The organism is Escherichia sp. E.sYA108 (assembly GCF_011754335.1).
Classification (GTDB): domain Bacteria; phylum Pseudomonadota; class Gammaproteobacteria; order Enterobacterales; family Enterobacteriaceae; genus Escherichia; species Escherichia coli.
On sequence record NZ_JAAQVZ010000001.1, the window covers coordinates 3,386,278 to 3,616,963 of the forward strand.

Annotated in this window: 215 protein-coding genes, 14 tRNA genes, 5 pseudogenes and 1 riboswitch (2 of these 235 running past the window's edge); of the genes and pseudogenes, 130 read left to right on the forward strand and 104 right to left on the reverse strand. The window is 51.2% G+C overall.

The window, feature by feature from the left end; translation table 11 throughout:
- The 3 genes from HBM92_RS16300 to ybjH all read left to right on the forward strand — a co-directional run.
- Positions 1–721, forward strand: partial view of an MFS transporter gene (locus tag HBM92_RS16300; protein WP_001313692.1) — the 3' portion only. Its footprint begins 488 nt before the window's first position; only the last 721 of its 1,209 coding nucleotides appear in the window; its start codon lies beyond the left edge, outside the window; its stop codon occupies positions 719–721.
- The gene (gene ybjI / locus HBM92_RS16305; protein ID WP_001298572.1) at positions 721–1,536 is read left to right on the forward strand and encodes a 5-amino-6-(5-phospho-D-ribitylamino)uracil phosphatase; all 816 of its coding nucleotides are present in this window, start codon (positions 721–723) and stop codon (positions 1,534–1,536) included. The genes HBM92_RS16300 and ybjI overlap by 1 nt, the downstream gene beginning before the upstream one ends.
- 85 nt (positions 1,537–1,621) lie before the next feature.
- Positions 1,622–1,906 (forward strand): protein YbjH, encoded by a 285-nt coding sequence (ybjH, locus tag HBM92_RS16310; protein WP_000605488.1) that lies wholly within the window; start codon positions 1,622–1,624, stop codon positions 1,904–1,906.
- 40 nt (positions 1,907–1,946) lie between these two features.
- On the opposite strand, the gene mdfA is transcribed toward ybjH, so the two are convergent.
- Positions 1,947–3,179 carry a multidrug efflux MFS transporter MdfA gene (mdfA, locus tag HBM92_RS16315; RefSeq protein ID WP_001180089.1) on the reverse strand — a complete coding sequence of 411 codons (1,233 nt, stop codon included), beginning with the start codon at positions 3,177–3,179 and terminating at the stop codon, positions 1,947–1,949.
- A gap of 284 nt (positions 3,180–3,463) precedes the next feature.
- On the opposite strand from mdfA, the gene ybjG reads away from it, so the two are divergent.
- Both ybjG and deoR read left to right on the forward strand, forming a co-directional pair.
- On the forward strand, positions 3,464–4,060 hold the full coding sequence (ybjG, locus tag HBM92_RS16320) for an undecaprenyl-diphosphate phosphatase (RefSeq protein WP_000892317.1): 597 nt from the start codon (positions 3,464–3,466) through the stop codon (positions 4,058–4,060).
- A gap of 57 nt (positions 4,061–4,117) precedes the next feature.
- The gene (gene deoR, locus HBM92_RS16325) at positions 4,118–4,876 is read left to right on the forward strand and encodes a DNA-binding transcriptional repressor DeoR (protein WP_000450121.1); all 759 of its coding nucleotides are present in this window, start codon (positions 4,118–4,120) and stop codon (positions 4,874–4,876) included.
- A 46-nt stretch (positions 4,877–4,922) separates the two neighbouring features.
- Here the strand turns inward: deoR and dacC are convergent, their stop codons facing one another.
- On the reverse strand, positions 4,923–6,125 hold the full coding sequence (dacC, locus tag HBM92_RS16330) for a serine-type D-Ala-D-Ala carboxypeptidase (protein WP_000195961.1): 1,203 nt from the start codon (positions 6,123–6,125) through the stop codon (positions 4,923–4,925).
- A gap of 246 nt (positions 6,126–6,371) precedes the next feature.
- Here dacC and gstB point away from each other — a divergent pair, with 246 nt between their 5' ends.
- Positions 6,372–6,998, forward strand: a complete 627-nt coding sequence (gene gstB, locus HBM92_RS16335) for a glutathione S-transferase GstB (protein ID WP_001295292.1) — start codon at positions 6,372–6,374, stop codon at positions 6,996–6,998.
- On the opposite strand, the gene yliI is transcribed toward gstB, so the two are convergent.
- Both yliI and bssR read right to left on the reverse strand, forming a co-directional pair.
- Entirely contained in the window at positions 6,995–8,110 is a 1,116-nt protein-coding gene (yliI, locus tag HBM92_RS16340; RefSeq protein WP_000555041.1) for an aldose sugar dehydrogenase YliI, read from the reverse strand. The genes gstB and yliI overlap by 4 nt on opposite strands.
- Before the next feature lie 110 nt (positions 8,111–8,220).
- Positions 8,221–8,604, reverse strand: a complete 384-nt coding sequence (gene bssR, locus HBM92_RS16345; RefSeq protein ID WP_000497141.1) for a biofilm formation regulator BssR — start codon at positions 8,602–8,604, stop codon at positions 8,221–8,223.
- A gap of 212 nt (positions 8,605–8,816) precedes the next feature.
- Here bssR and rimO point away from each other — a divergent pair, with 212 nt between their 5' ends.
- Positions 8,817–10,142: a 30S ribosomal protein S12 methylthiotransferase RimO gene (gene rimO, locus HBM92_RS16350; RefSeq protein WP_000049378.1), complete on the forward strand. Its 1,326-nt coding sequence runs from the start codon at positions 8,817–8,819 to the stop codon at positions 10,140–10,142.
- A gap of 46 nt (positions 10,143–10,188) precedes the next feature.
- Here rimO and HBM92_RS16355 read toward each other — a convergent pair whose 3' ends face one another.
- The 7 genes from HBM92_RS16355 to iaaA all read right to left on the reverse strand — a co-directional run bounded on the left by HBM92_RS16355 (position 10,189) and on the right by iaaA (position 20,283).
- A complete protein-coding gene (locus tag HBM92_RS16355; RefSeq protein WP_000086884.1) occupies positions 10,189–11,517 on the reverse strand; it encodes a GGDEF domain-containing protein in 1,329 nt (442 codons plus the stop codon).
- A gap of 7 nt (positions 11,518–11,524) precedes the next feature.
- Positions 11,525–13,873, reverse strand: a complete 2,349-nt coding sequence (locus HBM92_RS16360; RefSeq protein WP_000950336.1) for an EAL domain-containing protein — start codon at positions 13,871–13,873, stop codon at positions 11,525–11,527.
- A 176-nt stretch (positions 13,874–14,049) separates the two neighbouring features.
- On the reverse strand, positions 14,050–14,961 hold the full coding sequence (gene gsiD, locus HBM92_RS16365) for a glutathione ABC transporter permease GsiD (RefSeq protein ID WP_001236019.1): 912 nt from the start codon (positions 14,959–14,961) through the stop codon (positions 14,050–14,052).
- Positions 14,962–14,963: 2 nt separating this feature from the next.
- Positions 14,964–15,884 (reverse strand): glutathione ABC transporter permease GsiC, encoded by a 921-nt coding sequence (gsiC, locus tag HBM92_RS16370; RefSeq protein WP_000936043.1) that lies wholly within the window; start codon positions 15,882–15,884, stop codon positions 14,964–14,966.
- A 17-nt stretch (positions 15,885–15,901) separates the two neighbouring features.
- Positions 15,902–17,440, reverse strand: coding sequence for a glutathione ABC transporter substrate-binding protein GsiB (gsiB, locus tag HBM92_RS16375; RefSeq protein ID WP_000090180.1), 1,539 nt, complete (start codon positions 17,438–17,440; stop codon positions 15,902–15,904).
- A gap of 19 nt (positions 17,441–17,459) precedes the next feature.
- Positions 17,460–19,331 carry a glutathione ABC transporter ATP-binding protein GsiA gene (gene gsiA, locus HBM92_RS16380; protein WP_001304780.1) on the reverse strand — a complete coding sequence of 624 codons (1,872 nt, stop codon included), beginning with the start codon at positions 19,329–19,331 and terminating at the stop codon, positions 17,460–17,462.
- Positions 19,318–20,283 carry a beta-aspartyl-peptidase gene (gene iaaA / locus HBM92_RS16385; protein WP_000513800.1) on the reverse strand — a complete coding sequence of 322 codons (966 nt, stop codon included), beginning with the start codon at positions 20,281–20,283 and terminating at the stop codon, positions 19,318–19,320. The genes gsiA and iaaA overlap by 14 nt, the downstream gene beginning before the upstream one ends.
- A gap of 203 nt (positions 20,284–20,486) precedes the next feature.
- Here iaaA and moeA point away from each other — a divergent pair, with 203 nt between their 5' ends.
- The gene (moeA, locus tag HBM92_RS16390) at positions 20,487–21,722 is read left to right on the forward strand and encodes a molybdopterin molybdotransferase MoeA (protein ID WP_000397351.1); all 1,236 of its coding nucleotides are present in this window, start codon (positions 20,487–20,489) and stop codon (positions 21,720–21,722) included.
- Positions 21,722–22,471, forward strand: coding sequence for a molybdopterin-synthase adenylyltransferase MoeB (gene moeB, locus HBM92_RS16395; RefSeq protein ID WP_000829253.1), 750 nt, complete (start codon positions 21,722–21,724; stop codon positions 22,469–22,471). The genes moeA and moeB overlap by 1 nt, the downstream gene beginning before the upstream one ends.
- Positions 22,472–22,546: 75 nt before the next feature.
- Here moeB and fsa read toward each other — a convergent pair whose 3' ends face one another.
- Positions 22,547–23,209 (reverse strand): fructose-6-phosphate aldolase, encoded by a 663-nt coding sequence (fsa, locus tag HBM92_RS16400; protein ID WP_001298570.1) that lies wholly within the window; start codon positions 23,207–23,209, stop codon positions 22,547–22,549.
- A 130-nt stretch (positions 23,210–23,339) separates the two neighbouring features.
- On the opposite strand from fsa, the gene HBM92_RS16405 reads away from it, so the two are divergent.
- The 3 genes from HBM92_RS16405 to ybiV all read left to right on the forward strand — a co-directional run bounded on the left by HBM92_RS16405 (position 23,340) and on the right by ybiV (position 27,638).
- A complete protein-coding gene (locus tag HBM92_RS16405; RefSeq protein ID WP_001298571.1) occupies positions 23,340–24,239 on the forward strand; it encodes a glycyl-radical enzyme activating protein in 900 nt (299 codons plus the stop codon).
- Positions 24,240–24,244: 5 nt separating this feature from the next.
- A complete protein-coding gene (locus HBM92_RS16410) occupies positions 24,245–26,677 on the forward strand; it encodes a glycyl radical protein (protein WP_000209353.1) in 2,433 nt (810 codons plus the stop codon).
- 145 nt (positions 26,678–26,822) lie between these two features.
- Positions 26,823–27,638, forward strand: coding sequence for a sugar-phosphatase YbiV (ybiV, locus tag HBM92_RS16415; RefSeq protein ID WP_000114254.1), 816 nt, complete (start codon positions 26,823–26,825; stop codon positions 27,636–27,638).
- A gap of 199 nt (positions 27,639–27,837) precedes the next feature.
- On the opposite strand, the gene HBM92_RS16420 is transcribed toward ybiV, so the two are convergent.
- Positions 27,838–29,430: an ABC-F family ATPase gene (locus HBM92_RS16420; RefSeq protein ID WP_000961458.1), complete on the reverse strand. Its 1,593-nt coding sequence runs from the start codon at positions 29,428–29,430 to the stop codon at positions 27,838–27,840.
- Positions 29,431–29,648: 218 nt separating this feature from the next.
- Here HBM92_RS16420 and ldtB point away from each other — a divergent pair, with 218 nt between their 5' ends.
- Complete coding sequence (ldtB, locus tag HBM92_RS16425; RefSeq protein WP_001056384.1) at positions 29,649–30,569, forward strand: L,D-transpeptidase; 921 nt, start codon at positions 29,649–29,651, stop codon at positions 30,567–30,569.
- 57 nt (positions 30,570–30,626) lie between these two features.
- Here ldtB and HBM92_RS16430 read toward each other — a convergent pair whose 3' ends face one another.
- Both HBM92_RS16430 and mntR read right to left on the reverse strand, forming a co-directional pair.
- Positions 30,627–31,745: an anion transporter gene (locus tag HBM92_RS16430; protein ID WP_000056450.1), complete on the reverse strand. Its 1,119-nt coding sequence runs from the start codon at positions 31,743–31,745 to the stop codon at positions 30,627–30,629.
- Complete coding sequence (mntR, locus tag HBM92_RS16435; RefSeq protein ID WP_000091016.1) at positions 31,742–32,209, reverse strand: manganese-binding transcriptional regulator MntR; 468 nt, start codon at positions 32,207–32,209, stop codon at positions 31,742–31,744. The genes HBM92_RS16430 and mntR overlap by 4 nt, the downstream gene beginning before the upstream one ends.
- 185 nt (positions 32,210–32,394) lie before the next feature.
- Between mntR and mntS the strand changes: the two genes are divergently transcribed.
- Both mntS and opgE read left to right on the forward strand, forming a co-directional pair.
- The gene (mntS, locus tag HBM92_RS16440; protein ID WP_001001761.1) at positions 32,395–32,523 is read left to right on the forward strand and encodes a manganase accumulation protein MntS; all 129 of its coding nucleotides are present in this window, start codon (positions 32,395–32,397) and stop codon (positions 32,521–32,523) included.
- A gap of 271 nt (positions 32,524–32,794) precedes the next feature.
- Positions 32,795–34,378: a phosphoethanolamine transferase gene (gene opgE, locus HBM92_RS16445; protein ID WP_001054655.1), complete on the forward strand. Its 1,584-nt coding sequence runs from the start codon at positions 32,795–32,797 to the stop codon at positions 34,376–34,378.
- A 49-nt stretch (positions 34,379–34,427) separates the two neighbouring features.
- On the opposite strand, the gene ompX is transcribed toward opgE, so the two are convergent.
- Together ompX and HBM92_RS16455 are read right to left on the reverse strand one after the other, a co-directional pair.
- On the reverse strand, positions 34,428–34,943 hold the full coding sequence (gene ompX, locus HBM92_RS16450; protein ID WP_001295296.1) for an outer membrane protein OmpX: 516 nt from the start codon (positions 34,941–34,943) through the stop codon (positions 34,428–34,430).
- 52 nt (positions 34,944–34,995) lie between these two features.
- Entirely contained in the window at positions 34,996–35,061 is a 66-nt protein-coding gene (locus HBM92_RS16455; protein WP_120795379.1) for a protein YliM, read from the reverse strand.
- Between the two features lie 234 nt (positions 35,062–35,295).
- Between HBM92_RS16455 and rhtA the strand changes: the two genes are divergently transcribed.
- From rhtA to ybiO, 6 genes are all read left to right on the forward strand, one after another.
- Positions 35,296–36,183: a threonine/homoserine exporter RhtA gene (gene rhtA / locus HBM92_RS16460; protein ID WP_001295297.1), complete on the forward strand. Its 888-nt coding sequence runs from the start codon at positions 35,296–35,298 to the stop codon at positions 36,181–36,183.
- 300 nt (positions 36,184–36,483) lie between these two features.
- Entirely contained in the window at positions 36,484–36,987 is a 504-nt protein-coding gene (gene dps, locus HBM92_RS16465; protein WP_000100799.1) for a DNA starvation/stationary phase protection protein Dps, read from the forward strand.
- Positions 36,988–37,390: 403 nt separating this feature from the next.
- Positions 37,391–38,137 (forward strand): glutamine ABC transporter substrate-binding protein GlnH, encoded by a 747-nt coding sequence (glnH, locus tag HBM92_RS16470; RefSeq protein ID WP_000843866.1) that lies wholly within the window; start codon positions 37,391–37,393, stop codon positions 38,135–38,137.
- A gap of 138 nt (positions 38,138–38,275) precedes the next feature.
- Complete coding sequence (gene glnP / locus HBM92_RS16475; protein ID WP_001159065.1) at positions 38,276–38,935, forward strand: glutamine ABC transporter permease GlnP; 660 nt, start codon at positions 38,276–38,278, stop codon at positions 38,933–38,935.
- Positions 38,932–39,654 (forward strand): glutamine ABC transporter ATP-binding protein GlnQ, encoded by a 723-nt coding sequence (gene glnQ, locus HBM92_RS16480; RefSeq protein WP_000569080.1) that lies wholly within the window; start codon positions 38,932–38,934, stop codon positions 39,652–39,654. Before glnP ends, glnQ begins: the two co-directional genes overlap by 4 nt.
- A gap of 116 nt (positions 39,655–39,770) precedes the next feature.
- Positions 39,771–41,996 (forward strand): mechanosensitive channel protein, encoded by a 2,226-nt coding sequence (gene ybiO / locus HBM92_RS16485; protein ID WP_001267270.1) that lies wholly within the window; start codon positions 39,771–39,773, stop codon positions 41,994–41,996.
- On the opposite strand, the gene rlmF is transcribed toward ybiO, so the two are convergent.
- Entirely contained in the window at positions 41,993–42,919 is a 927-nt protein-coding gene (gene rlmF, locus HBM92_RS16490; protein ID WP_001304786.1) for a 23S rRNA (adenine(1618)-N(6))-methyltransferase RlmF, read from the reverse strand. The two genes, ybiO and rlmF, sit on opposite strands and share 4 nt — an antisense overlap.
- Before the next feature lie 275 nt (positions 42,920–43,194).
- On the opposite strand from rlmF, the gene mcbA reads away from it, so the two are divergent.
- The 5 genes from mcbA (at position 43,195) to ybiJ (ending at position 47,760) form a co-directional block, all read left to right on the forward strand.
- A complete protein-coding gene (mcbA, locus tag HBM92_RS16495; RefSeq protein WP_001327784.1) occupies positions 43,195–43,455 on the forward strand; it encodes a DUF1471 family periplasmic protein McbA in 261 nt (86 codons plus the stop codon).
- Positions 43,456–43,719: 264 nt separating this feature from the next.
- Entirely contained in the window at positions 43,720–46,002 is a 2,283-nt protein-coding gene (locus HBM92_RS16500) for a catecholate siderophore receptor Fiu (RefSeq protein ID WP_000430015.1), read from the forward strand.
- Between the two features lie 215 nt (positions 46,003–46,217).
- Complete coding sequence (gene ybiX / locus HBM92_RS16505; RefSeq protein WP_000990158.1) at positions 46,218–46,895, forward strand: PKHD-type hydroxylase YbiX; 678 nt, start codon at positions 46,218–46,220, stop codon at positions 46,893–46,895.
- A 73-nt stretch (positions 46,896–46,968) separates the two neighbouring features.
- Positions 46,969–47,235 carry a C4-type zinc finger protein YbiI gene (gene ybiI, locus HBM92_RS16510; protein WP_000146357.1) on the forward strand — a complete coding sequence of 89 codons (267 nt, stop codon included), beginning with the start codon at positions 46,969–46,971 and terminating at the stop codon, positions 47,233–47,235.
- 264 nt (positions 47,236–47,499) lie between these two features.
- Positions 47,500–47,760: a DUF1471 family protein YbiJ gene (gene ybiJ, locus HBM92_RS16515; protein WP_000849301.1), complete on the forward strand. Its 261-nt coding sequence runs from the start codon at positions 47,500–47,502 to the stop codon at positions 47,758–47,760.
- Positions 47,761–47,862: 102 nt separating this feature from the next.
- On the opposite strand, the gene ybiE is transcribed toward ybiJ, so the two are convergent.
- From ybiE to dinG, 4 genes are all read right to left on the reverse strand, one after another.
- Entirely contained in the window at positions 47,863–47,922 is a 60-nt protein-coding gene (ybiE, locus tag HBM92_RS25455) for a hypothetical protein (RefSeq protein WP_212734104.1), read from the reverse strand.
- A gap of 65 nt (positions 47,923–47,987) precedes the next feature.
- On the reverse strand, positions 47,988–49,073 hold the full coding sequence (gene hcxB, locus HBM92_RS16520; protein WP_000253506.1) for a hydroxycarboxylate dehydrogenase HcXB: 1,086 nt from the start codon (positions 49,071–49,073) through the stop codon (positions 47,988–47,990).
- Between the two features lie 140 nt (positions 49,074–49,213).
- Positions 49,214–50,176, reverse strand: a complete 963-nt coding sequence (gene ybiB, locus HBM92_RS16525) for a DNA-binding protein YbiB (protein ID WP_000386565.1) — start codon at positions 50,174–50,176, stop codon at positions 49,214–49,216.
- A 27-nt stretch (positions 50,177–50,203) separates the two neighbouring features.
- Positions 50,204–52,354, reverse strand: coding sequence for an ATP-dependent DNA helicase DinG (gene dinG, locus HBM92_RS16530; RefSeq protein ID WP_001218658.1), 2,151 nt, complete (start codon positions 52,352–52,354; stop codon positions 50,204–50,206).
- A gap of 106 nt (positions 52,355–52,460) precedes the next feature.
- Here dinG and HBM92_RS16535 point away from each other — a divergent pair.
- Positions 52,461–52,658 (forward strand): annotated as a pseudogene (locus tag HBM92_RS16535) (NADAR family protein); the annotation flags it as partial.
- A gap of 232 nt (positions 52,659–52,890) precedes the next feature.
- Here the strand turns inward: HBM92_RS16535 and rhlE are convergent.
- Positions 52,891–54,252 (reverse strand): ATP-dependent RNA helicase RhlE, encoded by a 1,362-nt coding sequence (rhlE, locus tag HBM92_RS16540; protein WP_000007116.1) that lies wholly within the window; start codon positions 54,250–54,252, stop codon positions 52,891–52,893.
- A gap of 228 nt (positions 54,253–54,480) precedes the next feature.
- Between rhlE and cecR the strand changes: the two genes are divergently transcribed.
- From cecR to HBM92_RS16565, 5 genes are read left to right on the forward strand one after another with little or no spacing between them, the layout of a single operon-like run.
- Complete coding sequence (cecR, locus tag HBM92_RS16545; RefSeq protein WP_001445319.1) at positions 54,481–55,152, forward strand: DNA-binding transcriptional regulator CecR; 672 nt, start codon at positions 54,481–54,483, stop codon at positions 55,150–55,152.
- Between the two features lie 2 nt (positions 55,153–55,154).
- Positions 55,155–56,150, forward strand: a complete 996-nt coding sequence (hlyD, locus tag HBM92_RS16550) for a secretion protein HlyD (protein ID WP_001298684.1) — start codon at positions 55,155–55,157, stop codon at positions 56,148–56,150.
- A complete protein-coding gene (locus HBM92_RS16555; protein WP_001304787.1) occupies positions 56,143–57,879 on the forward strand; it encodes an ATP-binding cassette domain-containing protein in 1,737 nt (578 codons plus the stop codon). The genes hlyD and HBM92_RS16555 overlap by 8 nt, the downstream gene beginning before the upstream one ends.
- Positions 57,872–59,005: an ABC transporter permease gene (locus tag HBM92_RS16560; protein ID WP_000070131.1), complete on the forward strand. Its 1,134-nt coding sequence runs from the start codon at positions 57,872–57,874 to the stop codon at positions 59,003–59,005. Before HBM92_RS16555 ends, HBM92_RS16560 begins: the two co-directional genes overlap by 8 nt.
- 10 nt (positions 59,006–59,015) lie before the next feature.
- Positions 59,016–60,122 carry an ABC transporter permease gene (locus HBM92_RS16565; protein ID WP_000469033.1) on the forward strand — a complete coding sequence of 369 codons (1,107 nt, stop codon included), beginning with the start codon at positions 59,016–59,018 and terminating at the stop codon, positions 60,120–60,122.
- Here HBM92_RS16565 and HBM92_RS16570 read toward each other — a convergent pair.
- Positions 60,084–60,494 (reverse strand): YbhQ family protein, encoded by a 411-nt coding sequence (locus HBM92_RS16570; RefSeq protein WP_000871982.1) that lies wholly within the window; start codon positions 60,492–60,494, stop codon positions 60,084–60,086. The genes HBM92_RS16565 and HBM92_RS16570 overlap by 39 nt on opposite strands.
- 132 nt (positions 60,495–60,626) lie before the next feature.
- Between HBM92_RS16570 and HBM92_RS16575 the strand changes: the two genes are divergently transcribed.
- From HBM92_RS16575 to HBM92_RS16585, 3 genes are read left to right on the forward strand one after another with little or no spacing between them, the layout of a single operon-like run.
- The gene (locus HBM92_RS16575; RefSeq protein WP_001113348.1) at positions 60,627–61,388 is read left to right on the forward strand and encodes an endonuclease/exonuclease/phosphatase family protein; all 762 of its coding nucleotides are present in this window, start codon (positions 60,627–60,629) and stop codon (positions 61,386–61,388) included.
- A complete protein-coding gene (gene clsB / locus HBM92_RS16580; protein WP_000650340.1) occupies positions 61,385–62,626 on the forward strand; it encodes a cardiolipin synthase ClsB in 1,242 nt (413 codons plus the stop codon). The genes HBM92_RS16575 and clsB overlap by 4 nt, the downstream gene beginning before the upstream one ends.
- Positions 62,626–63,582, forward strand: coding sequence for a YbhN family protein (locus HBM92_RS16585; protein WP_000045478.1), 957 nt, complete (start codon positions 62,626–62,628; stop codon positions 63,580–63,582). Before clsB ends, HBM92_RS16585 begins: the two co-directional genes overlap by 1 nt.
- Before the next feature lie 35 nt (positions 63,583–63,617).
- On the opposite strand, the gene HBM92_RS16590 is transcribed toward HBM92_RS16585, so the two are convergent.
- The 7 genes from HBM92_RS16590 to moaA all read right to left on the reverse strand — a co-directional run bounded on the left by HBM92_RS16590 (position 63,618) and on the right by moaA (position 68,081).
- On the reverse strand, positions 63,618–64,331 hold the full coding sequence (locus HBM92_RS16590) for a Bax inhibitor-1/YccA family protein (RefSeq protein WP_001298686.1): 714 nt from the start codon (positions 64,329–64,331) through the stop codon (positions 63,618–63,620).
- A 205-nt stretch (positions 64,332–64,536) separates the two neighbouring features.
- Complete coding sequence (locus HBM92_RS16595; protein ID WP_000373624.1) at positions 64,537–65,241, reverse strand: Bax inhibitor-1/YccA family protein; 705 nt, start codon at positions 65,239–65,241, stop codon at positions 64,537–64,539.
- Between the two features lie 136 nt (positions 65,242–65,377).
- Positions 65,378–65,830, reverse strand: a complete 453-nt coding sequence (gene moaE, locus HBM92_RS16600) for a molybdopterin synthase catalytic subunit MoaE (protein WP_000852287.1) — start codon at positions 65,828–65,830, stop codon at positions 65,378–65,380.
- 1 nt (position 65,831) lies between these two features.
- A complete protein-coding gene (gene moaD, locus HBM92_RS16605; protein WP_000611261.1) occupies positions 65,832–66,077 on the reverse strand; it encodes a molybdopterin synthase sulfur carrier subunit in 246 nt (81 codons plus the stop codon).
- On the reverse strand, positions 66,070–66,555 hold the full coding sequence (gene moaC / locus HBM92_RS16610) for a cyclic pyranopterin monophosphate synthase MoaC (RefSeq protein WP_000080885.1): 486 nt from the start codon (positions 66,553–66,555) through the stop codon (positions 66,070–66,072). Before moaC ends, moaD begins: the two co-directional genes overlap by 8 nt.
- Positions 66,556–66,557: 2 nt before the next feature.
- Positions 66,558–67,070, reverse strand: a complete 513-nt coding sequence (gene moaB / locus HBM92_RS16615; RefSeq protein ID WP_000084632.1) for a molybdenum cofactor biosynthesis protein B — start codon at positions 67,068–67,070, stop codon at positions 66,558–66,560.
- A gap of 21 nt (positions 67,071–67,091) precedes the next feature.
- A complete protein-coding gene (gene moaA / locus HBM92_RS16620; RefSeq protein ID WP_001295301.1) occupies positions 67,092–68,081 on the reverse strand; it encodes a GTP 3',8-cyclase MoaA in 990 nt (329 codons plus the stop codon).
- Positions 68,069–68,213: riboswitch (molybdenum cofactor riboswitch) on the reverse strand. It overlaps the preceding gene by 13 nt.
- Positions 68,214–68,477: 264 nt before the next feature.
- On the opposite strand from moaA, the gene yvcK reads away from it, so the two are divergent.
- Entirely contained in the window at positions 68,478–69,386 is a 909-nt protein-coding gene (gene yvcK, locus HBM92_RS16625) for a uridine diphosphate-N-acetylglucosamine-binding protein YvcK (RefSeq protein WP_001304790.1), read from the forward strand.
- Between the two features lie 37 nt (positions 69,387–69,423).
- Here yvcK and uvrB read toward each other — a convergent pair whose 3' ends face one another.
- From uvrB to bioB, 5 genes are all read right to left on the reverse strand, one after another.
- Positions 69,424–71,445: an excinuclease ABC subunit UvrB gene (gene uvrB, locus HBM92_RS16630; protein ID WP_000042538.1), complete on the reverse strand. Its 2,022-nt coding sequence runs from the start codon at positions 71,443–71,445 to the stop codon at positions 69,424–69,426.
- A 578-nt stretch (positions 71,446–72,023) separates the two neighbouring features.
- On the reverse strand, positions 72,024–72,701 hold the full coding sequence (bioD, locus tag HBM92_RS16635; protein WP_000030923.1) for a dethiobiotin synthase: 678 nt from the start codon (positions 72,699–72,701) through the stop codon (positions 72,024–72,026).
- On the reverse strand, positions 72,694–73,449 hold the full coding sequence (gene bioC / locus HBM92_RS16640) for a malonyl-ACP O-methyltransferase BioC (RefSeq protein WP_000246763.1): 756 nt from the start codon (positions 73,447–73,449) through the stop codon (positions 72,694–72,696). The genes bioD and bioC overlap by 8 nt, the downstream gene beginning before the upstream one ends.
- Positions 73,436–74,590 (reverse strand): 8-amino-7-oxononanoate synthase, encoded by a 1,155-nt coding sequence (gene bioF, locus HBM92_RS16645; RefSeq protein WP_000638120.1) that lies wholly within the window; start codon positions 74,588–74,590, stop codon positions 73,436–73,438. Before bioF ends, bioC begins: the two co-directional genes overlap by 14 nt.
- Positions 74,587–75,627, reverse strand: coding sequence for a biotin synthase BioB (bioB, locus tag HBM92_RS16650; RefSeq protein ID WP_000951218.1), 1,041 nt, complete (start codon positions 75,625–75,627; stop codon positions 74,587–74,589). Before bioB ends, bioF begins: the two co-directional genes overlap by 4 nt.
- Positions 75,628–75,713: 86 nt before the next feature.
- Between bioB and bioA the strand changes: the two genes are divergently transcribed.
- Positions 75,714–77,003 (forward strand): adenosylmethionine--8-amino-7-oxononanoate transaminase, encoded by a 1,290-nt coding sequence (gene bioA, locus HBM92_RS16655; protein WP_001350189.1) that lies wholly within the window; start codon positions 75,714–75,716, stop codon positions 77,001–77,003.
- Positions 77,004–77,113: 110 nt separating this feature from the next.
- On the opposite strand, the gene HBM92_RS16660 is transcribed toward bioA, so the two are convergent.
- Positions 77,114–78,244 carry an RNA-guided endonuclease InsQ/TnpB family protein gene (locus HBM92_RS16660; protein ID WP_000817269.1) on the reverse strand — a complete coding sequence of 377 codons (1,131 nt, stop codon included), beginning with the start codon at positions 78,242–78,244 and terminating at the stop codon, positions 77,114–77,116.
- Positions 78,245–78,352: 108 nt separating this feature from the next.
- On the opposite strand from HBM92_RS16660, the gene HBM92_RS16665 reads away from it, so the two are divergent.
- Both HBM92_RS16665 and HBM92_RS16670 read left to right on the forward strand, forming a co-directional pair.
- Positions 78,353–78,829: a kinase inhibitor gene (locus tag HBM92_RS16665; RefSeq protein ID WP_000767411.1), complete on the forward strand. Its 477-nt coding sequence runs from the start codon at positions 78,353–78,355 to the stop codon at positions 78,827–78,829.
- Between the two features lie 151 nt (positions 78,830–78,980).
- On the forward strand, positions 78,981–80,264 hold the full coding sequence (locus tag HBM92_RS16670) for a putative acyl-CoA thioester hydrolase (RefSeq protein ID WP_001091562.1): 1,284 nt from the start codon (positions 78,981–78,983) through the stop codon (positions 80,262–80,264).
- 139 nt (positions 80,265–80,403) lie between these two features.
- Here HBM92_RS16670 and HBM92_RS16675 read toward each other — a convergent pair whose 3' ends face one another.
- The 3 genes from HBM92_RS16675 to HBM92_RS16685 form a co-directional block, all read right to left on the reverse strand.
- The gene (locus HBM92_RS16675) at positions 80,404–82,665 is read right to left on the reverse strand and encodes a hydratase (protein ID WP_000593907.1); all 2,262 of its coding nucleotides are present in this window, start codon (positions 82,663–82,665) and stop codon (positions 80,404–80,406) included.
- A 182-nt stretch (positions 82,666–82,847) separates the two neighbouring features.
- Positions 82,848–84,281: an anion permease gene (locus HBM92_RS16680; protein ID WP_001036491.1), complete on the reverse strand. Its 1,434-nt coding sequence runs from the start codon at positions 84,279–84,281 to the stop codon at positions 82,848–82,850.
- Positions 84,282–84,356: 75 nt separating this feature from the next.
- Positions 84,357–85,409: a 4-oxalomesaconate tautomerase gene (locus HBM92_RS16685; protein ID WP_000723652.1), complete on the reverse strand. Its 1,053-nt coding sequence runs from the start codon at positions 85,407–85,409 to the stop codon at positions 84,357–84,359.
- A 183-nt stretch (positions 85,410–85,592) separates the two neighbouring features.
- On the opposite strand from HBM92_RS16685, the gene HBM92_RS16690 reads away from it, so the two are divergent.
- On the forward strand, positions 85,593–86,546 hold the full coding sequence (locus HBM92_RS16690) for a LysR family transcriptional regulator (RefSeq protein WP_000679972.1): 954 nt from the start codon (positions 85,593–85,595) through the stop codon (positions 86,544–86,546).
- Between the two features lie 40 nt (positions 86,547–86,586).
- Here the strand turns inward: HBM92_RS16690 and pgl are convergent, their stop codons facing one another.
- Positions 86,587–87,582: a 6-phosphogluconolactonase gene (gene pgl, locus HBM92_RS16695; protein WP_000815434.1), complete on the reverse strand. Its 996-nt coding sequence runs from the start codon at positions 87,580–87,582 to the stop codon at positions 86,587–86,589.
- 154 nt (positions 87,583–87,736) lie between these two features.
- Between pgl and ybhA the strand changes: the two genes are divergently transcribed.
- Positions 87,737–88,555, forward strand: coding sequence for a bifunctional pyridoxal phosphate/fructose-1,6-bisphosphate phosphatase (gene ybhA / locus HBM92_RS16700; RefSeq protein WP_001313671.1), 819 nt, complete (start codon positions 87,737–87,739; stop codon positions 88,553–88,555).
- Here ybhA and modC read toward each other — a convergent pair whose 3' ends face one another.
- From modC to acrZ, 4 genes are all read right to left on the reverse strand, one after another.
- On the reverse strand, positions 88,556–89,614 hold the full coding sequence (modC, locus tag HBM92_RS16705; RefSeq protein ID WP_000891665.1) for a molybdenum ABC transporter ATP-binding protein ModC: 1,059 nt from the start codon (positions 89,612–89,614) through the stop codon (positions 88,556–88,558). It abuts the gene before it with no gap.
- Positions 89,615–89,616: 2 nt separating this feature from the next.
- Positions 89,617–90,306, reverse strand: coding sequence for a molybdate ABC transporter permease subunit (gene modB / locus HBM92_RS16710; RefSeq protein ID WP_000604037.1), 690 nt, complete (start codon positions 90,304–90,306; stop codon positions 89,617–89,619).
- A complete protein-coding gene (modA, locus tag HBM92_RS16715) occupies positions 90,306–91,079 on the reverse strand; it encodes a molybdate ABC transporter substrate-binding protein (protein ID WP_000113014.1) in 774 nt (257 codons plus the stop codon). The genes modB and modA overlap by 1 nt, the downstream gene beginning before the upstream one ends.
- Before the next feature lie 166 nt (positions 91,080–91,245).
- Positions 91,246–91,395 (reverse strand): multidrug efflux pump accessory protein AcrZ, encoded by a 150-nt coding sequence (gene acrZ / locus HBM92_RS16720; protein ID WP_000891515.1) that lies wholly within the window; start codon positions 91,393–91,395, stop codon positions 91,246–91,248.
- Between the two features lie 128 nt (positions 91,396–91,523).
- Here acrZ and modE point away from each other — a divergent pair, with 128 nt between their 5' ends.
- The 7 genes from modE (at position 91,524) to gpmA (ending at position 99,327) form a co-directional block, all read left to right on the forward strand.
- The gene (gene modE / locus HBM92_RS16725; RefSeq protein ID WP_001147445.1) at positions 91,524–92,312 is read left to right on the forward strand and encodes a molybdenum-dependent transcriptional regulator; all 789 of its coding nucleotides are present in this window, start codon (positions 91,524–91,526) and stop codon (positions 92,310–92,312) included.
- Between the two features lie 67 nt (positions 92,313–92,379).
- Positions 92,380–93,852, forward strand: a complete 1,473-nt coding sequence (modF, locus tag HBM92_RS16730; protein WP_000096851.1) for a molybdate ABC transporter ATP-binding protein ModF — start codon at positions 92,380–92,382, stop codon at positions 93,850–93,852.
- A 261-nt stretch (positions 93,853–94,113) separates the two neighbouring features.
- The gene (gene galE / locus HBM92_RS16735; protein WP_001265443.1) at positions 94,114–95,130 is read left to right on the forward strand and encodes a UDP-glucose 4-epimerase GalE; all 1,017 of its coding nucleotides are present in this window, start codon (positions 94,114–94,116) and stop codon (positions 95,128–95,130) included.
- A gap of 9 nt (positions 95,131–95,139) precedes the next feature.
- Positions 95,140–96,186, forward strand: coding sequence for a galactose-1-phosphate uridylyltransferase (galT, locus tag HBM92_RS16740; RefSeq protein ID WP_000191503.1), 1,047 nt, complete (start codon positions 95,140–95,142; stop codon positions 96,184–96,186).
- Between the two features lie 3 nt (positions 96,187–96,189).
- Positions 96,190–97,338, forward strand: coding sequence for a galactokinase (gene galK, locus HBM92_RS16745; protein WP_000053414.1), 1,149 nt, complete (start codon positions 96,190–96,192; stop codon positions 97,336–97,338).
- Entirely contained in the window at positions 97,332–98,372 is a 1,041-nt protein-coding gene (gene galM, locus HBM92_RS16750) for a galactose-1-epimerase (RefSeq protein ID WP_000931396.1), read from the forward strand. The genes galK and galM overlap by 7 nt, the downstream gene beginning before the upstream one ends.
- A 202-nt stretch (positions 98,373–98,574) precedes the next feature.
- Positions 98,575–99,327: a 2,3-diphosphoglycerate-dependent phosphoglycerate mutase gene (gene gpmA, locus HBM92_RS16755; RefSeq protein WP_001295305.1), complete on the forward strand. Its 753-nt coding sequence runs from the start codon at positions 98,575–98,577 to the stop codon at positions 99,325–99,327.
- 165 nt (positions 99,328–99,492) lie between these two features.
- On the opposite strand, the gene aroG is transcribed toward gpmA, so the two are convergent.
- A complete protein-coding gene (gene aroG / locus HBM92_RS16760) occupies positions 99,493–100,545 on the reverse strand; it encodes a 3-deoxy-7-phosphoheptulonate synthase AroG (RefSeq protein ID WP_001109213.1) in 1,053 nt (350 codons plus the stop codon).
- A gap of 315 nt (positions 100,546–100,860) precedes the next feature.
- Between aroG and HBM92_RS16765 the strand changes: the two genes are divergently transcribed.
- Together HBM92_RS16765 and HBM92_RS16770 are read left to right on the forward strand one after the other, a co-directional pair.
- Positions 100,861–101,241: a YbgS-like family protein gene (locus tag HBM92_RS16765; protein ID WP_000784342.1), complete on the forward strand. Its 381-nt coding sequence runs from the start codon at positions 100,861–100,863 to the stop codon at positions 101,239–101,241.
- A 127-nt stretch (positions 101,242–101,368) separates the two neighbouring features.
- Positions 101,369–101,743 (forward strand): annotated as a pseudogene (locus HBM92_RS16770) (cation diffusion facilitator family transporter); the annotation flags it as partial.
- Here the strand turns inward: HBM92_RS16770 and pnuC are convergent.
- The 29 genes and pseudogenes from pnuC to sdhC all read right to left on the reverse strand — a co-directional run bounded on the left by pnuC (position 101,740) and on the right by sdhC (position 126,258).
- Positions 101,740–102,459, reverse strand: coding sequence for a nicotinamide riboside transporter PnuC (pnuC, locus tag HBM92_RS16775; protein WP_000345406.1), 720 nt, complete (start codon positions 102,457–102,459; stop codon positions 101,740–101,742). The pseudogene HBM92_RS16770 and the gene pnuC overlap by 4 nt on opposite strands.
- 37 nt (positions 102,460–102,496) lie before the next feature.
- The gene (nadA, locus tag HBM92_RS16780) at positions 102,497–103,540 is read right to left on the reverse strand and encodes a quinolinate synthase NadA (protein WP_000115284.1); all 1,044 of its coding nucleotides are present in this window, start codon (positions 103,538–103,540) and stop codon (positions 102,497–102,499) included.
- A gap of 277 nt (positions 103,541–103,817) precedes the next feature.
- Positions 103,818–103,893: transfer RNA gene (locus tag HBM92_RS16785), tRNA-Lys, on the reverse strand.
- 33 nt (positions 103,894–103,926) lie between these two features.
- Positions 103,927–104,002, reverse strand: a tRNA-Lys gene (locus HBM92_RS16790).
- A gap of 48 nt (positions 104,003–104,050) precedes the next feature.
- Positions 104,051–104,126: transfer RNA gene (locus HBM92_RS16795), tRNA-Lys, on the reverse strand.
- 3 nt (positions 104,127–104,129) lie between these two features.
- Positions 104,130–104,205: transfer RNA gene (locus tag HBM92_RS16800), tRNA-Val, on the reverse strand.
- 51 nt (positions 104,206–104,256) lie between these two features.
- Positions 104,257–104,332, reverse strand: a tRNA-Lys gene (locus HBM92_RS16805).
- A gap of 2 nt (positions 104,333–104,334) precedes the next feature.
- Positions 104,335–104,410, reverse strand: a tRNA-Val gene (locus HBM92_RS16810).
- A 35-nt stretch (positions 104,411–104,445) separates the two neighbouring features.
- Positions 104,446–104,521, reverse strand: a tRNA-Lys gene (locus HBM92_RS16815).
- Positions 104,522–104,685: 164 nt separating this feature from the next.
- Positions 104,686–105,477: a cell division protein CpoB gene (gene cpoB / locus HBM92_RS16820; RefSeq protein ID WP_000097574.1), complete on the reverse strand. Its 792-nt coding sequence runs from the start codon at positions 105,475–105,477 to the stop codon at positions 104,686–104,688.
- A 9-nt stretch (positions 105,478–105,486) separates the two neighbouring features.
- Positions 105,487–106,008 (reverse strand): peptidoglycan-associated lipoprotein Pal, encoded by a 522-nt coding sequence (gene pal, locus HBM92_RS16825; RefSeq protein WP_001443197.1) that lies wholly within the window; start codon positions 106,006–106,008, stop codon positions 105,487–105,489.
- Positions 106,009–106,042: 34 nt separating this feature from the next.
- Positions 106,043–107,335, reverse strand: coding sequence for a Tol-Pal system beta propeller repeat protein TolB (gene tolB, locus HBM92_RS16830; protein ID WP_001295307.1), 1,293 nt, complete (start codon positions 107,333–107,335; stop codon positions 106,043–106,045).
- A gap of 132 nt (positions 107,336–107,467) precedes the next feature.
- Complete coding sequence (gene tolA / locus HBM92_RS16835; protein WP_000030657.1) at positions 107,468–108,733, reverse strand: cell envelope integrity protein TolA; 1,266 nt, start codon at positions 108,731–108,733, stop codon at positions 107,468–107,470.
- Positions 108,734–108,797: 64 nt separating this feature from the next.
- A complete protein-coding gene (gene tolR, locus HBM92_RS16840; RefSeq protein WP_000090097.1) occupies positions 108,798–109,226 on the reverse strand; it encodes a colicin uptake protein TolR in 429 nt (142 codons plus the stop codon).
- A 3-nt stretch (positions 109,227–109,229) separates the two neighbouring features.
- Positions 109,230–109,922, reverse strand: a complete 693-nt coding sequence (tolQ, locus tag HBM92_RS16845) for a Tol-Pal system protein TolQ (RefSeq protein ID WP_000131310.1) — start codon at positions 109,920–109,922, stop codon at positions 109,230–109,232.
- A complete protein-coding gene (gene ybgC / locus HBM92_RS16850) occupies positions 109,919–110,323 on the reverse strand; it encodes a tol-pal system-associated acyl-CoA thioesterase (RefSeq protein WP_001098384.1) in 405 nt (134 codons plus the stop codon). The genes tolQ and ybgC overlap by 4 nt, the downstream gene beginning before the upstream one ends.
- A gap of 149 nt (positions 110,324–110,472) precedes the next feature.
- The gene (ybgE, locus tag HBM92_RS16855; RefSeq protein WP_000034602.1) at positions 110,473–110,766 is read right to left on the reverse strand and encodes a cyd operon protein YbgE; all 294 of its coding nucleotides are present in this window, start codon (positions 110,764–110,766) and stop codon (positions 110,473–110,475) included.
- The gene (gene cydX, locus HBM92_RS16860) at positions 110,766–110,879 is read right to left on the reverse strand and encodes a cytochrome bd-I oxidase subunit CydX (protein ID WP_000270282.1); all 114 of its coding nucleotides are present in this window, start codon (positions 110,877–110,879) and stop codon (positions 110,766–110,768) included. The genes ybgE and cydX overlap by 1 nt, the downstream gene beginning before the upstream one ends.
- Positions 110,880–110,893: 14 nt before the next feature.
- The gene (cydB, locus tag HBM92_RS16865) at positions 110,894–112,033 is read right to left on the reverse strand and encodes a cytochrome d ubiquinol oxidase subunit II (RefSeq protein WP_000568275.1); all 1,140 of its coding nucleotides are present in this window, start codon (positions 112,031–112,033) and stop codon (positions 110,894–110,896) included.
- 15 nt (positions 112,034–112,048) lie between these two features.
- Positions 112,049–113,617, reverse strand: coding sequence for a cytochrome ubiquinol oxidase subunit I (cydA, locus tag HBM92_RS16870; protein ID WP_000884361.1), 1,569 nt, complete (start codon positions 113,615–113,617; stop codon positions 112,049–112,051).
- Between the two features lie 1,329 nt (positions 113,618–114,946).
- Positions 114,947–116,062 (reverse strand): annotated as a pseudogene (locus HBM92_RS16875) (tetratricopeptide repeat protein).
- Positions 116,063–116,301: 239 nt separating this feature from the next.
- Positions 116,302–117,171, reverse strand: coding sequence for a succinate--CoA ligase subunit alpha (sucD, locus tag HBM92_RS16880; protein WP_000025458.1), 870 nt, complete (start codon positions 117,169–117,171; stop codon positions 116,302–116,304).
- Positions 117,171–118,337, reverse strand: a complete 1,167-nt coding sequence (sucC, locus tag HBM92_RS16885) for an ADP-forming succinate--CoA ligase subunit beta (protein WP_001048602.1) — start codon at positions 118,335–118,337, stop codon at positions 117,171–117,173. The genes sucD and sucC overlap by 1 nt, the downstream gene beginning before the upstream one ends.
- Before the next feature lie 93 nt (positions 118,338–118,430).
- A complete protein-coding gene (odhB, locus tag HBM92_RS16890) occupies positions 118,431–119,648 on the reverse strand; it encodes a 2-oxoglutarate dehydrogenase complex dihydrolipoyllysine-residue succinyltransferase (protein ID WP_000099829.1) in 1,218 nt (405 codons plus the stop codon).
- A 14-nt stretch (positions 119,649–119,662) separates the two neighbouring features.
- Positions 119,663–122,464, reverse strand: a complete 2,802-nt coding sequence (gene sucA / locus HBM92_RS16895; protein WP_001181473.1) for a 2-oxoglutarate dehydrogenase E1 component — start codon at positions 122,462–122,464, stop codon at positions 119,663–119,665.
- Between the two features lie 550 nt (positions 122,465–123,014).
- Positions 123,015–123,731 carry a succinate dehydrogenase iron-sulfur subunit SdhB gene (gene sdhB / locus HBM92_RS16900; RefSeq protein WP_001235263.1) on the reverse strand — a complete coding sequence of 239 codons (717 nt, stop codon included), beginning with the start codon at positions 123,729–123,731 and terminating at the stop codon, positions 123,015–123,017.
- Positions 123,732–123,746: 15 nt separating this feature from the next.
- Positions 123,747–125,513 carry a succinate dehydrogenase flavoprotein subunit gene (sdhA, locus tag HBM92_RS16905; RefSeq protein ID WP_000775540.1) on the reverse strand — a complete coding sequence of 589 codons (1,767 nt, stop codon included), beginning with the start codon at positions 125,511–125,513 and terminating at the stop codon, positions 123,747–123,749.
- Positions 125,513–125,860, reverse strand: coding sequence for a succinate dehydrogenase membrane anchor subunit (sdhD, locus tag HBM92_RS16910; protein ID WP_000254365.1), 348 nt, complete (start codon positions 125,858–125,860; stop codon positions 125,513–125,515). The genes sdhA and sdhD overlap by 1 nt, the downstream gene beginning before the upstream one ends.
- Positions 125,854–126,258, reverse strand: coding sequence for a succinate dehydrogenase cytochrome b556 subunit (gene sdhC / locus HBM92_RS16915; RefSeq protein ID WP_000263355.1), 405 nt, complete (start codon positions 126,256–126,258; stop codon positions 125,854–125,856). Before sdhC ends, sdhD begins: the two co-directional genes overlap by 7 nt.
- Positions 126,259–126,638: 380 nt before the next feature.
- Between sdhC and HBM92_RS16920 the strand changes: the two genes are divergently transcribed.
- From HBM92_RS16920 to HBM92_RS16935, 4 genes and pseudogenes are all read left to right on the forward strand, one after another.
- Complete coding sequence (locus tag HBM92_RS16920) at positions 126,639–126,746, forward strand: hypothetical protein (RefSeq protein ID WP_001305582.1); 108 nt, start codon at positions 126,639–126,641, stop codon at positions 126,744–126,746.
- Positions 126,747–126,951: 205 nt separating this feature from the next.
- Positions 126,952–128,235: a citrate synthase gene (gene gltA, locus HBM92_RS16925; RefSeq protein WP_000785834.1), complete on the forward strand. Its 1,284-nt coding sequence runs from the start codon at positions 126,952–126,954 to the stop codon at positions 128,233–128,235.
- Between the two features lie 126 nt (positions 128,236–128,361).
- Positions 128,362–128,757, forward strand: a pseudogene (locus tag HBM92_RS16930) (type 1 fimbrial protein); the annotation flags it as partial.
- Positions 128,758–128,908: 151 nt separating this feature from the next.
- Complete coding sequence (locus HBM92_RS16935; RefSeq protein ID WP_001144719.1) at positions 128,909–129,955, forward strand: AbrB family transcriptional regulator; 1,047 nt, start codon at positions 128,909–128,911, stop codon at positions 129,953–129,955.
- Here HBM92_RS16935 and nei read toward each other — a convergent pair.
- The 5 genes from nei to ybgI are packed head-to-tail and all read right to left on the reverse strand — an operon-like array spanning position 129,952 to position 133,851.
- Positions 129,952–130,743: an endonuclease VIII gene (nei, locus tag HBM92_RS16940; RefSeq protein ID WP_001114006.1), complete on the reverse strand. Its 792-nt coding sequence runs from the start codon at positions 130,741–130,743 to the stop codon at positions 129,952–129,954. The two genes, HBM92_RS16935 and nei, sit on opposite strands and share 4 nt — an antisense overlap.
- A 35-nt stretch (positions 130,744–130,778) precedes the next feature.
- On the reverse strand, positions 130,779–131,513 hold the full coding sequence (gene pxpA, locus HBM92_RS16945) for a 5-oxoprolinase subunit PxpA (RefSeq protein ID WP_000687121.1): 735 nt from the start codon (positions 131,511–131,513) through the stop codon (positions 130,779–130,781).
- Positions 131,503–132,435 carry a 5-oxoprolinase subunit PxpC gene (pxpC, locus tag HBM92_RS16950; protein ID WP_000912744.1) on the reverse strand — a complete coding sequence of 311 codons (933 nt, stop codon included), beginning with the start codon at positions 132,433–132,435 and terminating at the stop codon, positions 131,503–131,505. Before pxpC ends, pxpA begins: the two co-directional genes overlap by 11 nt.
- Positions 132,429–133,085 (reverse strand): 5-oxoprolinase subunit PxpB, encoded by a 657-nt coding sequence (pxpB, locus tag HBM92_RS16955; RefSeq protein ID WP_001188331.1) that lies wholly within the window; start codon positions 133,083–133,085, stop codon positions 132,429–132,431. Before pxpB ends, pxpC begins: the two co-directional genes overlap by 7 nt.
- A gap of 22 nt (positions 133,086–133,107) precedes the next feature.
- Positions 133,108–133,851 carry a radiation resistance protein YbgI gene (gene ybgI, locus HBM92_RS16960; protein ID WP_000798871.1) on the reverse strand — a complete coding sequence of 248 codons (744 nt, stop codon included), beginning with the start codon at positions 133,849–133,851 and terminating at the stop codon, positions 133,108–133,110.
- Positions 133,852–134,121: 270 nt separating this feature from the next.
- Here ybgI and dtpD point away from each other — a divergent pair, with 270 nt between their 5' ends.
- Positions 134,122–135,603 (forward strand): dipeptide permease DtpD, encoded by a 1,482-nt coding sequence (dtpD, locus tag HBM92_RS16965; protein ID WP_001032722.1) that lies wholly within the window; start codon positions 134,122–134,124, stop codon positions 135,601–135,603.
- A 41-nt stretch (positions 135,604–135,644) separates the two neighbouring features.
- Here the strand turns inward: dtpD and phrB are convergent, their stop codons facing one another.
- From phrB to HBM92_RS16980, 3 genes are all read right to left on the reverse strand, one after another.
- Positions 135,645–137,063, reverse strand: a complete 1,419-nt coding sequence (gene phrB, locus HBM92_RS16970) for a deoxyribodipyrimidine photo-lyase (RefSeq protein WP_000207167.1) — start codon at positions 137,061–137,063, stop codon at positions 135,645–135,647.
- Positions 137,060–137,569 (reverse strand): YbgA family protein, encoded by a 510-nt coding sequence (locus HBM92_RS16975; protein ID WP_001075782.1) that lies wholly within the window; start codon positions 137,567–137,569, stop codon positions 137,060–137,062. Before HBM92_RS16975 ends, phrB begins: the two co-directional genes overlap by 4 nt.
- 100 nt (positions 137,570–137,669) lie before the next feature.
- The gene (locus HBM92_RS16980; protein ID WP_000424788.1) at positions 137,670–137,876 is read right to left on the reverse strand and encodes a YbfA family protein; all 207 of its coding nucleotides are present in this window, start codon (positions 137,874–137,876) and stop codon (positions 137,670–137,672) included.
- Between the two features lie 312 nt (positions 137,877–138,188).
- On the opposite strand from HBM92_RS16980, the gene kdpF reads away from it, so the two are divergent.
- The 10 genes from kdpF to potE all read left to right on the forward strand — a co-directional run bounded on the left by kdpF (position 138,189) and on the right by potE (position 150,157).
- A complete protein-coding gene (gene kdpF, locus HBM92_RS16985; protein ID WP_001365534.1) occupies positions 138,189–138,278 on the forward strand; it encodes a K(+)-transporting ATPase subunit F in 90 nt (29 codons plus the stop codon).
- Complete coding sequence (gene kdpA / locus HBM92_RS16990) at positions 138,278–139,951, forward strand: potassium-transporting ATPase subunit KdpA (protein WP_000741152.1); 1,674 nt, start codon at positions 138,278–138,280, stop codon at positions 139,949–139,951. Before kdpF ends, kdpA begins: the two co-directional genes overlap by 1 nt.
- A gap of 22 nt (positions 139,952–139,973) precedes the next feature.
- The gene (gene kdpB / locus HBM92_RS16995; protein WP_000087998.1) at positions 139,974–142,022 is read left to right on the forward strand and encodes a potassium-transporting ATPase subunit KdpB; all 2,049 of its coding nucleotides are present in this window, start codon (positions 139,974–139,976) and stop codon (positions 142,020–142,022) included.
- Between the two features lie 8 nt (positions 142,023–142,030).
- Positions 142,031–142,603: a K(+)-transporting ATPase subunit C gene (gene kdpC, locus HBM92_RS17000; RefSeq protein WP_001298627.1), complete on the forward strand. Its 573-nt coding sequence runs from the start codon at positions 142,031–142,033 to the stop codon at positions 142,601–142,603.
- Positions 142,596–145,280, forward strand: coding sequence for a two-component system sensor histidine kinase KdpD (kdpD, locus tag HBM92_RS17005; RefSeq protein ID WP_001304798.1), 2,685 nt, complete (start codon positions 142,596–142,598; stop codon positions 145,278–145,280). The genes kdpC and kdpD overlap by 8 nt, the downstream gene beginning before the upstream one ends.
- Entirely contained in the window at positions 145,277–145,954 is a 678-nt protein-coding gene (kdpE, locus tag HBM92_RS17010; RefSeq protein WP_000186082.1) for a two-component system response regulator KdpE, read from the forward strand. Before kdpD ends, kdpE begins: the two co-directional genes overlap by 4 nt.
- A 161-nt stretch (positions 145,955–146,115) precedes the next feature.
- The gene (locus tag HBM92_RS25705) at positions 146,116–146,250 is read left to right on the forward strand and encodes a hypothetical protein (RefSeq protein ID WP_001298624.1); all 135 of its coding nucleotides are present in this window, start codon (positions 146,116–146,118) and stop codon (positions 146,248–146,250) included.
- On the forward strand, positions 146,229–146,333 hold the full coding sequence (speFL, locus tag HBM92_RS17015; protein ID WP_001312672.1) for a leader peptide SpeFL: 105 nt from the start codon (positions 146,229–146,231) through the stop codon (positions 146,331–146,333). The genes HBM92_RS25705 and speFL overlap by 22 nt, the downstream gene beginning before the upstream one ends.
- A 309-nt stretch (positions 146,334–146,642) precedes the next feature.
- Positions 146,643–148,841, forward strand: coding sequence for an ornithine decarboxylase SpeF (speF, locus tag HBM92_RS17020; RefSeq protein ID WP_001524296.1), 2,199 nt, complete (start codon positions 146,643–146,645; stop codon positions 148,839–148,841).
- Positions 148,838–150,157: a putrescine-ornithine antiporter gene (potE, locus tag HBM92_RS17025; RefSeq protein WP_000075845.1), complete on the forward strand. Its 1,320-nt coding sequence runs from the start codon at positions 148,838–148,840 to the stop codon at positions 150,155–150,157. Before speF ends, potE begins: the two co-directional genes overlap by 4 nt.
- Before the next feature lie 56 nt (positions 150,158–150,213).
- Here potE and pgm read toward each other — a convergent pair whose 3' ends face one another.
- Positions 150,214–151,854, reverse strand: a complete 1,641-nt coding sequence (pgm, locus tag HBM92_RS17030) for a phosphoglucomutase (alpha-D-glucose-1,6-bisphosphate-dependent) (RefSeq protein ID WP_001304801.1) — start codon at positions 151,852–151,854, stop codon at positions 150,214–150,216.
- Between the two features lie 25 nt (positions 151,855–151,879).
- Complete coding sequence (gene seqA / locus HBM92_RS17035) at positions 151,880–152,425, reverse strand: replication initiation negative regulator SeqA (protein ID WP_000848387.1); 546 nt, start codon at positions 152,423–152,425, stop codon at positions 151,880–151,882.
- Between the two features lie 184 nt (positions 152,426–152,609).
- Here seqA and ybfF point away from each other — a divergent pair, with 184 nt between their 5' ends.
- From ybfF to fur, 5 genes are all read left to right on the forward strand, one after another.
- Positions 152,610–153,374, forward strand: a complete 765-nt coding sequence (gene ybfF / locus HBM92_RS17040) for an esterase (protein WP_000773282.1) — start codon at positions 152,610–152,612, stop codon at positions 153,372–153,374.
- A gap of 139 nt (positions 153,375–153,513) precedes the next feature.
- Complete coding sequence (gene ybfE / locus HBM92_RS17045) at positions 153,514–153,807, forward strand: LexA regulated protein (RefSeq protein ID WP_001300829.1); 294 nt, start codon at positions 153,514–153,516, stop codon at positions 153,805–153,807.
- 139 nt (positions 153,808–153,946) lie between these two features.
- Positions 153,947–154,477: a flavodoxin FldA gene (gene fldA / locus HBM92_RS17050; RefSeq protein WP_001018618.1), complete on the forward strand. Its 531-nt coding sequence runs from the start codon at positions 153,947–153,949 to the stop codon at positions 154,475–154,477.
- 209 nt (positions 154,478–154,686) lie between these two features.
- Positions 154,687–154,773, forward strand: a complete 87-nt coding sequence (gene uof / locus HBM92_RS17055) for a fur leader peptide (protein WP_001406816.1) — start codon at positions 154,687–154,689, stop codon at positions 154,771–154,773.
- A complete protein-coding gene (gene fur, locus HBM92_RS17060; protein WP_000131702.1) occupies positions 154,766–155,212 on the forward strand; it encodes a ferric iron uptake transcriptional regulator in 447 nt (148 codons plus the stop codon). The genes uof and fur overlap by 8 nt, the downstream gene beginning before the upstream one ends.
- An 83-nt stretch (positions 155,213–155,295) precedes the next feature.
- Here the strand turns inward: fur and chiQ are convergent, their stop codons facing one another.
- The 6 genes from chiQ to dtnK all read right to left on the reverse strand — a co-directional run bounded on the left by chiQ (position 155,296) and on the right by dtnK (position 162,381).
- Entirely contained in the window at positions 155,296–155,622 is a 327-nt protein-coding gene (gene chiQ, locus HBM92_RS17065; protein WP_000733594.1) for a ChiQ/YbfN family lipoprotein, read from the reverse strand.
- A gap of 49 nt (positions 155,623–155,671) precedes the next feature.
- Complete coding sequence (gene chiP / locus HBM92_RS17070) at positions 155,672–157,078, reverse strand: chitoporin ChiP (protein WP_001201190.1); 1,407 nt, start codon at positions 157,076–157,078, stop codon at positions 155,672–155,674.
- A 441-nt stretch (positions 157,079–157,519) separates the two neighbouring features.
- On the reverse strand, positions 157,520–159,184 hold the full coding sequence (gene glnS, locus HBM92_RS17075; RefSeq protein WP_001287134.1) for a glutamine--tRNA ligase: 1,665 nt from the start codon (positions 159,182–159,184) through the stop codon (positions 157,520–157,522).
- A 219-nt stretch (positions 159,185–159,403) separates the two neighbouring features.
- Positions 159,404–160,165 carry a DeoR/GlpR family DNA-binding transcription regulator gene (locus HBM92_RS17080; protein ID WP_000679501.1) on the reverse strand — a complete coding sequence of 254 codons (762 nt, stop codon included), beginning with the start codon at positions 160,163–160,165 and terminating at the stop codon, positions 159,404–159,406.
- A 1-nt stretch (position 160,166) separates the two neighbouring features.
- The gene (locus HBM92_RS17085; protein ID WP_001059575.1) at positions 160,167–161,153 is read right to left on the reverse strand and encodes a D-threonate 4-phosphate dehydrogenase; all 987 of its coding nucleotides are present in this window, start codon (positions 161,151–161,153) and stop codon (positions 160,167–160,169) included.
- On the reverse strand, positions 161,146–162,381 hold the full coding sequence (dtnK, locus tag HBM92_RS17090; protein ID WP_000410740.1) for a D-threonate kinase: 1,236 nt from the start codon (positions 162,379–162,381) through the stop codon (positions 161,146–161,148). The genes HBM92_RS17085 and dtnK overlap by 8 nt, the downstream gene beginning before the upstream one ends.
- A 169-nt stretch (positions 162,382–162,550) precedes the next feature.
- Between dtnK and HBM92_RS17095 the strand changes: the two genes are divergently transcribed.
- Genes HBM92_RS17095 through HBM92_RS17120 form a run of 6 tightly spaced genes read left to right on the forward strand, consistent with a single transcriptional unit; the run spans position 162,551 to position 168,383 of the window.
- On the forward strand, positions 162,551–163,708 hold the full coding sequence (locus HBM92_RS17095; protein ID WP_000234746.1) for an iron-containing alcohol dehydrogenase: 1,158 nt from the start codon (positions 162,551–162,553) through the stop codon (positions 163,706–163,708).
- A 3-nt stretch (positions 163,709–163,711) separates the two neighbouring features.
- Positions 163,712–164,599: a dihydrodipicolinate synthase family protein gene (locus tag HBM92_RS17100; RefSeq protein ID WP_001126958.1), complete on the forward strand. Its 888-nt coding sequence runs from the start codon at positions 163,712–163,714 to the stop codon at positions 164,597–164,599.
- A gap of 59 nt (positions 164,600–164,658) precedes the next feature.
- Positions 164,659–165,417 carry a TerC family protein gene (locus HBM92_RS17105; protein ID WP_000480544.1) on the forward strand — a complete coding sequence of 253 codons (759 nt, stop codon included), beginning with the start codon at positions 164,659–164,661 and terminating at the stop codon, positions 165,415–165,417.
- 35 nt (positions 165,418–165,452) lie between these two features.
- Positions 165,453–166,622 (forward strand): sialidase family protein, encoded by a 1,170-nt coding sequence (locus tag HBM92_RS17110; protein ID WP_000109429.1) that lies wholly within the window; start codon positions 165,453–165,455, stop codon positions 166,620–166,622.
- Complete coding sequence (locus HBM92_RS17115) at positions 166,619–167,089, forward strand: YhcH/YjgK/YiaL family protein (RefSeq protein WP_000583482.1); 471 nt, start codon at positions 166,619–166,621, stop codon at positions 167,087–167,089. Before HBM92_RS17110 ends, HBM92_RS17115 begins: the two co-directional genes overlap by 4 nt.
- 13 nt (positions 167,090–167,102) lie before the next feature.
- The gene (locus tag HBM92_RS17120) at positions 167,103–168,383 is read left to right on the forward strand and encodes an SLC13 family permease (RefSeq protein WP_000177663.1); all 1,281 of its coding nucleotides are present in this window, start codon (positions 167,103–167,105) and stop codon (positions 168,381–168,383) included.
- Positions 168,384–168,471: 88 nt separating this feature from the next.
- Here the strand turns inward: HBM92_RS17120 and nagE are convergent, their stop codons facing one another.
- The gene (gene nagE, locus HBM92_RS17125) at positions 168,472–170,418 is read right to left on the reverse strand and encodes a PTS N-acetyl glucosamine transporter subunit IIABC (RefSeq protein WP_001023115.1); all 1,947 of its coding nucleotides are present in this window, start codon (positions 170,416–170,418) and stop codon (positions 168,472–168,474) included.
- A 332-nt stretch (positions 170,419–170,750) separates the two neighbouring features.
- Between nagE and nagB the strand changes: the two genes are divergently transcribed.
- The 12 genes from nagB to HBM92_RS17185 all read left to right on the forward strand — a co-directional run bounded on the left by nagB (position 170,751) and on the right by HBM92_RS17185 (position 177,794).
- Entirely contained in the window at positions 170,751–171,551 is an 801-nt protein-coding gene (gene nagB / locus HBM92_RS17130; RefSeq protein WP_001237080.1) for a glucosamine-6-phosphate deaminase, read from the forward strand.
- A gap of 59 nt (positions 171,552–171,610) precedes the next feature.
- Positions 171,611–172,759: an N-acetylglucosamine-6-phosphate deacetylase gene (gene nagA, locus HBM92_RS17135; RefSeq protein ID WP_000271154.1), complete on the forward strand. Its 1,149-nt coding sequence runs from the start codon at positions 171,611–171,613 to the stop codon at positions 172,757–172,759.
- Positions 172,760–172,767: 8 nt separating this feature from the next.
- The gene (nagC, locus tag HBM92_RS17140; protein ID WP_000187594.1) at positions 172,768–173,988 is read left to right on the forward strand and encodes a DNA-binding transcriptional regulator NagC; all 1,221 of its coding nucleotides are present in this window, start codon (positions 172,768–172,770) and stop codon (positions 173,986–173,988) included.
- A gap of 47 nt (positions 173,989–174,035) precedes the next feature.
- Positions 174,036–174,788 carry a ribonucleotide monophosphatase NagD gene (gene nagD, locus HBM92_RS17145; RefSeq protein WP_000153129.1) on the forward strand — a complete coding sequence of 251 codons (753 nt, stop codon included), beginning with the start codon at positions 174,036–174,038 and terminating at the stop codon, positions 174,786–174,788.
- A 255-nt stretch (positions 174,789–175,043) separates the two neighbouring features.
- The gene (gene asnB / locus HBM92_RS17150) at positions 175,044–176,708 is read left to right on the forward strand and encodes an asparagine synthase B (RefSeq protein ID WP_000337076.1); all 1,665 of its coding nucleotides are present in this window, start codon (positions 175,044–175,046) and stop codon (positions 176,706–176,708) included.
- Positions 176,709–177,088: 380 nt separating this feature from the next.
- Positions 177,089–177,165 (forward strand) — tRNA-Met (locus tag HBM92_RS17155).
- Positions 177,166–177,175: 10 nt separating this feature from the next.
- Positions 177,176–177,260, forward strand: a tRNA-Leu gene (locus tag HBM92_RS17160).
- Between the two features lie 23 nt (positions 177,261–177,283).
- A tRNA-Gln gene (locus HBM92_RS17165) sits at positions 177,284–177,358 on the forward strand.
- A 34-nt stretch (positions 177,359–177,392) separates the two neighbouring features.
- Positions 177,393–177,467, forward strand: a tRNA-Gln gene (locus HBM92_RS17170).
- Positions 177,468–177,482: 15 nt separating this feature from the next.
- Positions 177,483–177,559, forward strand: a tRNA-Met gene (locus HBM92_RS17175).
- Positions 177,560–177,607: 48 nt separating this feature from the next.
- Positions 177,608–177,682: transfer RNA gene (locus tag HBM92_RS17180), tRNA-Gln, on the forward strand.
- Positions 177,683–177,719: 37 nt separating this feature from the next.
- A tRNA-Gln gene (locus tag HBM92_RS17185) sits at positions 177,720–177,794 on the forward strand.
- Between the two features lie 153 nt (positions 177,795–177,947).
- On the opposite strand, the gene ubiF is transcribed toward HBM92_RS17185, so the two are convergent.
- Positions 177,948–179,123 (reverse strand): 3-demethoxyubiquinol 3-hydroxylase, encoded by a 1,176-nt coding sequence (ubiF, locus tag HBM92_RS17190; protein ID WP_000184613.1) that lies wholly within the window; start codon positions 179,121–179,123, stop codon positions 177,948–177,950.
- Positions 179,124–179,268: 145 nt separating this feature from the next.
- Between ubiF and miaB the strand changes: the two genes are divergently transcribed.
- From miaB to lnt, 5 genes are all read left to right on the forward strand, one after another.
- Positions 179,269–180,693, forward strand: a complete 1,425-nt coding sequence (miaB, locus tag HBM92_RS17195; protein WP_000162740.1) for a tRNA (N6-isopentenyl adenosine(37)-C2)-methylthiotransferase MiaB — start codon at positions 179,269–179,271, stop codon at positions 180,691–180,693.
- A gap of 152 nt (positions 180,694–180,845) precedes the next feature.
- Positions 180,846–181,886, forward strand: a complete 1,041-nt coding sequence (locus tag HBM92_RS17200) for a PhoH family protein (RefSeq protein WP_001018040.1) — start codon at positions 180,846–180,848, stop codon at positions 181,884–181,886.
- Positions 181,883–182,350 (forward strand): rRNA maturation RNase YbeY, encoded by a 468-nt coding sequence (gene ybeY, locus HBM92_RS17205; protein ID WP_000084467.1) that lies wholly within the window; start codon positions 181,883–181,885, stop codon positions 182,348–182,350. The genes HBM92_RS17200 and ybeY overlap by 4 nt, the downstream gene beginning before the upstream one ends.
- 89 nt (positions 182,351–182,439) lie before the next feature.
- A complete protein-coding gene (gene corC, locus HBM92_RS17210) occupies positions 182,440–183,318 on the forward strand; it encodes a CNNM family magnesium/cobalt transport protein CorC (protein ID WP_001278605.1) in 879 nt (292 codons plus the stop codon).
- A gap of 24 nt (positions 183,319–183,342) precedes the next feature.
- Positions 183,343–184,881, forward strand: coding sequence for an apolipoprotein N-acyltransferase (lnt, locus tag HBM92_RS17215; RefSeq protein ID WP_000853028.1), 1,539 nt, complete (start codon positions 183,343–183,345; stop codon positions 184,879–184,881).
- Positions 184,882–184,958: 77 nt separating this feature from the next.
- On the opposite strand, the gene HBM92_RS17220 is transcribed toward lnt, so the two are convergent.
- On the reverse strand, positions 184,959–186,836 hold the full coding sequence (locus HBM92_RS17220) for a rhomboid family intramembrane serine protease (protein WP_001276748.1): 1,878 nt from the start codon (positions 186,834–186,836) through the stop codon (positions 184,959–184,961).
- Between the two features lie 453 nt (positions 186,837–187,289).
- On the opposite strand from HBM92_RS17220, the gene gltI reads away from it, so the two are divergent.
- The 5 genes from gltI (at position 187,290) to rihA (ending at position 191,560) form a co-directional block, all read left to right on the forward strand.
- Complete coding sequence (gene gltI / locus HBM92_RS17225) at positions 187,290–188,198, forward strand: glutamate/aspartate ABC transporter substrate-binding protein GltI (protein ID WP_001298614.1); 909 nt, start codon at positions 187,290–187,292, stop codon at positions 188,196–188,198.
- 169 nt (positions 188,199–188,367) lie between these two features.
- Positions 188,368–189,108 (forward strand): glutamate/aspartate ABC transporter permease GltJ, encoded by a 741-nt coding sequence (gene gltJ / locus HBM92_RS17230; RefSeq protein WP_000020941.1) that lies wholly within the window; start codon positions 188,368–188,370, stop codon positions 189,106–189,108.
- A complete protein-coding gene (gene gltK / locus HBM92_RS17235) occupies positions 189,108–189,782 on the forward strand; it encodes a glutamate/aspartate ABC transporter permease GltK (protein WP_000272824.1) in 675 nt (224 codons plus the stop codon). The genes gltJ and gltK overlap by 1 nt, the downstream gene beginning before the upstream one ends.
- On the forward strand, positions 189,782–190,507 hold the full coding sequence (gltL, locus tag HBM92_RS17240) for a glutamate/aspartate ABC transporter ATP-binding protein GltL (protein WP_000631388.1): 726 nt from the start codon (positions 189,782–189,784) through the stop codon (positions 190,505–190,507). Before gltK ends, gltL begins: the two co-directional genes overlap by 1 nt.
- A gap of 117 nt (positions 190,508–190,624) precedes the next feature.
- The gene (rihA, locus tag HBM92_RS17245) at positions 190,625–191,560 is read left to right on the forward strand and encodes a pyrimidine-specific ribonucleoside hydrolase RihA (protein ID WP_001207539.1); all 936 of its coding nucleotides are present in this window, start codon (positions 190,625–190,627) and stop codon (positions 191,558–191,560) included.
- 44 nt (positions 191,561–191,604) lie between these two features.
- Here the strand turns inward: rihA and HBM92_RS17250 are convergent, their stop codons facing one another.
- Positions 191,605–192,087: a zinc ribbon-containing protein gene (locus HBM92_RS17250; RefSeq protein WP_001044880.1), complete on the reverse strand. Its 483-nt coding sequence runs from the start codon at positions 192,085–192,087 to the stop codon at positions 191,605–191,607.
- A gap of 234 nt (positions 192,088–192,321) precedes the next feature.
- Here HBM92_RS17250 and leuS point away from each other — a divergent pair, with 234 nt between their 5' ends.
- The 15 genes and pseudogenes from leuS (at position 192,322) to lipA (ending at position 207,254) form a co-directional block, all read left to right on the forward strand.
- Positions 192,322–194,904, forward strand: a complete 2,583-nt coding sequence (gene leuS, locus HBM92_RS17255) for a leucine--tRNA ligase (RefSeq protein WP_001157896.1) — start codon at positions 192,322–192,324, stop codon at positions 194,902–194,904.
- A 14-nt stretch (positions 194,905–194,918) separates the two neighbouring features.
- Entirely contained in the window at positions 194,919–195,500 is a 582-nt protein-coding gene (lptE, locus tag HBM92_RS17260) for an LPS assembly lipoprotein LptE (RefSeq protein ID WP_001269673.1), read from the forward strand.
- Entirely contained in the window at positions 195,500–196,531 is a 1,032-nt protein-coding gene (gene holA, locus HBM92_RS17265; protein WP_000620540.1) for a DNA polymerase III subunit delta, read from the forward strand. The genes lptE and holA overlap by 1 nt, the downstream gene beginning before the upstream one ends.
- A 1-nt stretch (position 196,532) precedes the next feature.
- A complete protein-coding gene (gene nadD, locus HBM92_RS17270) occupies positions 196,533–197,174 on the forward strand; it encodes a nicotinate-nucleotide adenylyltransferase (protein ID WP_000838881.1) in 642 nt (213 codons plus the stop codon).
- A 23-nt stretch (positions 197,175–197,197) separates the two neighbouring features.
- Complete coding sequence (locus HBM92_RS17275) at positions 197,198–197,809, forward strand: adenosylcobalamin/alpha-ribazole phosphatase (protein ID WP_001443195.1); 612 nt, start codon at positions 197,198–197,200, stop codon at positions 197,807–197,809.
- Positions 197,810–198,068: 259 nt separating this feature from the next.
- Complete coding sequence (gene rsfS, locus HBM92_RS17280; RefSeq protein ID WP_001161664.1) at positions 198,069–198,386, forward strand: ribosome silencing factor; 318 nt, start codon at positions 198,069–198,071, stop codon at positions 198,384–198,386.
- Between the two features lie 3 nt (positions 198,387–198,389).
- The gene (gene rlmH, locus HBM92_RS17285; RefSeq protein WP_000776104.1) at positions 198,390–198,857 is read left to right on the forward strand and encodes a 23S rRNA (pseudouridine(1915)-N(3))-methyltransferase RlmH; all 468 of its coding nucleotides are present in this window, start codon (positions 198,390–198,392) and stop codon (positions 198,855–198,857) included.
- 30 nt (positions 198,858–198,887) lie between these two features.
- Positions 198,888–200,789 (forward strand): peptidoglycan DD-transpeptidase MrdA, encoded by a 1,902-nt coding sequence (gene mrdA / locus HBM92_RS17290; protein WP_000776191.1) that lies wholly within the window; start codon positions 198,888–198,890, stop codon positions 200,787–200,789.
- A 2-nt stretch (positions 200,790–200,791) separates the two neighbouring features.
- Positions 200,792–201,904, forward strand: coding sequence for a peptidoglycan glycosyltransferase MrdB (gene mrdB, locus HBM92_RS17295; protein WP_000131721.1), 1,113 nt, complete (start codon positions 200,792–200,794; stop codon positions 201,902–201,904).
- A gap of 10 nt (positions 201,905–201,914) precedes the next feature.
- On the forward strand, positions 201,915–203,003 hold the full coding sequence (rlpA, locus tag HBM92_RS17300) for an endolytic peptidoglycan transglycosylase RlpA (protein ID WP_001231412.1): 1,089 nt from the start codon (positions 201,915–201,917) through the stop codon (positions 203,001–203,003).
- 139 nt (positions 203,004–203,142) lie between these two features.
- Entirely contained in the window at positions 203,143–204,354 is a 1,212-nt protein-coding gene (dacA, locus tag HBM92_RS17305; RefSeq protein ID WP_001092082.1) for a D-alanyl-D-alanine carboxypeptidase DacA, read from the forward strand.
- A 109-nt stretch (positions 204,355–204,463) separates the two neighbouring features.
- Positions 204,464–204,727 (forward strand): DUF493 family protein YbeD, encoded by a 264-nt coding sequence (ybeD, locus tag HBM92_RS17310; protein WP_000850550.1) that lies wholly within the window; start codon positions 204,464–204,466, stop codon positions 204,725–204,727.
- A 100-nt stretch (positions 204,728–204,827) separates the two neighbouring features.
- Complete coding sequence (gene lipB / locus HBM92_RS17315) at positions 204,828–205,469, forward strand: lipoyl(octanoyl) transferase LipB (protein WP_000284027.1); 642 nt, start codon at positions 204,828–204,830, stop codon at positions 205,467–205,469.
- Between the two features lie 258 nt (positions 205,470–205,727).
- Positions 205,728–206,048, forward strand: a pseudogene (locus HBM92_RS17320) (LysR family transcriptional regulator); the annotation flags it as partial.
- A gap of 240 nt (positions 206,049–206,288) precedes the next feature.
- Positions 206,289–207,254: a lipoyl synthase gene (gene lipA / locus HBM92_RS17325; RefSeq protein WP_000042632.1), complete on the forward strand. Its 966-nt coding sequence runs from the start codon at positions 206,289–206,291 to the stop codon at positions 207,252–207,254.
- 99 nt (positions 207,255–207,353) lie between these two features.
- On the opposite strand, the gene tatE is transcribed toward lipA, so the two are convergent.
- Together tatE and HBM92_RS17335 are read right to left on the reverse strand one after the other, a co-directional pair.
- Complete coding sequence (gene tatE, locus HBM92_RS17330; protein ID WP_000503931.1) at positions 207,354–207,557, reverse strand: twin-arginine translocase subunit TatE; 204 nt, start codon at positions 207,555–207,557, stop codon at positions 207,354–207,356.
- Between the two features lie 128 nt (positions 207,558–207,685).
- Entirely contained in the window at positions 207,686–208,474 is a 789-nt protein-coding gene (locus tag HBM92_RS17335) for a deaminated glutathione amidase (RefSeq protein WP_001304807.1), read from the reverse strand.
- Between the two features lie 92 nt (positions 208,475–208,566).
- On the opposite strand from HBM92_RS17335, the gene crcB reads away from it, so the two are divergent.
- Positions 208,567–208,950 (forward strand): fluoride efflux transporter CrcB, encoded by a 384-nt coding sequence (gene crcB / locus HBM92_RS17340; protein ID WP_000939738.1) that lies wholly within the window; start codon positions 208,567–208,569, stop codon positions 208,948–208,950.
- Between the two features lie 53 nt (positions 208,951–209,003).
- Here crcB and cspE read toward each other — a convergent pair whose 3' ends face one another.
- Positions 209,004–209,213 carry a transcription antiterminator/RNA stability regulator CspE gene (cspE, locus tag HBM92_RS17345; RefSeq protein ID WP_000034825.1) on the reverse strand — a complete coding sequence of 70 codons (210 nt, stop codon included), beginning with the start codon at positions 209,211–209,213 and terminating at the stop codon, positions 209,004–209,006.
- 174 nt (positions 209,214–209,387) lie between these two features.
- The gene (pagP, locus tag HBM92_RS17350) at positions 209,388–209,948 is read right to left on the reverse strand and encodes a lipid IV(A) palmitoyltransferase PagP (protein ID WP_001103088.1); all 561 of its coding nucleotides are present in this window, start codon (positions 209,946–209,948) and stop codon (positions 209,388–209,390) included.
- A 586-nt stretch (positions 209,949–210,534) separates the two neighbouring features.
- Between pagP and dcuC the strand changes: the two genes are divergently transcribed.
- A complete protein-coding gene (gene dcuC, locus HBM92_RS17355) occupies positions 210,535–211,920 on the forward strand; it encodes an anaerobic C4-dicarboxylate transporter DcuC (RefSeq protein WP_000955057.1) in 1,386 nt (461 codons plus the stop codon).
- A 40-nt stretch (positions 211,921–211,960) separates the two neighbouring features.
- Here the strand turns inward: dcuC and dpiA are convergent, their stop codons facing one another.
- Both dpiA and dpiB read right to left on the reverse strand, forming a co-directional pair.
- The gene (gene dpiA / locus HBM92_RS17360) at positions 211,961–212,641 is read right to left on the reverse strand and encodes a two-component response regulator DpiA (RefSeq protein ID WP_000126500.1); all 681 of its coding nucleotides are present in this window, start codon (positions 212,639–212,641) and stop codon (positions 211,961–211,963) included.
- On the reverse strand, positions 212,610–214,268 hold the full coding sequence (gene dpiB, locus HBM92_RS17365) for a sensor histidine kinase DpiB (protein WP_001304809.1): 1,659 nt from the start codon (positions 214,266–214,268) through the stop codon (positions 212,610–212,612). Before dpiB ends, dpiA begins: the two co-directional genes overlap by 32 nt.
- A gap of 379 nt (positions 214,269–214,647) precedes the next feature.
- Between dpiB and citC the strand changes: the two genes are divergently transcribed.
- The 11 genes from citC (at position 214,648) to uspG (ending at position 223,732) form a co-directional block, all read left to right on the forward strand.
- Positions 214,648–215,706, forward strand: a complete 1,059-nt coding sequence (gene citC / locus HBM92_RS17370; protein WP_000467705.1) for a [citrate (pro-3S)-lyase] ligase — start codon at positions 214,648–214,650, stop codon at positions 215,704–215,706.
- Positions 215,707–215,720: 14 nt separating this feature from the next.
- Positions 215,721–216,017 (forward strand): citrate lyase acyl carrier protein, encoded by a 297-nt coding sequence (gene citD / locus HBM92_RS17375; RefSeq protein ID WP_000700706.1) that lies wholly within the window; start codon positions 215,721–215,723, stop codon positions 216,015–216,017.
- On the forward strand, positions 216,014–216,922 hold the full coding sequence (gene citE / locus HBM92_RS17380; protein WP_000622357.1) for a citrate (pro-3S)-lyase subunit beta: 909 nt from the start codon (positions 216,014–216,016) through the stop codon (positions 216,920–216,922). The genes citD and citE overlap by 4 nt, the downstream gene beginning before the upstream one ends.
- Before the next feature lie 10 nt (positions 216,923–216,932).
- Positions 216,933–218,465 carry a citrate lyase subunit alpha gene (gene citF / locus HBM92_RS17385; protein ID WP_000192238.1) on the forward strand — a complete coding sequence of 511 codons (1,533 nt, stop codon included), beginning with the start codon at positions 216,933–216,935 and terminating at the stop codon, positions 218,463–218,465.
- A 3-nt stretch (positions 218,466–218,468) separates the two neighbouring features.
- On the forward strand, positions 218,469–219,020 hold the full coding sequence (citX, locus tag HBM92_RS17390) for a citrate lyase holo-[acyl-carrier protein] synthase (protein WP_000550407.1): 552 nt from the start codon (positions 218,469–218,471) through the stop codon (positions 219,018–219,020).
- Positions 218,995–219,873: a triphosphoribosyl-dephospho-CoA synthase CitG gene (gene citG, locus HBM92_RS17395; RefSeq protein WP_000062478.1), complete on the forward strand. Its 879-nt coding sequence runs from the start codon at positions 218,995–218,997 to the stop codon at positions 219,871–219,873. The genes citX and citG overlap by 26 nt, the downstream gene beginning before the upstream one ends.
- A gap of 50 nt (positions 219,874–219,923) precedes the next feature.
- Positions 219,924–221,387 carry a citrate/succinate antiporter CitT gene (citT, locus tag HBM92_RS17400; RefSeq protein ID WP_000050328.1) on the forward strand — a complete coding sequence of 488 codons (1,464 nt, stop codon included), beginning with the start codon at positions 219,924–219,926 and terminating at the stop codon, positions 221,385–221,387.
- Between the two features lie 113 nt (positions 221,388–221,500).
- Positions 221,501–222,307, forward strand: a complete 807-nt coding sequence (gene rna, locus HBM92_RS17405; protein ID WP_001295857.1) for a ribonuclease I — start codon at positions 221,501–221,503, stop codon at positions 222,305–222,307.
- A gap of 229 nt (positions 222,308–222,536) precedes the next feature.
- Positions 222,537–222,947 (forward strand): nucleoside diphosphate kinase regulator, encoded by a 411-nt coding sequence (rnk, locus tag HBM92_RS17410; RefSeq protein ID WP_000089731.1) that lies wholly within the window; start codon positions 222,537–222,539, stop codon positions 222,945–222,947.
- Positions 222,948–223,089: 142 nt separating this feature from the next.
- Entirely contained in the window at positions 223,090–223,179 is a 90-nt protein-coding gene (yldA, locus tag HBM92_RS25905; RefSeq protein ID WP_001287361.1) for a small membrane protein YldA, read from the forward strand.
- A 124-nt stretch (positions 223,180–223,303) separates the two neighbouring features.
- The gene (gene uspG / locus HBM92_RS17415; RefSeq protein WP_001295855.1) at positions 223,304–223,732 is read left to right on the forward strand and encodes a universal stress protein UspG; all 429 of its coding nucleotides are present in this window, start codon (positions 223,304–223,306) and stop codon (positions 223,730–223,732) included.
- 120 nt (positions 223,733–223,852) lie between these two features.
- On the opposite strand, the gene ahpF is transcribed toward uspG, so the two are convergent.
- Positions 223,853–225,418: an alkyl hydroperoxide reductase subunit F gene (gene ahpF, locus HBM92_RS17420; RefSeq protein ID WP_001313644.1), complete on the reverse strand. Its 1,566-nt coding sequence runs from the start codon at positions 225,416–225,418 to the stop codon at positions 223,853–223,855.
- Between the two features lie 170 nt (positions 225,419–225,588).
- The gene (gene ahpC / locus HBM92_RS17425) at positions 225,589–226,152 is read right to left on the reverse strand and encodes an alkyl hydroperoxide reductase subunit C (RefSeq protein ID WP_000052796.1); all 564 of its coding nucleotides are present in this window, start codon (positions 226,150–226,152) and stop codon (positions 225,589–225,591) included.
- Between the two features lie 371 nt (positions 226,153–226,523).
- On the opposite strand from ahpC, the gene dsbG reads away from it, so the two are divergent.
- The 4 genes from dsbG to HBM92_RS17445 all read left to right on the forward strand — a co-directional run bounded on the left by dsbG (position 226,524) and on the right by HBM92_RS17445 (position 230,346).
- Positions 226,524–227,270: a thiol:disulfide interchange protein DsbG gene (gene dsbG, locus HBM92_RS17430; protein ID WP_001339332.1), complete on the forward strand. Its 747-nt coding sequence runs from the start codon at positions 226,524–226,526 to the stop codon at positions 227,268–227,270.
- A gap of 204 nt (positions 227,271–227,474) precedes the next feature.
- Positions 227,475–228,377 (forward strand): DNA-binding transcriptional repressor CitR, encoded by a 903-nt coding sequence (citR, locus tag HBM92_RS17435; RefSeq protein WP_001298334.1) that lies wholly within the window; start codon positions 227,475–227,477, stop codon positions 228,375–228,377.
- A 146-nt stretch (positions 228,378–228,523) separates the two neighbouring features.
- A complete protein-coding gene (locus HBM92_RS17440) occupies positions 228,524–229,744 on the forward strand; it encodes a phosphoadenosine phosphosulfate reductase (protein ID WP_000029769.1) in 1,221 nt (406 codons plus the stop codon).
- A complete protein-coding gene (locus tag HBM92_RS17445) occupies positions 229,717–230,346 on the forward strand; it encodes an IbrB-like domain-containing protein (protein WP_000502940.1) in 630 nt (209 codons plus the stop codon). The genes HBM92_RS17440 and HBM92_RS17445 overlap by 28 nt, the downstream gene beginning before the upstream one ends.
- On the opposite strand, the gene ybdL is transcribed toward HBM92_RS17445, so the two are convergent.
- Positions 230,347–230,686: the 3' portion of a methionine-oxo-acid transaminase gene (gene ybdL / locus HBM92_RS17450; protein WP_000183964.1), read on the reverse strand. Its footprint extends 821 nt past the window's final position; only the last 340 of its 1,161 coding nucleotides appear in the window; its start codon lies beyond the right edge, outside the window; the stop codon is at positions 230,347–230,349.

The window sequence follows — 230,686 nt, forward strand, 5'->3', positions numbered from 1 at the left end:
CTTTGGCGTTCCGGCAACGGTGCACATTTTATTGGCGGCGCTGGTAGGCATCGCGCCTATTTATATCGCCATTCAGGCAATCCCTGACGGTACGGGCAAAAATGCTGCCGATGGCACCCAGCATGGTGAAAAAGGCGTACCTTTTTATCGCGATATCCAGTTGCTGCTGATTGGTGTTGTGGTGCTGGCGATGGCCTTTGCCGAAGGTTCTGCCAACGACTGGTTACCCTTATTAATGGTTGATGGTCACGGTTTTAGCCCTACTTCCGGCTCGCTGATTTATGCCGGTTTTACCCTGGGGATGACCGTTGGACGCTTTATCGGCGGTTGGTTCATTGACCATTACAGTCGCGTTGCCGTGGTTCGGGCCAGTGCACTAATGGGGGCGTTGGGTATTGGGCTGATTATTTTTGTCGATAGCGCCTGGGTCGCTGGGGTGTCTGTTGTACTTTGGGGACTGGGTGCCTCGTTGGGCTTCCCGCTGACCATTTCTGCCGCCAGCGATACCGGCCCCGATGCACCAACCCGCGTCAGCGTGGTAGCTACGACCGGTTATCTGGCTTTCCTCGTCGGGCCGCCGCTGCTGGGCTATCTCGGCGAACATTATGGATTACGTAGTGCAATGCTGGTTGTACTGGCGCTGGTTATTCTCGCGGCTATTGTCGCGAAAGCCGTCGCCAAACCCGATACCAAAACGCAGACGGCGATGGAGAATAGTTGATGAGCATTAAATTAATTGCGGTAGACATGGATGGTACTTTCTTAAGCGATCAAAAAACCTATAACCGTGAGCGGTTTATGGCTCAGTATCAGCAAATGAAAGCACAAGGCATTCGCTTTGTGGTCGCCAGCGGGAATCAATATTATCAGTTGATCTCTTTCTTCCCTGAAATTGCTAATGAAATAGCCTTTGTGGCTGAAAACGGCGGCTGGGTAGTGAGCGAAGGCAAAGATGTTTTTAATGGCGAGCTGTCGAAGGATGCGTTTGCTACTGTCGTGGAACATTTGCTGACGCGCCCGGAAGTGGAAATTATTGCCTGCGGAAAAAATAGCGCCTATACCCTCAAAAAATATGACGATGCCATGAAAACGGTGGCGGAAATGTATTATCACCGTCTGGAATACGTCGATAACTTTGACAACTTAGAAGATATCTTCTTTAAATTTGGCCTTAATCTCTCTGACGAACTGATCCCACAAGTGCAAAAAGCATTACATGAGGCCATCGGCGATATCATGGTACCGGTCCATACCGGCAACGGCAGCATCGATCTGATTATCCCCGGTGTACATAAAGCCAATGGCCTTCGCCAACTGCAGAAATTATGGGGAATAGACGACAGCGAAGTGGTGGTCTTTGGCGATGGTGGTAACGATATTGAGATGCTGCGTCAGGCAGGCTTTAGTTTTGCAATGGAAAATGCCGGCAGCGCGGTCGTCGCAGCGGCAAAATACCGGGCAGGCTCCAATAACCGTGAAGGCGTACTGGATGTGATCGATAAAGTGCTTAAACACGAAGCGCCATTTAAGCAATAAAAAAGGCAGCACGCCCGGCAACACAATACCTGAATGAAGGCTGCATAATTCGCGGAAATTAACCCGCTGCATTATTTCAGGCGAAATGATTATGAAAAATTGTCTACTGTTGGGCGCGCTTTTAATGGGCTTTACTGGTGTGGCGATGGCACAAAGTGTCACCGTCTATGTGCCGAGTGGATACAAAGTGGTTGTGGTTCCTGATTCAGTCAGCGTTCCACAAGCGGTCAGCGTCGCGACTGTGCCGCAAACCGTCTATGCGGCTCCTGCGCCAGCTCCGGCTTACCGCCCGCATCCTTATGTTCGCCATCTTGCCAGCGTAGGTGAAGGGATGGTTATCGAACACCAGATTGACGACCATCACCATTAATTCGAGAATGCCTGATCGCACAAAGCAATCAGGCATTTTTTTACCCTTCGTGCGAATTTCCCATCTGTTTATCTTTTAAAAAGATAACCATCAGCGACAGCCACAAAATGCCGTTGACAAGGTTGAAGAGATTAAACAGTCCGTTGCCCCCGTTCAGCCAGGCATGTTTGCTGATTTCAATACCGACGGTAAAGATCAGCATTTGCAGCATCCCCATCGCCGCAGAAACCGTACCTTTACTCATATCGCTGGCAAACAGGGTTAATCGCACCAGTCCCGCATTCGCCAGACCAATACCGAAAGCATAAATACTTAACCCGGCGGTCATCCATAAATACGCGTGCGATGAGATAACCGTTGCCGCAGCAGCGACCAACAGACCAATCATAATCGGCCAGCCGCCCATAATAATCAGCGAACGTACGGTGCGGCGCGAGGTCAGACGCGCTAACAGCAAGTTACCCGCAATTAACGCCCCGAAAATAGGCACTTGCAGCAAGCCATATTCATAGCTGCTCAACTGCTCACCGGTAATGATGATAATCGGCGACTGGGCGATCCACGCCAGCAACGGCAGGCTAACAAATCCCAGCGCCAGCGCCCCCGCCACAAAGCGGCCGTTCTTCAGCACCAGCTTATAGTCACGACCGAGTTCTTTCAGCGACAGTTTCTCGCCTATACGCGTGGCGGTTTCAGGCATAGCTCGTTGCAGACCGAAAAAGGAGATCGCTGCCAATGCGGCAAACAAGACAAACATCCCCTCCCAGGGCAGCACATGGATCCACGCCGCGCCCACCAGCGGACCAAGTAGTGGAGCAATCAGCGCCACGTTCGCCATTAGCGCGGTGATCTTGATACAAACGGCCTCTTCGAAGGATTCCTGAATTGCGGCGTATCCCACAGCGCCAATGAAACAGAGGCTTATGCCCTGCAAGAAGCGCAACAGGGTGAATTGTTCAATGTTTTGCGCCAGTAATATTGCCAGACAGGTGACGATAAACCACACCACTCCCGCCAACATCACCGGACGGCGGCCAATACGATCCGACAACGGCCCCAGGAGCCATTGTAAAAACATCCCGCCCGCCAGATACGCAGTCATCGAAGTAGGAACCCAATCAATGCCCGCCTGATATTGTTCCACCACGGCCAACATACCGGGTTGAATCATATCGTTGCCGATATAGGTTGAAAATTCGTAAAGCACCAGACAGAGAGGGAAAAGTAACGCCTGACGTCCAAGCCTGGCACCGGAAGCTAATTTATTTTGCATGCAATTTCTTCGCCAATAATAATCGCGCAAAGTTTAATAAAAGCGCAGCTAACGAGAAAGCGAATTTTGTAGCTGAAACCACGGTTAAGCACATTCTTACATTATTGCGAGTATAGCTACGCTTTCTTTAAGTTTTATTTAACCTTTGCCCGTTACAATCACCTACCGTAAACAGGCCGCTTGAGGGAAATAAGACGATGCCGCTTTACCCAGTTTAACCTGCACTTTATTCTCAACGACTTGCCTGTATTGGCTCCCTTTTAATCACTTTGCGTCGGGAAGTTATGCTGGAAAATTTGAATCTCTCTCTATTCTCTCTTATTAACGCAACGCCAGACTCTGCGCCGTGGATGATCTCGTTGGCGATTTTTATTGCTAAAGATTTGATTACCGTGGTGCCGTTGCTGGCCGCAGTACTTTGGTTGTGGGGGCTTACAGCACAACGGCAACTGGTGATAAAAATCGCTATCGCGCTGGCGGTCAGCCTGTTTGTGTCCTGGACGATGGGACATCTTTTTCCGCACGACCGACCCTTTGTCGAAAATATCGGCTATAACTTCCTGCATCATGCGGCGGATGACTCATTCCCGAGCGATCACGGTACGGTGATTTTCACCTTTGCACTGGCATTTTTATGCTGGCATCGCCTGTGGTCCGGCTCACTTTTAATGGTGCTGGCCGTCGTCATTGCCTGGTCGCGCGTTTATCTTGGCGTCCACTGGCCGCTGGATATGCTCGGTGGATTGCTGGCAGGTATGATTGGCTGCCTTAGCGCCCAGATTATCTGGCAAGCGATGGGGCATAAACTCTATCAACGTCTGCAATCGTGGTATCGCTTCTGTTTTGCATTACCGATCCGCAAAGGCTGGGTGCGTGACTGATCTCTGCTAAAAAGTGTAGTATTGAGCGGCTCGCTTCAATAACTATTCAGAGGGATTATGGAAACACGTCGCGAAGAGCGTATCGGGCAGCTGCTGCAAGAATTAAAACGCAGTGATAAGTTACATCTTAAAGACGCCGCCGCCCTGCTTGGGGTTTCGGAGATGACGATTCGTCGCGATCTGAACAACCACAGTGCGCCCGTCGTTTTGCTCGGCGGCTATATTGTTCTGGAACCACGCAGCGCCAGCCATTACCTGTTAAGCGATCAAAAATCCCGCCTGGTGGAAGAAAAACGCCGGGCGGCAAAACTGGCTGCGACGCTGGTAGAACCCGATCAGACCCTCTTTTTTGACTGTGGCACCACCACGCCGTGGATTATTGAAGCAATTGATAATGAAATCCCTTTTACCGCCGTTTGTTATTCGCTAAATACCTTTCTGGCGCTGAAAGAGAAACCCCATTGCCGCGCGTTTCTTTGCGGTGGTGAATTTCACGCCAGCAACGCCATTTTCAAACCCATCGATTTTCAGCAAACGCTGAATAATTTTTGCCCGGATATCGCTTTTTATTCCGCTGCGGGCGTGCATGTCAGTAAAGGCGCTACCTGCTTTAATCTTGAAGAGTTGCCGGTAAAACACTGGGCCATGTCGATGGCGCAAAAGCATGTGCTGGTTGTCGACCACAGTAAATTTGGCAAGGTGCGTCCGGCGCGCATGGGTGACCTGAAACGCTTTGATATTGTTGTGAGCGATTGTTGCCCGGAAGATGAGTATGTGAAGTACGCGCAGACGCAGCGTATTAAGTTGATGTATTAATGACGTATAACCGGATGACGTTTCGCGCCATCCGGTTATCAGAAGATTAAGAGAACCAGCTGCCGAACCACTGATGGAATTTCATCATCACGAAATCCCACATCCGACCAAAGAATCCGCCCTCTTCCACATTTTCCATCACGATCAGCGGACGCTGCTCAATGGATTTACCGTTAAGCTGGAAATCAATGGTGCCGACAACCTGACCTTTTTTCAGCGGTGCGGTAAGCTGCGGTTCCGTTAACGTATAACTCGCCTTCAGGTTTTTCAGCTGCCCACGCGGTATGGTCACTGAGCCCGCTTCGCCTGCCCCGAGATTCACTTCGCTCTTATCACCAAACCAGACGCGCTGAGTCACAAATGTGGCATCAGGTTTAATTGGCGTCACGGTTTCAAAGAAACGGAAGCCCCAGGTCAATAATTTCTCAGACTCATTAAAACGGATACGGTCAGTTTTCGCCCCCAGCACTACGGAGATTAAACGCATATCGCCCTGGGTAGCCGAAGCAACCAGATTATATCCCGCGCCTGCCGTGGTTCCTGTCTTCATGCCATCAACATTCAGATTGCTGCTCCACAGCAGACGATTACGGTTAGGCTGACGAATTTTGTTGAAGGTGAACTCTTTCTCTTTATGAATGGCGTACTCTTCCGGCACATCGTGGATCAATGCTTTACCCAGCAATGCCATATCGCGCGCGGTACTGAACTGCCCCGGCGCATCCAGGCCGTGCACCGTCTGGAAGGTAGTGTTGGTCAGACCCAGTTTTTTGGCATAACCATTCATCAAACCAATAAATGACTCCTGGCTCCCGGCAACGTAATCAGCCAGCGCAATACAGGCGTCATTACCGGACTGGATAATCACACCTTTGTTCAAGTCTGCCACCGAAACCTGATCGCCCGGTTTGAGGAACATTACCGATGAACCACGCAGTGCCGGATTTCCCGTCGCCCAGGCATCTTTACCGACCGTCACCATATCGGTGAGTTTAATCTTATCGGCCTTAAGCGCCTGCCCAACCACATAGCTGGTCATAATTTTAGTCAGGCTCGCGGGATCCAGTTTCTCATCCGCATTGCCTTCTGCCAGCACTTTACCGCTGGCGTAATCCATTAAAATCCATGCACGCGCATCCACGCTCGGCGCTTCAACGGTTTGTTCCGCCGCGAATGCCGTTGGGGCAAAAAGGAATAAAAATGCAGAACCCGCTGCAAGACCACGAAGGAGAGAGGAGTATTGCGTCATAAATGCCACCCGAGTATCCATTCAAAAAAAATACGTTATATCGCCGTATGATAAGTTCGGTGATTAATAACGCACACACAAACTTAAAGAAACCGTAAGTTGGTAAAGTTTTTAAAGTTTATGCAATATCCTGCCGCTTCGCTGCTTCTGGTGTCATTTTTTTGCCAGCTGTTGCTTAAAAGTTAACTTTACTTCACCATCGGAGTCCTGTTCAGCCTGTGGCTGCCTGTCGGAAAAGGGGTGAGTATGATTACGCTGTGGGGTCGGAATAATTCAACCAACGTAAAAAAAGTATTGCTGACGCTCGAAGAACTGGAACTACCTTATGAGCAAATTCTCGCGGGCCGTGAGTTTGGGATAAATCACGATGCTGATTTTCTGGCGATGAACCCTAACGGGCTGGTGCCGTTGTTGCGTGACGACGAAAGTGATCTCATTCTTTGGGAATCAAACGCCATTGTCCGCTATCTGGCGGCACAGTACGGGCAAAAACGCCTGTGGATCGACTCACCGGCACGTCGTGCGGAAGCAGAAAAATGGATGGACTGGGCAAACCAGACGCTCAGTAATGCTCATCGCGGGATCCTGATGGGATTAGTCAGAACACCACCGGAAGAGCGCGATCAGGCCGCCATTGATGCCAGTTGCAAAGAGTGCGACGCCCTGTTTGCCCTGCTCGATGCGGAACTGGCAAAAGTAAAATGGTTCTCAGGCGACGAGTTTGGTGTGGGCGATATCGCTATCGCACCGTTCATCTACAATTTGTTTAACGTTGGCCTGACCTGGACACCGCGTCCAAATCTGCAACGCTGGTATCAGCAACTCACTGAACGCCCCGCAGTGCGCAAAGTGGTGATGATTCCCGTTAGCTAATTGCGTGGGCTAACTTTAAGTAATTCCCCACTGGACTCGTCGGTGAGAACGTATAAATAACCGTCGGGTCCAGTGCGAACATCACGAATTCGCTGCCCTCTGTCCGTTAAAATACGGCCATCTTCTGTCACTTTGTCGCCGTTGACGCTCATCACAATGACATCTTTATCTTTCAGCGCGCCAATAAATAATTTTTGCTGCCACTGGGGGAATTTGTCGCTGTTATAGAAGGCCATGCCGCTCACGGCGGGCGAATCTTTCCAGTAAAAAACAGGTTGCTCGGTCCCGGCGACGATCTCCCCTTTCGCTTCCGGTATCTTAAAGCCCGAATAGTTGATTCCCCAGGTTGCCAGCGGCCAGCCGTAGTTTTTGCCTTTTTGCGGAATATTAATTTCATCACCACCGCGCGGGCCATGTTCATTCAGCCATAGTGCATTACTCCACGGATTCATCGCCATTCCTTGCGGATTACGAATGCCATAAGACCAGATCTCGGCGCGCACACCGGATTCCTTTATAAAAGGATTATCATCCGGGATTTCTCCCAGGTCGGTCAGACGCACCAGTTTGCCCTGTAATTTATCCAGATCCTGCGCCGTCGGGCGCTGATTGTTTTCGCCCAGAGCAATAAAAAGATAACCTTTACCGTCGAATACCATCCGCCCGCCAAAATGGTTACCGGTAGACAGTTTTGGCATCTGACGAAAGACGGTGCGGAAGTCGGTCACTTTTGAGAGATCATCACTTAAGCGGCCATAACCCACAGCAGTTCCGGCTTTGCCATCATCGCCAACTTCGGAATAACTTAACCAGATGCGGCGCGACTGAGCAAAATCGGGCGCTAAAACCACGTCCAGCAGGCCGCCCTGCCCGTGCGCCCAAACGTCCGGCACTCCGGAAAGCGGCGCAGATAATCCTTTTCCTGCTTGCCAGTGACGCAACTCGCCGCCGCGCAGAGTGATTAACATACCGTGATTATCGGGTAAAAAGGCCAGCGCCCAGGGATGGTCGAGTTTGTCTTGCAGTACTTCGACATTTACCGTTGCAGGAGCTGCCCAGAGAGCGGAAGAAAGACAAATAAGGGGCACAAGGAAAAAGGATTGTCGATGCATAACGCCTCCGGATTGACTCTGGCTTAAAGCGTAGTCAGTGGAGGAGATAACAAATTCATTTTTACAAAAACTTAAACATGAAGGGGGAGACGCTTTCTCCCCCTTAGTTTTCAGGCCTTCTCAAGCATGGCGTGCTTCTGCAGGCTCTGGATACTCAGCGTTAAGCTCATCAGACAATTTTCAAGCTTATCGGCGTTGACGGTAATAACAGTCGGGCAATCATGGTGCCCACTCATCAAACATACTGCGGCTGTCGCTAATGCTTCTTCAGCATGATGAAGAGCACTCCATTCTTCCTGATCCAGATGAAGATTCAACCGCAGCGATTTATCGTGCAGTTCGCGATTCAGTTTAAAAAAGTTATCTCGTAGATGATTGCTTTCGCTGACGGACATGTATCCTTTTGCCTTCCTCAGTTGCACGTATGCGGCGAGGTCAACGCGTGCGTCGATCAACCGGTTCAGCATATCGATTCGCTGTCTGTCAACGAACATACTTCGATCCTCCTCTTTCCAGCCTTGTTGCAACTAAATAGTATGGCTGTTTTTTGAGCAAAATGCTGTCCAGGAGCAATTCTTCACGCCGAATTAACAAAATTTACATTTCCTTCAACTCCGCCAGCGAATGAGATTGCGATACAAATTTTATCCAGAACTCTGTAGAATCCCTGCCCTGACCTTTCCTGTAACTGAATATTTTTTAAGCTATGAGCAAAGTAACTCCCCAGCCGAAAATCGGCTTTGTTTCCCTTGGCTGTCCGAAAAACCTTGTCGATTCAGAGCGTATTCTCACCGAACTACGCACTGAAGGTTATGACGTGGTACCGAGCTATGATGATGCGGACATGGTGATCGTCAACACCTGCGGCTTTATTGACAGCGCGGTACAAGAATCACTGGAAGCCATTGGTGAAGCGTTGAATGAAAACGGCAAGGTAATTGTGACCGGTTGTCTGGGGGCAAAAGAAGATCAGATCCGCGAAGTCCACCCGAAAGTGCTGGAAATCACCGGGCCTCATAGCTATGAGCAGGTTCTGGAGCACGTTCATCACTACGTGCCAAAACCGAAACACAACCCATTCCTGAGCCTGGTGCCAGAACAAGGTGTGAAACTGACGCCGCGTCATTATGCCTATCTGAAAATTTCTGAAGGCTGTAATCACCGCTGCACCTTCTGCATTATTCCGTCTATGCGCGGCGATCTGGTGAGCCGTCCGATTGGCGAAGTGTTAAGTGAAGCGAAACGTCTGGTTGATGCGGGCGTTAAAGAAATTCTGGTGATCTCGCAGGATACTTCCGCGTATGGCGTCGATGTTAAACATCGTACTGGCTTCCACAACGGCGAGCCGGTAAAAACCAGCATGGTCAGCCTGTGCGAACAGTTATCGAAACTGGGGATCTGGACACGTCTGCACTACGTTTACCCTTATCCGCATGTGGACGACGTCATCCCACTGATGGCAGAGGGCAAAATCCTGCCGTATCTGGACATTCCGTTGCAGCACGCCAGCCCGCGCATTCTCAAACTGATGAAACGTCCGGGTTCTGTAGATCGCCAACTGGCGCGCATCAAACAGTGGCGCAAAATCTGCCCGGAACTGACCCTACGCTCAACCTTTATTGTTGGCTTCCCTGGCGAGACGGAAGAAGATTTCCAGATGCTACTCGACTTCCTGAAAGAAGCACGTCTGGATCGCGTTGGCTGCTTTAAATACAGCCCGGTTGAAGGTGCAGACGCCAATGCCCTGCCTGACCAGGTTCCGGAAGAAGTGAAAGAAGAACGCTGGAACCGTTTCATGCAGTTGCAGCAGCAAATTTCCGCCGAGCGCCTGCAAGAGAAAGTGGGCCGTGAAATTCTGGTGATTATCGACGAAGTGGACGAAGAAGGCGCGATTGGTCGCAGCATGGCAGATGCACCGGAAATCGACGGCGCGGTTTATCTCAATGGTGAAACCAACGTTAAGCCGGGTGATATCCTGCGAGTGAAAGTCGAGCACGCCGATGAGTACGATTTGTGGGGTAGCCGGGTTTAATTAATTCAGGCCGGGCAAAATCATTTGTCCGGCCTGCGAATAATGATTACTGCCAGCTAATCTGCGCCCTGCCGTTTTTCTTACTCTTATACAGCCGCTCATCCGCCAGCATTTTCAAACGTTCAACGGTAGTACATTCATTTGAATGCGCTACACCGATACTGGTGCTTAAATTAATGCTTCCCACCTGGAAATGAACGATTTCTTTTAGAATCGATAGCAACTCTTCCAGCGTGCCGCCAGTATAAATCACCGCAAATTCGTCACCTCCGAAGCGGTAGACTTTACCTTTATCTACCGGGATCTGTGATTTAAGGATTTTCACCACTTTCATCAACACTTCATCGCCCAGCAAATGACCGAAGGTGTCGTTAATGTTTTTGAATTTATCGACGTCAAACAGGCACAAATAACCGCCTTTTTCCGGCAGCGCTTTTAAATCTTCGTCAAAGGATTTTCTGCCCATCGCTTTGGTCAGATCGTCCAGGAATGCCGAGTTATACATACTGTAGAGTTTTTTGACATCGGCAGCCGAAAAGAAAAGCCCGCCATCCAGTACGCGTTCAAAATGGTTATTAATAATGGCTTCTTTCTCCACAATACCACGATTAATCACTCTGCGTACCAGATAGAGGCAACTGGCACCCGATATCACTGCCACCAATGCGGCAAAGAAAATAATCAATGTACATACCTGAAAATAAACGTCTTTTTTATAAGCAAATACGTACAACCCGGTCGGCAAATAGGAGAAGTGCTCCATTGCTTCCGAAACGGTGAAGATGGCGTTTTTAGCGTTATATTCATCACCGGTCACCGATTTACCGTTCTTGAACAGGGAGAACATCAGGTTCTCGCTATCCATCGCCAGCGATTTTGACAGTAAAGAAAAACGTTCCAGACCAAGCAAAAATATCAGACTACGATTGTGAGTTACCGGATAGAGGTAATAGACGAAAGTTTTACCATCAAAAGAGATAAACCCTGTATTTTTGACATGTCGATACTTAACAACCTGCATAATATCTGCACAATAATTTTTCTCGAACTCCTTTACCTGAATACATTCATCACTGGAAATCAGATAAGGACCGACATCGTACAAATAAGAGGGTGAAACCGAGTCGGCGTAAGCTGTGCGTAAGCCAACCAACAGCTGTTCCTCCGTAGGATTTAGCGTGTTGATGAGATCAATTGCCACACTACGCCGATATTCAGCAATATTTGCCACCGCAAAAGCAGTATCAATAACGGACTGTTTCAGGCCATACACCCGTTCCTTTACCATTTGAGTGTAGATCCCGCAGGCAACTGCTGAAATCATGATAAAAATCAGCAGACTGACTGTAAGTACGAATTTATTGATTCTGGACATACGTAAACTACTCTTTTACTAATTTTCCACTTTTATCCCAGGCGGAGAATGGCATGGGTTTCTGGTACAGATACCCCTGAGCCTGAACACATCCTAATTTGATTAATTCACGCGCAACGTCTTCGCTCTCTACGCCTTCCGCAATCACCGGGATCCGGTTATAGCGTGCCAGATCGAAAATAATGCGCACAATTTTTCCTGCAGTACCGAAAATATCGCCGGTAAATTGCGAATCCACCTTTATACTGTCTGGATTAATTTCATAAAAACGTTTCAGGTTTGACAAACCGGTGCCAAAGTCATCAATCGATACCCGTACCCCTTGTTTACGCAGTTGTTCAATATTGAGATAGAAATGTTCATTAATTCGCTCGATCACGGTTTCGGTGATCTCAACACAAAGGCTGTTCGCCTTCAGGCCATTTTCTTTCATGATGGTAGTAAAACGCTCATGAAAGTGTGGTTCGTTTAACTGCCAGGGCGAAACATTAATATGCAGTAAGAAATCATCCTTCAGCGACGCACGCTGACTAAAATGTCTGAATTCACCCATCGCGGTTTTAATAATTTGATAGCCCAGCTCATTGATAAACCCGATATCTTCAGCAATGGTAATGAACTTCAGCGGTGAAATAATCCCCCGCTCCGCAGACACCCAACGGCACAACGCCTCCGCGCCCAAAATGGTGCGGGTGTTAATATCAACAATCGGTTGATAGACCAGGAATAGTTCGCCAATTTCCATTGCATGGCGAATATTACGCGCAATCCAGATATTCTCTTCTATTTCGTTGAGTTTCGCATCATCACAGAAAATAAACTCTGAGAACATATGGTTGCGGATACTGGAAATCGCCAGTTTCAGCTTTTCTGCGTAACTCCTGGCGTTTTCCCCCTGCAAAGGTTCACAAATAGCAGACTTATGGATGCGCAGATTGCGGTAGCCAAAACTGCTGTCAAAATCGTTTACCGTCGCTATCTTACGGGTAAACGTCTGTACATTTTCCCGGCACAGGAGTAAATAGAGATCGGCATTAAATGTCACGATATCGCAGCATTGCGCATATTTCTCGGCAATTCGCTGACACAATTTCCTGACGATTTTATTGCGTTCATCAACACCAAACACCGCTTCCACAGCTTCCAGACCACACAGTTTGATGATCCCCACAGCCAGATACTGATTATTGTTGGACTCAATAATCGCCATATTTTTAATAAAACCGCTTTCCTGATCGTAAGAGATCAGCGAGAGCAATTTATTTGCCCGTTCAATTTCAGCATCTTTCATTTCCGCGATCGAATTTTTGATGCTGATAATCTCTTTCGCATCGCCTTCACGAATCTTCAGAGCCTCGATTTGATCCGTAGAGTCGGGCAAAAACGCCAGCGTATTGACCAAATCTGTCATTTCAGAAAATTGCCGACGGAACACTCGAGTGGTCATTAAATAAACCACCAGCAATACGATAATAATGAAAGCAAACGGCAGATAAAAAAGTTTATCTGATGCGTTCAATAAATTACCACCAGGATAATAAAAATAGATTTCGAATAATGCGTTGTTTGGCACCGCTGATGTTTTTTCAATATATTCCGTATCGACAGAATCAATAATATTATAATTACCTTCGCTATTATAAATAATCAATTTTTCACGAGCGAGTTGATTCTTAGCAATGATCTCATGACCTTGCTTTAAAAATAGAACTTCATCATTAGCGCTGATGTGATCAAGATACTCGTTCAGATATCGCCAGTTTAAATCGACATGAATTTTATCTACCGCTAACAAATCATGATCTTTGCCGTTGATGTGTAGCGTAAAAGAGATACATTTTTTACCCGGACGATCAAAGCAATTGTATGCGGGGTTCCAGCTGTTGTTAGAGTCATCTGAAGCCATCGACCACGGTCGTTTCGATGGGTTAAAATCGGCAAAAATAACCCGCCCTGACTCGTCGACAAGCGGTCCATTTACTTGTTCCTGATGATAAACAACGATTTTATTATTCGCCCTCCGCGAAAAGAGATAATATTTATTATCATCAAGTACCAGTCCCACCGAGTCTAAAAATGGCATCATTTCCATTTTCAGAATTACGGCGCGTTGAATCTCCTCTGTATTTTTTAATAAATACAGTGAGTCCTTTAATGTCAGGGCCGAACGTTCAATATCTTTAAAGAAATAGCCAACGTTTTTCTGAATAAGTTCAAAGCGGCTATCGGCACGTTTTACCGCGCGTTCCGATACCAGTTGATAGTTAATGATGAAAAAAAGACCAATAAATGACAGTGCTGCCAATAAAAATAAAATTATCAGCCTTATCTTTATCTTTTCGTATAAACTCAGCATGTTAATACATTTAACAAAATAACTATCTGAACGCTGTGCCGCTGCAAAATAGTCCCTTGCTGCGGCTTTTTAACCAAATTACCCGATTCTACAAAATCAGCAGAAAGTTACAACACTTGCTTAGGGCAATAATTTCCTGTGAGGTGATTACCCTTTCAAGCAATATTCAAACGTAACTATCCTTTAATTTTCGGATCCAGCGCATCGCGTAAACCATCGCCCAACAAATTGAACGCCAGTACGGTCAGAAAAATAGCCAGGGCCGGAAAAACAGCGACATGCGGCGCGATAACCATATCCGCTCGTGCCTCATTGAGCATTGCCCCCCACTCTGGTGTCGGCGGCTGCGCACCGAGGCCGAGAAATGACAGGCTGGCGGCAGAGATAATCGAGGTGCCAATGCGCATGGTGAAAAACACCACGATAGAAGAGACGGTCCCAGGCAAGATATGACGCAACAAAATGGTCATATCGCTGGCACCAATACTGCGTGCTGACTCGATAAAGGTTTGCTGTTTCAACACCAGCGTGTTGCCGCGCACCAGCCGGGCAAACGCGGGGATGGAAAAAATGGCGACTGCGATAATCACGTTAGCAATGCCGCTTCCCAACACCGCAACAACAGCGATCGCCAGTAAAATACCCGGGAAGGCAAACAACACATCGCAAATGCGCATGATCAGCCGATCCCACCAGCCTTCATAATATCCAGCCAGCAAGCCCAGCAACGTCCCGATCGCCGCACCGATAAACACGGCAAACACGCCCGCCGCCAGCGATATTTGCGCACCAACCAGGACACGGCTGAAAATGTCGCGCCCCAGTGAATCGACACCAAACCAGTGCTGCAAAGAAGGTCCGTTATTCAGATTGTCATAATCAAAATAATTTTCGGCGTCATAGGGAGCGATCCAGCGTGCAAAAATGGCCACCACAATCAATAAAATAACGAACAATGCGGCGGTCATCGCCATATGCTGACGGCGAAATCGTCGCCAGAATTCATGCCACGGTGTACGTACCTGGTCAGGTTTGACCAGTGGCATGGCGTTTAACGCCGCCTGACGTCGCCAGTTAAATAGTCGCATCCTTACTTGTACCTGATAGCCGGGTTAATGGCGGCGTAAAGCACATCCACCACTAAGTTGATAAGAATAAATTCCAGCGAGAAAAGCAGAATTTCCGCCTGAATCACTGGGTAATCGCGCATTTCTACGGAGTCAACGAGTAAGCGTCCAAGTCCGGGCCAGTTGAAAACTTTCTCCACCACGATGGAACCACCGAGCAAGAAGCCAAACTGTAAGCCCATCATGGTCACTACCGGGATCATCGCGTTGCGTAGCCCGTGTTTGAGGACAACCCAGGTTTCGCTCACCCCTTTCGCCCTCGCGGTACGCATATAATCTTCGCTTAAAACGTCGACAAACGACGCGCGGGTAAAGCGCGCCATCACGGCGGCCACTGCCGCGCCGAGCGTCAGGGAGGGTAAAATGTAGTGCTGCCAACTGTCTGCTCCCACGGTAGGCAGCCAGCCCAGTTCAACAGAGAATACCTGAATTAAAAGCATCCCCAGAGCAAATGCCGGAAACGAAATCCCCGACACCGCAATAGTCATACTCAATCGATCCGGCCAACGGTTACGCCAGACGGCGGCGATAATTCCCGCCGCCATACCAAATATCACCGCCCAGACCATACTGGTTATGGTCAGCCACAGCGTTGGCATAAAGCGGCTGGCAATCTCATCGGCAACCGGACGACGCGACACCATCGACAGGCCAAAATCCCCCTGCACAGCATTGCTGATATAGTGCCAGAACTGGTGATATAGCGGCTGATCCAACCCCAGCTGCTGACGCACCAGTTCTATAACCTGCGCATCAGCTTCGGGCCCGGCAATTAATCGCGCCGGATCGCCGGGCAGCATGTGGACAAATAAAAACACCAGCACCGAGACGATAAACAGCGTCGGAATCAACCCCAGTAAGCGTTTGATAACGTAATTAAGCATTCCACTCCCTGCGTTGCTTATTGCAAATCCGCGTCTTCAAAGCTGAAGCCGGTGTCTGGCATGATCCAAAAACCGGTCAGGTTTTTACTGTGTGCCGACACCAGTTTTTCTACCACCAGCGGGATCCACGGCGACTCTTGCCAGATGATATCCTGCGCCGCCTTATACAAGCGGGTCTTTTCCGCCGGATCATTAGTTTTCAGTGCCTGAGCCAGGAAGTCATCCACCTGTTTATTGCTGTAAAACGCGGTATTAAACAGCGTTGGTGGCCAGTTCTGCGAGGCAAACAGCGGCGATAGAGCCCAGTCGGCTTCGCCGGTTGAAGCCGACCAGCCAGTGTAGAACATCCGCACGCCGCTCTCTTTTTGCCCTTTACCTTCAACTTCTGCCGCCCGCTGTCCGGCATCCATCGCAGTCACCTGGGCTTTAATCCCAACCTGCGCTAACTGCTGCTGGGTAAATTGCAGCACTTTCTGCGCGGTGCTGTGGTTATGTGACGACCACAGCGTGGTACTGAAACCGTTGGGATATCCCGCCTCTTTCAGTAATTCGCGCGCTTTCACTGGATCGTAAGGCCACGGTTTATAACTTTGCGCGTAGGCGATACTCGGCGGTACCACACCAGTAGCTGGCGTTGCATAGCCCGCGAAGGCCACTTTCACCAGCGCCGGGCGGTTAATGGCGTAATTCAGCGCCTCACGGACCTTCGGGTTATCGAACGGCTTTTGCGTCACGTTCATACTGATATAACGCTGCATAATTGACGGACTGGCCATCAACTCGATATTTTTGTTTTTCTCCAGCAGTGCGGCCTGCTCGTAGGGAATGGGGAAAGCAAACTGCGCTTCACCGGTTTGCAGCATTGCCGCGCGGGTGTTGTTATCCGCCACCGGACGCCAGGTTATGCTGTCCAGTTTGGGCAATCCTGGCTGCCAGTAACCCGCGAATTTTTTCACCTTCACAAAATCGGTCTGATTCCAGGTATCCAGTTCATACGGCCCGGTTCCCACCGGATGAAAACCAATCTCCTTGCCATATTTTTCCAGCGCTGCCGGTGAAATCATCGCGGTCGCCGGATGGGCAAGAATATTAATAAACGCTGAGAATGGCTGTTTGAGGGTAATCTTTACCGTTGTCGGATCGATCGCTTCCGTTTTGGCAATATTCTTATACAGGTTATAGCGTTTAAGATGATTCGCCGGATCGCTGGCCCGGTCCAGATTCGCTTTTACCGCCGCTGCGTTGAAGTCGGTTCCATCCTGGAATTTAATTCCTTCCCGCAGTTTCACGGTGTAAGTAAGGCCGTCATCGGAAACGGTATAACTCTCCGCCAGCACGTTTTTCAGTTTCATCTCTTTATCCAGACCGAACAGCCCCTGGTAAAACGATTTCGCTACGGCCTGAGATAACGTGTCATTTGCGTCATACGGATCGAGCGTGGTGAAGTTCGATCCCACCGCCACCACCACCTCTTTGGCAGCGAATGCACAAGATGCCATCAACGCTGTCGCAATGCCCAGCGCCACTAACCCACTCCGGTGTACAGCTCTTGCCATTTTATTCTCCGCCTGAATGTTATCTACGCATGAATGCGTATTCTGATTGTGGTTGTGCGACGTAATGCCCCGGCCCGACGCATTGCAACGAGACGGCTGCAACCTCTTCGCCACGCAGATGAATATTGCTGGGAAGATCGTCCGACAGCAGTACACGCTGCGGTCGTTGTCGGGACGGTTCAGCGACCGGAACTGCCGCCAGTAATTTACGCGTATAAGGATGCTGCGGATTTTCAAAGACCGCGCGCCGTGGACCAATTTCAACAATTTGCCCGAGATACATCACCGCCACACGATGACTAATCCGCTCAACCACGGCCATATCGTGGGAGATAAACAGATACGCAATGCCGAAATCACGCTGGAGATCGAGCAACAAGTTGATAATCTGCCCGCGAATAGAAACATCCAGCGCCGAGACGGCTTCGTCGGCAATGATCACTTTTGGATTCAATGCCAACGCGCGAGCAATGCAGATGCGCTGGCGCTGACCGCCGGAAAACTCATGTGGGTAACGCCAGGCATGTTCCGGTAACAGGCCCACGCGCTCCAACAACCACGCAACGCGTGCAGCCGCTTCTTTACCTGGCAATAAACCGTGTACGCGCAGCGGTTCGATAATCGAATCACCGATGGTCTGACGTGGGTCCAGCGAAGCGTAAGGGTCCTGAAAAATAAACTGAATATCGCGGCGCAATGCCTGAAGTTTACAGGGTGACAAGGTATCGATTCGCTGACCGTTAAAGATAATTTCGCCGCCCTGCGATTCGACCAGGCGCAGCAACGCCCGCCCGGTGGTGGATTTACCGCTGCCAGACTCGCCCACCAGCGATAGCGTTTCGCCAGGCCAGAGATCAAAACTGACTTTCTCAACGGCATGCACTTCCCGCGTTACGCGATTCAACAAACCGCTGCGCAAAGGGAAACGGGTGACCAGATTACGCACCCGTAAAACAGGTTCGCCATCCACCACCGTTTTCTGCTCGATGGGTGGCTCCTGTTTCGCTGGATGTTCAAGCGATATCAATGGGAAACGTCGGGGATAATCTAACCCTTTCATCGCACCAAGTTGCGGAACAGCAGCTAACAGCGCACGGGTATAAGGATGTTGCGGTGCATGAAAAATCTGTTCGACGCTACCCGTTTCCACCGCCTCGCCCTGATACATCACCAGTACCCGATCGGCAATCTCTGCCACCACGCCCATATCGTGAGTGATAAAGATAACGCCCATCGACATCTCTTTTTGCAATACTTTGATTAATTGCAGGATCTGCGCCTGAATAGTGACATCCAGCGCGGTGGTTGGCTCATCGGCAATCAGCACCGCCGGGCGGCATGACAGCGCCATCGCAATCATCACTCGCTGGCGCATCCCGCCAGAGAGTTGATGCGGATAACGTGAAAGAATGGTTTGTGCCTCCGGAATGCGTACCTGATCCAGCATCCGCTTCGCCTCGACCATCGCTTCTTCACGACTGGCGTTCTGATGCAGACGAATAGATTCGGCAATCTGTTCACCCACAGCAAATACCGGGTTCAGCGATGTCATCGGCTCCTGAAATATCATCGCCATATCCGCCCCGCGCACATGGCGCATTTGTGCAGCACTCTGCTCACTAAGTTCAATTACTTCGCGACTGCGCCGCTGCAACAGCATTTTATCGCACTGCACTAAACCGCCCGCCTGTTCCAACAGGCGCATCAATGCCAGCGCAGTCACTGACTTACCGGAGCCGGATTCGCCAACAATTGCCAGCGTCTCACCGCGTTGCAGGCTAAAAGAGAGATTGCGGACCGCAGCTATTTTCTGCTGCTCCTGCATAAAGGCAATATTCAGATTTTCAACCGCCAGCACATCACCGGCATCAAGTTCATCACTGTGTGGCAACGGTGTCCCCTTTTTCACGGTAGATACCGGTGGTTGGCGTATCGCCTGCGTAGCCCCAGGCGCGATACATTCCTTCGGTGTTAAACGGTAGCGCGACATTCCCTTCATGGTCGATAGCGATTAAGCCACCGCTACCGCCAAGCGCAGGGAGTTTTTCCATTACTACCCGCTCGCAGGCTTCCGCGAGACTTAATCCGCCGTAATCCATTAACGCGGCGATATCATATGCCGCCAGCGCGCGGATGAAGACTTCGCCCGTACCGGTACAGGAAACCGCCACACTGGCGTTATTGGCATAGCATCCGGCCCCCACTAAGGGACTATCGCCAACTCGTCCGGGTAATTTATTGGTCATTCCGCCCGTGGACGTGGCTGCCGCCAGATTGCCGTCTAAATCCAACGCCACGGCCCCTACGGTGCCCATTTTTTGTTTTTCATCCAGTGGCGCACCGCTATGGTCGAGGACTGTTGCCCCTTCCTCGCGCGCTGCCATTAGTTGTTCATAACGCAAAGGTGTGGAGAAAATCTCCGGCGAGACGCACTCCATGCCATGAGCAAACGCAAAATTTTCTGCCCCTTCGCCAATCATCATCACATGCGGGCTTTGCTCCATCACCAGTCGGGCGGCAAGAACCGGATTACGCAGATGACTAACGCCCGCCACCGCACCGGCTTTCAGGGTGTTACCATCCATCACACAGGCGTCCAGTTCATGGGTTTCATCACGCGTAAAGACAGCGCCAATTCCGGCGTTAAACAGTGGACACTCTTCCAGCAGACGCACCGCTTCCGTCACCACATCCAGCGCACTTTCGCCCGCTACCAGCATTTTCTGCCCGGTTTCAACAATGGCAGACAACGCCTCGATGTAGCGTAATTCCTGTTGCAGACTCATCTGCGCGCGGCTAATTGCACCTGCGCCACCATGAATTGCAATGACTGCTTTGCCCATAGTATTCGTCCATTAAGGGTGGCTCGCCACTTTTGCTATAAATATCAGAATTTTTATGAATGACTCATTCAATTTTTGAATATAGAAAGATGGATATGGCATGTAAAGGCAGGAGCCAGCGCTACGCCCGAGGTGGCATACAGTCTGTGGCGTTTTTCTGACATAATAGGCAAATTCGATTTTGCCTCCGCAGGAGTGTTTTCATGGAATTTACCACCGGATTGATGTCGCTCGACACCGCGCTTAATGAGATGCTTTCTCGCGTTACCCCACTGACCGCCCAGGAAACGCTGCCACTGGTTCAGTGTTTTGGCCGTATTCTGGCGAGCGATGTCGTTTCGCCACTGGATGTCCCGGGGTTTGATAACTCCGCTATGGACGGCTACGCGGTGCGTTTAGCCGATATTGCCTCCGGGCAACCGCTGCCCGTTGCCGGTAAATCCTTTGCCGGTCAGCCGTACCATGGTGAATGGCCTGCGGGTACCTGCATTCGTATTATGACCGGTGCGCCGGTGCCGGAAGGCTGCGAAGCGGTGGTGATGCAGGAGCAGACTGAACAAACGGACAATGGCGTGCGTTTTACTGCTGAAGCGCGTAGCGGGCAAAATATTCGCCGTCGCGGTGAAGATATCTCTGCAGGTGCGGTTGTTTTCCCGGCGGGGACTCGCCTGACTACCGCTGAACTGCCAGTGATTGCTTCGCTAGGGATTGCCGAAGTTCCGGTGATTCGTAAAGTGCGTGTAGCGCTTTTTTCTACCGGTGATGAACTCCAGTTGCCCGGTCAGCCGCTGGGCGACGGCCAAATCTACGATACCAACCGTCTCGCCGTACACCTGATGTTAGAACAGTTGGGATGCGAGGTAATCAACTTAGGGATTATCCGCGACGATCCCCATGCCCTGCGCGCCGCATTTATTGAAGCCGACAGCCAAGCGGATGTGGTGATCAGTTCCGGCGGTGTTTCAGTGGGTGAAGCGGATTACACCAAAACGATTCTTGAAGAGCTGGGGGAGATTGCCTTCTGGAAACTGGCGATTAAACCGGGTAAACCGTTCGCATTCGGTAAACTTTCTAATAGTTGGTTCTGCGGCCTGCCGGGCAACCCGGTTTCAGCGACGCTGACCTTCTATCAACTGGTACAGCCTTTGCTGGCAAAACTAAGCGGCAATACCGCCAGTGGCCTGCCCGCGCGCCAGCGTGTACGCACAGCGTCCCGCCTGAAAAAAACGCCAGGACGCCTTGATTTCCAGCGCGGCGTGCTGCAACGCAACGCCGATGGCGAACTGGAAGTGACGACCACCGGACATCAGGGTTCACATATATTTAGCTCCTTTAGCCTCGGCAACTGCTTTATCGTGCTGGAACGCGATCGCGGCAATGTGGAAGTGGGCGAATGGGTGGAAGTAGAACCGTTTAACGCGTTGTTCGGAGGCCTGTAATGGCGGAACTCAGCGATCAGGAGATGCTGCGCTACAACCGGCAAATCATTCTGCGCGGTTTTGATTTTGACGGTCAGGAGGCGCTGAAGGATTCTCGCGTGTTGGTGGTGGGGCTTGGTGGCCTCGGCTGCGCAGCTTCGCAGTATCTGGCAAGCGCCGGTGTCGGCAACCTGACGCTGCTCGACTTCGACACGGTTTCGCTCTCCAATCTGCAACGCCAGACGCTGCACAGTGATGCCACGGTCGGGCAACCAAAGGTGGAATCCGCCCGTGACGCCCTGACGCGGATCAACCCACATATCGCGATTACGCCAGTCAATGCGCTGCTTGATGACGCTGAACTTGCTGCGATGATTGCAAAACACGATCTGGTGCTCGACTGTACGGATAACGTTGCAGTACGTAATCAACTGAACGCAGGCTGTTTTGCCGCGAAGGTGCCGCTGGTTTCCGGCGCGGCAATTCGTATGGAAGGGCAAATCACGGTCTTCACTTATCAGGACGGCGAACCGTGCTATCACTGCCTTAGCCGTTTGTTTGGCGAGAACGCGTTAACCTGCGTAGAAGCAGGCGTGATGGCACCGTTGATCGGGGTGATTGGTTCGTTGCAGGCAATGGAAGCGATCAAACTGCTGGCAGGTTATGGCAAACCGGCCAGCGGAAAAATCGTGATGTACGATGCGATGACCTGTCAGTTTCGCGAAATGAAACTGATGCGTAATCCGGGGTGTGAGGTGTGCGGGCAGTAACTGCCACCTCCAGGCCGGATGAGACGCGGCACTCCGCCACGTCATCAGCAATTTATGAGGATGCAGAACGTCCGGTTAAATCGACGTTCTGCCAAACGCTCCCAGCCAGTCCTGTTCAAACTTCGCCACAGCGGCATCAACCGCCGGATAGCTAATCATCTGTTGTGCCACATCCAGCGGCAGAGTAATTGATTCACATCCTGCCAGTAAGCAGTCCAGCGCCTGACGCGGGGTTTTGAAACTCGCGGCTAACACTTTCGCCTGCGGCGCATGCATTTTCAATAACTGGTGTAAGTCGGTCACAGTCTGAATACCGCTACCGCCCTGAGCATCAATACGATTAACGTAAGGCGCAACATATTCCGCACCTGCCAGCGCCGACAGTAGCCCTTGTGCTGCGCCATATACCGCGGTTCCCAGCGTCGGAATCCCTTCCGCTTTTAACATCTTAATAGCTGCCAGCCCCTCAGCGGTCACCGGAACTTTCACCACGATATCCGCAATAATAGAACGCAATTTACGTGCGTCATTAACCATCCCTTCAGCAGTGGTAGCCATTACCTGGGCAAACAGACGCCCCTGACCGCCCATCGCCTCGTGAAGTTGCGGAAGCACAACCTCCAGCGGTTTTTTACCCGCTGCGATAATGCTTGGGTTAGTGGTCACACCCGCCAGCGGAAAAATACGTGACAGCGCCGTCACCGCAACAACGTCTGAAGTATCCAGATACAGTTCCATAACCATCCTCAAAATGTACTTTTTGTCTGAATGTAGACTATCACGGGAAAACTCTCTGAACAGTTGACGCACATCAATCTAACTTTCATTCGAAAGTATTTTAATGTTTGAACGAAACAGAGAGGCAACTATGATTTTCAATATTCAACGCTACTCGACCCATGATGGCCCCGGTATCCGCACGGTCGTATTTCTTAAAGGCTGTTCGCTGGGCTGCCGCTGGTGTCAGAACCCGGAAAGCCGCGCCCGCACGCAGGATCTGCTGTATGACCCACGACTCTGTCTGGAAGGCTGTAAGCTGTGCGCTAAGACCGCACCGGAAGTGATTGAGCGCGCGTTGAATGGTTTGCTTATTCATCGGGAAAAGTTAACCCCGGAGCATTTTACGGCGCTAACCGACTGCTGCCCGACACAGGCGTTAACCGTGTGTGGTGAAGTGAAAAGCGTTGAGGAGATCATGGCAACCGTTTTGCGCGATAAACCGTTTTACGATCGCAGCGGCGGCGGCTTAACGCTTTCTGGCGGTGAACCGTTTATGCAGCCGGAAATGGCGACGGCGCTGCTGCAAGCCAGCCACGAGGCCGGCATTCATACTGCGGTAGAAACCTGTCTGCATGTGCCGTGGAAATATATCGCCCCTTCTCTGCCCTATATCGATCTGTTTCTTGCCGATTTAAAACACGTTGCCGACGCGCCGTTTAAACAGTGGACCGACGGTAACGCCGCCAGGGTGCTGGATAACCTGAAAAAACTCGCCGCAGCCGGCAAAAAAATCATTATCCGCGTGCCACTGATTCAGGGCTTTAATGCCGACGAAACTTCTGTGAAAGCCATTACCGATTTTGCCGCCGACGAGCTGCACGTTAGCGAAATTCATTTTCTGCCCTACCACACACTGGGCATCAACAAATATCACTTACTTAATCTGCCCTATGACGCCCCGGAAAAACCGCTTGATGCGCCAGAACTGCTCGACTTTGCCCAGCAGTATGCCTGCCAGAAAGGGTTAACCGCGACCTTACGAGGATAACAATCATGACAACACTAAAACTGGATACGCTCAGCGACCGCATTAAAGCGCACAAAAATGCGCTGGTGCATATTGTGAAACCGCCGGTCTGTACCGAACGAGCACAACACTATACCGAGATGTATCAACAACATCTCGATAAGCCAATCCCGGTACGTCGCGCGCTGGCACTGGCGCATCACCTGGCGAATCGCACCATCTGGATCAAGCACGATGAGTTGATCATTGGCAACCAGGCAAGCGAAGTTCGCGCCGCGCCGATCTTCCCGGAATATACCGTCTCGTGGATCGAAAAAGAGATTGATGATCTGGCAGATCGTCCCGGTGCTGGTTTTGCGGTGAGCGAAGAGAACAAACGCGTTCTGCATGAAGTGTGCCCGTGGTGGCGCGGTCAGACCGTACAGGATCGCTGCTACGGCATGTTTACCGATGAGCAAAAAGGTCTGCTGGCGACCGGAATCATTAAAGCGGAGGGCAATATGACCTCCGGCGATGCGCACCTGGCGGTCAATTTCCCGCTACTGCTGGAAAAAGGTCTTGATGGTCTGCGTGAGAAAGTGGCGGAACGTCGCTCGCGCATCAATCTGACGGTTCTGGAAGATCTGCACGGCGAGCAATTCCTGAAAGCGATTGATATCGTGCTGGTGGCAGTCAGTGAACACATTGAACGTTTCGCTGCCCTGGCGCGTGAAATGGCCGCGACCGAAACCCGCGAAAGCCGTCGCGATGAACTGCTGACGATAGCAGAAAACTGCGATCTTATCGCCCACCAGCCGCCGCAGACTTTCTGGCAGGCGCTGCAACTATGTTACTTCATCCAGTTGATTTTGCAGATCGAATCTAACGGTCACTCGGTATCGTTTGGTCGTATGGACCAGTATCTCTATCCATACTATCGCCGTGACGTTGAACTGAACCAGACACTGGATCGCGAACACGCCATCGAGATGCTGCATAGCTGCTGGTTGAAATTGCTGGAAGTGAACAAAATCCGCTCCGGCTCACACTCAAAAGCCTCTGCGGGAAGTCCGCTGTATCAGAACGTCACCATTGGCGGGCAAAATCTGGTTGATGGTCAACCGATGGACGCGGTAAATCCACTCTCTTATGCGATCCTCGAATCTTGCGGTCGCCTGCGTTCGACTCAGCCTAACCTCAGCGTGCGTTACCATGCGGGTATGAGTAACGATTTCCTCGACGCCTGTGTTCAGGTGATCCGCTGCGGCTTCGGGATGCCGGCGTTCAACAACGACGAAATCGTCATCCCGGAATTTATTAAACTCGGTATTGAACCGCAGGACGCTTACGACTATGCAGCGATTGGTTGTATCGAAACCGCCGTCGGTGGCAAATGGGGCTATCGCTGTACCGGCATGAGCTTTATCAACTTCGCCCGCGTGATGCTGGCGGCGCTGGAAGGCGGTCGTGATGCCACCAGCGGCAAAGTGTTCCTGCCACAAGAAAAAGCGTTGTCAGCGGGTAACTTCAACAACTTCGATGAAGTAATGGACGCATGGGATACGCAAATCCGTTACTACACGCGTAAATCAATCGAAATCGAATATGTCGTCGATACCATGCTGGAAGAGAACGTACACGATATTCTCTGCTCGGCGCTGGTCGATGACTGTATTGAGCGAGCGAAAAGTATCAAGCAAGGCGGCGCGAAATATGACTGGGTTTCTGGCCTGCAGGTCGGCATTGCTAACCTCGGCAACAGCCTGGCGGCAGTGAAGAAACTGGTATTTGAACAGGGCGCGATTGGTCAGCAACAGCTGGCTGCCGCACTGGCGGATGACTTCGACGGCCTGACTCACGAGCAGCTGCGTCAGCGGCTGATTAACGGTGCGCCGAAGTACGGCAACGACGATGATACTGTCGATACGCTGCTGGCTCGCGCTTATCAGACCTATATCGACGAACTGAAGCAGTACCATAACCCGCGCTACGGTCGTGGTCCGATTGGCGGCAACTATTATGCGGGCACATCGTCTATCTCCGCTAACGTACCGTTTGGCGCGCAGACTATGGCAACGCCGGACGGACGTAAAGCACATACCCCGCTGGCAGAAGGCGCTAGTCCGGCCTCCGGTACTGACCATCTCGGCCCTACTGCGGTCATTGGCTCGGTGGGTAAACTGCCTACGGCAGCAATTCTCGGCGGCGTGCTGCTCAACCAGAAACTGAATCCGGCAACGCTGGAGAATGAATCTGACAAGCAGAAACTGATGATCCTGCTGCGTACCTTCTTTGAAGTGCATAAAGGCTGGCATATTCAGTACAACATCGTTTCCCGCGAAACATTGCTGGAGGCGAAGAAACATCCGGATCAATACCGCGATCTGGTGGTACGCGTAGCGGGTTATTCCGCCTTCTTCACCGCGCTCTCTCCAGACGCACAGGACGATATCATCGCCCGTACCGAACACATGCTGTAATCCCCTCAGCCCGGCGTCGTCGTCGCCGGGCCAAATCATTCACATCATCAATTTCAGCCTCGCTTTCATTCGAAATATAATTTGTGCTCTGCGTCACATTGTTATTACACTGTTACGGTTTCATTTTCGAGCCAGGAGCACACCTATGAGCGTAAAAGTTATCGTCACAGACATGGACGGTACTTTTCTTAACGACGCCAAAACGTACAACCAACCACGTTTTATGGCGCAATATCAGGAACTGAAAAAGCGCGGCATTGAGTTCGTTGTCGCCAGCGGTAATCAGTATTACCAGCTTATTTCGTTCTTTCCTGAGCTAAAGGATGAGATCTCTTTTGTCGCGGAAAACGGCGCACTGGTTTACGAACATGGCAAGCAGTTGTTCCACGGCGAACTGACCCGACATGAATCGCGGATTGTTATTGGCGAGTTGCTAAAAGATAAGCAACTCAATTTTGTCGCCTGCGGTCTGCAAAGTGCATATGTCAGCGAAAATGCCCCCGAAGCATTCGTCGCACTGATGGCAAAACACTACCATCGCCTGAAACCTGTAAAAGATTATCAGGAGATTGACGACGTACTGTTCAAGTTTTCGCTCAACCTGCCGGATGAACAAATCCCGTTAGTGATCGACAAACTGCACATAGCGCTGGATGGCATTATGAAACCCGTCACCAGTGGTTTTAGCTTTATCGACTTGATTATTCCCGGTCTACATAAAGCAAACGGTATTTCGCGGTTACTGAAACGCTGGGATCTGTCACCGCAAAATGTGGTAGCGATTGGCGACAGCGGTAACGATGCGGAGATGCTGAAAATGGCGCGTTATTCCTTTGCGATGAGCAATGCTGCGGAAAACATTAAACAAATCGCCCGTTACGCTACCGATGATAATAATCATGAAGGCACGCTGAATGTGATTCAGGCGGTGCTGGAAAATAAACCGCCGTTTAATCTTTGATTATCGCCAATTCAGTTTATTGAGAAAGTGCATGTCATTATGCCGGATACGGCGTGACCGCCTTATTTGGCATACAAAATCATGAAAATTCAATATATTGCGATACACTGCCAGGTCTGATAAGCGTAGCGCACCAGGCAATCTTGCGTTTGTCATCAGTTTCAGTAGCCCTGACCATATCAGGGCTACTGATAATAACTTACTCGATCCCTTTACTACGCAGGTAATCTTCGTAATTACCGCTAAAGTCGATCACGCGTTCCGGGGTGATTTCCAGAATACGGGTCGCCAGGGAGCTTACAAACTCACGGTCGTGAGAAACAAAGATCAGCGTGCCCTGATACAGTTCCAGCGCCATGTTCAGCGACTCAATGGATTCCATATCCAGGTGGTTGGTCGGTTCGTCCATGATCAGAATGTTCGGCTTCTGCATCATTAACTTACCAAACAGCATCCGCCCTTTTTCCCCACCGGAAAGCACTTTCGCAGGCTTTTTGATGTCGTCCTGGCTGAACAGCAAACGACCGAGAATGCTGCGTACCGCCTGCTCGTCATCGCCTTCCTGCTTCCACTGGCTCATCCATTCGAACACGGTCAGATCATTTTCGAACTCATATTCATGGTCCTGGGCGTAGTAACCAATGCGCGCGTTCTCAGACCATTTTACGGTGCCGCTGTCCGGTTGCAGATCGCCCACCAGCGTTTTCAGCAGCGTTGATTTACCGACGCCGTTGGTACCCAGTACCGCCAGTTTTTCACCCACTTCCAGCAGCAGGTTGAGATTTTTAAACAGTGGACCGTTATCAAACCCTTTAGTCAGACCTTCCACTTCCAGCGCGTTACGGAACAGTTTCTTATCCTGTTCAAAACGGATGAACGGGTTCTGACGGCTGGAGGCTTTCACCTCTTCCAGTTTGATTTTATCAATCTGGCGCGCGCGCGAAGTTGCCTGGCGAGATTTCGAGGCGTTGGCGCTAAAGCGGCTAACGAAAGATTGCAACTCAGCAATCTGCGCTTTCTTCTTGGCGTTATCAGCCAGCAGACGTTCACGCGCCTGAGTCGCCGCCGTCATGTACTCATCGTAGTTGCCCGGATAAACGCGCAGCTCGCCGTAATCCAGATCCGCCATGTGGGTACAAACCATGTTAAGGAAGTGACGGTCGTGCGAGATGATGATCATGGTGCTGTCACGCTCGTTCAGCACCTGTTCCAGCCAGCGAATGGTGTCGATGTCGAGGTTGTTGGTCGGTTCGTCGAGCAGGAGAATGTCCGGATCAGCAAACAGCGCCTGCGCCAGCAGCACACGCAGCTTCCAGCCAGGAGCAACTTCACTCATCGGGCCGTAGTGCTGTTCCACTGGAATTCCCACGCCAAGCAACAGTTCACCAGCGCGAGCTTCCGCAGAGTAACCGTCCATTTCGCCGTATTTCACTTCCAGATCGGCCACTTTATAGCCGTCTTCTTCACTCATTTCCGGCAAAGCATAGATGCGGTCACGTTCCTGCTTCACTTCCCACAACTCTTTATGCCCCATGATCACCGTATCCAGCACAGTGAACTCTTCAAAGGCAAACTGATCCTGACGCAGCTTACCAATGCGCTCGTTGGGATCGAGGGAAACGTTACCCAACGTCGGCTCTAAGTCGCCGCCGAGGATCTTCATAAAGGTGGATTTACCACTACCGTTCGCGCCAATCAGGCCGTAACGGTTGCCGCCGCCAAATTTGACGGAAATGTTTTCAAACAACGGCTTACTGCCGAACTGCATGGTGACGTTACTGGAAACTAACACAGGCGTATCCTGAAAAGAGATATGACAAACCGCGCATTATGCCATAAATCTGAAAGAAGATCCTGCTCCTCGCTTAAGGTCTACACTCAAGCCAAAGGCAAAAAATGTGATTTCGTACACATCTGATTTCACTGTGAGCTGGAATGAACTTATAATGCGCTTCCAATACTCTAATATTCTCAACCCAATGGCCTGCCAGGCACAAAATCTCGCTTAACATGAATATGAAATTGAAAACATTATTCGCAGCGGCCTTCGCTGTTGTCGGCTTTTGCAGTACCGCCTCTGCGGTAACTTATCCTCTGCCAACCGACGGGAGTCGCCTGGTTGGTCAGAATCAGGTGATCACCATTCCTGAAGGTAACACTCAGCCGCTGGAGTATTTTGCCGCCGAGTACCAGATGGGACTTTCCAATATGATGGAAGCGAACCCGGGTGTGGATACCTTCCTGCCGAAAGGCGGTACTGTACTGAACATTCCGCAGCAGCTGATCCTGCCGGATACCGTTCATGAAGGCATCGTCATTAACAGTGCAGAGATGCGTCTGTATTACTATCCGAAAGGAACCAACACCGTTATCGTGCTGCCGATCGGCATTGGTCAGTTAGGCAAAGACACGCCTATCAACTGGACCACCAAAGTTGAGCGTAAAAAAGCAGGCCCGACCTGGACGCCGACCGCCAAAATGCACGCAGAGTACCGCGCTGCGGGCGAACCGCTTCCGGCTGTCGTTCCAGCAGGTCCGGATAACCCGATGGGTCTGTATGCACTCTACATCGGTCGCCTGTACGCTATCCATGGCACCAACGCCAACTTCGGTATCGGCCTGCGTGTAAGTCATGGCTGTGTGCGTCTGCGTAACGAAGACATTAAATTCCTGTTCGAGAAAGTGCCTGTCGGTACTCGCGTGCAGTTTATTGATGAGCCGGTGAAAGCGACTACCGAACCAGACGGCAGCCGTTACATTGAAGTCCATAACCCGCTGTCTACCACCGAAGCCCAGTTTGAAGGTCAGGAAATTGTGCCAATTACCCTGACGAAGAGCGTGCAGACAGTGACCGGTCAGCCAGATGTTGACCAGGTTGTTCTTGATGAAGCGATCAAAAATCGTTCCGGGATGCCGGTTCGTCTGAATTAATCGTCAAAACGTAAAACAAAGGCGGACTCATAATCCGCCTTTTTAATTTGCCAGACCTTATCCCGCCGGGATCATAACCAACAAAACATATCCCACCAGCGCCGCCCACAACAGCATCGGTATCGAATAAAGATGAAAACGCCACCAGATACGGCGATCGTTCGCCATCCGTAACGCAATCAAATTTGCCAGCGATCCGGGTAATAAACCAAAGCCCCCCACGTTTACCGCCCATGCCAGTAATAAAGACGGTGGCACATAATTGAGCAGCAAAATGGTACTCGGCACGTTACTGATCACCTGCGATAAACCGATCGCCGTTAACCATAATCCGGGTTCGGATAAATGACTCACGTTACTTAACACCCCCTGCAAAACTGGCAGTTGGGTTAGTAAATGGACGTCGATAAACATCGCCATAAACACCAGCAGCAGCGTCCAGTCCACACTGAGCACCACACGACGCGCCAGCAGCGCAAAGCCCGCCGCCACAATCACCAGTCCCCACAGCTCTTGTTTTAACTCCAGCGCCGTCAGAAAGACGATATACAGCCCCAGACAACTCCACACCAGCCGCGGTTTCCACTCCGGCGTTTGCACCCCCGTATGGTATTGCAGCGCCTTTCCAGGGAAACAACACCAGCACAACAGCAGGAGTGTCAGCATCATTGCGCCAGCCAGCGGTGCCATTTGGGCAATAAATCCGGCAAACGAAAGACCAGAACGTCCCCAGATAAGAATATTTTGCGGGTTGCCAATTGGCGTCAGTAGCGAACCAGCGTTGACTGCCAGCGCCTCAAAAATAATCAGCCGATTAACCGGAATCTCACACAGTCTTTTTAGCGTGATAGTCAGCGGAACAACTATAAACAGTGCGACATCGTTGGTCAGAAAGGTAGAAAGCAGCGCTGCCGCCAGTACCATAAACATCGCCAGCCGACGCTCCGTAGCAAAACGGCGCACCATTTTGCGCCCCAGCACATCAAAATAACCGCTTAACTCGACACCTTTGGTCAGCAGCATCAGGCCGCTTAAGGTGATGATGGTGTGCCAGTCGATAGCAGCAGGCCAGGATTTCGGTGCAAAGGGAACGAAAAAACTTAATCCGATGCCAACAAGAATTAATAACTGAAAAAAACGATCGCCTTGCAGCGTGCGTAAAAAAGGCAGGCTCATTTGGCACCGTGTTTCTGGGTAAACAAACGAAAGGCATCCAGCGTCTCTTCACTAACATGGTGCTCCATACCTTCCGCGTCGCGACGGGCGATTTCCGGACTGACGCCCAACACCAACAAGAAATTTTCGACTATCTGATGTCGCTCGCGGCTTTCCTGCGCCAGCTTCTCTCCTTCTGCCGTTAAAAACACGCCACGCCAGGGGATCATTTCAATCAGCCCCATGGTTGCCAGTCGCTTAAGCATTTTAGCCACCGTCGGTTGCGAAACCCCCAGACGAGCAGCCATGTCCACCTGACGAGCTTCCCCCACTTCCCTGATCAAGTCAGAAATCAGCTCAACGTAATCATCAATCAGCTCGCGCCGATGCGCCTCTCTGACCTGGCGGAACCCTTCAACGTGCTCTTCCACGTTCACTAACTGCGTCACTTTTTTTGCTGTTGGCGTACCTGCGCGACGACTCATTGTGCTTCCTCATTATGGTGACGCATACATAGCGTTCTCATTTCGTGCGCACATTGTAAACCAGAGTTGCGAAGGTACAAAAAATTAACGTTTTAGCAATAGCTATATAATATAGCCTGTGCTATATCTGTATGTAATGCAATCATTCCTCAAGGATCGATGGGATTAGCAAGTCAGGAGGTCTTATGAATGAGTTCAAGAGGTGTATGCGCGTGTTTAGTCATTCTCCCTTTAAAGTACGGTTAATGCTGCTCTCTATGTTGTGCGATATGGTCAACAACAAACCGCAGCAGGATAAACCTTCCGATAAATAGCGGCGTCGCGGTACGCCGCTTCACTCCTGCTTTTATGCAGGCACAACGCGTTTTGGTCTGAAAAACCCCACTTTTTGTCGGATTTGCAATCCCCTTCGCAAAAGATTTGTTCGTCGGTAGTTGACCTGAACAGCAGCTCGCTCTATCTTCTTGCAGCCCTGCGTATATTGCGGCTCGCGGATGCGGACCCCTTTCCCCTCTTCACGCACTCTTGCAGGTATTGACCCTTGACGCCAGGGTAAGCACATGGCGTTTGTTACGATAGTGGCATATGAATTTAACCCTCAAAGAATCGCTTGTTACCCGTAGCCGGGTATTTAGCCCGTGGACTGCGTTCTACTTTTTACAGTCGCTATTAATTAACCTCGGCTTAGGTTACCCCTTCAGTTTGCTCTACACCGCTGCGTTTACGGCTATTTTGCTTTTGCTATGGCGAACATTGCCTCGCGTACAAAAAGTTCTGGTCGGTATCAGTTCGCTGGTGGCGGCTTGTTATTTCCCTTTTGCTCAGGCCTACGGCGCGCCTAACTTCAATACATTGCTGGCATTGCACTCCACCAATATGGAAGAGTCGACCGAAATCCTGACGATTTTTCCGTGGTACAGCTACCTGGTCGGCATATTTATTTTTGCGCTCGGCGTAATAGCAATCAGGCGAAAAAAAGAGAGTGAAAAAGCGCGCTGGAATACCTTCGACAGCCTGTGCCTGGTATTCAGTGTGGCGACATTTTTTGTTGCTCCCGTGCAAAACCTGGCCTGGGGCGGCGTATTTAAACTGAAAGATACTGGCTATCCGGTATTTCGTTTTGCTAAGGATGTCATCGTCAATAATAACGAGGTGATTGAAGAGCAAGAACGGATGGCAAAACTTTCCGGAATGAAAGATACCTGGACGGTCACTGCCGTTAAGCCGAAGTATCAGACCTATGTGGTGGTGATCGGAGAAAGCGCGCGTCGCGATGCCCTCGGTGCCTTTGGCGGTCACTGGGACAATACCCCGTTTGCCAGCAGCGTTAACGGTTTGATATTTGCTGACTACATTGCCGCCAGTGGCTCCACGCAGAAATCGCTTGGCTTAACGCTCAATCGCGTTGTCGATGGCAAACCACAGTTTCAGGATAACTTTGTCACCCTGGCAAATCGCGCGGGCTTCCAGACCTGGTGGTTTTCCAACCAGGGTCAAATCGGCGAATACGATACCGCCATCGCCAGCATCGCCAAACGAGCAGATGAAGTGTACTTCCTGAAAGAAGGTAATTTTGAAGCAGATAAAAACACGAAAGACGAAGCGTTACTGGATATGACCGCTCAAGTGCTGGCGCAAGAGCACTCGCAACCGCAGCTGATTGTTCTACATCTGATGGGCTCGCATCCGCAGGCCTGCGACCGGACACAAGGCAAATACGAAACCTTTGTGCAATCGAAAGAAACGTCGTGCTATCTCTATACCATGACGCAAACAGACGATTTACTGCGCAAGCTGTACGATCAGTTACGCAACAGCGGCAGCAGCTTCTCGCTGGTTTACTTTTCCGACCACGGTCTGGCCTTTAAAGAGCGCGGCAAAGACGTGCAATACCTTGCCCATGATGATAAGTATCAGCAAAATTTCCAGGTGCCTTTTATGGTCATTTCCAGCGACGATAAAGCGCATCGGGTGATTAAAGCCCGCCGCTCGGCCAATGACTTCTTAGGCTTTTTCTCGCAGTGGACGGGAATTAAAGCGAAGGAAATAAATATCAAATACCCGTTTATATCTGAGAAGAAAGCCGGGCCGATATACATCACCAACTTCCAGTTACAGAAGGTGGATTACAACCATCTCGGAACCGATATTTTCGACCCGAAACCTTAAAACAAAAAAATCCGCCCCGAGAGGCGGATTTTTTATATCACCGAAGTGATTAGAAGCGGTAACCAACACCGGCAATCCAGGTGCCTACGTCAACGCTACGAATACGGCTCTGCTCGTAAGAGAAGTCCAGAGCAACGTTTTCCATCGGGTTGAACTGCAAACCAGCACCGTAGGAGAAACCGTAGTCGCTGGTGTCGTGTTTGTAGGTCGGGTATTCAGTGGTCTGGAATTTACCATAACCCACACCCACTACACCGTAGATGCTTGCCCAGTCGTTAATGCGGTAAGCCGGACCAGCAGTGATGCCGTAGTACTGGTTTTTGTTGTAGTCACCAGAGCTTGCAGTACGGCTTTTCTCGGTGTAAGTGAAAGAACCGATCACACCCAGCGGGCTGTTGTCTTCTTCATAGCGGTATTTCAGGTTGAAACCGCCCATTTTGTTCATTTGGCCCTGAGCGTCGCTTTGTGCGTAACCGCCAGTTACGGTAGAAGTCGCAGCTACGGAAGTACCTGCGGTGAAAGCCAGAACTGCGGCCAGTGCTGAAAGACATGCAATTTTTTTCATAACCACCTCAAATGTGATTCAAATAAGTCCTAAGTTTTAAATATATCAAAAATTAATGGGAAACTCTTCGCGATTTATGATGTCTAACGGGCCATTTCATGTAACAGAACGTTTCCATACACCGCTATCCATCTAAATTTAAATCACTTTTTCAGAGAACTGCGTAAGTATTACGCATGTTTTCCCTGTCATTCATCCAGATTATTCCTAATCACCAGACTAATGATTCCATCAATCCTGGCGCATTTTAGTCAAAACGGGGGAAAATTTTTTCAACAAATGCTCAACCAGCATTGGGTATATCCAGTACACTCCACGCTTTACTTAGGTTTAGATATTTGTGGGAGAAAGGATGCCTGGTTCATTACGTAAAATGCCGGTCTGGTTACCAATAGTCATATTGCTCGTTGCCATGGCGTCTATTCAGGGTGGAGCCTCGTTAGCTAAGTCACTTTTTCCTCTGGTGGGCGCACCGGGGGTCACTGCGCTGCGTCTGGCATTAGGCACGCTGATCCTCATCGCGTTCTTTAAGCCATGGCGACTGCGCTTTGCCAAAGAGCAACGATTACCGCTGTTGTTTTACGGCGTTTCGCTGGGTGGAATGAATTATCTTTTTTATCTTTCTATTCAGACGGTACCGCTGGGTATTGCGGTGGCGCTGGAGTTCACCGGACCACTGGCGGTGGCACTGTTCTCTTCTCGTCGCCCGGTAGATTTCGTCTGGGTTGTGCTGGCGGTTCTTGGTCTGTGGTTCCTGCTACCGCTGGGGCAAGACGTTTCCCATGTCGATTTAACCGGCTGTGCGCTGGCACTGGGGGCCGGGGCTTGTTGGGCTATTTACATTTTAAGTGGGCAACGCGCAGGAGCGGAACATGGCCCTGCGACGGTGGCAATTGGTTCGTTGATTGCAGCGTTAATTTTCGTGCCAATTGGAGCGCTTCAGGCTGGTGAAGCACTCTGGCACTGGTCGGTTATTCCATTGGGTCTGGCTGTCGCTATTCTCTCGACCGCTCTGCCTTATTCGCTGGAAATGATTGCCCTCACCCGTTTGCCAACACGCACATTTGGTACGCTAATGAGCATGGAACCTGCGCTGGCTGCCGTTTCCGGGATGATTTTCCTCGGAGAAACACTGACACCCATACAGCTGCTGGCGCTCGGCGCTATCATCGCCGCTTCAATGGGTTCTACGCTGACAGTACGCAAAGAGAGCAAAATAAAAGAATTAGACATAAATTAAATTTACATTTCTGCATGGTTATGCATAACCATGCAGATTTTCTCGCTACTTTTCCTCTACGCCGTCTTTATATATCGAATTATGCAAAAGCATATTTATTCCGAAAATTCCTGGCGAGCAAATAAATAAGAATTGTTCTTATTAATATATCTAACTCATTGAGTTTTTTATTGGTTTTGTTTTTTCACGCTTGTTACCACTATTAGTGTGATAGGAACAGCCAGAATAGCGGAACACATAGCTGGTGCTATACTTAGTCTCGTTAATTACTGGGACATAACATCAAGAGGATATGAAATTATGAGTACCGCTAAATTAGTTAAATCAAAAGCGACCAATCTGCTTTATACCCGCAACGATGTCTCTGACAGCGAGAAAAAAGCAACAGTAGAGTTGCTGAATCGCCAGGTTATCCAGTTTATTGATCTTTCTTTGATTACCAAACAAGCGCACTGGAACATGCGCGGCGCTAACTTCATTGCCGTACATGAAATGCTGGATGGCTTCCGCACTGCACTGATCGATCATCTGGATACCATGGCAGAACGTGCAGTGCAGCTGGGCGGTGTAGCTCTGGGGACCACTCAAGTTATCAACAGCAAAACTCCGCTGAAAAGTTACCCGCTGGACATCCACAACGTTCAGGATCACCTGAAAGAGCTGGCTGACCGTTACGCAATCGTCGCTAATGACGTACGCAAAGCGATTGACGAAGCGAAAGATGACGACACCGCAGATATCCTGACCGCCGCGTCTCGCGACCTGGATAAATTCCTGTGGTTTATCGAGTCTAACATCGAATAAATCCATCGCTGATGGTGCAGAACTTTAGTACACGATAAAAGCGGCTTCCTGACAGGAGGCCGTTTTGTTTTGTAGCCCGCCTCAACGCACTTATTTAGTGCATCCATCTGCTATCCCCAGCTGGTTAAGTAAATTTTTTGTATCCACATCATCACACAATCGTTACATAAAGATTGTTTTTTCATCATGTTTTACGCTAAATAATCACTGTGTTGAGTGCACAATTTTAGCGCACCAGTTTGGTGCCCCAGAATGGTGCATCTTCAGGGTATTGCCCTATAAATCGTGCATCACGTTTTTGCCGCATCTCGAAAAATCAATGAGTTGCAAAACTGGCACGATTTTTTCATATATGTGAATGTCACGCAGGGGATCGTCCCGTGGATAGAAAAAAGGAAATGCTATGAAGTCTGTATTAAAAGTTTCACTGGCTGCACTGACCCTGGCTTTTGCGGTTTCTTCTCATGCCGCGGATAAAAAATTAGTTGTCGCGACGGATACTGCCTTCGTTCCGTTTGAATTTAAACAGGGCGATAAATACGTGGGCTTTGACGTTGATCTGTGGGCTGCCATCGCTAAAGAACTGAAGCTGGATTACGAACTGAAGCCGATGGATTTCAGTGGGATCATTCCGGCACTGCAAACCAAAAACGTCGATCTGGCGCTGGCGGGCATTACCATCACCGACGAGCGTAAAAAAGCGATCGATTTCTCTGACGGCTACTACAAAAGCGGCCTGTTAGTGATGGTGAAAGCTAACAATAACGATGTGAAAAGCGTGAAAGATCTCGACGGGAAAGTGGTTGCTGTGAAGAGCGGAACTGGCTCCGTTGATTACGCGAAAGCAAACATCAAAACTAAAGATCTGCGTCAGTTCCCGAACATCGATAACGCCTATATGGAACTGGGCACCAACCGCGCAGACGCCGTTCTGCACGATACGCCAAACATTCTGTACTTCATCAAAACCGCCGGTAACGGTCAGTTCAAAGCGGTAGGTGACTCTCTGGAAGCACAGCAATACGGTATTGCGTTCCCGAAAGGTAGCGACGAGCTGCGTGACAAAGTCAACGGCGCGTTGAAAACCCTGCGCGAGAACGGAACTTACAACGAAATCTACAAAAAATGGTTCGGTACTGAACCGAAATAATAACGCTGCGCCTGTAAAGCGCACTGGCAGTTCCCTCTCCCCGCCGGGGAGAGGATTAGGGTGAAGGGCGCAAACCCGCTCCGGGGCCATTAATTACCCTGAATTTGATTATTTACACCACGGTAACAGGAACAACATATGCAGTTTGACTGGAGTGCCATCTGGCCTGCCATTCCGCTTCTGATTGAAGGTGCCAAAATGACCCTGTGGATTTCGGTCCTCGGTCTGGCTGGCGGTCTGGTGATCGGATTGTTGGCAGGTTTTGCACGCACCTTCGGTGGTTGGATAGCCAACCACGTCGCGCTGGTCTTTATTGAAGTGATCCGCGGCACACCTATCGTCGTCCAGGTGATGTTTATCTATTTCGCCCTGCCGATGGCGTTTAACGATTTACGCATCGACCCGTTTACTGCGGCGGTGGTCACCATCATGATCAACTCCGGCGCGTACATTGCGGAAATCACGCGTGGTGCGGTGCTGTCTATTCACAAAGGTTTTCGTGAAGCAGGACTGGCGCTCGGTCTTTCACGTTGGGAAACCATTCGCTACGTCATTTTACCGCTGGCACTGCGTCGTATGCTGCCGCCGCTGGGTAACCAGTGGATCATCAGCATTAAAGACACTTCGCTGTTTATTGTTATCGGCGTGGCGGAACTGACCCGTCAGGGGCAAGAAATTATTGCCGGTAACTTCCGCGCCCTTGAGATCTGGAGCGCCGTGGCGGTGTTCTATCTGATTATTACCCTGGTGCTGAGCTTTATTCTGCGTCGTCTGGAAAGAAGGATGAAAATCCTGTGATTGAATTTAAAAACGTCTCCAAGCATTTTGGTCCAACCCAGGTGCTGCACAATATCGATTTGAACATTGCTCAGGGCGAAGTCGTGGTGATTATCGGGCCGTCCGGTTCCGGTAAATCGACCCTGCTGCGCTGCATCAACAAACTGGAAGAAATCACCTCCGGCGATCTGATTGTCGATGGCCTGAAGGTTAACGATCCGAAAGTTGATGAGCGCCTGATTCGCCAGGAAGCGGGTATGGTGTTCCAGCAGTTTTACCTCTTCCCGCATCTGACGGCGCTGGAAAACGTCATGTTTGGCCCGCTACGCGTGCGTGGCGCGAACAAAGAAGAGGCGGAAAAACTGGCGCGTGAGCTGCTGGCGAAAGTCGGTCTGGCAGAGCGTGCACATCACTACCCTTCCGAACTTTCTGGTGGTCAACAGCAGCGTGTGGCGATTGCCCGCGCGCTGGCGGTGAAGCCGAAAATGATGCTGTTTGATGAACCGACTTCCGCTCTTGACCCGGAACTGCGCCATGAAGTGCTGAAGGTTATGCAGGATCTGGCTGAAGAAGGGATGACGATGGTGATCGTGACCCACGAAATCGGTTTTGCCGAGAAAGTAGCTTCGCGCCTGATCTTTATCGACAAAGGCCGGATTGCAGAAGATGGCGATCCGCAGGTGTTGATCAAGAACCCGCCGAGCCAGCGCTTGCAGGAATTTTTGCAGCACGTCTCTTAACTTCTCTGCCTCCCTTTCCCCCGAAAGGGAGGCACACCAGATTCCTCTCATTTAAAATCGCCCAGCCTCCAGCATCTATACTTATCTTTTTGCTCTGTTTTCTCACTGGAGGAGTCATGCGGTGGATCCTGTTCATCCTCTTCTGCCTGTTGGGCGCACCTGCCCACGCGGTATCCATACCCGGCGTTACAACCACAACGACAACGGACTCAACGACTGAACCGGCCCCGGAATCGGATATCGAACAAAAAAAAGCGGCCTATGGCGCACTGGCGGATGTGCTGGATAATGACACCTCGCGTAAAGAGTTGATCGACCAGTTGCGCACCGTCGCCGCGACGCCCCCTGCGGAACCCGTACCGAAGATCGTGCCGCCGACGCTGGTTGAAGAGCAAACCGTGCTGCAAAAAGTCACCGAAGTCAGCCGCCATTATGGTGAAGCCCTTTCCGCCCGCTTCGGACAACTTTATCGCAATATCACCGGCTCCCCGCATAAGCCGTTTAATCCACAAACCTTCAGCAATGCGTTGACCCATTTTTCAATGTTAGCGGTATTAGTGTTTGGTTTTTACTGGCTGATTCGCCTGTGCGCACTTCCGCTGTATCGCAAAATGGGCCAGTGGGCGCGGCAAAAAAATCGTGAGCGCAGTAACTGGTTGCAGCTTCCGGCGATGATTATCGGGGCGTTTATTATCGACCTGCTGTTACTGGCACTGACATTATTTGTCGGTCAGGTTTTAAGCGACAACCTGAATGCGGGCAGTCGCACCATCGCTTTCCAACAAAGTTTGTTTCTCAACGCCTTTGCCCTGATTGAATTTTTCAAAGCCGTACTACGCCTGATTTTTTGCCCAAACGTGGCTGAACTGCGCCCGTTCACGATTCATGACGAGACCGCCCGTTACTGGAGTCGTCGCCTGAGCTGGTTAAGCAGCCTGATTGGCTATGGTCTGATTGTGGCTGTGCCGATTATCTCTAATCAGGTGAATGTACAGATAGGTGCACTGGCGAACGTCATCATTATGCTGTGCATGACCGTCTGGGCGTTGTACCTGATTTTTCGTAATAAAAAAGAGATCACCCAGCATTTGCTCAACTTTGCGGAGCATTCGCTGGCCTTTTTCAGCCTGTTTATCCGCGCCTTTGCGCTGGTGTGGCACTGGCTGGCAAGCGCCTATTTTATCGTGCTGTTTTTCTTTTCGTTGTTCGATCCGGGCAACAGCCTGAAATTTATGATGGGTGCAACGGTGCGCAGCCTGGCGATTATTGGTATCGCAGCATTTGTTTCCGGTATGTTTTCCCGCTGGTTGGCGAAAACCATCACCCTCTCGCCACATACTCAGCGTAACTATCCCGAGCTGCAAAAACGGCTGAATGGATGGCTTTCGGCGGCACTGAAAACAGCGCGTATTCTGACAGTCTGCGTGGCGGTAATGCTGCTGTTGAGCGCATGGGGATTGTTCGATTTCTGGAACTGGCTGCAAAACGGAGCGGGGCAGAAAACCGTAGATATCCTGATCCGTATCGCACTCATTCTTTTCTTCTCGGCGGTTGGCTGGACGGTGCTCGCCAGTTTGATAGAAAACCGGCTGGCTTCGGATATTCATGGCCGCCCGCTACCCAGCGCCCGTACGCGAACCCTGCTGACGCTGTTCCGTAACGCGCTGGCGGTGATTATCAGTACCATCACCATCATGATTGTGTTGTCGGAAATCGGCGTCAATATCGCGCCATTGCTGGCAGGTGCCGGGGCATTAGGTCTGGCTATCTCGTTTGGTTCGCAAACGCTGGTGAAAGATATTATTACCGGAGTATTTATTCAGTTTGAAAACGGCATGAACACTGGAGATTTGGTGACTATCGGGCCGTTGACCGGCACTGTGGAACGGATGTCGATTCGCTCCGTGGGCGTGCGCCAGGATACCGGGGCGTATCACATCATTCCGTGGTCTTCGATAACCACCTTTGCTAACTTCGTCCGCGGTATTGGTTCGGTAGTGGCAAACTACGATGTTGATCGCCATGAAGATGCTGATAAAGCCAATCAGGCACTGAAAGATGCGGTAGCAGAATTGATGGAAAACGAAGAAATTCGCGGGCTGGTTATTGGTGAACCGAACTTTGCCGGGATTGTCGGCTTAAGCAATACCGCGTTTACACTGCGTGTTTCGTTCACCACGCTGCCACTCAAACAGTGGACGGTCCGCTTTGCCCTCGACAGCCAGGTGAAAAAACATTTCGACCTGGCGGGTGTTCGCGCGCCGGTACAGACTTATCAGGTGCTGCCAGCTCCGGGCGCGGCCCCGGCTGAACCGTTGCCGCCGGGGGAGCCAACGCTTTAACGCTGGCGATTGACAAAACGGCGGCGCTGCTCGTCGTTCATAAAGGTCCAGGCTATAAAGCGGCTCTGCTTTTGCCCCTGGGCCATCTCTTTTTTTACCACCTTCACCGCACCTACGTCCGTCAAAGCACGATACAACGGCGGTAAGTTTTCACCACGAGATACCAGCGAGGTAAACCACATCACCTGCTTCGCGAAGCCTTTGCTCTCTTCAATCATCTTTTTAATAAAGGCGACTTCACCGCCTTCACACCACAACTCCTGTTGCTGACCACCAAAGTTCAGTGCATCGTCTTTGTTCAGCCCCAGGTTACGGCGTTTACGTTCACTACCTGCCCGTGCCGCAGTGGCGGAATTGTGGAATGGCGGGTTACACAAGGTCGCATCGTATTGCTCGTTTTTATGGATGATGCCGTTAAAAATCGCCCCACTCTCTTTTTGCCGACGCAGACGAATGGCGCGGTTAAGCCCCGGATTAGCACTGATGATTGCCTGCGCACTGCTTAACGCCTGGCTGCTGGTTTCACTACCGGTAAAACGCCAGCCATATTCATGTACGCCAATCAGCGGATAAATACAGTTCGCACCAACGCCGATATCCAGAATGCTGGCATTAGCTGGAATTGTTCCGCTTGCTTCGGCCAGTAAATCGGCAAGGTGATGAATATAATCCGCCCGGCCCGGTACTGGTGGGCAGAGAAAACCGTCCGGGATATCCCAGTTCGCTACGGCGTAAAAATGGGCCAGCAACGCCTTATTGAGCGCCTTCACCGCCAGCGGATTGGCAAAGTCTACGCTTTGCTCCCCGGCGGGTGTAAGCGTGAGGAATTGCCTGAGTTCAGGATTGACCTGACAAAGCGTGGCGAGATCGTAGCGGCTGTGATGACGGTTGCGCGGATGCAACCCCGGTTTCTGGGCGGACATAGCATTCTCCTTTAAGCAGCGGCGTAAGATACCCGCATAACGCGACAGGGTAAATATCTGGCTGCGTTTATCATTTCTAAAAACCTTCACATGGCTATGGTTTATGGCAATTCACCATAAAAATCATCATCATGCATGTCATTGATTTGTCTTATTTTGTAAAAATATATCGTTCAAAAAATAAGCACATCTCTGTCAATTTTTTACGTCATTTTCATCGCGCAGGCGACCTACACTTATCTGGCACTACCCGTTGTATTTATGAGGATGTCATTATGAAAAAGTGCCTCACACTACTGATTGCCACCGTCCTGAGCGGAATCTCTCTCACGGCTTATGCCGCGCAACCGATGAGTAACCTGGACAGAGGTCAACTACGGCCCGCCGGTACCGTTTCGGCAACTGGCGCATCAAACCTAAGCGATCTGGAGGATAAACTGGCAGAAAAAGCGCGCGAACAAGGCGCGAAAGGTTATGTCATTAATTCCGCAGGCGGAAATGACCAGATGTTCGGTACTGCAATCATCTACAAATAACCCCACCAACGTAACTGCATTCGTCTCTGGATGCAGTTTTCGTCCGATTTGTAAGCAAAAAACATCAAATATGAACGCAATGTAAATAAATGTATTTCTTTTTCGCGCAATGGGTGATAGAAAATCGCGCCAAGTGATAATGCTTATCAAAATTATTATCACTTGCACGTACGCTATCACGGGATTAACAGTGGCATCGCATCCGCAGAGATGCTTTCTCGTGACAGTGAAAATTTCACCATATAAGAAAAAGTCACCTGCAAAATGGAAAACAATCGCAATTTCCCTGCCAGACAATTTCATTCGCTCACGTTCTTTGCCGGTCTTTGTATTGGTATTACGCCTGTGGCACAGGCACTCGCTGCCGAAGGGCAAGCTAACGCGGATGACACGCTGGTTGTCGAAGCATCAACGCCTTCGCTTTATGCGCCACAACAATCTGCCGATCCGAAATTCTCGCGTCCGGTAGCGGATACTACCCGCACGATGACGGTGATTTCTGAACAAGTGATTAAAGATCAGGGTGCAACCAACCTTACCGACGCGCTCAAAAACGTCCCCGGCGTGGGTGCGTTTTTTGCGGGTGAGAACGGTAACTCCACCACTGGCGACGCCATTTATATGCGCGGTGCCGATACCTCTAACAGTATTTATATCGATGGCATTCGCGATATCGGCAGCGTCTCGCGCGACACCTTCAATACCGAGCAGGTCGAAGTAATTAAAGGGCCGTCCGGCACCGACTACGGGCGCAGCGCACCGACAGGCTCGATCAATATGATCAGCAAACAGCCGCGCAATGATTCCGGCATTGACGCCTCCGCCAGTATTGGCAGCGCCTGGTTCCGCCGCGGCACGCTGGACGTCAATCAGGTCATTGGTGATACCACTGCGGTGCGCCTGAATGTAATGGGCGAAAAAACGCACGATGCCGGACGCGACAAAGTCAAAAATGAGCGTTACGGCGTCGCCCCTTCTGTCGTTTTTGGCCTTGGTACAGCGAATCGTTTGTATCTTAATTATCTGCATGTCACCCAGCACAACACGCCAGACGGCGGCATTCCGACCATCGGTTTACCGGGTTATTCTGCCCCATCTGCGGGAACAGCAGCCCTGAATCATTCCGGAAAAGTTGATACTCATAACTTTTACGGCACAGATTCCGATTACGACGATTCGACCACCGACACCGCTACCATGCGTTTTGAGCACGACATCAACGATAACACCACCATTCGCAACACTACGCGTTGGTCGCGCGTAAAGCAGGATTACCTGATGACGGCGATTATGGGTGGAGCGTCGAATATTACCCAGCCCACCAGCGATGTGAATAGCTGGACGTGGTCACGCACGGCGAATACCAAAGATGTGAGTAACAAAATTCTCACCAACCAGACCAACCTGACCTCGACGTTCTATACCGGCGCTATCGGTCATGATCTCAGTACCGGCGTGGAATTTACCCGCGAAACACAGACTAACTATGGCGTTAATCCGGTGACGTTACCGGCGGTAAATATTTATCATCCTGACAGCAGCATTCATCCCGGCGGCCTGACGCGCAACGGCGCAAACGCCAATGGTCAGACGGATACCTTCGCAATTTATGCCTTCGATACGCTGCAAATCACCCGTGATTTTGAGCTGAACGGCGGGATCCGTCTGGATAATTATCATACTGAATATGACAGTGCTACCGCCTGCGGCGGCAGCGGGCGCGGTGCCATCACCTGCCCTGCTGGCGTGGCAAAAGGTTCTCCGGTCACCACCGTCGACACCGCCAAGTCGGGCAATCTGGTGAACTGGAAAGCCGGGGCGCTGTATCACCTGACGGAAAACGGCAATGTCTATATTAACTATGCCGTTTCCCAGCAGCCGCCGGGCGGCAACAACTTCGCCCTTGCGCAGTCTGGCAGCGGTAACAGTGCCAACCGCACCGATTTTAAACCACAAAAAGCCAACACCAGCGAGATTGGCACCAAATGGCAGGTTCTGGATAAACGCCTGCTACTTACCGCCGCGCTGTTCCGTACTGATATTGAAAATGAAGTTGAGCAAAATGATGACGGGACTTATTCGCAATATGGTAAGAAACGTGTCGAAGGCTACGAGATATCCGTGGCCGGGAATATCACCCCCGCATGGCAGATGATTGGCGGCTATACCCAGCAAAAAGCAACTATCAAAAACGGCAAAGATGTTGCCCAGGATGGTTCCTCATCGCTGCCGTATACCCCGGAACACGCCTTCACCTTATGGAGCCAGTATCAGGCAACCGATGATATTTCTGTTGGTGCGGGCGCACGGTATATCGGCAGTATGCATAAAGGTTCAGACGGCGCGGTGGGGACGCCAGCATTTACCGAAGGTTATTGGGTCGCCGACGCCAAACTGGGGTATCGGGTTAATCGCAATCTCGACTTCCAGCTAAACGTCTACAACCTGTTTGATACCGATTACGTCGCCTCAATCAATAAGAGCGGCTACCGTTATCACCCGGGCGAGCCAAGAACCTTCTTGCTCACAGCTAATATGCATTTCTGATTCAGATGTGGGGCGCAAGGCTCACTAATGTTGATGGCGAGAGCAGGACTGCCTGATGCGCTGCGCTTATCAGGCCTACAAGGTTGTGCAATACACTGAATTCACATCATTTGGTAGGCCGGATAAGGCGTTCACGCCGCATCCGGCACCTGAGCACCATTGCCTGCTGTTAAAAATCGGTGTGGGGCGCAGGCCCCACTTTTTGGAGAACTTGTATGATGTACCACATTCCCGGCGTGTTATCGCCACAGGACGTCGCCCGTTTTCGCGAACACCTGGAACAAGCCGAATGGGTGGATGGGCGCGTCACCACCGGCGCACAAGGTGCGCAAGTTAAGAACAATCAACAAGTAGACACCCGCAGCGCCCTGTACGCCGCCCTGCAAAATGAGGTGCTGAACGCGGTTAACCAACATGCTTTGTTCTTTGCCGCGGCCTTGCCGCGTACCCTTTCCACGCCGCTGTTTAATCGCTATCAGAACAATGAAACCTATGGTTTTCATGTGGATGGCGCAGTACGCAGCCATCCACAAAACGGCTGGATGCGCACTGACCTTTCTGCCACGCTGTTTTTAAGCGATCCAGAAAGCTACGACGGCGGCGAACTGGTCGTTAATGACACCTTCGGGCAACATCGGGTAAAACTCCCGGCAGGCGATCTGGTGTTGTATCCCTCCAGCAGCCTGCATTGCGTGACACCCGTAACCCGCGGCGTGCGAGTGGCATCATTTATGTGGATCCAGTCGATGATCCGCGATGATAAAAAGCGCGCCATGCTGTTTGAACTGGACAACAATATTCAGTCGCTGAAAAGCCACTACGGCGAAAGTGAAGAGATCCTGTCGCTGCTCAATCTTTATCATAATCTGCTGCGGGAATGGTCGGAGATCTGACGCTTGAACTGCCCGAGTTCGTCCCTATATTAGCTACACTTAACTGTACAAGCATTGATATGGGGAGGACGATATGGCATCCGGTTGGGCTAATGATGACGCCGTCAACGAACAGATCAACAGTACAATTGAAGATGCGATTGCCCGCGCTCGGGGTGAAATTCCGCGTGGCGAAAGCCTGTATGAATGTGAAGAGTGCGGTGCCCCTATCCCGCAGGCCCGTCGGGAAGCCATTCCTGGCGTGCGCTTATGCATTCATTGCCAACAGGAGAAAGATTTACAAAAACCAGCTTATACAGGATATAATCGCAGAGGTTCGAAAGACAGCCAGTTACGTTAACTGCAACTGACGGGATGTTTAGTGAGTGTAATTTGTATTTTGCGTGGCATTCCGTGCCTTTAACGCTGCCGTGAGCACCACGCGGTACAAAACGGATTCATAAATACAACAAATAAATGGTTTATCAGTATGTTAGATATCAATCAATTTATTTGAACAAGGCGGTCAATTCTCTTCGATTTTATCTCTCGTAAAAAAACGTGATACTCATCACATCGACGAAACAACGTCACTTATACAAAAATCACCTGCGAGAGATTAATTATGAAAACTATCAATACTGTTGTTGCTGCTATGGCTCTTTCAACTCTGTCATTTGGTGTGTTCGCGGCGGAACCGGTAACGGCATCCCAGGCACAGAACATGAATAAAATCGGCGTGGTTTCTGCCGATGGCGCATCCACCCTCGATGCCCTGGAAGCGAAACTGGCTGAGAAAGCCGCGGCGGCCGGTGCCAGTGGATACAGCATCACTTCTGCCACCAACAACAATAAATTAAGCGGTACTGCGGTAATTTATAAGTAATTCGTAGGACGGATAAGGCGTTTACGCCGCATCCGGCAACAGATGCCTGATGCGACGCTACCGCGTCTTATCAGACCTACAAAATCCGAACCGTTGGCTGGATCAGGCGTTTACGCTACGTTCAGCACAAGTATTTCCCTGTCTGTTTGCCGACAGACGCATATGCTCTAACCCTCATTGATCCTATGTTACCCTTGTTTGCCCGTCCGCCACTGGACGGGCTTTTTTTAGCTGGCTAACTGCTGACAGAAAGCCTGCAACGTCTCTTCCGGCATACCAATCTGCCGCGCTGCATCACAAATGGCCTGCCAGCTTCCCGCATCCAGTGGAATCCCCTGCTCCTGCCGTTCGCGACGCGTGTTCACTTCCCACTCGCCCGGTAGCAAAATCGGTTTATCTTCATCATGCGGCGAGGCTTTCACCCACTCGGCAAAGGCTTCGGTCTGTGCACTACAATCCGGCGCGCCGAACAGTTCCGGGTTGATAATGATAGTAGTCATGCAGTTAAGAATGGCATCAGGACTGGTTTGTAACGTTTCCTGATGCGTCGTTTTACCGCCAGAAAGCGCCCCGCCAAGAATTTCACACATCGCTGCAAGGGCGTAGCCTTTATGTTCGGCAAAGGTCAACAGCGAACCCAACGGCGACTCCTGCATTACCGCCGGATTTGTCGTCGGCACGCCGTTAACGTCAATCAGGCAACCTGGCGGCACGGGGACGCCTTTATGCCAGGCGACGCGGGTTTTGCCAAATGCAATGGCGCTGGTGGCGTAATCGAGCAACAGCGGGAAATTATCTTTACGAGGGAAAACCACACAGAACGGATTGGTGCCAAAGCGGCTGTCGCGACCGTGGAACGGCGCGACCATTGGAATACCGACCACGCTAACAAAGTGGATAGAGACAAACCCCGCCGCCGCGCACTGTTCTGCCCAGTAACCGATACGACCGATATGATGCGAGTTATGTAGCGCCACGGCGGCAATGCCGTGCTGACGCGCTTTCTCAATCCCCAGCGCCATCGCTTCGTGTGCCGCGACCTGACCAAATGCGCGATCGCCATCGAGCGTGACCGCCGCCCCCGCTTCTTTAACGACTTTGGCATGATGGTTAATTTGCAGATGCCCCTGACTCCAGGAGCGCACATAGCTTGGGATCATGCCAATACCATGTGAATCATGCCCTGCCAGGTTTGCCGCGATTAAATGATCGGCGACTAATTTCGCTTCTTGTTCCTCACTACCCATCTGACGAAATACAGCCTGAATAAAACTGTGCAGCGTCTGAGCATCAAAGCGATGACCACTTACCATGGTTAACTCCTGTTTATGTTATGTGTTTGTTGTTTTTTTATGCTGCACGCCGGGCGCGGGAAGGTCAATAAAGATGCAGGAATTTCATATTGCGGTGGGGTAAAAGCCGGATGACATGGCTCATCCGGCTGAGATAAAAATTAAAATGCCTGATTAACGCGCGCCAGGCCGTCGCTGATAGTTGCCGCTTCACCCGTAGCCATCAGGCAGCAAGCCATCTGGATTTTCAGCGATTCGGGAATCGGTTCGCTGCCAGCAAGGCAACGCTCAATCCACTGCGCCGTGGTTTCCGGATCTTTTGCTTGTGGCAGTAACTCGCTACCAGCAGTGTCCTGTTTTTCATACAGTACCCGCATCCCTTCACGGTCAATGAGATTGATCTGCGGGCAGCGCTGCGGATTAGCATACACTTCACCTTCAGTACCATGCATTAGTAGCGCCCGCCCGCCGATATCACTAAAGAACTTCGCGACGCGTCCAATGTATTCCGGATGCGAAACGCTGGAAAGACGCAGTGCCTCACCTTCGGCAAATGGCGTCGCCAGTTTCGCCAGGGTATGTGCACTGTTACGCACGCCCATCCGCCAGCGCATCGCCAGTTGTTTTTCCAGCGGCGGGCAAAACGCGCCGACAGGCATAAACACCGGTTGATGTTCGTCGAGCTTCGCCTGCGCCTGCCCGCCGTGCAACGTTGGCGTAATACCCATCAGTTCGAAAATGGTTTCTGTCAGCACGCGGGTTGGATCTTCGCTAACCCCGTGAACCACCACGGGAAAACCGAGTTTGTGCAGGAGAATCGCCAACAACGGCGTCAGGTTGGCCTGTTTACGCGCGCCGTTGTAACTGGGGATGACAATCGGCATCGGCTTGCCTGCAGGCGGCGTCAGCTTGATGGTGTGATTTTGCATGGCTTCGTAAAAGCCGAGCATCTCTGCTTCCCCTTCCCCTTTGATACGTAGCGCAATCAATACGCCGCCCAACTCAAGGTCAGGGACTTCACTATTGAGCATATGGGCATACAGACCGCGCGCAGTATCCCGGTCTAAATCGCGCGCGTGGTTTTTCCCGCGCCCGATCTCTTTAATGATTTTGCGATAGTCCATTTACGACTCCTTACCTGACTCACATCATTAACGCCGCCGACGGCGTGGGGATTTCGTTTTTTCTTTCTTTTTAACTATACCTTCAGGGACTTCCGGTTGCTCTATCGGAAATACCGGTAATGCATCCAGTAGTCGCTTGCCATAATTTTTTGTCAGCAAGCGTTTGTCGTAGATAACCACTTCCCCCCAGCAACCGTGGCTTCGAATCAGTCGCCCAACCTGCTGAATCAGGTTAAACGAAGCGCTCGGCAGGCTTTGCACCTCAAACGGATAGCGGTTGAGGCTTTTCAGCCATTCACCTTCGGTGATCACCACCGGGCTGTCGATGGGCGGAAAAGCGATCTTGTGGATATGCACCTGGCTGAGCAGATCGCCTTTCAGATCAAGACCTTCGGCAAAGGACTGTAAGCCCACCAGCACGCTACGCTCACCGTTGGCAACGCGTTTGCGGTGCAGTTCAACTAAGCGATAACGTGGCTGATCGCCCTGCACCAGCAACATCAGGCGTAAATCCGTCACATAGTCGAGAAAGCGCTGCATCGCACGCCCGCTGGCAAACAGCACCAACATACCGAGATGTTTTTTGCTCTCCACCTGCTCACGGAAAAAGGCCGCCATTTCAGCAATGTGCTGCTCTTCGTTGTCGATGGAAGGCTCAACGCGCATCCGGGGAATAACAATTTTGCCCTGTTCACAGTGGTTAAAGGGGGAATCCAGTGCCACAAAACGGTCGCCCGCTTTCTCTTTCAGCCCACTCATCTCCTGCAAACGCGAAAAACTGTTCAGCGAACGCAAGGTTGCGGAGGTAACAATAATGTGCGGAATACTGCGCCACAGCAGCCTTTCCAGTTGGTCGCTAACACGAATACCCACACAGTGAAACCACAGATGTAGCTGCCCTTCGCGCTCTTCCCGCGTCGCCCATTTGGTCACCGGCGCACCGGAAGATTGCGCCAGAGACGCCAGCCGCCAGAGTTTGCTTTGCGCCTCGAACATCCCCAACGCGCGGTTCATCTGCAAAATCAACCGATGCAGGCGTACAATGTCATGGCTGCCGGTTTTCTCACTTAAATCGTTAAGAAATAACTCCGCCAGACCACGCAGCATCTCGGTGAGTTTTGCCAGCCGCTGGCAGATCTCCAGCACTTCATCAGGCAGTTCGCCCATCGCAAAACGGTGCTCTGCCTCCTGCCCGGCAGGCATGTAGAGATTGAGAATGTTGTTTAACGAGGCGATAAGCTCATACAGCTCTTCACAATGCGCATTCAAACGTTCAGGGATCGCCAGCGGTGGGATGGTCTTCGGGCGAAACTGCTCCATGCAGGTGGCGACCAGTTTGGTGAACAGGTCCAGTTGGAGCCGGTACCAGGGCGCAGTGATTTCGGCGCTCATCTCCAGCGCATCCCGCGCCACATCCGGCAGGTGATGACCTTCGTCCAGCACCAGCAGTAAATTTTTCGGGTCAGGCAATACCGCTTCGCTTTCCATCGCCGCCATCACCAGCGCATGGTTTGCCACCACCACTTCCGCTTCCTGAATTTCCCGACGAGCGACAAAAAACGGGCATTCGCGATAGTAGTAACAGTTGCGGTTGAGGCAGCTGGCTTTGTCGGTACTCAAACGACGCCAGAGATCATCATCTATAGCGATATCAGTATGATCGCGCAGGCCATCCCATTTATAAGTGTCGAGATCGCCCTTCAGCTTCGCACAACGTTTTTGCTCTTCCTGATTGTTCGGCGTCAGTTCGTCGTCAAGAAACGCCAGCAGATCCTGTTGCGTGGGCTCAGTGCTGGCGAGCGCTGTCAGATTACGCGGGCAAACGTAGCGCCCACGCCCAAAAGCGGCAGTGAATTTAAGATCGGGAATGATCTTTTTCAGCAGCGGTAAATCTTTGCTGTAGATCTGATCCTGCAATGCCACGTTGGCGGTACTTACCACCAGCGTTTTTTGCTCTTCGCGGGCAATGGCGATGCCGGGGATCAAATAGGAGAGCGTTTTCCCAACGCCGGTAGGGGCTTCAATCGCCAGATGCCGCCCTTCTTCTCCGGCCAGCGTTTTGGCGACGTCCGCAATCATCTGCCGCTGCGGCGCACGGGGAATAAAGTCGGGGATCTGTTCCTGAAGCGCCTTATACCAGGCGGCAATTTGCGCTTTAAGCGCGGCGGTTAATGCCATGAGAAAACCTGAAATACTGTATAAACAGCCAATATTGTGGCATTTTTCGGTTTTCAGGGGTAATGGTTTTTCTGTTTCTGGAAAGCGGCTCGCAATAACCAGCAGGATGATGCGTAAAGCGCTTCGCGCTAAATTCGAACAACATGCAGAACTGCGTACACTCTTGCTGGCAACCGCGTCCGCAAAACTGGTTGAGCATACGCAAAATGATGCTTACTGGGGAGATGGCGGTAATGGTCAGGGCAAGAATCGCCTGGGGTACCTTTTAATGGCGTTGCGCGGACAATTGGCTGCGGAGAAGTAACGCATCGGGTGGCTTGTGGGCGTTAAAACAGAGAAATCTTTTTGCCGCGCTCGCAAATGGCTGACAAGTGCTTGTTGTGAAATGCCGGATGCGGCGCGAGCGCCTTATCCGGCCTACAAAAACATGCACATTCAATATATTGCAGAGTTCACGTAGGCCTGATAAGCGTAGCGCATCAGGCAGTTTTGTGTTTGTCATCAGTCTCATGCCGGGCATAGCCCGGCATAAAAGATTACTGCGCAGCGGCAGGTTTACGCGGACGGCGGCGACGTTGTTGTTCGCCTGCCGGTTTGGCATCGCCGAGACGACGAGACGGTTTTTCTGCGGGCTTCGCGTTACCAGACTTCGCACCACTTTCCGCACGGCGTGGTTGCTGTTGACCGCGACCACCGCCCTGTCCACGACCGCCGCCACGTTGCTGGCGACCGTTCTGGATCGGTTCGGCTTTGATTGACGGGTCCGGCTCATACCCCGGAATCGCAATGCGCGGGATCTCTTTTTTCAGCAGTTTTTCGATATCACGCAGCAGTTTGTGTTCATCAACACACACCAGCGACAATGCTTCGCCAGTTGCCGCCGCACGGCCAGTACGCCCGATACGGTGAACATAATCTTCCGGTACGTTTGGTAACTCATAGTTGACGACGTGCGGCAACTCTTCGATATCCAGGCCGCGCGCAGCGATGTCAGTTGCCACCAGTACACGAATATCGCCCGATTTAAAATCGGCCAGCGCACGAGTACGCGCACCTTGCGATTTATTACCGTGGATCGCCGCACTACGGATGCCATCTTTATTAAGCTGTTCAGCCAGATGGTTAGCGCCATGTTTGGTACGGGTAAACACCAGCACCTGCTGCCAGTTCCCTTTCCCAATCATATGCGACAGCAATTCGCGTTTGCGTTTCTTATCGACAAAGTGAACGTGCTGGGTCACCTGATCAGACGCAGTATTGCGGCGTGCCACTTCGATTTCCAGCGGGTTGTGCAACAGTTTTTCCGCCAGGGCTTTAATATCGTCAGAGAAGGTCGCGGAGAACAACAGGTTCTGGCGCTTCGCTGGCAGTTTTGTTAACACGCGACGGATATCGTGGATAAAGCCCATGTCGAGCATGCGGTCAGCTTCATCAAGGACGAGGATTTCAACCTGATCCAGCTTCACTGCATTTTGATGTTCCAGGTCCAGCAGACGTCCCGGCGTTGCCACCAGCACATCAACGCCGCCGCGCAACTTCATCATTTGTGGGTTAATGCTGACACCGCCAAACACCACCAGCGAACGAATGTTCAGATATTTGCTGTAATCACGGACGTTTTCGCCAATCTGCGCCGCCAGTTCACGGGTCGGGGTAAGAATGAGCGCGCGTACCGGACGACGCCCTTTGGCGTGCGGCTGGCGAGTGATCAGGTGTTGCAACAACGGCAGCGTAAAGCCCGCTGTTTTGCCGGTACCGGTCTGGGCGCTGGCCATCAGGTCGCGGCCTTCCAGCACCGCAGGGATCGCCTGCTGCTGAATAGGGGTGGGTTCACGGTAACCCTGCTCGGCAACGGCGCGCAGGATATCAGGGCTTAAACCCAAAGAATCGAAAGACATAACTACTCCGAACCGCCCCGACCGTTACCGGTGTAGTTTTCAGGGAGATACTGAAAAGGAAAATGACAAAAACCACAATGTCATGAGGGAGCGGAGTGTAGCAGTTTTTGTGACGCAGCGCATAAATTATCCCTGTGACTGGCGTAGCTAAAATTCTTAGCCATACTGGACAACTCCCCTATGGAGTCATAATCTTAATCAATCATTTGATTAAGAATGGACTGTGCGATGAATAATCCTGCCATGACAATCAAGGGTGAACAGGCGAAAAAACAGCTGATTGCTGCGGCACTGGCACAGTTTGGTGAATATGGAATGAACGCCACCACCCGCGAGATAGCCGCCCAGGCCGGGCAGAATATCGCTGCCATCACCTACTACTTCGGTTCGAAAGAAGATTTGTATCTCGCCTGCGCCCAGTGGATTGCCGATTTTATTGGCGAGCAGTTCCGTCCGCACGCTGAAGAAGCCGAACGCTTGTTCGCACAACCACAGCCGGATCGGGCTGCCATCCGCGAACTGATCCTTCGCGCCTGCAAGAACATGATTAAGCTGCTCACCCAGGATGACACCGTCAACCTCAGCAAATTTATCTCCCGTGAGCAGCTCTCTCCCACGGCAGCCTATCACCTGGTGCACGAACAGGTAATTAGTCCGCTACACAGCCACCTTACACGCCTGATTGCCGCCTGGACCGGCTGCGACGCCAATGACACCCGCATGATCCTTCATACCCATGCGTTGATTGGTGAGATTCTGGCATTTCGTCTTGGCAAAGAAACCATTTTGTTACGTACCGGCTGGACCGCGTTCGATGAAGAAAAGACCGAACTGATTAACCAGACGGTGACCTGTCATATTGACCTGATTTTGCAAGGATTATCGCAAAGGAGTTTGTAGTGATGAAAAAACCTGTCGTGATCGGACTGGCGGTAGTAGTACTTGCCGCCGTGGTTGCCGGAGGCTACTGGTGGTATCAAAGCCGCCAGGATAACGGCCTGACGCTGTATGGCAACGTGGATATTCGTACGGTGAATCTTAGTTTCCGTGTTGGGGGGCGCGTTGAGTCGCTGGCGGTGGACGAAGGTGATGCGATCAAAGCGGGCCAGGTGCTGGGCGAACTGGATCACAAGCCGTATGAGATTGCCCTGATGCAGGCGAAAGCGGGCGTTTCGGTGGCTCAGGCGCAGTATGACCTGATGCTTGCCGGGTATCGCGACGAAGAAATCGCTCAGGCCGCCGCAGCGGTGAAACAGGCGCAAGCTGCCTATGACTATGCGCAGAACTTCTATAACCGCCAGCAAGGACTGTGGAAAAGCCGCACCATTTCGGCAAATGATCTGGAAAATGCCCGCTCCTCGCGCGACCAGGCGCAGGCCACGCTGAAATCAGCGCAGGATAAATTGCGTCAGTACCGTTCCGGTAACCGCGAACAGGACATCGCCCAGGCGAAAGCCAGCCTCGAACAAGCGCAGGCGCAACTGGCGCAGGCGGAGCTGAATTTGCAGGATTCGACGCTGGTCGCTCCGTCTGATGGCACGCTGTTAACGCGCGCGGTAGAGCCAGGCACGGTGCTTAATGAAGGTGGCACGGTATTTACCGTCTCGCTGACGCGTCCGGTGTGGGTACGCGCCTATGTTGATGAACGTAATCTTGACCAGGCCCAGCCGGGGCGCAAAGTGCTGCTTTATACCGATGGTCGTCCGAACAAACCGTATCACGGGCAGATTGGTTTCGTTTCGCCGACTGCTGAATTTACCCCGAAAACCGTCGAAACACCGGATCTGCGTACCGACCTCGTCTATCGCCTGCGTATTGTGGTGACCGACGCCGATGATGCGTTACGCCAGGGAATGCCGGTAACGGTGCAATTCGGTGACGAGGCAGGACATGAATGATGCCGTTATCACGCTGAACGGCCTGGAAAAACGCTTTCCGGGCATGGACAAGCCCGCCGTCGCACCGCTCGACTGCACCATTCACGCCGGTTATGTGACGGGGCTGGTTGGGCCGGACGGTGCGGGCAAAACCACGCTGATGCGGATGCTGGCGGGATTACTGAAACCCGACAGCGGCAGTGCCACGGTGATTGGCTTTGATCCGATCAAAAACGACGGCGCGCTGCACGCCGTGCTCGGCTATATGCCGCAGAAATTCGGCCTGTATGAAGATCTGACGGTGATGGAGAACCTCAATCTGTACGCGGATTTGCGCAGCGTCACCGGCGAGGCACGGAAGCAGACTTTTGCTCGCCTGCTGGAGTTTACATCTCTTGGCCCGTTTACCGGACGCCTGGCGGGCAAGCTCTCCGGTGGGATGAAACAAAAACTCGGCCTGGCCTGTACCCTGGTAGGCGAACCGAAAGTGTTGCTGCTCGATGAACCCGGCGTCGGCGTTGACCCTATCTCACGGCGCGAACTGTGGCAGATGGTGCATGAGCTGGCGGGCGAAGGGATGTTAATCCTCTGGAGTACCTCGTATCTCGACGAAGCCGAGCAGTGCCGTGACGTGTTACTGATGAACGAAGGCGAGCTGCTGTATCAGGGAGAACCGACGGCCCTGACTCAAACCATGGCCGGACGCAGCTTTCTGATGACCAGCCCGCACGAGGGCAACCGCAAACTGTTGCAACGGGCATTGAAACTGCCGCAGGTCAGCGACGGCATGATTCAGGGGAAATCGGTACGTCTGATCCTCAAAAAAGAGGCTACACCAGACGATATTCGCCATGCCGACGGGATGCCGGAAATCAACATTAACGAAACTACGCCGCGTTTTGAAGATGCATTTATTGATTTGCTGGGCGGTGCCGGAACCTCGGAATCGCCGCTGGGCGCAATATTACATACGGTAGGAGGTACACCTGGCGAGACGGTGATCGAAGCGAAGGAACTAACCAAGAAATTTGGTGATTTTGCCGCCACCGATCACGTCAACTTTGCCGTTAAACGCGGGGAGATTTTTGGTTTACTGGGACCAAACGGCGCGGGTAAATCGACCACCTTTAAGATGATGTGCGGTTTGCTGGTACCGACCTCTGGTCAGGCGCTGGTGCTGGGCATGGATCTGAAAGAGAGTTCCGGTAAAGCGCGCCAGCATCTCGGCTATATGGCGCAAAAATTTTCGCTCTACGGCAACCTGACGGTCGAACAGAATTTACGCTTTTTCTCTGGTGTGTATGGCTTACGCGGTCGGGCGCAGAACGAAAAAATCTCCCGTATGAGCGAGGCGTTCGGCCTGAAAAGTATCGCCTCCCACGCGACCGATGAACTGCCATTAGGTTTTAAACAGCGGCTGGCGCTGGCCTGTTCGCTGATGCATGAACCGGACATTCTGTTTCTCGACGAACCGACGTCCGGCGTTGATCCCCTCACCCGCCGTGAATTTTGGCTACATATCAACAGTATGGTAGAGAAAGGCGTCACGGTGATGGTCACCACCCACTTTATGGATGAAGCGGAATATTGCGACCGCATCGGCCTGGTGTACCGCGGGAAATTAATCGCCAGCGGCACACCGGACGATTTGAAAGCGCAGTCGGCCAACGATGAGCAACCCGATCCCACGATGGAGCAAGCCTTTATTCAGTTGATCCACGACTGGGATAAGGAGCATAGCAATGAGTAATCCGATCCTGTCCTGGCGTCGCGTGCGGGCGCTGTGCGTCAAAGAGACGCGGCAGATTGTTCGCGATCCGAGTAGCTGGCTGATTGCGGTAGTGATCCCACTGCTACTGCTGTTTATTTTTGGATACGGCATTAACCTCGACTCCAGCAAGCTGCGCGTCGGGATTTTACTGGAACAGCGTAGCGAAGCGGCGCTGGATTTCACCCACACCATGACCGGTTCGCCCTACATCGACGCCACCATCAGCGATAACCGTCAGGAACTGATCGCCAAAATGCAGGCGGGGAAAATTCGCGGTCTGGTGGTTATTCCCGTGGATTTCGCCGAACAGATGGAGCGCGCCAACGCCACCGCACCGATTCAGGTGATCACCGACGGCAGTGAGCCGAATACCGCTAACTTTGTGCAGGGGTATGTCGAAGGGATCTGGCAGATCTGGCAAATGCAGCGAGCGGAGGACAACGGGCAGACTTTTGAACCGCTTATTGATGTACAAACCCGCTACTGGTTTAACCCGGCGGCAATAAGCCAGCACTTTATTATCCCCGGTGCGGTGACCATTATCATGACGGTCATCGGCGCGATCCTCACCTCGCTGGTGGTGGCGCGAGAATGGGAACGCGGCACCATGGAGGCGTTACTCTCCACAGAGATTACCCGCACGGAACTGCTGCTGTGTAAGCTGATCCCTTATTACTTTCTCGGGATGCTGGCGATGTTGCTGTGTATGCTGGTGTCGGTGTTTATTCTCGGCGTGCCGTATCGCGGGTCGCTGCTGATTCTGTTTTTTATCTCCAGCCTGTTTTTACTCAGTACCCTGGGAATGGGGCTGCTGATTTCCACGATTACCCGCAACCAGTTCAATGCCGCTCAGGTCGCCCTGAACGCGGCTTTTCTGCCGTCGATTATGCTTTCCGGCTTTATATTTCAGATAGACAGTATGCCCGCGGTGATCCGCGCGGTGACGTACATTATTCCCGCACGTTATTTCGTCAGCACCCTGCAAAGCCTGTTCCTCGCCGGGAATATTCCGGTGGTACTGGTGGTGAACGTGCTGTTTTTGATCGCTTCGGCGGTGATGTTTATCGGCCTGACGTGGCTGAAAACCAAACGTCGGCTGGATTAGGGAGAAGAGCATGTTTCATCGCTTATGGACGTTAATCCGCAAAGAGTTGCAGTCGCTGCTGCGCGAACCGCAAACCCGCGCAATTCTGATTTTACCCGTGCTGATTCAGGTGATCCTGTTCCCGTTCGCCGCCACGCTGGAAGTGACCAACGCCACCATCGCCATCTACGATGAAGATAACGGCGAGCATTCGGTGGAACTTACTCAACGTTTTGCCCGCGCCAGCGCCTTTACCCATGTGCTGCTGCTGAAAAGCCCGCAGGAGATCCGCCCGACCATCGACACACAAAAGGCGTTACTACTGGTGCGTTTCCCGGCTGACTTCTCGCGCAAACTGGATACCTTCCAGACCGCGCCGTTACAGTTGATCCTAGACGGGCGTAACTCCAACAGTGCGCAAATTGCCGCCAACTACCTGCAACAGATCGTCAAAAATTATCAGCAGGAGCTGCTGGAAGGAAAACCGAAACCCAACAACAGCGAGCTGGTGGTACGCAACTGGTATAACCCGAATCTCGACTACAAATGGTTTGTGGTGCCGTCGCTGATCGCCATGATCACCACTATCGGCGTAATGATCGTCACTTCACTTTCCGTCGCCCGCGAACGTGAACAAGGTACGCTCGATCAGTTACTGGTTTCGCCGCTCACCACCTGGCAGATATTCATCGGCAAAGCCGTACCGGCATTAATTGTCGCCACCTTCCAGGCCACCATTGTGCTGGCGATTGGTATCTGGGCGTATCAAATTCCCTTCGCCGGATCGCTGGCGCTGTTCTACTTTACGATGGTGGTTTACGGTTTATCACTGGTGGGATTCGGTCTGTTGATTTCATCACTCTGTTCAACACAACAGCAGGCGTTTATCGGCGTGTTTGTCTTTATGATGCCCGCCATTCTCCTTTCCGGTTACGTTTCGCCGGTGGAAAACATGCCAATGTGGCTGCAAAATCTGACGTGGATTAACCCTATTCGCCACTTTACGGACATTACCAAGCAGATTTATTTGAAGGATGCGAGTCTGGATATTGTGTGGAATAGTTTGTGGCCGCTACTGGTGATAACGGCCACGACAGGGTCAGCGGCGTACGCGATGTTTAGACGTAAGGTGATGTAACTTCTTATCTTTCGCCAGCAAAGACACCACCGCCGGGCCGGCAAGGATTGCCAGCCCTGCAATTGCCAGCAAAAAGTTGTTTTCCAGTACGCGGGACAACAGCCACAGCACAATCAGCGCTGCACCAAAATACCAGGTCGTGGTCAGCTCTTCCAGCACGTCTGCCACCTCACGCCAGCGTTGCTCGGGGTGGCGCTGAAACACCAGCATCATCACTACCGTGACACAATACAGTGCGCATAATCCTACGCCGACGTGAACCAGAGTTTTACTCATCCAGCCCACCACCAGCAGCGCCACTACCAGTAAATGCAACATAATCTGCCAGCAACTTAGGCCAGTTGCGACACGAACACGTTGTTGCCACTTCATGGCTTCTCTCCTGAAGAATTTATCTCTACTTATTCAGAGTACCGAACTTTACGGAAAATTCCGTAAGACCGCACCTTTTTGTGACGCCGACTACACTATTTCAATGAGATAAGAGGCAAAGACAGGAAAATTATGCCCGATCAAACACAACAATTTTCGTTCAAGGTGCTCACCATCAATATTCACAAAGGCTTTACCGCGTTTAACCGACGCTTCATTTTGCCGGAACTTCGCGACGCCGTGCGTACCGTCAGCGCCGATATTGTTTGCCTGCAGGAAGTGATGGGCGCGCACGAAGTTCATCCGCTGCATGTGGAAAACTGGCCCGATACCTCGCACTACGAGTTTCTCGCCGACACCATGTGGAGCGATTTCGCCTACGGTCGCAATGCCGTATACCCGGAAGGACATCACGGTAACGCCGTTCTTTCACGTTATCCCATTGAACATTATGAGAATCGTGATGTTTCGGTCGATGGTGCGGAAAAGCGCGGCGTGCTCTACTGCCGCATTGTGCCGCCGATGACCGGGAAAGCGATTCATGTGATGTGCGTACATCTGGGCCTGCGTGAGGCGCACCGTCAGGCGCAGCTTGCGATGCTCGCCGAATGGGTGAATGAGCTACCGGACGGCGAACCGGTATTGGTAGCGGGTGATTTCAACGACTGGCGGCAAAAAGCTAATCATCCGTTAAAAGTGCAGGCCGGGCTGGATGAGATTTTTACCCGCGCCCACGGACGCCCGGCGCGCACGTTTCCGGTGCAATTTCCTCTACTACGACTGGACAGGATCTACGTCAAAAATGCCAGCGCCAGCGCGCCAACCGCGTTGCCGCTGCGGACATGGCGACACCTTTCTGATCATGCCCCTTTAAGTGCGGAGATTCATTTATGAAATGTAGCTGGCGCGAAGGCAATAAGATCCAGTTGCTGGAAAACGGCGAGCAATATTATCCCGCGGTGTTTAAGGCGATTGGCGAGGCGCAAGAACGCATCATTCTTGAAACGTTTATCTGGTTTGAGGATGACGTCGGCAAACAGCTGCATGCGGCGCTATTGGCAGCAGCGCAACGCGGGGTAAAAGCGGAAGTCTTGCTGGATGGCTACGGTTCGCCGGATCTCAGCGATGAGTTTGTCAATGAACTGACGGCAGCTGGCGTGGTGTTCCGCTACTACGATCCCCGCCCTCGCCTTTTTGGTATGCGCACCAATGTGTTTCGCCGGATGCATCGCAAAATTGTGGTGATCGACGCGCGTATCGCCTTTATTGGCGGGCTGAATTACTCCGCCGAGCATATGTCCAGCTACGGCCCGGAGGCCAAACAGGATTACGCGGTTCGCCTCGAAGGGCCGATTGTCGAAGATATTCTCCAGTTTGAGCTGGAAAACCTGCCAGGACAGAGCGCGGCGCGACGCTGGTGGCGACGTCATCATAAAGCGGAAGAGAACCGCCAGCCGGGAGAAGCGCAGGTATTGCTGGTCTGGCGCGATAACGAAGAACATCGCGATGATATCGAACGTCACTATCTGAAAATGCTCACTCAGGCGCGGCGGGAAGTGATTATCGCCAACGCCTACTTCTTCCCCGGCTATCGTTTTTTACACGCCTTGCGTAAAGCGGCACGGCGCGGGGTGCGGATCAAACTGATCATTCAGGGCGAACCGGATATGCCGATTGTCAGAGTCGGCGCACGTTTGCTGTATAACTATCTGGTTAAAGGCGGCGTTCAGGTGTTTGAGTACCGCCGCCGCCCGCTCCACGGCAAAGTGGCATTGATGGACGATCACTGGGCGACAGTAGGGTCCAGTAATCTCGATCCGCTCAGTTTGTCACTGAATCTCGAAGCAAATGTCATCATCCACGATCGTAATTTTAACCAGACGCTGCGCGATAATCTGAACGGCATTATCGCCGCAGATTGTCAGCAGGTCGATGAGACCATGCTGCCGAAACGCACCTGGTGGAACCTGACCAAAAGCGTGCTGGCGTTCCACTTTTTACGCCACTTCCCGGCGCTGGTGGGCTGGCTTCCGGCGCACACGCCACGTCTGGCGCAGGTTGGTCCCCCCGCACAACCGACAATGGAAACGCAGGATCGGGTAGAAACTGAAAACACGGGGGTAAAACCCTGATGAGTAAATCACACCCGCGCTGGCGCTTAGCAAAGAAACTCCTCACCTGGCTGTTTTTTATCGCGGTGATTGTGTTGCTGGTGGTCTACGCCAAAAAAGTGGACTGGGAAGAGGTCTGGAAGGTCATCCGCGACTACAATCGCGTTGCGCTGCTTAGTGCGGTCGGGCTGGTGGTCGTCAGTTATCTGATTTACGGTTGCTACGACCTGCTCGCCCGTTTCTACTGCGGTCACAAACTGGCGAAGCGCCAGGTGATGCTGGTGTCGTTTATCTGCTACGCCTTCAACCTGACACTCAGTACCTGGGTCGGCGGCATTGGTATGCGCTATCGTTTGTACTCCCGACTGGGGTTACCGGGCAGCACTATTACGCGGATTTTTTCGCTCAGTATTACCACCAACTGGCTAGGCTATATTTTGCTAGCGGGGGTTATCTTTACCGCAGGCGTGGTGGAGTTGCCGGATCACTGGTATGTCGATCAAACTACGCTGCGTATTCTCGGTATTGGCTTACTGATGATTATCGCGGTTTATTTGTGGTTTTGCGCTTTCGCGAAGCACCGCCATATGACCATCAAAGGGCAAAAGCTGGTGCTGCCTTCGTGGAAATTCGCCCTCACCCAGATGCTGATTTCCAGCGTTAACTGGATGGTAATGGGAGCGATTATCTGGCTGTTACTTGGTCAAAGCGTGAACTATTTCTTTGTACTGGGCGTGTTGCTGGTTAGTAGTATTGCTGGCGTCATCGTGCATATTCCGGCGGGAATTGGTGTGCTGGAAGCGGTGTTTATCGCGCTACTGGCTGGGGAGCATACCTCCAAAGGCACAATTATCGCCGCCCTGCTCGCTTACCGTGTGCTGTATTACTTTATCCCACTGCTGCTGGCGCTGATCTGTTACCTGTTGCTGGAAAGCCAGGCGAAGAAGCTACGGGCGAAAAATGAAGCGGCGATGTGAAGTATAGTTAAGTTCTTTAGTATGTGCATTTACGGCTAATGAAAAAACCGCGTATGCCTTTGCCAGACAAGCGTTATAGCTATAGCGGCAAGAATCCCAAAGAAGCCGATAAAATAGTAATAGAGTGTTAATGCACCTATAAAAGCACAACGAACCGAACTCCATAATTCTTCACTATGGCTTTTTCCTGTCAGTTCAAGGAGCTTATTTCGTCCATGCGAGATAATGCCTGACCATAAGACAATCATTAAGCAACTTATTACCCAAATGGGTCGTTCACTCATTAATGTGGCATTCACGATGATTACCAGGGCCAACCCTGTCAACGTCATCATAATGATAAAACGGTGAGAACCAGGATCAAATTTAAACAATAGACCTGCCAGCATACTGATTAAAAACATCGATCCCGCAGTGCTGAACACGACGATAATGGCAGATACAGGCGCTAAACTCGCAACGACAATCGCCACCAAAGAGATTAAAAACAAATATATTACGCCCGCGATGGCGGTATTTATCTTGTTGATATCTTTACTCAAGCCATACATAGAAAGTAATAATAATCCTATAGCAACATACATTTGCGGTGAATCATATTTTGTTGCCGTAATTTCGAGATACTTAGCGCCCCAGGCCAGCCCTGCGGTTGCCACCAAACCCAAAGCGGTAATGAGCCATATGCTGTTTAATATCCTGGCTTCGTGCTGAAAATCTAATTTATTGCTATTTTGCGAGTATGATTCCATTCTTTTAGTTGTCCTTAGAAAAAACATTAATATTCACCATCAATAAATTTAAAACCACGCATACAAAATACTTTTGCATTTATGGATACAGAAAACGCTTCCGCTCGTCCATAAGGCATATTTTATACCTGGTACTTGTTAAGTGTCGTTTTTAGTAAGAAAAAAAATCCCGACACATGGCCGGGATATTGATGGTGAAAAAGAATTAACGGCGGTTGCCGAAGATCCGCAGCAACATCAGGAACAGGTTGATGAAGTCCAGATACAAGGTTAACGCGCCAAGAATGGAATATTTGCGCAGGTTCGACGTGTCGCGGGTATCAATCTGCTCACCCATATTTTTCAATTTCTGAGTGTCATACGCCGTCAATCCGACAAAGACAATCACGCCGATGTAGGTAACTGCCCACATCAATGCTTCGCTTTTCAGCCAGAAGTTGACCAGCGATGCCAACACAATGCCGATTAACGCCATAAACAGCATATTGCCAAAGCCGCTTAGATCGCGCTTCGTGGTGTAACCGTACAGGCTCATTGCGCCAAACATCCCGGCAGTAACGACGAAAGTACTGGCGATAGAAGCAGCGGTATAGACAATGAAAATACTGGAAAGCGTAAGACCCGTCAGCGCCGAATAAAGCATAAAGAGCATCGTCGTCACACCTGCGCTCAGCTTTTGAATCATCGCTGATAACACAATAACCAATGCTAATTGCGCGATGATCAGACCGATTAAAAAGACACGGTTAGTGAACAACAGCTCCATCACGGCCGCGGAGTTAGCCGCATACCAGGCAACAAATGCGGTCAGCAACAAGCCAACGGTCATCCAGCCATAGACTTGCGCCATATAAGTTTGCAAGCCAGCCCGGGGTTGTACAATTGAATCAGAACGTGGGAATCTGTCCATGACTTTCTCCTGAAGATATAAGGAATATCTTAAGGATACTGCAAAATGATGAGGCTGTGCATCGACGCAGCGTAAACGCATGTACTGAGCGGTGAAATTGCCGGACGCAGCGGTGCCTTATCCGGCTAACAATAAACTACCAGCGTTTTGCCGCCTGCTGATCGCTCTCCCGAGCTTCGACCCAACGGTCGCCTTCCGGCGTGGCTTCGCGCTTCCAGAACGGTGCGCGGGTTTTGAGATAATCCATAATAAACTGCCCGGCTTCAAACGCACTGCTGCGATGCGCACTGGTAACACCGACAAAAACAATTTCATCGCCCGGCCATAATTCACCAATGCGGTGAATTACCGTGACGCGCCCCAGCGGCCAGCGGTTACGCGCTTCATCAACGATTTCTGCCAGTGCTTTTTCTGTCATTCCCGGATAGTGTTCGAGGGTTAATGCTTTGACGCTGTCGCCCAGGTTATGGTTGCGCACCTTACCGGTAAAGGTGACTACCGCACCGTCTTCGTCACGCTCAGCCAGCCACGGGTACTCTTCTCCTACGCTGAACGGCTGCGGGCCGACAACAATTTTGGTTTCTGCCATCTTAACCTCCGGTTACCGGCGGGAAGAAAGCCACTTCGTCGCCGTCAGTCAGCGAATGGTCAAAACTCACCAGCGTCTGGTTGACAGCAGCCAGCAATTTGCCATCTTCCAGCGCCAGCGCCCAGCGATCGCTCTGCGCAGCCAGATGTTGGCGTAACGCTTCAACGGTTGGGAAATCCGCAGCCACTTCGGTTGCATCTGTTCCCACCAACTCGCGCACCTGGGCGAAAAAAAGAACGTTAATCATCCGCTTCCACCTTAAAGTCACCCGACTTGCCGCCGCTCTTCGCCAGCAAACGTACCGGACCAATCACCATATCTTTTTGCACCGCTTTGCACATGTCATAAATGGTCAGCGCCGCCACGGAGGCCGCGGTTAACGCTTCCATTTCGACACCGGTTTTCCCGGTCAGGCGGCATAAGGTTTCTATACGTACCCGATTGTGCTCCGGCTCGGCCTGTAAATTGACTTCAACTTTGCTGAGCATCAGCGGGTGACACAGCGGGATCAGATCCCAGGTGCGTTTTGCCGCCTGAATACCGGCGATACGCGCAGTGGCAAATACGTCGCCTTTGTGGTGGCGACCATCAATAATCATCGCCAGCGTCTCGCTGCGCATGGTGACAAAGGCTTCGGCGCGCGCTTCACGCACGGTTTCCGCTTTGGCGGAGACATCCACCATGTGCGCTTCGCCAGCGGCGTTGATATGGGTCAGTTGCGACATACTTATTTCTTCAAATGTGGATGGAAATTACACGGACGCGTACGGGCATCCAGCTGCGGCGCAATGATATTTTCCCATGCGGTACGGCACGCTTTGGTCGAACCCGGCATGGCGAAAATCAGCGTTTTGTTAGCGACGCCCGCTACCGCACGAGATTGCAACGTGGAAGTGCCAATCTCTTCGAACGACAACATCCGGAACACTTCACCAAAACCTTCAATTTCACGGTCGAACAACGGCAGCAGCGCTTCGGGAGCCTGATCTCCTTCCGTCAGGCCAGTACCACCCGTAATCAACACCACTTGTACATCGTCGCTGGCGATCCACGCAGATACCTGAGCGCGAATAGCGTAGCGGTTTTCTTTCACAATGGCTTTATCGACAACGTGATGGCCCGCTTCTTGCGCCGAGTCGCGCAGATAGTGACCGGAGGTATCGTCTTCTTCACCGCGACGATTAGAAACCGTAAGAATAGCAATACGGGTCGGGATAAATTCAGTGCTTACCTGACTCATCTGATCTCTCCTTTTGACGTTTTAGCCACCAATGTACGATAAGTTTTGCGTAATACCGGTGTTATTTTGATGCAGGAAATGGGTCTGTTTTTTCTCCCGCAGCGCCGCTGAAATACGCGCTTCCAGCGCCTGTTGCTGGGTATCGTCTTCCAGCAGATCGCGCAGGTTAACGCCGCCTTCACCAAACAGGCAGAGATGGAGTTTACCAATGGAGGAAACGCGCAGGCGGTTGCAAGTGGCGCAGAAGTCTTTTTCATACGGCATGATAAGGCCAATCTCTCCGGCGTAATCCGGATGACAAAAGACTTGCGCGGGACCGTCGCTGCGTTGACGTAATTGGTGGATCCAGCCGCGACGCAGTAGCTCGTCACGCAGAACCTGACCAGAGATGTGATGCTTACGGAAGAGCTCGCTGCCCTCGCCCGTTTCCATCAGTTCGATGAAACGCAGCTGGATGGGACGATGCTGGATCCAGTTCAGAAAGGTGTCGAGCTGGTGATGATTAACATCACGCATCAGCACGGTATTGACTTTGACCTTCTCAAAACCGGCCTCAAATGCAGCATCGATTCCTGCCATGACCTGGTTGAATTTATCCTGCCCGGTAATGGCATGAAACTGGCGAGCGTCCAGACTGTCGACGCTGACGTTGATGCCAGTAAGTCCAGCATCGCGCCAGTTCGCCACATCGCGCTCCAGACGGTAACCATTGGTGGTGACCGCTATCTGGCGAATAGCGTCGTTTTCTCGCACAGCGGCGATGATATCGGTAAAGTCGCGGCGTAAAGATGGCTCACCACCTGTCAGACGGACTTTTTCGGTGCCCAGACTGGCGAAGGCGCGCGTAACCCGGCGAATTTCATCGACGGTCAGAAAGCCTTTATTGGTGACGCCGCTCGGCTTGTAACCATCCGGCAGGCAGTAGGTGCAACGAAAGTTACACACATCAGTAATCGACAGGCGCAAGTAGTAAAACTTACGCGCAAATGCATCAGTCAGTTGTGAAGCCATGTACACCTTTCCAGATACGGGAGGCGAAGTCATTTCTTCCTTCGCCCTGGTGGCAATCTTTACGAGCATTGTCACGGCCAAAGCACCGTATCAGTTGACCCAGGTGCAGAGGCTAGAGTGTTTAGTGGTTAAGCCGATACTAGCGTGTAAATGAGATTTTTACCATCCACACTTTCGCTATGTAATCATGTATATAGCGTCATGATCGTGCTATTTCGCTACAGAATAAGGGAAAATGGCGGTTTTACTTTGATATACATCATCAGGGAGGCATAGCGTGCATCGTCCTTTAGAGGTAGAAGAAAATAGTTTGTATCCTCAATATTGGCAGGTTAATTGCTGTTTCCTCGCAATTTGCGCTACTGTAGCGCGGATAATCTGACTCCAGGAAACTATATGCGCAATCGTACGCTGGCTGATCTTGATCGTGTCGTTGCTCTCGGCGGAGGGCATGGACTGGGACGCGTTCTCTCATCACTTTCGTCTTTGGGTTCTCGTTTAACGGGTATCGTCACCACCACCGATAACGGTGGCTCGACGGGGCGTATTCGCCGCTCAGAAGGCGGTATTGCCTGGGGCGATATGCGTAACTGCCTCAACCAGCTGATAACTGAACCCAGCGTCGCTTCCGCAATGTTTGAATATCGTTTCGGCGGTAATGGCGAACTTTCCGGACACAACCTTGGAAACCTGATGCTGAAGGCACTGGATCACCTTAGCGTGCGACCTCTTGAAGCGATCAATCTGATTCGAAATCTGCTGAAAGTGGACGCACATTTGATTCCGATGTCGGAGCATCCTGTTGATCTGATGGCGATTGACGATCAGGGGCATGAAGTTTACGGCGAGGTCAATATCGACCAGTTAACTACGCCGATTCAAGAGTTATTGTTAACGCCGAATGTACCCGCAACGCGTGAGGCGGTTCACGCTATCAGTGAAGCGGATCTCATCATTATTGGGCCTGGCAGTTTTTACACCAGCCTGATGCCAATTCTGCTGCTGAAGGAAATCGCACAGGCATTACGCCGCACGCCAGCGCCGATGGTCTATATCGGCAATCTGGGGCGTGAATTGAGTTTACCTGCGGCTAATCTGAAGCTGGAAAGCAAGCTGGCAATTATGGAGCAATATGTTGGTAAAAAGGTAATTGATGCGGTCATCGTCGGGCCCAAAGTGGATGTCTCGGCGGTGAAAGAGCGGATTGTGATTCAGGAAGTGCTGGAGGCCAGCGATATTCCGTATCGTCATGACCGCCAGTTGTTGCATAGCGCGCTGGAAAAGGCATTACAGGCTTTAGGTTAACACGAAGCCGGAAGAATATTCCGGCTTCGTCATCTTGTCACGACGCGGCAATAAACAGCTCACGCAACTGATGCAACTGGTCACGAATTTGCGCCGCTTCTTCGAACTCCAGATTCTGCGCGTGTTGCATCATCAACCCTTCCAGTTCATGGATCTTCTGCTGTAACGCTTTAGGCGACATATCCATCGGCACATTATCCGGTTCAACAATCGGGCGCGATTTTCCTCTGCCCTTCGCTTTGGTTTTGGCAATGTTCTGCCCCAGCGCCAGGATATCGACCACTTTCTTGTTCAAGCCTTGCGGCGTAATGCCGTGTTCTTCGTTGTACTTCTGCTGTTTCTCGCGGCGACGTTCGGTTTCGCCAATCGCTTTCGCCATTGATGGGGTGATCTTATCGCCGTAGAGAATCGCTTTACCGTTAACGTTACGTGCCGCACGACCAATGGTCTGGATCAACGAACGTTCGGAACGCAGGAAGCCTTCTTTGTCAGCGTCGAGGATCGCCACCAGCGAAACTTCCGGCATATCCAGACCTTCGCGCAGTAAGTTGATCCCTACCAATACGTCGAACTCACCCAGACGCAAGTCGCGGATAATCTCCATACGTTCGACGGTGTCGATATCTGAGTGAAGATAACGCACGCGCTCACCGTGTTCTTCGAGATATTCAGTGAGATCTTCCGCCATCCGCTTGGTCAGAGTTGTAACCAGTACGCGTTCGTTAATTGCCGCTCGCTGACGAATCTCCGAAAGAAGATCATCCACCTGTGTTGCCACTGGCCGCACTTCGATAATCGGGTCGAGTAAGCCTGTTGGACGCACCACCTGATCCACCACATCGCCACCGGATTTTTCCAGCTCGTAATTACCCGGCGTCGCCGAAACATAGATGGTTTGCGGCGCTAATGCTTCGAACTCTTCAAATTTCAGCGGACGGTTATCCAGCGCTGATGGCAGGCGGAAGCCGTACTCCACCAGTGTCTCTTTACGCGCCCGGTCACCGCGATACATGCCGCCAATTTGTGGAATGGTGACGTGAGATTCATCGACCACCAGCAGCCCATCAGCAGGCAGGTAATCAAACAGCGTCGGCGGTGGCTCACCCGGTCCACGACCGGAGAGGAAGCGCGAGTAGTTCTCAATCCCCGAACAGTAGCCTAGCTCGTTCATCATCTCCAGATCAAACTGGGTACGCTGGGTCAGCCGCTGCTCTTCCATCAGTTTGTTGTTTTCCAATAGCACTTTACGTCTGGCGGCCAGCTCTTCTTTGATCTCCTCCATCGCCTGGACGATGCGCTCGCGTGGCGTGACGTAGTGCGTTTTCGGGTAGATGGTAAAACGTGGAATAGTGGAAACAATCTGCCCGGTCAGCGGGTCAAATAACGACAATCGTTCCACCTCCTCGTCAAACAGCTCCACGCGAAGTGCAATGTCATCCGATTCTGCCGGGAAGATATCAATCACCTCGCCACGAACACGGAAAGTACCACGCTGGAATGCTTGATCATTACGAGCATATTGCAGCTCCGCCAGTCGGCGCAGGATCGCGCGCTGATCGATAATCATACCGACCGTGAGATGGAGCATCATCTTGAGATATAAATCAGGATCGCCCAGACCATAAATCGCGGAAACAGACGCCACCACAACCACATCACGCCGCTCCAGCATCGCTTTGGTGGCGGACAAACGCATCTGTTCGATATGTTCGTTTACCGAGGCATCTTTCTCAATGAAGGTGTCGGAACTCGGTACATAGGCCTCCGGCTGATAGTAGTCGTAGTAGGAGACGAAATATTCCACCGCGTTTTCCGGAAAGAATTCTTTCATTTCGCCATACAGCTGGGCCGCCAGCGTTTTGTTGGGCGCAAGTACCATGGTTGGGCGCTGAAGGTCAGCAATGACATTGGCAATGGTGAAGGTTTTCCCGGAGCCAGTCACGCCAAGTAACGTCTGGTGCGCCAGGCCATCTTCCAGCCCCTCTTCGAGACGTCGAATCGCCTCCGGCTGATCGCCAGAAGGTTTAAAAGCGGAATTCAGTTTGAACGGTTTACTCATGAGTCGCTACCTGAAGGAGTTGGGCGGGCAGGTATGTAATTTTACTCGTCGTACTTAATTATGCCAACAAATTATACTGGATAAAAAAACAGTTCATCACCATAATATTTCTGTTACAGCGTAAACTCCGCTGTCAATCATGAACAAGATTTACTCTGCGGCGAGATAAAACTCCGGCCTTACCGGGTTATCCCCAAAGCAACGGCTTTTTTAACATTTGTCAAGATGATTGATGACAGTTTTATGGCAAGAGATGCCTGTTCAGTGACTGCCATTGCAATTATCTAACCTGTTAAAAAATAAAAGATATTTCTTTGAGCCGTCTTTAACGCCAATTTGCGTGCAAGCCGCGTATTCTCTCGCTTGCCTCGTGTTTTCTAACTCTAATACACATGGTTATCCACAGGAATAGTGGATAACTGTCTGCAGCCCCTATCCCCCGCCGCCTGGGCAATTCCCACATTCACCGCATGATGCGGAGGTAAAATTTTTTTCGTGATTTTTTTAGAATTTAATTGGTTAAATTGCAGTCAATCGGAGACGCGATCTCGCTCACAATTTAACCAAGCACAGGATGACTACATTAAGGCAAGATTGATGTACTTTCCGGTTGCCGCATTTTCTGGATTTTCTGCAAGCCAGGGAATTTCGCCCAGCAGCGGCGCGGGAATCATGCGGGTGAGCGTGGTCATATATTCAGCGTGACGTTTTCCCGGAGGCGTGACATCGTTCGCCACCCACCCCGCCAGAGTCAGTCCGGCGTGTAGTATTGCCTGCGCAGTCAACATCGCGTGATTAATACAGCCGAGTTTCACGCCCACAACCAGTATCACTGGCAGTTGTTCCTGTGTTACCCAATCCGCAAAAGTGAAAGTGTCAGAAAGCGGCGTAAACCAGCCGCCAGCACCTTCCACTAACACCCAGTCAGCCTGTTGTTCAAGCGCGCGTAATCCGGCGCTCATTACCAATGCTTCTATCGGCCTGCCCTCTTGCGCGCTGATGATATGCGGCGAGGTGGGTTCTGCGAAGGTGTAAGGATTTACCGTTGCGTAATCCAGCTGCAGGCTACTGTTGCGCTGTAACGCCAGCGCGTCACTATTACGTAAGCCTTTCGGGGTCTTTTCGCTGCCAGAGGCCACCGGTTTATAACCTGCCGTCCGGTAGCCTGCTGCCTTTGCGGCTTGTAAAAGCGCGCAGCTGGCGACAGTTTTCCCCACTTCGGTATCCGTTCCGGTGACAAAATAACATTTACTCACGAGCAATCACTCCCAAAAAAAGATGATACGTCAGAGGATATCGCCCCTGTTGTTGCGGCCAGGCTAGTTGCAATCGCTGCAACTGCGAACGCGTTAATATTCGCGGGTCACGCCCTTCATGAAGATGCGTGGCACCGATGCCTTTCAGCGAACGCATGGCACTGAGCGCATCATCAAACCACAGCGTGATGGGCTGAATATAATGTTGATAATGCACGGCGTTTAGCGACTGTTCGATTTTATCTGGCGGTAAAAAGCGATTAGCATGCGGGCGCTCGTCCACCGCCTGCCACGCCTGATGCAGTTCGGGTAACGATCCCTGCACCAGCGTGGTAAACGCGACCACGCCTCCGGGGCGCACCACCCGATACAGCTCGCGGAGTGCCATGGATAAATTACCGCACCACTGCACCGCGAGATTGCTCCATGCAAGATCGAACGTCGCAGTCGCTAACGGCAGGGATTCGATATCTCCCGCCAGATAATGGTCTGCGGCATCCTTCTGGCGTGCCTGAACAAGCATTGGCGGAGAGAGATCTAACGCAGTCACCTGCGCGTGACGCTCTCGCCAGCGGCGGCTCATCCAGCCTGGTCCACAACCCGCATCCAGTACGTGGGTGTATTTACGCTGTGGGAGCATTGCCAGTAAGGCGTCAGCACTCTGGCGCTGTAGATCGGCATGTTGCTCATAGTGTGCGGCTGCCCGTCCAAATGCCGCAGCAATGGCTTGTTTATTAACCGTTGCCATGCAGCACCTCCAGCAGACGGTCGATATCCTGCATTTCATGCGCTGCGGTTAGCGTTAAGCGCAGTCGCGCAGTACCAGCGGGTACGGTTGGCGGGCGAATCGCCGTGACCCAGCAGCCTTGCTGGCGCAGTTTTTCTGCCAGTTGTAACGCACGGCTGTTATCACCGACGATCAATGGCTGGATGGCGCTCCATGAGTCAGCAAGCGTAAACGGCAAATCCTGCACTCCGGCACGAAAACGAGTAATGAGTGCCGCCAGTTTTTCGCGCCGTGCATCCCCCTCATCACTGCGAATGACCGCCAGCGACGCACGTAATGCCTGCGCCTGAGCGGGCGGCATACTGGTGCTGTAGATAAGATGGCGAGCGAATTGCAGCAGATAATCCGCCACCGTATTGGAGCAAAGCACCGCTGCCCCGCTGACGCCAAATCCTTTGCCAAACGTCACCACCAGCAATTCTGGTTTTACCTTTTGCAGCCAGCAGCTGCCACGCCCCTGCTCCCCGATAACGCCCGTGCCGTGGGCGTCATCGACCATCAACCAGCCATCGTGCTGTTGCGTTACCTGCTGGATTTCCTCCAGTGGCGCACTATCGCCGTCCATGCTGAACACACCTTCTGTCACTACCAGTTGCTGCCCCGGACAGGGGGAAGCAAGCAGTCGCGCCAGATGAGTGACATCGTTATGAGCAAAACGGCGAAGCGGCGACGGGCTTAAACTTGCAGCCTCCAGCAATGAGGCATGGCTAAGCCGATCGGCAACAATACGGTCCTCTTTCGCCATCATCGCGGCAATGACAGCCTGATTAGCGGCAAAACCAGAAATAAACAGCAGCGCCCGCGAATAGCCCAGCCATTCGGCCAGTTCTTCTTCCAGCACCTGGTGCGCCACGCTATAACCGCTGACGTGACCGGAACCGCCGCTACCGACACCAAATTGATCCGCGCCCTGCTGCCAGGCGCGGATAATTTGCGGATGATGGCTTAAACCTAAATAATCGTTACTGGAAAAGTTCAGATACTGGCAATCATCTGCCACCAGCCAGCGTCCGGCTCCTTGTGCCACCGGATAACGGCGACGCAAGGCATCAGCAACACGCCGCGCATCAAGCGCCGCGTCGATTTTCTCCTGCCAGATCATAGTGCTGCCGCGTTGTAATATTCGTCAGTGTCCGGGGTCATCAGCGCCTGCTCCAGACGCTGCTGTTGTTCGTTATCGCCCGCCAGCACGGCAGTTTGCTGCGGATTTAGCCCCAGTTTGCGGAACAGTTGCAGGTCTTTATCTTCTTCCGGATTCGGCGTAGTCAGCAGTTTGCAACCGTAGAAAATCGAGTTTGCGCCAGCCATAAAGCACATCGCCTGAGTCTGTTCGTTCATCTGCTCGCGTCCGGCAGAAAGGCGTACGTAAGAGGTCGGCATCATGATCCGCGCTACGGCAATGGTACGGATAAAATCAAAGGCATCGACATCGTCGTTATCCGCCAGCGGCGTGCCTTTCACCTTCACCAGCATGTTGATTGGCACGCTTTCCGGCGGCGTCGGCAAGTTTGCCAGTTGCAGCAATAATCCGGCGCGATCTTTCACCGTTTCGCCTAAGCCCACAATGCCACCTGAACAGACTTTAATCCCAGCTTCTCGCACTTTTTCCAGCGTATCAAGACGTTCCTGATAGGTGCGGGTGGTGATGATATTGCCGTAAAACTCCGGCGAGGTGTCGAGGTTGTGGTTATAGTAATCCAGCCCGGCATTCGCCAGGCGCTGCGCTTGAGATTCACTCAACGTGCCCAGCGTCATACACGCCTCCAGACCCATCGCTTTTACCCCCTGCACCATTTGTTCCAGGTACGGCATATCGCGTTCGTGGGGATTCTTCCACGCCGCGCCCATACAGAAACGCGTCGATCCCGCCGCTTTCGCTTTGCGCGCCGACTCCAGCACCTGTTCAACTTCCATCAACCGCTCGGCTTCCAGCCCGGTTTTGTAGCGCGAGCTTTGCGGGCAATATTTGCAATCTTCCGGACAAGCTCCGGTCTTAATCGACAGCAAAGTGCTGACCTGCACCTGACGAGGATCGAAATGCTGACGATGCACCTGCTGCGCTTCAAACAGCAGATCCAGCAACGGTTTTTCAAATAATTCTGTGACTTGCGACAATGTCCAGCGTGGGCGGTGAGCCATGGGGCTTCTCCAAAACGTGTTTTTTGTTGTTAATTCGGTGTAGACTCGTAAACCTAAATCTTTTCAATTTGGTTTACAAGTCGATTATGACAACGGACGATCTTACCTTTGACCAACGCCATATCTGGCACCCATACACATCCATGACCTCCCCGCTGCCGGTTTATCCGGTGGCAAGCGCCGAAGGTTGCGAGCTAATTTTGTCTGACGGCAGACGCCTGGTTGACGGTATGTCGTCCTGGTGGGCGGCGATCCACGGTTACAATCACCCGCAGCTTAATGCGGCGATGAAGTCGCAAATTGATGCTATGTCGCATGTGATGTTTGGCGGTATCACCCATGCGCCCGCCATTGAGCTGTGCCGCAAATTGGTGGCAATGACGCCGCAACCGCTGGAGTGCGTTTTTCTCGCGGACTCCGGCTCCGTAGCGGTAGAAGTGGCGATGAAAATGGCGTTGCAGTACTGGCAGGCCAAAGGCGAAGCGCGCCAGCGTTTTCTAACCTTCCGCAATGGTTATCATGGCGATACCTTTGGCGCGATGTCGGTGTGCGATCCGGACAACTCAATGCACAGCCTGTGGAAAGGCTATCTGCCAGAAAACCTGTTTGCTCCCGCCCCGCAAAGCCGCATGGATGGCGAATGGGATGAGCGTGATATGGTGGGCTTTGCCCGCCTGATGGCAGCGCATCGTCATGAAATCGCGGCGGTGATCATTGAACCGATTGTCCAGGGCGCAGGCGGGATGCGCATGTACCATCCGGAATGGTTAAAACGAATCCGCAAAATGTGCGATCGCGAAGGTATCTTGCTGATTGCCGACGAGATCGCCACCGGATTTGGTCGTACCGGCAAACTGTTTGCCTGTGAACATGCAGAAATCGCGCCGGATATTTTGTGTCTCGGTAAAGCCTTAACCGGCGGCACAATGACCCTTTCCGCCACGCTCACCACGCGCGAGGTTGCGGAAACCATCAGTAACGGCGAAGCCGGCTGCTTTATGCATGGGCCAACTTTTATGGGCAATCCGCTGGCCTGCGCAGCAGCAAACGCCAGCCTGGCGATTCTTGAATCTGGCGACTGGCAGCATCAGGTGGCGGCTATTGAAGCGCAGCTACGCGAGCAACTTGCCCCCGCCTGTGACGCCGAAATGGTTGCCGATGTGCGCGTACTGGGGGCAATCGGCGTGGTCGAAACCACTCGTCCGGTGAATATGGCAGCGCTGCAAAAATTCTTTGTCGAACAGGGTGTCTGGATCCGGCCTTTTGGCAAACTGATTTACCTGATGCCGCCCTATATTATTCTCCCGCAACAGTTGCAGCGTCTGACCGCAGCGGTTAACCGTGCGGTGCAGGATGAAACATTTTTTTGCCAATAACGGGAAGTCAGCGTGAGGGTTTCTGGCTACACTTTCTGCAAACAAGAAAGGAGGGCTCTTGACGGCTCCCCGCCCTGAATGACGGGGATTCCCACTTCAACGAGCCGAACCTAAGCCGCGTGCTGCGATTCAGGGTTTACAGGCTCTCCGTGGGCTAACACTGCCAGCCCGGCAGCTTTAATATTACGTGCCGCGTTAATGTCGCGATCATGGTCTGCGCCGCATTCAGGGCAGTGCCATTTACGAACATTAAGAGGCATTTTTTGCATGGTGAAACCGCAGCAACTACAGCATTTTGAGGACGGTAAATACTGGTCAATGGCGACCACTGACCGCCCGGCCCATTTGCCTTTGTACTGGAGCTGGCGAACAAGTTCGCTCCAGCCTGCGTCAGCTATTGCTTTAGACAGCTTCGGGTTGCGGATCATGTTTTTCACCTTGAGGGATTCGACGCAAACAACTTGGTTTTCGTTAATCAGTTTGCGGGACAACTTGTGCAGATTGTCCATCCGGCAATCGGCGATTTTCGCGTGGAGTCGGGCGACCTTTAAGCGGGCTTTAATACGGTTTCTTGAGCCTTTTTGCTTCCTGCTTAAACGTCGCTGTAGCAGCGTTAATCGCTTCGCATATTTAGCGGTGTGGCGGGGATTGTCGGTTTTGAATCCGGTATCGGTGACGAATAAATCTTTTAAGCCCACATCAATGCCGACCGTTTTAGCGGTAACAGGCATTGATACAGGTTCAAACTCACACAGGCAGGAAACAAAGTACCTGCCAGCGCTATCTCTGGAAATGGTAACGGTTGACGGCGCAGATGGTAATTCTCGACTCCAGCGAACATCCAGCGGCGACTTGCTCTTTGCTATATACAACTCGCCGTCACGGTGTTTAAACGCGCTGGCAGTGAACTCAGCCACCTGTTTGTGCCGTTTGCTTTTGAAAGCCGGATATGCAGCTCGTCCGGCAAAGAAGTTAGCAAAGGCGGCTTGTTGGTGGCGCAACGACTGCTGGAGGGGAACGCAGGAAACATCATTCAGCCATATGTATTCAGGCTCTTTTTTGAGCGCCGTAAGGCGAGCGTTGGCCTGTAGATAACCGATCTTTTCTTTTCGCTCGTAGTACGCATCGGTACGCCAACGAAGGATGGAATTGTAGACGAAGCGCACACAGCCAAACGTCTGAGCTAAAAGCTCAGCCTGCTCAGTTGTCGGGTAAAACCGGTATTTATATGCGCGTTTCATGTGTTCACATACTAAAGAGGAAAATGTGATTATGCAAAGTACAGTTAGTCGGAAAACCGCCTCCTTTCCTCCCCGGTCTGAAGGCCGAGGTTTCCCGGAGGCATTCTAATGAAACTCATCAGTAACGATCTGCGCGATGGCGATAAGCTGCCGCATCGTCATGTCTTTAACGGCATGGGTTACGATGGCGATAATATTTCACCGCATCTGGCGTGGGATGATGTTCCTGTGGGAACGAAAAGTTTTGTTGTCACCTGCTATGACCCGGATGCGCCAACCGGCTCCGGCTGGTGGCACTGGGTAGTTGTTAATTTACCCGCTGATACCCGCGTATTACCGCAAGGGTTTGGCTCTGGTCTGGTAGCTATGCCAGACGGCGTTTTGCAGACGCGTACCGACTTTGGTAAAACCGGGTACGATGGCGCAGCGCCGCCGAAAGGCGAAACCCATCGCTACATTTTTACCGTTCACGCGCTGGATGTAGAACGTATTGATGTCGATGAAGGTGCCAGCGGCGCGATGGTCGGGTTTAACGTTCATTTTCACTCTCTGGCGAGTGCCTCGATTACTGCGATGTTTAGTTAATCACTCTGCCAGATGGCGCAATGCCATCTGGTATCACTTAAAGGTATTAAAAACAACTTTTTGTCTTTTTACCTTCCCGTTTCGCTCAAGTTAGTATAAAAAAGCAGGCTTCAACGGATTCATTTTTCTATTTCATAGCCCGGAGCAACCTGTGAACACATTTTCAGTTTCCCGTCTGGCGCTGGCATTGGCTTTTGGCGTGACGCTGACCGCCTGTAGCTCAACACCGCCCGATCAACGTCCTTCTGATCAAACCGCGCCTGGTACCTCTTCGCGCCCGATTCTGTCGGCAAAAGAAGCGCAGAATTTCGATGCTCAACACTATTTTGCATCCCTGACACCAGGTGCGGCAGCGTGGAATCCTTCCCCGATTACCCTGCCTGCGCAACCTGACTTTGTTGTCGGCCCGGCGGGTACTCAAGGTGTAACGCATACCACGATTCAGGCGGCGGTAGATGCGGCAATTATCAAGCGTACCAACAAGCGCCAGTATATTGCCGTGATGCCTGGTGAGTATCAGGGAACGGTGTATGTCCCTGCCGCTCCGGGTGGAATTACTCTGTACGGTACGGGTGAAAAACCGATTGATGTGAAGATTGGGCTTTCCCTTGATGGTGGCATGAGCCCTGCCGACTGGCGTCACGACGTCAACCCGCGCGGCAAATATATGCCAGGTAAACCGGCGTGGTATATGTACGATAGCTGCCAGAGTAAACGCAGCGACAGTATCGGTGTTCTCTGCTCTGCGGTCTTCTGGTCACAAAACAATGGCCTGCAACTGCAAAACCTGACCATCGAAAACACGCTGGGCGATAGCGTAGATGCGGGTAACCATCCGGCGGTGGCACTGCGTACTGATGGCGACAAAGTGCAGATCAATAACGTCAACATTCTCGGTCGTCAGAACACCTTCTTTGTCACCAACAGCGGTGTGCAGAACCGTCTGGAAACGAATCGTCAGCCACGTACGCTGGTGACCAACAGCTATATTGAAGGGGATGTGGATATCGTTTCTGGTCGCGGCGCAGTGGTGTTCGATAACACCGAATTCCGCGTGGTGAACTCCCGTACCCAGCAAGAAGCGTATGTGTTTGCACCGGCTACGCTGTCCAACATTTACTACGGTTTCCTCGCCGTAAACAGCCGTTTCAATGCTTCCGGTGATGGCGTGGCGCAACTGGGCCGCTCGCTGGATGTTGATGCCAATACCAACGGTCAGGTAGTGATCCGTGATAGCGCCATCAACGAAGGTTTTAACACAGCCAAACCGTGGGCTGATGCGGTGATCTCTAATCGTCCATTTGCGGGTAACACCGGCAGCGTTGATGATAACGACGAAGTACAGCGCAATCTGAATGACACTAACTACAACCGCATGTGGGAATACAATAACCGCGGCGTGGGTAGCAAAGTGGTTGCAGAGGCGAAGAAGTAGGAGCTGTTAACTATGTGCCGGATGCGGCGTAAACGCCTTATCCGGCCTACAGTTCGATACGATTTGTCGGTCGGATAAGATGCGTCGGCATCGCATCCGACAATAACTGCGGATGCGACCTACATTCACATGGCGCTTTTTACATCTGACGGTTTTTATTGAAGTTAATCAAACTACCTGCCTTGATAATCTCGCGCTCTTCAGCAGTCAGACTTTCCATATAGAGCGTAATCTCCGTTACCGGTGCATCTTCATGGATCACATAACCTTTAAACGTCGTTCCAGGATTATCCAGCGCCGCTTTAATGCCAGGGATGTAAATGTAATCCCCCACTTCAAAGGTTGGCGCTTCCGCCATCTGCAGCGGTAACATCCCCCAGTTGATGACGTTAGAACGATAGCGTTTAGTCACGTACTCCTCGGCAATATTCGCCAGACCGCCAATCACACGCTGACAACTCGCCGCCTGTTCACGCGCAGAACCATCGCCTGGTTTCACCGCATAGACCATACTGCCAATTTCAGTTTGCAGCGGATCAATATGCTCCTGACCAGCAATCTGCTTAATGCGCGCAAACACCTCTGTCAGCTCGCTGACATTTCCCGCCAGACGCTGATTTTCCAGCTCAGCAGTCGCTTTACTTCTGCCAACATAACCTGGATCGCGGCGTGACAGAGTAAACTCCGCCAGACCAATCGGATTTGAACGATATGAAGAGGTTTCACCGGAAGGAATCAGTTCGTCGGTGGTGGTCACTTCGTCGAGGATCTTCGAGCACACTTTGAGGACGATATTGTCAGTCAGCGCACCCAATTCTGGCCAGTCTTTAATGTTCGGTCCGTAAATCAGCGGTTGCTGGGTCGCCCCTTTCACAAAGCCCTGATAAACACGGTTTTTATACGGCGTTACATCGAAGGCGTACTCCGGCACGTTGTCCCAGCAATCGAGTTCGCTGGCAGAGGTTAAATAGCCACCGTTTGCCGCAGTCGCAGCGATAGAACGAGCGTCCATCAACGCCACCGCTGACATCTGCCCATTAGCTGGCTTAGAGCCTTCGCGGTTCGGGAAGTTACGCGTGGTGTGGCGAATACTCAAACCGTTGTTGATTGGCGTATCGCCCGCGCCAAAGCATGGGCCGCAGAACGCGGTTCTGATGATTGCGCCTGCGCCGATCAAATCTGCTACCACACCTTTTTTGGCGAGATCCATAAACACCGGCTGTGATGACGGGTAAACCGCTAACGAGAAGGTGTCATTGCCGCAGGATTGACCGCGCAGCGCATTCGCCGCCGCGATGACGTTTTCGTAGTTACCGCCAGAACAGCCCGCGATAATCCCCTGCTGCACTTTCAGGCGACCATTTTCCACTTTATCCAGCAGCGAGAGTTTGGCTTTACCGTGCGCCACGCGTTCGGACTCAATTTCAATCTCACGCAGAATGTCGGTCAGGTTCTGGTTCAGCGTGTCGATTTCATACACATTGCTCGGGTGGAATGGCAGCGCAATCATTGGTTTGATGGCGCTTAAATCAACGCTGATGCAGCCATCGTAGTACGCCATTGGTTGAGGGTTAAGTTGGCAGTAATCCTGGCCGCGACCGTGCAGCGCCAGCCAGTTATGGACTTCTTCATCGGTTTGCCAGACAGAACTTAAACAGGTCGTTTCAGTGGTCATCACGTCAACGCTGTTACGGAAATCGGTAGAGAGCGCTGCAACACCGGGACCTACGAACTCCATCACTTTGTTTTTGACGTAACCGTTTTTGAACACAGCACCGATGATAGCCAGCGCCACATCCTGCGGCCCCACATACGGCGCAGGTTTTCCGGTCAGATGCACCGCAACCACGCCCGGATAGTCGATATCCCAGGTGTCATTAAGCAGCTGTTTTACCAACTCGCCGCCGCCCTCGCCAACCGCCATTGTCCCTAACGCACCGTAACGGGTATGGCTGTCTGACCCGAGGATCATTTTGCCGCCGCCCGCCATCATTTCACGCATATATTGATGGATGACCGCAATATGCGGTGGCACAAAAATACCGCCATAACGCTGGGCCGCCGATAAACCAAAAACATGGTCATCACCGTTAATGGTGCCGCCCACAGCACAGAGTGAGTTATGGCAGTTGGTCAGCACATACGGCAGCGGGAAACGTTCCATACCGGACGCTTTAGCGGTCTGTACAATACCAACAAAGGTAATATCGTGAGAGGCTAATGAATCAAACTTAATTTTAAGTTTATCCATATTTCCGGACGTATTATGAGAAGAGAGAATAGACCAGGCAATAGTGCCTTTTTTTGCTTCTTCTTTTTTTATTTCGCCGGTGAAATGTTCTTCGGCAATTATTTCGTTATTGCTGGCGAGAAACACGCCTTTTTCAGATAACTTGATCATCAAATGCTCCAGATATCTGCGCACCGTGAAGTGCGCAGAAAGATAATAAATGGATATACTCTAAATAATTCGAGTTGCAGGAAGGCGACAAGCGAGTGAATCCCCAGGAGCTTACATAAGTAAGTGACTGGGGTGAGCGAACGCAGACGCAGCACATGCAACTTGAAGTATGACGAGTATATTTACAGCATGTTCCAGCCGATCAGCATATTCCACCACCACACGCCGAGGGTGATATGTACCAGGAAGGTTAATATCGTCAGTACCGCACCGACCAACCACCAGGATTTAATATCGTTGTAACCCACGCCAAAGATGACCGGACCTGCCGCGCCGCCATAGTGAGTAACCATGCCGCCATAGGAGTTAGAGAACAACAGTGCCAGCGCGGTTAACATTAACGGTGCGCCGGAGACATTCGCCAGCATGGCAAATACCGGTAACATGGCAACGATATAGGCACTACCAGAAGCGAAGAAATAACGCACGATGATGCTGAGGAAAATAATAACGAAGAAAGCAACGTTACCGTGACCATCAAATGCCAGGTTATTTTTAAAGACTTCAGCTAACCATTCGAAGAATTTAACTTTCGATAATAAGGAGCTTAAGCCGATAATACCGCCGTACCAGATTAAGGTATTCCAGCCGCCTTTATTTTTAACCACGTCTTCCCAGGTAACGATACCCAGCAGCAGCATAGTTGCCATAACAACGATTGCCACGGTGGATTCATCAACCCCCAGAGACTTACTGAAAATCCAGCCCAGCAGCGCCAGCACAAAGACACCGAGCAGCATTTTTTCGCGGATTTTCATCGGTCCCAGTTCGGCAAGGCCCGCTTTAGCGATGGTTTTGTTATCCACCTTCTTAATTTCTGGTGGATACATGGTGTAAATCACCAGCGGGGTGACCAGCAGCATAATGATGCCCGGCAATCCGGCGGCTAGCGCCCATCCACCCCAGCTAATTTGCAGGTGCAGAATGTCGTTGATCATTTTCAGCGCCAGAATGTTCCCCGCCATTGCGGTAAAGAACATATAGCTGGTGGTTTTAGTGACCATGTAAATGGACATCATCAGGTAATGTCCAACACGACGCGGACTTTTTTCCGGTTCTGATCCCAAAGCCACTGCCACGCTGTTGATGATCGGTAACACGATGCCGCCCGCACGCGCGGTGTTAGACGGTGTTGCCGGAGCCAGTACCAGATCGAGAAATACCGTAACGTAACCCAGACCCAGGGTAGTGCTACCAATTTTACCAATCAGCAGATAGGCAATACGTTTACCTAAGCCTGTGGTTACAAACGCGGCGCTTAAAGTAAACGCAGAAAACACCAGCCAGGTGGTACCGGAAGAGTAACCGCTTAATACGGCGGTGGTTTTAAATTCCCCACCTGATAAGTTACCCACCACTACCATCGATGCGGCGACGGCAATTAACAGTACGACAGGTTCCGGGAAAGGCTTGATAACCAGCCCCACAATGGCCGCCAGGTAAATACCAAAAAGCACCCACGCCAGTTCGCTTAATCCTGCCGGAGCTGGCATAAAGCCAATAATACATGGGATCGCTAATATCAGAATTAGCTTCCATAACGATTTTTTATTCATTTAATATCCTGTTCTTTCTGTATGACTCATACAGAATTCCTTTATTGAGTATCATTATCACGACAACAAAATTTTTCAGGGAAGATAAACTTCACCGGAAAATATTTTTCTGGTCGTCCGAATAACAGATGCGCGTAACGTCGTGGCATCCTGACCTTCATTACTTAAATGAACGTCGAGCGCACCACTGGGGTGTTCAATATTGATATTGCCGTATCCTACAGAAGGGACGATTTGTCGGGTGACGGTACCTTCCAATGCACAACTACTGGAAATAGCAATAGCACCGGTTATCGCCAAAGCGCGATGGCAAGAATGCGGCATAAAATAACGCACATTAATTGCCCCGCCTTTCTGCGCTGGAGAAATAAGTACAGGTTTAGGGATAACCATATTACTGACATCGCCTAAGCCCATTGCTTTACCCGCTTGTAGACGGATAGATTCAATGCGGGCTAATAATGCTTTGTCGGCATCCAGCTCTGCCGGTAATTCATAGCCTGTTTTTCCCAGATATTCAGCAGGAATAATGACAACTGGCATCGCCATATCGATACAGGTCACCGGGACATCGTCAAAATAATCAATCTGATTATCAGTCGGGAAGACTTTTCCGGTTTTCGTTCCGGCGGCATTCAGGAAAGTGAGCGCAACCGGTGCGGCAGTACCCGGTACGCCGTCAATTCTGGCGCTACCCTCGTACTCGACAACACCATTTGGCGTTTGCACATCAGCTTCGATAAACGTACCCGTATTGACGTTGCGGATACGTACGCGGGTAACTGGCGAAGTCGCTGCAATCAAACCATTTTCAATGGCGAATGCCCCAACGCCAGACAGCATATTGCCGCAGTTAGGCGTGGTATCGACACGTTGCTCATGGACGATAACTTGAGCAAACAGATAATCGACATCTGCACGCGGATCGCTGGAGCGGCTAATAATGGCGACTTTACTGGTCAGCGGATTACCGCCGCCAATACCGTCAATTTCCAGATCGTTACCGGAACCCATAATTGCCATCAATATTTTATCGCGCTGCGTTTGATCTTCGGGTAGATGTTCCGCTAACAGGAACGCGCCCCTCGAGGTTCCACCTCGCATCATCACGCAGGGTATTTTTTTCATAATAATGCCCTCAATTTAAAAACATAACTTATTGCGATATGGTTACATTAAGGGCAAAGCATCTCTAATGACTTTAGCTCAACGATTAATAACATTTTTTCATTAATTTAAGTTGGCTAAATGCAGTTAAAATTTTTAACTGCCAGTCACCCAAAATCGTCGCTTCCATTTTCCGGAGTAATAATGAAGCATGAATTATCAAGTATGAAGGCATTTGTCATACTGGCAGAGTCCAGTTCATTTAACAATGCTGCTAAATTACTCAATATTACGCAACCTGCATTAACGCGAAGAATAAAAAAAATGGAGGAAGATTTACACATTCAACTATTTGAGCGTACAACTCGCAAGGTTACGTTAACAAAAGCAGGAAAAAGGTTGCTCCCGGAGGCGCGGGAATTAATAAAAAAATTCGATGAAACGCTTTTTAATATTCGTGATATGAATGCTTATCATCGTGGTATGGTGACGTTAGCGTGTATTCCGACCGCAGTATTTTATTTTTTACCGCTGGCAATCGGTAAATTTAATGAGCTGTATCCCAATATTAAAGTGCGGATTCTGGAACAAGGCACGAATAATTGCATGGAATCGGTGCTGTGTAACGAATCAGACTTTGGCATAAACATGAACAACGTCACAAATTCATCCATTGATTTTACCCCACTGGTCAACGAGCCGTTCGTGCTGGCCTGTCGGCGTGACCATCCATTGGCCAAAAAGCAGCTTGTAGAATGGCAGGAGTTAGTGGGTTACAAAATGATTGGCGTACGCTCCTCCAGCGGCAACCGACTATTGATAGAACAACAGCTAGCCGACAAGCCCTGGAAGCTGGACTGGTTTTACGAAGTGCGTCATCTTTCGACGTCATTAGGGCTGGTGGAGGCGGGACTGGGGATTTCGGCGCTTCCTGGTCTGGCAATGCCCCATGCGCCCTATTCTTCGATTATTGGTATCCCACTGGTGGAACCCGTTATACGTCGGACATTGGGGATTATTCGCCGCAAAGATGCCGTGCTTTCTCCGGCAGCTGAACGCTTTTTTGCCTTGCTGATTAATTTGTGGACTGACGATAAAGACAATTTGTGGACCAATATCGTCGAACGCCAGAGACATGCGTTACAGGAGATAGGTTAATACACCGGCGCAGGAGAGACTGCGCCGGTTAAATCAGCGGTTAGTGCGCGTTGACCACTACCCACATTGGCCCCTGCCCAACCGCATAGCGGCCTTTTTCATGCAGTAGCCCCTCCTCGCCAACAATTTCGTATACCGAGATGTGGTGAGATTTTTGCCCGGCGGCAATCAGATACTTGCCGCTGTGATCAACATTGAAGCCGCGCGGCTGGGTTTCCGTTGGCTGGAAGCCTTCTTTACTCAACACGCTGCCATCTTCCGAAACGCTGAAAACGGTAATCAGACTGGCGGTACGGTCGCAAGCGTATAAATGACGACCATCCGGGGTGATATGAATATCAGCCGCCCAACGGGTGTCGGAGAAGTTTTCCGGCATCATATCCAGCGTCTGGACACATTCGATATTGCCGTGCGGATCTTTCAGTTCCCAGACATCCACTGAGCTGTTTAACTCATTGACGCAATACGCATATTGTTCGTTTGGATGGAATACCATATGGCGTGGGCCGGCCCCTTCAACGGTAGTCACTTCCGCAGGGTCCTGCGCTACCAGATGACCATCATCGCTGACCGTAAACAGGCAAATGCGATCCTGCTTTAATGCCGGAACCCACAACGTACGGTTGTCCGGTGAGATATTGGCGGAATGGCAACCGTCCAGCCCCTCGACCACATCGACGACGCCCACTGGCAGGCCATCTTCCAGACGCGTTACGCTCACGTTACCCGCATTGTAAGAACCGACAAAGACAAACTGCCCCTGGTGATCGGTGGAAATATGCGTCGGGCTACCCGGCAGCGCAGACTCTGCAGCAAAGGTCAGCGCGCCATCGTCCGGGGCGATACGATACGCCAGGACGCGAAACTCAGGGCGAACACCAACATAGAGATAGCGTTTGTCCGGGCTGACCACCATCGGCTGCACCTGCCCCGGCACATCGACAACCTGTGTCAGCGTCAGTGCGCCTTCATGATTCAGGTTCCAGACGTGAATTTGCTGGCTCTCAGGGCTGGCGATATAAACTGTTTGCTTCATGAATGCTCCTTTGCATTTAGCAACTGACTGTAACAGCTAAAATTAGTCGCTTTTGGCGGTGAATGCTGAATTAAAACGCAGAATTTTGTCCGATAGTGGTATCGGTGTACCATTCGCGCAGACGAAAATTCTTAACCTTAATCTGGAATACGCCATGACCACACGCGTGATTGCTCTCGACTTAGACGGCACCTTATTGACCCCGAAAAAGACCTTGCTTCCATCATCGATAGAAGCCCTGGCCCGCGCTCGCGAAGCAGGCTATCAATTAATCATCGTCACAGGTCGCCATCACGTCGCTATTCATCCTTTTTATCAGGCGCTGGCGCTGGATACACCTGCTATTTGCTGTAATGGCACCTATTTGTATGATTATCATGCAAAAACCGTGCTGGAAGCGGACCCAATGCCCGTTAATAAAGCCCTGCAACTCATTGAGATGCTGAATGAACACCACATTCACGGTCTGATGTATGTCGATGATGCAATGGTCTATGAGCACCCGACCGGGCATGTCATTCGCACGTCTAACTGGGCGCAAACCCTGCCGCCGGAACAGCGTCCGACTTTCACACAAGTCGCTTCTCTGGCTGAAACGGCGCAACAAGTTAACGCCGTATGGAAGTTCGCCCTGACGCACGATGACCTGCCGCAATTGCAGCATTTTGGTAAGCATGTCGAACATGAACTGGGACTGGAGTGTGAATGGTCCTGGCACGATCAGGTTGATATTGCACGCGGCGGCAACAGCAAAGGTAAACGTTTGACGAAATGGGTTGAGGCACAAGGCTGGTCGATGGAAAACGTCGTGGCGTTCGGCGATAACTTCAATGATATTAGTATGCTGGAAGCCGCTGGTACAGGCGTGGCGATGGGCAACGCCGATGACGCAGTAAAAGCGCGCGCCAACATTGTGATTGGTGATAACACCACCGACAGCATTGCCCAGTTCATTTATAGCTACCTGATTTAATCAGGCGGTTATCGACACACTTTTAATTTGCGCATACAGCCACAGGCCAGGTTTGATCGCCAGTTCATCCCTGGCCCACGGGCTGATACGCGCCCACAGCGTTTTACCGCCGACTTCCAGCTCCACTTCCACCTGGCCGTTGTCGTCATAACTATTAACAACTTTTGCCCGCAATACGTTACGAATGCTGGTTTGCTGCGGCGGTTGTAAAACCAGCGAGACATCGGAAGCCTGAATGCGGATGCGTAGCGCAGCTTGCAGCGGTTCTTCCAGCTTATTGACCCACAAATGCTGATCGCCCAGCGCCAGCGCGGTCATCGCGTAATGCGGATGATGCTCAAGTACTGTCACTTTCAGAATGCTACTTTGTTGCTCTTTCGGTAGCCACGGATTCATCACGCTACTACCCCAGACTTCTTCCAGCGCGCCAAAGGCTTTCACCTGACCGTTTTCCAGTACCATCACTCTGTCTGCCAGATGGAGGATCTCATCCAGCGAATGGCTGACATACAACATCGGAATGTTGATTTCCCGCGTCAGACGTTGCAGATAAGGCAACAGTTCGCGTTTACGCGGAATATCCAGTGACGCCAGCGGTTCATCCAGCAACAGCAATTCCGGTGCTGTCAGCAAAGCCCGACCAATCGCCACGCGCTGTTTTTCGCCTCCGGACAGGCTGCCTGGTAAACGATCAAGCAACGGTTCAATGCCTAAAAGCGCCACCAGCTTATCGAACTGATTGACCATGCTTTTCGCCATGCCGTAGCGCAAATTGCCACGCACTTTATAATGCGGAAACAGCCGCGCATCCTGAAACACATAGCCTACGCGACGCTTTTCTGGCGTCAGGCAGATACCTTTATCGGCGTCATTTAGTACCCGACCATTGAGGACAATCCGCCCTTTTTGCGGACGTGTCAGCCCACTGATGGCGTTAATCAGCGAGGTTTTTCCGGCACCAGAGACACCAAAAATAGCGGTGATGCCATTGGCGGGCAGCGTTTCATTAATCGTCAGGCAATGATTGCCCAACGTCTGGGAAAAATTCAGTTCCAGCATGATTAGCGCCCCGCCCGCTCACGGCTGATTCTGGCCAGCCATTCTGAAATCAACAGGGAGATCATCGCCAGCGCAATAGAAATAATACACAGTCTCGCCGCGCCACTTTCCCCGCCAGGGGTCTGGATCAGGGTATACATGGCAGAAGGAATGGTTCGCGTTTCACCAGGAATGTTAGAAACAAAGGTGATGGTTGCGCCAAATTCACCGAGCGAACGAGCGAATGCCAGCACCGTACCAACAATAATTCCCGGTAAGGTCAGCGGTAACGTGATAGTAAAGAAAACGCGCCAGCGCCCGGCCCCCAGTGTTCTTGCGGCCTGCTCCAGTTTGATATCAACACCTTCCAGCGCCAGACGAATCGCCCGCACCATCAGCGGAAAAGACATGACAGCGGCAGCGAGAACCGCACCACGCCAGCTAAACGCGAAAGAAAGACCAAACCAGTCATACAGACGTTCACCGATAAATCCGCGCCGTCCCATCGAAACTAATAATAGGTAACCGACGACCACGGGCGGTAACACCAGCGGTAGATGCAGTACGCTGTCGAGCAGAGCTTTGCCCGGAAACGTGCAACGTACCAGTAACCAGGCAAAAAAGATCCCAAACGGCAGGCTAAACAGCACAGCCAGGGAAGAAACTTTCAGGCTTAATAAAACTGCCTGCCATTCTGGATCGGTCAGTATCATTACTTGGTTGTAAATCCGTAACGTTTAAAGATTTCCGCAGCCTGCGGCCCCTTCAGATAATCGTAAAATGCTTTCACTGTCGCATTGTTATGCCCTTCCACAACAGCAACCGGATATTCCACTTTTTTATGTGAATCTTCCGGGAAGGTGGCAACCACTTTTACCCCTTTGCTGGCAACTGCGTCAGAACCGTAAACAATACCCAGCGGCGCTTCATTGCGTTCGACCAACGCCAGCGCGCCACGAACATCTTCCGCCGGAGCCAGTTTCGGGGAGAGCGTATCCCATGCGCCCAGTTTTTGCAGTGCTTCTTTCGCATAAATGCCAGCAGGGACATGTTCCGGATCACCAACCGCGAGGCGACCGCCATTCAGCAGCGAAGTCCAGTTGGTTTTGCTGTCGATGGTGAAATCTTTCTGCTCGCTGGCTTTCGGTGCTACAACGACCAGGCTATTGCCGAGCAGTGTCTGGCGCGAAGCCGTATCGATCGCTTTTTTATCAACCGCATAATCCATCCATTTCTGATCGGCAGAAATAAACAGATCCGCAGGCGCACCCGCTTCAATCTGACGGGCCAAAGTAGATGACGAAGCGAAAGAAGAAACTACATCCACGCCTTTCTCTTTTTTATACTGCGTAGCAATGTCCTGCATTGCGTTAGTCAGTGATGCGGCGGCGAACACCGTGATTTTCCCTTCATCTGCCAGTGCATTGCCAGCAACAGCGAAAGAGAGTGCCGCCCCGGTAAACAAGTTCAACCATTTACGAGCCATTGGTAACCCCTTAATCTAACGTTATGTAGGCGTCAATATAACGGCAAGTTCGGAATTTTCCCAGCAGTTATTGCTAACCTTTGTGAGGTAGATGAGAAAAAATATCGGCAGAAAAAGCAGGAAGTTGAGAAAAAGAAAATGCCCGACTAAGCGGGCATTCAGGGAATCAATGATTTTGTCCGGGCTGGTCTTTTTTACCAACACCAGAAAAGATGTTGAATACTTCACCAAGACCGTAAATCAGACCCAGGATGATGGCCATCACGACAGGTACCATGATTACGGCGAATACCAGACTTTTTAATAACTCTAACATGGTCAACTCCAGATATAGTCATGAGACTATTCTAACCGCTAAGCACAGAAAAGCACTCCCCTTTTGTGCGGTCAGCTTTGCGTGGCGTTCGTTTTCCGTCACAATAAGACTTTTGCCAGGACATTGTTATGCAGGCCGAAATCCTTCTCACCCTTAAGCTCCAACAAAAATTATTCGCCGACCCGCGCCGCATTTCGCTACTAAAACACATTGCGCTTTCCGGTTCCATTAGCCAGGGAGCGAAAGATGCCGGTATCAGCTATAAAAGCGCCTGGGATGCCATTAACGAGATGAATCAGTTAAGTGAGCATATTCTGGTTGAGCGCGCAACAGGCGGTAAAGGTGGAGGCGGCGCAGTACTGACCCGCTATGGTCAGCGACTGATTCAACTCTATGACTTACTGGCGCAAATCCAGCAAAAAGCCTTTGATGTGTTAAGTGACGATGACGCCCTGCCGCTGAACAGCCTGCTGGCCGCGATCTCACGTTTTTCACTGCAAACCAGCGCCCGTAACCAGTGGTTCGGTACCATCACCGCCCGCGATCATGATGACGTTCAACAGCATGTTGATGTCTTACTGGCTGATGGAAAAACACGCCTGAAAGTCGCAGTTACCGCACAAAGCGGCGCGCGTCTGGGGCTGGATGAAGGCAAAGAAGTGTTGATATTGCTAAAAGCGCCGTGGGTAGGTATTACTCAGGACGATGCGGTCGCGCAAAACGCTGACAACCAATTACCAGGTATTATTAGTCATATTGAGCGCGGCGCAGAGCAGTGCGAAGTATTAATGGCGCTACCCGACGGGCAAACACTGTGCGCCACAGTGCCGGTAAATGAAGCGACTTCTCTTCAGCAAGGACAGAATGTCACGGCCTACTTTAATGCCGACAGCGTGATTATCGCCACGCTGTGCTAAGCGTGTTGACAATTTGTTATGAAACACGTATCCCTGTCAGTAATCGCTGCACAAAATGGGATATAAAATGTCATCGTTGCAAATTTTGCAAGGCACGTTTCGTCTTGGCAACACAAAAACGCTGCAATTGCCTCGGCTAACGTTAAACGCGGGTGATAGTTGGGCGTTTGTCGGTTCGAATGGAAGCGGGAAATCGGCGCTGGCCCGCGCGCTGTCGGGGGAACTTCCGCTTTTGAAAGGTGAACGGCAAAGCCAGTTTTCCCACATCACTCGTCTCTCCTTCGAGCAATTGCAAAAGCTCGTCAGCGACGAATGGCAGCGGAATAACACCGATATGCTCGGCCCTGGCGAAGATGACACCGGGCGTACCACGGCTGAGATCATTCAGGATGAAGTAAAGGATACTCCGCGTTGCATGCAACTGGCGCAGCAGTTCGGTATTACCGCCCTCCTCGACCGACGCTTTAAATACCTTTCCACTGGCGAGACGCGAAAAACCCTGCTGTGTCAGGCGCTGATGTCGGAGCCTGACTTGTTGATTCTTGATGAGCCGTTCGATGGCCTGGATGTTGCCTCACGTCAGCAGCTGGCTGAGCTACTCGCCTCGTTACATCAGTCCGGTATTACTCTGGTATTGGTGCTCAATCGCTTCGATGAGATCCCAGAATTTGTCCAGTTTGCTGGCGTGCTGGCGGATTGCACGTTAGCGGAAACTGGCGCTAAAGAAGAACTGCTCCAACAAGCACTCGTTGCGCAACTGGCGCATAGCGAACAGCTTGAAGGTGTGCAACTGCCGGAGCCGGATGAACCTTCAGCACGTCACGCCTTACCCGCCAACGAACCGCGCATTGTGCTGAACAATGGCGTGGTTTCTTATAACGAACGCCCCATTCTTAATAACCTTAGCTGGCAGGTGAATCCAGGCGAACACTGGCAAATTGTCGGGCCAAATGGCGCGGGAAAATCGACGTTATTAAGCCTGATTACTGGCGATCATCCGCAAGGTTACAGCAACGATTTGACGCTTTTCGGACGACGTCGCGGCAGCGGCGAAACCATCTGGGATATCAAAAAGCATATCGGTTACGTCAGCAGTAGTTTGCATCTGGATTACCGGGTCAGCACTACTGTGCGTAATGTGATCCTTTCTGGCTATTTTGATTCGATTGGCATTTATCAGGCCGTTTCGGATCGCCAGCAAAAACTGGTGCAGCAGTGGCTGGATGTTCTCGGCATTGATAAACGCACGGCTGACGCTCCGTTCCATAGTCTTTCCTGGGGACAGCAGCGTCTGGCGCTGATCGTCCGCGCGCTGGTGAAACATCCGACGTTGCTTATTCTCGATGAACCACTACAGGGGCTTGATCCGCTCAATCGCCAGCTTATCCGCCGGTTTGTTGATGTGCTGATTAGCGAAGGTGAAACGCAATTGTTGTTTGTTTCGCACCACGCTGAAGATGCGCCTGCCTGTATTACCCATCGTCTTGAGTTCGTGCCGGACGGTGACTTTTATCGCTATGCGCTGACAAAAATAAACTGAGTCGGTAGTGCTGACCGTGCCGGAGGCGGCGTAAACGTGTTATCCGGCCAACGGTTTGACGCATGCAGGCATGAAACCGCGTCTTTTTTTCAGATAAAAAGCGCAATCATTCATAAACCCTCTGTTTTATAATCACTTAATCGCACATTAAAAACGGCTAAATTCTTGTGTAAACGATTCCACTAATTTATTCCATGTCACACTTTTCGCATCTTTGTTATGCTATGGTTATTTCATACCATAAGCCTAATGGAGCGAATTATGAGAGTTCTGGTTACCGGTGGTAGCGGTTACATTGGAAGTCATACCTGTGTGCAATTACTGCAAAACGGTCATGATGTCATCATTCTTGATAACCTCTGTAACAGTAAGCGCAGCGTACTGCCTGTTATCGAGCGTTTAGGCGGCAAACATCCAACGTTTGTTGAAGGCGATATTCGTAACGAAGCGTTGATGACCGAGATCCTGCACGATCACGCTATCGACACCGTGATCCACTTCGCCGGGCTGAAAGCCGTTGGCGAATCGGTACAAAAACCGCTGGAATATTACGACAACAATGTCAACGGCACCCTGCGCCTGATTAGCGCCATGCGCGCCGCTAACGTCAAAAACTTTATCTTTAGCTCCTCCGCCACCGTTTATGGCGATCAGCCCAAAATTCCATATGTTGAAAGCTTCCCGACCGGCACACCGCAAAGCCCTTACGGCAAAAGCAAGCTGATGGTGGAACAGATCCTCACCGATCTGCAAAAAGCCCAGCCGGACTGGAGCATTGCCCTGCTGCGCTACTTCAACCCAGTTGGCGCGCATCCGTCGGGCGATATGGGCGAAGATCCGCAAGGCATTCCGAATAACCTGATGCCATACATCGCCCAGGTTGCTGTAGGCCGTCGCGACTCGCTGGCGATTTTTGGTAACGATTATCCGACCGAAGACGGTACTGGCGTGCGCGATTACATCCACGTAATGGATCTGGCGGACGGTCACGTCGTGGCGATGGAAAAACTGGCGAACAAGCCAGGCGTACACATCTATAACCTCGGCGCTGGCGTAGGCAGCAGCGTGCTGGACGTGGTTAATGCCTTCAGCAAAGCCTGCGGCAAACCGGTTAATTATCATTTTGCACCGCGTCGCGAGGGCGACCTTCCGGCCTACTGGGCGGACGCCAGCAAAGCCGACCGTGAACTGAACTGGCGCGTAACGCGCACACTCGATGAAATGGCGCAGGACACCTGGCACTGGCAGTCACGCCATCCACAGGGATATCCCGATTAAGGAACGACCATGACGCAATTTAATCCCGTTGATCATCCACATCGCCGCTACAACCCGCTCACCGGGCAATGGATTCTGGTTTCACCGCACCGCGCTAAGCGCCCCTGGCAGGGGGCGCAGGAAACGCCAGCCAAACAGGTGTTACCTGCGCACGATCCAGATTGCTTCCTCTGCGCAGGTAATGTGCGGGTGACAGGCGATAAAAACCCCGATTACACCGGGACTTACGTTTTCACTAATGACTTTGCGGCCTTGATGTCTGACACGCCAGATGCGCCAGAAAGCAACGATCCGCTAATGCGTTGCCAGAGCGCGCGCGGTACCAGCCGGGTGATCTGCTTTTCACCGGATCACAGTAAAACGTTGCCAGAACTGAGCGTTGCGGCATTGACGGAAATCGTCAAAACCTGGCAGGAGCAAACCGCAGAGCTGGGGGAAACGTACCCATGGGTGCAGGTCTTTGAAAACAAAGGCGCGGCGATGGGCTGCTCTAACCCGCATCCGCACGGACAGATTTGGGCAAATAGCTTCCTGCCTAACGAAGCTGAGCGCGAAGACCGTCTGCAAAAAGAATATTTCGCCGAACAGAAATCGCCAATGCTGGTGGATTATGTTCAGCGCGAGCTGGCAGACGGTAGCCGTACCGTTGTCGAAACCGAACACTGGTTAGCCGTTGTACCTTACTGGGCTGCCTGGCCGTTCGAAACGCTACTGCTGCCCAAAGCCCACGTTTTGCGGATCACCGATTTGACCGACGCCCAGCGCAGCGATTTGGCACTGGCGTTGAAAAAGCTGACCAGTCGTTATGACAACCTCTTCCAGTGCTCCTTCCCCTACTCTATGGGCTGGCACGGCGCGCCATTTAATGGCGAAGAGAATCAACACTGGCAGCTGCACGCGCACTTTTATCCGCCTCTGTTGCGCTCCGCCACCGTACGTAAATTTATGGTTGGTTATGAAATGCTGGCAGAAACCCAGCGAGACCTGACCGCAGAACAGGCAGCAGAGCGTTTGCGCGCAGTCAGCGATATCCATTTTCGCGAATCCGGAGTGTAAGAAATGAGTCTGAAAGAAAAAACACAATCTCTGTTTGCCAACGCATTTGGCTACCCTGCCACTCACACCATTCAGGCGCCTGGCCGCGTGAATTTGATTGGTGAACACACCGACTACAACGACGGTTTCGTTCTGCCCTGCGCGATTGATTATCAAACCGTGATCAGCTGTGCGCCACGCGATGACCGTAAAGTTCGCGTAATGGCAGCCGATTATGAAAATCAGCTCGACGAGTTTTCCCTCGATGCGCCCATTGTCGCGCATGAAAACTATCAATGGGCTAACTACGTTCGTGGCGTGGTGAAACATCTGCAACTGCGTAACAACAGCTTCGGCGGTGTGGACATGGTGATCAGCGGCAATGTGCCGCAGGGTGCAGGGTTAAGTTCTTCCGCTTCACTGGAAGTCGCGGTCGGAACCGTATTGCAGCAGCTTTATCATCTGCCGCTGGACGGCGCACAAATCGCGCTTAATGGTCAGGAAGCAGAAAACCAGTTTGTAGGCTGTAACTGTGGAATCATGGATCAACTGATTTCCGCACTCGGCAAGAAAGATCATGCCTTGCTGATTGACTGCCGCTCACTGGGGACCAAAGCAGTTTCCATGCCCAAAGGTGTGGCTGTCGTCATCATCAACAGTAACTTCAAACGTACCCTGGTTGGCAGCGAATACAACACCCGTCGTGAACAGTGCGAAACCGGTGCGCGTTTCTTCCAGCAGCCAGCCCTGCGCGATGTCACCATTGAAGAGTTCAACGCTGTTGCGCATGAACTGGACCCAATCGTGGCGAAACGCGTGCGTCATATCCTGACTGAAAACGCCCGCACCGTTGAAGCTGCCAGCGCACTGGAGCAAGGCGACCTGAAACGTATGGGCGAGTTGATGGCGGAGTCTCATGCCTCTATGCGCGATGATTTCGAAATCACCGTACCGCAAATTGACACTCTGGTAGAAATCGTCAAAGCTGTGATTGGCGACAAAGGTGGCGTACGCATGACCGGCGGCGGATTTGGTGGCTGTATCGTCGCGTTGTTCCCGGAAGAGCTGGTGCCTGCCGTACAGCAAGCTGTCGCTGAACAATATGAAGCAAAAACAGGTATTAAAGAGACTTTTTACGTTTGTAAACCATCACAAGGAGCAGGACAGTGCTGAACGAAACTCCCGCACTGGCACCCGATGGTCAGCCGTACCGACTGTTAACTTTGCGTAACAACGCAGGGATGGTAGTCACGCTGATGGACTGGGGTGCGACTTTACTTTCCGCCCGTATTCCGCTTTCCGATGGCAGCGTCCGCGAGGCGCTGCTTGGCTGCGCCAGCCCGGAATGCTATCAGGATCAGGCCGCATTTCTGGGGGCCTCTATTGGTCGTTATGCCAACCGCATCGCCAATAGCCGTTATACCTTTGACGGTGAAACCGTGACGCTTTCACCAAGTCAGGGCGTCAACCAATTGCATGGCGGCCCGGAAGGGTTCGACAAACGTCGCTGGCAGATTGTGAACCAGAACGATCGTCAGGTGCTGTTTGCCCTGAGTTCAGATGATGGCGATCAGGGTTTCCCGGGTAATCTCGGCGCGACGGTGCAATATCGTCTGACCGACGATAACCGTATCTCCATTACTTATCGCGCCACAGTTGATAAACCTTGCCCGGTGAATATGACTAATCACGTCTATTTCAATCTTGACGGCGAGCAATCTGACGTGCGCAATCACAAGTTGCAGATTCTGGCGGAAGAATATCTGCCGGTTGATGAAGGCGGCATTCCGCACGACGGCCTGAAATCTGTCGCCGGAACCTCTTTTGATTTCCGCAACGCCAAAATCATCGCCAGTGAGTTTCTTGCCGACGACGATCAGCGCAAAGTGAAAGGTTACGATCACGCGTTCTTGTTACAGGCCAAAGGCGATGGCAAGAAAGTGGCGGCGCATGTCTGGTCAGCAGATGAAAAATTGCAGCTGAAGGTCTACACCACCGCTCCGGCTCTGCAATTCTACTCCGGCAACTTCCTCGGCGGCACACCGTCGCGGGGAACCGAACCTTACGCCGACTGGCAAGGGCTGGCTCTGGAAAGCGAATTTCTGCCGGACAGCCCGAACCACCCTGAATGGCCGCAACCGGACTGCTTCCTGCGTCCTGGCGAAGAGTATTCCAGCCTGACGGAATATCAGTTTATTGCTCAGTAATGTTAAGCCCTCGTCATGAGGGCTTTATCTTCATATTGTTCAAATCACCAGCAAACACCGACATATTTGCAACTCAATATTCACAACAACCTTACACTGCGACACTATTTTCGCTATGGTTATGCGTAAGCATTGCTGTTGCTTCGTCACGGCAATATAATGAGAATTATTATCATTAAAAGATGATTTGAGGAGTAAGTATATGGCTGTAACTAAGCTGGTTCTGGTTCGTCATGGCGAAAGTCAGTGGAACAAAGAAAACCGTTTCACCGGTTGGTACGACGTGGATCTGTCTGAGAAAGGCGTAAGCGAAGCAAAAGCAGCAGGTAAGCTGCTGAAAGAGGAAGGTTACAGCTTTGACTTTGCTTACACCTCTGTGCTGAAACGCGCTATTCATACCCTGTGGAATGTGTTGGACGAACTGGATCAGGCATGGCTGCCCGTTGAGAAATCCTGGAAACTGAACGAACGTCACTACGGTGCGTTGCAGGGTCTGAACAAAGCGGAAACCGCTGAAAAGTATGGCGACGAGCAGGTGAAACAGTGGCGTCGTGGTTTTGCGGTGACTCCGCCGGAACTGACTAAAGATGATGAGCGTTATCCGGGGCACGATCCGCGTTACGCGAAACTGAGCGAGAAAGAGCTGCCGCTGACGGAAAGCCTGGCGCTGACCATTGACCGCGTGATCCCTTACTGGAATGAAACCATTCTGCCACGTATGAAGAGCGGTGAGCGCGTCATCATCGCCGCACACGGTAACTCGTTACGTGCGCTGGTGAAATATCTCGATAACATGAGCGAAGAAGAGATTCTTGAGCTGAATATCCCGACCGGCGTGCCGCTGGTTTATGAGTTTGACGAGAACTTCAAACCGCTGAAACGCTATTATCTGGGTAATGCTGACGAGATCGCGGCGAAAGCAGCGGCGGTTGCTAACCAGGGTAAAGCGAAGTAAACGTCATTCGTTTAAAAATGAGAAAGCCGACTGCAAGTGAGTCGGCTTTTTTGTTTGTCGTTGCTAACAATGGAGCACATTGCCTGATGCGACGCTGCGCGTTTTATCAGGCCTCCGGTGATTAATCGGATACGCCACTCTGACGGCGCATCCGACAATTAAACTTTACCCGCGACGCGCTTTTACTGCACTCGCCAGTTGACGTAACAGAGCATCGGTATCATCCCAGCCAATGCAGGCATCGGTGATGCTCTTACCGTAGGCCAGCGGTTCCCCGCTCTCGAGGCTCTGATTGCCTTCCACCAGATGGCTTTCCACCATCACGCCAATAATGGCCTTTTCGCCACCGGCAATCTGCTGGCAAACGTCAGTACAAACATCCATCTGCTTTTTGAATTGTTTTGACGAGTTAGCATGGCTGAAATCGATCATCACCTGCGCTGGCAGGCCTGCTTTGTTCAGCCCTTCTTTCACTTCAGCAACGTGCTTCGCGCTGTAGTTAGGCTCTTTACCGCCGCGCAGAATGATATGGCAATCGCCGTTACCGCTGGTATTCACAATCGCCGAATGCCCCCATTTCGTTACGGACAGGAAGCAGTGCGGCGCACCGGCGGCATTAATGGCATCGATAGCCACTTTAATCGTACCATCAGTGCCATTTTTGAAACCTACCGGACAAGAAAGACCAGACGCCAGTTCGCGGTGCACCTGCGATTCGGTGGTACGTGCGCCAATTGCGCCCCAGCTCATCAGGTCAGCGAGATATTGTGGGGTGATCATATCCAGGAATTCACCCGCCGCTGGCAGACCGCTGTCGTTAATATCGAGCAGCAATTTGCGGGCAATACGCAGACCGTCGTTGATCTGGAAGCTGTTATCCATATGCGGATCGTTAATCAGCCCTTTCCAGCCCACCGTAGTACGCGGCTTTTCAAAATAGACGCGCATCACGATTTCCAGCTCATCTTGCAGCTCTTCACGCAGCGTCAGCAAGCGAGTGGCATACTCTTTAGCCGCGACAGGATCATGAATTGAGCATGGGCCAATCACCACCAACAGGCGATCATCATTACCTTTCAGGATCTTATGGATCGCTTTTCGGGCATGGGCGACCGTATTCGCGGCATTTTCAGTAGCGGGGAATTTTTCCAGCAATGCGACAGGAGGAAGTAACTCTTTGATTTCTTTGATGCGTAAATCGTCGTTCTGATAATTCATGTCTGTTCCAGTGTTGCCATACTTATCTTAGTGAATGCAATACTTCCAATCTATATCTTCCGTCAGAATGTGTAAACGGGGTTTTACACTATGAACGGATTAATCCTGGAATTAGCAAGAAAAACGCCAGATTGTCGCGAAAAACGAGATCTCTCCTACAATTTCTAACTGTAACTCCTTTGTTTGTTAATTATTTCAAGATTCTCTGCTGGGTATCTTTGCCTGGCTGAAATCTTAAACCATTGCCTTATATTCACCTGCAAATGCACTGTTGGAAGAGGTTATCCGACATAACGACCATAACAGGAGCATCCTATGAAAATGACAAAACTGGCCACACTATTTTTGACTGCCACTCTAAGCCTTGCCAGCGGTGCCGCACTGGCTGCCGATAGCGGAGCGCAAAGCAATAACGGCCAGGCAAACGCCGCAGCTGATGCGGGCCAGGTAGCCCCTGATGCCCGTGAAAATGTCGCGCCAAATAACGTCGACAATAACGGGGTAAATACCGGTTCTGGCGGCACAATGCTGCATCCGGATGGTTCTTCAATGAACAATGACGGCATGACCAAAGATGAAGAGCACAAGAACACCATGTGCAAAGATGGTCGCTGCCCGGATATCAATAAAAAAGTCCAAACCGGTGATGGCATCAACAATGATGTCGATACCAAAACCGACGGTACCACGCAGTAACCCTGCGAAATAGCCAATAATGGGAGAGCGGAGTCTCTCCCTTTTAATTTTTCCCTTCTAAAAGCAGTATGATGTCATAAAGTTAAGTGAGAATAATTAAGGGATGACTCGTCATGGCGCACTCACACTCATACTGGTGTCGCTTCTGGTTCTGCGTAGCGCGTGGCGACTGTTGAAAGATAGTGTGAATGAATTACTTGAAGGTGCACCGGTATCGCTGGATATCGCTGAACTGAAGCGTCGCTTGTGCCGGGAAATCCCGGAAGTCCGCAATGTGCACCATGTGCATGTATGGATGGTAGGCGAGAAGCCGGTGATGACGCTGCATGTGCAGGTGATCCCGCCACACGATCACGATGCCTTGTTAGATCAGATCCAACACTACCTGATGGATCACTATCAGATTGAGCACGCCACTATTCAGATGGAATATCAACCTTGTCATGGGCCAGACTGCCACCTGAATGAAGGGGTGTCTGGCCATTCACATCATCACCATTAATGGGACAGCGCGCGTGAACCTCTTTCGCGTGCGCTGTTGATCCACATCCGGCTGCCGTTGAGGGCAATAAAGGTCAGGATGATGTACTCCAGAGACATGGCGTAAACGCCCTGAAGTGCAAAAATAACGACGCTAATCACGTTAATAATCACCCACAACAGCCAGTTTTCCACATACTTACGCGTCATCAGAATCATTGCCACGATAGATAACACCATCATGCATGAATCCCAGAACGGGAAAGCGTCCGGCTGTAGTTCAGGCATCGCAACCTGTAATCCTAATGCTTGCATGATCATGACTGCCACGCGGGTCAAAAATGCAAACACCGGATTGATAAATACCGTCATCAGACCAATCGAAACAACGCAAACCGCCAGCCAGCTTAGCGCCTTCGGCAATGGCAACCAGCGAATTTTCAACTCCGCCTCGTTCTGACTGGTTTGTCGCGACCACGCATACCAGCCGTAAATATTCGCGGCAAAGAAAAACACCTGTAATAACAGGCTGGCATACAGCTGAATCTGAAAGAAAATAATGCCAAACAAAGTGACGTTGATCAGGCCAAAGAAGTAGTTACTGATCTTCTCCAGACTGGCAAGGCCAATACACAGCAACCCGGCGATCGTGCCTACCGCTTCGATCCATGAGAGATCATAACCGCCTGCCCCTATTGGTATATGTACCAGGATATTCTGCACACTAAAAAAATCCATCGTTCCCCCAAAGCGTAATGTGACGCCTTATTATCAATTATCCACGTAGTGTAGCCGCAAAATCCAGCATACGATTGAGCGGCACCAGCGCCCTCTCTCGCAGCCTTTCATCAACATAAACCTCGTGATTGCTTCCTTCCAGTTCTAATGCCTCTGCGATGGCCTGAAGGCCATTCATGGCCATCCACGGGCAATGCGCGCAGCTGCGACAGGTTGCGCCCTCACCCGCGGTTGGTGCTTCCAGTAACTCTTTATCTGGCACCGCCTGCTGCATTTTGTAGAAAATGCCCCGATCGGTTGCCACGATAAGCCGCTGATGTGGCAATGTTTTCGCAGCAGCGATCAGTTGACTGGTGGAACCGACCGCATCCGCCATCTCTACAATAGCTTGCGGTGATTCTGGATGCACCAGTATGGCAGCATCCGGGTATTCTTCTTGCAAGCGGGTTAACGCTTGAGTCTTAAATTCATCATGCACAATGCAGGCACCCTGCCAGCATAAAATGTCTGCGCCCGTCTGTTTTTGCACGTAACGCCCCAGATGTTTGTCAGGTGCCCAGATGATTTTTTCACCCAAACTATCCAGATGATCAATAAGTTCGACGGCAATGCTTGAAGTTACCACCCAATCTGCGCGCGCTTTTACCGCAGCAGAAGTGTTGGCGTAGACGACGACAGTACGATCGGGATGGGCATCGCAAAATGCGTTAAATTCTTCAACAGGGCAGCCGAGATCCAGTGAACATTCAGCCTGAAGTGTCGGCATCAGAATTGTTTTTTCCGGACTGAGAATTTTGGCGGTTTCTCCCATAAATCTCACCCCAGCAACTAACAACGTAGAAGCGGGATGCTTTGCACCGAAGCGCGCCATTTCCAGAGAATCAGAAATACAGCCACCGGTTTCTTCTGCCAGTTGTTGAATTTCGGGATCGGTATAGTAGTGGGCAACCATCACCGCATTACGTTCTTTTAGTAGACGTTTTATCTTCTCGCGGTAATACGCTTTTTCATCAATGCTTAACGGCGTCGGCTTCGGGGGGAAAGGATAAATCGCCGTGTCTGGATCAAACATCACGCTCATCTTACCATCTCGTTTTACAGGCTTAACGTTAAAACCGACTTAAGCGTGATATTCGCTATTATCGGCGTAATTTGTTTTATATGCTAAACAAGATAGTCGAATGGTGGAGAAAAGTCACTCGAATTACGTATGAGATGCCGAATGCCACACTTTGCGTCTTATTCCTCCGACGTAGAGTTGTTTACGCAGCAAACGCGGAGTATGTCATCAGGGTCAAGAATTGAAATTGAGAGATGCCTGAATAGCAAAAAAGCGCCTTTAGGGCGCTTTTTTGCATTGGTGGGTCGTGCAGGATTCGAACCTGCGACCAATTGATTAAAAGTCAACTGCTCTACCAACTGAGCTAACGACCCCTTGCGGGATTATGCTGCTTTAATCATTCAGGATGGTGGGTCGTGCAGGATTCGAACCTGCGACCAATTGATTAAAAGTCAACTGCTCTACCAACTGAGCTAACGACCCATACGGGTGTTACCTGAAAGATTTCTACTCGGAACCAATGTTTAAAATTGGTGGGTCGTGCAGGATTCGAACCTGCGACCAATTGATTAAAAGTCAACTGCTCTACCAACTGAGCTAACGACCCGAGTGGTGGGTGATGACGGGATCGAACCGCCGACCCCCTCCTTGTAAGGGAGGTGCTCTCCCAGCTGAGCTAATCACCCGATACTGCGCTGGATACTACAAACTACTTCCACCGAACCCACAGTAATTAGTGGTGGGTCGTGCAGGATTCGAACCTGCGACCAATTGATTAAAAGTCAACTGCTCTACCAACTGAGCTAACGACCCGGTGGTGGGTGATGACGGGATCGAACCGCCGACCCCCTCCTTGTAAGGGAGGTGCTCTCCCAGCTGAGCTAATCACCCGATACTACGCTGGATACTACAACTAACTATGTTAGTGGTGGGTCGTGCAGGATTCGAACCTGCGACCAATTGATTAAAAGTCAACTGCTCTACCAACTGAGCTAACGACCCACTTTTTCGTTGCTTTCGGTTTGTTTGATATCCCGTGGCAACGGCGGCATATATTACTGATTTCAGACTTGAGCGCAACAAAAATTTCGATGCAGATCACTCAACTGCTTATGATTCGCACGACACGACCAGAAATAATGCGACTTCTGGTCGTGTGTTATGCATTACATCGCGTTCAGACGTTTTTGCGCCTGTTTAGCGCCATCAGTACCAGGGTATTTACTGATAACCTGCTGGTATACGGCTTTCGCTTTTGCGGTGTCACCTTTGTCCTGCATGATGACGCCGACTTTAAACATCGCATCTGCAGCCTTCGGTGACTTCGGATAGTTTTTCACTACCGAAGCAAAATAATACGCCGCATCATCTTTTTTACCCTTGTTGTAGTTTAACTGACCCAGCCAATAATTGGCGTTTGGCAGGTAAGTTGAATCAGGGTAATTTTTGATGAAATTCTGAAATGCCACCATTGCGTCATCCTGGCGGGATTTATCCTGCACCAGCGCAATAGCTGCATTGTAATCCGTGTTTGCATCACCGCTTTTCACCGGCGCGCCAGCATTCGCAGTACCAGCATCAGCTGTCGGCGTCGTTGATGCCGCCACACCGCTTTGATCGCCGCTGGTTGATTGCGCCGCTGCACCACCGCTGCTGAGGCTGTCGATCTGCAACAGGATCTGCTTTTGCCGCTCCACGACCTGATTCAGTTGATACTGATTTTCCTGAATCTGACCACGCAGGGAATCAATATCGGATTGATTATCAGAGAGTTGTTGCTGGAGTTGGGTTAAAAGCTGGCTGTGAGCATTAGAAATACGCTCAAGTTGAGTGACGCGGTCTTCGACCGAGCCTGAGCCGACACTACTGATTGGTGCCTGAGCAAAAGCGGCCCAGGGGGCCGCTATACCAACCAGTAACGACAGACTCAATAGTTGATGTCTGAAGTTACTGCTCATGCAATTCTCTTAGTAAACCAGTACCGCACGACGGTTTTTGGCATACGCCGCTTCGTCATGACCCCGTACTGCAGGTTTTTCTTTACCGTAAGAAACGATGGAGATCTGGTCAGCAGAAACGCCTTTACCCTGCAGATACATCTTAACAGCGTTCGCACGACGTTCACCCAGGGAGATGTTGTATTCCGGAGTACCACGTTCGTCCGCGTGACCTTCTACGGTGACTTTGTAAGACGGGTTGCTACGCAGGAAGTTTGCATGTGCATCCAGCATTTGAGCGAAGTCAGAACGGATATCGTACTTGTCCAGATCGAAGTAAACGATGTTGTTCTGCTGCAGCTGTTGCATTTGCAGACGAGCCTGCTCTTCGGAAGACATGTTGCCATTGCCGCCGTTCGCATCCATACCAGTGCCGGCACCCAGCATGCCTTCGCTGCCGTCATTGCTGGCGTTCTTGTTGGAAGAACATGCCGCAATTGCCATAACAGGCAGAGCAATCATCAGCCCTTTCAGCACTTTGTTCAGTTGCATTTCAATGATTCCTTTACTATTCAATTAATTATTATCACAGATACGGCGACCAGGCAGGGAATTTGACCTGTCCATCAGTTGCCGGAAGACGCGCTTTGAAACGCCCATCTGTAGAAACCAAATTCAGCACGGATCCCATCCCCTGAGAAGAGCTGTAGATTACCATAGTGCCGTTAGGTGCCAGACTTGGCGTTTCATCCAGGAACGTGGACGACAGAACTTGTACGCCTCCCGTTGCCAGATCTTGTTTGGCAATGTGCTGCTGCCCACCGTTGGAGCTGACCATTACCATAAATTTACCGTCGCTGCTGACATCCGCATCCTGGTTCTGCGAACCTTCCCAGGTAATACGTTGTGGCGCACCGCCGTTGATATTCACTTTATAAACCTGCGGACGACCGGCCTGGTCAGAAGTAAATGCCAGGTTCTGGCTGTCCGGGAACCAGGTCGGTTCGGTATTGTTACTGCGACCATCAGTTACCTGGCGGATCTGACCAGAAGCCAAATCCATTACGTACAGGTTCAGGCTACCGGTTTTCGACAAGGCGAATGCCAGTTTGCTGCCGTCTGGCGAGAATGCAGGTGCACCGTTGTGACGCGGGAATGAAGCCACCTGACGTACAGCGCCATTTGCCAGCGTCTGAATAACCAGCGCGGAACGACCGCTTTCGAAGGTCACATAAGCCAGTTTAGAACCGTCTGGTGACCACGCCGGAGACATCAGCGGTTGCGGTGAACGGTGAACGACAAACTGGTTGTAACCGTCATAGTCAGATACGCGCAGTTCATACGGGAACTGACCGCCGTTAGTCTGAACAACGTAGGCAATACGGGTACGGAACGCACCTTTAATACCGGTCAGTTTTTCAAATACTTCGTCACTGGCGGTATGACCAGCATAACGCAGCCACTGCTTGTTCACTTTGTACGAGTTCTGAGCAAGTACAGTACCCGGTGCGCCGCCAGTGTCAACAAGTTGATAAGCAACATTGTAAGAACCATCCGGATTCGGAGTGACCTGACCGACAACCACAGCGTCAATGCCCAGCGCGGACCATGCAGCTGGTTGTACTTCCTGCGCACTACCCGGCTGCTGTGGCAAACGAGCACGATCTAACGGATTAAATTTACCGCTGTTACGCAAGTCAGCAGCAACGATGCCGCCAATATCTTCAGGTGCCGCACCAGGCCCCGCCCACTGGAAAGGAACAACACCAATAGGACGACCGGAATCTACACCGCTGTCGATCACAATGCGGACTTCAGCATGCAGAACTGATGCCCACAGTATGAGAAAACCAAATGCTACTCGTAATGCCTGCTTCATCATATCTCCCTTATCTGGACCGATGGCCCACGATAATTTAGCAGAATGTTAACAAACTAAAATACACAAAACTACCAGAACCCCGTGGCAACCGGTGCCTGATGTTGACCGTCGGAACAGTCAACATCGCGATTACGGTTTGAAGTCCAATGGCGCGTTTTTGAACACTTCATATACTGCCTGGCTTGGTGGTTTCGGGATCTTCGCAAGTTTAGCTGCTGCCAACGCAGCTTGACAAAGTGCGGGATCGCCACCTTCAGGTTTGATATCCAGTAACATACCATCGGGTGCCAGTTTTATGCGCAGCGTACAGGTTTTGCCTGCATAGGACGATGCGTCATAGAACTTACTTTCGATAGCAGATTTAATCTGCCCGGCATAGTTATTGATATCGGCCCCTGATGCGCCATTGTTTTTAGTATTACCACTCCCGGCAGGCGAAGCATTGTTCCCTTTCGCCCCTCCCCCCGTTTTCGGTGCATTCTTACCAGAGCTTAGCTCACCGAAAATATCATCTGCCTCTGCGGCAGCTTTTGCTGCAGCGGCTTTTTCAGCTGCTGCTTTTGCCGCTGCCGCTTTTTTGTCTGCGGCGGCTTTTTCTGCCGCTGCTTTCTTATCAGCTGCTGCCTTTTCAGCAGCCGCTTTTTCTGCTGCTTTTTTGTCGGCTGCCGCTTTCTCTGCTGCCGCTTTCTTATCAGCTGCAGCCTTTTCAGCAGCCGCTTTCTTCTCAGCTTCTGCCTTGGCTTTTTCAGCAGCTTCGGTTGCCGCTTTCTTTCTTGCTTCAGCTGCAGCTGCTTCTGCCGCTTCAGCTTTCTTCTTCAGCGCCGCAGCAGCAGCCTCGGCTTTTTTCTGCGCTTCGACTGCGGCTTTGGCGGCTTCTGCTTCTGCTTTTTTCTTCGCGTCTGCCGCCGCTTTCTTCGCTGCTTCTTCCGCAGCTTTAGCATCCGCTTCGGCCTTCGCTTTAGCATCTGCCGCCGCTTTCGCTGCCGCCTCTTCCGCTTGCTTCTGCTTTAACTCGGCCTGTTTTGCGGCTTCTTCAGCCTGCTTTTTCTGCTCCTGAGCCGCTAACCGCTCTTTCTCAAGTTGCTTCAGGCGTTCCTGTTCAGCCGCTTGTTTCTCACGCAGTTCTTCAGCAGCCTGCTGCTCCTTCATCTTGCGCTGCTCATCAGAACGCTTCGCGCTTGATTCCTGGCTTTGCATACGTTTGTACTGTTCAACTACCGCACCTGAATCAACCATGACAGCGTCGATGGACGAACCACCGCCGCCTCCGGCTGAAGCTTCTATATTCTCATCGAACGAACTCCAGATCAGCGCCGCAAATAAGATGACATGCAGCACTGCTGAAATAATTATCGCCCGCTTGAGCTTGTCGTTTTGTTCGGTTGCCTTTGACACTCTCGGTTTCCAAAAACTGTTCGCCTGTTACCCGCTCTCTTTCAAGCAAGGGAAACGCAGATGTTTAGATAGGCTGCGTCATTAAACCAACCGATTTCACACCCGCACTATGTAACAAGTTCAGTGCTTTAATTATTTCATCGTAAGGCACATCTTTTGCGCCACCGATCAGAAAGACCGTTTTCGGGTTGGCCTTGAAACGGCTGGACACTTCCGCCACCACCTGCTCTGGTGGTAAACGCTCCAGACGATCTTTCTCAACCACCACGGTGTACTGACCAATACCAGACACTTCAACAATCACTGGCGGATTATCGTTACTGCTCACCGCCTGTGATTCAGTAGCGTCTGGCAGATCGACCTCCACGCTCTGGGTGATGATGGGCGCTGTCGCCATAAAGATCAGCAACAGCACCAGCAGTACGTCCAGCAACGGTACAATGTTGATTTCGGACTTGAGATCGCGACGACCTCGTCCACGCGCTCTGGCCATGGCTTACCCCTTGTTGCTCTCGCTAACGGTAAACGCCTGGCGGTGCAGAATCGCGGTAAACTCTTCCATAAAGTTGTCGTAATTCAGTTCCAGTTTGTTTACGCGCTGGTTGAGGCGGTTATAAGCCATTACCGCCGGAATTGCGGCGAACAAACCAATTGCCGTCGCAATCAACGCTTCTGCGATACCGGGCGCAACCATTTGCAGTGTTGCTTGTTTTACCGCCCCGAGGGCGATAAAGGCGTGCATGATCCCCCAGACCGTACCAAACAGACCAATATACGGGCTGATGGAGCCAACCGTACCGAGGAAAGGAATGTGCGTTTCCAGATTTTCAAGTTCACGATTCATGGAAATACGCATCGCACGCGACGCCCCTTCCACTACGGCTTCCGGCGCATGGCTATTGGCACGATGCAGGCGCACAAACTCTTTGAAGCCGCTGTAAAAGATTTGTTCCGAACCGCTCAGATTATCCCGTTTCCCCTGGCTCTCTTGATAGAGGCGAGAGAGTTCGATTCCAGACCAGAATTTATCTTCAAACGCTTCGGCTTCGCGCGCCGCTGCGTTAAGAATACGGGTCCGCTGGATAATAATGGCCCAGGATGCGATTGAAAAACCAATCAAAATCAACATGATAAGTTTAACCAGAAGGCTAGCCTTCAGGAACAAATCAAGGATATTCATGTCAGTCACTGCTTAAACTCCGCGACAATAGACTTGGGAAGCGCACGAGGCTTCATTTTGAGTGGGTCAACGCAAACAACCAGAACCTCTGCTTCATTCAACAAAGTATTCTCGGCGTTGACAATACGTTGCGTGAAAACCAAAGAGGTGCCACGCATTGATGTTATTTCAGTCTGTATTTCGAGCATATCGTCGAGCCGCGCAGGTGCGTAATATTCCACCGTCATTTTACGTACCACAAAGGCAACGCGTTCAGCCATCAGCGCCTGTTGACTGAAATGATGATGACGCAGCATCTCTGTGCGTGCTCTTTCATAAAAAGCGACGTAACTGGCGTGGTACACCACACCACCGGCATCGGTATCTTCATAGTAGACACGAACCGGCCATCGAAACAGCGTTGTATTCACTTTACATCCCGGTAATGCAACAAAAGTTAGAGCTTTTAAACGCTGCTACTATACGCGCGCGATTGAGGTTTGGGAATGAGGGCAAGTTAAGGGAGCGTAAAAATTTATGGGCCTGACTCGGCCCATAAATTTTTAAAGAGAATTCTGATTTAAAAGAAGAAGAAAATCAGCCCGACAATGAGAACAATATCGGCAAGCAATGGGCAAAAAATCCCTTGCCAGAGAACCTTCTGCGGACGAAAGCCCACGCCGTGAATCACACCAGCACAGACGGCCCACATAAGCAGTAAACCATGCCAGATTTCCAGTTCACTGGTCTTCGCGGCGAAACGTGATGGGTCCCAAAACATACATCCTGCTAACAGAAGTGCCATCACGAAGGAAAGCGCCCGCAGGGGGCGCTTGTCCATTACCGCATACAAGGTTGCGATAATCTTACTCATCAGATGTCTTCTTGACCGGCTTTGCCTGATTCGACGTGCTCAAGCGCCAGCGCGGTGATTACCCCAAACGAACAGGCAAGAAGCGTTCCCAGAATCCATGCGAAATACCACATTTTTAGCTCCTTACTTAGTACAGAGAGTGGGTGTTACGTTCAATATCTTCTTTGGTGATACGACCGAACATTTTCCAGTAACACCAGGCGGTGTAGAGCAGAATGATCGGTACCAGAACCACCGCAACCCAGGTCATGACGTTAAGCGTCAGCTGGCTGGAAGTTGCATCCCACATTGTCAGACTTGCGTTCATCATGGTGCTGGACGGCATCACAAACGGGAACATTGCGATACCGGCAGTCAGGATGATGCAGGCCAGCGTCAGGGAGGAGAACACAAACGCCCACGCGGCTTTATCCATACGTGCAGTCAGGATGGTCAGCAGCGGCAGAACCACACCCAGTGCCGGAATAGCCCACAGAATTGGCGTGTTGTTGAAGTTAACCAGCCATGCGCCAGCTTCACGAACCACTTCTTTATTCAGCGGGTTAGAGGCTGCGTAATGGTCCATTGTCGATTTCACGACATAACCATCGATACCGTACATCACCCATACGCCAGCCAGTGCGAAGCAGACCAGCGTCACCAGTGCCGCCACCTGAGCCGTTGCACGGGTACGCAGGTGCAGTTCGCCCACGGTACGCATTTGCAGATAGGTTGCGCCCTGAGTAATGATCATCCCTACGCTCACCACACCTGCCAGCAGGCCGAACGGGTTAAGCAGCTGGAAGAAGTTACCGGTGTAGTACAGACGCAGATATTCATCAACGTTGAATGGTACGCCCTGCAACAGGTTACCGAACGCTACACCAATCACCAGCGGCGGAACGAAGCTACCAATGAAGATGCCCCAGTCCCACATGTTACGCCAGCGGGTTTCTTCAATCTTGGAGCGGTAGTCAAAACCGACCGGACGGAAGAACAAAGACGCCAGCACGAGGATCATCGCCACATAGAAGCCGGAGAACGCAGCGGCATAGACCATCGGCCAGGCAGCAAACAGTGCGCCGCCTGCGGTGATCAGCCAAACCTGGTTACCGTCCCAGTGTGGTGCGATGGAGTTAATCATAATTCGACGCTCGGTGTCGTTACGACCGAGGAAACGGGTGAGCATGCCCACCCCCATGTCGAAACCGTCAGTGACTGCAAAACCAATTAGCAGAACGCCAACCAGCAGCCACCAGATAAAACGCAATACTTCATAATCGATCATTTGACGACTCCTGTCTTAGCGTGCCGGCTGAGTAGTCGTGGAAGACTGCTCAAAGTGATAGCGACCGGTTTTCAGGCTGCTTGGGCCGAGGCGTGCAAACTTGAACATTAAGAACAATTCTGCCACCAGGAACAGGGTATACAGGCCGCAAATCAGCACCATTGAGAAGATGAGATCGCCTGCGGTCAGTGACGAGTTCGCCACAGCTGTCGGCAGCACTTCACCGATAGCCCACGGTTGGCGGCCATATTCAGCCACGAACCAGCCCGCTTCTACAGCAATCCACGGCAGCGGAATACCGTACAGCGCGGCGCGCAGCAGCCATTTTTTCTCGCCAATGCGGTTGCGGATGACACTCCAGAAAGAGAGCGCAATGATTGCCAGCAGCAGGAAGCCACACGCCACCATGATACGGAACGCAAAGTACAGCGGCGCTACACGCGGAATGGAGTCTTTGGTTGCCTGTTGAATCTGAGCTTCAGTCGCATCAGCCACGTTTGGCGTATAGCGTTTCAGCAGCAGACCGTAACCGAGATCTTTCTTCATGCTATTGAACTGGTCACGAACGGCCTGGTCGGTAGAACCAGAACGCAGTTGTTCGAGCAGAGAGTACGCCTTCATCCCGTTACGAATGCGTTCTTCATGCTGCACCATCAGTTCTTTCAGGCCGATAACTGGAGTATCCACGGAACGCGTTGCAATGATGCCCAGCGCGTAAGGGATCTGGATCGCAAATTTGTTCGTTTCCTCTTCCTGATCAGGAATGCCGAACAGAGTAAAGGCAGCAGGTGCAGGTTGCGTTTCCCACTCGGCTTCGATAGCAGCCAGTTTGGTTTTCTGCACGTCGCCCATTTCGTAGCCGGATTCATCACCCAGAACAATAACAGACAGAACGGCAGCCATACCGAAGCTGGCAGCGATAGCAAAGGAGCGTTTAGCGAAGGCGAAGTCACGACCTTTCAGCATATACCATGCGCTGATACCGAGGATGAACATTGCGCCAGTCACATAACCAGAAGCTACGGTGTGAACGAATTTCACCTGAGCAACCGGGTTAAGCACCAGCTCGGAGAAGCTCACCATCTCCATACGCATAGTTTCAAAGTTGAAATCGGACGCGATTGGGTTTTGCATCCAGCCGTTTGCAACCAGAATCCACAGTGCGGACAGGTTTGAACCGAGCGCCACCAGCCAGGTGACACACATATGCTGAACTTTACCCAGACGATCCCAACCGAAGAAGAACAGACCTACAAAGGTGGATTCGAGGAAGAAGGCCATCAGACCTTCGATTGCCAGCGGCGCACCGAAGATATCCCCTACATAGTGGGAATAGTAAGACCAGTTAGTCCCGAACTGGAACTCCATGGTCAGACCGGTAGCCACACCCAGAGCAAAGTTGATACCAAACAACTTGCCCCAGAACTTGGTCATATCTTTATAAATCTGTTTGCCGGAAAGGACGTAGACCGTTTCCATAATGGCCAGCAGGAACGCCATACCGAGCGTCAGTGGCACAAAAAGGAAGTGGTACATCGCGGTCAAGGCAAACTGTAAGCGCGACAGTTCGACTATATCTAACATCATGACTCCTTGCTCATCGCATGAAGACTCCGAGAGTGAACCCCGTTAGAAAGGGTCACACGCATGCCCCAATACAAAATTATTTGCTCGCCTCTATCGTTGCCATTTCATCAAAAGAGGAAAAGACAATGATAAAAAAGTTACAAATGTGTTAATGAATAAACCAAATTGATCCCGTAATTATATTACGCCGCAAAATCCTTACAATAAACAGGTTTTTATTGAGCAAATTTGCATTTTTCGACAGTGATCAATTTATAGCGAAATTGTCACGATCTCACCAATTTGATCTACAACAATTTATCGTGTTTTGCAGATTTTTTTCAAGAATTAAAAATTGATTTATATCAAAATCAACCACATATGTTAATTATGTGTGAATCATGAGCCACTGGTAACTTTATTGTTAATTTATTGTAACAAAATAGCACAGTAAAATTACCCACATGGAAATATATAGATAAAAAACCAGTATTTTATTTAACAGAGCCGCTTTATCGACTTTTTATAATACTAATTAGTTAGAGTAGCTACTTTATTGCCATTTTACATAACATATTTTTATCAACGTTAATTGATTGTTGTCTTTATGAGCAACGTACTGTAAATCCGTCACTTATTGTTTCATTGGTAATAATCACAAGAAGAAATAGATACCTTAGGTATAGTCAGATGGAACAAGGATTTTCAAAATAAAACATATATGGTATTAATATTTCCCGATCTGTATTCAATGATTAGCTCAAAGATTGAAAATCAAGAGAAATTGTTATAGCAGTGATACGAAACAACAAAACGGAATGATTGCCAGCCGTTAGAAAACACCGGACACTCTCGTGTAAAAAGCTACCCTGTCTATGGATATAGCGATATCGACTCATCAAGCGTGGACTGAATGATATTCAACTCCATATGGACGGCAACCTGGAGGATAAATACGATTTCGCCGTTGGAATCAAGGTTGTTCTGCAATATCTACCAGACTGCTTCAATTTATCTGTTTTGGCAGTGCAATAATCTTAATTTAACTATTTGAAGATGATGATATTGTAAGATGCCAGAAATTTAGTAATCTGGAGAACCATGTTTACGATCACTAAATATTAAAGTAATAGTCGATAATTCAGTAACACATCGGGTAATATAATGTATTGATACATAATCATATTAAAAAATTCGTGATTAAATAACATAAGAATATGTTTTATTATCATTAAAAAACCTTCTATTTCCATCATCCTTAAGATAATAGAACAGTGAATGATGGATAACTTCACCAGAAAAACAAGCAAGAATATAAAATTTAAAAATATGATTCCACTTTCATTGTTATAAAATGGCATCGTGAAGAGCGAGTTGATAATGCTGCAATGCATCAGCGTCCTGTCCAGCAGTTCCATAAATTTTGGCAATGTTATAATAGGAGTTAGCGCGCGTTGTCGCCGCATTTGCTCCACAGGCTAACGAGATCGCTTTACGATTTGCCTAAATTGCTTCCGCTATGTTGCCATTTTTCTGATACGCCAGCCCCAGGTTACTAAATGCCTGTCCGTAATTGCCGTCTAATTCTGTTGCCTGTTGGAAGAGTTGAATGGCTTGCTCAAGTTGACCGGTTTTATAAACAGCTTCACCTTCGCGATTATATTTTCTTGCCAGTTGAGTATCTCCACTGTTTTGCATCGCAGGCGAAGCCGGAGCTGAAGAGTCCGTCGCAGGCATTATCACAGTGGCTAAATCCCTGACGTCTAATGTGGTGTCGTTAAAATTGGCGCTGGTAACAGAGTTGATATCTTCAAACTCGCCGTTTGGATTGAGTTTAAACACGGTCCAGATGTTCCCTCGTTTTCCAGCAGGGACACTATAACTACGCACCAGGGAGCTCCCTACATAAACAAACACTTTTGCCTTACTGGCAGAGAGATAATTACTGTTGGGCAACCCTTTATTGCTATAGTCCTGCACGGCATAGATGTAACTTTCGCCAAAATGCTTTTTGCTGATAGTGACAGTTTCTGGTCCATAGCTATCCGTATCATCAACATCCAGATTAGCATCAGTCCCCTCTTTACTATCAAAATAGATATGTCCGCCAGAGAAGATCAAATGTGAATCAAGATCAAAAGGCTTTTCGCCCCAGCTCAAAACTACACGCATGCCATCCAGACTAGTCATTGCCGGACTAATCGCATAAGTCATGCCAGCACACGAACATTTGACCACCAGATTAGAATAGCCCTCTTTTTTGACGATCAATAAAGCATCTTGATCATCAGCAAATGTAGAACCCAGATTAACGCTGCCCGATGCATTTGTGGTTCCAGAAACAGATTGTGCGCCATTGCGTTGCAGCGTCACCGATACTCCCTCAATGCGTTTATCTTTCACTGTCGCACTTAAAATATCGATATTTACATCGGCCGCATAAACGTCCGAATTTACACCCATCAGGGCCAGAGCAACCGGCAGAACAATTTTCTTCTTGTATAAATGCTTTTACAGAACGGAGAGGGGATATTTTGCCGGGCATTATTGCGCAGAAGATGGGAGAAAAGCAGTGGGCAAACTTTTCAGATTAGTGCCCGAATAAAAAAGGCCATCATAAGATGGCCAACCATGTCGAAACCGACAGCCCTTCGCCCCTCCTGTAGAGGGAAGCGGCGAGGGCTATTTCTTATTACAGATATTTATTTCAGAACAGTTTTCAGTGCTTCACCGATATCCGCCAGGCTGCGAACGGTTTTCACGCCTGCGGCTTCCAGAGCAGCGAATTTCTCATCCGCAGTCCCTTTACCACCGGCAATGATCGCACCTGCGTGACCCATACGTTTGCCTTTCGGCGCAGTCACACCAGCGATGTAACCCACAACTGGCTTGGTAACGTGCTCCTTGATGTACGCCGCTGCTTCTTCTTCAGCGCTACCGCCGATCTCACCGATCATCACGATCGCTTCGGTCTGCGGATCTTTTTCGAACATTTCGAGGATGTCGATAAAGTTAGAACCAGGGATCGGGTCGCCGCCGATACCAACGCAGGTCGACTGACCGAAACCGTAATCCGTGGTCTGTTTAACCGCTTCATAGGTCAGCGTACCGGAACGGGAAACGATACCCACTTTACCCGGTTTGTGAATGTGACCCGGCTGGATACCGATTTTGCATTCCCCCGGGGTGATAACGCCTGGGCAGTTCGGGCCGATCATACGAACGCCTGCTTCATCCAGTTTCACTTTCACCGTCAGCATATCCAGCGTCGGGATGCCTTCAGTGATGGTGATAATCAGTTTGATGCCTGCATCGATAGCTTCCAGAATGGAGTCTTTGCAGAACGGTGCTGGTACGTAGATAACAGAGGCGGTAGCGCCAGTAGCAGCAACAGCTTCACGCACGGTGTTGAACACTGGCAGGCCGAGGTGGGTAGTACCGCCTTTACCTGGGGTTACGCCGCCAACCATTTTAGTGCCGTATGCAATGGCCTGTTCTGAGTGGAAAGTCCCCTGGCTACCGGTAAAGCCCTGGCAGATAACCTTGGTGTTTTTATCAATTAAAATGGACATTATTTCCCCTCCACTGCGGCAACAACCTGCTGAGCTGCATCCGTCAGACCTTTTGCTGCAATAATATTCAGGCCGCTGTCAGCCAGTTTCTTCGCGCCGAGTTCGGCGTTGTTACCTTCCAGACGTACCACGACCGGTACGTTAACACCCACTTCCGCTACCGCGCCGATGATACCGTCAGCGATCAGGTCGCAACGAACGATACCGCCGAAGATGTTAACCAGAACGGCTTTCACTTTGTCGTCAGAGAGGATGATTTTGAACGCTTCGGTTACACGTTCTTTGGTTGCGCCGCCGCCAACGTCCAGGAAGTTAGCCGGTTCGCCGCCGTGCAGTTTAACGATGTCCATCGTACCCATCGCCAGACCTGCGCCGTTAACCATACAACCGATGTTACCGTCCAGCGCAACGTAGTTCAGTTCCCACTGTGCAGCCTGTGCTTCACGCGGATCTTCCTGCGACTGGTCACGCATTTCACGCAGATCAGGCTGGCGGAACAGTGCGTTGCCATCAGCGCCCAGTTTGCCGTCGAGGCAAATCAGATCGCCCTGTTTGGTAATAACCAGCGGGTTGATTTCGATAAGCGCAAGGTCGCGCTCCAGGAAAATGGTCGCCAGGCCCATGAAGATTTTGGTGAACTGCTGAACCAGTTTACCTTCCAGACCCAGTTTAAACGCCAGTTCGCGTCCCTGATACGGCATCGGGCCAGTCAGCGGATCAAGCGCAACTTTGTGGATCAGGTGCGGAGTTTCTTCCGCCACTTTTTCAATTTCCACGCCGCCTTCGGTGGAGGCCATAAAGACCACGCGACGGGAACTACGGTCAACAACGGCACCGAGATACAGCTCTTTAGCGATATCGGTCGCCGCTTCAACCAGAATCTGGTTAACCGGTTGGCCATTGGCATCTGTTTGATACGTTACCAGACGCTTGCCCAGCCAGTTTTCTGCAAAAGCACGGATGTCTTCTTTGCTGTTTACAACTTTCACACCGCCCGCTTTACCGCGGCCACCAGCGTGAACCTGACATTTCACTACCCACGGACCGGCACCGATTTTTGAAGCGGCTTCTTCTGCTTCGCGCGGAGTAGTACAGGCATAACCCACCGGTGCTGGTAAGCCATAGCGGGCAAAAAGTTGTTTTGCCTGATATTCATGTAAGTTCATGTGTTCTGTCCATCCTTCAGTAATCGTTATCTTTTAAACCGTAGACCGACACCCTATCCACGTCGGTCTACAGTGCAGGTGAAGCTTAAACTACTAAACGTCCAGCAGCAGACGCGTCGGATCTTCCAGCAACTCTTTGATCGTTACCAGGAAGCCCACGGATTCGCGACCATCGATCAAACGGTGATCGTAGGACAGCGCCAGGTACATCATCGGCAGGATCTCAACCTGGCCATTCACTGCCATCGGACGATCTTTGATAGCGTGCATACCCAGAATTGCGCTCTGCGGTGGGTTGATGATAGGCGTTGACATCAGGGAACCGAACACACCACCGTTGGTGATGGTGAAGTTACCACCGGTCAGATCTTCAACCGTCAGCTTGCCGTCACGGCCTTTAACAGCCAGCTCTTTGATTTTCTTCTCGATGTCTGCCATGCCGAGGGTATCGACATCACGCAGAACCGGCGTCACCAGGCCGCGCGGCGTAGAAACCGCCATACTGACGTCGAAATAGTTGTGGTAGACCACATCATCGCCGTCGATAGACGCATTCACTTCCGGGTAACGTTTCAGGGCTTCAACCACCGCTTTCACGTAGAAGGACATAAAGCCCAGACGAATGCCGTGGCGTTTTTCAAACGCTTCACCGTACTGCTTACGCAGATCCATAATCGGCTTCATGTTGACTTCGTTGAACGTGGTCAGCATGGCGGTGGAGTTTTTCGCTTCCAGCAGACGCTCTGCCACACGCTTACGCAGGCGAGTCATCGGCACACGTTTTTCGCTACGTGCAGCCAGGGTCGGTTGCGCCGCCGGAGCAGCCGCTGCCGGAGCAGACTCTTTCGCCGGGGCTTTCGCCAGATGTTTTTCCACATCTTCACGGGTCAGACGACCACCCACACCCGTGCCTTTAATAGCGCTGGCGTCGAGGTTATGTTCAGCCAGCAGGCGACGGATCGCCGGGCTTAACGCATCGTTGTTTTGCTCTTCCAGAGACGCCTGCTGGCGTTGCGCCGGAGTGGACGCTTTCTCTTCAGATTTGGCGCTGGTTTCTTTACCCGCGCTGTTGCCTTCACGCAGGCGACCAAGGATCTGACGAGACGTTACCGTTGTACCTTCATCTTCCAGAACCGCATCCAGAATGCCGTCTGCTGATGCCGGTACTTCCAGTACCACTTTGTCAGTTTCGATTTCTACCAGCACTTCATCACGTACGACTGCGTCGCCGGGTTTTTTATGCCAGGTTGCGACGGTGGCATCGGCTACGGATTCAGGCAGGTCAGGGACCAGAATATCTACGCTACTCATTGTGTATCCTTTATTTATTCGACGTTCAGCGCGTCATTAACCAGATCTTGTTGCTGTTTCTGGTGAACGGACATATACCCTACCGCCGGAGAGGCGGAGGCTGGGCGGCCTGCATAACGCAGAGAAGCCCCAAACGGAATCACTTCACGGAAATGATGCTGGCTGCAGTACCATGCGCCCTGGTTGAGCGGCTCTTCCTGGCACCAGACAAAATCCTTGACGTGAGCAAACTGCTGCAACACTTCCTGCATCGCTTTATGCGGGAACGGGTAGAGTTGCTCGATACGCACAATGGCGACATCGTGTTGATTGTTCTTACGACGTTGTTCCAGCAGGTCGTAATAAACCTTACCAGAACACATCACTACGCGCTTCACGCCCTTCGGATCAAGCTCGTCGATTTCACCGATGGCTGGCAGGAAGGTGCCGTTCGCCAGTTCTTCGAGACTGGATACCGCCAGCGGATGACGCAGCAGGGATTTCGGCGACATCACGACCAGTGGACGACGCATCCCGCGCAACGCCTGACGACGCAGCATGTGGTAAACCTGTGCCGGGGTAGAAGGTACGCAAACCTGCATGTTTTGCTCAGCGCAAAGTTGCAGATAACGTTCCAGACGCGCGGAGGAGTGCTCCGGCCCCTGCCCTTCGTAACCGTGCGGCAGCAACATCACCAGGCCACACATCCGGCCCCATTTCTGTTCGCCAGAGGAGATGAACTGGTCGATAACCACCTGTGCACCGTTGGCGAAGTCACCGAACTGTGCTTCCCAGATGGTCAGGGTGCGTGGTTCTGCGGTGGCATAACCGTATTCAAACGCCAGTACGGCTTCTTCAGACAGTACAGAGTCCCAGACGCGGAACGCGCCCTGGCCGTTATGGATATGTTGCAGCGGCGTGTAAGTGGAACCGTTAGACTGGTTGTGGATCACCGCGTGGCGGTGGAAGAAGGTACCGCGACCGGAGTCTTCACCCGACAGGCGAACCGGAATGCCTTCGTCAACCAACGTGGCGTAAGCGAGGTTTTCCGCGCCGCCCCAGTCGAACAGTTTCTCACCGGCTGCCATCGCCTGGCGATCGCCATAAATCTTGGCAACGCGAGACTGCATTTCAACTGCTTCCGGCACCGTGCTGATGCGTTTAGCCAGTTCCTGCAGGCGCTTCATCTCAACTTTGTTCGGGTACTCTTCGTCCCATTCGTGGTTGAGGTACGGCGACCAGGTGAAAGAGTGCATGTTCATCGGACGCCACTCTGCTACAACGCAATCGCCAGCATCCAGCGCATCGCGGTACAGGTTAACCATCTCGGTGGCATCTTCCAGCGTCGCGACTTTTTCCTGCTCCAGCTTGTCAGCGTAGATTTTGCGCGGCGTCGGATGTTTTTTGATTTTCTGATACATCAGCGGCTGGGTTGCGCTCGGCTCGTCGGCTTCGTTGTGGCCGTGACGGCGGTAGCATACCAGGTCGATGAAGACATCACGTTTAAAGGTGTTACGGAAATCGAGCGCCAGACGGGTAACAAAGGCAACGGCTTCCGGATCATCCGCGTTAACGTGGAAAATCGGTGCCTGAACCATCTTACCGATATCAGTACAGTACGGCGTCGAACGGGCATCCAGCGGGTTAGAGGTGGTGAAGCCAACCTGGTTGTTGATAACGATACGTACCGTACCGCCAACTTCATAACCACGCGCTTTCGACATGTTCAGGGTTTCCTGAACCACGCCCTGCCCGGTCACTGCGGCGTCACCATGAATGGTGATTGGCAGCACTTTGTTGCTGCTCGGCTCGTCGAGTCTGTCCAGACGGGCACGAACAGAACCGATAACGACCGGGCTTACAATCTCAAGGTGAGACGGGTTAAACGCCAGCGCCAGGTGAACCAGGCCGCCATCGGTCTGGAAGTCAGACGAGAAGCCCATGTGGTATTTCACGTCGCCCGTGCCGAGGTGTTCTTTATGTTTACCGGCAAACTCGTCGAACAAGTCTTGCGGTTTTTTACCCAGCACGTTCACCAGAACGTTCAGACGACCACGGTGCGCCATCCCGAGAACCACTTCGCGGGTGCCGCTGTTGCCAGCGTGGCGGATCATCTCTTTAAGCATCGGGATTAACGCGTCACCGCCTTCCAGCGAGAAGCGTTTTGCGCCAGGGAATTTTGCGCCGAGGTAACGTTCAAGGCCTTCAGCGGCGGTCAGTTCGCTTAAGAAGCGTTTTTTCTCTTCGCTATTGAAAGTCGCGCGACCAGACTCGATACGCTGTTGGATCCAGCGTTTTTCTTCGGTGCTGGTAATGTGCATATACTCGGCACCAATCGGGCCGCAGTAGGTTTGCTTGAGGGCTTCCAGCAGCTCGCCGAGTTTCATGGTTTCTTTGCCGCTGGCAAATGAACCGACGTTGAAGGTCTCCTGGAAGTCTGCTTCGGTCAGATCGTGGAAAGACGGATCCAGATCGGCCACTTTATCTTGCTGCCACAATCCCAGCGGATCGAGATTCGCATGCTGGTGACCACGGAAGCGGTATGCGTTAATGAGCTGCAGGACTTTAACCTGCTTCACATTGGTGTCAGGGTCGGAGATCGTTGAAGAGTAACGTGAAGCGTCTTTCGCCAGGCGGCGGAAATATTCACGCGTTTGAGAGTGGAATTGATCCGGTTTGACTCCCGTACCAGGTAACTGCTGGAACGTCGAACGCCAGTTAGCGTCAACCGAGTCAGGATCGGTTAAGAAGTCTTCATAGAGCTGTTCTATCCAGCTCTGGTTTGCGCCAGAGAGGTAAGAAGAGTCCAACCAGGCTTTCAAAGCGCTGTTCTGCATCGTGATCCCTTAAGCATCTTTTTTATGCTTACTTCGCCGTGGATACTACCACGCACATTTCATATCTGATGTGCGTGCCGGGGTTCACTTGTTGCGGACTTGTCGTGTTTTCTGCGTCCGCTAAGGAACCTTTAAAAACTGTCTTAGTGTCAGGGGCAGTTTTTAAAGATTTCCTGCATTTCTTTTGTAGGCCGGATAAGGCATTCACGCCGCATCCGGCGCTGTTTGCCTGATGCGACGCTTGCGCGTCTTATCAGGCCTACGGTTTCTGCATTTCTTTTGTAGGCCGGATAAGGCGTTCACGCCGCATCCGGCACTGGTTGCCTGATGCGACGCTTGCGCGTCTTATCAGGCCTACGGTTTCTGCATTTCTTTTGTAGGCCGGATAAGGCGTTCACGCCGCATCCGGCACTGGTTGCCTGATGCGACGCTTGTGCGTCTTATCAGGCCTACGGTTTCTGCATTTCTTTTGTAGGCCGGATAAGGCGTTCACGCCGCATCCGGCACTGGTTGCCTGATGCGACGCTTGCGCGTCTTATCAGGCCTGGGTTTACGCATTACGTTGCAACAACATCGACTTGATATGGCCGATGGCGCGCGTCGGGTTCAGCCCCTTCGGACATACACTGACGCAGTTCATGATGCTGTGACAGCGGAATACACTGAATGCATCGCTCAAACCGTCGAGGCGGCTGTCAGTCTCGGTATCACGGCTATCGATCAGGAAACGATATGCCGCTAACAAGCCTGCCGGGCCGATAAACTTATCGGGATTCCACCAGAAAGACGGACAAGAGGTTGAACAACATGCGCAGAGAATACATTCATACAACCCGTCGAGTTTTTCGCGCTGCTCTGGCATCTGTAAATGCTCGCGAGCTGGCGGATTTTGTCCATTATTCAACAGGTAAGGCTTAATTTTCTCATATTGCGCATAGAATTGTCCCATGTCTACCACCAAATCGCGGATCACCGGTAAACCTGGCAGCGGGCGAATCACAATCTTCTTGCCCGGCTGGTTGAGTGCCGAAATCGGGGTAATACAGGCCAGACCATTCTTACCGTTCATGTTCAGACCGTCGGAACCGCACACACCTTCACGGCAGGAGCGGCGGAACGACAGGCTGGGATCTTTCTCTTTCAGCTGAATAAGCGCATCCAGCAGCATCATGTCGCGACCTTCTTCCGCTTCCAGGGTGTAATCCTGCATACGCGGAGCATCATCAACATCCGGGTTATAGCGATAAATTGAAAACTCGAGTCTCATTTTCCTGTCTCCGCATTAGTAAGTACGAATCTTCGGCGGGAATGCCGGGCGCAGTTTCGGTTCCATGTTGACGCTTCGGCGCGTCATGGATTCCGACTCTGGCAGATACAGGGAGTGGCACAGCCAGTTTTCATCATCGCGATCCGGGAAGTCGAAGCGGCTATGCGCGCCACGGCTTTCGGTACGGAAGTTGGCAGAAACAGCCGTTGCATACGCCGTTTCCATCAGGTTATCCAGTTCCAGGCACTCAACGCGCTGGGTATTGAACTCACTTGAAGTGTCATCCAGACGGGCATTTTTCAAACGCTCGCGGATAACTTTCAACTGCTCAAGCCCTTTCGCCATCGCATCACCTTCACGGAAGACCGAGAAGTTATGCTGCATACATTCTTGCAGTGCTTTACGGATCGCCACCGGATCTTCACCGTTACGGTTATTGTTCCAGCGGTTCAGGCGATCCAGAGACGCTTCTACATCAGACTCGCTGGCATCGCGCAGTGCGCCCTGCTCGGCGATAGACTCTTGCAGATGCAGACCTGCCGCACGACCAAATACGACCAGGTCCAGCAGCGAGTTGCCGCCCAGACGGTTAGCGCCATGTACCGATACACAAGCGATTTCACCAACGGCAAATAGCCCCGGAACAACCACATCTTCGCCTTTCTCATTCACAGTCAGCGCCTGACCGGTCACTTTGGTCGGAATACCGCCCATCATGTAGTGACAGGTTGGGATAACCGGAATCGGCTCTTTCACCGGATCAACGTGAGCGAAGGTGCGGGAGAGTTCAAGGATACCCGGCAGACGGGATTCAAGAACTTCTTTCCCCAGATGGTCAAGTTTCAGTTTTGCGTGTGGCCCCCACGGACCATCACAGCCGCGGCCTTCACGGATTTCGATCATGATGGAACGCGCCACCACGTCACGGCCCGCCAGGTCTTTGGCGTTCGGCGCATAACGTTCCATAAAGCGTTCGCCATGTTTGTTCAGCAGATAACCGCCTTCACCACGGCAACCTTCGGTGACCAGTACGCCCGCACCGGCAATACCGGTCGGGTGGAACTGCCACATTTCCATATCCTGTACCGGTACGCCTGCACGGATAGCCATGCCGACACCGTCGCCAGTGTTAATGTGGGCGTTGGTGGTGGACTGATAAATACGCCCTGCCCCGCCAGTCGCCAGCACTGTCGCGCGAGCTTTAAAGTAAACCACTTCACCAGTTTCGATGCACAGTGCGGTACAACCGACCACTGCGCCATCCTGGTTTTTCACCAGATCCAGCGCATACCACTCGGAGAAAATGGTGGTGTGGTTTTTCAGGTTCTGCTGATAAAGCGTGTGCAACAGTGCGTGACCGGTACGGTCGGCAGCCGCCGCAGTACGTGCCGCCTGCTCGCCGCCGAAGTTTTTCGACTGACCGCCAAACGGACGTTGATAGATACGACCATCATCAAGACGCGAGAACGGCAGGCCCATATGTTCCAGTTCCAGAATCGCTTCCGGCCCGGTTTTACACATATATTCAATCGCGTCCTGGTCACCGATATAGTCCGACCCTTTTACGGTGTCGTACATATGCCATTCCCAGTTATCTTCATGGGTATTACCCAGCGCAACGGTAATACCACCTTGCGCAGAAACGGTATGGGAACGGGTCGGGAAGACTTTAGAGAGCAGCGCACAGGTCTGGCCACTCTGGGAAATTTGCAGCGCCGCGCGCATACCTGCGCCGCCAGCACCAATCACAACTGCATCAAATTCTCTGACTGGCAATTTCATCACACACCCCACACCACAACGAATCCATAAATCACGTAAACCACCAGTGCAACGACAATCACCAGTTGCAGCATCAGGCGCAAGGCCAGCGGTTTAACGTAGTCGGTCAACACCTGCCACATGCCGATCCAGGCATGGATCAAGATAGAAAACAGCGCCAGCAGGGTGAACACTTTGGTGAACGCAGAGGCGAAGAAACCAATCCAGACTTCATATGTCAGCTCGCCACTGGTAGCGAAAAAACCGACCATATAAATGATGTAGAGCGTCAGGACGATAGCGGTAGCACGAACGAGGATGAAATCATGTACGCCATTGCGTCCTAATGCGGAGGCGTTGCTTACCATACGAGGACTCCTGCGAGAAGTGAAAGCACGACAGTAATAACAAAGGAGATTTTGGCGGAGCGTTTACCCGCTTCGAATGTTTCTTCCAGATAGCCAAAATCCATCATCATGTGGCGAATACCTACGACGACGTGATATGCCAGAGCGGTAAGGATGCCCCACATGATAAATTTGACGAAGAAGCTGCCCATAATCGCGGAAGCTTGCTCGAAACCTTCAGGGGAAGAGAGGCTGGTACCCAGAAGCCACAGCAGGATGCCCACTGCAACAAAGGTGATCACACCGGAAACGCGATGGAGAATGGACGCTATCGCCGTGACGGGGAACCGGATGGTCTGTAGGTCCAGATTAACAGGTCTTTGTTTTTTCACATTTCTTATCATGAATAACGCCCACATGCTGTTCTTATTATTCCCTGGGGACTACGGGCACAGAGGTTAACTTTCTGTTACCAGGAGACGTCGGGATTTCCTTCCTCCGGTCTGCTTGCGGGTCAGACAGCGTCCTTTCTATAACTGCGCGTCATGCAAAACACTGCTTCCAGATGCGAAAACGACACGTTACAACGCTGGGTGGCTCGGGATTGCAGGGTGTTCCGGAGACCTGGCGGCAGTATAGGCTGTTCACAAAATCATTACAATTAACCTACATATAGTTTGTCGGGTTTTATCCCGAACAGTGATCTGCGTCACGATAACAACATTTATTTAATTTTTAATCATCTAATTTGACAATCATTCAACAAAGTTGTTACAAACATTACCAGGAAAAGCATATAATGCGTAAAAGTTATGAAGTCGGTATTTCACCTAAGATTAACTTATGTAACAGTGTGGAAGTATTGACCAATTCATTCGGGACAGTTATTAGTGGTAGACAAGTTTAATAATTCGGATTGCTAAGTACTTGATTCGCCATTTATTCGTCATCAATAGATCCTTTACCTGCAAGCGCCCAGAGCTCTGTACCCAGGTTTTCCCCTCTTTCACAGAGCGGCGAGCCAAATAACAAACGGGTAAAGCCAGGTTGATGTGCGAAGGCAAATTTAAGTTCCGGCAGTCTTACGCAATAAGGCGCTAAGGAGACCTTAAATGGCTGATACAAAAGCAAAACTCACCCTCAACGGGGACACAGCTGTTGAACTGGATGTGCTGAAAGGCACGCTGGGTCAAGATGTTATTGATATCCGTACTCTCGGTTCAAAAGGTGTGTTCACCTTTGACCCAGGCTTCACTTCAACCGCATCCTGCGAATCTAAAATTACTTTTATTGATGGTGATGAAGGTATTTTGCTGCACCGCGGTTTCCCGATCGATCAGCTGGCGACCGATTCTAACTACCTGGAAGTTTGTTACATCCTGCTGAATGGTGAAAAACCGACTCAGGAACAGTATGACGAATTTAAAACTACGGTGACCCGTCATACTATGATCCACGAGCAGATTACCCGTCTGTTCCATGCTTTCCGTCGCGACTCGCATCCAATGGCAGTCATGTGTGGTATTACCGGCGCGCTGGCAGCGTTCTATCACGACTCGCTGGATGTTAACAATCCTCGTCATCGTGAAATTGCCGCGTTCCGCCTGCTGTCAAAAATGCCGACCATGGCCGCGATGTGTTACAAGTATTCCATTGGTCAGCCATTTGTTTACCCGCGCAACGATCTCTCCTACGCCGGTAACTTCCTGAATATGATGTTCTCCACGCCGTGCGAACCGTATGAAGTTAATCCGATTCTGGAACGTGCTATGGACCGTATTCTGATCCTGCACGCTGACCATGAACAGAACGCCTCCACCTCCACCGTGCGTACCGCTGGCTCTTCGGGTGCGAACCCGTTTGCCTGTATCGCAGCAGGTATTGCTTCACTGTGGGGACCTGCGCACGGTGGTGCTAACGAAGCGGCGCTGAAAATGCTGGAAGAAATCAGCTCCGTTAAACACATTCCAGAATTTGTTCGTCGTGCGAAAGACAAAAATGATTCTTTCCGCCTGATGGGCTTCGGTCACCGCGTGTACAAAAATTACGACCCGCGCGCCACAGTAATGCGTGAAACCTGCCATGAAGTTCTGAAAGAGCTGGGTACCAAAGATGACCTGCTGGAAGTGGCTATGGAGCTGGAAAACATCGCGCTGAACGACCCGTACTTTATCGAGAAAAAACTGTACCCGAACGTCGATTTCTACTCTGGTATCATCCTGAAAGCGATGGGTATTCCGTCTTCTATGTTCACCGTGATCTTCGCTATGGCACGTACGGTTGGCTGGATCGCCCACTGGAGCGAAATGCACAGTGACGGTATGAAGATTGCCCGTCCGCGTCAGCTGTATACAGGATATGAAAAACGCGACTTTAAAAGCGATATCAAGCGTTAATGGTTGATTGCTAAGCCGTTCACTTTCCGGACCCGCCTTTAATAGAGCGGGTTCTTTTTATATGGCTGAACATAAAAAATTGTAAAAATTAAACCAGATGCAAATACCCATTAATAATGGTGAAAAAATATTTCACCGGAAACACTGGTGATTGATTTGGGTAAATTTAACTTACTGGATATTCGCCGCCACACAATGTCGAAAACATTCAGTATCAAGACAACAAAATCGCAAAATGACCAGTGTACCGACGGATTTAAGGTCAGCTCCTCGTTTTATACCGAAAAAACGTTGGTTGAAGAAGATAAAGCATTGTTGATTGGTAATGGTCTGAAGCTACGTATACTGGATGAAAACGCCTCGCCTTATACATTCAATAAATATGCTTAATACGCCGATTTCACCAGTGATATGCTGATCTACGAAAAAACCTATACGGCTGAATTATCGTCCACACCTGGCACTCCCATCGCGGCGGGTCCCTTCGATACAGTGGTACTTTTTAAGATTAACTATAACTGATTTAACACGACGCCCTTTTCAGCCGGAAAGGGCAACGTATTCAGATTATTGCTGATTTTCCCCTTTTCCTTGATTACCGTTATTTTTTCCAGACCCAGCTTTCTTTATGCTGTATCGATACACCAAAGATAAAATAATGAGGAAGCGAAGAATGCCTGTATTGCAGTGGGGAATGTTATGTGTTCTGTCACTTCTCCTTTCTATTGGCTTCCTCGCTTTACATCTCCCGGCGGCACTCCTGCTTGGCCCGATGATCGCGGGGATCATCTTCAGTATGCGCGGAGTCACTCTGCAACTTCCCCGCTCCGCTTTTCTCGCTGCCCAAGCCATTCTTGGCTGCATGATTGCACAAAACCTCACTGGTTCGATTCTCACCACGCTGGCCGTCAACTGGCCGATCGTGCTTGCGATTTTACTGGTGACGCTGCTTTCCAGCGCCATCGTGGGTTGGTTATTGGTGCGCTATAGCTCGCTGCCAGGAAATACCGGGGCCTGGGGTTCTTCTCCTGGCGGCGCGGCGGCAATGGTCGCAATGGCGCAAGATTACGGCGCAGATATTCGTCTGGTGGCGTTTATGCAATATCTGCGAGTGCTGTTCGTCGCAGGAGCCGCTGTTCTGGTCACCCGCATGATGCTGGGCGATAACGCTGAAGCGGTTAACCAGCAGATCGTCTGGTTCCCGCCAGTGAGCATTAATCTCCTGCTTACGATTTTGCTCGCGGTCGTTGCCGGTACGGCGGGATGCTTGCTACGTCTTCCTTCCGGCACGATGCTCATCCCGATGCTGGCGGGCGCAGTGCTCCAGTCTGGTCAGCTCATCACCATCGAACTCCCGGAATGGCTGCTGGCGATGGCATATATGGCAATTGGCTGGCGGATTGGTCTTGGTTTCGATAAGCAAATATTACTGCGGGCATTGCGCCCGCTACCGCAAATCCTGCTGTCGATTTTTGCTCTGCTGGCTATTTGTGCGGGTATGGCGTGGGGGCTGACCCGGTTTATGCATATTGATTTTATGACCGCCTACCTCGCCACCAGCCCCGGCGGGCTTGATACCGTGGCGGTCATCGCCGCAGGGAGCAATGCCGATATGGCGCTCATCATGGCGATGCAAACCCTGCGCCTGTTCAGTATTTTGCTGACGGGGCCTGCCATCGCACGGTTTATTTCAACCTATGCGCCGAAGCGTTCGGCCTAGTGCTGGCAGCCAGGGCACCAGTAAAACGGGCGCGATGACAGCGTGGTTTTCTCAATGATGCCGCCACAGCGTTCGCACGGTTCGCCATCACGATGAAAAACCTTAAAGCGAAACAGCGCCCCATGATATTTGTTTTCATCCACCTGGCCCCGCGTAGCGTAAGAAAGTCGCGGAATATCCAGTAACGCGTGTGCGAGTGCATCCAGTTGCGCCGCATTGAGATCTTTCGCTTTATGATTTCCGGTCAACCCAACCTGCCAGAGGATCTCCACCCGCAAATAATTGCCAAGTCCTGCCAGAAACGCCTGATCGAGCAGTAATCCAGCAAACTGGCGGTTACGAAAGCGCGGCGACAATAATCGTTCCTTTACCACCTCCGGCGTCAGATTCGGATCCAGCACATCGGGACCAACGCGTTGTAAAAACGGATGCGTGGTCAGTTGTTCCGGAGTCAACATCTCAATATCCGAGGCGCTATAAAGCAGAATGGTTTTGTCAGCCGTTTGCAGTTTTACCCGCAGTACTCGCGTGGTCTGCGGCTCTTCGCCGGTATCAACCACGCGCCAGACGCCGTAAAGCTGATTATGGCTGTAGAGCGTTAAGTCGTTGGAAAAATGAGTTAACAACGCCTTACCACGCGTTTCCACATGGGTAACGTGTTGACCGATAAGTCGTGATTGATAAGATTTTAACTGCGGGAAGGCAAACCAGACATCAGTTAGTGGTTTGCCTTTGATCGCCGCCTCCAGGTTATCCGCTGCACGGCGGATCTCCGGGCCTTCAGGCATGGTGATATCCTTTTTTCATTCTTTATTAAGCGGGGTTATGCTGCGACAACTATCCCCTTTTCAGCAAATGTAGCTCGTAATCGGCGGGCGAACGCCAGTGCGTGCTCGCCATCGCCATGTAGGCAGACCGTTTGCGCCGTGACCATTGCCCATTCGCCGGTGATACTTTTGACTCTGCCGTGTTGCACCATCTCCAACGTTTGCGCCAGCGCCTGTTCTTCGTTTTCAATCAACGCGCCTGGCTGGCTTCGCGGCACCAGCGAACCGTCTGCCTGATAACCACGATCGGCAAACACTTCCTCGCGCGTTACCAGGCCATATCGTTCGCCTGCACGAATCAGCTCGCTTCCTGCCAGCCCGACGAGAATCAATGCCGGATCGCAAGCGTATACCGCTCTGGCGATAGCGTCTGCCAGTTGTGCCTCTTTCGCCGCCTGGTTGTATAACATGCCGTGCGGTTTGACATGACACATTACGCCACCTTGCGCACGGGTAATCGCTGCCAGCGCGCCAATTTGATACAGCGTCTGGGCGAAAACGGTTTCTGGCGGCAGCTGCATGGCGCTGCGACCAAAATTTTCCCTGTCGGGAAAACTCGGGTGAGCGCCAATCGCGACACCATTTTTTATTGCTTCACGCACGCAAGCCTGCATGGTTTGCGCATCGCCTGCATGAAATCCACAGGCAATATTGGCAGAGGAAACCAGCGTTAATAGTTCTGCGTCGCTGGCGCAGCCTTCGCCCAGATCGGCGTTCAGGTCAATTTTCATTGTGCAGCCGCCACGCTAATTGTTCGAAATAACGTTGTTGATCTTGCCGTGCTTTCAGTGCCTCTTCCAGTGAACACTGGACAAAATGAATCGGCTGACCGAGCGGAATTTGCGCCAGATGGTACATATCAGCCTCAATGATACAGGCAATACGCGGGTAACCACCGGTGGTTTGCGCATCGTTCATCAACACAATGGGCTGCCCGTTATGCGGCACCTGCACCACACCTGGTAACAAACCGTGAGATAACAGTTCGCGATCGGTGGTGCGTTTTAAAATTTGCCCCTGTAAGCGATAGCCCATGCGGTTACTTTGCGAGCTAAGCTGCCAGGGCGAACGCCAGAATGCATCCTGCGAGGCGCGATCGAACTCATGATATTCCGGCCCCGGCAAGGCGCGAATGCGGTTGCCCCACAGCAGCTGTTTAACGCCCTGCGCTTCCATAAAATCACGCTTCGCTTTGCCAATCGGGAGTCGGTCACCATCCCTCAGTAAACGGCCTTCCAACCCGCCAATCCCCACTTTGAGATCGGTGCTGCATGATCCCATTACCGGCGGAACATCAATACCACCCGCGACCGCAAGATAACTGCGCATCCCGTGCTGCGGGCGTTTAAGCGTTAAACGCTGGCCTGCTCTCATTGGCAATCGCCAGCCGGTCCAGACGGCGTTATCATCCAGCCGCGCTTCGCAACCGGCACCCGTCAGGGCAAACCACCCATCAGTTTCGAACTCAACCGTTAACTGACCGAGCGTGATCTCCAGCGCGGGGGCGTTGGCGTCATTACCCACCAGCAGGTTAGCAATGCGCAGCGCAGGCATATCCAGTGCGCCACAGTGGCTGATACCAGACTGACGAAAGCCGTGACGGCCGCCATCCTGCACGGTGGTGTACATGCCCGCACGAATAATCTTCAGCATACTCCCTCCTTCTGGGGTACAAAGCGCACGCTGTCTCCCGGACGTAATAAGATGGGTTCGTCACGCTCCGGATCAAACAGGCTGAGTGAGGTATGACCAACCAACTGCCAGCCACCCGGCGTTGCCAGCGGATAAACACCGGTCTGCGGCCCGCCGATCCCAACAGAACCTGCCGGAACGTGCAAGCGCGGTTCTGCGCGCCGTGGCGTGTGTAGTTGTTCCGGCAAACTCCCGAGATACGGGAAGCCCGGTTGAAAACCTAAAAACCAGACCACGTATTCCACGGAGGAGTGCAATTCAACAACCTGTTTTTCGCTCAATCCACAATGCGCCGCGACCACCGCCAAATCCGGTCCGGCTGCGCCACCGTAAACCACCGGAATTTCAATAAAGCGAGACTCCGGCTCCAGCGCCTCACTCTCCTCCCACCAGCGTTGCAAACGCTCTATGGCATCCAGCGCCAGCGACTCAGGATTACGCAAAATCACTGTGATATTGTTCATGCCAGGAATGGCTTCAACCACATTCGGCATATCCACCAGACGCTGTGCCAGTCGCCAGATCCGTTTCTGGCTAGCCAGCGTCACCGGCGGTTCCAGTTCCAGTACTACCGCCGTTTCACCTATCAGATAACAACGCGCTCGTTGCACTTTCGATCCCTCTGATTATTCGTTATGCAGGATTAGGAATATCAATAAAGGTCACATCAAGATCGGTATTTTCATTCAGCCACTCGCTCAATGCGCGAATACCACCGCGTTCAGTGGCATGGTGACCCGCAGCATAAAAATGCAATCCCTGCTCACGGGCTGAATGAATGGTCTGTTCAGAAACTTCGCCAGTAATAAAAGCATCCACGCCAAAACGCGCGGCGCTATCGATAAAACTTTGCCCGCCCCCCGTGCACCAGGCGACGCGCTGGACCACCTCAGGCCCGGTATCGCCACACCATAACGGCTTACGTCCCAGACGCGCTTCAATCCAGGAGGCCAGTTCCAGTCCCGGCACAGGCATGGTCAGTTCGCCCCACGGCACCAACGGCTCAATTTCGCCCATGACCGTGATCCCCAGTAACGCCGCCAGTTGTGCGTTATTACCCAGCTCCGGATGCGCGTCCAGGGGCAGATGCCAGCCATACAGGTTGATATCATTCGCCAGCAACGTTTTTAAACGGTTACGCTTCATTCCGCGAATGACCGGAGATTCGCCTTTCCAGAAGTAGCCATGATGCACAATGACCGCATCCGCGCCCAGACGCACTGCCTCATCGAGCAAAGCCTGGCTGGCAGTGACACCGGTAACAATTTTTTGCACCGTCTCTTTGCCTTCCACCTGCAAACCATTCGGCGCGTAATCACTAATCGCCGCGCTGTTCAGTTTTTCGTTAATCAGTTGTTCCAGTTCGGTGTTTTTCATCTTCGCGCCTTCCGTATTCTGATAGCTACACCGTTAACATAGCGTTACCTCGCCTGTTCGTCGATAGCCAATCTTTTGACATATTAAGAAACAAACCCGACGCCAAAAGACGCAAATTGTTTATATCATCACGCTTCAGCTAATGTATATTTATGCAATCAGACAGCATATTGCATAAATAATCAGATCTGTATCAAAGTTTTAACTTTAAGGAAACACAAGCACGCCGCGCAACTATTACGTGACGTTGCAGTCAATTGTGGAATTATTATGAATAAACACGCATCACAACCGCGCGCTATTTACTATGTCGTTGCGCTGCAAATCTGGGAATATTTTAGCTTTTACGGCATGCGTGCCCTGCTGATCCTCTATCTCACCAATCAACTAAAATATAGCGATAATCACGCCTACGAGTTATTTAGCGCCTACTGTTCGCTGGTATATGTCACGCCAATCCTCGGTGGCTTTTTGGCGGATAAAGTTCTCGGCAATCGCATGGCGGTGATGCTGGGGGCGTTGTTGATGGCGATCGGTCATGTGGTGCTGGGTGCCAGTGAGATCCATCCGTCATTCCTCTATCTGTCCCTGGCGATTATCGTCTGCGGCTATGGTCTGTTTAAATCCAACGTCAGTTGCCTGCTCGGCGAGCTGTATGAGCCAACCGATCCACGTCGTGATGGCGGTTTCTCGCTGATGTATGCGGCGGGTAACGTGGGGTCTATTATCGCACCTATCGCCTGTGGTTTCGCCCAGGAAGAGTACAGTTGGGCGATGGGCTTTGGCCTGGCGGCGGTGGGTATGATCGCGGGTCTGGTCATTTTCTTATGTGGCAATCGTCATTTCACACATACCCGCGGCGTTAACAAAAAGGTACTGCGTGCGACAAACTTTCTCCTGCCCAACTGGGGATGGCTACTGGTTCTGCTGGTGGCAACGCCTGCGCTGATTACCGTGTTGTTCTGGAAAGAGTGGTCGGTATACGCCTTGATTGTCGCGACGATCATTGGCCTTGGGGTTCTGGCAAAAATTTATCGCAAAGCAGAAAACCAAAAACAGCGTAAGGAGCTGGGGCTGATTGTTACCCTCACCTTCTTCAGCATGTTGTTCTGGGCATTCGCACAACAGGGGGGTAGCTCGATTAGCCTTTATATCGACCGCTTCGTTAACCGCGATATGTTTGGTTATACCGTTCCGACTGCTATGTTCCAGTCGATTAATGCCTTCGCAGTTATGCTGTGCGGTGTGTTCCTGGCGTGGGTGGTTAAAGAAAGCGTCGCAGGTAATCGTACCGTGCGCATCTGGGGAAAATTTGCTCTTGGCCTTGGCCTGATGAGCGCCGGATTCTGCATTCTGACCTTAAGCGCCCGCTGGTCCGCAATGTATGGTCACTCTTCTCTGCCACTGATGGTGTTAGGCCTGGCGGTGATGGGCTTTGCGGAACTGTTTATCGATCCGGTTGCTATGTCGCAGATTACGCGCATTGAAATCCCCGGCGTGACCGGCGTATTAACCGGCATTTATATGCTGCTTTCCGGCGCGATTGCGAACTATCTGGCGGGCGTGATTGCCGATCAGACGTCGCAGGCTTCGTTTGATGCTTCCGGGGCGATCAACTACTCCATCAATGCATATATTGAAGTATTTGATCAAATTACCTGGGGCGCACTGGCGTGTGTAGGACTGGTACTGATGATTTGGCTGTATCAGGCGCTTAAGTTCAGAAACCGCGCGCTGGCGCTGGAGTCTTAATAAGCCAGCACCATGCCTGATAAAACGCTCGCTGCGTTTTATCAGGCTCCTTTCCTCGCTTCTTCGTACGCTGCCAGCGTTCGCAGCCTTGCCTCTTTGTGATCGACTATCGGTTGCGGATAATCCAACGTCACACCTGTTTTCTCTGCCCACTTCCACGGCTCATGCACCGCTTTCCCCGGTACATCGCGCAGCTCCGGTAGCCACTGGCGGATAAATTCGCCTTCGCGGTCAAATTTCTCGCCCTGAGTTGTCGGGTTGAAAATACGAAAATACGGCGCTGCATCAGTACCCGTAGAAGCAGCCCACTGCCAGCCACCGTTATTAGCTGCCAAATCACCATCAATCAACTGCGACATGAAATATCGCTCGCCTTCGCGCCAGTCGATCAACAAATCTTTCACCAGAAAACTGGCTGTAATCATCCGTAGCCGGTTATGCATCCAGCCAGTGCTGTTAAGCTGACGCATGGCAGCATCGACAATCGGGTATCCCGTTTTGCCCTCCTGCCAGGCCTTTAAATGGGCGGGATTGCTTTGCCACTGTACACGATCCGTCCAGGCAATAAACGGACGATGTTTACACAGCGAAGGATAATACGTCATCAAATGGCGGTAGAACTCGCGCCATATCAGCTCATTAAGCCAGACGCTCCCCGGTCCGCCTTCCAGCACCTGCGGTTGTTCCGCCAACAGGCGATGTAAACACTGGCGAGGCGATAACCCGCCCGTTGCCAGGCTGGCGGACAAACGACTGGTGCCTTCCACTGCCGGAAAATCTCGTTGTTGCTCATACTCTCCGGCACCGTTCAGGCAAAACTGGCGTAATTGCGCAATCGCCGCTTTTTCTTCCACCGGGAAATGCGCAGTATCGAAAGACTGACGAGGATAATTCAGCGTAATGGATGGCGCGGGCTCTATCGATCCGCTACTACGAACTTTTGGTGCAGCGACGCACTCCGGCATCCCTTCCCGCAGCCGTTTCAACCATGCGTTTTTAAAAGGCGTAAAGACTTTGTACATCTCATGATTGCCAGTCATCACCGCCCCCGGCGGCAGGATCACGCTGTCATCAAATCCTTCACACACCACGTTACGCAGCGTCCTCTCAGCCTGCACATCCCGCGCCCGCTCATTCACCTCATACTGATAGTTATAAAAAAGATGAGTAACGCGGTATTCCGCGCACACCTGTTTAACTATTTCGACGCTGGCGGCAAAGTCATCCACTTCACGGAACAATAAAGGAATGCCTTTTTCCGCCAGCGCGATTTGTAGCGCATTAAGTTGTGTATTGATAAGTTCAGCCTGACGCGGCGACACATTATGCGCCGCCCACTGGCGTGGTGTAGCGATATACAACGCCAGCACGCGCGCAGACGAATTGCGGCAGGCGGCAGCCAGCGCGAGATTATCGTGCTGACGTAAATCCTGGCGAAACCAGACCAGATGGGTAGTCATAAAACTCCTGCATGGCGCAAGTTAATCACACGCGGCCAAAGTTCGAAATAACGCTGCCCTGAAAGCCAGGCGTCAGGATAAAGCGCCATATAGTGTTTGATACGCATCAGCGGCGCAAGAAGCGGTTGCTCGCCACGGCGATAACTGTCGATAAGCGCCGCCAGCTGCTGGCGTTCTGTGGAATCAATATGTGGGCGAAAATATCCCTGAGCGTGCATCAAAACGTTAGTATGATCACGCCGGTTGGCAGGGTGAGAAAGCAAAACAATTACGCGTTGGCGGTACTGGTTGTAATAGTCATCCAGACTTTGCCACCGGTGAATATCAGCCACAAACGGGCCAAGTTTGCGGTACTCCGGCTGAGAATGTGCCAGAAAGACGAGTTTATAGCGGCTGTGATAATCGAGAAGCGCCCCGCGCGTTAGTCCTCGATCTTTGAGATTGTGTAACTCATGCAAAGCAAAAATGCGGATAAGGGTGCTGTCATCAAAAAGTTGTTGATTCATTACTGCTCCTGAACGGTTTACAGGAGTAAGTGTAGACGCCGAAAAAAGAAAACCGCCAGCGTTTCCACCGGCGGTTTTCTTTAAACGTCATGTTTGGCAATCAGTAAAAATCACCGGTTGCCTTTTCGGCCTGATCCATCCACACCGGTTTATCGCTGGTTTTCGACCAGACGCGGTGCAGGTAGCTATAAAAGCGGGCGCGGTCTTTCCAGAAAAGCATGAAAGGCAGCGCCAGAACGCCCGCTGCAACCGCACAAGTACGGCGTAAAAAGATAAGCCATGCAGGATATTCTTTGTAGAGTTCCATACTTTTCTCCCCCTTTTGTATCTACCCGGTGAATAGCACCGGAAAAATGAATTCGTTTATCTGATGAAAATAGTACCGCTGTTTGTGTAATTTTACTACTCATCCGACCACTTATTTTTGCTTATTGATGGTTTATTTACATTCACTGTGTAATTAAGTTACATAAAAGTTAAATTAATACTAAACATTAGTTAAATCATGGCTTTTGCCATTTTTATACTTTTTTTACACCCCGCCCGCAGATTTTTGCGAAATCTTTGCAGCCAGAACTCTACCCTTCCGGTATCACTTTTAGGCCACTGGAGGTGCACTGTGAGTGCAGGCGTGATAGCCGGCGTGTTGCTGGTGTTTTTATTACTGGGTTATCTGGTTTATGCCCTGATCAATGCGGAGGCGTTCTGATGGCTGCGCAAGGGTTCTTACTGATTGCCACGTTTTTACTGGTATTAATGGTGCTGGCGCGTCCCTTAGGTAGCGGGCTGGCGCGGCTGATTAATGATATACCTCTTCCTGGTACGACGGGCGTTGAACGCGTACTCTTTAGCGCGCTTGGCGTCTCTGACCGCGAGATGAACTGGAAGCAGTATCTCTCAGCCATTCTTGGCCTGAATATACTGGGGCTGGCGGTGCTGTTTTTTATGTTGCTCGGTCAGCACTATCTGCCGCTTAATCCACAGCAGTTGCCGGGGCTGTCGTGGGATCTGGCGCTCAATACCGCCGTCAGCTTTGTCACTAACACCAACTGGCAATCTTATAGCGGTGAAACCACGTTGAGCTATTTCAGCCAGATGGCGGGCTTAACGGTGCAAAACTTTCTTTCTGCCGCCAGCGGGATTGCGGTGATTTTTGCGCTTATTCGCGCGTTTACCCGCCAGAGCATGAGCACGCTCGGTAATGCCTGGGTCGATCTGCTACGCATCACGTTATGGGTGTTAGCCCCTGTGGCATTGTTGATCGCACTGTTTTTTATACAACAAGGTGCGCTGCAAAACTTTTTGCCTTATCAGGCTGTGACGACCATTGAAGGATCGCAACAGCTGTTACCAATGGGGCCAGTAGCTTCTCAGGAAGCGATCAAAATGCTCGGAACTAACGGCGGTGGCTTTTTTAATGCCAACTCGTCGCATCCGTTTGAAAACCCAACCGCACTGACCAACTTCGTGCAAATGCTGGCGATTTTCTTGATCCCAACAGCGCTGTGCTTTGCCTTTGGTGAAGTGGCGGGCGATCGTCGCCAGGGGCGCATGTTGCTGTGGGCGATGTCGGTGATTTTTGTCATCTGCACAGGCGTAGTGATGTGGGCAGAAGTTCAGGGTAATCCGCATCTGCTGGCGCTCGGCGCGGACAGCAGCATCAATATGGAAGGTAAAGAGAGCCGTTTCGGCGTGCTGGTCAGTAGCCTGTTTGCGGTCGTGACTACGGCGGCTTCCTGCGGCGCGGTGATTGCGATGCATGATTCGTTTACCGCTCTTGGTGGCATGGTGCCGATGTGGTTGATGCAAATTGGTGAAGTGGTATTCGGCGGCGTCGGTTCCGGCCTTTACGGCATGATGCTGTTTGTCCTGCTGGCGGTGTTTATTGCCGGGCTGATGATTGGTCGTACACCGGAATATCTGGGTAAAAAAATCGACGTACGCGAGATGAAACTGACTGCACTGGCGATTCTGGTCACCCCGACGCTGGTGCTGATGGGCGCGGCGCTGGCAATGATGACCGACGCCGGACGTAGCGCCATGCTCAACCCTGGCCCGCATGGTTTTAGCGAAGTGCTGTACGCCGTGTCATCCGCCGCTAACAACAACGGCAGCGCCTTTGCCGGATTAAGCGCCAACTCTCCATTCTGGAACTGTTTACTGGCGTTGTGCATGTTTGTCGGGCGCTTCGGGGTGATTATCCCGGTGATGGCAATTGCCGGTTCGCTGGTGAGTAAAAAGAGCCAACCCGCCAGCTCCGGCACATTGCCAACGCACGGCCCGCTGTTTGTTGGCCTGTTAATCGGCACCGTGTTGCTGGTTGGCGCACTGACCTTTATCCCTGCCCTGGCGCTTGGTCCGGTGGCGGAATATCTCTCCTGATGATATTGAGTGAGCACTGAATATGAGTCGTAAACAACTGGCGCTATTCGAACCAACACTTGTCGTTCAGGCGCTGAAAGAAGCGGTGAAAAAATTAAACCCGCAGGCGCAATGGCGCAATCCGGTGATGTTTATCGTCTGGATCGGAAGTCTGCTGACCACCTGTATTAGCATCGCGATGGCAAGCGGTGTGATGCCTGGCAATGCGCTGTTTAGCGCGGCAATTAGCGGCTGGCTGTGGGTCACCGTACTGTTCGCTAATTTCGCCGAGGCGTTGGCAGAAGGCCGCAGTAAAGCGCAGGCCAACAGTCTGAAAGGGGTGAAAAAAACCGCTTTTGCTCGCAAACTGCGCGAACCGAAATATGGCGCTGCGGCGGACAAAGTTCCTGCTGATCAACTGCGTAAAGGTGACATCGTGCTGGTAGAAGCTGGCGATATTATCCCCTGCGATGGTGAAGTCATTGAAGGCGGCGCATCGGTCGATGAAAGCGCCATCACCGGGGAATCAGCACCGGTGATCCGTGAATCCGGCGGTGATTTTGCCTCCGTCACTGGCGGCACGCGTATTCTTTCTGACTGGCTGGTGATTGAGTGCAGCGTTAACCCCGGCGAGACATTTCTGGATCGGATGATCGCGATGGTGGAAGGTGCGCAGCGACGTAAAACGCCGAACGAGATTGCCCTGACCATTCTCCTGATTGCCCTGACTATCGTCTTTTTACTGGCAACCGCCACGCTGTGGCCGTTTTCCGCGTGGGGCGGTAATGCAGTCAGCGTAACGGTACTGGTGGCACTGCTGGTCTGTCTGATCCCAACCACTATTGGCGGCCTGTTGTCAGCGATTGGCGTCGCCGGGATGAGTCGGATGCTGGGCGCGAATGTTATTGCCACCAGCGGGCGAGCAGTTGAAGCAGCGGGTGATGTTGACGTTCTGCTGCTGGATAAAACCGGCACCATCACCCTCGGTAACCGTCAGGCGTCAGAGTTTATCCCCGCACAAGGCGTGGAGGAAAAAGCGCTGGCCGACGCCGCACAACTGGCTTCGCTGGCTGATGAAACGCCGGAAGGCCGCAGTATTGTGATCCTCGCCAAGCAGCGTTTTAACCTGCGCGAGCGCGATGTGCAGTCGCTCCATGCCACCTTTGTACCGTTTACTGCACAAAGCCGGATGAGCGGGATCAACATCGACAACCGCATGATCCGTAAAGGTTCTGTCGATGCCATTCGCCGCCATGTTGAGGCTAACGGCGGTCACTTCCCTGCCGATGTTGATCAAAAAGTCGATCAGGTTGCGCGTCAGGGAGCCACGCCGCTGGTGGTGGTGGAAGGTTCTCGTGTGCTGGGCGTTATTGCGCTGAAAGATATCGTCAAAGGCGGTATTAAAGAGCGCTTCGCCCAGCTGCGTAAAATGGGCATTAAAACGGTGATGATTACCGGCGATAACCGCCTGACTGCCGCCGCGATAGCTGCGGAAGCGGGTGTCGATGATTTTCTCGCCGAAGCAACACCGGAGGCCAAGCTGGCACTGATTCGTCAGTATCAGGCGGAAGGCCGTTTAGTGGCGATGACCGGCGATGGCACCAACGATGCTCCGGCGCTGGCACAGGCCGATGTTGCGGTGGCGATGAACTCCGGCACCCAGGCGGCGAAAGAAGCGGGCAATATGGTGGATCTCGACTCCAACCCGACCAAGTTGATCGAGGTAGTGCACATTGGCAAACAGATGCTGATGACCCGTGGCTCGTTGACCACCTTCAGCATTGCCAACGATGTGGCGAAATACTTCGCCATTATTCCAGCGGCGTTCGCGGCAACGTATCCGCAGTTAAATGCGCTGAACATCATGCGCCTGCATTCGCCCGACTCCGCCATTCTCAGTGCGGTCATTTTCAACGCCTTGATTATCGTCTTTTTGATTCCCCTGGCGTTAAAAGGCGTGAGTTATAAACCGCTTACCGCTTCTGCCATGTTGCGCCGTAACTTATGGATTTACGGTCTGGGTGGGCTGCTGGTGCCGTTTATTGGTATCAAAGTCATTGATTTACTGCTAACCGTTTGCGGTCTGGTGTGAGGTTTACCATGCGTGGATTACGTCCGGCATTATCGACATTTCTCTTTCTGTTATTGATTACTGGCGGCGTTTACCCGCTGCTGACCACCGCACTGGGGCAATGGTGGTTTCCCTGGCAGGCCAACGGTTCATTGATTCGTGAAGGTGATACGGTGCGCGGTTCGGCATTAATCGGGCAAAATTTTACCGGCAACGGCTATTTTCATGGTCGCCCGTCGGCAACAGCAGAAATGCCCTATAATCCACAGGCTTCTGGCGGGAGCAATCTGGCAGTCAGTAACCCGGAGCTGGATAAACAGATAGCCGCACGCGTTGCCGCATTACGGGCTGCTAACCCGGATGCCAGCACGAACGTTCCGGTTGAACTGGTGACGGCGTCAGCAAGCGGGCTGGACAATAACATCACCCCGCAAGCGGCGGCCTGGCAGATCCCACGCGTGGCGAAAGCGCGTAATCTCAGCGTTGAACAGCTCACGCAACTGATCGCAAAATACAGCCAACAACCGCTGGTGAAATATATCGGCCAGCCGGTCGTCAACATTGTCGAACTCAATCTGGCACTGGATAAGCTTGATGAATAACGAACCCTTACGTCCCGACCCCGATCGTCTGCTGGAACAAGCTGCCGCGCCGCATCGGGGGAAGCTGAAAGTATTCTTCGGTGCCTGCGCAGGCGTCGGGAAGACCTGGGCGATGCTGGCGGAAGCCCAGCGACTGCGGGCGCAAGGGCTGGATATTGTGGTTGGCGTGGTAGAAACCCACGGTCGGAAAGATACCGCCGCCATGCTGAAAGGTCTGGCTGTTCTGCCGTTAAAACGCCAGGCGTACCGTGGGCGGCACATCAGCGAGTTTGATCTCGATGCCGCCCTCGCCCGCCGTCCGGCACTGATCTTAATGGACGAACTGGCGCACAGTAATGCGCCAGGTTCACGTCATCCTAAACGCTGGCAGGACATCGAAGAGCTGCTGGAAGCTGGCATTGATGTTTTCACTACCGTCAACGTTCAGCATCTGGAAAGTCTGAATGATGTGGTCAGCGGCGTCACCGGAATTCAGGTACGGGAGACCGTGCCCGATCCTTTTTTTGATGCCGCCGACGACGTAGTACTGGTGGACTTGCCCCCGGACGATCTGCGCCAGCGACTGAAAGAAGGCAAAGTCTATATTGCCGGGCAGGCGGAGCGCGCCATTGAACATTTTTTCCGCAAAGGTAATCTGATCGCCCTGCGCGAACTGGCACTGCGCCGTACTGCCGATCGCGTAGATGAGCAAATGCGCGCCTGGCGGGGGCATCCTGGCGAAGAGAAAGTCTGGCACACACGCGACGCGATCCTTTTATGCATCGGGCATAACACCGGCAGTGAGAAACTGGTCCGCACGGCGGCGCGGTTGGCCTCGCGCCTGGGCAGTGTCTGGCACGCGGTGTATGTTGAAACCCCTGCCCTGCATCGCTTACCGGAGAAAAAACGTCGGGCAATTCTCAGCGCCTTACGTCTGGCGCAGGAGCTGGGCGCGGAGACGGCAACACTTTCTGATCCAGCGGAAGAGAAAGCGGTAGTGCGTTATGCCCGTGAACATAATCTCGGCAAGATTATTCTCGGTCGCCCGGCTTCGCGCCGCTGGTGGCGTCGGGAAACATTTGCTGACCGGCTGGCACGCATCGCCCCCGATCTCGATCAGGTGCTGGTCGCGCTTGATGAACCACCCGCCCGCACGATTAACAACGCGCCGGATAGCCGCTCTTTTAAAGACAAGTGGCGGGTACAGATTCAGGGATGCGTGGTTGCCGCCGCGTTATGCGCCGTTATCACCTTAATTGCCATGCAGTGGCTGATGGCGTTTGATGCCGCCAACCTGGTGATGCTGTATCTGCTTGGCGTCGTGGTGGTGGCACTATTTTACGGACGCTGGCCTTCGGTGGTTGCCACCGTCATTAATGTGGTGAGTTTCGATCTCTTTTTTATCGCCCCACGCGGCACGCTCGCCGTCTCTGATGTGCAATATCTGCTGACCTTCGCGGTGATGTTAACCGTCGGGCTGGTGATCGGGAACCTTACTGCTGGCGTGCGTTATCAGGCGCGGGTAGCCCGTTACCGCGAACAACGCACACGGCACTTATATGAAATGTCCAAAGCTCTGGCTGTGGGCCGTAGTTCGCAGGATATCGCCGCCACCAGCGAACAGTTTATTGCCTCCACGTTTCATGCCCGTAGCCAGGTGTTGCTGCCTGATGACAACGGTAAATTGCAGCCTTTAACACATCCGCAAGGAATGACGCCGTGGGACGATGCCATCGCGCAGTGGAGTTTTGATAAAGGCCTGCCTGCGGGCGCGGGCACCGACACGTTACCCGGTGTACCGTACCAGATTTTGCCGCTAAAAAGCGGCGAGAAAACCTACGGACTGGTGGTGGTGGAACCGGGGAATCTGCGCCAGTTGATGATCCCGGAACAGCAGCGCCTGCTGGAGACGTTTACGCTGTTAGTCGCCAATGCCCTTGAGCGACTGACACTAACCGCCAGCGAAGAACAGGCGCGGATGGCAAGCGAACGTGAACAGATCCGCAACGCCCTGCTGGCGGCGCTTTCGCATGATTTACGCACGCCGCTTACGGTGCTGTTCGGTCAGGCAGAAATCTTAACGCTCGATCTGGCAAGCGAAGGATCGCCCCACGCCCGCCAGGCCAGCGAGATTCGTCAGCATGTGCTGAACACCACCCGACTGGTGAATAATCTACTGGATATGGCGCGAATTCAGTCCGGCGGCTTTAATTTGAAGAAAGAGTGGTTAACGCTGGAAGAAGTGGTCGGCAGCGCGCTGCAAATGCTGGAACCGGGTTTATCGTCGCCCATCAATCTTTCTCTGCCAGAGCCGCTGACCTTAATCCACGTTGACGGGCCACTCTTTGAACGGGTGCTGATTAACCTGCTAGAGAACGCGGTGAAATATGCGGGGGCGCAGGCCGAAATTGGTATCAATGCCCACGTTGAGGGCGAAAATCTACAACTGGATGTCTGGGATAACGGCCCCGGTCTTCCACCAGGCCAGGAGCAGACGATATTTGATAAGTTTGCTCGCGGGAATAAAGAGTCGGCGGTACCGGGTGTAGGGCTTGGGTTGGCAATTTGTCGGGCGATAGTGGATGTACACGGCGGCACCATTACCGCATTCAACCGACCGGAAGGTGGTGCCTGTTTTCGTGTTACACTTCCCCAGCAAACAGCCCCTGAACTTGAAGAATTTCATGAGGATATGTGACAAACGTTCTGATTGTTGAAGATGAACAGGCTATTCGTCGCTTTCTGCGCACGGCGCTGGAGGGCGACGGTATGCGCGTCTTTGAGGCCGAAACGCTGCAACGCGGCTTGCTGGAAGCGGCAACCCGTAAGCCAGATTTGATTATTCTCGATCTCGGCCTGCCCGACGGTGATGGGATTGAGTTTATCCGCGACCTGCGCCAGTGGAGCGCGGTGCCGGTGATTGTGCTTTCCGCACGCAGCGAAGAGAGCGATAAAATCGCCGCGCTGGATGCCGGAGCGGATGATTATCTGAGTAAGCCGTTTGGCATTGGCGAATTGCAGGCCCGTCTGCGCGTCGCATTACGCCGCCACTCCGCCACCACCACGCCCGATCCGCTGGTGAAATTTTCTGATGTTACCGTCGATTTAGCCGCCCGCGTTATCCACCGCGGCGAGGAAGAGGTGCATCTCACACCGATTGAGTTCCGCCTGCTGGCCGTGCTGCTCAACAACGCCGGAAAAGTGCTCACCCAGCGCCAGTTACTCAATCAGGTGTGGGGACCAAACGCGGTCGAACACAGCCACTATTTGCGTATTTATATGGGGCATCTGCGACAAAAACTGGAGCAAGATCCCGCCCGTCCCCGCCATTTTATTACTGAAACCGGTATTGGGTATCGGTTTATGCCATGAATTATTATTCAATAAATACGCTTAAATAATTATTAATTTATTATTAAACCTGCCCCGAAAATTATTATTTGGCAGGTTTAATTTCTTAATGAAAATACAACCCACAAAATTGCAACATTTAAACAACAAAACAGCATCTAATATGGCGCTATTCATCATTAATGATTTATTATTTGGGATATGATCGTTTTTTGTTGATCTTCTTCACAGATTATAGCTATTTCATGGATAGAATAACCCTACCTTCAACTGACACAGAAAAAGGTAAAGGTAAATGGAAAATAATAACCGCTTAATGCCTCATATAAGGCGGACAACCCATATCATGAAGTTTGCCCATCGTAATAGTTTTGACTTTCATTTCTTTAATGCCCGCTAGTCTTCTGACTAAAGGGCACCCCTGCGTACAGGTCTCCCTGACTTTAAGCATTACAGGTTAATACCTGTATCCCTCGGTGCTCATATACTGCTAACCCTTTCAAACTCTAAATAATTCGAGTCGCAGCACATGCAACTTGAAGTATGACGAGTATAGCCAGTTACCGGGCTGGTCTGGGTTATTGCATCTGCAAAAAGCAAACTACTGATTTATTTATCAGCGGTGGGGTTTTGCTTTTTTCCGGCGTGATCAATTTCTCCTTTGAGAAATTGAGGACCTGCTATTACCTGAAATAAAGAGATGAACAAAATGTCAGAATTAAAAATTGCCGTTAGCCGTTCTTGCCCGGATTGCTTTTCCACTCATCGTGAATGCGTGAATATTGACAAAAGTAATTATATTGACGTTGCCGCTATTATTTTATCAGTCAATGATGTTGAACGTGGAAAACTCGATGAAATAGACGCTACTGGCTATGGCATTCCTGTTTTTATTGCAACGGAAAATGAAGAACGTGTACCAGCAGAATATCTGCCACGTATTTCTGGTGTCTTCGAGCATTGCGAATCACGGAAAGAGTTTTATGGACGTCAGTTAGAAACCGCTGCCAGCCATTATGAAACGCAACTGCGCCCGCCCTTCTTCCGCGCACTGGTCGATTATGTCAATCAGGGCAATAGCGCTTTTGACTGCCCGGGTCATCAGGGAGGTGAGTTTTTCCGTCGCCATCCGGCAGGCAATCAGTTCGTGGAATATTTTGGCGAAATGCTCTTCCGCTCCGACTTGTGTAATGCCGACGTTGCAATGGGTGATCTTCTGATTCATGAAGGTGCGCCATGCATTGCACAGCAACATGCGGCTAAAGTGTTTAATGCCGATAAAACGTACTTTGTTTTAAACGGCACCTCCTCCTCCAACAAAGTGGTTTTAAACGCCCTGCTGACACCGGGTGATCTGGTGCTGTTTGACCGCAATAACCATAAGTCTAACCATCACGGGGCCTTGCTACAGGCTGGTGCAACACCGGTTTATCTGGAAACAGCACGTAACCCGTATGGTTTTATCGGTGGCATTGATGCGCACTGCTTCGAAGAAAGTTATCTGCGTGAACTGATTACAGAAGTTGCACCGCAACGGGCAAAAGAAGCGCGTCCGTTCCGCCTCGCTGTGATTCAGTTAGGCACCTACGACGGTACTATTTATAACGCCCGCCAGGTGGTGGATAAAATCGGTCATCTGTGTGACTACATCCTGTTTGACTCAGCATGGGTCGGCTATGAACAGTTTATTCCGATGATGGCGGACTGTTCGCCGCTGCTGCTGGAGCTTAATGAGAACGATCCGGGTATTCTGGTTACGCAATCTGTGCATAAACAACAGGCTGGTTTTTCTCAGACTTCACAAATTCATAAAAAAGACAGCCATATCAAAGGGCAACAGCGTTATGTACCGCACAAACGCATGAACAACGCCTTTATGATGCACGCCTCCACCAGCCCGTTCTATCCGCTGTTTGCCGCACTGGATATCAACGCCAAAATGCATGAAGGTGTCAGCGGTCGTAATATGTGGATGGATTGTGTGGTTAACGGTATTAATGCCCGCAAATTGATCCTCGATAACTGCCAGCACATTCGCCCGTTCGTTCCTGAACTGGTGGATGGTAAACCCTGGCAGTCGTATGAAACAGCGCAAATTGCGGTTGATCTGCGCTTCTTTAAATTTGTACCCGGTGAGCACTGGCATTCTTTTGAAGGCTACGCAGAGAACCAATACTTTGTCGATCCGTGCAAACTGTTGCTGACAACTCCAGGTATTGATGCACGTAACGGCGAATATGAAGCGTTCGGTGTACCTGCAACGATTCTTGCTAACTTCCTGCGCGAAAATGGCGTAGTGCCGGAAAAATGCGATCTTAACTCCATCCTCTTCCTGCTGACTCCGGCAGAAGATATGGCCAAACTGCAGCAACTTGTTGCCCTGCTGGTACGCTTCGAAAAACTACTGGAAGCTGATGCGCCTCTGGCGGAAGTACTGCCTTCCATCTACAAACAGCATGAAGAGCGCTACGCCGGTTATACCCTGCGTCAGTTGTGCCAGGAAATGCATGATTTGTATGCCCGTCACAACGTGAAACAACTGCAAAAAGAGATGTTCCGTAAGGAACACTTCCCTCGCGTCAGCATGAATCCGCAAGAAGCCAACTACGCCTACTTACGCGGTGAAGTGGAGCTGGTTCGTCTGCCGGATGCAGAAGGCCGTATCGCTGCCGAAGGTGCGCTTCCTTATCCTCCGGGTGTGCTGTGTGTTGTTCCTGGTGAAATCTGGGGTGGTGCTGTTTTGCGTTACTTCAGCGCTCTGGAAGAAGGCATCAACCTGCTGCCAGGTTTTGCACCGGAGCTGCAGGGTGTCTATATCGAAGAACATGATGGTCGTAAGCAAGTTTGGTGCTATGTCATCAAGCCTCGTGATGCGCAAAGCACCCTGTTGAAAGGGGAAAAATTATGAGTCAGGCGAAATCGAACAAAATGGGTGTCGTTCAGTTAACCATACTGACGATGGTCAACATGATGGGCTCCGGTATCATCATGCTGCCGACAAAGCTTGCCGAAGTCGGGACAATCTCAATTATCTCCTGGCTGGTGACAGCCGTAGGCTCAATGGCACTGGCATGGGCATTCGCAAAATGCGGTATGTTCAGCCGTAAATCAGGAGGTATGGGCGGTTATGCCGAGTATGCTTTCGGTAAATCCGGTAACTTTATGGCGAACTATACCTACGGCGTCTCGCTGCTGATTGCTAACGTCGCGATTGCTATTTCGGCGGTTGGTTACGGCACCGAACTGCTCGGCGCGAGTTTGTCGCCAGTGCAGATTGGTCTTGCGACCATCGGGGTGCTGTGGATTTGTACCGTGGCTAACTTTGGTGGTGCGCGCATTACCGGGCAAATCAGTAGCATTACCGTGTGGGGGGTCATTATTCCGGTGGTAGGCCTGTGCATTATCGGCTGGTTCTGGTTTAGCCCGACACTTTACGTTGATTCCTGGAATCCGCATCATGCACCGTTCTTCAGTGCGGTAGGTTCTTCCATCGCTATGACGCTGTGGGCTTTTCTTGGTCTGGAGTCTGCGTGTGCGAATACTGATGTAGTGGAAAACCCGGAACGTAATGTGCCAATCGCGGTACTCGGCGGTACGTTAGGTGCGGCGGTGATTTATATCGTCTCCACCAACGTGATTGCCGGGATTGTGCCAAATATGGAGCTGGCAAATTCAACGGCACCATTTGGTCTGGCCTTCGCGCAGATGTTCACGCCGGAAGTGGGTAAAGTCATTATGGCGCTGATGGTGATGTCCTGCTGCGGTTCGCTGCTTGGCTGGCAGTTCACCATTGCCCAGGTGTTTAAATCTTCATCTGATGAAGGCTACTTCCCTAAAATTTTCTCCCGTGTAACCAAAGTGGATGCACCGGTGCAGGGAATGTTGACCATTGTGATTATCCAGAGCGGGTTGGCGCTGATGACGATTAGCCCGTCGCTAAACAGTCAGTTCAACGTGCTGGTTAACCTGGCCGTGGTGACCAATATCATTCCGTATATTCTGTCAATGGCGGCATTAGTCATTATTCAGAAGGTCGCTAATGTGCCCCCCTCAAAAGCGAAAGTTGCAAACTTTGTTGCTTTTGTTGGCGCGATGTACAGCTTTTATGCGCTGTACTCATCCGGGGAAGAAGCCATGCTATACGGTTCCATCGTGACCTTCCTCGGTTGGACACTGTATGGTCTGGTCTCACCACGCTTTGAACTGAAAAATAAACACGGTTAATTAAGCAAAGCAAAAAAGGGCGATCTTCCGACCGCCCTTTTTCTTATTTGATATGTTTACGCGTTTTTCAGAACTTCGCTAACAATCTCAACCGCTTCTTTCTCAATCTGCTTGCGATGTTCTTCACCAAGGAAGCTTTCGCAGTAGATCTTATATGCGTCTTCCGTGCCTGACGGACGCGCGGCGAACCAGCCGTTGTCAGTCATCACTTTCAGACCGCCGATAGAAGCGCCATTACCCGGTGCCGCCGTCAGACGCGCGGTGATCGGGTCACCTGCCAGGGTGCAGGCGCTCACCATTTCCGGAGACAGCTTAGACAACGCCGCTTTTTGTGCGGAAGTCGCTGCTGCCTGCAAACGGTTATAGCTCGGCGCACCAAAGCGTTTTGCCAGTTCGTTATAGTGTTCCTGCGGGTTCTTACCGGTGACAGCGGTGATTTCCGCCGCCAGCAGACACATAATGATGCCGTCTTTATCGGTGGACCACGGCGTGCCGTCGAAACGCAGGAAGGAAGCGCCTGCACTCTCTTCGCCGCCAAAGCCGAAGCTGCCATCGAACAAACCATCAACAAACCATTTGAAACCTACCGGTACTTCTACCAGCTTACGGCCCAAATCATTGACCACACGGTCGATCATCGCAGATGAAACCAGCGTTTTACCGACAGCAACATCTTTGCCCCACTGCGGACGATGCTGGAACAGGTAGTTGATCGCCACCGCCAGGTAGTGGTTCGGATTCATCAAACCTGCCGGAGTGACGATACCGTGACGGTCATAATCCGGGTCGTTAGCAAACGCCAGATCGAACTTATCACGCAGTGCCAGCAGGCCCGCCATCGCACACTCGGAGGAGCAGTCCATACGGATCGCACCGTCTTTATCGAGGTGCATAAAGCGGAAGGTTTGATCGACCTGATCGTTAACGATGGTCAGGTTGAGGTTGTAATACTCGCCAATGCGCTTCCAGTATTCGATACCGGAACCACCCAGCGGATCAACGCCCAGCGTCAGGCCCGCTTTCTGAATCGCCGCCATATCAACGATATCGGCCAGCCCTTCCACAAACGGCTGCACCAGATCCTGCTCTTTCACATGACCGGATGCCATCGCTTCGTCGAGGGAGATACGCTTCACGCCTTTCAGGCCATCAGCCAGCAGTGCGTTGGCTCTGTCTTCCACCACTTTAGTGACGTTGGTATCAGCCGGGCCACCATTTGGCGGATTGTACTTGATACCACCATCTTCCGGCGGGTTATGGGACGGTGTAATCACGATACCGTCTGCCAGCGGGCCACCTTTTTTATTGTGAACCAGAATGGCATTGGAAATGGCAGGTGTCGGAGTGAAGCCATTGTTTTCCTGCACAATGACATCAACGCCGTTCGCTGCCAGCACTTCCAGTACGGAAATGAACGCAGGCTCGGACAGGGCGTGAGTATCTTTACCCACATAGCAAGGGCCAGTGATGCCGTTTTTCGCACGTTCTTCAGCAATTGCCTGAGCGATCGCCAGAATGTGCGGCTCGTTAAAGCTGTGGCGCGCTGCACTGCCACGGTGACCGGAAGTACCGAATTTCACCGCGTGCTCCGCATTCCCTGCTTCTGGTTTCAGTACATAATATTGCGCCGTCAGTTGGGCGACGTTAATCAAATCACTCTGTTGTGCAGGTTGGCCTGCACGATTGTGGATTGCCATTGCTTTGTCCTTTGTCTGCAACGTTTTAGATAGTTCCGCAAACCTTCTCAATCAATTCCGCCGGGAATTGCATCGACTGCATGATGTGTTCGATCATGCTGCATTTACGGCCGGTGTTGGTGTTGGTGATCACCCAATACGGCGTACCAGGCACATGTTTCGGCTTGGTCTGATTACCATTTTTCAGCAGCGTTTGTTCATCTGCCGCAAAGTAAACGCGTGTACGACCGTGCAACGATTCCGTTGCTTCGGCAAACGCCTGGGCGTCAAGAGAATATAGTGTAGACAACAGCAGCATAAAGCGATTGACCGCTCGCTTTTGCTCTGCGTATTCGTCCGAAAGCAGAAGTTCACGCATTGCGCGAACCTTGTCTTTAATCGTTTTGACCGGCTTCGCTTCGACGATAGCAGGTGACGCAACGCGAACCTCTTTCGTCACCGGAGCAGCAGGCTGTGATGCGGCGGAAAATTTCAACATACGCCGTAAAATGTCGGATGCGCTCTCGCCGATATGCTTAGTGTGGCTGGCAATATAGCTGTAGAGTTCATCATCAACTTCAATCGTTTTCATCTTAATCCAGTGCAGTGTCTTAGCTGAATACAAGTCGCCAGGAGTATATGAATAAATCCCGGCAGCGGATAGCGTCAAGCCTGGCTTGCAGAAAAACTCGGAATAAACCTTATTTGTTGCAGCCCTGTGGCACAATGGTCAACATAATACCCTAACCCGACAACGCGAAAAAAAGAACTTTGCCATGAAATTGAATATCCGCGCGCAAACTGCACAAAACCAGCACAATAATTCTCCCATCGTTCTTGTCCATGGTCTATTTGGCAGCCTCGACAACCTTGGCGTACTGGCTCGCGATCTGGTAAACGATCACAATATCATCCAGGTTGATATGCGTAACCACGGTCTTTCACCGAGAGATCCGGTAATGAATTACCCGGCGATGGCGCAGGATCTTGTTGATACCCTGGATGCACAGCAGATCGACAAAGCAACATTTATCGGTCACTCCATGGGTGGTAAAGCGGTAATGGCTCTTACTGCACTAGCCCCCGATCGCATTGACAAGCTGGTGGCGATTGATATTGCGCCGGTCGATTATCACGTTCGCCGTCATGATGAGATTTTCGCGGCCATCAACGCAGTCAGTGAATCAGACGCACAAACACGCCAGCAAGCAGCGGCAATAATGCGCCAGCATCTTAATGAAGAAGGGGTGATTCAGTTTCTGTTGAAATCTTTTGTTGATGGGGAGTGGCGCTTTAACGTGCCAGTATTGTGGGATCAGTATCCGCATATTGTGGGTTGGGAGAAAATCCCGGCATGGGATCATCCTACCCTATTTATCCCTGGCGGCAATTCTCCGTATGTTAGCGAGCAGTACCGTGATGATTTACTGGCACAATTTCCACAGGCTCGGGCTCATGTGATTGCAGGCGCGGGTCACTGGGTTCATGCTGAAAAACCGGATGCGGTATTACGCGCTATCCGTCGCTATCTCAATGATTAACGCAACTGATTAAAAACCCAGCGTCCGCGTCGCTTTCCGCGCGTGGACGTTGGCGTGACTCATCGCGCTGATGTATTATGGCGCGCTATCCATCCGGGCAGGCGCCTGGCTGATTGTTTCCCCCGAAGTCACCAAGATCATGGCCAAAGAACAAACGGACCGTACGACATTAGATCTGTTCGCGCACGAGCGTCGACCGGGACGACCGAAAACTAATCCGCTTTCGCGCGATGAGCAGCTGCGTATTAATAAACGCAACCAACTAAAACGCGACAAAGTACGTGGCCTTAAGCGTGTCGAACTGAAGCTGAACGCGGAAGCTGTCGAGGCACTGAACGAGCTGGCGGAATCGCGCAATATGAGCCGTAGCGAGCTGATCGAAGAGATGTTAATGCAGCAACTGGCGGCGCTGCGTAGTCAGGGCATCGTTTAAATTTCCACTTTCATGTAGCACAGTGTGCAGTCCTGCTCGTTTGCTGATTCCGCAAGACTGCCTGTTCTGCTATGATTGCCTTTATCCGTGGGCAATTTTCCACCCCCATTTCAATAAGTTTCAAGAGGTTATTTCACTCATGGCTATCACTGGCATCTTTTTCGGCAGCGACACCGGTAATACCGAAAATATCGCAAAAATGATTCAAAAACAGCTTGGTAAAGACGTTGCCGATGTCCATGACATTGCAAAAAGCAGCAAAGAAGATCTGGAAGCATATGACATTCTGCTGCTGGGCATCCCAACCTGGTATTACGGCGAAGCGCAGTGTGACTGGGATGACTTCTTCCCGACTCTCGAAGAGATTGATTTTAATGGTAAACTGGTTGCGCTGTTTGGTTGTGGCGACCAGGAAGATTACGCAGAATACTTCTGCGATGCATTGGGCACCATCCGCGACATCATTGAACCGCGCGGCGCAACTATCGTTGGTCACTGGCCAACCGCGGGCTACCACTTCGAAGCGTCAAAAGGTCTGGCTGATGATGACCACTTTGTCGGTCTGGCTATCGACGAAGATCGTCAGCCGGAACTGACCGCTGAACGCGTAGAAAAATGGGTTAAACAAATTTCTGAAGAGCTGCATCTCGACGAAATTCTCAATGCCTGATGTGATGCGGCGTAGACTCATGTCTACGCCGTATTAATAGATAATGCCAATCAAAATAATTGCTACAAATTTGTAACTTTTGCTGTTGTACCTGTACAATGTCCCAGTGTTCAAGTGGCCTTGCTGTTGTAAATGTAAGCTGTGCCACGTTTTTATTAACAATATTTGCCAGGGACTTGTGGTTTTCATTTAGGCGTGGCAATTCTATAATGATACGCATTATCTCAAGAGCAAATTCTGTCACTTCTTCTAATGAAGTGAACCGCTTAGTAACAGGACAGATTCCGCATGACTGATAACAATACCGCCCTAAAGAAAGCTGGCCTGAAAGTAACGCTTCCTCGCTTGAAAATCCTGGAAGTTCTTCAGGAGCCGGACAACCATCACGTCAGTGCGGAAGATTTATACAAACGTCTGATCGATATGGGTGAAGAAATTGGTCTGGCTACGGTATATCGCGTACTGAACCAGTTTGACGACGCTGGTATCGTCACCCGCCACAATTTTGAAGGCGGTAAATCCGTATTTGAACTGACACAGCAACATCACCACGATCACCTGATCTGCCTCGACTGCGGTAAGGTTATCGAATTTAGTGATGATTCCATCGAAGCGCGTCAGCGTGAAATCGCCGCAAAACATGGCATTCGCCTGACTAACCACAGTCTCTATCTTTACGGTCACTGTGCCGAAGGCGATTGCCGCGAAGATGAGCACGCGCACGAAGGCAAATAAGCCAGCCTGAACGAGAAAAGCCAACCTGCAGGTTGGCTTTTTTATACAAGGGAAATAAGAAAAGCGAGAGTTACAGCTCTCACTTATTTGTTATTACTGCGAATTTCCTGCCAGACCTTATCACAATCGGCTTTCACCGCCTGATCATTTCCGGTTTGCGTTGCCTGAATACACTGCTGATAATCCAGTACGCGGACACTTTCCTGCTCGGCAAACTGCTGATGTTGTTTCTCTTTCTTCAGCACGTTTAACACGCTCTGGCAGGCTTCAATTTTTTCCGGCGAACCTTGCGCGGTGTTGATACAGGCGCTGTAAGCCTCTTTCAGACGACTGTCTTCCTGCGGTGCGGTTGATTGCGCACAAGCTACCAGCCCCGATGCCATCATGGCGATGAGAATCAGTTTTTTCATAGCAAATTCCTCAAACGTGCGGCAGGCACAAAACCTGCCGCGTCGGGCATCAGAAGATGGTGAATGGTGCGATTACCATGAATTTCACGTCGCGCTCATCCTGGAAAATGTTGCCGTAACCACCGCCCCAGCTTGGGATGTCGGAGTGGTTGTCGTATTCGGTGAAGTGCAGTTTGAACATCGTGCCTTTGGCGCGACCGTCCTGAATGGTGTAGACCGCATCCAGGCTGTAGGCAGACTCTTCAATAGTCCGGTTTTTGTCGTAGTACGCATCCGGATTGCTCTGCCAGGTCGCAGGTTTTGCATCCCATGCGTAAACGTAGGAAGCGCCGATGGCGAAGCCTGGAAGATTCCAGTTTTTCAGGTCATACATCGCACCGAAGAAGACCGCTTTTTCGCCGTTAGCGTTGAAGTCGGAACGGTTATCCCACCAGATATCCAGGCGGCCGTTGGAAGAAGCGTAGGTTGGAGTCATACGTTGCAGGAAGTATCCCTGCTGACCGTCAGCCTTAACCCAGGTGCCTTCGAGGCGCAAATCCACTACGTCAGCCGCCCGGTAACCAAAGGTCAATGCTTGCAGCCAGGCGGTGCCGTCATAAAGATCGTTGACGCTGCGATCGTCAACTTTATCGCGCGTGCCATAGAACTGGTAGCTGGTGGTTAACGGGCTACCGGCGATATCAAATTTGTAGCTGGCTTTGGCAAAATATTGATCGATATACCCTTCCGCCTGACCAAATGCTGCTTCCAGTACGAAGTTATTTTTGAAGTCGTATTTCGCACCGATGGAGTGCAGATAATCAACTTTGGTGGTTTTATCGTTCTGATAAAACTCATCCATTTCCAGATGCCACGGTGCTTTGTATTCGTTGGTCCACATGTAGGAGAAACTCAACGCACCAGCATCGCCGTAATCAAAATTCGCCCCGGCTTCCGCCCCCTGATAAGTACCCGGCATAAAGCTCCAGTGCGGCGCTAACAGCGTTTGACCAGTTGGCTGAATGTAACCTGCCCTCGCCCAAACCGGACCGTATTTAAATTTGGCCGCTGCTTTATACAGGCTTATACCGCTTTTATCGCCGGACCAGTCTTCGTCATAGGCTTTATTACTTTTTGAAAACGCGATTTCGTTCGGGTGAGAGCTGTCGCCGTTTTCCGCCATTTCAATCGCCGTAAACGCAGCAATATCAAGGCCGAACATATCAGCAGCATAACCGGACTGAAAATCGAGGTTGGCATTCCAGGTGGAGTGAGAAAGGTTGGTTTTGTATTTGTCGCCGTCGGTAACATCTTTACGGTCGCGTTCACGCTGCCAGTAATAGATACCGCCGGTTAAGGTTGAATCGTCGATGAATCCTTCGGCGCGAGCCTCCGGCATTGCCATAAAGCCCGACATTGCTGTAACACCGGCGATAGCCAGCGCCAGCGTACTACGTTTGCCACTAAACGCACGCATGGGTTAATCCTCTTTGACGTATAAATTGCTGCACCAAAGGTGAACAGCGAAAAAAATAAAAATTAAAAAAGTAGCGTTGAGAAAAGTCTCGCTGACTACAGGAACAGACTATTTTTCGCGACGCGAATTATCAATCTCTTTCTGTAACCAGAATGTAAGAACATGAGCAACCGCACATATTTTGATGATTTTTGTTACAAGGCTTAAGTTTGCAGTTGAAAGGCTTGCAGAAGAATAAAAACGTGAAATTCCAGCAAGATGAAAGCGGTTACATTTTATTTAATTATGTTTTGTGATTTTAAATTTATTTTATGGATAAATTGCGAAGCGGAATTAATTCGCGAAGAAAAGCAGAAAAAAACGCCGCAGAGCGCGGCGTTTGGGATAATTTGCATATTTCTTGCCGGATGCGGCGTAAACGCTCTATCCGACAACGTAAACTTACTCGCCTACTTTCGCCCAGGTATCACGCAGCCCAACGGTGCGGTTAAATACCGGTTTTTCCGCCGTAGAATGGCGGCTGTCGAGGCAGAAGTAACCTTCACGCTCAAACTGGAATGCTTTACCCGCAACCGCATCTTTCAGCGACGGTTCAGCAAAGCCCTGTTTGATCACCAGCGATTCCGGGTTAATCACCGACAGGAAATCATCCGCAGCACCAGGGTTCGGCACGCTGAACAGACGGTCATACAAACGGATTTCAACCGGCAGCGCATGTGCCGCGCTCACCCAGTGAATAACACCTTTGACTTTACGACCATCTGCCGGATCTTTGCTTAAGGTGTCGGCGTCATAAGTACAGAAGATGGTGGTGATATTGCCTTCGGCATCTTTCTCCACGCGTTCTGCCTTAATGACGTAAGCATTACGCAGACGCACTTCTTTACCCAGCACCAGACGTTTGTACTGCTTGTTAGCTTCTTCGCGGAAATCGGCGCGATCGATCCAAATCTCACCGCTAAATGGCACCTGACGGCTGCCCATTTCCGGTTTATTCGGATGGTTCGGCATGGTAACCATTTCGCCTTCGCCCTGGTAGTTTTCGATAACCAGTTTCACCGGATCGATAACCGCCATTGCGCGCGGCGCATTTTCGTTGAGATCTTCACGGATGCAGGATTCCAGTGACGCCATCTCAATGGTGTTGTCCTGCTTGGTCACACCAATGCGTTTGCAGAACTCACGAATAGAAGCCGCAGTGTAACCACGACGACGCAGACCAGAAATGGTCGGCATACGCGGGTCATCCCAGCCTTCAACGTGCTTGTCGGTCACCAGCAGGTTCAGCTTACGCTTGGACATCACAGTGTATTCCAGATTCAGGCGCGAGAATTCGTACTGGCGCGGGTGAACAGGAATGGTGATGTTGTCCAGTACCCAGTCGTACAGACGGCGGTTGTCCTGGAACTCAAGCGTACACAGAGAGTGCGTAATACCTTCCAGCGCATCGCTGATGCAGTGGGTGAAATCGTACATCGGGTAGATGCACCACTTGTTGCCAGTCTGGTGGTGTTCAGCAAACTTAATGCGGTACAGCACCGGATCGCGCATCACGATAAACGGCGAAGCCATGTCGATCTTCGCACGCAGGCAGGCTTTACCTTCTTCAAAACCGCCGGTACGCATTTTCTCGAACAGCGCCAGGTTCTCTTCAACGCTGCGATCGCGGTACGGGCTGTTTTTACCCGGCTGCGTCAAGGTGCCGCGGTATTCGCGGATCTGTTCCGGCGTCAGTTCATCAACGTACGCCAGGCCTTTATTGATCAGTTCGATCGCATAGGCGTGGAGCTGATCAAAATAATCGGAGGAGTAACGGACGTTACCAGACCAGTGGAAACCTAACCACTCTACGTCGTTTTTGATCGAATCGACATACTCGATATCTTCTTTTACCGGGTTAGTGTCGTCGAAACGCAGGTTGCACTGGCCTTTATAGTCCTGGGCGATCCCGAAGTTCAGGCAGATAGATTTCGCATGGCCAATATGCAGATAGCCATTCGGCTCCGGCGGGAAACGGGTGTGTACTGTGGTGTGCTTACCACTGGCCAGATCTTCATCGATGATCTGACGAATAAAGTTAGTCGGGCGGGCTTCTGCCTCACTCATCGTGGATTCCTCAAAGCGTAAACAACGTATAACGGCGTATGATCTTATAAGCGGGACAGGCTGACAACTGTTAGTTAGCGAAAAAATGGTTTTGCGTAAGATATTGGGGCGTTTTCTGCGCTACTGCCAGCAGATCCTCGCGCTGGAAACGTAAGGCCAAACGTCGCCAGCCTGACGCATTTATTAAATTGCCGGATGAGCTGGCCGCAGAGTCATAGATTAGTCGGCTATGATTAAACGCGTCGACAAGGACGCAAGCGTTCTACGCGTCTGCCCATCAAGCTGACTATCCGTAATAATCTCTGTCAGTTCATTAAGATGCGCGATATTAAACAGCGACCATGAACCGTATTTTGAGCTGTCAGCCAGGAGAATTTTGCGCGAAGCATGCGCGATAAGATCGCGTTTTAGTGCGGCTTTCTCTTCCGTGGGTGCTGTAATACCCTTTTCAAGATCCCAGCTGTTACAGCTTAAAAATGCCACGTCCGGCCAGGTATTTTGCAGCAATTTACGACCATGTTCGCCAATGCAGGACTGGCTGGAGTCGTCGATACGTCCGCCGATAATCGTCACTTCAATTTGCTTGAATTCAGCCAAAAAAAGCGCGATATGCAGGTCGCTGGTGATCACGCGAAGCGGTAAATGTGTAATCTGCCGCGCAAGTTCAATCATTGTCGTACCGGCATCAAGGACGACGGAATCCCCCGCTTTGACCATTGACGCCGCTGCGCTGGCGATGGCATGTTTTTCCGCCAGGCTGCGCTGCATTTTCTCATGGGTAGTCGGTTGGGTAGGAATAAACCGGTTGAGGGTCACACCGCCATGTGTACGGCTGATAACACCCTGCTCATCGAGTTTTATCAGGTCTCGACGAATCGTAGCCGGCGACGCATTGGTTACCGCCACCAGCTCATCAACGGTGACCAGATTATGGCTTTTCAGGTAATCCATGATCTGCTCTAACCGGTTATATCCCTTCATTTTATTCTCGCGAAATCTGCATTGCTAACTGGATGGAAACTGCCATGCTCTCAGACTTGGCTTTTCCTGTCCAGGCAATATCAAACGCGGTGCCGTGGTCGGCAGAAGTGCGAATAAATGGCAACCCGGCGGTGATATTCACCCCATCATAAAATCCAAGCAGTTTTAAAGGGATATGCCCCTGATCGTGGTACATAGCCACTACCATATCGAATAGCCCTTCATGGCATTGCATAAACACGGTATCTGGCGGGCACGGGCCAGTAACATCAATATCTTCGGCCTGCATTGCTTCAATCGCAGGCGCGATAATCTCGATTTCCTCAGTGCCGAATAAACCATGTTCCCCTGCATGTGGATTTACACCCGCCACGGCAATACGCGGACGTTCAATACCAACACGTTTCAGGAAGTGGTTCGCAACACGAATAACCGTTTTGACCCTTTCACCATTCAAGGTATCCAGGAATTTACGCAGTGAGATGTGAGTCGAAATATGGATAACCTTGAGCTTATCGGTATAGAGCACCATCGCGTACTCTTTGCTGCCGGTAAGATGGGCCAGCAATTCCGTATGCCCCGGATAGTTATGCCCGCCAAGATGCAGCGCTTCTTTATTCAGCGGCGCAGTGGCTATGGCTTTCACCTCGCCTGATAAGGCCAGAGCCGTTGCACGTTTGATACAGCGATACGCTAAATCGCCTGCCGCAGCCTGTACCACTCCGGGTGTCAGCGCATCGGGGTTAGCCAGCGGCTCATCCATCACGTTAATCACGCCGGGAGCAAAATGGGCGTCGCACACCTTTTGAATGACGCGTAACTCTGCCTGCGGCGTGATATTCATCGCCATAATACGTCGCAGCGTGCGCACACAGCCCACCACCACCACCGGGGCACCAGCAAGCCCGGCTTCGCTCAGGGATTTAATAATGATCTCCGGGCCAATACCCGCCGGGTCACCCATCGTTACCGCAATAATATTATTCACTACACTTCTCCTCGATAAAATTCAGAACCTGATGCAACGTGGTCTCATCGCCAAACCCACCGGCTTTCGTCATCACCGAACGGGACCAGACACCGCCCAGAAAGTGACCGTATGGAACGCATTGCGCCACCTTCCCCGTAATACGAAATCCGGTCGCGCCTAACGCACTGGCTGTTGCCATTGCGACATCACCACCAGAGAGATAAAGCGCATCGGGCATTGTGCGAAGCAGAACTTGCCGGGTAAGTTCGCCAAGAAACCGACAAATTTTTTCCCCAAGTGCAGCGCGACTCATCTGCCAACGCTGGCAAAGGGTGTCGATCTGATGCCTTGCTACAGAATCGTTACAGGTGTGGACAATGCAGTGGTCGCCTTTCTGCAAGGCCTGCACAATACGCGCGTCATAGTCACTGGCATTGCCTGCCAGAATGTGTTCAACATCGACGTATATCTGTGTGATACATGGGTGTGAATGAAGTGTGGCGATCTGCCGTTGAGCGATTTCGCTCATTGAACCAATAATGGCCAGCACGGTGGGTGGCGGCATAATCGCGGAGCGCCGGGCAACGGCATCACAAATACCAGCGGAGCCGACCAGCAGCAGCGGTTGTTTAGCCTGCATCACAGCGGCAGCGATGCGATCCAGGTCGCTGTCCGTCTGCGCATCTATCACGCTAATCCACGGTTGCTCATAAGACAAATGGCTGAGCTGAGAAACCGTAACGGGCTGGCATGGAATGGCCGTCTGCAACCGGATGATGTCCGCAATTCGGGCGCTCAATACCGGGGTTTTCGGATCGCTGGCAAACTCGGTTTCCGTTATCCGCACACCGTTTACCCAACACTCACCGGCCACTGTGGTCCTTCCCGCCTGAGGAAATGCGGGGGCAACCACTGCGCCCGTTATACCGCATGCCTTCATCAGGGCTTCAATTTCTGCGCCGATATTGCCTCGCAGCGTGGAATCTATCTTTTTAATCACGAGCGGCGGATTATTCGCCAGAGGGAGATGACTCATCAGCGAGGTTATTTTCATCGCCGCCAGCTTAGGATCCATCGCCCGACTGTCGCTGTTAATCACCCATACGCTGGCATCACCGCGATAATGCATTTCAAAGGCCACATCAACTGTATGCCCCACCTGCGCCAGGCTTACCCCCGCGTCGTTGGCTCCCGTGAAATCATCGGCAACGACGAGAATGCTCGGCTTAGTGATTCCCTTTTCCATCATCACTCCAGGTTGTTTTATGATAACAATGATTATATTCAATCACAATTGATTAAATGTGAGCAAGCTCAAGTTATTAATCACTCGAATAAATTATAAAATTAGACCATATTACGTAGGCTACGGCATTTTGAATGATTGAATTCAATCAACAGAAGAGAGGTTATTTGTGGTAATTATCAATAGCACGATACTGAGCGGCGCAGGCGCTATCCCTTCCCTGACGTCGCTCTTACCCGACATCAGAAAAATGCTGCTGGTCACTGACCGTAATATTGCGCAGCTCGACGGTGTGCAGCAGATTCGCGCCTTACTGGAAAAGCACTGCCCGCAGGTTAACGTTATCGATAATGTGCCCGCAGAGCCCACGCATCATGATGTGCGCCAGCTAATGGATGCCCCTGGCGATGCCTCTTTTGATGTGGTGGTCGGGATCGGCGGTGGCAGCGTGTTGGATGTGGCGAAGCTGCTATCGGTGCTTTGCCATCCACAATCACCGGGGCTGGATGCGCTGCTTGCGGGTGAAAAACCGACTCAGCGGGTGCAATCATGGTTGATTCCTACAACCGCCGGAACCGGCTCAGAAGCCACGCCGAATGCGATTCTGGCAATCCCTGAGCAAAGCACGAAGGTGGGTATTATTTCCCAGGTGCTGTTACCAGACTATGTGGCGCTTTTCCCGGAACTGACCACCAGCATGCCCGCGCATATTGCGGCGTCCACGGGCATTGATGCTCTTTGCCACTTACTGGAGTGTTTTACCGCGACCGTGGCAAATCCGGTCAGCGATAACGCGGCGCTGACTGGGTTAAGTAAACTTTTCCGGCACATTCAACCCGCCGTGAACGATCCTCAGGATCTGCGCGCAAAACTGGAAATGCTGTGGGCGTCTTACTATGGCGGCGTAGCGATAACCCATGCGGGCACGCATCTCGTTCATGCGCTCTCCTACCCGTTAGGTGGCAAATATCATCTGCCGCATGGCGTCGCGAATGCCATCTTGCTGGCGCCGTGCATGGCGTTTGTTCGCCCCTGGGCGGTCGAGAAATTTGCCCGGGTCTGGGATTGCATTCCCGATGCGGAAACCGCCCTGAGCGCGGAAGAAAAATCTCATGCCCTGGTGACCTGGTTACAGGCATTAGTCAATCAACTCAAGCTACCCAACAATCTCGCGGCTCTCGGCGTACCGCCAGAGGATATTGCCTCTCTGAGCGAGGCGGCACTGAACGTGAAGCGCCTTATGAACAATGTGCCGTGCCAAATTGATCTACAGGACGTACAGGCCATTTACCAAACACTGTTTCCGCAACATCCATTTAAGGAGTAAATCATGCCGAAAACCATTGAAGGTGTATTAACCGCCATTGTCACCCCGTTTACCGCGACCGGCAGTCTGAATATCCCGGCGTTAAAAGTGCAGGTGAATCGTCAACTGGAAGCGGGTAACGCGATTTTTTGCGGCGGCACCAACGGCGAGTTTTTTGTGTTGAATGAACAGGAGAAGCTCAGCGTTACGCAAACCTGCGTGGATGAAGTGGCTGGTCGTGCGCCGGTCGTGGCACACATTGGCGAGATCTCTACGCGCGAAACGATTCGTCTGGGTCAGCAGATTGAAAAACTTGGCGTAGATGCCGTGTCGGTCATTGCCCCTTACTTCGTACCGCTGAAACAGGAAGAGTTGATTGCGCATTACAGCGCAATTGCCGACGCACTGAGCATTCCGATGTTTCTCTATAACATCCCGGCCCGCACTGGCAATACGATCCAGCCAGAAACCGCGCGTGCTCTGGCGTCGCACCCCAATATCATTGGGATTAAAGACAGCGCCGGAAGCGACGAAAGCCTGAAGGGTTTTCTCGATGCGGTGCGCGACATTGACGGCTTTAATGTGCTCAACGGCCCGGATTCGCTGATCCATAAAGGGTTTGTCGAGGGATGTTCAACCTGTATCTCTGGGCTCGCCAACATCGCGCCGCGAGAAATCAATGCCATCTGGTCTCGCTTCCATGCCGGTGATATTGAAGGGTCTTATGAAGCACAGGAGAGTGTAACGGGCCTGCGTACCGATCTTTATAAAGTAGCATTCTCCCCGGCTGCGGTGAAAAAAGCGTTGCAGCTTATGGGGCATGATGTTGGTGATAGCCGCTACGCGGTTAATTTCACGCCTGAACAGATCAGCGAGATTCAACAAATTATTCGTCATTATAACATTAATTAAATTAACTCTATTATCCAGCCCGCTATAAAGTTTAGATAAAGAGAATAAAGGATTACCCCATGTTTTTGTGGTTTATGCAGCCAGATATCTGGCTCACTTTAATTACCCTCACCTTTCTGGAAATTATTCTTGGGGTGGATAATATTATTTTTCTTTCACTGGTGGTGGCAAAACTTCCGTTATCACAACAAAATATGGCGCGTAAACTGGGTTTAAGCTGCGCGATGATTATGCGGATATTATTGCTGATATCCATTGCGTGGCTTTCACATATTACCCAGCCGCTTTTTACCGTGCTGACGCTGGAGATTTCGTTCCGCACCTTGATTCTGCTCGGGGGCGGGCTGTTCCTGATTTATAAAGCGATACAGGAGATACGCGAAGAGCTGTCGCCCGCGCAGGAAGACGAACATGGCAGCGGATCGCGGCAACTGTCGTTGTGCGGTGCCATTGTACAGATAATGCTGCTCGATATCGTGTTTAGCCTGGATTCGGTGATCACCGCCGTCGGCCTTTCTCAGCATATATTTATCATGATTGCCGCCGTAATGATTGCCGTCGGTGTCATGATGTTTGCGGCGAAAACAATTGGTGATTTCGTTAACGCCACGCCGTCAATAAAAATACTGGCGTTAACCTTTTTATTGTTTGTCGGTGTATTGCTGGTTGCCGATAGTCTCAACATTCATATTGCCAAAGAGTATCTCTACTTCGCGATATTTTTCTCATTAAGTGTTGAGACACTCAATATTATCCGTGAAAGAAAAAATAAAAAAGTTTCGACATTGCTCGAAACGCATGAATCGCACTCGCATTAATAAATCTATTACCAACTTTAAGATGGAGTCTAACTATGTCTGTAGCCCTTATTCGTGACGGCGTCATCCGTCCATCCGAAAACGATTCGCATGTGCTTACCGCCATGCTGCCCTCGTCCTGCCCGCAAAACCACGCGGCGAATATTCTGCCTTTGCCGGATGGCGCGTTAATGTGCGTCTGGTTTGCGGGAACGCAGGAAGGTATTGCCGATATTTCTGTCTGGGGATCGCGATTGCCCGCTGGCGGAATGCAGTGGAGCGATGCGGTCAAACTTTCCCACGATGACACGCGTTCAGAGCAAAACCCGGTGCTGTTTCTCGCGCCGGATAACGTGCTGTGGCTCCTATGGACCGCACAAATATCCGGTAATCAGGACACCGCCATCGTCCGCTACCGTAAGTCAGACGACCTCGGACAAACCTGGGGCGAGATTGCCACCCTGCTTGATAAACCCGGTACGTTCATTCGACAGCCAATCACGGTGCTTGATAACGGCAACTGGCTGCTGCCCGTCTTTTATTGCCGTACCCAACCCGGCGAAAAATGGGTCGGCAATGATGATATCAGCGCAGTGAAAATTTCCGCTGACGGTGGTCACTCCTGGCGCGATGTCGAGGTGCCGCAAAGTCTTGGCTGTGTTCATATGAATATCACAATGCTGCACAACGGTACGTTGGTTGCTCTCTTTCGCAGCCGTTGGGCAGACAACATCTATATCAGCCATTCCGCGGACAACGGCGAGAGCTGGTCAGTACCGCAAGCAACCGAATTGCCCAACAACAATTCGTCTATTCAGGTAACGACACTTGCCAGCGGCGAACTGGCGCTGGTGTACAACGCGATGAGTGCGGCAGGCGCAGTAGAACGTCGCGCGTCGCTTTATGACGAAATCGACGATGGCGACGACAGCCGCAAAGAACCGACAGCCGTCGGACGCTCCGCTTTCTGGGGGGCCCCACGCGCGCCGATGACGGTAGCGATTTCTGCCGATGGTGGGAAAAGCTGGCCGTGGCGGCGCAATCTCGATGAAGGCGACGGCTACTGCATGACCAACAATTCCCTGGAAAAGCTAAATCGTGAGTTCTCCTACCCCAGCATCAAACAAAGCCCGGACGGTACGCTACATATCGCTTACACCTGGTGGCGTCAGGCCATCAAGTACGTACGCATCTCCCCCGAGTGGGTTAAGGGGCAGGCATCATGATTATCGGTAATCTCAACCATTTGTCGCTGGCGGGGCTTCCTGCCTGGGTGAGAAATATTCTGCTGCGCCCGGAGTGTTCGTTATCGGCGTTATCCACCAGAGAGGACGGTCGCTGGCAACCTGAAGGATGTCGGTGGTTCTGCACGCTGGGAACTTCAGACACGCAACCCGCCGAACTCCGCCATACGGAGTATCACCATCTATGGGCCGATATACAGGTGGTGATTACTGGTTGTGAGGGCATTAATGCGGGAACGCGGCCCATCGCTCGCGAAAACGATGAAGAACGTAAGCCCGATCTGTTTATCGCCCCATCCCCTGAAAACAGTGTCGCCATCACCCTACACGCCGGTGATTTCGCCGTCTTTATGCCTGAGGAACCTCACCAGGCGCTGTGCGCAATTGGCACGGCTACTTCAATACGCAAAGCGGTCTTTAAAGTACCGCGCGACATGCTGGAAGCCTAAAAGGAGAGAAAAAATGACAATGGAAATGATCCTGGCATTAGGAATACTGGTCCTGATGATCGTGCTGATCATGTCGGACAAAATGCCTTTTGGCGCACCGCCACTGCTTGCGTGTTTATTGCTGGTTGTATCGGGACTTTCGACCGTTCAACAGGCTTTTGCCGGATTCGTCAATCCAAGCGTGGTGATGATTGCAGGGTTTATGGTGGTCATGGCGGCGCTACAAAAAACCCGGCTTATCAGCAACGTTAAATCTGCGATGATAAGCCTGGTCAATAAAGGCAGTTACCGCAGCTATGGGCTGTTGTTAGTCATTGTTATGCTGGGTGCCAGTCTTGCCGGCACCGGAGCGACCGGTTATTACGTGCTAATTCTGTCGCTGGTATCCACCATTCCGTACAGTAAAAAGCTACCAACATCGAAATTAATGATGCCCCTGGGATTTGCCACCAACCACCCGCTTCTTCCTATCAATCTCGCGCTTCTCTTTGGCGTTACGGCGACCGTACTCGAAACCGCGGGGTTTCATCAGGAGATTTCGATGGGGCGCTTTGCGCTGGTGAATCTCATCATGTCAGCGGCTTTCCTCGCATGGAGTCTTATTGCCTACCGTTTTCTTCCGGATCATCCCATTGCGGATGCTTCCGAGGATGCGCTGGCGGCACGCGAGGAAACGTTTAACGCCCTTCCTGCCTGGAAAGAATATTGCACTATTGCCGCATTCGCTGTCAGCGTTATCGGCATGATGCTAATGAACATTCTGGGAAATATCGCCTTCGTTATTCCGGGTCTTGCGGGTGCGTTTGTTCTGATGATCGATGTACTGGACTTCAAAGAAGTTCGCGATCATATGGGGGCTCCGGTCATTTTAATGATGGCGGGGGTGATCGGTGTAGCTGATGCACTGGCGGGCACCGGCTTTACGGCGATGGTTGGCGATGCCGTTGCAGGTGTGCTCGGTTCTGGCGTCTCACCGTTTGTATTTATTGTCGCCTTTGCTTTGCTTACCAGTACCTGCGCCACCTTCACGGGTTCGAATATGGGGTCAGTATATATTTTTGCCCCCATCGCCATTGCCGCCTGTACTAGCCTTGGGCTTAACCCGACCGCTGCCGCGATTGCGGTGGTGATTTCTGGCTGGAATGGCGGCTATATGCCTATTGACGGAATGCCAGCCATGATCCTCGGAATGGGGAAATACAAACTTCCCGAATTCTGGGTGTTCTCTGTACCAATGTATCTCATCCGCATTCTGGCGCTTTGTGCAGGCGCTGTTTTTATCTTCCCAATGTAATCTCAGACAAAAAAAGCGGCAGAGAAGATCCCTGCCGCTTTTTATTGTTGGATGCGACGCTGCCGCGTCGCATCAGACATAAAGCAGATTACTTTTTGATTTCATACAGCGGTGTTTGACCCGCCACAACATGGCCCTGAGCTTTAATGATAAGGCCGCTGAAATCGTCGATATTGCTGCAAACCACCGGGCTAATCATCGAGCGAGCGTTAGCGTTCAGGTAATCCAGATCCATTTCCAGAATCGGTTGCCCTGCGCTTACCTGCGCGCCCTCTTCCACCAGACGTTTAAAGCCTTTACCTTCCAGCGCTACGGTGTCGATACCCATATGGACGACGATCTCCGCGCCTTTTTCGGTTTCCAGACAGAATGCGTGGTTGGTGTTGAAGATTTTCACGATTGTTCCTGCGGCTGGTGATACGACGATTTTATCTGTCGGTTTCACCGCCACACCGTCACCCACCGCTTTGCTGGCGAATGCTTCGTCAGGAACCTGATCCAGTGCCACAACATCCCCGGTAATCGGCGATACCAGCTCCGCGATAGATACCGCGTTTGGTACAGCCTGCGGTTTTGCTACAGGAGCGGCAGTTGCCGGAGTTGCTTCAGCTGACGCAGCGGCTACCGGACCACGGGCAACGACTTTCTTCATCGCATCGCCGATGGATTCTGCTTTCGCGCCAACAATCACCTGAATAGTCTGTTTGTTCAGTTTCACTACCCCAGAAGCACCCAGACGTTTACACATCGCATCGTTGACGCGAGCTGAGTCAACCACGGTAAGGCGCAGACGAGTAATACAGGCGTCAATGGCTTTCAGGTTGTCAGTACCGCCAACCGCAGCAATATAGTTGGTTGCCAGTTGATTGAGACCTTCTTCAGTATTGCTGTTAGCCTCTTCAGTAACGATCTCGTCTTCTTTATCTTCACGACCCGGCGTTTTCAGGTTGAACATGCGGATAACCAAACTGAACACCACGAAGTAGATAGCGAAGAAGACAACCCCCATCACCAGCAGCATCCAGACGTTCTGGCTGGCGGCCGGCAGATTATACATCAACGCGTAGTCGATAGCCCCCGCAGAGAAAGAGAAGCCGGCATGGATACCCAGCAACGTTGCCACAAACAGGCTGATACCGGTCAGCAGTGCGTGCAGGAGGTACAGCAGCGGTGCAAGGAACATGAACAGGAATTCCAGCGGCTCAGTCACACCGGTCAGGAACGCAGTAACAGCAACAGAAAGCAGCATCCCGCCAACCATCGGACGACGCTCTTTCGGTGCTGCGAAGTACATCGCCAGCGCCGCACCCGGCAGACCGAACATCATAATCGGGAAGAAGCCGGACATGAACATCCCCGCGGTGCCGTCACCGGCATAGAAGCGGTTGATATCACCGTGGAAAACCGTTCCCGCCGCGTTGGTGAATTCACCAATCTGGAACCAGGCGATGGTGTTCAGCACCTGATGCAGACCGGTTGGGATCAGCAGACGGTTGATGAAACCAAAGATACCGGAACCCAGCGCGCCCGCAGAAACGATCCACTCGCCGCCTGCATGGATAGCGTGCTGTACCGGCGGCCAGACGTAACCAAAAATGGCCGCCAGCACCAGACAGAAGAAGCCGGTGGCGATCGGCACAAAGCGTTTGCCGCCGAAGAAGCTCAGGAAGTCCGGCAGTTTAATATCGGACCAACGGTTATAGGCTGCGCCACCAACCAGACCGGTAATGATACCCGCCAGTACACCCATGTTAATTTCTGGGTTGATGGTCACCATCGCTTTGGTTAACACAAAGTAACCTACCGCACCCGCCAGTGCCGCCGCACCTGCGCTGTCTTTCGACCAGCTGGATGCCACGCCGATGGCGAAGATTAATGCGAGGTTATCAAAAATCGCACCGCCCGCCTGGGCAATAAACGCAACGTTAAGTAAATCTGGCTGACCGAATCGCAGCAACAGCGCCGCCACCGGCAGCACCGCGATAGGGAGCTGTAACGCCCTACCGAGTCGCTGGAAAAAACCTAAAATATTCATCTTATTCCCCCTACGAGAACCCTATTTGGCTCGTTTAAAGCCGTATTTTTATTTTGCTGCAAATTGTACTGCCGATGTTCTGTAATCAGATTGTTAGATCATCTGCTACAGAGTGTGTGAAAATTTAATTCGTATCGCAAATTAAACGCGTGTCTTTTGTGAGTTTTGTCACCAAATATCGTTATCATCACTCCCTTTTACTGGCTAAACCAGAAAACTTATTTTATCATTCAAAAAATCAGGTCGGATTGACGCCTGTCTGCGCAAATCCAGGTTACGCTTAAAGATGCCTAATCCGCCAACGGCTTACATTTTACTTATTGAGGTGAATAATGAGACTGATCCCCCTGACTACCGCTGAACAGGTCGGCAAATGGGCTGCTCGCCATATCGTCAATCGTATCAATGCGTTCAAACCGACTGCCGATCGTCCGTTTGTACTGGGCCTGCCGACTGGCGGCACGCCGATGACCACCTATAAAGCGTTAGTCGAAATGCATAAAGCAGGCCAGGTCAGCTTTAAGCACGTTGTCACCTTCAACATGGACGAATATGTCGGTCTGCCGAAAGAGCATCCGGAAAGCTACTACAGCTTTATGCACCGTAATTTCTTCGATCACGTTGATATTCCAGCAGAAAATATCAACCTTCTCAACGGCAACGCCCCGGATATCGAAGCCGAATGCCGCCAGTATGAAGAAAAAATCCGTTCTTACGGAAAAATTCATCTGTTTATGGGCGGTGTAGGTAACGACGGTCATATTGCATTTAACGAACCGGCGTCTTCTCTGGCTTCTCGTACTCGTATCAAAACCCTGACTCATGACACTCGCGTCGCGAACTCTCGTTTCTTTGATAACGATGTTAATCAGGTGCCAAAATATGCCCTGACTGTCGGTGTTGGTACATTGCTGGATGCCGAAGAAGTGATGATTCTGGTGCTGGGTAGTCAGAAAGCACTGGCACTGCAGGCCGCCGTTGAAGGTTGCGTGAACCACATGTGGACCATCAGTTGTCTGCAACTGCATCCAAAAGCGATCATGGTGTGCGATGAACCTTCCACCATGGAGCTGAAAGTTAAGACTTTAAGATATTTCAATGAATTAGAAGCAGAAAATATCAAGGGTCTGTAATTGTTATCCCTGCCCTGGCTCCTTGCTCAGGGCATTATTTTTTAAAATCGGGGGTCAGAATGTATGCATTAACCCAGGGCCGGATCTTTACCGGCCACGAATTTCTTGATGACCACGCGGTTGTTATCGCTGATGGCCTGATTAAAAGCGTCTGTCCGGTAGCGGAACTGCCGCCAGAGATCGAACAACGTTCACTGAACGGGGCCATTCTCTCCCCCGGTTTTATCGATGTGCAGTTAAACGGCTGCGGCGGCGTACAGTTTAACGACACCGCTGAAGCGGTCAGCGTGGAAACGCTGGAAATCATGCAGAAAGCCAATGAGAAATCAGGCTGTACTAACTATCTGCCGACGCTTATCACCACCAGCGATGAGCTGATGAAACAGGGCGTGCGCGTTATGCGCGAGTACCTGGCAAAACATCCGAACCAGGCGTTAGGTCTGCATCTGGAAGGTCCGTGGCTGAATCTGGTAAAAAAAGGCACCCATAATCCGAATTTTGTGCGTAAGCCTGATGCCGCGCTGGTCGATTTCCTGTGTGAGAACGCCGACGTGATTACCAAAGTGACTCTGGCACCGGAAATGGTTCCAGCGGAAGTCATCAGCAAACTGGCAAATGCCGGGATTGTGGTTTCTGCTGGTCACTCCAACGCGACGTTGAAAGAAGCGAAAGCCGGTTTCCGCGCGGGGATTACCTTTGCCACCCATCTGTACAACGCGATGCCGTATATTACCGGTCGTGAACCGGGCCTGGCGGGCGCGATCCTCGACGAAGCTGACATTTATTGCGGTATTATTGCTGATGGCCTGCATGTTGATTACGCCAACATTCGTAACGCTAAACGTCTGAAAGGCGACAAATTGTGTCTGGTTACCGATGCCACCGCGCCAGCAGGTGCCAACATTGAACAGTTCATTTTTGCGGGTAAAACAATATACTACCGTAACGGACTTTGTGTGGATGAGAACGGTACGTTAAGCGGTTCATCCTTAACCATGATTGAAGGCGTGCGTAATCTGGTCGAACATTGTGGTATCGCACTGGATGAAGTGCTGCGTATGGCGACGCTCTATCCGGCACGTGCGATTGGCGTAGAGAAACGTCTCGGCACGCTCGCCGCAGGTAAAGTAGCCAACCTGACTGCATTCACACCTGATTTTAAAATCACCAGGACCATCGTTAACGGTAACGAGGTCGTAACTCAATAAGAGAAAGTATGACACCAGGCGGACAAGCTCAGATAGGTAATGTTGATCTCGTAAAACAGCTTAACAGCGCGGCAGTTTATCGCCTGATTGACCAGTACGGGCCAATCTCGCGGATTCAGATTGCCGAGCAAAGTCAGCTTGCCCCCGCCAGCGTAACCAAAATTACGCGTCAGCTTATCGAACGCGGGCTGATCAAAGAAGTTGATCAGCAGGCCTCCACCGGGGGCCGCCGCGCTATCTCCATCGTCACCGAAACCCGCAATTTCCACGCAATCGGCGTACGGCTTGGTCGTCACGACGCCACCATCACCTTGTTTGATCTCAGCAGCAAAGTGCTGGCAGAAGAACATTACCCGCTCCCGGAACGTACCCAGCAGACGCTGGAACATGCCCTGCTGAATGCCATTGCTCAGTTTATTGATAGCTACCAGCGCAAGCTACGCGAGCTGATCGCGATTTCGGTGATCCTGCCAGGGCTTGTAGACCCGGACAGCGGCAAAATTCATTACATGCCGCATATTCAGGTAGAAAACTGGGGGCTGGTTGAAGCACTGGAAGAGCGTTTTAAAGTGACCTGTTTTGTCGGCCACGATATCCGCAGTCTGGCGCTGGCAGAGCACTACTTCGGTGCAAGTCAGGATTGCGAAGACTCCATTCTGGTGCGTGTCCATCGCGGAACCGGGGCCGGGATTATCTCTAACGGGCGAATTTTTATCGGGCGCAACGGCAACGTCGGTGAAATTGGCCATATTCAGGTCGAACCGCTGGGTGAACGCTGCCACTGCGGCAACTTTGGCTGCCTGGAAACTATCGCCGCCAATGCTGCCATTGAACAACGGGTGTTGAATCTGTTAAAGCAGGGCTACCAGAGCCGTGTGCCTCTGGACGACTGCACCATCAAAACTATCTGCAAAGCCGCGAACAAAGGCGATAGCCTGGCCTCGGAAGTGATTGAATATGTCGGTCGTCATCTGGGTAAAACCATCGCCATTGCTATCAACTTATTTAATCCGCAAAAAATTGTTATTGCTGGAGAAATCACCGAAGCCGATAAAGTGCTGCTCCCTGCTATTGAAAGCTGCATTAATACCCAGGCGCTGAAGGCGTTTCGTACTAATCTACCGGTGGTACGTTCTGAGTTGGATCACCGCTCGGCAATCGGCGCTTTTGCGCTGGTAAAACGCGCCATGCTCAACGGTATTTTGCTCCAGCATTTGCTGGAAAATTAATGTGCTTTTATAGTGGCGCTTATTGTTGTCAATATTCTGGGTAGTCCATGACCATTAAAAATGTAATTTGCGATATCGACGGCGTGCTGATGCACGATAACGTCGCCGTACCGGGTGCAGCGGAATTTTTGCACGGGATTATGGATAAAGGCCTGCCGCTGGTGTTGCTGACCAACTATCCTTCGCAGACCGGGCAAGATCTGGCGAATCGCTTTGCCACTGCCGGTGTCGATGTACCGGATAGCGTGTTTTATACCTCCGCGATGGCGACCGCCGATTTCCTGCGTCGCCAGGAAGGCAAGAAAGCGTATGTGGTGGGCGAAGGCGCACTGATTCATGAACTGTACAAAGCCGGTTTCACTATTACCGATGTGAACCCTGATTTTGTGATTGTTGGCGAAACGCGTTCCTACAACTGGGACATGATGCATAAAGCAGCCTATTTCGTCGCTAACGGTGCACGCTTTATCGCCACCAACCCGGATACCCACGGGCGCGGTTTTTATCCGGCCTGTGGCGCGCTGTGTGCGGGGATCGAGAAAATCTCCGGACGTAAACCGTTCTATGTTGGTAAGCCGAGTCCGTGGATAATCCGCGCGGCATTAAACAAAATGCAGGCGCATTCGGAAGAAACGGTGATTGTCGGCGATAACTTGCGTACCGATATTCTGGCGGGCTTCCAGGCCGGTCTGGAGACGATTCTGGTGCTTTCTGGTGTTTCGTCACTCGACGATATCGACAGTATGCCGTTCCGCCCAAGTTGGATTTACCCATCGGTCGCTGAAATCGACGTTATCTGAATAGCAACCACGCCTCAGGGCGTGGTTTCTTATTTTTACCCATCATTAAAATCACCCCATTCAATAAAACCCGTCAAAAATTATCGATCCATCAATAAATATACCCAAAAGCCCTCCCCTTTTTCATCAATCAGCAATCGCCATTACGTTTTTTATTTTTCCACTGCCAAATCGCTTGCGCACCGTGCTGCTTTGCGGCATTTTTTTAACAAGCAAACACAACACGCAGTAAACACCAGGTTAACGGAGAAGGTTATGTGTTCTATTTTTGGCGTATTCGATATCAAAACAGACGCAGTTGAGCTGCGTAAGAAAGCACTCGAGCTGTCACGCCTGATGCGTCATCGTGGCCCGGACTGGTCCGGTATTTATGCCAGCGATAACGCCATTCTCGCCCACGAACGTCTGTCAATTGTTGACGTTAACGCGGGGGCGCAACCTCTCTACAACCAACAAAAAACTCATGTGCTGGCAGTAAACGGTGAAATCTACAACCACCAGGCATTGCGCGCTGAATATGGCGATCGTTACCAGTTCCAGACCGGGTCTGACTGTGAAGTGATCCTCGCGCTGTATCAGGAAAAAGGGCCGGAATTTCTCGACGACTTGCAGGGCATGTTTGCCTTTGCCCTGTACGACAGCGAAAAAGATGCATATCTGATTGGTCGCGACCATCTGGGGATCATCCCACTGTATATGGGCTATGACGAACACGGTCAGCTGTATGTGGCCTCAGAAATGAAAGCCCTCGTGCCAGTTTGCCGCACGATTAAAGAGTTTCCGGCGGGGAGCTATTTGTGGAGTCAGGACGGCGAAATCCGTTCTTATTATCATCGCGACTGGTTCGACTACGATGCGGTGAAAGATAACGTGACCGACAAAAACGAGCTGCGTCAGGCACTGGAAGATTCCGTTAAAAGCCATCTGATGTCTGATGTGCCTTACGGTGTGCTGCTTTCTGGTGGTCTGGATTCCTCAATTATTTCCGCTATCACCAAGAAATACGCCGCCCGTCGCGTGGAAGATCAGGAACGCTCTGAAGCCTGGTGGCCGCAGTTGCACTCCTTTGCTGTAGGTCTGCCGGGCTCACCGGATCTGAAAGCAGCCCAGGAAGTGGCAAACCATCTGGGCACGGTGCATCACGAAATTCACTTCACTGTACAGGAAGGTCTGGATGCCATCCGCGACGTGATTTACCACATCGAAACTTATGATGTGACCACTATTCGCGCTTCAACACCGATGTATTTAATGTCGCGTAAGATCAAGGCGATGGGCATTAAAATGGTGCTGTCCGGTGAAGGTTCTGACGAAGTGTTTGGCGGTTATCTATACTTCCACAAAGCGCCGAACGCTAAAGAGTTGCATGAAGAGACGGTGCGTAAACTGCTGGCCCTGCATATGTATGACTGCGCGCGTGCCAACAAAGCGATGTCAGCCTGGGGCGTGGAAGCACGCGTTCCGTTCCTCGACAAAAAATTCCTTGATGTGGCGATGCGCATTAACCCACAGGATAAAATGTGCGGTAACGGCAAAATGGAAAAACACATCCTGCGTGAATGTTTTGAAGCGTATCTGCCTGCAAGCGTGGCCTGGCGGCAAAAAGAGCAGTTCTCCGATGGCGTCGGTTACAGTTGGATCGACACCCTGAAAGAAGTGGCAGCGCAGCAGGTTTCTGATCAACAGCTGGAAACTGCCCGCTTCCGCTTCCCGTTCAACACGCCGACCTCAAAAGAAGCGTATCTGTACCGGGAGATCTTTGAAGAATTGTTCCCGCTTCCGAGCGCCGCTGAGTGCGTGCCGGGCGGTCCTTCCGTCGCTTGTTCTTCCGCTAAAGCGATTGAGTGGGATGAAGCGTTCAAGAAAATGGACGATCCGTCTGGTCGCGCGGTTGGCGTTCACCAGTCGGCATATAAATAAGACGTGTAATATTGCCCCGGAGAAATCCGGGGCAATTTCAGTTACTGGGGCGCTTGTTGATTCTGATATGCAGTAAGGAAATGTTCCGGGTTTGCCACATCGATGTTTGACAACTCATTACTGTAGGCCAGTATTTCATAGATTAATTTCCCACCACTATTGTTGAATTCCGAATTTCATCCTGTATGACAAAAGAATGGCTGTAGGGTGGGGAAAAAACACAAAGTAAACAATAATTGACGAATATAGCGCCATGCTGTTCGCAACCTAACCAAACAGTCACTTTCGAGCAATTTTCCTTGAAAAAGAGGTTGACGCTGCAAGGCTCTATACGCATAATGCGCCCCGCAACGCCGATAAGGTATCGCGAAAAAAAAGATGGCTACGTAGCTCAGTTGGTTAGAGCACATCACTCATAATGATGGGGTCACAGGTTCGAATCCCGTCGTAGCCACCATCTTTTTTTTGCGGGAGTGGCGAAATTGGTAGACGCACCAGATTTAGGTTCTGGCGCCGCAAGGTGTGCGAGTTCAAGTCTCGCCTCCCGCACCATTCACCAGAAAGCGTTGTACGGATGGGGTATCGCCAAGCGGTAAGGCACCGGTTTTTGATACCGGCATTCCCTGGTTCGAATCCAGGTACCCCAGCCATATTCTTCGAATAAGCGGTTCACCGCCCGGTTATTGGGGTATCGCCAAGCGGTAAGGCACCGGTTTTTGATACCGGCATTCCCTGGTTCGAATCCAGGTACCCCAGCCATCGAAGAAACAATCTGGCTACGTAGCTCAGTTGGTTAGAGCACATCACTCATAATGATGGGGTCACAGGTTCGAATCCCGTCGTAGCCACCAAATTCTGAATGTGTCGAATATGTTCGGCAAATTCAAAAACCAATTTGTTGGGGTATCGCCAAGCGGTAAGGCACCGGATTCTGATTCCGGCATTCCGAGGTTCGAATCCTCGTACCCCAGCCAATTTATTCAAGACGCTTACCTTGTAAGTGCACCCAGTTGGGGTATCGCCAAGCGGTAAGGCACCGGATTCTGATTCCGGCATTCCGAGGTTCGAATCCTCGTACCCCAGCCACATTAAAAAAGCTCGCTTCGGCGAGCTTTTTGCTTTTCTGCGTATATTCAATGCCGAATGCGATGTTGACTCGTCTTATCCTTCAAAGTCGGATGCGACGCTGCCGCGTCTTATCCGACCTACGGTTGGCATGCATCCAGCAATGTTGTGAGGCTACAACCCTAACGCATATTTCAGCGCCTGACGTTTCAACACGCCAGCACGCTCCGCCGCCATCAAACCAAGATTACGCACAAAACGCAGCGGTGGCAGATTATTGCTGAATCCGGCATAAAACAGATCCATACCACTTTGCATCATGAAGTTATCCGCCATACGCCGCATCTGGTAACGCTTGAGCACAGGATAACTGGCCCACGCTTCGCCGTAGCTGCGGGCGTTCACCAGAACGTCAATCAGGGCATCGACATCACGATAACCAAGATTCACCCCCTGCCCCGCCAGCGGATGGATGGTATGCGCGGCATCGCCCACCAGCGCAAGCCCCGGCTGCACATACTGCAACGCATGGCGACGTATCAGCGGAAACGCGCCAGCGGCAAGCGGTATTACATACCCAAGACGCGACGGGAAATGCTTCACGATTTCCGCCTGTAGCTGCGCCATATTCATATTCTGCAACTGGCGAATGCGCGCCGGAGAGTCATACCACACCAGCGATGCCCAGTTATCAAACAACGGCAGAAACGCACGCGGTCCGTCCGGGGTAAATTGCTGCCAGGTGCTGTCGCCGGGATCGTTCTCACACTGTACGCTAATTAACATACACGACTGCGCATACTGCCAGGCATGAACGCCAATTCCCGCCATCTGTCGCACCTGCGAATTTGCGCCGTCGGCACCAATCACCAGCTTCGCGAGGATCGTTTCACCGCCCTTCAGTTCCAGCTCCTGAAGATCATTATGGCGATGCAGTGCAATCAGCGAGCCTGGCACACGTAACGTTACTTTCGGATGCGCTTCCAGCGCCTGCCACAACGCCTGTTGCAGGACAGTGTTTTCCACCATGTAGCCAAGCAACGGTAGCTTAAGTTCAGCGGCGTCAAACACGACATGCGCCGTTTCCCACTCCCACGTTTCCAGTCTGCGGTAAGGATGGCAACGCATAGCCTGTACTGCATCCCAGGCCCCTACCCCTTTAAGCAATGATACCGAAGCCGCGCTGATCGCCGAGATCCGCACGTCCGGCTGGCTGTCCGCAACAAACGGCGCAGGCTGGGCATGTTCAATAACCGTTACCGTAAACCCGTGCTGTGCCAGTCCCAGCGCCAGTGCGCCGCCGACCATTCCTCCGCCGACAATGGCAATTTCCGTTGGTTGATTTGTCATGGTCAATAATCCTGTTAGCAATATGCTTTAAGTTTACAGGATTTTTACCCCCAAGGGCTGATAACGCTCATACTGGTCACAACGGCAGCAAAGCATTACACTATGCGCCCTGCATTCCTGGCTACTATTTCGCAAGAGCAAGTCGATGACCAAAAAACTCCATATTAAAACCTGGGGCTGTCAGATGAACGAGTACGATTCATCGAAGATGGCCGATCTGCTGGATGCCACCCACGGCTATCAACTGACCGACGTGGCGGAAGAAGCGGATGTGCTGCTGCTGAACACCTGCTCAATCCGCGAGAAGGCTCAGGAAAAAGTCTTCCATCAGTTGGGTCGCTGGAAACTGTTAAAAGAGAAGAATCCAGACCTGATTATCGGCGTCGGCGGCTGCGTGGCATCGCAAGAAGGCGAGCACATTCGCCAGCGCGCCCACTATGTCGATATTATTTTTGGGCCGCAAACGCTGCACCGCCTGCCGGAGATGATCAACTCCGTGCGCGGCGACCGCAGCCCGGTTGTAGATATCAGCTTCCCGGAAATCGAGAAGTTTGACCGTCTGCCGGAACCGCGCGCCGAAGGGCCGACCGCGTTTGTCTCCATCATGGAAGGCTGCAATAAATATTGCACCTACTGCGTAGTGCCTTACACCCGTGGTGAAGAGGTAAGCCGTCCGTCCGACGATATTCTGTTTGAGATTGCCCAGCTTGCGGCTCAGGGCGTGCGTGAAGTTAACCTGCTCGGCCAGAACGTGAACGCCTGGCGCGGTGAGAACTACGACGGCACCACCGGATCGTTTGCCGATCTGCTGCGTCTGGTTGCGGCGATCGACGGGATCGATCGTATTCGCTTTACCACCAGCCATCCGATCGAATTCACCGACGATATCATCGAAGTGTACCGCGACACGCCGGAGCTGGTGAGCTTCCTGCATCTGCCGGTACAGAGCGGTTCCGATCGCATTCTGAACCTGATGGGACGTACCCATACGGCGCTGGAGTACAAAGCGATCATCCGTAAACTGCGTGCGGCGCGCCCGGATATTCAGATCAGCTCTGACTTCATCGTCGGCTTCCCTGGCGAAACCACCGAAGACTTCGAGAAAACGATGAAGCTGATTGCCGACGTCAATTTCGACATGAGCTACAGCTTTATCTTCTCTGCACGTCCGGGTACACCAGCCGCCGATATGGTTGATGATGTTCCGGAAGAAGAGAAGAAGCAGCGTCTGTATATTCTGCAAGAGCGCATTAATCAGCAAGCGATGGCATGGAGCCGCCGGATGCTCGGCACCACCCAGCGCATTCTGGTAGAAGGGACTTCACGTAAGAGCATCATGGAGCTTTCCGGTCGCACTGAAAATAACCGCGTGGTTAACTTCGAGGGCACACCGGATATGATCGGTAAATTCGTCGATGTAGAAATTACCGACGTCTACCCGAACTCTCTGCGCGGTAAAGTGGTGCGAACTGAAGATGAAATGGGTCTGCGCGTGGCAGAAACACCGGAATCGGTGATTGCCCGTACCCGCAAAGAAAACGACCTTGGCGTGGGTTATTATCAGCCGTAATTCTCAGGCCCGCCGTTCCGGTGGGCCTTGTTTTTTCTCTCTTTATCCCCATCTTTATCGCAATGCTTGCGCCTTTTTCCTGTGGCGTGAATAATTTCCTTATAGGCCGGTGAATGTTCAGCTTCCGGCGGCATACAGATAAGAGGAACGGTTTGAACATAGACACTCGCGAAATCACCCTGGAGCCAGCAGACAATGCGCGTCTGTTGAGCCTGTGCGGCCCGTTTGATGACAACATCAAGCAGCTCGAACGCCGTCTCGGCATCGAGATCAATCGCCGCGATAACCACTTTAAACTGACCGGCCGTCCGATTTGCGTCACCGCTGCGGCAGACATTCTGCGTAGCCTGTATGTCGATACTGCCCCGATGCGTGGTCAGATTCAGGATATCGAACCGGAACAGATCCACCTTGCGATTAAAGAAGCGCGGGTACTGGAGCAAAGCGCGGAGAGCGTGCCGGAGTACGGCAAAGCGGTCAATATCAAGACCAAACGCGGCGTAATTAAGCCGCGCACGCCAAACCAGGCGCAGTACATCGCCAATATTCTCGACCATGACATTACCTTCGGCGTTGGCCCGGCGGGTACGGGTAAAACCTACCTGGCAGTGGCTGCGGCAGTTGATGCCCTGGAGCGTCAGGAAATTCGCCGTATTCTGCTGACTCGTCCGGCGGTCGAAGCCGGTGAGAAACTGGGCTTCCTGCCTGGCGATTTAAGCCAGAAAGTAGACCCGTATCTGCGCCCGCTGTACGACGCGCTGTTTGAAATGCTGGGCTTTGAGAAAGTCGAGAAACTGATTGAGCGCAACGTTATTGAAGTCGCACCGCTGGCCTATATGCGTGGTCGTACGCTGAACGACGCGTTTATCATTCTTGATGAAAGCCAGAACACCACCATCGAACAGATGAAGATGTTCCTGACCCGTATCGGTTTTAACTCAAAAGCGGTTATCACCGGCGACGTCACACAGATCGACCTGCCGCGTAATACCAAGTCTGGTTTGCGTCATGCCATCGAAGTGCTGGCTGATGTCGAAGAGATCAGCTTTAACTTCTTCCACAGCGAAGACGTGGTTCGTCACCCGGTGGTGGCGCGTATCGTTAACGCCTATGAAGCCTGGGAAGAAGCCGAACAAAAACGTAAAGCGGCGCTGGCAGCAGAACGCAAGCGCGAAGAACAGGAACAAAAATGAGTCAGGTGATCCTCGATTTACAACTGGCATGTGAAGATAATTCCGGGTTACCGGAAGAGAGCCAGTTTCAGACATGGCTGAATGCGGTGATCCCGCAGTTTCAGGAAGAATCGGAAGTGACTATTCGCGTGGTCGATACCGCCGAAAGCCACAGTCTGAATCTGACCTATCGCGGTAAGGATAAGCCGACCAACGTGCTCTCCTTCCCGTTTGAAGTACCGCCTGGCATGGAAATGTCGCTACTGGGCGATCTGGTTATCTGCCGTCAGGTGGTTGAGAAGGAAGCTCAGGAGCAAGGCAAACCACTGGAGGCGCACTGGGCGCATATGGTGGTGCACGGCAGTCTGCATTTGTTAGGTTACGATCACATCGAAGATGACGAAGCAGAAGAAATGGAAGCCATCGAAACAGAGATTATGCTTGCTCTGGGCTATGAGGATCCGTACATTGCCGAGAAAGAATAATTTGCCAGGCATTTGACTGGCAGACGTCCCCGCCGTTGGTGATTAACGACGGCGTTTTGATTAACTAACATGAGAACCCATACGACGCCATGAGCGACGACAATTCACACAGTAGTGACACGATAAGCAACAAGAAGGGATTTTTCTCCCTGTTACTCAGCCAACTTTTCCACGGTGAACCGAAAAACCGTGACGAACTGCTGGCGCTGATCCGTGATTCCGGGCAGAACGACCTTATCGACGAAGATACGCGCGATATGCTCGAAGGGGTGATGGACATCGCAGACCAACGCGTTCGCGACATCATGATCCCCCGCTCCCAGATGATTACCCTGAAACGCAACCAGACGCTGGACGAATGCCTTGATGTCATCATTGAGTCCGCCCACTCACGTTTCCCGGTGATTAGCGAAGACAAAGATCACATTGAAGGGATTCTGATGGCGAAAGACTTGCTGCCGTTTATGCGCAGCGATGCTGAAGCCTTCAGCATGGACAAAGTGTTACGTCAGGCGGTTGTCGTTCCTGAAAGTAAGCGCGTAGACCGGATGCTGAAAGAGTTTCGCTCTCAGCGTTACCACATGGCGATCGTCATTGACGAATTCGGTGGGGTTTCCGGTCTGGTGACCATTGAAGACATCCTGGAACTGATTGTTGGTGAGATTGAAGACGAGTATGACGAAGAAGATGATATCGACTTCCGTCAGCTGAGTCGTCATACCTGGACCGTGCGCGCACTGGCTTCTATTGAAGACTTCAACGAAGCGTTCGGCACCCACTTTAGCGATGAAGAGGTTGACACTATCGGTGGTCTGGTGATGCAGGCATTTGGGCATCTTCCGGCGCGTGGCGAAACCATCGACATCGACGGTTACCAGTTCAAAGTGGCGATGGCCGACAGTCGGCGTATTATTCAGGTTCATGTCAAAATCCCGGATGACTCACCCCAGCCGAAGCTGGATGAATAAAACCGAAACTGGATAGATAACTACATGGCTTTTGCCTCATTAATTGAACGCCAGCGCATTCGCCTGCTGCTGGCGTTATTATTCGGTGCCTGCGGAACGCTGGCCTTCTCTCCTTACGACGTCTGGCCTGCGGCGATTATTTCGCTGATGGGGCTTCAGGCGTTGACCTTTAACCGCCGTCCACTCCAGTCTGCCGCTATTGGCTTTTGCTGGGGATTTGGCCTCTTTGGCAGCGGTATTAACTGGGTCTATGTCAGCATCGCGACCTTTGGCGGAATGCCTGGCCCGGTTAACATCTTCCTGGTGGTACTGCTGGCGGCGTATTTGTCGCTGTATACCGGACTGTTTGCTGGCGTGCTGTCGCGTCTGTGGCCGAAAACCACCTGGCTGCGCGTGGCGATTGCCGCCCCTGCTCTCTGGCAAGTGACCGAGTTTCTGCGCGGTTGGGTACTAACAGGCTTCCCGTGGTTACAGTTCGGCTATAGCCAGATTGATGGCCCGTTAAAAGGGCTGGCACCGATAATGGGCGTGGAAGCCATTAACTTCCTGCTGATGATGGTTAGCGGCCTGCTGGCACTGGCGTTGGTCAAACGCAACTGGCGTCCGCTGGTGGTGGCCGTCGTGCTGTTTGCCCTTCCCTTCCCGCTGCGTTACATCCAGTGGTTTACCCCGCAACCGGAAAAAACTATTCAGGTTTCGATGGTTCAGGGCGATATTCCGCAATCGCTGAAATGGGACGGAGACCAGCTACTTAATACGCTGAAGATTTACTACAACGCAACGGCACCGCTGATGGGCAAATCATCGTTGATTATCTGGCCGGAGTCGGCGATAACCGATCTGGAAATTAATCAGCAACCGTTCCTCAAAGCTCTGGACGGTGAGTTGCGCGATAAAGGTAGCTCGCTGGTCACCGGGATTGTCGACGCGCGTCTCAATAAACAGAACCGCTACGATACCTACAACACCATCATCACACTGGGTAAAGGCGCACCGTACAGCTATGAATCAGCCGATCGCTATAACAAAAACCATCTGGTGCCGTTTGGCGAGTTTGTCCCACTGGAGTCGATACTGCGTCCGTTAGCACCGTTCTTTGATTTGCCGATGTCTTCATTCAGCCGCGGACCATATATTCAGCCACCGCTGTCGTTGAATGGCATTCAACTTACTGCGGCCATTTGCTACGAAATCATTCTCGGCGAGCAAGTGCGCGATAACTTCCGCCCGGATACCGACTATCTGCTGACTATCTCCAACGATGCGTGGTTTGGTAAGTCTATTGGTCCATGGCAGCACTTCCAGATGGCGCGAATGCGTGCGCTGGAGCTGGCGCGCCCACTGTTGCGCAGCACCAACAACGGCATTACGGCGGTGATTGGCCCGCAGGGTGAGATTCAGGCGATGATCCCGCAGTTCACCCGCGAGGTGTTGACCACTAACGTGACACCAACCACCGGACTCACACCGTACGCACGAACCGGCAACTGGCCGCTGTGGGTGCTGACGGCGCTGTTTGGTTTTGCCGCTGTACTGATGAGTCTGCGAGCACGTAAACATTAATGTGCCTGATGTATCCGGCATGAACAAAACATACTTTCTCATTGAGTTGTGGGGCATGATTATCATGCCCTTTTTTCTTACGGTTCAGGGATACAAGCCACATCGCCATATTGGGGATGACGAATAATTGCCTGCGGATCAAGTGAACTTTCTCTGTCCAATTGTATTAGCCCGTTCTTCGCCATAACAAATATCTTTCTACCATCCGCTGAAAAACGAAGATTATTAACGTAGCTGGCAGGATAAACGCCAATAATCTGCCCGGCATTAATATTGAGCAGGATGACATAACCTTGCAGGCCATATGACACCAACGCTAAATACTGACCGTCCGGGCTAATACCCTCAACGGAATAAACGCTCCTGCTACACCATTGCGTCATAATGCTGGCTTGTTGATCCTCAGCTCTTATACGTGAAATCCCCTGGCTATCGGCAAAAATAATCTCACCATTTTTTGGTCGGAATCCCATCGCAGAAACGACACCACGCGCATTACCTGCGGGAAAGTCTTCTTTCTGATGCGTGATGGTATTGATCCGCACGATGTTACCTCTGCCTGCTCCCGGAACCAGTAATGTTTTTTCATCCGGGGAAAGTGCCATAACCCAGGCGCCTGGTTTACCGCTCATCCCCGTCCCGTCGTATTTCTCCAGCGGGATATCCGCCACATGCTGATAAGCCACCAGATCAATCGCTGACACACTATTACTGGTGCGATTCATCACCCAGGCTTTTGTGCCATCACGCGAGAGGATAAAGCTGTCAGGATGTGCGCCGGTGGTAATCGACTGAATAATCTCCCCCGTCGCCACGTTAATGACCGATAACGCATTCGCTTCAAATGAAGTCGCATAAATCAACTTTTCATCCAGGCTTAATGCCAGCGATCTGACGCCCTGATCTTTACAGCCACCACAATGTTTGACTGACTTTTCTTTCGCTATGGGCGCTGTAAAGGTATGCAGGATTTTCTTTTGTCCGAGGTCGAAAACAACAATGCTGTTCGTGTTTTCAATTGCGGCATACAACGTATTACCATCCCGACTGATCGCCATATCATGGATATCGGCAATCTCAGCGAGTAAATCACCACTGGCCTGCTCACGACTTACCGGAGCGGATAATGTTTCCCTGAGGGCGTTGCGCTCCTCCACTAACTGCTGCTTTTTTTGTCGTCGCTCTTGTTCAATCTCCTGCGGATAAAACGCTTCACGCAGGCTTTGCCTGACCTGTAAAACTGATTCATCAATCTGCTGCTGCACAAACCAGATAGTCCCGGTCAGAAGAAGAGTGACCGCAACAACAATCCCGCCTTCCGTAACGAGCCGATTTTGCCCAACTAAACGCGCACTCAGCCAACCCAACGCGCCCCCCGCAATCAGGCCGCCAATGTGGCAAGCGTTATCTATTCCTGTTTGCCGGGTACCATACAACAGTGTCAGCGCCACCATACCCAACAGAGGAAATACTCGCCGCTGGTTTTTATGGTGTGTGCCCGCACCTGAAGCAAGCTGTGTTGCTATCGCAGCGCCCGCTATTCCCATAATTGCCCCGGATGCCCCAACGCTGATGACTATCTGCTCACTTTCGCGTAACGCATAACAGGCGCTGATCAGCCCACCAAAGATGCCGGAGAATAACCAGATAATCAGGAGTCGCCATTTCCCCAGTATCCGTTCCGCTACTGTCCCCACCGCCAGGAGTGCAAACATATTCATCAGCAAATGGGAAAAACTACTGTGCAGAAAAACACTGCTCAATAAGCGCCAGGATTCATCCGACAACGTGAGAGAAGCAACGTTAGCGCCGAGATGGATGAGTGCGGATTGATCGACTTCTTCGTAACTCATCCATTGTGCGAGGTAACAAAATATCCCAACACAGAGCGCAAAAAGGATCAGGGTTATTGCGGGTAATTGAACATTTAACGGCTTAACCGAAGATGCAGACATAAGGTGATTCTTCCTTGAAAAGACTAGTAAAAAGCATTTTCCCGTGTGTAGTTATCATCCCGGCAAACGTCCCACACCGAAAAGTTAACACTGTCCGAAATATGACTTTTTCAAACTGAAATTACAATCGTAATTAATTCACCCCTAAGTATTTTTTGGCATGTAAGTTGCTTTATTTACTGTGTAAGCAATGAAATCAGCCGCAACGCAAACGGGTTGCACCACCACAAATCAGCGGTAGCACCAAAAAGGTGCGGTTTAAGAATTTTGCTTCGGAATGGTGCGGCGCACCTCGCAAAAATAAACAATAAAACAGCAATATCTTTACATTTATCCAAACTAAATGTTACCTAACAAACACAACACTGCACAATAAAGTCGCAGATGATAACAACACAAACACTCACAACGGGTATCCATGCGTTTTTAACGCAGAAGATAAAGGAGTTGGATATGCAATTACGTAAACCTGCCACAGCAATCCTGGCCCTGGCGCTTTCCGCAGGACTGGCACAGGCAGATGACGCCGCCCCGGCAGCAGGCAGCACGCTGGACAAAATCGCCAAAAACGGCGTGATTGTCGTCGGTCACCGTGAATCTTCAGTACCTTTCTCTTATTACGACAATCAGCAAAAAGTGGTGGGCTACTCGCAGGATTACTCCAACGCCATTGTTGAAGCAGTGAAAAAGAAACTCAACAAACCAGACTTACAGGTGAAATTGATTCCGATCACCTCACAAAACCGTATTCCACTGCTGCAAAACGGCACTTTCGATTTTGAATGCGGTTCTACCACCAACAATGCCGAACGCCAAAAACAGGCGGCTTTCTCTGACACTATTTTCGTGGTCGGTACGCGCCTGCTGACCAAAAAGGGCGGCGATATCAAAGATTTTGCCGACCTGAAAGGCAAAGCCGTAGTCGTCACTTCCGGCACCACCTCTGAAGTTTTGCTCAACAAACTGAATGAAGAGCAAAAAATGAATATGCGAATTATCAGCGCCAAAGATCACGGTGACTCTTTCCGTACCCTGGAAAGCGGTCGTGCCGTTGCCTTTATGATGGATGATGCTCTGCTGGCTGGTGAACGTGCGAAAGCGAAGAAACCAGACAACTGGGAAATCGTCGGCAAGCCGCAGTCTCAGGAAGCCTACGGTTGCATGTTGCGTAAAGACGATCCGCAGTTCAAAAAGCTGATGGATGACACCATCGCTCAGGTGCAGACCTCCGGTGAAGCGGAAAAATGGTTTGATAAGTGGTTCAAAAATCCAATTCCGCCGAAAAACCTGAACATGAATTTCGAACTGTCAGACGAAATGAAAGCACTGTTCAAAGAACCGAATGACAAGGCACTGAACTAATTACAAGAACCAGGGGCGGAAATTCCAGCCCTCTCGATTGTTACGTAGCACGGACAGACTATACGCCTGGTGGTCGTTCCCCATCGGGCCAGAAAACCGCAATACGCTGGGTAACAATCTTCGAGGGTAGCAGTTAACGCTGCTACCCTCTTTTTTCTGGAGTAGATTTATGTCTATAGACTGGAACTGGGGTATTTTTTTACAACAAGCCCCGTTCGGCAACACCACCTATCTTGGTTGGATCTGGAGTGGCTTTCAGGTGACGATCGCTTTGTCGATCTGCGCCTGGATTATCGCTTTCCTCGTCGGTTCATTTTTCGGCATTTTACGTACCGTTCCAAACCGTTTTCTCTCCGGTCTGGGTACGTTGTATGTCGAACTGTTCCGCAACGTGCCGTTGATTGTGCAATTCTTTACCTGGTACCTGGTGATCCCGGAGCTGCTGCCAGAGAAAATCGGCATGTGGTTTAAGGCCGAGCTGGACCCTAATATTCAATTTTTCCTTTCATCCATGCTCTGCCTGGGGCTGTTTACCGCCGCCCGTGTTTGCGAACAGGTACGCGCCGCTATTCAGTCGCTGCCGCGTGGGCAAAAAAATGCCGCGCTGGCGATGGGTCTGACGCTACCGCAGGCTTACCGCTACGTACTGCTGCCTAATGCTTATCGCGTTATCGTCCCGCCGATGACCTCCGAGATGATGAACCTGGTGAAAAACTCGGCCATCGCCTCGACTATCGGTCTGGTGGATATGGCGGCGCAGGCGGGTAAATTGCTCGATTACTCGGCCCACGCCTGGGAGTCGTTTACCGCCATCACGCTGGCGTATGTATTGATTAACGCTTTTATCATGCTGGTGATGACGCTGGTTGAACGTAAAGTTCGCCTGCCCGGCAACATGGGGGGCAAATAATGTACGAGTTTGACTGGAGTTCCATTGTTCCTTCCCTGCCATATCTGCTCGACGGGCTGGTGATCACGCTGAAAATCACCGTCACGGCAGTGGTGATTGGTATTTTGTGGGGCACCATGCTGGCGGTGATGCGCTTGTCCAGCTTTGCGCCCGTAGCGTGGTTTGCCAAAGCCTACGTTAACGTATTCCGCTCGATTCCTTTAGTTATGGTTTTGCTGTGGTTTTACCTGATCGTACCGGGTTTTCTGCAAAACGTGCTGGGATTATCACCCAAAAATGATATCCGTTTAATTTCGGCGATGGTGGCGTTTTCGATGTTTGAAGCGGCCTACTATTCAGAGATTATCCGTGCTGGTATTCAAAGTATTTCTCGTGGTCAGTCGAGCGCCGCGCTGGCGTTGGGAATGACTCACTGGCAGTCGATGAAACTGATTATTCTGCCGCAGGCGTTCCGCGCGATGGTGCCGCTGTTGCTCACTCAGGGCATCGTACTGTTTCAGGATACCTCACTGGTGTATGTGTTATCTCTGGCCGATTTCTTCCGTACCGCCTCAACCATTGGTGAGCGTGATGGTACGCAGGTTGAGATGATCCTGTTTGCCGGATTTGTTTATTTCGTTATTAGCCTTAGCGCGTCGTTGTTGGTCAGCTACTTGAAAAGAAGGACAGCATAATGATTACCCTGAAAAATGTTTCAAAATGGTATGGTCACTTTCAGGTGCTGACCGACTGCTCAACCGAAGTGAAAAAAGGCGAAGTTGTGGTGGTTTGCGGCCCGTCTGGTTCCGGTAAATCAACGCTGATTAAAACAGTCAACGGCCTCGAACCGGTGCAGCAAGGTGAAATCACCGTCGATGGCATCGTGGTTAACGACAAGAAAACCGATCTGGCGAAACTGCGTTCCCGCGTCGGGATGGTGTTTCAGCATTTCGAGCTGTTCCCCCATCTGTCGATTATCGAAAACCTGACCCTGGCGCAGGTGAAAGTGCTTAAACGCAATAAAGCGCCGGCTCGTGAAAAAGCATTGAAATTGCTGGAGCGCGTCGGGCTTTCCGCACATGCCAATAAGTTTCCGGCGCAGCTTTCCGGCGGTCAGCAGCAGCGTGTGGCGATCGCTCGCGCATTGTGCATGGATCCTATTGCCATGCTGTTCGACGAACCAACGTCGGCGCTGGATCCGGAGATGATCAACGAAGTGCTGGACGTGATGGTCGAACTGGCGAACGAAGGAATGACGATGATGGTGGTGACCCACGAAATGGGCTTTGCCCGTAAAGTGGCGAATCGGGTGATCTTTATGGACGAGGGTAAAATTATCGAAGACTCGCCGAAAGGCGCTTTCTTCGATAATCCAAAATCGGACCGCGCAAAAGACTTCCTCGCAAAAATCCTGCATTAATCACTCTGGCGCGCATACTCAATTGCGCGCCATCTCACGCTTTCTCGTTTCGTCCCTCGTATCTGTTACATCCCGGCGTTACCCTTGTCGCAAAGAAACACACAACAAGGAGCAACAATGGCACTGCCAATTCTGTTAGATTGCGACCCAGGTCATGACGACGCTATCGCAATAGTTCTCGCCCTCGCCTCACCAGAGCTTGATGTCAAAGCAATTACGTCTTCCGCCGGAAACCAGACACCAGAAAAAACCTTACGCAATGTTCTGCGTATGCTGACCTTGCTTAATCGCACCGATATTCCGGTAGCAAGCGGTGCGGTAAAACCGTTAATGCGTAATTTGATTATTGCGGACAACGTGCACGGCGAAAGCGGTCTCGACGGCCCGGCATTACCGGAACCGACGTTCGCACCGCAAAACTGTACGGCGGTGGAGCTGATGGCGAAAACGCTGCGTGAAAGTGAGGAACCTGTCACCATTGTTTCTACCGGACCGCAAACTAACGTTGCCTTGCTGCTCAATAGCCACCCGGAACTGCATAGCAAAATTGCCCGTATCGTGATTATGGGCGGCGCAATGGGGCTTGGTAACTGGACGCCTGCGGCTGAATTTAATATTTACGTTGACCCGGAAGCGGCAGAAATTGTCTTCCAGTCAGGAATTCCGGTGGTGATGGCCGGTCTGGATGTTACTCACAAAGCACAAATCCACGTTGAAGACACTGAGCGTTTCCGCGCGATTGGCAACCCTGTTTCAACCATTGTTGCCGAACTGCTGGATTTCTTCCTCGAATATCACAAAGACGAAAAATGGGGCTTTGTCGGCGCACCACTGCATGACCCATGCACCATCGCCTGGCTGTTGAAACCGGAGTTGTTTACCACTGTTGAGCGCTGGGTTGGCGTGGAAACACAAGGGAAATATACCCAGGGTATGACAGTTGTTGATTATTATTATCTGACTGGCAATAAACCGAATGCCACCGTAATGGTCGATGTTGATCGTCAGGGCTTTGTTGATTTACTAGCTGATCGTCTGAAATTTTACGCTTAATCACTCGCCGGATGACATCACGCCATCCGGCGCCACTCATTTCATTACGGCTCGAACGGGCGTCTCTGGAACTGATCATGACCACATTTCGGGCATAGCGTCAGCACTTCCGGTGTATAGATCGGGAGATGGAAGTGACATTTCTCGCAGACCAGATTTCCCAGCCCTACCACTTCTCCGCTGTGATAAACCCCGTGATGATTGAGGTCCTGGAAAACTTCGCGCCATTCAAGCTGCGTTTTATCGGTGATGTCTGCCAGCTCCTGCCACAAGCTTTCTTTAATCACCCGCATAAAGACGCTGTCAGACTCTTCTTTCAGGCTCTCTTCATAGCTCATGGCGAACTCTTCCAGGTCACGTCTGACAGCTCGCGTCAGCTCATCGACCTCGGTTCGCGTTAACTCCCCTGTTTTTATTACGCGCTCGCGCGCCTGTTCCACCAGTGCGTCGATATCACGTTCGCCATTGCGCAGGCGTTCGCTCAGTGACGCGACCAGTTCACGGTAATATTGAGCAACCTTGTTCATCGTTTCATCTCCCGGGTCGTTAACTGACTATAATAATAGACGTTCTTTGTTCCTTGCTTTGCTAATACGCCCACAAACTCTGTAAATTAATGTATGAATAATCCGGGCATCATTTCAACGTCGAGTGCGCGAAAGGCTGTTTTGACGCGGGCGTTTGGGCTATGCTATGCGGATCTGAAAAACCACATCAACGCTACATTTGTAGCCGTATTGAAAACAGGACCACTGGCTGCCATGCAAGAGCAATACCGCCCGGAAGAGATAGAATCCAAAGTACAGCTTCACTGGGATGAGAAGCGCACATTTGAAGTAACCGAAGACGAGAGCAAAGAGAAGTATTACTGCCTGTCTATGCTTCCCTATCCTTCTGGTCGACTACACATGGGCCACGTTCGCAACTACACCATCGGTGACGTGATCGCCCGCTACCAGCGCATGCTGGGCAAAAACGTCCTGCAGCCAATCGGCTGGGACGCATTTGGTCTGCCTGCGGAAGGCGCGGCGGTGAAAAACAACACCGCGCCAGCACCGTGGACGTACGACAACATCGCGTATATGAAAAACCAGCTCAAAATGCTGGGCTTTGGTTATGACTGGAGCCGCGAGCTGGCGACCTGTACGCCGGAATACTACCGTTGGGAACAGAAATTCTTCACCGAACTGTATAAAAAAGGCCTGGTATATAAGAAGACTTCTGCGGTCAACTGGTGCCCGAACGACCAGACCGTACTGGCGAACGAACAAGTTATCGACGGCTGCTGCTGGCGCTGCGATACCAAAGTTGAGCGTAAAGAGATCCCGCAGTGGTTTATCAAAATCACTGCTTACGCTGACGAGCTGCTCAACGATCTGGATAAACTGGATCACTGGCCAGACACCGTTAAAACAATGCAGCGTAACTGGATCGGTCGTTCCGAAGGCGTGGAAATCACCTTCAACGTTAACGACTATGACAACACGCTGACCGTTTACACTACCCGCCCGGACACCTTTATGGGTTGTACCTACCTGGCGGTGGCTGCGGGTCATCCGCTGGCACAGAAAGCGGCGGAAAATAATCCTGAACTGGCCGCCTTTATTGACGAATGCCGTAACACCAAAGTTGCCGAAGCTGAAATGGCGACGATGGAGAAAAAAGGCGTCGATACTGGCTTTAAAGCGGTTCACCCATTAACGGGCGAAGAAATTCCCGTTTGGGCAGCAAACTTCGTATTGATGGAATACGGCACGGGCGCAGTTATGGCAGTTCCGGGTCACGACCAGCGCGACTACGAGTTTGCCTCTAAATACGGCCTGAACATCAAACCGGTTATCCTGGCAGCTGACGGCTCTGAGCCAGATCTTTCTCAGCAAGCCCTGACTGAAAAAGGCGTGCTGTTCAACTCTGGCGAGTTTAATGGTCTTGACCATGAAGCGGCCTTCAACGCCATCGCCGATAAACTGACTGCGATGGGCGTTGGCGAGCGTAAAGTGAACTACCGCCTGCGCGACTGGGGTGTTTCTCGTCAGCGTTACTGGGGCGCGCCGATTCCGATGGTGACGCTGGAAGACGGTACCGTAATGCCGACCCCGGACGACCAGCTGCCGGTGATCCTGCCGGAAGATGTGGTGATGGACGGCATTACCAGCCCGATTAAAGCAGATCCGGAATGGGCAAAAACTACCGTTAACGGTATGCCAGCACTGCGTGAAACCGACACTTTCGACACCTTTATGGAGTCCTCCTGGTACTATGCGCGCTACACTTGCCCGGAGTACAAAGAAGGTATGCTGGATTCCAAAGCGGCTAACTACTGGCTGCCGGTGGATATTTACATTGGTGGTATCGAACACGCCATTATGCACCTGCTCTACTTCCGCTTCTTCCACAAACTGATGCGTGATGCAGGCATGGTGAACTCTGACGAACCAGCGAAACAGTTGCTGTGTCAGGGTATGGTGCTGGCAGATGCCTTCTACTATGTTGGTGAAAACGGCGAACGTAACTGGGTTTCCCCGGTTGATGCTATCGTTGAACGTGACGAGAAAGGCCGTATCGTGAAAGCGAAAGATGCGGCAGGCCATGAACTGGTTTATACCGGCATGAGCAAAATGTCCAAGTCGAAGAACAACGGTATCGACCCGCAGGTGATGGTTGAACGTTACGGCGCGGACACCGTTCGTCTGTTTATGATGTTTGCTTCTCCGGCTGATATGACTCTCGAATGGCAGGAATCCGGCGTGGAAGGGGCTAACCGCTTCCTGAAACGTGTCTGGAAACTGGTGTACGAGCACACAGCAAAAGGTGATGTTGCGGCACTGAACGTCGATGCGCTGACTGAAGATCAGAAAGCGCTGCGTCGCGATGTGCATAAAACTATCGCTAAAGTAACCGATGATATCGGCCGTCGTCAGACCTTCAACACCGCAATTGCGGCGATTATGGAGCTGATGAACAAACTGGCGAAAGCACCGACCGATGGCGAGCAGGATCGCGCCCTGATGCAGGAAGCGCTGCTGGCGGTAGTCCGTATGCTTAACCCGTTCACCCCGCACATCTGCTTCACGCTGTGGCAGGAACTGAAAGGCGAAGGCGATATCGACAACGCGCCGTGGCCGGTTGCTGACGAAAAAGCGATGGTGGAAGACTCCACGCTGGTCGTGGTGCAGGTTAACGGTAAAGTCCGTGCAAAAATCACCGTTCCGGTGGACGCAACGGAAGAACAGGTTCGCGAACGTGCTGGCCAGGAACATCTGGTAGCAAAATATCTTGATGGCGTTACTGTACGTAAAGTGATTTACGTACCCGGTAAACTCCTCAATCTGGTCGTTGGCTAAGCGCGGGAGGAAGCGTGCGATATCTGGCAACATTGTTGTTATCTCTGGCGGTGTTAATCACCGCCGGGTGTGGCTGGCATCTGCGTGACACCACGCAGGTTCCTTCCACTATGAAGGTCATGATCCTGGACTCAGGCGATCCGAACGGGCCATTAAGCCGTGCGGTGCGTAATCAGTTACGTCTGAATGGTGTCGAGTTGCTTGATAAAGAAACCACGCGTAAGGACGTTCCATCCTTGCGTTTGGGTAAAGTGAGCATCGCGAAAGATACCGCATCGGTATTCCGTAACGGTCAAACAGCAGAGTATCAGATGATCATGACGGTGAATGCGACCGTGTTGATCCCCGGCCGTGATATCTACCCGATTAGCGCCAAAGTCTTCCGTTCGTTCTTCGATAACCCGCAAATGGCGTTAGCGAAAGATAACGAACAAGACATGATCGTAAAAGAGATGTACGACCGTGCTGCCGAACAGCTGATTCGTAAGCTGCCAAGCATCCGTGCTGCGGATATTCGTTCCGACGAAGAACAGACGTCGACCACAACGGATACTCCGGCAACGCCTGCACGCGTCTCCACCACGCTGGGTAACTGATGATTCGGTTGTACCCGGAACAACTCCGCGCGCAGCTCAATGAAGGGCTGCGCGCGGCGTATCTTTTACTTGGTAACGATCCTCTGTTATTGCAGGAAAGCCAGGACGCTGTTCGTCAGGTCGCTGCGGCTCAAGGGTTCGAAGAACACCACACTTTTTCCATTGATCCCAACACCGACTGGAATGCGATTTTTTCGTTATGCCAGGCCATGAGCCTGTTTGCCAGTCGACAAACGCTATTGCTGTTGTTACCCGAAAACGGACCGAATGCGGCGATCAATGAACAACTTCTCACACTCACCGGACTTCTGCATGACGATCTACTGTTGATCGTCCGCGGTAATAAATTAAGCAAAGCGCAAGAAAATGCCGCCTGGTTTACTGCTCTTGCGAATCGCAGCGTGCAGGTGACCTGTCAGACACCGGAGCAGGCTCAGCTGCCCCGCTGGGTTGCTGCGCGCGCAAAACAGCTCAACTTAGAACTGGATGACGCTGCAAATCAGGTGCTCTGCTACTGTTATGAAGGTAACCTGCTGGCGCTGGCCCAGGCACTGGAGCGTTTATCGCTACTCTGGCCGGACGGCAAACTGACATTACCGCGCGTTGAACAGGCGGTGAATGATGCCGCGCATTTCACCCCTTTTCATTGGGTTGATGCTTTGTTGATGGGAAAAAGTAAGCGCGCGTTGCATATTCTTCAGCAACTGCGTCTGGAAGGCAGCGAACCGGTTATTTTGTTGCGCACATTACAACGTGAACTGTTGTTACTGGTTAACCTGAAACGCCAGTCTGCCCATACGCCACTGCGTGCGTTGTTTGATAAGCATCGGGTATGGCAGAACCGCCGGGGCATGATGAGCGAGGCGTTAAATCGCTTAAGCCAGTCGCAGTTACGTCAGGCCGTGCAACTCCTGACACGAACGGAACTCACCCTCAAACAAGATTACGGTCAGTCAGTGTGGGCAGAGCTTGAAGGGTTATCTCTTCTGTTGTGCCATAAACCCCTGGCGGACGTATTTATCGACGGTTGATATGAAATCTTTACAGGCTCTGTTTGGCGGCACCTTTGATCCGGTGCACTATGGTCATCTTAAACCCGTGGAAACGCTGGCGAATTTGATTGGTCTGACGCGGGTCACAATCATCCCTAATAATGTTCCTCCGCATCGTCCCCAGCCGGAAGCAAACAGCATGCAGCGTAAACACATGCTTGAACTGGCGATTGCCGACAAGCCATTATTTACTCTTGATGAACGCGAGCTAAAGCGCAATGCCCCCTCTTACACTGCGCAAACACTGAAAGAGTGGCGGCAGGAGCAAGGACCGGACGTGCCGCTGGCGTTTATTATTGGTCAGGATTCATTGCTGACCTTTCCGACCTGGTACGAATACGAAACGATACTCGACAATGCACATTTGATCGTCTGTCGGCGTCCTGGTTACCCACTTGAAATGGCACAACCACAATATCAGCAATGGCTGGAGGATCATTTGACACATAACCCGGAAGATCTTCACCTTCAGCCTGCCGGTAAAATTTATCTGGCTGAAACGCCGTGGTTTAACATCTCGGCGACCATCATCCGCGAACGTTTGCAAAATGGTGAATCGTGTGAGGATTTATTACCGGAACCGGTACTGACTTACATTAACCAACAAGGCTTGTATCGCTGATACCTGTCGTTAAGGAGGGCATGATGCGACTGTGGTTAATTCGTCATGGTGAAACGCAAGCGAATGTCGATGGTCTGTACAGCGGTCATGCGCCCACACCCCTGACCGCGCGCGGTATTGAGCAAGCGCAAAATCTGCATACGCTGCTACATGATGTTTCCTTTGACCTGGTTTTATGCAGTGAACTGGAACGGGCACAGCATACCGCGCGACGGGTTCTCAGTGACCGCCAGCACCCCGTTCATATCATCCCTGAACTCAATGAAATGTTTTTTGGCGACTGGGAGATGCGACATCATCGTGACCTCATGCAAGAAGATGCCGAAAACTATAGCGCGTGGTGCAATGACTGGCAGCATGCTATCCCCACGAACGGTGAAGGATTTCAGGCATTTTCGCAACGTGTGGAACGATTTATCGCAAGGCTTAGTGAATATCAGCACTATCAGAATATTTTAGTCGTCAGCCATCAGGGCGTACTGAGTCTGTTAATTGCTCGTTTAATTGGCATGCCTGCCGAGTCTATGTGGCATTTCCGCGTTGACCAGGGGTGTTGGAGCGCCATTGATATCAACCAAAAATTCGCGACGCTACGCGTCCTCAATAGCCGTGCCATCTGGGTCGAGAATGCATGACTTTTCTGTTTTTTTACGGGTAAGCCGCAACGACCATTGACAGCCCCGGGCAGGCTGATATTCTCCGCAGCCAGACTTTTTCCGCCAGACACGACTTTGTAGAAATTGTTTTACAAAAATGGCGATGCAATCTGCGGCGCGGGGTGGGATGATAGCCCACTTTCGAAAGCCGATTCGGCGACAATTGTCCCGAAATCGCCTCTGGTTCAGGTATACTGACAGACCATTTTTATCTATTTGATTCACCCAGGGGGAAAACTTGCAGGGTAAAGCACTCCAGGATTTTGTTATCGACAAAATTGATGACCTCAAAGGTCAGGACATCATCGCCTTAGACGTTCAGGGCAAATCCAGCATCACCGACTGCATGATCATCTGTACGGGTACGTCCAGCCGCCATGTTATGTCCATTGCTGATCACGTTGTGCAGGAGTCTCGCGCAGCGGGCCTGTTACCGCTCGGCGTAGAAGGTGAAAACAGCGCCGACTGGATTGTCGTGGATTTGGGCGATGTGATTGTCCATGTCATGCAGGAAGAGAGCCGTCGCCTGTATGAACTGGAAAAACTCTGGAGTTAATGCGTGAAGCTGCAACTTGTCGCCGTGGGAACGAAAATGCCGGACTGGGTACAAACCGGTTTTACCGAGTACCTGCGTCGTTTTCCGAAAGATATGCCCTTCGAGCTGATTGAAATTCCGGCCGGAAAACGCGGCAAGAATGCGGACATCAAGCGCATACTCGACAAAGAGGGTGAGCAGATGTTGGCGGCCGCAGGCAAAAACCGCATTGTCACCCTCGATATTCCAGGCAAGCCCTGGGATACGCCGCAGTTAGCCGCTGAGCTGGAACGCTGGAAGCTGGATGGTCGCGACGTCAGTCTACTGATTGGCGGGCCTGAAGGGTTGTCGCCTGCCTGTAAAGCGGCGGCGGAGCAGAGCTGGTCGCTGTCGGCACTTACCCTTCCCCATCCGCTGGTTCGCGTGCTGGTCGCAGAGAGTCTGTACCGGGCGTGGAGCATCACCACCAACCATCCTTATCACCGTGAGTGATAAGTGAGCTTTGAGTAGAAAACGCAGCGGATGAAACTACAGAACTCTTTTCGCGACTATACGGCAGAGTCCGCGCTGTTTGTGCGCCGGGCGCTGGTCGCCTTTTTGGGGATTTTGCTGCTGACCGGCGTGCTTATCGCCAACCTGTATAATCTGCAAATTGTTCGCTTTACCGACTACCAGACCCGCTCTAATGAAAACCGCATTAAGCTGGTGCCTATCGCACCCAGCCGCGGCATTATCTACGACCGTAACGGTATCCCTCTGGCTCTCAACCGCACTATCTACCAGATAGAAATGATGCCGGAGAAAGTCGATAACGTGCAGCAAACGCTGGACGCTTTGCGCAGCGTGGTTGATCTGACCGATGATGATATTGCTGCATTCCGAAAAGAGCGCGCACGTTCACACCGTTTCACCTCTATTCCGGTGAAAACTAACCTGACCGAAGTACAAGTAGCTCGCTTTGCCGTCAACCAGTACCGTTTTCCTGGCGTCGAAGTTAAAGGCTATAAACGTCGTTACTATCCTTACGGTTCAGCGTTGACCCACGTCATCGGCTATGTGTCGAAAATCAACGATAAAGACGTCGAACGCCTGAATAATGACGGCAAACTGGCCAACTATGCGGCAACGCATGATATCGGTAAGCTGGGCATTGAACGTTACTATGAAGACGTGCTGCACGGTCAGACCGGTTATGAAGAGGTTGAAGTTAACAACCGTGGGCGTGTTATCCGCCAGTTAAAAGAAGTACCACCGCAAGCCGGACACGATATTTACCTGACGCTGGATCTCAAACTCCAGCAATATATTGAAACGCTGCTGGCGGGTAGCCGCGCAGCTGTGGTAGTCACCGATCCGCGTACAGGTGGGGTGTTGGCGCTGGTTTCCACGCCTAGTTATGACCCAAACCTGTTTGTTGACGGTATCTCCAGCAAAGATTATTCCGCCTTGCTGAACGACCCGAATACACCGTTGGTGAACCGCGCCACACAGGGGGTTTATCCTCCCGCGTCTACAGTTAAACCCTATGTTGCGGTTTCGGCATTGAGTGCCGGGGTGATCACGCGCAATACGACGCTGTTTGACCCCGGCTGGTGGCAACTTCCAGGTTCGGAAAAACGTTATCGTGACTGGAAAAAATGGGGCCACGGGCGTCTGAATGTCACAAGATCGCTGGAAGAATCTGCGGATACCTTCTTCTATCAGGTGGCCTACGATATGGGGATCGATCGCCTCTCCGAATGGATGGGGAAATTCGGTTATGGTCATTACACCGGTATCGACCTGGCGGAAGAACGTTCCGGTAACATGCCAACCCGCGAATGGAAACAAAAACGCTTTAAAAAACCGTGGTATCAGGGTGACACCATTCCGGTTGGTATCGGTCAGGGTTACTGGACGGCGACCCCTATCCAGATGAGTAAGGCACTGATGATCCTGATTAATGACGGTATCGTGAAGGTTCCGCATTTGCTGATGAGCACCGCCGAAGACGGCAAACAGGTGCCATGGGTACAACCGCATGAACCGCCCGTCGGCGATATTCATTCCGGTTACTGGGAGCTGGCGAAAGACGGTATGTACGGTGTTGCTAACCGCCCTAACGGTACGGCGCATAAATATTTTGCCAGCGCACCGTACAAAATTGCGGCGAAATCCGGTACCGCTCAGGTCTTCGGTCTGAAAGCGAACGAAACCTATAATGCGCACAAAATTGCCGAGCGTTTACGTGACCACAAACTGATGACCGCCTTTGCGCCATACAACAATCCGCAAGTGGCTGTCGCCATGATTCTGGAGAACGGTGGCGCGGGTCCGGCGGTTGGTACGCTGATGCGCCAGATCCTCGACCACATTATGCTGGGTGATAACAACACCGATCTGCCTGCGGAAAATCCAGCGGTTGCCGCAGCGGAGGACCATTAATCATGACGGATAATCCGAATAAAAAAACATTCTGGGATAAAGTCCATCTCGATCCCACAATGCTGCTGATCTTACTGGCATTGCTGGTTTACAGCGCCCTGGTTATCTGGAGCGCCAGCGGTCAGGATATTGGCATGATGGAGCGTAAAATCGGCCAGATTACGATGGGTCTGGTCATCATGGTGGTGATGGCGCAAATTCCTCCACGCGTTTATGAAGGCTGGGCCCCCTATCTCTATATCATCTGTATTATTTTGCTGGTGGCGGTAGATGCTTTCGGTGCCATCTCTAAAGGCGCTCAACGCTGGCTGGACCTCGGTATTGTTCGTTTTCAACCGTCGGAAATTGCCAAGATAGCCGTACCGTTGATGGTTGCACGCTTTATCAACCGCGACGTTTGCCCACCTTCATTGAAGAATACAGCTATCGCGCTGGTGCTGATATTTATGCCCACGCTGCTGGTGGCTGCACAGCCTGACCTGGGAACATCAATCCTCGTTGCGCTTTCCGGCCTGTTTGTACTGTTCCTCTCTGGCCTTAGCTGGCGTCTGATTGGCGTCGCAGTAGTGCTGGTAGCGGCGTTCATTCCGATTCTGTGGTTCTTCCTGATGCATGATTACCAGCGCCAGCGCGTAATGATGCTCCTGGACCCGGAATCAGACCCACTCGGCGCAGGCTATCACATTATTCAGTCTAAAATTGCTATTGGCTCCGGCGGATTACGCGGCAAAGGCTGGCTGCACGGCACTCAGTCACAGCTTGAATTTCTCCCCGAACGCCATACCGACTTTATCTTCGCGGTACTGGCGGAAGAGCTGGGATTAGTGGGCATTTTGATTCTGCTCGCTCTCTACATTCTGCTGATCATGCGCGGGCTGTGGATAGCCGCCAGAGCGCAAACCACCTTTGGTCGCGTCATGGCTGGCGGCTTAATGCTGATATTATTCGTTTATGTCTTCGTAAATATTGGTATGGTAAGCGGTATTCTGCCGGTTGTAGGGGTTCCGCTCCCACTGGTCAGTTATGGAGGATCGGCGCTAATTGTGCTGATGGCTGGGTTCGGGATTGTAATGTCAATCCACACCCACAGGAAAATGTTGTCGAAAAGCGTGTAAGAGGTGCGCAATGCGTAAGCAGTGGCTCGGGATCTGCATCGCGGCAGGAATGCTCGCGGCATGTACAAGCGATGATGGTCAGCAACAGACGGTAAGTGTACCGCAGCCTGCGGTATGTAACGGCCCCATAGTTGAAATTAGCGGGGCAGACCCGCGTTTCGAACCACTGAACGCGACGGCAAATCAGGATTACCAGCGCGACGGTAAAAGCTACAAAATCGTGCAGGATCCGTCTCGATTTAGCCAGGCGGGACTGGCGGCAATCTATGATGCCGAACCCGGCAGTAACCTGACGGCCTCTGGCGAAGCTTTCGATCCGACACAGTTGACGGCGGCCCATCCAACGCTTCCAATCCCCAGCTACGCCAGAATCACTAACCTGGCTAACGGGCGAATGATCGTGGTGCGCATTAATGATCGCGGCCCTTATGGCAACGACCGCGTGATTTCGCTTTCTCGCGCGGCAGCTGACCGTCTTAACACGTCAAACAACACCAAAGTTCGTATCGATCCGATTATTGTCGCCCAGGATGGTTCGCTTTCTGGTCCTGGTATGGCTTGTACCACAGTCGCCAAACAGGCTTACGCCCTGCCAGCACCTCCCGATTTAAGCGGTGGCGCGGGAACAAGTTCAGTGCCTGTCCCGCAGGGTGACATTCTTCCGGTCAGTAATTCGACGCTAAAAAGCGAAGATCCGACCGGCGCGCCGGTAACCAGCAGCGGTTTCCTCGGCGCACCAACGACCTTAGCGCCTGGTGTACTGGAAGGCAGCGAACCGACGCCTGCGCCACAGCCCGTTGTTACAGCTCCGTCGACAACGCCTGCAACCTCACCTGCAATGGTGACACCGCAAGCCGCCTCGCAAAGCGCCAGCGGCAACTTTATGGTGCAAGTCGGGGCCGTTAGCGATCAGGCTCGTGCGCAACAGTACCAACAGCAACTGGGACAGAAGTTCGGCGTCCCCGGTCGCGTAACTCAAAATGGCGCGGTCTGGCGGATCCAGCTTGGCCCATTCGCCAGCAAAGCCGAAGCCAGTACCTTGCAGCAACGTTTGCAAACCGAAGCCCAATTACAGTCATTTATTACCACCGCGCAGTAGCGTAAAGCAGGCATCTGATGTGTCAATTTCTGTAAATGACGTTAACAAAGTCACGCGGAAAGTCAGATGCCTGCCGGTAGTGCATTTGCTATAGTAGGGCACTTTTTTTAATTCCATCACGGATGTCGTAGTTCAGACCATGAATACCATTTTTTCCGCTCGTATCATGAAGCGCCTGGCGCTCACCACGGCTCTTTGCACAGCCTTTATCTCTGCTGCACATGCCGATGACCTGAATATCAAAACCATGATCCCGGGTGTACCGCAGATCGACGCGGAGTCCTACATCCTGATTGACTACAACTCCGGCAAAGTACTCGCCGAACAGAACGCTGATGTCCGCCGCGATCCTGCCAGCCTGACCAAAATGATGACCAGTTACGTTATCGGCCAGGCAATGAAAGCCGGTAAATTTAAAGAAACTGATTTAGTCACTATCGGCAACGACGCATGGGCCACCGGTAACCCGGTGTTTAAAGGTTCTTCGCTGATGTTCCTCAAACCGGGCATGCAGGTTCCGGTTTCTCAGCTGATCCGCGGTATTAACCTGCAATCGGGTAACGATGCTTGTGTCGCCATGGCCGATTTTGCCGCTGGTAGCCAGGACGCTTTTGTTGGCTTGATGAACAGCTACGTTAACGCCCTGGGCCTGAAAAATACCCACTTCCAGACGGTACACGGTCTGGATGCTGATGGTCAGTACAGCTCCGCGCGAGATATGGCGCTGATCGGCCAGGCGTTGATCCGTGACGTACCGAATGAATACTCGATCTATAAAGAAAAAGAATTTACGTTTAACGGTATTCGCCAGCTGAACCGTAACGGCCTGTTATGGGATAACAGCCTGAATGTCGACGGCATCAAAACCGGACACACTGACAAAGCAGGGTACAACCTTGTTGCTTCTGCGACTGAAGGCCAGATGCGCTTGATCTCTGCGGTGATGGGCGGACGTACTTTTAAAGGCCGTGAAGCCGAAAGTAAAAAATTGCTAACCTGGGGCTTCCGTTTCTTCGAAACCGTTAACCCACTGAAAGTAGGTAAAGAGTTCGCCTCTGAACCGGTTTGGTTTGGTGATTCTGATCGCGCTTCGTTAGGGGTTGATAAAGACGTGTACCTGACCATTCCGCGTGGTCGCATGAAAGATCTGAAAGCCAGCTATGTGCTGAACAGCAGTGAATTGCATGCGCCGCTGCAAAAGAATCAGGTCGTCGGAACTATCAACTTCCAGCTTGATGGCAAAACGATCGAACAACGCCCGCTGGTTGTGCTGCAAGAAATACCGGAAGGTAACTTCTTCGGCAAAATCATTGATTACATTAAATTAATGTTCCATCACTGGTTTGGTTAAAAATTGAACACTTGAAAGTGTAATTTCCGTCCCCATATACTAAGCATCAGTAAAAAACTCCCGCCTTCTGGCGGGAGTTGCTATTTAATTACGTTACGCCGGAGCTGACATGAAAACCAAACTTAACGAACTGCTTGAATTCCCTACTCCTTTTACTTACAAAGTTATGGGGCAGGCGTTACCTGAGCTGGTTGATCAGGTGGTTGAAGTGGTACAGCGCCATGCGCCAGGTGACTACACCCCAACGGTAAAACCAAGCAGCAAAGGCAACTACCACTCGGTATCTATCACTATCAACGCCACTCATATCGAGCAGGTTGAAACACTGTATGAAGAACTGGGCAAAATCGATATTGTCCGCATGGTTCTGTAACTCGCTTCTCCGTTACCCGGCTCCTGGTCGGGTAACTCCCCTCTCCTCGCTGTGATATACTTTTCCCCCACTTTTACTCATTCTCCACGGAGATGCCGTTTTGTATCAGGATAAAATTCTTGTCCGCCAGCTCGGTCTTCAGCCTTACGAGCCAATCTCCCAGGCTATGCATGAATTCACCGATACCCGCGATGATAGTACCCTTGATGAAATCTGGCTGGTCGAGCACTATCCGGTATTCACCCAAGGGCAGGCAGGAAAGGCGGAGCATATTTTAATGCCGGGTGATATTCCGGTGATCCAGAGCGATCGCGGTGGGCAGGTGACTTATCACGGGCCGGGGCAACAGGTGATGTATGTGTTGCTTAACCTGAAACGCCGTAAACTCGGTGTGCGTGAACTGGTGACCTTGCTTGAGCAAACAGTGGTGAATACCCTGGCTGAACTGGGTATAGAAGCGCATCCTCGGGCTGACGCGCCTGGTGTCTATGTCGGGGAAAAGAAAATTTGCTCACTGGGTTTACGTATTCGACGCGGTTGTTCATTCCACGGTCTGGCATTAAACGTCAATATGGATCTTTCACCATTTTTACGTATTAATCCTTGTGGGTATGCAGGAATGGAAATGGCTAAAATATCACAATGGAAACCCGAAGCGACGACTAATAATATTGCACCACGTTTACTGGAAAATATTTTAGCGCTACTAAACAATCCTGACTTCGAATATATTACCGCTTAATTCCATACATCAATGGCCCAATTTACACTGGGTCATTACTCATAATACCTGCTAATGCTTTACATCTCCTTCGCGTTTGTATATTTTCTTTATCACTTGCAGAAATGCGATGCTACGCCTTGCTCCGTAGCTCACCCAATTGGTTAACTCATTGAAATAATTACCATGGTGAGCAAAAGCGTTCCGTCCCAATTAGACATAAGATTATTGTGATTTTTATAAATATTATTTTTCCATGAATAAAATTTGAGTAAGTGCGTGGATAGTAATAATCAAATTGAACCCTGTTTAAGTAGAAAATCGTCAGAAGGTAAACCACAAATATTTACAACCTTACGAAATATTGATCTTACTCTTCTGACTATTTTGAAGTTGCATATGTCCATAAAGGAATCGTTAATGCAGCGAAAGTGCTTAATCTGCCCCCCCTCGGTCGGAGCCCTGGTCCTTCCTGTCATCTATCGGGCGATTAAAACTCACTATCCACAGCTTTTACTGCGCAACCCGCCCATCAGCGGCGCGGAAAACCAACTCAGTCAGTTTCAAACCGATCTCATCACCGATAACATGTTTTGCACAGGACCATAGATGTTATCCGTAATGCATTTTGAAAAAGTATTGTTACAGCCAGATCACAGCGCAGAACGATAAAATGGCACAATCCAACAACAATTTTACATTTTCGCGACCGCTTTGGCTGCTTTCAGGTCCGTTTCAATGATATACTGCCAGTCGTTAATTCAAAAATAGTTGATAATTACAACAATCTATTGAATTGAAACGCTTTCCTTCGTAATTCGCAACTGGAACACGCACGCTATGAGTAAACCCATTGTGATGGAACGCGGTGTTAAATACCGCGATGCCGATAAGATGGCCCTTATCCCGGTTAAAAACGTGGCAACAGAGCGCGAAGCCCTGCTGCGCAAGCCGGAATGGATGAAAATCAAGCTTCCAGCGGACTCTACACGTATCCAGGGCATCAAAGCCGCAATGCGCAAAAATGGCCTGCATTCTGTCTGCGAGGAAGCCTCCTGCCCTAACCTGGCGGAATGCTTTAACCACGGCACAGCAACGTTTATGATCCTCGGCGCTATTTGTACCCGCCGTTGCCCGTTCTGTGACGTTGCCCACGGTCGCCCGGTAGCTCCTGATGCCAATGAACCAGTGAAACTGGCGCAGACCATTGCCGATATGGCGCTGCGTTATGTGGTTATCACCTCCGTTGACCGTGATGACCTGCGCGATGGCGGTGCCCAGCACTTTGCGGATTGCATTACTGCCATTCGGGAAAAAAGCCCGCAAATCAAAATTGAAACTCTGGTGCCGGATTTCCGCGGTCGTATGGATCGTGCTCTGGATATTCTGACTGCAACGCCACCAGATGTGTTCAACCATAACCTGGAAAACGTACCGCGTATTTACCGTCAGGTACGGCCTGGTGCAGATTACAACTGGTCGCTTAAGCTGCTGGAACGCTTTAAAGAAGCGCATCCGGAAATACCGACCAAGTCTGGTCTGATGGTGGGACTGGGTGAAACCAATGAAGAAATTATTGAGGTAATGCGCGACCTGCGCCGTCATGGTGTGACGATGCTAACGCTGGGGCAATATTTGCAGCCAAGCCGCCATCACCTGCCGGTTCAACGTTACGTTAGCCCGGATGAGTTCGACGAAATGAAAGCCGAAGCGCTGGCGATGGGCTTTACCCATGCTGCATGCGGTCCGTTTGTCCGCTCTTCTTACCACGCCGATTTGCAGGCGAAAGGGATGGAAGTTAAGTAATCCTGTAATAATTACTTACATCTGTCTGATAAAAAACCCGCTTTTTGAAGCGGGTTTTTGTATCGAACAAGATATTGAGGGAGCGTCCTGCTCGCCACGTCACTCTTTATGAGAGAGCTTTTCAGCCTGAAGATCAACGTCTGCGCCTTTTTTCGCCGCAGCATCGTCATCATTCATCGCCTTCTTGAACCCTTTAATGGCCGCTCCAAGGTCTCCGCCCAGCGTACGTAACTTCTTAGTCCCAAACAGCAGAACGACCAGCGCCGCAACTACCAGCAGTTTGGTAATACTAATCTCACCCATAGATACCTTCTTGACATATAACCGGCAACAGAACGCGCCTTAAAAACCAGAGAATATTAACGGTCATTCGACGCGCGCACACAATAGCAATCTGTAACAAGGTGAATCAAGCGCCGAGTAAAAAAACATCATAATAATTGCGGCGGCGCAAAGCGACGGTTGTTTAAGACGGGCAGTTGCGCGCGTACCTGACGCACACGTTCGGGCGTCACTTCCGCCATAATGAGTGCAGGCATTTCTGACGCTGCCGCAATGGTGACGCCAAAGGGATCTATAATCCGGCTTTGCCCGATATTTTTATTCCCGCACTCCCCCGCCGCCACCATATAACAGGTGGTATCCAGCGCACGAGCGGCAAGCAACGTTGACCAGTGATGCTCTTTGAGCGGCCCACGAACCCAGGCGGCAGGAAGTACCAGGATTTCAGCTCCCTGTAATGCCTGTGCCAGCGCCAGCTCTGGAAAGCGTAAGTCATAACAGGTCATCAGACCGACCTTCATCCCTTCCACCTCCAGTAACGGAGCTATTTCATTACCAGCATCAACATGGCGTGATTCCTGAATGGCAAATGCATCATAGAGATGCAGTTTGGCATAACGGGCGACGATGTTTCCTGCCTGTAGCGCCACCAGCATATTCCACGCGCGCCCCGGTGTTGAAGGAACATGAATCGTCAGAATTGTCGTCATCATGTTACGTTTACTTTCTCGCCGTAAACGGTCGAGGAATTCGCCTTCCAGCAGCTGTGCTGATTTAACCGAAAGATCCGCATCATGATCATCACGCGCCAGTAATGCTTCCGGCAGGACAAACAGCGAAACCTCGTTTTCCGCCGCCTGCGCCATCAACGAGGCACAAATCTCAGCGTTCTTTTCCCACACAGATGTAACAGCAAACTGTCCTGCGGCAACCAGCATTGCCACCTCCTGTCAGAGTCGTAAAATTCGCCAACGGCGATTATTCGGCGTTACACTTATCACTCATACAAATCAAATAGCAGGATTTTGCAGTGTTACAACTTCTTTTAGCAGTTTTTATTGGCGGTGGTACGGGAAGCGTGGCGAGATGGCTGTTAAGTATGCGATTTAACCCGCTGCATCAGGCGATTCCGTTGGGGACGCTGGCAGCAAACCTGATTGGGGCATTCATCATAGGAATGGGATTCGCCTGGTTCAGCAGGATGACGAACATTGATCCAGTGTGGAAAGTATTAATCACCACCGGATTTTGTGGCGGTCTAACAACCTTCTCAACATTTTCGGCAGAAGTGGTGTTTTTGTTACAAGAGGGCCGCTTTGGCTGGGCGTTACTGAACGTTTTCGTCAATCTTTTGGGGTCTTTTGCTATGACCGCACTGGCTTTCTGGCTGTTTTCGGCCTCAACCGCACACTAAAAACCAAAAAAAACCCGCTGATTAAGCGGGTTTTGAATTCTTGCTGACGTATCTTACAGAGCGATTACGTTTGCAGCAGAAGGGCCTTTGGCACCGTTAGTGATTTCGAACTCTACGCGCTGACCTTCAGCAAGAGTTTTAAAACCATTAGTCTGGATTGCAGAGAAGTGTACGAACACGTCTTTGCTGCCGTCTTCCGGAGTAATGAAACCGAATCCTTTGGACTCATTAAACCACTTAACGTTACCTTTAATCTTAGACATCAAAATTACCTTTACATGAAAAATAGACACAAATGCTGTGTCGGTTACCAGTACACCAATTGTGGTACGCTTTGTCCAGTGCAACTTTACTAAAAAGTGATAAAAGTCGCGTTATTTTTGATGTTAATTATTTTACTGGTTGATTTTAAAGGATTTACTAAAACTTCATTTGTCTCAAAACTGAAAGCGCATCCAGGCAAAGTACACATTGCCATTGTTGTAGGTACCCGGAATGTAGGTCATCTGAAACGTCGCGGGGCCATACCCCACAGAGGCCAATGGCAGTAGAACCGGAAGAGGGATGTAATTCCAGTTATCGCGCGCCGTTACGCCAGCGGTAAATCCCAGGCCTAAATGAAAATTTTCATCCGCCAGCGGTCGCCAGGTACTTTCCCATCCGTATCCGGCAATCGGTTCCCATTTGTTCCACGAGTCCTTAAATGCCATGGCATACAGGCCATGCCAGTTTCCTTTTTCATCCCAACGCGACTGACCAAAACCGCCGCCCCACGGTCGCTCGTTATAGCGATCGGTTTTTTCTTTGTCGTAAGCAAAACGTGCATGCCAGGTGATGGCAGGAATATATAAATCATAATGTTCTGGCTGTTGCCAGGTTTGTGCAATATTTTCTCTAAACGTTGTCATCCACTCATCAGCGTTAGCAAAAACTTTACCAACACTGATTAACTGAATAAAAACAAAGAAAAATATAGCGACATATTTACTCACGTTCATTTGTGACCATTAAACATTTATCAAAAATCTACTACTAACATAGCAAAGCTACAATTAACATAACCTCAATAGCCCCAACATGAAGAATAATATGAATAGCTGCCCTATTTATTTCCGCTAGTTCAAGATAAATATTTCCGCGCATCGATTAAAGACGACGCATCGTTTTCTGCGATGGGAATAGTCATAAAAGAAAAACCAAGTCGTTTCTGATAACAAAATACAACCGATAAAAATTACTTTATTTTTTAATAAGATATAAAAAATATCTTAACGAAAAATATATTATGTATCGTCAACTCATGCTCATGGAAGATTATTTTTTGAGCACACAACCGCAGCTAACACCTTACAATTAACAAATTTGCATCAATCCACCATCAATTTACACACATTATTATGTGATATTTGCCAACCGCTAAATATGCGTTTTGTTATCTACGTATAAAAACAGCAACTTCAATGTCTTAATGGCAGTTTTTCTTGATTTTAATCAGCATTCACCGCCAATTTATTGGGCATATTTTTTCCTTAACTTTTAGGAATTTTTTATTATTTACTTTGGGGCCTGGAGACAGGAAAAATTATGCTGACATTCATTGAACTCCTTATTGGGGTTGTGGTTATTGTGGGTGTAGCTCGCTACATCATTAAAGGGTATTCTGCCACTGGCGTGTTATTTGTCGGTGGCCTGTTATTGCTGATTATCAGTGCCATTATGGGGCACAAAGTGTTACCGTCCAGCCAGGCTTCAACAGGCTACAGCGCCACGGATATCGTTGAATACGTTAAAATATTGCTAATGAGCCGCGGCGGCGACCTCGGCATGATGATTATGATGCTGTGTGGCTTTGCCGCTTACATGACCCATATCGGCGCGAATGATATGGTGGTCAAGCTGGCGTCAAAACCATTGCAGTATATTAACTCCCCTTACCTTCTGATGATTGCCGCCTATTTTGTTGCCTGTCTGATGTCACTGGCCGTCTCTTCCGCAACCGGTCTGGGTGTTTTGCTGATGGCAACCCTGTTTCCGGTGATGGTAAACGTTGGTATCAGTCGTGGCGCAGCTGCTGCCATTTGTGCCTCCCCGGCGGCGATTATTCTCGCACCGACTTCAGGGGATGTGGTGCTGGCGGCGCAGGCTTCCGAAATGTCGCTGATTGACTTCGCCTTCAAAACAACGCTGCCTATCTCAATTGCTGCAATTATCGGCATGGCGATCGCCCACTTCTTCTGGCAACGTTATCTGGATAAAAAAGAGCACATCTCTCATGAAATGTTAGATGTCAGTGAAATCACCACCACTGCCCCTGCGTTTTATGCCATTTTGCCGTTCACGCCGATCATCGGAGTACTGATTTTTGACGGCAAATGGGGTCCGCAATTACACATCATCACTATTCTGGTGATTTGTATGCTAATTGCCTCCATTCTGGAGTTCATCCGCAGCTTTAATACCCAGAAAGTTTTCTCTGGTCTGGAAGTGGCTTATCGCGGTATGGCAGATGCATTTGCTAACGTGGTGATGCTGCTGGTTGCCGCTGGGGTATTCGCTCAGGGGCTTAGCACCATCGGCTTTATTCAAAGTCTGATTTCTATCGCTACCTCGTTTGGTTCGGCGAGTATCATCCTGATGCTGGTATTGGTGATCCTGACAATGCTGGCGGCAGTCACGACCGGTTCAGGCAATGCGCCGTTTTATGCGTTTGTTGAGATGATCCCGAAACTGGCGCACTCCTCCGGCATTAACCCGGCGTATTTGACTATCCCGATGCTGCAGGCGTCAAACCTGGGTCGTACCCTATCACCCGTTTCTGGCGTAGTCGTTGCGGTTGCCGGGATGGCGAAGATCTCGCCGTTTGAAGTCGTAAAACGCACCTCGGTGCCGGTGCTTGTTGGTTTGGTGATTGTTATCGTTGCTACAGAGCTGATGGTGCCAGGAACGGCAGCAGCGGTCACAGGCAAGTAAATAGTAATGCCGGAGGCAAGTTTCCTCCGGCTTTATCATGTCACCCACTGTGGTATATGCGTTGCGGTCTGCCAACTTTGCCGTGAACAATTTCAGCAATAATCAGATGGCGGCTGGCGCAATATTCAAGATAACGCCTGGCAGTGGTGCGGCTGATGGTCAGTGCCTGCGCCACCGTTTCTGCCGTATGTTGCACACCAGGCTCTTTGAACAGTTTTCGCACCGCGTTTAGCGTCAAGGGGTCAATGCCGGTCGGCAGTTCGTCTTTGGGTTCACCGCGAGCATAGGCATTAAACATCTCATCAATTTGCTTCTGGCTGGCGCTATCAATACTTTCCAGCATATGTTTACGCTGGCGGAAACGGGTTAGCGTTTGCCCCAACCGTTCATAGGCAATGGGCTTAATGAGATAATCAAATACACCACAACGTACGGCTTCAGACACCGTTTCCATATCGCTGGCTGCAGTGGTAAACACCACGTCGCCGGGATAATGCGCCTGCACCAGTTCATGCAGTAAATTAATCCCTCTACCGTCAGGAAGATAGTTATCGAGCAAGATTAGCCCCGGCTTAAAACGCTCGATCATCATTCGGGCCTGCGCCAGGTTTCCCGCCAGTAATATCTGACTGAATCCGGGAATGTGACGAATATATTCCGCATGCATCTCTGCCAGCGGCGTTTCGTCCTCAACGATCAATAGGGTTAATGGAGCTGTCATTAGGTTTCACTTTCGGAATATAGATTGAAAATAAGGTACCGCAGGGATCATTATCTTCGAGAGTGATAACACCACCGCAGCGCGTTACGTAGCTGGCAATCAAGTACAACCCAATGCCATGTTCACCGGGCTCGTCAGCACGCGTACTGACACCCTGCTCAAATATTTTGTCTCGTAGAGACTCTGGAACGCCGCAGCCCTGATCGGCGACTTCAATCACCACATCATCGCCTTCATCGCTGAGGAATAATTCAACGCTCTTGTTTCCTTCATCGCTACGCAGGCTTGCTTCGAAGGCGTTATCAAGTAAATTGCCAACAATGGCTGCAAACTCGGTGCTGTCCAGTCCTGGCGGCAGTTGCGAAAGCTGGCTACCGGGGACGATGACCATTTTTAGCCCCAGTTCGCGGGCGCGCTGCACTTTACCAAAAAGCAGCCCCGCCACCTGGCGATCGGCAAACGCCTCACGCAGGCTGTCAATAAGCTGTTGCTGGGCCTGAGACTCCCCCTGCACCATCGCCAGCACGCGATCATACTCTTTCATCTGCAACAGACCATTGAGCGTCGACATCCAATTGAGATGCTCGTGTCGCAATGTACGAAGGCTCTCGACGTATTGTTTAATTTGCGTCAGTTGCGCATTGAGGGTGGAAATTTCGTCTTTACTACGAAAGCTAATAATGGCCCCCAGTAAATCATCGCCAGAACGAATAGCTTCCCGGTTGGCAATAACGCTCAGACCGTTAAAGTTCGCCACCACATCCTGACGTTTTTCATCAATCTGTTCGGTAAAGAAATCGGCGGGCCTGACCACTTCAGCAATGGGTTTACCCAACCATTGCCGTCCGGGGGAACTCAGCCCCAGCATCTTTCTTGCGTTACGATTGATGGCGGTAATGTACCCGTGCGGATCCACCGCAATCAGCCCTTCATAAACCGAACTAAACAGCGCCTCTTGCTGACGGACTACGCGAGCGATTTGCTTTGGCTCCATGCCCATCATCTGCCGACGGATATGCGCGGCCAGGAACCACGACAGCAACATCAAAATCCCTAACAGCACGACAAACACGCCTGCCATCGGTAATAAAAACTCAGCCCGCCAGCTATCGATTTTACTCACCAGATAGCCAATCGACACCACGCCGATGACTTTTCCATCGTCATCAAAGATTGGCGTTTTGGCACGCATCGCCATGCCAATTGACCCTTTCCCGGTGATGAAGTAGCTCTCCCCTTTCTCCAGCGCGCCCGGTTTGGTGAACTGCATAGGATAACCAATTTTCTCCGGATTAGGATGGTAAAGACGAATCGAGTGCCGATCGCCAATCACCACATAATCGAAATCAGTATCTCTTTGTAATTTGTCAGCGATGGTCGCCAGCCTCTTGTAGTCACGCGTTTTCACTGCACTGATGATACTGTCATTAGAAGCAATAATTTTTGCCTGATTCATTGCCATGTCGCGCACATGAAGCGTTAAATAGTCCTCAAAACTGGCTGTAAAATATTGCGCCAGGGCTGCAATGACAAATATTGAGAACACCAGAATCAGCAAAAAGATACGCAGCGGAAATGCCAGTCTTTGGAAAAATGCAAACTGTTTATTCTCTTTAAGCTGCAACATTGTTTTCCTTGCGGGTTGTCCCGAGCCTCTTTGACGGATGTAATTAAAATGTTGAATCAAAATACATAGATATTAAATATGATCGTGGCAAATTTTATTCATTAAATCAATTAAATCACTTAAACCTGCGGGTTATTTCGTAATTACATTAGTTAAAAAACTTAAAACCATTAAATAAATAAAAAACCACTAACTCTATGTGAAATAAATCAAAATTTCACGCCGAAATACTCCTTAGGATGTATAGCGAAAGGAGAAAAAGATATACCTCGATCGCCCCCCTTTCTCCCAAGTGAAAATAAAAGGTTATCAATTTGCAACATTGAACAACATTCGTTGCAAATCGATAACAACATGCACCTTCAGGATACTATTTATTATGTTCGGCAATGATATTTTCACCCGCGTAAAACGTTCAGAAAATAAAAAAATGGCGGAAATCGCCCAATTCCTGCATGAAAATGATTTGAGCGTTGACACCACAGTCGAAGTATTTATTACCGTAACCCGCGATGAAAAGCTTATCGCGTGCGGTGGAATTGCCGGAAATATTATTAAATGCGTTGCTATCAGTGAATCCGTTCGCGGTGAAGGACTGGCGCTGACATTAGCCACTGAACTGATAAACCTCGCCTATGAGCGGCATAGCACGCATCTGTTTATTTATACCAAAACCGAATACGAGGCGCTGTTCCGCCAGTGCGGTTTTTCCACGCTGACCAGCGTACCCGGCGTGATGGTGCTGATGGAAAACAGCGCCACGCGACTGAAACGCTATGCCGAATCGCTGAAAAAATTTCGTCATCCAGGGAACAAGATTGGCTGCATTGTGATGAACGCCAATCCCTTTACGAATGGTCACCGTTATCTGATTCAACAGGCTGCGGCACAGTGCGACTGGTTGCATCTGTTTTTAGTCAAAGAAGATTCTTCACGCTTCCCCTATGAAGACCGGCTGGATCTGGTGTTAAAAGGCACCGCCGATATTCCACGCCTGACTGTGCATCGCGGCTCCGAATACATCATCTCCCGCGCTACGTTCCCTTGCTACTTCATTAAAGAACAGAGCGTCATTAACCATTGTTACACCGAAATTGATCTGAAGATTTTCCGTCAGTACCTCGCTCCCGCGCTGGGTGTAACTCACCGCTTTGTCGGTACTGAACCCTTTTGTCGCGTTACTGCCCAGTACAACCAGGATATGCGCTACTGGCTGGAAACACCGACTATCTCCGCACCGCCCATCGAACTGGTTGAAATTGAGCGGCTGCGTTACCAGGAGATGCCGATATCCGCTTCCCGGGTACGTCAACTGCTGGCAAAAAACGATCTCACGGCTATCGCGCCGCTGGTCCCTGCAGTCACGCTGCATTATTTGCAGAACCTGCTTGAGCACTCCCGCCAGGACGCGGCAGCTCGTCAAAAGACCCCCGCATGAGAAACAGGTGAAAAATGAAAATAAACCAGCCCGCCGTTGCAGGCACCCTTGAGTCTGGGGATGTGATGATACGCATCGCCCCACTCGATACGCAGGATATCGACCTGCAAATCAACAGCAGCGTTGAGAAACAGTTTGGCGATGCAATTCGCACCACCATTCTGGAAGTTCTCGCCCGCTACAACGTGCGCGGCGTACAGCTGAATGTCGATGACAAAGGCGCACTGGACTGCATTTTACGTGCACGACTGGAAGCCCTGCTGGCACGCGCCAGCGGTATCCCGGCTCTGCCATGGGAGGATTGCCAATGATTTCCGCTTCGCTGCAACAACGTAAAACTCGCACCCGCCGCAGTATGTTGTTTGTGCCTGGTGCTAATGCCGCGATGGTCAGCAACTCCTTCATCTACCCGGCTGATGCCCTGATGTTTGACCTCGAAGACTCCGTTGCATTGCGTGAAAAAGACACCGCCCGCCGCATGGTTTACCACGCGCTGCAACATCCGCTTTATCGCGATATTGAAACCATTGTGCGTGTAAACGCGCTGGATTCCGAATGGGGTGTTAACGACCTGGAAGCCGTCGTTCGCGGTGGTGCGGACGTTGTGCGTCTGCCGAAAACCGATACCGCTCAGGATGTTCTGGATATCGAAAAAGAGATCCTGCGTATCGAAAAAGCCTGTGGTCGTGAACCCGGCAGTACCGGCCTGCTGGCGGCGATTGAATCTCCGCTGGGCATTACCCGCGCGGTAGAAATCGCTCACGCTTCCGAGCGTTTGATCGGTATCGCCCTCGGTGCAGAAGACTATGTGCGCAACCTGCGTACAGAACGCTCCCCGGAAGGAACTGAACTGCTGTTCGCTCGCTGCTCCATTTTGCAGGCCGCGCGTTCTGCGGGTATTCAGGCGTTCGATACCGTCTATTCCGACGCTAACAACGAAGCCGGATTCCTGCAAGAAGCCGCCCACATCAAACAGCTGGGCTTTGACGGCAAATCGCTGATCAACCCGCGTCAGATTGATCTGCTGCACAACCTCTACGCACCGACCCAGAAAGAAGTGGATCACGCCCGCCGCGTCGTAGAAGCCGCTGAAGCCGCCGCTCGCGAAGGCCTCGGCGTGGTTTCCCTGAACGGCAAGATGGTGGACGGTCCGGTTATCGATCGCGCCCGTCTGGTGCTCTCCCGCGCAGAACTTTCCGGCATCCGCGAAGAATAAGGCAATCAAAATGACGCAGAAAATTGAACAATCTCAACGACAAGAACGGGTAGCGGCCTGGAATCGTCGCGCTGAATGCGATCTTGCCGCTTTCCAGAACTCGCCAAAGCAAACCTACCAGGCTGAAAAAGCGCGCGATCGCAAACTGTGCGCCAACCTGGAAGAAGCGATTCGTCGCTCTGGTTTACAGGACGGCATGACGGTTTCCTTCCATCACGCTTTCCGTGGCGGTGACCTGACCGTCAATATGGTGATGGACGTCATCGCGAAGATGGGCTTTAAAAACCTGACTCTGGCCTCCAGCTCCCTGAGTGATTGCCATGCGCCACTGGTAGAACACATTCGCCAGGGCGTGGTTACCCGCATTTATACCTCTGGCCTGCGCGGTCCACTGGCGGAAGAAATCTCCCGTGGTCTGCTGGCGGAACCGGTGCAAATCCACTCTCACGGCGGACGTGTGCATCTGGTACAGAGCGGCGAACTGAATATCGATGTGGCTTTCCTCGGCGTCCCGTCCTGTGATGAATTCGGTAATGCCAACGGCTACTCCGGTAAAGCCTGCTGCGGCTCCCTCGGCTATGCAATGGTTGATGCCGACAACGCAAAACAGGTCGTGATGCTTACCGAAGAACTGCTGCCTTATCCGCATAATCCGGCAAGCATTGAGCAAGATCAGGTTGATCTGATCGTCAAAGTTGATCGCGTTGGCGATGCTGCAAAAATCGGCGCTGGTGCTACCCGTATGACCACTAACCCGCGCGAACTGCTTATTGCCCGTAGCGCTGCGGATGTGATTGTTAACTCTGGCTACTTCAAAGAAGGTTTCTCCATGCAGACCGGCACCGGCGGCGCTTCGCTGGCGGTAACCCGTTTCCTGGAAGACAAAATGCGTAGCCGCGATATTCGCGCCGACTTCGCCCTCGGCGGTATTACCGCAACGATGGTTGATCTGCACGAAAAAGGTTTGATCCGCAAACTGCTGGATGTGCAGAGCTTTGACAGCCATGCTGCGCAATCGCTGGCCCGTAACCCCAATCACATCGAAATCAGCGCCAACCAGTACGCTAACTGGGGGTCGAAAGGCGCAGCGGTTGATCGTCTCGACGTGGTGGTACTGAGCGCGCTGGAAATTGACACCCAGTTCAACGTTAACGTGCTGACCGGCTCTGACGGCGTACTGCGTGGTGCTTCCGGTGGTCACTGCGATACCGCGATTGCTTCTGCGCTTTCCATCATCGTCGCGCCGCTGGTACGCGGTCGTATTCCGACGCTGGTGGATAACGTGCTGACCTGCATCACCCCGGGCTCCAGTGTCGATATTCTGGTCACAGACCACGGCATCGCTGTTAACCCGGCACGTCCGGAGCTGGCAGAACGTCTGCAGGAAGCGGGGATCAAAGTGGTTTCTATTGAGTGGCTGCGTGAACGTGCGCGTCTGCTGACCGGTGAACCACAGCCGATTGAATTCACCGACCGCGTCGTTGCCGTTGTGCGTTACCGCGATGGCTCGGTGATCGATGTTGTGCATCAGGTGAAGGAATAAGCCATGCACCTGCTTCCTGAACTCGCCAGCCACCATGCGGTGTCAATTCCCGAGCTGCTCGTCAGCCGGGATGAAAGGCAAGCACGGCAACACGCCTGGCTCAAGCGCCATCCTGTTCCACTGGTCTCCTTTACCGTGGTTGCGCCTGGGCCGATTAAAGACAGCGAGGTCACACGCCGAATTTTTAATCATGGCGTGACAGCCTTGCGTGCCTTAGCCGCAAAACAGGGCTGGCAAATTCAGGAGCAGGCTGCACTGGTTTCCGCCAGCGGGCCGGAGGGCATGTTGAGCATTGCCGCCCCGGCTCGCGACCTCAAGCTCGCCACCATTGAGCTTGAACATAGTCATCCTCTCGGGCGGTTATGGGATATCGATGTCCTGACGCCCGAAGGCGACATTCTCTCCCGCCGCGATTATTCACTGCCGCCTCGCCGCTGCCTGTTGTGCGAGCAAAGCGCAGCTGTTTGCGCGCGTGGAAAAACCCATCAACTGACCGATTTACTCAACCGCATGGAGGCGCTGCTGAACGATGTCGATGCCTGCAACGTCAACTAAAACCACAAAGCTTGCGACGTCATTAATCGATGAGTACGCCCTGCTGGGCTGGCGCGCCATGCTGACTGAAGTCAACCTGTCACCGAAACCAGGCCTCGTGGATCGCATTAACTGCGGTGCGCACAAAGATATGGCGCTGGAAGATTTCCACCGCAGCGCGCTGGCGATTCAGGGCTGGTTACCCCGTTTCATTGAATTTGGTGCCTGTAGTGCAGAAATGGCACCGGAAGCGGTACTCAACGGATTACGCCCAATTGGTATGGCTTGCGAAGGTGATATGTTCCGCGCCACTGCGGGCGTAAACACGCATAAAGGCAGCATTTTTTCTTTAGGGCTACTGTGTGCGGCAATTGGCCGTTTGCTTCAACTCAACCAGTCGGTAACGCCAATAACAATTTGTGCGACGGCGGCAAGTTTCTGCCGTGGCCTGACCGATCGCGAACTGCGTACCAATAATTCACAACTGACGGCAGGTCAACGGTTGTACCAGCAGCTTGGCCTTACCGGCGCACGCGGTGAAGCCGAAGCGGGTTATCCACTGGTGATCAACCACGCCTTGCCGCATTACCTCACTCTGCTGGATCAGGGGTTAGATCCTGAGCTGGCATTGCTCGATACCTTGCTCCTACTGATGGCTACCAACGGCGATACCAACGTTGCATCGCGCGGTGGCGAGGGGGGCCTGCGCTGGCTACAGCGCGAGGCGCAAACATTATTAAACAATGGGGGCATCCGAACCCCCGCCGATCTCGATTATCTCCGGCAGTTCGACAGGGAGTGTATCGAACGAAATATCAGTCCAGGCGGCAGTGCCGACCTGCTGATTCTTACCTGGTTTTTAGCACAGATTTAATTATTTAAGCACTTGATAAATTTGGAAATATTAATTTTCGGAGAACCCGTATGTCTTTAGCAAAAGATAATATATGGAAATTATTGGCGCCCCTGGTGGTGATGGGTGTCATGTTTCTTATCCCTGTACCTGACGGTATGCCGCCGCAGGCGTGGCATTACTTTGCAGTGTTTGTGGCAATGATTGTCGGCATGATCCTCGAGCCAATTCCGGCAACGGCGATCAGTTTTATTGCGGTTACTATTTGCGTTATTGGCAGTAATTACCTGCTCTTTGATGCCAAAGAATTAGCTGACCCAGCGTTTAATGCGCAAAAACAGGCGCTGAAATGGGGTCTGGCTGGTTTTTCCAGCACCACGGTATGGCTGGTATTTGGCGCATTTATTTTTGCATTAGGGTATGAAGTTTCCGGGTTAGGTCGTCGCATTGCCCTTTTCCTGGTGAAATTCATGGGCAAACGCACGCTGACGTTGGGTTATGCGATTGTCATTATCGACATTCTGCTGGCACCGTTTACACCGTCCAACACCGCGCGTACCGGGGGTACGGTTTTTCCGGTCATTAAAAACCTGCCGCCGCTGTTTAAATCATTCCCGAACGATCCGTCCGCGCGTCGTATTGGCGGCTATTTGATGTGGATGATGGTCATTAGTACCAGTCTGAGTTCGTCCATGTTTGTCACCGGTGCGGCACCAAACGTGCTGGGTCTGGAGTTCGTCAGCAAAATTGCCGGTATCCAGATTAGCTGGTTGCAGTGGTTCCTCTGCTTCCTGCCGGTTGGGGTTATCTTGCTTATCATTGCGCCGTGGCTTTCCTACGTGCTGTACAAACCGGAAATCACACACAGTGAAGAAGTGGCAACCTGGGCGGGTGATGAACTAAAAACCATGGGTGCGCTGACGCGCAGAGAGTGGACGCTGATTGGCCTTGTATTGCTCAGCTTAGGTTTGTGGGTATTTGGCAGTGAAGTCATTAATGCTACTGCGGTAGGTCTGCTGGCAGTTTCGCTGATGCTGGCGCTGCACGTTGTGCCGTGGAAAGACATTACTCGCTATAACAGCGCATGGAACACGCTGGTCAACCTGGCAACGCTGGTTGTTATGGCGAATGGCCTGACCCGTTCTGGCTTTATCGACTGGTTCGCCAACACGATGAGTACACACCTGGAAGGCTTCTCACCAAACGCAACGGTGATTGTACTGGTTCTGGTGTTCTACTTTGCACACTACCTGTTTGCCAGCCTGTCTGCGCACACCGCAACCATGCTGCCGGTTATTCTGGCCGTCGGTAAAGGGATTCCGGGCGTACCAATGGAACAACTGTGTATCCTGCTGGTACTGTCTATCGGTATCATGGGCTGTCTGACGCCGTATGCAACCGGTCCTGGGGTGATTATTTACGGCTGTGGCTATGTGAAATCAAAAGATTACTGGCGTCTTGGCGCAATCTTCGGGGTGATTTACATCTCTATGCTGCTGTTGGTTGGCTGGCCGATTCTCGCCATGTGGAACTAATACGTTCGCCAAACGCTGAATAAATCATCACGCCCGCCAGGTAAGCCCACCAGGCGGGCTTTTTTATGATTTAATAGATAATATTCAGTGTATGTATGAGTTCCACACCCATTATGAAAGCATTCTGGCGTAACGCCGCGTTGCTCGCGGTTTCTCTGCTTCCCTTCTCTTCTGCCAACGCCGTGGCGTTGCAGGCAAAACAGTATGGCGATTTTGATCGCTATGTCCTGGCCCTCTCCTGGCAAACCGGATTTTGCCAGAGTCAACACGATCGAAATCGTAACGAACGAGATGAATGTCGCCTGCAAACCGAAACGACCAACAAAGCTGATTTTCTGACCGTACATGGTCTGTGGCCAGGATTGCCTAAATCGGTTGCTGCCCGTGGTGTTGATGAACGCCGCTGGATGCGCTTCGGTTGCGCTACTCGCCCAATCCCGAATCTACCAGAAGCGCGCGCCAGCCGAATGTGTTCATCGCCGGAAACCGGGTTATCACTGGAAACGGCCGCTAAACTAAGTGAAGTCATGCCAGGAGCTGGCGGACGTTCCTGCCTGGAACGCTACGAATATGCCAAACACGGTGCCTGCTTTGGTTTTGATCCAGACGCATACTTCGGCACGATGGTACGCCTGAATCAAGAAATTAAAGAGAGCGAAGCCGGAAAATTCCTTGCGGATAACTACGGTAAAACAGTGAGCCGCCGTGACTTTGATGCCGCCTTTGCCAAAAGCTGGGGAAAAGAGAACGTGAAAGCAGTTAAGCTAACGTGCCAGGGTAACCCTGCGTATTTGACTGAAATTCAGATCTCGATCAAAGCTGACGCCATCAACGCTCCGCTTTCTGCCAACTCATTCTTGCCACAACCACACCCAGGCAACTGTGGCAAAACCTTTGTGATTGATAAAGCAGGTTATTAATCCTCTGATTTACAAAACACGCTAATTCGTCTTCCATAAACCATGACGATTAAGATTTATACATAATGCGCTACATTGAGGAATTCCCTGAATGTGACGCAAATCACTTCAAAGAGTGAGCAACAGTCAGTATCATCATGTGAGTTAAACCCTCGCCGCCTGACGGTGAGGGTTTTCTTTTGGGTATGTTTATCTGCGACACTCGCAGTACCGACGACATGGAGTAAAAATGTCCAGACCAACTATCATCATTAACGACCTGGATGCCGAACGCATCGATATTCTGCTGGAGCAACCCGCCTATGCTGGTTTGCCAATCGCCGACGCGTTAAACGCAGAGTTGGATCGCGCCCAAATGTGTTCGCCAGAAGAGATGCCACACGACGTGGTGACAATGAACAGCCGGGTTAAATTCCGCAATCTTAGCGATGGCGAAGTGCGTGTGCGCACGCTGGTGTATCCGGCAAAAATGACCGACAGCAATACTCAGCTTTCCGTTATGGCTCCGGTAGGTGCCGCACTGCTGGGGCTGCGCGTTGGCGATTCCATTCACTGGGAACTGCCGGGCGGCGTTGCAACCCACCTTGAAGTGCTGGAACTCGAATACCAGCCAGAAGCTGCTGGCGATTACCTGCTTTAATCCCATCTGCACAAGCGATAACTCGCTTTGCCCAGAGGATGCACTCGCATCCTCTTTCCGCTCAAATATCAACCAGATTTATCATTTTGCTCTTAAGCGCAGCATTCTAATCTGAACTGGTTATTCATCTGCGGAACCTCATATGAGCGAAGCTCTCGGTATCACTGCATTTTATATATTCATAGCAGCAATTATTGTTGCTGCAGTGCTATACCTTGAACAACGCTGGTAGCGCCTGGTTTTTATTTATTTTCCAGCTCAATAGCAAATTCAGATCAAATCAGCCTCGCAAATTATAGATTCATAACCAATAATGTGCTGTTATGTATACATGCAAAAACAAGGAGAGAATGCTTATGTACAAAACAATCATCATGCCAGTGGATGTTTTCGAAATGGAATTGAGCGACAAAGCGATTCGCCACGCTGAATTCCTCGCCCAGGATGACGGAGTTATTCATCTACTTCACGTACTACCGGGGTCAGCCAGCCTGAGCCTGCACCGTTTTGCCGCTGATGTACGTCGTTTTGAAGAGCATCTGCAACATGAAGCAGAAGAACGTCTGCAAACGATGGTCAGCCACTTCACCATCGATCCTTCCCGCATTAAGCAACATGTCCGTTTTGGTAGTGTGCGGGATGAAGTTAACGAGTTAGCGAAAGAACTTGATGCAGATGTAGTAGTGATTGGTTCGCGTAACCCATCAATTTCAACTCATCTGTTGGGTTCTAACGCCTCGAGCGTAATCCGCCACGCCAATTTGCCGGTGCTGGTTGTGCGTTAATTGCCAGAATAAGTCTCCCGCCCTGCCCGGAGCCATCCCTGCAGGGCTTTTTAATGCAATAAAAAAGCCGCCAGGTTTGACCCCGGCGGCTAAGCAATTACAGGTGAATCTTACTTCTTCTTATGCAGTTTTGGTGCGAATCAGGTAGTCAAAAGCACTCAGAGAGGCTTTGGCACCTTCGCCAGTGGCGATGATGATCTGCTTGTACGGAACCGTCGTACAGTCACCCGCTGCGAACACGCCTTTGACGTTGGTTTCGCATTTCGCATCAATGATAATCTCGCCCATGCGATTACGTTCGACTGCGCCTTCCAGCCAGTTGGTGTTCGGCAGCAGACCAATCTGGACGAAAATACCGGCCAGTTCGATGTTGTGAATATTGCCGCTGACACGATCGCGATATTCCAGACCTACGACTTTGCTACCGTCGCCTTTCACTTCCGTGGTTTGCGCATTCAGAATAATGTCGACGTTTTTCAGGCTGCGTAGTTTGTCCTGCAGAACCTGGTCGGCTTTCATTTCTGGCGCAAATTCCAGCAGCGTTACGTGCTCAACGATACCCGCCAGGTCAATTGCCGCTTCCACGCCGGAGTTACCGCCGCCGATAACCGCTACGCGTTTGCCTTTAAACAGCGGGCCGTCGCAGTGCGGGCAGTAGGTCACGCCTTTGGTGCGATACTGATCTTCGCCAGGAACGTTCATGTTGCGCCATTTTGCACCAGTCGCCACGATAATGCTGCGTGCTTTCAGTACCGCGCCAGAAGCTGTTTCAATCTGATGCAGGCCGCCTTCAACCGCTGCCGGGATCAGTTTGCTCGCGCTCTGGCTGTCGATCACATCAACGTCGTATTCATCAACATGAACTTTCAGCGCACCTGCCAGTTTCTGGCCTTCGGTCTTCGGTACAGAAATGTAGTTTTCGATATCAACGGTATCGAGGATCTGACCACCAAAACGTTCGCCCATCAGACCGGTACGGATGCCTTTACGTGCGGAGTAAATTGCTGCCGCTGCACCCGCCGGGCCGGAACCAACGATTAATACGTCATAAGCATCACGCTTGTTCAGCTCTTCTGCCGCACGTTTTTCCGCGCCAGTATCAATTTTGGCGACGATTTCAGTCAACGTCATGCGGCCCTGACCAAACTCTTTCCCGTTTACGAACACTGCCGGAACACCCATCACGTTGCGATCGGTAATTTCGTTCTGGAAGGTGCCGCCGTCAATTGCAGTGTGCTTGATGCGCGGGTTCAGTACGCTCATCAGGTTCAGCGCCTGCACCACATCCGGGCAGTTGTGGCAAGAGAGCGAGTAATAGGTTTCGAATTCAAAATCACCGTCAATATGGCGAATCTGCTCCAGCAGAGACTGCGCTTCTTTCGACGGATGACCACCGGTCCACAACAACGCCAGTACCAGAGAGGTGAACTCGTGGCCCAGCGGGGAACCTGCAAAACGTGGTCCCTGGTTGGAACCTGGGTTGGTGATCAGGAAAGACGGCTTACGCACCGGCAAGCTGTTATCTTCTTTAAAGGTGACTTTGTCTGACAGTTCTGCGATTTCAGCCAACAGTTCCTTGATTTCTGCCGATTTAGCGCTGTCATCCAGCGTGGCAATTAACTCAACAGGCTTGGTCAATTTCTCAAGGTAAGCCTTGAGTTGAGTTTTCATATTTGTGTCGAGCATGTTTATCTCCTGGGCTTTAAACATCATCATGCAAGCGGCCTCTGCGGCTAGCTGGATGCAGCTTGCATCATGGTGCGGGGAAGAAAATCGGGTGCCGCAGCACCCGAAGAATTAGGTGAATTTCCGAAGTATCTCGCGCCGGAGTTAGTAGCGCGAAAGACAAAGGAAATTTAGATTTTACCAACCAGGTCCAGAGACGGAGCCAGAGTTGCTTCACCTTCTTTCCATTTAGCCGGGCAAACTTCACCTGGGTGAGAAGCTACGTACTGTGCTGCTTTGATTTTACGCAGCAGGTCAGACGCGTCACGGCCAATGCCTTCAGCGGTAACTTCGATTGCCTGGATGATACCCTGCGGGTCAACAACGAAGGTCGCACGGTCAGCCAGACCTTCATCTTCACGCATGTTGTCGAAGTTACGGGTCAGGGCGCCAGTCGGGTCGCCGATCATCGCATATTTGATTTTAGCGATGGTTTCAGAGCTGCTGTGCCATGCTTTGTGGGTGAAGTGAGTATCGGTAGATACTGCGTATACGTCTACGCCCAGTTTCTGCAATTCTTCGTAATGGTCAGCAACGTCACCCAGTTCGGTCGGGCATACGAAAGTAAAGTCAGCCGGGTAGAAGAAGAAGACGCTCCAGCGGCCTTCGGTATCTTTTTCGGTGATTTCGATGAATTCGCCGTTTTTGAATGCCTGGTTTTTAAAAGGTTTAATTTTGGTGTTAATCAAGGACATCTATACTTCCTCCGTGTTTTCGATGAGATGTAAGGTAACCAATTTTTGCCGATTCGGCTAATCCGTTTCCATTATCAAATCGATAAGTTTTACCTTACAACCTTCGTAAGACAACTTTGTGAACTTTGCACCGCCAGCGGCGATAAAAAGTAAAATGGCCCCTTTTCCAGGTGACCGTGTAATCTGAACTACCCTTTGGTATCTTCAGCGCCTGCCTGCAGGCTGAGGTGTTGCCCTTACAAATGCAACAACGACATGGATTACAACACCCTCATAAACAAAGGGCAATCACCTGATCTAAGCTCTTACCTATGACAGTGATAGGTTATGCCTTTTACTCGACTTTTGCACTGACTGAAAAGGACAAATTAATGTTAAAAAAGATACTTTTACTGGCTCTGCTTCCTGCAATCGCCTTCGCAGAGGAACTTCCTGCCCCAGTAAAAGCGATTGAAAAACAGGGTATTACAATCATCAAAACGTTCGATGCCCCTGGAGGAATGAAAGGTTATCTCGGTAAGTATCAGGATATGGGCGTCACCATCTACCTGACTCCAGATGGTAAGCACGCTATCTCTGGTTACATGTACAACGAAAAAGGTGAAAACCTGAGTAACACGCTTATCGAAAAAGAAATTTACGCACCCGCCGGACGTGAAATGTGGCAACGGATGGAACAATCCCACTGGCTCCTCGACGGTAAAAAAGACGCGCCGGTCATTGTCTACGTCTTCGCCGATCCGTTCTGCCCATATTGTAAACAGTTCTGGCAGCAGGCTCGTCCGTGGGTAGATTCTGGCAAAGTGCAATTGAGAACATTGTTGGTTGGGGTTATCAAGCCAGAAAGCCCGGCGACAGCAGCGGCAATTCTTGCCTCCAAAGATCCCGCAAAAACCTGGCAACAATATGAAGCCTCTGGTGGCAAGCTTAAGCTAAGCGTGCCTGCAAACGTAAGCACAGAGCAAATGAAAGTGTTAAGCGACAACGAGAAACTCATGGACGATCTGGGGGCAAATGTCACACCAGCTATCTATTACATGAGTAAGGAAAATACCCTGCAACAAGCCGTCGGATTACCCGATCAGAAAACACTTAATATCATTATGGGGAATAAATAGAATATAATTCATCGATGGTTGAAATCTCTCTCTGCTTTTCAACCATCCTAAAAACGCATGAATTGCTCGTAACCCACCTGACAGCTATGCTATTTTAGAAAATCTTAATCCAAAGTTAAGCAGAAAAACATAATACATATAAATACAACAACATTATTGAACAAGTGAATGATTTATGGAAGAGACAATACAACGGAGTATGTTATGGCTAATCTTTATGATCTAAAAAAATTTGACCTCAATTTACTGGTCATATTTGAATGTATTTATCAACATCTCAGCATTAGTAAAGCGGCAGAATCATTATATATAACGCCCTCTGCTGTTAGTCAGTCGTTACAACGTTTACGTGCGCAATTTAATGACCCGTTATTCATTCGCTCAGGGAAAGGTATCGCGCCGACTACAACAGGGTTAAACCTGCATCACCATCTTGAGAAAAATCTCAGAGGCCTTGAACAAACGATCAATATCGTTAATAAGTCTGAACTAAAGAAAAATTTTATTATCTACGGTCCTCAGCTTATTTCTTGTACTAATAACAACATGCTAATCCGCTGTCTTAGACAAGATACTTCAATCGATATAGAATGCCATGACATACTGCTTTCAGCTGAAAATGCCGAAGAACTGTTGGTTCAACGCAAAACTGACCTGGCAATTACGCTGCAACCAGTAATTAGTCGCTCTGTCATCTGCATGCCGTTACACACTATTCGCAATTCCCTTATATGTAGCAACAAACATCCTCGTATTACTGATACCAGTAACTATGAACAAATTATCGCCGAAGAATTCACCCTGTTGATATCTAAATCAGCAGGGATTGACGAAATTCAAATGGACATAGATGAACGTTTTATGAACCGTAAAGTTTCATTTCGCAGTTCTTCTTTGATGACTATAATTAATAGTATTTCTGTTACTGACTTATTAGGCATTGTGCCCACCGAACTGTACGATTTACATCGTGACTTTTTGAAGTTAAAAGAAATAAAACTGGAACAACCTCTTCCTGCGGTTAAACTTTATATATCCTATAACAAGGCTTCGTTGAACAACCTTGTCTTCTCCCGATTCATAGATCGTTTAAATGATAGCTTCTGATTCATTACCACTGACAAATAATATATTACGCATCAATTAATTCATTGTGTGAATATAAAATAATGTGCTCTATCTTGCTTCGTTTATCCTATAATTAGCGGATTCATCTCACGAATCACCCCGTAACGTTCAGAGAGCGTTTTTAGATGTCTATTTATAAAATCCCGCTTCCACTGAATATTCTGGAAGCTGCAAAAGAACGTATTACCTGGACACTTAATACCCTACCCCGTATCTGTGTTTCTTTTTCGGGTGGTAAAGATTCCGGATTAATGCTGCATCTGACAGCCGAAATTGCCCGACAAATGGGCAAAAAAATCTGCGTTTTGTTTATCGACTGGGAAGCGCAGTTCTCATGCACTATTAACTATGTTCAGTCATTACGTGAGTTTTACGCCGATGTCATCGAAGAGTTTTACTGGGTTGCGCTCCCGCTTACGACGCAAAATTCCCTTTCTCAATACCAACCCGAATGGCAGTGCTGGGAACCTGATGTCGAATGGGTGCGTCAGCCCCCGCAAGATGCGATAACCGATCCTGACTTTTTCTCCTTTTACCAGCCTGGCATGACCTTCGAACAATTTGTGCGTGAGTTTGCTGAATGGTTTTCACAAAAACGTCCGGCGGCGATGATGATCGGCATCCGTGCAGATGAGTCCTTCAACCGTTTTGTCGCCATCGCCAGTTTAAATAAACAACGTTTTGCCGATGATAAGCCCTGGACTACTGCCGCACCAGGCGGTCATAGCTGGTACATTTACCCCATCTACGACTGGAAAGTGGCTGATATCTGGACCTGGTATGCTAACCATCAACAGCTCTGTAACCCACTGTATAATATAATGTATCAGGCAGGCGTCCCTCTGCGTCATATGCGAATTTGCGAACCTTTTGGCCCGGAGCAACGACAAGGATTATGGCTCTATCACGTTATCGAACCGGATCGCTGGGCTGCTATGTGCGCACGAGTCAGCGGGGTAAAAAGTGGCGGCATTTACGCCGGACATGACAATCATTTTTATGGTCATCGGAAAATCCTCAAACCAGAGCATTTAGACTGGCAAGAGTATGCATTATTGCTGCTTGATAGCATGCCGGAGAAAACCGCTGAGCATTACCGCAACAAAATTGCCATTTACTTGCATTGGTATCAGAAAAAAGGTGTCGAGGTGCCACAGACCCAGCACGGGGACATTGGCGCGAAAGATATCCCCTCCTGGCGGCGAATATGCAAAGTTTTACTCAATAACGATTACTGGTGCCGGGCATTATCATTTAGTCCTACGAAAGCGAAGAACTATCAGCGTTATAACGAACGGATAAAAGGAAAACGTCAGGAATGGGGGATACTATGCAACAACGATTAACGCAGGATTTAACCCAATTTCTCGCCAGCTTGCCGGAAGATGATCGCATCAAAGCGATTAATGAAATCCGCATGGCGATCCATCAGGTTAGCCCCTTTCGTGAAGAGCCAGTGGATTGCGTTCTGTGGGTTAAAAACAGCCAACTTATGCCTAATGATTACAACCCAAACAACGTGGCACCACCCGAAAAAAAACTGCTGAAAAAATCCATTGAAATAGATGGTTTTACCCAACCCATTGTAGTCACGCATACGGATAAAAATGCTCTGGAAATCGTGGATGGTTTTCACCGCCATGAAATTGGTAAAGGCTCATCATCGTTAAAATTACGCTTAAAAGGTTATTTGCCGGTGACCTGTCTGGAAGGTACGCGTAATCAACGCATCGCCGCGACTATTCGTCATAATCGCGCTCGTGGACGTCACCAAATCACTGCCATGTCAGAAATCGTCCGAGAACTCAGCCAGTTGGGATGGGACGATAATAAAATTGGCAAAGAGCTGGGAATGGACAGCGACGAAGTGTTGCGCCTGAAGCAAATTAACGGCCTGCAAGAGTTGTTTGCCGACCGTCAATTTTCCCGCGCCTGGACGGTTAAATAACTACAGCTGGCGCAGGCGTTCTGCTGCTGCCAGCAACGTCGATTCCTTCTTGGCAAAACAGAGACGAATCAGTTTATGTGGGAAGGGATCGGCGCAAAACACCGACAGCGGAATCGCCGCTACGCCGTGCTCCCGCGTCAGCCACTGGCAAAACTCAACATCATCCAGCGTAGATACGGCGCTGTAATCCACCAGCAAAAAGTATGTACCTTCGCACGGTAAAATCTCCAGCCGACTTTCATTTAAGGCATTCACCAGAATATCGCGCTTCTGGCGATAAAAGTCCGGTAACGCAAGATAATGCTCAGGTTCTGCACGTAGCATATCGGCAAGCGCCAAC

What these genes read in the sequence shown, in the direction of transcription:
- ybjI (WP_001298572.1), top strand. Translation starts at nt 721, where the DNA reads ATGAGCATTAAATTAATTGCGGTAGACATGGATGGTACTTTCTTAAGC.
- ybjH (WP_000605488.1), top strand. Translation starts at nt 1,622, where the DNA reads ATGATTATGAAAAATTGTCTACTGTTGGGCGCGCTTTTAATGGGCTTT.
- mdfA (WP_001180089.1), bottom strand. Translation starts at nt 3,179, where the DNA reads ATGCAAAATAAATTAGCTTCCGGTGCCAGGCTTGGACGTCAGGCGTTA.
- ybjG (WP_000892317.1), top strand. Translation starts at nt 3,464, where the DNA reads ATGCTGGAAAATTTGAATCTCTCTCTATTCTCTCTTATTAACGCAACG.
- deoR (WP_000450121.1), top strand. Translation starts at nt 4,118, where the DNA reads ATGGAAACACGTCGCGAAGAGCGTATCGGGCAGCTGCTGCAAGAATTA.
- dacC (WP_000195961.1), bottom strand. Translation starts at nt 6,125, where the DNA reads ATGACGCAATACTCCTCTCTCCTTCGTGGTCTTGCAGCGGGTTCTGCA.
- gstB (WP_001295292.1), top strand. Translation starts at nt 6,372, where the DNA reads ATGATTACGCTGTGGGGTCGGAATAATTCAACCAACGTAAAAAAAGTA.
- yliI (WP_000555041.1), bottom strand. Translation starts at nt 8,110, where the DNA reads ATGCATCGACAATCCTTTTTCCTTGTGCCCCTTATTTGTCTTTCTTCC.
- bssR (WP_000497141.1), bottom strand. Translation starts at nt 8,604, where the DNA reads ATGTTCGTTGACAGACAGCGAATCGATATGCTGAACCGGTTGATCGAC.
- rimO (WP_000049378.1), top strand. Translation starts at nt 8,817, where the DNA reads ATGAGCAAAGTAACTCCCCAGCCGAAAATCGGCTTTGTTTCCCTTGGC.
- HBM92_RS16355 (WP_000086884.1), bottom strand. Translation starts at nt 11,517, where the DNA reads ATGTCCAGAATCAATAAATTCGTACTTACAGTCAGTCTGCTGATTTTT.
- HBM92_RS16360 (WP_000950336.1), bottom strand. Translation starts at nt 13,873, where the DNA reads ATGCTGAGTTTATACGAAAAGATAAAGATAAGGCTGATAATTTTATTT.
- gsiD (WP_001236019.1), bottom strand. Translation starts at nt 14,961, where the DNA reads ATGCGACTATTTAACTGGCGACGTCAGGCGGCGTTAAACGCCATGCCA.
- gsiC (WP_000936043.1), bottom strand. Translation starts at nt 15,884, where the DNA reads ATGCTTAATTACGTTATCAAACGCTTACTGGGGTTGATTCCGACGCTG.
- gsiB (WP_000090180.1), bottom strand. Translation starts at nt 17,440, where the DNA reads ATGGCAAGAGCTGTACACCGGAGTGGGTTAGTGGCGCTGGGCATTGCG.
- iaaA (WP_000513800.1), bottom strand. Translation starts at nt 20,283, where the DNA reads ATGGGCAAAGCAGTCATTGCAATTCATGGTGGCGCAGGTGCAATTAGC.
- moeA (WP_000397351.1), top strand. Translation starts at nt 20,487, where the DNA reads ATGGAATTTACCACCGGATTGATGTCGCTCGACACCGCGCTTAATGAG.
- moeB (WP_000829253.1), top strand. Translation starts at nt 21,722, where the DNA reads ATGGCGGAACTCAGCGATCAGGAGATGCTGCGCTACAACCGGCAAATC.
- fsa (WP_001298570.1), bottom strand. Translation starts at nt 23,209, where the DNA reads ATGGAACTGTATCTGGATACTTCAGACGTTGTTGCGGTGACGGCGCTG.
- HBM92_RS16405 (WP_001298571.1), top strand. Translation starts at nt 23,340, where the DNA reads ATGATTTTCAATATTCAACGCTACTCGACCCATGATGGCCCCGGTATC.
- HBM92_RS16410 (WP_000209353.1), top strand. Translation starts at nt 24,245, where the DNA reads ATGACAACACTAAAACTGGATACGCTCAGCGACCGCATTAAAGCGCAC.
- ybiV (WP_000114254.1), top strand. Translation starts at nt 26,823, where the DNA reads ATGAGCGTAAAAGTTATCGTCACAGACATGGACGGTACTTTTCTTAAC.
- ldtB (WP_001056384.1), top strand. Translation starts at nt 29,649, where the DNA reads ATGAATATGAAATTGAAAACATTATTCGCAGCGGCCTTCGCTGTTGTC.
- HBM92_RS16430 (WP_000056450.1), bottom strand. Translation starts at nt 31,745, where the DNA reads ATGAGCCTGCCTTTTTTACGCACGCTGCAAGGCGATCGTTTTTTTCAG.
- mntR (WP_000091016.1), bottom strand. Translation starts at nt 32,209, where the DNA reads ATGAGTCGTCGCGCAGGTACGCCAACAGCAAAAAAAGTGACGCAGTTA.
- mntS (WP_001001761.1), top strand. Translation starts at nt 32,395, where the DNA reads ATGAATGAGTTCAAGAGGTGTATGCGCGTGTTTAGTCATTCTCCCTTT.
- opgE (WP_001054655.1), top strand. Translation starts at nt 32,795, where the DNA reads ATGAATTTAACCCTCAAAGAATCGCTTGTTACCCGTAGCCGGGTATTT.
- ompX (WP_001295296.1), bottom strand. Translation starts at nt 34,943, where the DNA reads ATGAAAAAAATTGCATGTCTTTCAGCACTGGCCGCAGTTCTGGCTTTC.
- rhtA (WP_001295297.1), top strand. Translation starts at nt 35,296, where the DNA reads ATGCCTGGTTCATTACGTAAAATGCCGGTCTGGTTACCAATAGTCATA.
- dps (WP_000100799.1), top strand. Translation starts at nt 36,484, where the DNA reads ATGAGTACCGCTAAATTAGTTAAATCAAAAGCGACCAATCTGCTTTAT.
- glnH (WP_000843866.1), top strand. Translation starts at nt 37,391, where the DNA reads ATGAAGTCTGTATTAAAAGTTTCACTGGCTGCACTGACCCTGGCTTTT.
- glnP (WP_001159065.1), top strand. Translation starts at nt 38,276, where the DNA reads ATGCAGTTTGACTGGAGTGCCATCTGGCCTGCCATTCCGCTTCTGATT.
- ybiO (WP_001267270.1), top strand. Translation starts at nt 39,771, where the DNA reads ATGCGGTGGATCCTGTTCATCCTCTTCTGCCTGTTGGGCGCACCTGCC.
- rlmF (WP_001304786.1), bottom strand. Translation starts at nt 42,919, where the DNA reads ATGTCCGCCCAGAAACCGGGGTTGCATCCGCGCAACCGTCATCACAGC.
- mcbA (WP_001327784.1), top strand. Translation starts at nt 43,195, where the DNA reads ATGAAAAAGTGCCTCACACTACTGATTGCCACCGTCCTGAGCGGAATC.
- HBM92_RS16500 (WP_000430015.1), top strand. Translation starts at nt 43,720, where the DNA reads ATGGAAAACAATCGCAATTTCCCTGCCAGACAATTTCATTCGCTCACG.
- ybiX (WP_000990158.1), top strand. Translation starts at nt 46,218, where the DNA reads ATGATGTACCACATTCCCGGCGTGTTATCGCCACAGGACGTCGCCCGT.
- ybiI (WP_000146357.1), top strand. Translation starts at nt 46,969, where the DNA reads ATGGCATCCGGTTGGGCTAATGATGACGCCGTCAACGAACAGATCAAC.
- ybiJ (WP_000849301.1), top strand. Translation starts at nt 47,500, where the DNA reads ATGAAAACTATCAATACTGTTGTTGCTGCTATGGCTCTTTCAACTCTG.
- hcxB (WP_000253506.1), bottom strand. Translation starts at nt 49,073, where the DNA reads ATGGTAAGTGGTCATCGCTTTGATGCTCAGACGCTGCACAGTTTTATT.
- ybiB (WP_000386565.1), bottom strand. Translation starts at nt 50,176, where the DNA reads ATGGACTATCGCAAAATCATTAAAGAGATCGGGCGCGGGAAAAACCAC.
- dinG (WP_001218658.1), bottom strand. Translation starts at nt 52,354, where the DNA reads ATGGCATTAACCGCCGCGCTTAAAGCGCAAATTGCCGCCTGGTATAAG.
- rhlE (WP_000007116.1), bottom strand. Translation starts at nt 54,252, where the DNA reads ATGTCTTTCGATTCTTTGGGTTTAAGCCCTGATATCCTGCGCGCCGTT.
- cecR (WP_001445319.1), top strand. Translation starts at nt 54,481, where the DNA reads ATGAATAATCCTGCCATGACAATCAAGGGTGAACAGGCGAAAAAACAG.
- hlyD (WP_001298684.1), top strand. Translation starts at nt 55,155, where the DNA reads ATGAAAAAACCTGTCGTGATCGGACTGGCGGTAGTAGTACTTGCCGCC.
- HBM92_RS16555 (WP_001304787.1), top strand. Translation starts at nt 56,143, where the DNA reads ATGAATGATGCCGTTATCACGCTGAACGGCCTGGAAAAACGCTTTCCG.
- HBM92_RS16560 (WP_000070131.1), top strand. Translation starts at nt 57,872, where the DNA reads ATGAGTAATCCGATCCTGTCCTGGCGTCGCGTGCGGGCGCTGTGCGTC.
- HBM92_RS16565 (WP_000469033.1), top strand. Translation starts at nt 59,016, where the DNA reads ATGTTTCATCGCTTATGGACGTTAATCCGCAAAGAGTTGCAGTCGCTG.
- HBM92_RS16570 (WP_000871982.1), bottom strand. Translation starts at nt 60,494, where the DNA reads ATGAAGTGGCAACAACGTGTTCGTGTCGCAACTGGCCTAAGTTGCTGG.
- HBM92_RS16575 (WP_001113348.1), top strand. Translation starts at nt 60,627, where the DNA reads ATGCCCGATCAAACACAACAATTTTCGTTCAAGGTGCTCACCATCAAT.
- clsB (WP_000650340.1), top strand. Translation starts at nt 61,385, where the DNA reads ATGAAATGTAGCTGGCGCGAAGGCAATAAGATCCAGTTGCTGGAAAAC.
- HBM92_RS16585 (WP_000045478.1), top strand. Translation starts at nt 62,626, where the DNA reads ATGAGTAAATCACACCCGCGCTGGCGCTTAGCAAAGAAACTCCTCACC.
- HBM92_RS16590 (WP_001298686.1), bottom strand. Translation starts at nt 64,331, where the DNA reads ATGGAATCATACTCGCAAAATAGCAATAAATTAGATTTTCAGCACGAA.
- HBM92_RS16595 (WP_000373624.1), bottom strand. Translation starts at nt 65,241, where the DNA reads ATGGACAGATTCCCACGTTCTGATTCAATTGTACAACCCCGGGCTGGC.
- moaE (WP_000852287.1), bottom strand. Translation starts at nt 65,830, where the DNA reads ATGGCAGAAACCAAAATTGTTGTCGGCCCGCAGCCGTTCAGCGTAGGA.
- moaD (WP_000611261.1), bottom strand. Translation starts at nt 66,077, where the DNA reads ATGATTAACGTTCTTTTTTTCGCCCAGGTGCGCGAGTTGGTGGGAACA.
- moaC (WP_000080885.1), bottom strand. Translation starts at nt 66,555, where the DNA reads ATGTCGCAACTGACCCATATCAACGCCGCTGGCGAAGCGCACATGGTG.
- moaB (WP_000084632.1), bottom strand. Translation starts at nt 67,070, where the DNA reads ATGAGTCAGGTAAGCACTGAATTTATCCCGACCCGTATTGCTATTCTT.
- moaA (WP_001295301.1), bottom strand. Translation starts at nt 68,081, where the DNA reads ATGGCTTCACAACTGACTGATGCATTTGCGCGTAAGTTTTACTACTTG.
- yvcK (WP_001304790.1), top strand. Translation starts at nt 68,478, where the DNA reads ATGCGCAATCGTACGCTGGCTGATCTTGATCGTGTCGTTGCTCTCGGC.
- uvrB (WP_000042538.1), bottom strand. Translation starts at nt 71,445, where the DNA reads ATGAGTAAACCGTTCAAACTGAATTCCGCTTTTAAACCTTCTGGCGAT.
- bioC (WP_000246763.1), bottom strand. Translation starts at nt 73,449, where the DNA reads ATGGCAACGGTTAATAAACAAGCCATTGCTGCGGCATTTGGACGGGCA.
- bioF (WP_000638120.1), bottom strand. Translation starts at nt 74,590, where the DNA reads ATGATCTGGCAGGAGAAAATCGACGCGGCGCTTGATGCGCGGCGTGTT.
- bioB (WP_000951218.1), bottom strand. Translation starts at nt 75,627, where the DNA reads ATGGCTCACCGCCCACGCTGGACATTGTCGCAAGTCACAGAATTATTT.
- bioA (WP_001350189.1), top strand. Translation starts at nt 75,714, where the DNA reads ATGACAACGGACGATCTTACCTTTGACCAACGCCATATCTGGCACCCA.
- HBM92_RS16660 (WP_000817269.1), bottom strand. Translation starts at nt 78,244, where the DNA reads ATGAAACGCGCATATAAATACCGGTTTTACCCGACAACTGAGCAGGCT.
- HBM92_RS16665 (WP_000767411.1), top strand. Translation starts at nt 78,353, where the DNA reads ATGAAACTCATCAGTAACGATCTGCGCGATGGCGATAAGCTGCCGCAT.
- HBM92_RS16675 (WP_000593907.1), bottom strand. Translation starts at nt 82,665, where the DNA reads ATGATCAAGTTATCTGAAAAAGGCGTGTTTCTCGCCAGCAATAACGAA.
- HBM92_RS16680 (WP_001036491.1), bottom strand. Translation starts at nt 84,281, where the DNA reads ATGAATAAAAAATCGTTATGGAAGCTAATTCTGATATTAGCGATCCCA.
- HBM92_RS16685 (WP_000723652.1), bottom strand. Translation starts at nt 85,409, where the DNA reads ATGAAAAAAATACCCTGCGTGATGATGCGAGGTGGAACCTCGAGGGGC.
- HBM92_RS16690 (WP_000679972.1), top strand. Translation starts at nt 85,593, where the DNA reads ATGAAGCATGAATTATCAAGTATGAAGGCATTTGTCATACTGGCAGAG.
- pgl (WP_000815434.1), bottom strand. Translation starts at nt 87,582, where the DNA reads ATGAAGCAAACAGTTTATATCGCCAGCCCTGAGAGCCAGCAAATTCAC.
- ybhA (WP_001313671.1), top strand. Translation starts at nt 87,737, where the DNA reads ATGACCACACGCGTGATTGCTCTCGACTTAGACGGCACCTTATTGACC.
- modC (WP_000891665.1), bottom strand. Translation starts at nt 89,614, where the DNA reads ATGCTGGAACTGAATTTTTCCCAGACGTTGGGCAATCATTGCCTGACG.
- modB (WP_000604037.1), bottom strand. Translation starts at nt 90,306, where the DNA reads ATGATACTGACCGATCCAGAATGGCAGGCAGTTTTATTAAGCCTGAAA.
- modA (WP_000113014.1), bottom strand. Translation starts at nt 91,079, where the DNA reads ATGGCTCGTAAATGGTTGAACTTGTTTACCGGGGCGGCACTCTCTTTC.
- acrZ (WP_000891515.1), bottom strand. Translation starts at nt 91,395, where the DNA reads ATGTTAGAGTTATTAAAAAGTCTGGTATTCGCCGTAATCATGGTACCT.
- modE (WP_001147445.1), top strand. Translation starts at nt 91,524, where the DNA reads ATGCAGGCCGAAATCCTTCTCACCCTTAAGCTCCAACAAAAATTATTC.
- modF (WP_000096851.1), top strand. Translation starts at nt 92,380, where the DNA reads ATGTCATCGTTGCAAATTTTGCAAGGCACGTTTCGTCTTGGCAACACA.
- galE (WP_001265443.1), top strand. Translation starts at nt 94,114, where the DNA reads ATGAGAGTTCTGGTTACCGGTGGTAGCGGTTACATTGGAAGTCATACC.
- galT (WP_000191503.1), top strand. Translation starts at nt 95,140, where the DNA reads ATGACGCAATTTAATCCCGTTGATCATCCACATCGCCGCTACAACCCG.
- galK (WP_000053414.1), top strand. Translation starts at nt 96,190, where the DNA reads ATGAGTCTGAAAGAAAAAACACAATCTCTGTTTGCCAACGCATTTGGC.
- gpmA (WP_001295305.1), top strand. Translation starts at nt 98,575, where the DNA reads ATGGCTGTAACTAAGCTGGTTCTGGTTCGTCATGGCGAAAGTCAGTGG.
- aroG (WP_001109213.1), bottom strand. Translation starts at nt 100,545, where the DNA reads ATGAATTATCAGAACGACGATTTACGCATCAAAGAAATCAAAGAGTTA.
- HBM92_RS16765 (WP_000784342.1), top strand. Translation starts at nt 100,861, where the DNA reads ATGAAAATGACAAAACTGGCCACACTATTTTTGACTGCCACTCTAAGC.
- pnuC (WP_000345406.1), bottom strand. Translation starts at nt 102,459, where the DNA reads ATGGATTTTTTTAGTGTGCAGAATATCCTGGTACATATACCAATAGGG.
- nadA (WP_000115284.1), bottom strand. Translation starts at nt 103,540, where the DNA reads ATGAGCGTGATGTTTGATCCAGACACGGCGATTTATCCTTTCCCCCCG.
- cpoB (WP_000097574.1), bottom strand. Translation starts at nt 105,477, where the DNA reads ATGAGCAGTAACTTCAGACATCAACTATTGAGTCTGTCGTTACTGGTT.
- pal (WP_001443197.1), bottom strand. Translation starts at nt 106,008, where the DNA reads ATGCAACTGAACAAAGTGCTGAAAGGGCTGATGATTGCTCTGCCTGTT.
- tolB (WP_001295307.1), bottom strand. Translation starts at nt 107,335, where the DNA reads ATGAAGCAGGCATTACGAGTAGCATTTGGTTTTCTCATACTGTGGGCA.
- tolR (WP_000090097.1), bottom strand. Translation starts at nt 109,226, where the DNA reads ATGGCCAGAGCGCGTGGACGAGGTCGTCGCGATCTCAAGTCCGAAATC.
- ybgE (WP_000034602.1), bottom strand. Translation starts at nt 110,766, where the DNA reads ATGAGTAAGATTATCGCAACCTTGTATGCGGTAATGGACAAGCGCCCC.
- cydX (WP_000270282.1), bottom strand. Translation starts at nt 110,879, where the DNA reads ATGTGGTATTTCGCATGGATTCTGGGAACGCTTCTTGCCTGTTCGTTT.
- cydB (WP_000568275.1), bottom strand. Translation starts at nt 112,033, where the DNA reads ATGATCGATTATGAAGTATTGCGTTTTATCTGGTGGCTGCTGGTTGGC.
- cydA (WP_000884361.1), bottom strand. Translation starts at nt 113,617, where the DNA reads ATGTTAGATATAGTCGAACTGTCGCGCTTACAGTTTGCCTTGACCGCG.
- sucD (WP_000025458.1), bottom strand. Translation starts at nt 117,171, where the DNA reads ATGTCCATTTTAATTGATAAAAACACCAAGGTTATCTGCCAGGGCTTT.
- sucC (WP_001048602.1), bottom strand. Translation starts at nt 118,337, where the DNA reads ATGAACTTACATGAATATCAGGCAAAACAACTTTTTGCCCGCTATGGC.
- odhB (WP_000099829.1), bottom strand. Translation starts at nt 119,648, where the DNA reads ATGAGTAGCGTAGATATTCTGGTCCCTGACCTGCCTGAATCCGTAGCC.
- sucA (WP_001181473.1), bottom strand. Translation starts at nt 122,464, where the DNA reads ATGCAGAACAGCGCTTTGAAAGCCTGGTTGGACTCTTCTTACCTCTCT.
- sdhB (WP_001235263.1), bottom strand. Translation starts at nt 123,731, where the DNA reads ATGAGACTCGAGTTTTCAATTTATCGCTATAACCCGGATGTTGATGAT.
- sdhA (WP_000775540.1), bottom strand. Translation starts at nt 125,513, where the DNA reads ATGAAATTGCCAGTCAGAGAATTTGATGCAGTTGTGATTGGTGCTGGC.
- sdhD (WP_000254365.1), bottom strand. Translation starts at nt 125,860, where the DNA reads ATGGTAAGCAACGCCTCCGCATTAGGACGCAATGGCGTACATGATTTC.
- sdhC (WP_000263355.1), bottom strand. Translation starts at nt 126,258, where the DNA reads ATGTGGGCGTTATTCATGATAAGAAATGTGAAAAAACAAAGACCTGTT.
- HBM92_RS16920 (WP_001305582.1), top strand. Translation starts at nt 126,639, where the DNA reads ATGCGTAAAAGTTATGAAGTCGGTATTTCACCTAAGATTAACTTATGT.
- gltA (WP_000785834.1), top strand. Translation starts at nt 126,952, where the DNA reads ATGGCTGATACAAAAGCAAAACTCACCCTCAACGGGGACACAGCTGTT.
- HBM92_RS16935 (WP_001144719.1), top strand. Translation starts at nt 128,909, where the DNA reads ATGCCTGTATTGCAGTGGGGAATGTTATGTGTTCTGTCACTTCTCCTT.
- nei (WP_001114006.1), bottom strand. Translation starts at nt 130,743, where the DNA reads ATGCCTGAAGGCCCGGAGATCCGCCGTGCAGCGGATAACCTGGAGGCG.
- pxpA (WP_000687121.1), bottom strand. Translation starts at nt 131,513, where the DNA reads ATGAAAATTGACCTGAACGCCGATCTGGGCGAAGGCTGCGCCAGCGAC.
- pxpC (WP_000912744.1), bottom strand. Translation starts at nt 132,435, where the DNA reads ATGCTGAAGATTATTCGTGCGGGCATGTACACCACCGTGCAGGATGGC.
- ybgI (WP_000798871.1), bottom strand. Translation starts at nt 133,851, where the DNA reads ATGAAAAACACCGAACTGGAACAACTGATTAACGAAAAACTGAACAGC.
- dtpD (WP_001032722.1), top strand. Translation starts at nt 134,122, where the DNA reads ATGAATAAACACGCATCACAACCGCGCGCTATTTACTATGTCGTTGCG.
- phrB (WP_000207167.1), bottom strand. Translation starts at nt 137,063, where the DNA reads ATGACTACCCATCTGGTCTGGTTTCGCCAGGATTTACGTCAGCACGAT.
- HBM92_RS16975 (WP_001075782.1), bottom strand. Translation starts at nt 137,569, where the DNA reads ATGAATCAACAACTTTTTGATGACAGCACCCTTATCCGCATTTTTGCT.
- HBM92_RS16980 (WP_000424788.1), bottom strand. Translation starts at nt 137,876, where the DNA reads ATGGAACTCTACAAAGAATATCCTGCATGGCTTATCTTTTTACGCCGT.
- kdpA (WP_000741152.1), top strand. Translation starts at nt 138,278, where the DNA reads ATGGCTGCGCAAGGGTTCTTACTGATTGCCACGTTTTTACTGGTATTA.
- kdpB (WP_000087998.1), top strand. Translation starts at nt 139,974, where the DNA reads ATGAGTCGTAAACAACTGGCGCTATTCGAACCAACACTTGTCGTTCAG.
- kdpC (WP_001298627.1), top strand. Translation starts at nt 142,031, where the DNA reads ATGCGTGGATTACGTCCGGCATTATCGACATTTCTCTTTCTGTTATTG.
- kdpD (WP_001304798.1), top strand. Translation starts at nt 142,596, where the DNA reads ATGAATAACGAACCCTTACGTCCCGACCCCGATCGTCTGCTGGAACAA.
- HBM92_RS25705 (WP_001298624.1), top strand. Translation starts at nt 146,116, where the DNA reads ATGATTTATTATTTGGGATATGATCGTTTTTTGTTGATCTTCTTCACA.
- speFL (WP_001312672.1), top strand. Translation starts at nt 146,229, where the DNA reads ATGGAAAATAATAACCGCTTAATGCCTCATATAAGGCGGACAACCCAT.
- speF (WP_001524296.1), top strand. Translation starts at nt 146,643, where the DNA reads ATGTCAGAATTAAAAATTGCCGTTAGCCGTTCTTGCCCGGATTGCTTT.
- potE (WP_000075845.1), top strand. Translation starts at nt 148,838, where the DNA reads ATGAGTCAGGCGAAATCGAACAAAATGGGTGTCGTTCAGTTAACCATA.
- pgm (WP_001304801.1), bottom strand. Translation starts at nt 151,854, where the DNA reads ATGGCAATCCACAATCGTGCAGGCCAACCTGCACAACAGAGTGATTTG.
- seqA (WP_000848387.1), bottom strand. Translation starts at nt 152,425, where the DNA reads ATGAAAACGATTGAAGTTGATGATGAACTCTACAGCTATATTGCCAGC.
- ybfF (WP_000773282.1), top strand. Translation starts at nt 152,610, where the DNA reads ATGAAATTGAATATCCGCGCGCAAACTGCACAAAACCAGCACAATAAT.
- ybfE (WP_001300829.1), top strand. Translation starts at nt 153,514, where the DNA reads ATGGCCAAAGAACAAACGGACCGTACGACATTAGATCTGTTCGCGCAC.
- fldA (WP_001018618.1), top strand. Translation starts at nt 153,947, where the DNA reads ATGGCTATCACTGGCATCTTTTTCGGCAGCGACACCGGTAATACCGAA.
- uof (WP_001406816.1), top strand. Translation starts at nt 154,687, where the DNA reads ATGATACGCATTATCTCAAGAGCAAATTCTGTCACTTCTTCTAATGAA.
- fur (WP_000131702.1), top strand. Translation starts at nt 154,766, where the DNA reads ATGACTGATAACAATACCGCCCTAAAGAAAGCTGGCCTGAAAGTAACG.
- chiQ (WP_000733594.1), bottom strand. Translation starts at nt 155,622, where the DNA reads ATGAAAAAACTGATTCTCATCGCCATGATGGCATCGGGGCTGGTAGCT.
- chiP (WP_001201190.1), bottom strand. Translation starts at nt 157,078, where the DNA reads ATGCGTGCGTTTAGTGGCAAACGTAGTACGCTGGCGCTGGCTATCGCC.
- glnS (WP_001287134.1), bottom strand. Translation starts at nt 159,184, where the DNA reads ATGAGTGAGGCAGAAGCCCGCCCGACTAACTTTATTCGTCAGATCATC.
- HBM92_RS17080 (WP_000679501.1), bottom strand. Translation starts at nt 160,165, where the DNA reads ATGAAGGGATATAACCGGTTAGAGCAGATCATGGATTACCTGAAAAGC.
- dtnK (WP_000410740.1), bottom strand. Translation starts at nt 162,381, where the DNA reads ATGGAAAAGGGAATCACTAAGCCGAGCATTCTCGTCGTTGCCGATGAT.
- HBM92_RS17100 (WP_001126958.1), top strand. Translation starts at nt 163,712, where the DNA reads ATGCCGAAAACCATTGAAGGTGTATTAACCGCCATTGTCACCCCGTTT.
- HBM92_RS17105 (WP_000480544.1), top strand. Translation starts at nt 164,659, where the DNA reads ATGTTTTTGTGGTTTATGCAGCCAGATATCTGGCTCACTTTAATTACC.
- HBM92_RS17110 (WP_000109429.1), top strand. Translation starts at nt 165,453, where the DNA reads ATGTCTGTAGCCCTTATTCGTGACGGCGTCATCCGTCCATCCGAAAAC.
- HBM92_RS17115 (WP_000583482.1), top strand. Translation starts at nt 166,619, where the DNA reads ATGATTATCGGTAATCTCAACCATTTGTCGCTGGCGGGGCTTCCTGCC.
- HBM92_RS17120 (WP_000177663.1), top strand. Translation starts at nt 167,103, where the DNA reads ATGACAATGGAAATGATCCTGGCATTAGGAATACTGGTCCTGATGATC.
- nagE (WP_001023115.1), bottom strand. Translation starts at nt 170,418, where the DNA reads ATGAATATTTTAGGTTTTTTCCAGCGACTCGGTAGGGCGTTACAGCTC.
- nagB (WP_001237080.1), top strand. Translation starts at nt 170,751, where the DNA reads ATGAGACTGATCCCCCTGACTACCGCTGAACAGGTCGGCAAATGGGCT.
- nagA (WP_000271154.1), top strand. Translation starts at nt 171,611, where the DNA reads ATGTATGCATTAACCCAGGGCCGGATCTTTACCGGCCACGAATTTCTT.
- nagC (WP_000187594.1), top strand. Translation starts at nt 172,768, where the DNA reads ATGACACCAGGCGGACAAGCTCAGATAGGTAATGTTGATCTCGTAAAA.
- nagD (WP_000153129.1), top strand. Translation starts at nt 174,036, where the DNA reads ATGACCATTAAAAATGTAATTTGCGATATCGACGGCGTGCTGATGCAC.
- asnB (WP_000337076.1), top strand. Translation starts at nt 175,044, where the DNA reads ATGTGTTCTATTTTTGGCGTATTCGATATCAAAACAGACGCAGTTGAG.
- ubiF (WP_000184613.1), bottom strand. Translation starts at nt 179,123, where the DNA reads ATGACAAATCAACCAACGGAAATTGCCATTGTCGGCGGAGGAATGGTC.
- miaB (WP_000162740.1), top strand. Translation starts at nt 179,269, where the DNA reads ATGACCAAAAAACTCCATATTAAAACCTGGGGCTGTCAGATGAACGAG.
- ybeY (WP_000084467.1), top strand. Translation starts at nt 181,883, where the DNA reads ATGAGTCAGGTGATCCTCGATTTACAACTGGCATGTGAAGATAATTCC.
- corC (WP_001278605.1), top strand. Translation starts at nt 182,440, where the DNA reads ATGAGCGACGACAATTCACACAGTAGTGACACGATAAGCAACAAGAAG.
- lnt (WP_000853028.1), top strand. Translation starts at nt 183,343, where the DNA reads ATGGCTTTTGCCTCATTAATTGAACGCCAGCGCATTCGCCTGCTGCTG.
- HBM92_RS17220 (WP_001276748.1), bottom strand. Translation starts at nt 186,836, where the DNA reads ATGTCTGCATCTTCGGTTAAGCCGTTAAATGTTCAATTACCCGCAATA.
- gltI (WP_001298614.1), top strand. Translation starts at nt 187,290, where the DNA reads ATGCAATTACGTAAACCTGCCACAGCAATCCTGGCCCTGGCGCTTTCC.
- gltJ (WP_000020941.1), top strand. Translation starts at nt 188,368, where the DNA reads ATGTCTATAGACTGGAACTGGGGTATTTTTTTACAACAAGCCCCGTTC.
- gltK (WP_000272824.1), top strand. Translation starts at nt 189,108, where the DNA reads ATGTACGAGTTTGACTGGAGTTCCATTGTTCCTTCCCTGCCATATCTG.
- gltL (WP_000631388.1), top strand. Translation starts at nt 189,782, where the DNA reads ATGATTACCCTGAAAAATGTTTCAAAATGGTATGGTCACTTTCAGGTG.
- rihA (WP_001207539.1), top strand. Translation starts at nt 190,625, where the DNA reads ATGGCACTGCCAATTCTGTTAGATTGCGACCCAGGTCATGACGACGCT.
- HBM92_RS17250 (WP_001044880.1), bottom strand. Translation starts at nt 192,087, where the DNA reads ATGAACAAGGTTGCTCAATATTACCGTGAACTGGTCGCGTCACTGAGC.
- leuS (WP_001157896.1), top strand. Translation starts at nt 192,322, where the DNA reads ATGCAAGAGCAATACCGCCCGGAAGAGATAGAATCCAAAGTACAGCTT.
- holA (WP_000620540.1), top strand. Translation starts at nt 195,500, where the DNA reads ATGATTCGGTTGTACCCGGAACAACTCCGCGCGCAGCTCAATGAAGGG.
- nadD (WP_000838881.1), top strand. Translation starts at nt 196,533, where the DNA reads ATGAAATCTTTACAGGCTCTGTTTGGCGGCACCTTTGATCCGGTGCAC.
- HBM92_RS17275 (WP_001443195.1), top strand. Translation starts at nt 197,198, where the DNA reads ATGCGACTGTGGTTAATTCGTCATGGTGAAACGCAAGCGAATGTCGAT.
- mrdA (WP_000776191.1), top strand. Translation starts at nt 198,888, where the DNA reads ATGAAACTACAGAACTCTTTTCGCGACTATACGGCAGAGTCCGCGCTG.
- mrdB (WP_000131721.1), top strand. Translation starts at nt 200,792, where the DNA reads ATGACGGATAATCCGAATAAAAAAACATTCTGGGATAAAGTCCATCTC.
- rlpA (WP_001231412.1), top strand. Translation starts at nt 201,915, where the DNA reads ATGCGTAAGCAGTGGCTCGGGATCTGCATCGCGGCAGGAATGCTCGCG.
- dacA (WP_001092082.1), top strand. Translation starts at nt 203,143, where the DNA reads ATGAATACCATTTTTTCCGCTCGTATCATGAAGCGCCTGGCGCTCACC.
- ybeD (WP_000850550.1), top strand. Translation starts at nt 204,464, where the DNA reads ATGAAAACCAAACTTAACGAACTGCTTGAATTCCCTACTCCTTTTACT.
- lipA (WP_000042632.1), top strand. Translation starts at nt 206,289, where the DNA reads ATGAGTAAACCCATTGTGATGGAACGCGGTGTTAAATACCGCGATGCC.
- tatE (WP_000503931.1), bottom strand. Translation starts at nt 207,557, where the DNA reads ATGGGTGAGATTAGTATTACCAAACTGCTGGTAGTTGCGGCGCTGGTC.
- HBM92_RS17335 (WP_001304807.1), bottom strand. Translation starts at nt 208,474, where the DNA reads ATGCTGGTTGCCGCAGGACAGTTTGCTGTTACATCTGTGTGGGAAAAG.
- cspE (WP_000034825.1), bottom strand. Translation starts at nt 209,213, where the DNA reads ATGTCTAAGATTAAAGGTAACGTTAAGTGGTTTAATGAGTCCAAAGGA.
- pagP (WP_001103088.1), bottom strand. Translation starts at nt 209,948, where the DNA reads ATGAACGTGAGTAAATATGTCGCTATATTTTTCTTTGTTTTTATTCAG.
- dcuC (WP_000955057.1), top strand. Translation starts at nt 210,535, where the DNA reads ATGCTGACATTCATTGAACTCCTTATTGGGGTTGTGGTTATTGTGGGT.
- dpiA (WP_000126500.1), bottom strand. Translation starts at nt 212,641, where the DNA reads ATGACAGCTCCATTAACCCTATTGATCGTTGAGGACGAAACGCCGCTG.
- dpiB (WP_001304809.1), bottom strand. Translation starts at nt 214,268, where the DNA reads ATGTTGCAGCTTAAAGAGAATAAACAGTTTGCATTTTTCCAAAGACTG.
- citC (WP_000467705.1), top strand. Translation starts at nt 214,648, where the DNA reads ATGTTCGGCAATGATATTTTCACCCGCGTAAAACGTTCAGAAAATAAA.
- citD (WP_000700706.1), top strand. Translation starts at nt 215,721, where the DNA reads ATGAAAATAAACCAGCCCGCCGTTGCAGGCACCCTTGAGTCTGGGGAT.
- citE (WP_000622357.1), top strand. Translation starts at nt 216,014, where the DNA reads ATGATTTCCGCTTCGCTGCAACAACGTAAAACTCGCACCCGCCGCAGT.
- citF (WP_000192238.1), top strand. Translation starts at nt 216,933, where the DNA reads ATGACGCAGAAAATTGAACAATCTCAACGACAAGAACGGGTAGCGGCC.
- citX (WP_000550407.1), top strand. Translation starts at nt 218,469, where the DNA reads ATGCACCTGCTTCCTGAACTCGCCAGCCACCATGCGGTGTCAATTCCC.
- citG (WP_000062478.1), top strand. Translation starts at nt 218,995, where the DNA reads ATGTCGATGCCTGCAACGTCAACTAAAACCACAAAGCTTGCGACGTCA.
- citT (WP_000050328.1), top strand. Translation starts at nt 219,924, where the DNA reads ATGTCTTTAGCAAAAGATAATATATGGAAATTATTGGCGCCCCTGGTG.
- rna (WP_001295857.1), top strand. Translation starts at nt 221,501, where the DNA reads ATGAAAGCATTCTGGCGTAACGCCGCGTTGCTCGCGGTTTCTCTGCTT.
- rnk (WP_000089731.1), top strand. Translation starts at nt 222,537, where the DNA reads ATGTCCAGACCAACTATCATCATTAACGACCTGGATGCCGAACGCATC.
- yldA (WP_001287361.1), top strand. Translation starts at nt 223,090, where the DNA reads ATGAGCGAAGCTCTCGGTATCACTGCATTTTATATATTCATAGCAGCA.
- uspG (WP_001295855.1), top strand. Translation starts at nt 223,304, where the DNA reads ATGTACAAAACAATCATCATGCCAGTGGATGTTTTCGAAATGGAATTG.
- ahpF (WP_001313644.1), bottom strand. Translation starts at nt 225,418, where the DNA reads ATGCTCGACACAAATATGAAAACTCAACTCAAGGCTTACCTTGAGAAA.
- ahpC (WP_000052796.1), bottom strand. Translation starts at nt 226,152, where the DNA reads ATGTCCTTGATTAACACCAAAATTAAACCTTTTAAAAACCAGGCATTC.
- dsbG (WP_001339332.1), top strand. Translation starts at nt 226,524, where the DNA reads ATGTTAAAAAAGATACTTTTACTGGCTCTGCTTCCTGCAATCGCCTTC.
- citR (WP_001298334.1), top strand. Translation starts at nt 227,475, where the DNA reads ATGGCTAATCTTTATGATCTAAAAAAATTTGACCTCAATTTACTGGTC.
- HBM92_RS17440 (WP_000029769.1), top strand. Translation starts at nt 228,524, where the DNA reads ATGTCTATTTATAAAATCCCGCTTCCACTGAATATTCTGGAAGCTGCA.
- HBM92_RS17445 (WP_000502940.1), top strand. Translation starts at nt 229,717, where the DNA reads ATGGGGGATACTATGCAACAACGATTAACGCAGGATTTAACCCAATTT.